143 protein-coding genes, 4 tRNA genes and 1 riboswitch (1 of these 148 running past the window's edge) are annotated in these 163,581 nt (G+C 63.7%); of the genes, 73 read left to right on the top strand and 74 right to left on the bottom strand.

Annotated features, from left to right (window positions below):
* Positions 1-1,504 carry the 5' portion of an ABC transporter permease gene (locus ACCD03_RS05010; RefSeq protein WP_413411004.1) on the bottom strand. Its footprint begins 1,031 nt before the window's first position, so 1,504 of the gene's 2,535 nt are visible here — the first part of the coding sequence; it begins with the start codon at positions 1,502-1,504; its stop codon lies beyond the left edge, outside the window.
* 56 nt (positions 1,505-1,560) lie between these two features.
* Positions 1,561-2,661, bottom strand: a complete 1,101-nt coding sequence (locus tag ACCD03_RS05015) for a substrate-binding domain-containing protein (RefSeq protein WP_413411005.1) — start codon at positions 2,659-2,661, stop codon at positions 1,561-1,563.
* 158 nt (positions 2,662-2,819) lie between these two features.
* Between ACCD03_RS05015 and ACCD03_RS05020 the strand changes: the two genes are divergently transcribed.
* Positions 2,820-3,668, top strand: coding sequence for a substrate-binding domain-containing protein (locus ACCD03_RS05020; protein WP_413411006.1), 849 nt, complete (start codon positions 2,820-2,822; stop codon positions 3,666-3,668).
* A gap of 40 nt (positions 3,669-3,708) precedes the next feature.
* Here ACCD03_RS05020 and ACCD03_RS05025 read toward each other — a convergent pair whose 3' ends face one another.
* Entirely contained in the window at positions 3,709-4,656 is a 948-nt protein-coding gene (locus ACCD03_RS05025; RefSeq protein ID WP_024975264.1) for a LysR substrate-binding domain-containing protein, read from the bottom strand.
* 213 nt (positions 4,657-4,869) lie between these two features.
* Here ACCD03_RS05025 and xdhA point away from each other — a divergent pair, with 213 nt between their 5' ends.
* From xdhA to ACCD03_RS05055, 6 genes are all read left to right on the top strand, one after another.
* Positions 4,870-6,396: a xanthine dehydrogenase small subunit gene (gene xdhA, locus ACCD03_RS05030; protein ID WP_325651692.1), complete on the top strand. Its 1,527-nt coding sequence runs from the start codon at positions 4,870-4,872 to the stop codon at positions 6,394-6,396.
* Between the two features lie 4 nt (positions 6,397-6,400).
* The gene (gene xdhB, locus ACCD03_RS05035) at positions 6,401-8,767 is read left to right on the top strand and encodes a xanthine dehydrogenase molybdopterin binding subunit (RefSeq protein ID WP_325651694.1); all 2,367 of its coding nucleotides are present in this window, start codon (positions 6,401-6,403) and stop codon (positions 8,765-8,767) included.
* A gap of 13 nt (positions 8,768-8,780) precedes the next feature.
* Positions 8,781-9,815 (top strand): xanthine dehydrogenase accessory protein XdhC, encoded by a 1,035-nt coding sequence (gene xdhC / locus ACCD03_RS05040; protein WP_413411007.1) that lies wholly within the window; start codon positions 8,781-8,783, stop codon positions 9,813-9,815.
* A 2-nt stretch (positions 9,816-9,817) separates the two neighbouring features.
* Positions 9,818-10,855 carry an adenosine deaminase gene (locus ACCD03_RS05045; RefSeq protein WP_325651698.1) on the top strand — a complete coding sequence of 346 codons (1,038 nt, stop codon included), beginning with the start codon at positions 9,818-9,820 and terminating at the stop codon, positions 10,853-10,855.
* Positions 10,856-10,872: 17 nt separating this feature from the next.
* On the top strand, positions 10,873-12,207 hold the full coding sequence (gene guaD, locus ACCD03_RS05050) for a guanine deaminase (protein WP_325651700.1): 1,335 nt from the start codon (positions 10,873-10,875) through the stop codon (positions 12,205-12,207).
* Positions 12,208-12,220: 13 nt separating this feature from the next.
* Positions 12,221-12,390, top strand: a riboswitch (yybP-ykoY riboswitch).
* A gap of 54 nt (positions 12,391-12,444) precedes the next feature.
* The gene (locus ACCD03_RS05055; RefSeq protein ID WP_045206159.1) at positions 12,445-13,017 is read left to right on the top strand and encodes a TMEM165/GDT1 family protein; all 573 of its coding nucleotides are present in this window, start codon (positions 12,445-12,447) and stop codon (positions 13,015-13,017) included.
* Between the two features lie 215 nt (positions 13,018-13,232).
* On the opposite strand, the gene ACCD03_RS05060 is transcribed toward ACCD03_RS05055, so the two are convergent.
* Together ACCD03_RS05060 and uraH are read right to left on the bottom strand one after the other, a co-directional pair.
* Positions 13,233-14,480 carry a urate hydroxylase PuuD gene (locus ACCD03_RS05060; protein ID WP_325651702.1) on the bottom strand — a complete coding sequence of 416 codons (1,248 nt, stop codon included), beginning with the start codon at positions 14,478-14,480 and terminating at the stop codon, positions 13,233-13,235.
* Between the two features lie 17 nt (positions 14,481-14,497).
* Positions 14,498-14,851 carry a hydroxyisourate hydrolase gene (gene uraH, locus ACCD03_RS05065; protein ID WP_012762338.1) on the bottom strand — a complete coding sequence of 118 codons (354 nt, stop codon included), beginning with the start codon at positions 14,849-14,851 and terminating at the stop codon, positions 14,498-14,500.
* Positions 14,852-15,228: 377 nt separating this feature from the next.
* Between uraH and ACCD03_RS05070 the strand changes: the two genes are divergently transcribed.
* The 6 genes from ACCD03_RS05070 to ACCD03_RS05095 all read left to right on the top strand — a co-directional run bounded on the left by ACCD03_RS05070 (position 15,229) and on the right by ACCD03_RS05095 (position 21,853).
* Complete coding sequence (locus tag ACCD03_RS05070; RefSeq protein WP_325651704.1) at positions 15,229-15,987, top strand: GntR family transcriptional regulator; 759 nt, start codon at positions 15,229-15,231, stop codon at positions 15,985-15,987.
* A gap of 216 nt (positions 15,988-16,203) precedes the next feature.
* Positions 16,204-17,613: a nucleobase:cation symporter-2 family protein gene (locus ACCD03_RS05075; RefSeq protein ID WP_045206156.1), complete on the top strand. Its 1,410-nt coding sequence runs from the start codon at positions 16,204-16,206 to the stop codon at positions 17,611-17,613.
* A gap of 4 nt (positions 17,614-17,617) precedes the next feature.
* Complete coding sequence (locus ACCD03_RS05080) at positions 17,618-19,036, top strand: 8-oxoguanine deaminase (protein WP_413411008.1); 1,419 nt, start codon at positions 17,618-17,620, stop codon at positions 19,034-19,036.
* Between the two features lie 111 nt (positions 19,037-19,147).
* Positions 19,148-20,110, top strand: coding sequence for an allantoinase PuuE (gene puuE / locus ACCD03_RS05085; protein ID WP_413411009.1), 963 nt, complete (start codon positions 19,148-19,150; stop codon positions 20,108-20,110).
* A complete protein-coding gene (uraD, locus tag ACCD03_RS05090; RefSeq protein WP_252691136.1) occupies positions 20,107-20,631 on the top strand; it encodes a 2-oxo-4-hydroxy-4-carboxy-5-ureidoimidazoline decarboxylase in 525 nt (174 codons plus the stop codon). The genes puuE and uraD overlap by 4 nt, the downstream gene beginning before the upstream one ends.
* A 151-nt stretch (positions 20,632-20,782) precedes the next feature.
* A complete protein-coding gene (locus ACCD03_RS05095; RefSeq protein WP_413411010.1) occupies positions 20,783-21,853 on the top strand; it encodes a porin in 1,071 nt (356 codons plus the stop codon).
* 98 nt (positions 21,854-21,951) lie between these two features.
* Here the strand turns inward: ACCD03_RS05095 and ACCD03_RS05100 are convergent, their stop codons facing one another.
* Both ACCD03_RS05100 and ACCD03_RS05105 read right to left on the bottom strand, forming a co-directional pair.
* Positions 21,952-24,273: an NADP-dependent malic enzyme gene (locus ACCD03_RS05100; RefSeq protein WP_253537806.1), complete on the bottom strand. Its 2,322-nt coding sequence runs from the start codon at positions 24,271-24,273 to the stop codon at positions 21,952-21,954.
* Positions 24,274-24,568: 295 nt separating this feature from the next.
* The gene (locus ACCD03_RS05105) at positions 24,569-25,237 is read right to left on the bottom strand and encodes a DUF4136 domain-containing protein (protein ID WP_325651713.1); all 669 of its coding nucleotides are present in this window, start codon (positions 25,235-25,237) and stop codon (positions 24,569-24,571) included.
* 154 nt (positions 25,238-25,391) lie between these two features.
* Between ACCD03_RS05105 and pepN the strand changes: the two genes are divergently transcribed.
* The 3 genes from pepN to ACCD03_RS05120 all read left to right on the top strand — a co-directional run bounded on the left by pepN (position 25,392) and on the right by ACCD03_RS05120 (position 29,309).
* A complete protein-coding gene (pepN, locus tag ACCD03_RS05110) occupies positions 25,392-28,094 on the top strand; it encodes an aminopeptidase N (protein ID WP_325651715.1) in 2,703 nt (900 codons plus the stop codon).
* 46 nt (positions 28,095-28,140) lie between these two features.
* Positions 28,141-29,157 (top strand): class 1 fructose-bisphosphatase, encoded by a 1,017-nt coding sequence (locus tag ACCD03_RS05115; protein ID WP_325651717.1) that lies wholly within the window; start codon positions 28,141-28,143, stop codon positions 29,155-29,157.
* Between the two features lie 76 nt (positions 29,158-29,233).
* Positions 29,234-29,309 (top strand) — tRNA-Thr (locus ACCD03_RS05120).
* Between the two features lie 59 nt (positions 29,310-29,368).
* Here the strand turns inward: ACCD03_RS05120 and lysM are convergent.
* Positions 29,369-29,854 (bottom strand): peptidoglycan-binding protein LysM, encoded by a 486-nt coding sequence (lysM, locus tag ACCD03_RS05125; RefSeq protein WP_009241111.1) that lies wholly within the window; start codon positions 29,852-29,854, stop codon positions 29,369-29,371.
* Positions 29,855-30,157: 303 nt separating this feature from the next.
* On the opposite strand from lysM, the gene ACCD03_RS05130 reads away from it, so the two are divergent.
* Positions 30,158-31,192: a PHB depolymerase family esterase gene (locus ACCD03_RS05130; RefSeq protein ID WP_325651719.1), complete on the top strand. Its 1,035-nt coding sequence runs from the start codon at positions 30,158-30,160 to the stop codon at positions 31,190-31,192.
* Positions 31,193-31,199: 7 nt separating this feature from the next.
* On the opposite strand, the gene ACCD03_RS05135 is transcribed toward ACCD03_RS05130, so the two are convergent.
* The 3 genes from ACCD03_RS05135 to gcvA form a co-directional block, all read right to left on the bottom strand.
* Positions 31,200-31,505, bottom strand: a complete 306-nt coding sequence (locus ACCD03_RS05135; protein ID WP_325651721.1) for a hypothetical protein — start codon at positions 31,503-31,505, stop codon at positions 31,200-31,202.
* A 104-nt stretch (positions 31,506-31,609) separates the two neighbouring features.
* Positions 31,610-32,020 (bottom strand): YXWGXW repeat-containing protein, encoded by a 411-nt coding sequence (locus ACCD03_RS05140; protein ID WP_045206145.1) that lies wholly within the window; start codon positions 32,018-32,020, stop codon positions 31,610-31,612.
* A gap of 74 nt (positions 32,021-32,094) precedes the next feature.
* A complete protein-coding gene (gene gcvA / locus ACCD03_RS05145) occupies positions 32,095-33,030 on the bottom strand; it encodes a transcriptional regulator GcvA (protein WP_325651723.1) in 936 nt (311 codons plus the stop codon).
* A 148-nt stretch (positions 33,031-33,178) separates the two neighbouring features.
* Here gcvA and ACCD03_RS05150 point away from each other — a divergent pair, with 148 nt between their 5' ends.
* Positions 33,179-34,012 (top strand): DMT family transporter, encoded by an 834-nt coding sequence (locus tag ACCD03_RS05150; protein WP_325651725.1) that lies wholly within the window; start codon positions 33,179-33,181, stop codon positions 34,010-34,012.
* Positions 34,013-34,021: 9 nt separating this feature from the next.
* On the opposite strand, the gene greB is transcribed toward ACCD03_RS05150, so the two are convergent.
* A complete protein-coding gene (greB, locus tag ACCD03_RS05155) occupies positions 34,022-34,585 on the bottom strand; it encodes a transcription elongation factor GreB (RefSeq protein ID WP_325651727.1) in 564 nt (187 codons plus the stop codon).
* A 115-nt stretch (positions 34,586-34,700) separates the two neighbouring features.
* Here greB and ACCD03_RS05160 point away from each other — a divergent pair.
* A tRNA-Arg gene (locus tag ACCD03_RS05160) sits at positions 34,701-34,777 on the top strand.
* Between the two features lie 168 nt (positions 34,778-34,945).
* Here ACCD03_RS05160 and ACCD03_RS05165 read toward each other — a convergent pair.
* Positions 34,946-37,366 carry a RelA/SpoT family protein gene (locus ACCD03_RS05165; protein WP_413411011.1) on the bottom strand — a complete coding sequence of 807 codons (2,421 nt, stop codon included), beginning with the start codon at positions 37,364-37,366 and terminating at the stop codon, positions 34,946-34,948.
* Here ACCD03_RS05165 and ACCD03_RS05170 point away from each other — a divergent pair.
* Positions 37,365-37,580 (top strand): hypothetical protein, encoded by a 216-nt coding sequence (locus ACCD03_RS05170; RefSeq protein WP_413411012.1) that lies wholly within the window; start codon positions 37,365-37,367, stop codon positions 37,578-37,580. The genes ACCD03_RS05165 and ACCD03_RS05170 overlap by 2 nt on opposite strands.
* Before the next feature lie 48 nt (positions 37,581-37,628).
* Here the strand turns inward: ACCD03_RS05170 and rpoZ are convergent, their stop codons facing one another.
* The 3 genes from rpoZ to ACCD03_RS05185 form a co-directional block, all read right to left on the bottom strand.
* Entirely contained in the window at positions 37,629-37,832 is a 204-nt protein-coding gene (rpoZ, locus tag ACCD03_RS05175; RefSeq protein WP_004630929.1) for a DNA-directed RNA polymerase subunit omega, read from the bottom strand.
* 136 nt (positions 37,833-37,968) lie between these two features.
* Positions 37,969-38,634 (bottom strand): guanylate kinase, encoded by a 666-nt coding sequence (gmk, locus tag ACCD03_RS05180; protein WP_045206140.1) that lies wholly within the window; start codon positions 38,632-38,634, stop codon positions 37,969-37,971.
* Positions 38,635-38,656: 22 nt separating this feature from the next.
* Positions 38,657-39,592 carry a YicC/YloC family endoribonuclease gene (locus ACCD03_RS05185; RefSeq protein WP_260771749.1) on the bottom strand — a complete coding sequence of 312 codons (936 nt, stop codon included), beginning with the start codon at positions 39,590-39,592 and terminating at the stop codon, positions 38,657-38,659.
* Between the two features lie 152 nt (positions 39,593-39,744).
* On the opposite strand from ACCD03_RS05185, the gene ACCD03_RS05190 reads away from it, so the two are divergent.
* The 6 genes from ACCD03_RS05190 to ACCD03_RS05215 all read left to right on the top strand — a co-directional run bounded on the left by ACCD03_RS05190 (position 39,745) and on the right by ACCD03_RS05215 (position 44,657).
* Entirely contained in the window at positions 39,745-40,770 is a 1,026-nt protein-coding gene (locus ACCD03_RS05190; protein WP_024975228.1) for a serine/threonine-protein kinase, read from the top strand.
* Positions 40,771-40,875: 105 nt separating this feature from the next.
* On the top strand, positions 40,876-41,790 hold the full coding sequence (locus tag ACCD03_RS05195) for a PP2C family protein-serine/threonine phosphatase (RefSeq protein WP_045206137.1): 915 nt from the start codon (positions 40,876-40,878) through the stop codon (positions 41,788-41,790).
* A 93-nt stretch (positions 41,791-41,883) separates the two neighbouring features.
* Positions 41,884-42,600: a ribonuclease PH gene (gene rph, locus ACCD03_RS05200; RefSeq protein WP_232040571.1), complete on the top strand. Its 717-nt coding sequence runs from the start codon at positions 41,884-41,886 to the stop codon at positions 42,598-42,600.
* A gap of 11 nt (positions 42,601-42,611) precedes the next feature.
* Positions 42,612-43,217, top strand: coding sequence for an RdgB/HAM1 family non-canonical purine NTP pyrophosphatase (gene rdgB / locus ACCD03_RS05205; RefSeq protein ID WP_253537866.1), 606 nt, complete (start codon positions 42,612-42,614; stop codon positions 43,215-43,217).
* A gap of 7 nt (positions 43,218-43,224) precedes the next feature.
* Positions 43,225-44,493 (top strand): radical SAM family heme chaperone HemW, encoded by a 1,269-nt coding sequence (hemW, locus tag ACCD03_RS05210; RefSeq protein WP_413411013.1) that lies wholly within the window; start codon positions 43,225-43,227, stop codon positions 44,491-44,493.
* Positions 44,494-44,567: 74 nt separating this feature from the next.
* A tRNA-Ser gene (locus ACCD03_RS05215) sits at positions 44,568-44,657 on the top strand.
* Between the two features lie 124 nt (positions 44,658-44,781).
* Here the strand turns inward: ACCD03_RS05215 and ACCD03_RS05220 are convergent.
* Complete coding sequence (locus ACCD03_RS05220; RefSeq protein ID WP_253537879.1) at positions 44,782-45,096, bottom strand: hypothetical protein; 315 nt, start codon at positions 45,094-45,096, stop codon at positions 44,782-44,784.
* A gap of 831 nt (positions 45,097-45,927) precedes the next feature.
* Between ACCD03_RS05220 and ACCD03_RS05225 the strand changes: the two genes are divergently transcribed.
* The 4 genes from ACCD03_RS05225 to ACCD03_RS05240 all read left to right on the top strand — a co-directional run bounded on the left by ACCD03_RS05225 (position 45,928) and on the right by ACCD03_RS05240 (position 48,866).
* Complete coding sequence (locus tag ACCD03_RS05225) at positions 45,928-46,512, top strand: PAS domain S-box protein (RefSeq protein WP_325651740.1); 585 nt, start codon at positions 45,928-45,930, stop codon at positions 46,510-46,512.
* Positions 46,513-46,874: 362 nt separating this feature from the next.
* Positions 46,875-47,282, top strand: coding sequence for a hypothetical protein (locus ACCD03_RS05230; RefSeq protein ID WP_413411014.1), 408 nt, complete (start codon positions 46,875-46,877; stop codon positions 47,280-47,282).
* A 35-nt stretch (positions 47,283-47,317) separates the two neighbouring features.
* Positions 47,318-47,950: a DUF2968 domain-containing protein gene (locus tag ACCD03_RS05235; RefSeq protein ID WP_413411015.1), complete on the top strand. Its 633-nt coding sequence runs from the start codon at positions 47,318-47,320 to the stop codon at positions 47,948-47,950.
* 190 nt (positions 47,951-48,140) lie between these two features.
* Positions 48,141-48,866 (top strand): ribonuclease E, encoded by a 726-nt coding sequence (locus ACCD03_RS05240; protein ID WP_413411016.1) that lies wholly within the window; start codon positions 48,141-48,143, stop codon positions 48,864-48,866.
* Between the two features lie 28 nt (positions 48,867-48,894).
* Here the strand turns inward: ACCD03_RS05240 and pcp are convergent, their stop codons facing one another.
* The 8 genes from pcp to ACCD03_RS05280 all read right to left on the bottom strand — a co-directional run bounded on the left by pcp (position 48,895) and on the right by ACCD03_RS05280 (position 56,475).
* Positions 48,895-49,542, bottom strand: coding sequence for a pyroglutamyl-peptidase I (pcp, locus tag ACCD03_RS05245; RefSeq protein ID WP_413411017.1), 648 nt, complete (start codon positions 49,540-49,542; stop codon positions 48,895-48,897).
* A gap of 78 nt (positions 49,543-49,620) precedes the next feature.
* Positions 49,621-50,646, bottom strand: a complete 1,026-nt coding sequence (locus ACCD03_RS05250) for a TRAP transporter substrate-binding protein (protein ID WP_413411018.1) — start codon at positions 50,644-50,646, stop codon at positions 49,621-49,623.
* Between the two features lie 138 nt (positions 50,647-50,784).
* On the bottom strand, positions 50,785-51,741 hold the full coding sequence (locus tag ACCD03_RS05255) for a DUF979 domain-containing protein (protein WP_253537890.1): 957 nt from the start codon (positions 51,739-51,741) through the stop codon (positions 50,785-50,787).
* 3 nt (positions 51,742-51,744) lie between these two features.
* Positions 51,745-52,470 carry a DUF969 domain-containing protein gene (locus ACCD03_RS05260; RefSeq protein WP_045206110.1) on the bottom strand — a complete coding sequence of 242 codons (726 nt, stop codon included), beginning with the start codon at positions 52,468-52,470 and terminating at the stop codon, positions 51,745-51,747.
* A gap of 55 nt (positions 52,471-52,525) precedes the next feature.
* A complete protein-coding gene (pxpA, locus tag ACCD03_RS05265; protein ID WP_325651749.1) occupies positions 52,526-53,269 on the bottom strand; it encodes a 5-oxoprolinase subunit PxpA in 744 nt (247 codons plus the stop codon).
* A gap of 19 nt (positions 53,270-53,288) precedes the next feature.
* Positions 53,289-54,338 carry a biotin-dependent carboxyltransferase family protein gene (locus ACCD03_RS05270; RefSeq protein WP_082076170.1) on the bottom strand — a complete coding sequence of 350 codons (1,050 nt, stop codon included), beginning with the start codon at positions 54,336-54,338 and terminating at the stop codon, positions 53,289-53,291.
* A complete protein-coding gene (gene pxpB, locus ACCD03_RS05275) occupies positions 54,335-54,982 on the bottom strand; it encodes a 5-oxoprolinase subunit PxpB (RefSeq protein ID WP_112184128.1) in 648 nt (215 codons plus the stop codon). Before pxpB ends, ACCD03_RS05270 begins: the two co-directional genes overlap by 4 nt.
* A gap of 278 nt (positions 54,983-55,260) precedes the next feature.
* Entirely contained in the window at positions 55,261-56,475 is a 1,215-nt protein-coding gene (locus ACCD03_RS05280) for a multidrug effflux MFS transporter (protein WP_253537899.1), read from the bottom strand.
* 489 nt (positions 56,476-56,964) lie between these two features.
* On the opposite strand from ACCD03_RS05280, the gene ACCD03_RS05285 reads away from it, so the two are divergent.
* The 5 genes from ACCD03_RS05285 to ACCD03_RS05305 all read left to right on the top strand — a co-directional run bounded on the left by ACCD03_RS05285 (position 56,965) and on the right by ACCD03_RS05305 (position 62,211).
* Positions 56,965-58,479 carry an ABC transporter ATP-binding protein gene (locus ACCD03_RS05285; protein ID WP_413411050.1) on the top strand — a complete coding sequence of 505 codons (1,515 nt, stop codon included), beginning with the start codon at positions 56,965-56,967 and terminating at the stop codon, positions 58,477-58,479.
* Positions 58,472-59,581, top strand: a complete 1,110-nt coding sequence (locus tag ACCD03_RS05290; RefSeq protein WP_413411020.1) for an ABC transporter permease — start codon at positions 58,472-58,474, stop codon at positions 59,579-59,581. Before ACCD03_RS05285 ends, ACCD03_RS05290 begins: the two co-directional genes overlap by 8 nt.
* A 13-nt stretch (positions 59,582-59,594) precedes the next feature.
* On the top strand, positions 59,595-60,515 hold the full coding sequence (locus ACCD03_RS05295) for an ABC transporter permease (RefSeq protein WP_045206103.1): 921 nt from the start codon (positions 59,595-59,597) through the stop codon (positions 60,513-60,515).
* A gap of 74 nt (positions 60,516-60,589) precedes the next feature.
* Positions 60,590-61,750, top strand: a complete 1,161-nt coding sequence (locus ACCD03_RS05300; protein ID WP_413411021.1) for a BMP family ABC transporter substrate-binding protein — start codon at positions 60,590-60,592, stop codon at positions 61,748-61,750.
* A 164-nt stretch (positions 61,751-61,914) separates the two neighbouring features.
* Entirely contained in the window at positions 61,915-62,211 is a 297-nt protein-coding gene (locus ACCD03_RS05305) for a YkvA family protein (protein WP_045206101.1), read from the top strand.
* Positions 62,212-62,220: 9 nt separating this feature from the next.
* Here the strand turns inward: ACCD03_RS05305 and ACCD03_RS05310 are convergent, their stop codons facing one another.
* Genes ACCD03_RS05310 through ACCD03_RS05325 form a run of 4 tightly spaced genes read right to left on the bottom strand, consistent with a single transcriptional unit; the run spans position 62,221 to position 65,391 of the window.
* Positions 62,221-63,201, bottom strand: coding sequence for a quinone oxidoreductase family protein (locus tag ACCD03_RS05310; RefSeq protein WP_413411023.1), 981 nt, complete (start codon positions 63,199-63,201; stop codon positions 62,221-62,223).
* Positions 63,198-63,629 carry a methylglyoxal synthase gene (locus tag ACCD03_RS05315; protein WP_045206099.1) on the bottom strand — a complete coding sequence of 144 codons (432 nt, stop codon included), beginning with the start codon at positions 63,627-63,629 and terminating at the stop codon, positions 63,198-63,200. Before ACCD03_RS05315 ends, ACCD03_RS05310 begins: the two co-directional genes overlap by 4 nt.
* A 10-nt stretch (positions 63,630-63,639) precedes the next feature.
* Positions 63,640-64,431 (bottom strand): SDR family oxidoreductase, encoded by a 792-nt coding sequence (locus ACCD03_RS05320; RefSeq protein WP_045206098.1) that lies wholly within the window; start codon positions 64,429-64,431, stop codon positions 63,640-63,642.
* A 42-nt stretch (positions 64,432-64,473) separates the two neighbouring features.
* Positions 64,474-65,391, bottom strand: coding sequence for a DMT family transporter (locus ACCD03_RS05325; protein ID WP_413411024.1), 918 nt, complete (start codon positions 65,389-65,391; stop codon positions 64,474-64,476).
* A 184-nt stretch (positions 65,392-65,575) separates the two neighbouring features.
* Here ACCD03_RS05325 and ACCD03_RS05330 point away from each other — a divergent pair, with 184 nt between their 5' ends.
* Entirely contained in the window at positions 65,576-67,054 is a 1,479-nt protein-coding gene (locus tag ACCD03_RS05330; protein WP_413411026.1) for an NCS1 family nucleobase:cation symporter-1, read from the top strand.
* Between the two features lie 64 nt (positions 67,055-67,118).
* Entirely contained in the window at positions 67,119-67,769 is a 651-nt protein-coding gene (gene upp, locus ACCD03_RS05335) for a uracil phosphoribosyltransferase (protein WP_027680948.1), read from the top strand.
* A 69-nt stretch (positions 67,770-67,838) separates the two neighbouring features.
* Here the strand turns inward: upp and ACCD03_RS05340 are convergent, their stop codons facing one another.
* The gene (locus ACCD03_RS05340; RefSeq protein WP_413411028.1) at positions 67,839-69,401 is read right to left on the bottom strand and encodes a helicase HerA-like C-terminal domain-containing protein; all 1,563 of its coding nucleotides are present in this window, start codon (positions 69,399-69,401) and stop codon (positions 67,839-67,841) included.
* A 173-nt stretch (positions 69,402-69,574) separates the two neighbouring features.
* Here ACCD03_RS05340 and ACCD03_RS05345 point away from each other — a divergent pair, with 173 nt between their 5' ends.
* The 8 genes from ACCD03_RS05345 (at position 69,575) to rng (ending at position 76,850) form a co-directional block, all read left to right on the top strand.
* Complete coding sequence (locus tag ACCD03_RS05345; protein ID WP_253537937.1) at positions 69,575-70,300, top strand: YebC/PmpR family DNA-binding transcriptional regulator; 726 nt, start codon at positions 69,575-69,577, stop codon at positions 70,298-70,300.
* Between the two features lie 83 nt (positions 70,301-70,383).
* Positions 70,384-71,652 (top strand): phosphoribosylamine--glycine ligase, encoded by a 1,269-nt coding sequence (gene purD, locus ACCD03_RS05350; RefSeq protein ID WP_253537939.1) that lies wholly within the window; start codon positions 70,384-70,386, stop codon positions 71,650-71,652.
* Between the two features lie 155 nt (positions 71,653-71,807).
* A complete protein-coding gene (gene hemF, locus ACCD03_RS05355) occupies positions 71,808-72,716 on the top strand; it encodes an oxygen-dependent coproporphyrinogen oxidase (RefSeq protein ID WP_413411029.1) in 909 nt (302 codons plus the stop codon).
* Complete coding sequence (locus ACCD03_RS05360) at positions 72,713-73,423, top strand: nicotinate-nucleotide adenylyltransferase (RefSeq protein WP_316670775.1); 711 nt, start codon at positions 72,713-72,715, stop codon at positions 73,421-73,423. Before hemF ends, ACCD03_RS05360 begins: the two co-directional genes overlap by 4 nt.
* A 74-nt stretch (positions 73,424-73,497) precedes the next feature.
* The gene (rsfS, locus tag ACCD03_RS05365) at positions 73,498-74,127 is read left to right on the top strand and encodes a ribosome silencing factor (RefSeq protein WP_045206091.1); all 630 of its coding nucleotides are present in this window, start codon (positions 73,498-73,500) and stop codon (positions 74,125-74,127) included.
* A gap of 21 nt (positions 74,128-74,148) precedes the next feature.
* A complete protein-coding gene (gene rlmH, locus ACCD03_RS05370) occupies positions 74,149-74,619 on the top strand; it encodes a 23S rRNA (pseudouridine(1915)-N(3))-methyltransferase RlmH (RefSeq protein ID WP_027680941.1) in 471 nt (156 codons plus the stop codon).
* Positions 74,616-75,239, top strand: a complete 624-nt coding sequence (locus tag ACCD03_RS05375) for a Maf family protein (RefSeq protein ID WP_413411030.1) — start codon at positions 74,616-74,618, stop codon at positions 75,237-75,239. Before rlmH ends, ACCD03_RS05375 begins: the two co-directional genes overlap by 4 nt.
* Positions 75,240-75,380: 141 nt before the next feature.
* A complete protein-coding gene (gene rng / locus ACCD03_RS05380; RefSeq protein WP_045206089.1) occupies positions 75,381-76,850 on the top strand; it encodes a ribonuclease G in 1,470 nt (489 codons plus the stop codon).
* Between the two features lie 20 nt (positions 76,851-76,870).
* On the opposite strand, the gene ACCD03_RS05385 is transcribed toward rng, so the two are convergent.
* The 4 genes from ACCD03_RS05385 to mdlC form a co-directional block, all read right to left on the bottom strand.
* A complete protein-coding gene (locus tag ACCD03_RS05385) occupies positions 76,871-78,262 on the bottom strand; it encodes an MFS transporter (protein ID WP_413411031.1) in 1,392 nt (463 codons plus the stop codon).
* 114 nt (positions 78,263-78,376) lie between these two features.
* Entirely contained in the window at positions 78,377-79,312 is a 936-nt protein-coding gene (locus ACCD03_RS05390) for a ketopantoate reductase family protein (protein ID WP_413411032.1), read from the bottom strand.
* Positions 79,313-79,324: 12 nt separating this feature from the next.
* Positions 79,325-80,776: an aldehyde dehydrogenase gene (locus ACCD03_RS05395; RefSeq protein ID WP_413411051.1), complete on the bottom strand. Its 1,452-nt coding sequence runs from the start codon at positions 80,774-80,776 to the stop codon at positions 79,325-79,327.
* Between the two features lie 32 nt (positions 80,777-80,808).
* Positions 80,809-82,398, bottom strand: a complete 1,590-nt coding sequence (mdlC, locus tag ACCD03_RS05400) for a benzoylformate decarboxylase (RefSeq protein WP_253537960.1) — start codon at positions 82,396-82,398, stop codon at positions 80,809-80,811.
* A gap of 93 nt (positions 82,399-82,491) precedes the next feature.
* Between mdlC and ACCD03_RS05405 the strand changes: the two genes are divergently transcribed.
* Positions 82,492-83,391, top strand: a complete 900-nt coding sequence (locus tag ACCD03_RS05405; RefSeq protein WP_253537964.1) for a LysR family transcriptional regulator — start codon at positions 82,492-82,494, stop codon at positions 83,389-83,391.
* Positions 83,392-83,403: 12 nt separating this feature from the next.
* On the opposite strand, the gene ACCD03_RS05410 is transcribed toward ACCD03_RS05405, so the two are convergent.
* Together ACCD03_RS05410 and msbA are read right to left on the bottom strand one after the other, a co-directional pair.
* A complete protein-coding gene (locus tag ACCD03_RS05410) occupies positions 83,404-84,000 on the bottom strand; it encodes a peroxidase-related enzyme (RefSeq protein WP_024975185.1) in 597 nt (198 codons plus the stop codon).
* Between the two features lie 51 nt (positions 84,001-84,051).
* Positions 84,052-85,776: a lipid A export permease/ATP-binding protein MsbA gene (gene msbA, locus ACCD03_RS05415; RefSeq protein ID WP_045206083.1), complete on the bottom strand. Its 1,725-nt coding sequence runs from the start codon at positions 85,774-85,776 to the stop codon at positions 84,052-84,054.
* A 233-nt stretch (positions 85,777-86,009) separates the two neighbouring features.
* Here msbA and ACCD03_RS05420 point away from each other — a divergent pair, with 233 nt between their 5' ends.
* A complete protein-coding gene (locus ACCD03_RS05420) occupies positions 86,010-86,792 on the top strand; it encodes a glycosyltransferase family 25 protein (RefSeq protein ID WP_253537967.1) in 783 nt (260 codons plus the stop codon).
* Positions 86,793-86,807: 15 nt separating this feature from the next.
* On the opposite strand, the gene ACCD03_RS05425 is transcribed toward ACCD03_RS05420, so the two are convergent.
* The 5 genes from ACCD03_RS05425 to dnaE form a co-directional block, all read right to left on the bottom strand.
* Positions 86,808-87,650: a glycosyltransferase family 2 protein gene (locus ACCD03_RS05425; RefSeq protein WP_253537970.1), complete on the bottom strand. Its 843-nt coding sequence runs from the start codon at positions 87,648-87,650 to the stop codon at positions 86,808-86,810.
* Positions 87,637-88,410, bottom strand: coding sequence for a glycosyltransferase family 2 protein (locus ACCD03_RS05430; protein ID WP_045206080.1), 774 nt, complete (start codon positions 88,408-88,410; stop codon positions 87,637-87,639). The genes ACCD03_RS05425 and ACCD03_RS05430 overlap by 14 nt, the downstream gene beginning before the upstream one ends.
* A gap of 12 nt (positions 88,411-88,422) precedes the next feature.
* On the bottom strand, positions 88,423-89,703 hold the full coding sequence (locus tag ACCD03_RS05435; protein WP_325651792.1) for an O-antigen ligase family protein: 1,281 nt from the start codon (positions 89,701-89,703) through the stop codon (positions 88,423-88,425).
* Positions 89,700-90,767, bottom strand: coding sequence for a glycosyltransferase family 4 protein (locus tag ACCD03_RS05440; protein WP_325651794.1), 1,068 nt, complete (start codon positions 90,765-90,767; stop codon positions 89,700-89,702). The genes ACCD03_RS05435 and ACCD03_RS05440 overlap by 4 nt, the downstream gene beginning before the upstream one ends.
* 86 nt (positions 90,768-90,853) lie before the next feature.
* Positions 90,854-94,372: a DNA polymerase III subunit alpha gene (gene dnaE, locus ACCD03_RS05445; RefSeq protein ID WP_325651796.1), complete on the bottom strand. Its 3,519-nt coding sequence runs from the start codon at positions 94,370-94,372 to the stop codon at positions 90,854-90,856.
* A 150-nt stretch (positions 94,373-94,522) separates the two neighbouring features.
* On the opposite strand from dnaE, the gene ACCD03_RS05450 reads away from it, so the two are divergent.
* Complete coding sequence (locus ACCD03_RS05450) at positions 94,523-95,371, top strand: sulfurtransferase (RefSeq protein WP_253539090.1); 849 nt, start codon at positions 94,523-94,525, stop codon at positions 95,369-95,371.
* 186 nt (positions 95,372-95,557) lie between these two features.
* On the opposite strand, the gene ACCD03_RS05455 is transcribed toward ACCD03_RS05450, so the two are convergent.
* Positions 95,558-96,130, bottom strand: a complete 573-nt coding sequence (locus ACCD03_RS05455) for a flavodoxin family protein (RefSeq protein ID WP_253537984.1) — start codon at positions 96,128-96,130, stop codon at positions 95,558-95,560.
* Between the two features lie 77 nt (positions 96,131-96,207).
* Positions 96,208-96,906, bottom strand: a complete 699-nt coding sequence (locus ACCD03_RS05460; protein ID WP_253537987.1) for a pirin family protein — start codon at positions 96,904-96,906, stop codon at positions 96,208-96,210.
* A gap of 106 nt (positions 96,907-97,012) precedes the next feature.
* Here ACCD03_RS05460 and ACCD03_RS05465 point away from each other — a divergent pair, with 106 nt between their 5' ends.
* A complete protein-coding gene (locus tag ACCD03_RS05465) occupies positions 97,013-97,915 on the top strand; it encodes a LysR substrate-binding domain-containing protein (protein WP_413411033.1) in 903 nt (300 codons plus the stop codon).
* A gap of 62 nt (positions 97,916-97,977) precedes the next feature.
* Positions 97,978-98,922: a tRNA glutamyl-Q(34) synthetase GluQRS gene (gene gluQRS / locus ACCD03_RS05470; RefSeq protein WP_413411034.1), complete on the top strand. Its 945-nt coding sequence runs from the start codon at positions 97,978-97,980 to the stop codon at positions 98,920-98,922.
* Positions 98,923-98,947: 25 nt separating this feature from the next.
* On the opposite strand, the gene ACCD03_RS05475 is transcribed toward gluQRS, so the two are convergent.
* Positions 98,948-100,429 (bottom strand): DEAD/DEAH box helicase, encoded by a 1,482-nt coding sequence (locus tag ACCD03_RS05475; RefSeq protein WP_413411035.1) that lies wholly within the window; start codon positions 100,427-100,429, stop codon positions 98,948-98,950.
* A 250-nt stretch (positions 100,430-100,679) separates the two neighbouring features.
* Here ACCD03_RS05475 and ACCD03_RS05480 point away from each other — a divergent pair, with 250 nt between their 5' ends.
* Positions 100,680-101,495, top strand: coding sequence for an MBL fold metallo-hydrolase (locus ACCD03_RS05480; protein ID WP_045206072.1), 816 nt, complete (start codon positions 100,680-100,682; stop codon positions 101,493-101,495).
* Here the strand turns inward: ACCD03_RS05480 and ACCD03_RS05485 are convergent.
* Positions 101,479-102,189: a TetR/AcrR family transcriptional regulator gene (locus ACCD03_RS05485; protein WP_325651805.1), complete on the bottom strand. Its 711-nt coding sequence runs from the start codon at positions 102,187-102,189 to the stop codon at positions 101,479-101,481. The genes ACCD03_RS05480 and ACCD03_RS05485 overlap by 17 nt on opposite strands.
* Before the next feature lie 199 nt (positions 102,190-102,388).
* On the opposite strand from ACCD03_RS05485, the gene ACCD03_RS05490 reads away from it, so the two are divergent.
* From ACCD03_RS05490 to ACCD03_RS05500, 3 genes are read left to right on the top strand one after another with little or no spacing between them, the layout of a single operon-like run.
* Positions 102,389-104,092, top strand: coding sequence for an AMP-binding protein (locus ACCD03_RS05490; protein WP_413411036.1), 1,704 nt, complete (start codon positions 102,389-102,391; stop codon positions 104,090-104,092).
* A gap of 13 nt (positions 104,093-104,105) precedes the next feature.
* On the top strand, positions 104,106-107,417 hold the full coding sequence (locus tag ACCD03_RS05495; RefSeq protein ID WP_413411037.1) for a carboxyl transferase domain-containing protein: 3,312 nt from the start codon (positions 104,106-104,108) through the stop codon (positions 107,415-107,417).
* A 25-nt stretch (positions 107,418-107,442) separates the two neighbouring features.
* A complete protein-coding gene (locus ACCD03_RS05500; protein WP_413411038.1) occupies positions 107,443-108,720 on the top strand; it encodes a branched-chain amino acid ABC transporter substrate-binding protein in 1,278 nt (425 codons plus the stop codon).
* Between the two features lie 15 nt (positions 108,721-108,735).
* Here ACCD03_RS05500 and ACCD03_RS05505 read toward each other — a convergent pair whose 3' ends face one another.
* From ACCD03_RS05505 to rpoD, 7 genes are all read right to left on the bottom strand, one after another.
* A complete protein-coding gene (locus ACCD03_RS05505) occupies positions 108,736-109,749 on the bottom strand; it encodes an MBL fold metallo-hydrolase (protein ID WP_413411039.1) in 1,014 nt (337 codons plus the stop codon).
* A gap of 211 nt (positions 109,750-109,960) precedes the next feature.
* Positions 109,961-110,452 carry a hypothetical protein gene (locus ACCD03_RS05510; RefSeq protein ID WP_045206066.1) on the bottom strand — a complete coding sequence of 164 codons (492 nt, stop codon included), beginning with the start codon at positions 110,450-110,452 and terminating at the stop codon, positions 109,961-109,963.
* Positions 110,453-110,564: 112 nt separating this feature from the next.
* Positions 110,565-111,389: an OmpW/AlkL family protein gene (locus ACCD03_RS05515; RefSeq protein WP_045206065.1), complete on the bottom strand. Its 825-nt coding sequence runs from the start codon at positions 111,387-111,389 to the stop codon at positions 110,565-110,567.
* Positions 111,390-111,463: 74 nt separating this feature from the next.
* Positions 111,464-112,723, bottom strand: a complete 1,260-nt coding sequence (locus ACCD03_RS05520) for a DUF2957 domain-containing protein (RefSeq protein ID WP_325651814.1) — start codon at positions 112,721-112,723, stop codon at positions 111,464-111,466.
* A gap of 90 nt (positions 112,724-112,813) precedes the next feature.
* Positions 112,814-114,409: a DUF2957 domain-containing protein gene (locus ACCD03_RS05525; RefSeq protein WP_325651816.1), complete on the bottom strand. Its 1,596-nt coding sequence runs from the start codon at positions 114,407-114,409 to the stop codon at positions 112,814-112,816.
* A gap of 733 nt (positions 114,410-115,142) precedes the next feature.
* Positions 115,143-115,230: transfer RNA gene (locus ACCD03_RS05530), tRNA-Ile, on the bottom strand.
* 108 nt (positions 115,231-115,338) lie between these two features.
* The gene (gene rpoD, locus ACCD03_RS05535; protein WP_253538010.1) at positions 115,339-117,663 is read right to left on the bottom strand and encodes an RNA polymerase sigma factor RpoD; all 2,325 of its coding nucleotides are present in this window, start codon (positions 117,661-117,663) and stop codon (positions 115,339-115,341) included.
* Here rpoD and ACCD03_RS05540 point away from each other — a divergent pair.
* Positions 117,656-118,036, top strand: a complete 381-nt coding sequence (locus ACCD03_RS05540; protein ID WP_253538013.1) for a hypothetical protein — start codon at positions 117,656-117,658, stop codon at positions 118,034-118,036. The two genes, rpoD and ACCD03_RS05540, sit on opposite strands and share 8 nt — an antisense overlap.
* 108 nt (positions 118,037-118,144) lie before the next feature.
* Here the strand turns inward: ACCD03_RS05540 and dnaG are convergent, their stop codons facing one another.
* From dnaG to ACCD03_RS05555, 3 genes are all read right to left on the bottom strand, one after another.
* Positions 118,145-119,956 carry a DNA primase gene (gene dnaG, locus ACCD03_RS05545; RefSeq protein WP_253538015.1) on the bottom strand — a complete coding sequence of 604 codons (1,812 nt, stop codon included), beginning with the start codon at positions 119,954-119,956 and terminating at the stop codon, positions 118,145-118,147.
* A gap of 40 nt (positions 119,957-119,996) precedes the next feature.
* Positions 119,997-120,446: a GatB/YqeY domain-containing protein gene (locus tag ACCD03_RS05550; RefSeq protein WP_325651908.1), complete on the bottom strand. Its 450-nt coding sequence runs from the start codon at positions 120,444-120,446 to the stop codon at positions 119,997-119,999.
* 131 nt (positions 120,447-120,577) lie between these two features.
* On the bottom strand, positions 120,578-121,801 hold the full coding sequence (locus ACCD03_RS05555) for an NAD(P)/FAD-dependent oxidoreductase (RefSeq protein WP_325651821.1): 1,224 nt from the start codon (positions 121,799-121,801) through the stop codon (positions 120,578-120,580).
* Between the two features lie 95 nt (positions 121,802-121,896).
* Here ACCD03_RS05555 and tsaD point away from each other — a divergent pair, with 95 nt between their 5' ends.
* Complete coding sequence (gene tsaD, locus ACCD03_RS05560; protein WP_325651823.1) at positions 121,897-122,940, top strand: tRNA (adenosine(37)-N6)-threonylcarbamoyltransferase complex transferase subunit TsaD; 1,044 nt, start codon at positions 121,897-121,899, stop codon at positions 122,938-122,940.
* 46 nt (positions 122,941-122,986) lie between these two features.
* Here the strand turns inward: tsaD and folE2 are convergent, their stop codons facing one another.
* The 4 genes from folE2 to ACCD03_RS05580 all read right to left on the bottom strand — a co-directional run bounded on the left by folE2 (position 122,987) and on the right by ACCD03_RS05580 (position 127,194).
* Positions 122,987-123,793, bottom strand: a complete 807-nt coding sequence (folE2, locus tag ACCD03_RS05565) for a GTP cyclohydrolase FolE2 (protein WP_045206059.1) — start codon at positions 123,791-123,793, stop codon at positions 122,987-122,989.
* Positions 123,794-124,043: 250 nt separating this feature from the next.
* A complete protein-coding gene (dxs, locus tag ACCD03_RS05570; RefSeq protein ID WP_325651825.1) occupies positions 124,044-125,954 on the bottom strand; it encodes a 1-deoxy-D-xylulose-5-phosphate synthase in 1,911 nt (636 codons plus the stop codon).
* A 56-nt stretch (positions 125,955-126,010) separates the two neighbouring features.
* On the bottom strand, positions 126,011-126,910 hold the full coding sequence (locus ACCD03_RS05575; protein ID WP_325651827.1) for a farnesyl diphosphate synthase: 900 nt from the start codon (positions 126,908-126,910) through the stop codon (positions 126,011-126,013).
* Positions 126,907-127,194, bottom strand: coding sequence for an exodeoxyribonuclease VII small subunit (locus tag ACCD03_RS05580; protein WP_325651829.1), 288 nt, complete (start codon positions 127,192-127,194; stop codon positions 126,907-126,909). The genes ACCD03_RS05575 and ACCD03_RS05580 overlap by 4 nt, the downstream gene beginning before the upstream one ends.
* 414 nt (positions 127,195-127,608) lie before the next feature.
* Between ACCD03_RS05580 and ACCD03_RS05585 the strand changes: the two genes are divergently transcribed.
* From ACCD03_RS05585 to ACCD03_RS05595, 3 genes are all read left to right on the top strand, one after another.
* A complete protein-coding gene (locus ACCD03_RS05585) occupies positions 127,609-128,706 on the top strand; it encodes an aromatic ring-hydroxylating dioxygenase subunit alpha (protein WP_325651831.1) in 1,098 nt (365 codons plus the stop codon).
* Positions 128,707-128,805: 99 nt separating this feature from the next.
* Entirely contained in the window at positions 128,806-129,795 is a 990-nt protein-coding gene (locus ACCD03_RS05590) for a DMT family transporter (RefSeq protein WP_325651833.1), read from the top strand.
* A 21-nt stretch (positions 129,796-129,816) separates the two neighbouring features.
* Positions 129,817-130,704: a sulfurtransferase gene (locus tag ACCD03_RS05595; protein WP_325651835.1), complete on the top strand. Its 888-nt coding sequence runs from the start codon at positions 129,817-129,819 to the stop codon at positions 130,702-130,704.
* Positions 130,705-130,776: 72 nt separating this feature from the next.
* Here the strand turns inward: ACCD03_RS05595 and ACCD03_RS05600 are convergent, their stop codons facing one another.
* The 4 genes from ACCD03_RS05600 to polA all read right to left on the bottom strand — a co-directional run bounded on the left by ACCD03_RS05600 (position 130,777) and on the right by polA (position 137,073).
* Positions 130,777-131,583 (bottom strand): ZIP family metal transporter, encoded by an 807-nt coding sequence (locus tag ACCD03_RS05600; RefSeq protein ID WP_045206052.1) that lies wholly within the window; start codon positions 131,581-131,583, stop codon positions 130,777-130,779.
* A 147-nt stretch (positions 131,584-131,730) separates the two neighbouring features.
* Positions 131,731-132,609, bottom strand: coding sequence for a dienelactone hydrolase family protein (locus ACCD03_RS05605; RefSeq protein WP_325651838.1), 879 nt, complete (start codon positions 132,607-132,609; stop codon positions 131,731-131,733).
* 108 nt (positions 132,610-132,717) lie between these two features.
* A complete protein-coding gene (locus ACCD03_RS05610) occupies positions 132,718-134,052 on the bottom strand; it encodes an NAD(P)/FAD-dependent oxidoreductase (protein WP_253538026.1) in 1,335 nt (444 codons plus the stop codon).
* A 207-nt stretch (positions 134,053-134,259) separates the two neighbouring features.
* Positions 134,260-137,073, bottom strand: a complete 2,814-nt coding sequence (gene polA / locus ACCD03_RS05615; protein ID WP_325651841.1) for a DNA polymerase I — start codon at positions 137,071-137,073, stop codon at positions 134,260-134,262.
* A 4-nt stretch (positions 137,074-137,077) separates the two neighbouring features.
* Here polA and ACCD03_RS05620 point away from each other — a divergent pair, with 4 nt between their 5' ends.
* The 4 genes from ACCD03_RS05620 (at position 137,078) to ACCD03_RS05635 (ending at position 140,432) form a co-directional block, all read left to right on the top strand.
* The gene (locus ACCD03_RS05620; RefSeq protein ID WP_045206048.1) at positions 137,078-138,031 is read left to right on the top strand and encodes a TIGR00730 family Rossman fold protein; all 954 of its coding nucleotides are present in this window, start codon (positions 137,078-137,080) and stop codon (positions 138,029-138,031) included.
* Between the two features lie 94 nt (positions 138,032-138,125).
* The gene (locus ACCD03_RS05625; protein ID WP_413411042.1) at positions 138,126-138,554 is read left to right on the top strand and encodes a hypothetical protein; all 429 of its coding nucleotides are present in this window, start codon (positions 138,126-138,128) and stop codon (positions 138,552-138,554) included.
* Positions 138,555-138,639: 85 nt separating this feature from the next.
* The gene (locus ACCD03_RS05630) at positions 138,640-139,644 is read left to right on the top strand and encodes a homoserine kinase (RefSeq protein ID WP_413411043.1); all 1,005 of its coding nucleotides are present in this window, start codon (positions 138,640-138,642) and stop codon (positions 139,642-139,644) included.
* Complete coding sequence (locus ACCD03_RS05635) at positions 139,635-140,432, top strand: BPSS1780 family membrane protein (RefSeq protein ID WP_413411044.1); 798 nt, start codon at positions 139,635-139,637, stop codon at positions 140,430-140,432. Before ACCD03_RS05630 ends, ACCD03_RS05635 begins: the two co-directional genes overlap by 10 nt.
* A 24-nt stretch (positions 140,433-140,456) precedes the next feature.
* Here ACCD03_RS05635 and ACCD03_RS05640 read toward each other — a convergent pair whose 3' ends face one another.
* A complete protein-coding gene (locus ACCD03_RS05640; protein ID WP_413411046.1) occupies positions 140,457-142,817 on the bottom strand; it encodes a UvrD-helicase domain-containing protein in 2,361 nt (786 codons plus the stop codon).
* A gap of 152 nt (positions 142,818-142,969) precedes the next feature.
* Between ACCD03_RS05640 and ACCD03_RS05645 the strand changes: the two genes are divergently transcribed.
* Positions 142,970-145,846, top strand: coding sequence for a valine--tRNA ligase (locus ACCD03_RS05645; RefSeq protein ID WP_413411047.1), 2,877 nt, complete (start codon positions 142,970-142,972; stop codon positions 145,844-145,846).
* 33 nt (positions 145,847-145,879) lie between these two features.
* Positions 145,880-146,752, top strand: coding sequence for a UTP--glucose-1-phosphate uridylyltransferase GalU (galU, locus tag ACCD03_RS05650; RefSeq protein ID WP_325651853.1), 873 nt, complete (start codon positions 145,880-145,882; stop codon positions 146,750-146,752).
* 129 nt (positions 146,753-146,881) lie between these two features.
* On the opposite strand, the gene ACCD03_RS05655 is transcribed toward galU, so the two are convergent.
* From ACCD03_RS05655 to ACCD03_RS05665, 3 genes are all read right to left on the bottom strand, one after another.
* A complete protein-coding gene (locus ACCD03_RS05655; protein ID WP_253538058.1) occupies positions 146,882-147,877 on the bottom strand; it encodes a hypothetical protein in 996 nt (331 codons plus the stop codon).
* Between the two features lie 472 nt (positions 147,878-148,349).
* Positions 148,350-148,568 carry a translation initiation factor IF-1 gene (gene infA / locus ACCD03_RS05660; RefSeq protein ID WP_004631109.1) on the bottom strand — a complete coding sequence of 73 codons (219 nt, stop codon included), beginning with the start codon at positions 148,566-148,568 and terminating at the stop codon, positions 148,350-148,352.
* A 347-nt stretch (positions 148,569-148,915) separates the two neighbouring features.
* The gene (locus tag ACCD03_RS05665) at positions 148,916-149,209 is read right to left on the bottom strand and encodes a hypothetical protein (protein WP_004631110.1); all 294 of its coding nucleotides are present in this window, start codon (positions 149,207-149,209) and stop codon (positions 148,916-148,918) included.
* A 311-nt stretch (positions 149,210-149,520) separates the two neighbouring features.
* Here ACCD03_RS05665 and ACCD03_RS05670 point away from each other — a divergent pair, with 311 nt between their 5' ends.
* Positions 149,521-150,627 (top strand): endo alpha-1,4 polygalactosaminidase, encoded by a 1,107-nt coding sequence (locus ACCD03_RS05670; RefSeq protein ID WP_325651857.1) that lies wholly within the window; start codon positions 149,521-149,523, stop codon positions 150,625-150,627.
* Here ACCD03_RS05670 and pobA read toward each other — a convergent pair.
* Positions 150,605-151,831: a 4-hydroxybenzoate 3-monooxygenase gene (gene pobA, locus ACCD03_RS05675; protein WP_325651859.1), complete on the bottom strand. Its 1,227-nt coding sequence runs from the start codon at positions 151,829-151,831 to the stop codon at positions 150,605-150,607. The genes ACCD03_RS05670 and pobA overlap by 23 nt on opposite strands.
* A gap of 120 nt (positions 151,832-151,951) precedes the next feature.
* Between pobA and ACCD03_RS05680 the strand changes: the two genes are divergently transcribed.
* Positions 151,952-152,929 (top strand): LysR family transcriptional regulator, encoded by a 978-nt coding sequence (locus ACCD03_RS05680; RefSeq protein WP_325651861.1) that lies wholly within the window; start codon positions 151,952-151,954, stop codon positions 152,927-152,929.
* Positions 152,930-153,028: 99 nt separating this feature from the next.
* Here the strand turns inward: ACCD03_RS05680 and pcaC are convergent, their stop codons facing one another.
* The 6 genes from pcaC to ACCD03_RS05710 form a co-directional block, all read right to left on the bottom strand.
* Complete coding sequence (pcaC, locus tag ACCD03_RS05685) at positions 153,029-153,427, bottom strand: 4-carboxymuconolactone decarboxylase (protein ID WP_316670898.1); 399 nt, start codon at positions 153,425-153,427, stop codon at positions 153,029-153,031.
* Positions 153,420-154,232: a 3-oxoadipate enol-lactonase gene (pcaD, locus tag ACCD03_RS05690; RefSeq protein WP_325651865.1), complete on the bottom strand. Its 813-nt coding sequence runs from the start codon at positions 154,230-154,232 to the stop codon at positions 153,420-153,422. Before pcaD ends, pcaC begins: the two co-directional genes overlap by 8 nt.
* A 22-nt stretch (positions 154,233-154,254) precedes the next feature.
* Positions 154,255-155,616 carry a 3-carboxy-cis,cis-muconate cycloisomerase gene (locus ACCD03_RS05695; protein WP_325651867.1) on the bottom strand — a complete coding sequence of 454 codons (1,362 nt, stop codon included), beginning with the start codon at positions 155,614-155,616 and terminating at the stop codon, positions 154,255-154,257.
* A 7-nt stretch (positions 155,617-155,623) separates the two neighbouring features.
* On the bottom strand, positions 155,624-156,826 hold the full coding sequence (gene pcaF, locus ACCD03_RS05700; RefSeq protein WP_325651868.1) for a 3-oxoadipyl-CoA thiolase: 1,203 nt from the start codon (positions 156,824-156,826) through the stop codon (positions 155,624-155,626).
* 22 nt (positions 156,827-156,848) lie between these two features.
* Positions 156,849-157,511, bottom strand: coding sequence for a CoA transferase subunit B (locus ACCD03_RS05705; protein WP_004631136.1), 663 nt, complete (start codon positions 157,509-157,511; stop codon positions 156,849-156,851).
* A 106-nt stretch (positions 157,512-157,617) separates the two neighbouring features.
* Positions 157,618-158,307: a 3-oxoacid CoA-transferase subunit A gene (locus ACCD03_RS05710; RefSeq protein ID WP_045206255.1), complete on the bottom strand. Its 690-nt coding sequence runs from the start codon at positions 158,305-158,307 to the stop codon at positions 157,618-157,620.
* 324 nt (positions 158,308-158,631) lie between these two features.
* Here ACCD03_RS05710 and ACCD03_RS05715 point away from each other — a divergent pair, with 324 nt between their 5' ends.
* From ACCD03_RS05715 to ACCD03_RS05740, 6 genes are all read left to right on the top strand, one after another.
* Complete coding sequence (locus tag ACCD03_RS05715) at positions 158,632-159,423, top strand: IclR family transcriptional regulator (RefSeq protein ID WP_325651870.1); 792 nt, start codon at positions 158,632-158,634, stop codon at positions 159,421-159,423.
* 90 nt (positions 159,424-159,513) lie between these two features.
* Positions 159,514-160,092: a hypothetical protein gene (locus ACCD03_RS05720; protein ID WP_325651872.1), complete on the top strand. Its 579-nt coding sequence runs from the start codon at positions 159,514-159,516 to the stop codon at positions 160,090-160,092.
* A 387-nt stretch (positions 160,093-160,479) separates the two neighbouring features.
* Positions 160,480-161,325 carry an ABC transporter substrate-binding protein gene (locus ACCD03_RS05725; RefSeq protein ID WP_045206032.1) on the top strand — a complete coding sequence of 282 codons (846 nt, stop codon included), beginning with the start codon at positions 160,480-160,482 and terminating at the stop codon, positions 161,323-161,325.
* A 48-nt stretch (positions 161,326-161,373) separates the two neighbouring features.
* The gene (locus ACCD03_RS05730; protein WP_045206031.1) at positions 161,374-162,069 is read left to right on the top strand and encodes an amino acid ABC transporter permease; all 696 of its coding nucleotides are present in this window, start codon (positions 161,374-161,376) and stop codon (positions 162,067-162,069) included.
* Positions 162,070-162,071: 2 nt separating this feature from the next.
* Positions 162,072-162,764, top strand: a complete 693-nt coding sequence (locus ACCD03_RS05735; protein WP_316670915.1) for an amino acid ABC transporter permease — start codon at positions 162,072-162,074, stop codon at positions 162,762-162,764.
* Positions 162,761-163,510 carry an amino acid ABC transporter ATP-binding protein gene (locus ACCD03_RS05740; protein WP_325651875.1) on the top strand — a complete coding sequence of 250 codons (750 nt, stop codon included), beginning with the start codon at positions 162,761-162,763 and terminating at the stop codon, positions 163,508-163,510. Before ACCD03_RS05735 ends, ACCD03_RS05740 begins: the two co-directional genes overlap by 4 nt.
* Positions 163,511-163,581: the final 71 nt, after the last annotated feature.

Consider the following 163,581-nt stretch of genomic DNA (forward strand, 5'->3'; position numbering starts at 1 on the left):
GCAACAGCAGCGCCATCAACCCGACGGCAAGCGCCACGGTTTGCAGCACGCTTACGCCACGACGGCGCTCCAGTACGGCCAGCGCAAAGCGCCAACCCACGCCGAGCGCACGACCACGTCCCAGCGACACCGCCAGCGCGCGCAATCCGCCGGCAGCCAGGAGCGCAAATACGACGATGGCGCCGGCAAACCCGGCGGCCGTCAGCGCCCCAAGCTTCACGTCGCGCGCGGACACCACAAGCAGCGCAAAGAACGCTGCCGCTCCTAGCGCATAGCCAATCCACGCGGCAACGGCGCGCTCCGCCACATCGCGCCGCAGCACGCGCAGCGGTGCGACGCGCACGAGGCTCAGCAACGGCGGCACGGCAAAACCAATGAGCAGCACCAGCCCCGCCGTCACGCCCACGACCGCAGGCCAGATAGACGGCGCGGGCAATGTCACCGTGACCAGATCACCGAGCGACGCCAGCAACAACCAGTGCGCGCCATAACCCAGCGCCACGCCCACGGCCGAACCCAGCACGCCGATCAACAAAAACTCCAGCGCGAACGTGCCGAGAATCTGCCCCTGCTTGAGCCCCAGGCACTTGATGACGGCCACCGCATCGGTATGCCGCGCGGTGTAGCGGCGCGCGGCCATGGTGATCGCCACCGCGGCAATCATCGCGGCCAGCAAGGCGACGAGCGAGAGGAAGCGCTCGGCGCGGTCCAGCGTTTCGCGCATCTGCGGCTGGCCGTTCTGCAACGATTCAACGCGCACGCCACGCAGCTGGCGCGTTTTCGCTTCGTTCTCGGCCCAGGTACGGAACGCGCTGGCAGCGGCATCGGGGCCAGCCACCAGCAGGCGATACGTGACCCGGCTGCCGTAGGTGACGAGGCCCGTCGAACCCAGATCCGACATCGGCAGCATCACCCGGGGGGCGAGATTCATGAAGCCGGCGCCGCGATCAAGTTCCTGGGTGATGACGTGAGCGATCTTGAAGGTGCGCGTGCCCAGGCGCATCGCATCGCCCACGCGAATGCCGAGCGCTTCGAGCAGCGGTGCGTCCACCCACACCGTGCCTGCGACAGGAATGCCCTGGAAGGGCGCGCCCAAGGTATCGCGCCCGTCATCGCTCACCTTGAGGGTGCCGCGCAGCGGGTAGCCGACGTCGACGGCCTTGATGGCGGCGAGTTGCGATACCGGTTCGCCCGAGGCGCCCTTGGCCAACGTGCTCGCCATGCTGGGGAAGGTGGCGGTATGCGTGACTTGCAGGCCGCTCGCGCGCGCATGCGCCTCGATGTCGGGCGGCAACGGCTGGTCGGACACAATCAGCACATCCGCGCCGATCAGCTGACGCGCGTCGCGCTCCAGCCCCGCATGCATGCGGTCGGCCAGGAAACTGACGGACGCCAGCGCGGCCACGGCCAACACCAGCGCGACGAGCAGGAGGTTCAGTTCACCGGCGCGCCAGTCGCGGCGCAGCATGCGCAGGGCTTGGGTCCAGACGGAAAAACGTGACATGGGCAGAACATGGACGGGGCGCTCGATCGCGCAAACCCCGTCATGTTCGCACGACTTCAGCGGACCAGCGTGCGGGCCTCGTCAGCATGCCAGGGCAGCGCCTGCTCTGCGGTCAGCAGCGAAACGTGCTCGGTCGGCCGGTAGCCTGCGAGGTGGCCCAGTCCTTCGCGAAAGGCCGGCTGACCGATGCGCTCGATCAGCTCGCGCACCCAGGGCGACAGCGCGTCATTGCGGCGCACCGCCAGGTAATACGTTTCGCGCGTCAGCGGAACAAAGTGCAGGCCGTGGGCTTCGGCGCCCGGGCGCAGGCCGAAGCCGACGTCCGCCCGACCTTCCTGAACGGCCACGGCGACCTTGTCGCTGGAGAACTCCTGCTCGTCATACCCGTGGATCTGGTCGGGATACAGCCCTGCAGCCACCAGCAACTGATCGAACAGCAAACGCGTGCCCGAACTGCGCTGGCGGTTGATGAAGCGCGCCTGGGTACGCGCCAGGTCGCCCAATGACTGCACCCGCCCGGCCCATTCCGCCGACATCATCAGCCCCTGCTCGCGATCGGCCAGGGCGATCAGGCGCACGGCGGTCGGGCGCAACCACTTGCGCAACGTCTGATGCGCGATCGAGCCTGCACCCTGCTGCGGTGCCACATAGAAGCCGGCCACCTCGCATTGCTTTTCCTGCAGGCAGATCAGCCCTTCAACAGCGCTGCAAAACACGGTATCGATGTGTGCCCCGTGGCTTTGCCGCGCAAACGTCTCGGCCAACACTTCCACGGCCGGGTCGTGGCTGCCCGAGAAACGGATGCGCGCCTGCGACTGGGATGCATCTTCCAGCTCGGAGAGGAACTGGCCCATGGCTTGGTGCAGCGCCGGATCGAGCTGCTCGCGCAGGCGCATCTCGGCGCGCAGCATGCGCTCGCCAAAGAGCGTGAGCGAAGCCCCCCGGCCACGCTCCATGTCGAGCAGCGAGCGGCCGAGCATTTCTTCCCACGACCGCATCACCCCCCAGGCGTGCCGGTACGACAGCCCCACCTGCTTCGCCGCCCGGTGCAGCGACCCCGTCTCGCGCACCGCCCGCAGCAACTGAAACACCTTGCCGTTGGCGCGCGGGTTGTCGTCCGGCCCCACCACCGGAAATACTTCGAACTGGAATGTCATTATGTTTATGGTTTCCTATTTACTTCCGCCGTGGCCCGGGAGAACAATCCTGCTCATCCCCGGGGCGGGCATATCGTGGCCGCTGACCGCCCCCGACGTTGCTGCCATCATGCAGCATCCGACATAAAGCGTCCACGCCTTCCCGCTACCCCCACAACATGCCCAGATTGTCCCAAACCCTTCGGCTGTCTGCAGTCATCTGCATGACACTCGCGCTCGCCACCGCTGCATATGCTGGCGATCTCCGCATGGCCACCACCACCAGCACCGAAAATGCCGGGCTGCTGAAAGTCCTGTTACCAAAGTTTGAAGCGGCCACTGGCATCCATGTGCAGGTGATTGCCGTTGGCACCGGCAAGGCGGTCAAGCTGGGCGAATCGGGGGATGTGGATGTGGTGCTCGTTCACGCCCGCCCACTGGAAGACGCCTTCGTCGCCTCAGGCGGCGGCATCGACCGCCGCGACGTGATGTACAACGACTTCATCCTCGTCGGACCCGAGGCGGACCCGGCTCACGTACGCGGGCAGAAAAACGTCATCCAGGGGATGGAGACCATTGCCGCGGCAGGCGAAAAAGCCGGCACCAAGTTCATCTCGCGCGGCGACAACTCCGGCACCGACGTCATGGAAAAGGCCTACTGGAAGACAGCCAACATCGACCCGAAGGGCAAGCCGTGGTACGTCAGCGCGGGGCTCGGGATGGGTGAAGTGCTGAACATGGCCGCGCAGATGAACGCCTACACGCTCTCGGACCGCGCAACCTACGGCGCCTACCGCGCCAAGACGGGCCTCGACATCGTGCTGGCCGGAGACCCGCGCATGTTCAATCCGTACGGCATCATCGCGGTCAACCCGAAGAAATACCCCAGCGTCAACTACACCGATGCGACCAGGCTGATCGAATGGATCACGTCACCCGCCGGCCAGCAGGTGATCGCCGGTTTCAAGGTCAACGGGGAACAGGTATTTTTCCCGGACTACGGGAAGGCGGTCGCAAGCGGAAAGTAGCCCCCGCGCGGCGGCATGGCAGAGCAGCGGCGGTGCAGCTTCAGGCCACCGCCGATTCCAACTGCGAATGCTGCGGCAGCTCGGCCGCCACCTCGCCGATCATGCGGCGCAGCCACATCACATCGGGCGCGGCATGGCTGCGTTCATGCCAGAGCTGGTAGAAGCGCATCTTCGGGAACGCCATGGGCGTCGGCAGGATGCGGATCGGCAAATACTGGGCACAGTGCGCAGCGAACTGGCGGCCGGTGGTGAAGACCAGATCGGTGCGCATCAGCACATATGGCACCAGCCCGAAGTACGGCAGTGACACCTGGATCTGCCGCTTCAGCCCTTGCTCCGCAAGTGCCTGATCGATCATGCTGCGCTGCATGACGGCATACGGCGCGGGCGCCAGATGTGGCATTTCCACGTAGTGCTTGAGCGAGATCCCCTTGCGCGCCAGCGGGTGCTGCGCCCCCAACATGCAGACGACTTCATCGTCGAACAACGGCGAAATGTGCAGATGTTCGGGCGGTGACAGCCAGTTGCCGATCACCAGGTCCATGCCGCCCTGCTCCAGCGCGGCAAGGTAATCGACGCCCGCATTGAGCGGATGCACCACCAGCTTGGCCTGCGGCGCCTGCTTGCGCAGACGCTCGACGATGTTGGGCAGGAAAAAGGCATCAAGGTAATCCGGCGCACCGAGGTGAAACGTGCGGGTGGTGTTGCCGGGGTCGAATTCTTGCGACGGGCGCGCGATGCGCTCCATCGCCTCCAGGCTCTGCTGCGCGAGCGCCAGCAAATCATGGCCGCGCTCGGTCGGCACCATGCCGTTCTTGCCGCGCACCAGGATGGCGTCGCCGGTGATCTCGCGCAGGCGCTTGAGCGTGTTGCTGATGGCCGGCTGCGACTGGCCGAGCTTGACCGCCGTACGCGTCACGCTCTGCTCGGTGAGCAGCGTGTAGAGAACGCGCAGGAGGTAGGTATCGAGGTGATCTTTGCCGTGCATCTGGAGGCGGGTAACGGCTGCGCCGACCCTTCTAAAAGAAGTGCTTGGGGACGCTGTCAGTGTATGTCACCTGCACGCCGCGCCGCCAGACCGCTACCGGCGGGTATACCCCGGATTTTGGCTTTCCGATGCGGGTTATCACATGGGCCAAATATTGCATTCCTGGCCCGGTGCTATGGTTCCGTTACACACACAAACAGGCGTAGAACCCCCATGGAGACTCAGCCCATCCGCTTCTTCCACCGCGGCCAGGTCCGCACCGTCACGGACGCCCCGATCACCCGGACGGTGCTTCAATACCTGCGTGAAGACGCACACTGCACCGGCACCAAGGAAGGGTGCGCCGAGGGCGATTGCGGTGCTTGCACCGTCGTGCTCGGCGAACTGCAGGAAGACGGCAGCGTCGGCCTGAAGGCCGTCAACGCGTGCATCCAGTTCCTGCCCACGCTCGACGGCAAGGCGCTGTTCACCGTGGAAGACGTGCGTGGCAAGGATGGCACGCTGCACCCGGTGCAAGAGGCCATGGTGGAGTGCCACGGGTCGCAGTGCGGCTTCTGCACGCCAGGCTTCGTCATGTCGCTCTACGCCCTGTACGAGAACACCGGCAATCAGGCGCCCATCCCCTCCCGCCAAACCATCTGCGATTCGCTCACCGGCAACCTCTGCCGCTGCACCGGCTACCGCCCGATCATCGACGCCGGCGAACGCATGTTCGAGCTGCCCTCCCCGGCCGGCATCGATCGCACGCAATTGGCCGACACGTTGCGCAAGCTGCAACGTAAGGACACCTTCAGCTATGCGCCGGTCGGCACCGAAAACGCATCGCGCTTCTACGCACCGCGCACCGCATCGGCCTTTGCCGCCATAAAAGCCGCGCATCCGAACATCCGCATCCTGGCCGGGAGCACCGACGTCGGCTTGTGGGTCACCAAGCAGTTCCGCGATCTGGGCGACATCCTGTACATCGGCCAGGTAGCCGACCTGTACGCACTGGAAAAGCGCGACGGCTGGATCGAGATTGGCGCCGCTGTCTCGCTGGAAAAGGCCTACGAATTCCTGGCTGCGGACTACCCTGAGGTGACGGAATTGTGGAAGCGCTTTGCCTCGCTGCCGATCCGCAATGCCGGCACGCTGGGCGGCAACGTCGCAAACGGCTCGCCGATTGGTGACTCCGCGCCTGCGCTCATCGCCATCGGCACGCGTGTCGTGCTGCAACGTGGCGAAGTCCGGCGCGAGCTGCCACTCGAAGACCTCTACCTCGCCTATCAGAAGAACGCGATGGAAGAAGGGGAATTCGTTGCTGGCCTGCGCATCCCCGCGCGTGAGGGCCGCGATGCTCTGCGCTTCCGCACGTACAAACTGTCCAAGCGCTTTGACGAAGACATCTCTGCCGTGTGCGCGGCGCTGGCCATTGAGCTGGACGACCAGGATGGCGAAACCCGCGTGCGCAGCGCACGCATTGCCTACGGCGGCATGGCGGCAACATCCAAACGCGCGACGGAGACGGAAAACGCCATCGTCGGCCAGCCGTGGAACGAAGCGACGGTGCGAGCTGCCATGGCAGCCATGTCGCGCGACTACACCCCCCTGACCGACATGCGCGCCACCGACAACTACCGCCGCATATCTGCCGCCAACACGGTGTACCGCTTCTGGCTGGAAACCCGCACCGATGAGCCGCTCGCGCCCGAACAGATCAATGTGCGCGCGGTCGAATTGAATACCCTCACAGCAGCGTAAGAACATGAACAAGCAAACCGAAGCCTTCCTGCTGGCTGAAGCTGATATTGCTGCGGCCATGCCTGGCCAGCGCGGTGCTGTGGTGGGCGTGTCGCGCCCGCATGAGTCTGCGCACCTGCATGTTGCGGGCACTGCCACGTACACCGACGACATTCCCGAACTGGCCGGCACGCTGCACGCGGCGCTCGGCATGAGCACGCAGGCGCATGCGCGCATCGTCAACATGGATCTGGGCCGCGTGAAGGCCGCGCCCGGCGTGGTGGCGGTGTTTACATCTGCCGACATTCCCGGCACGAACGATTGCGGCCCGATCATCCACGACGACCCTATCCTCGCAACCGACACGGTGCACTTCATCGGCCAACCGATGTTCATCGTGGTGGCCACATCGCACGACGCGGCGCGCCGCGCGGCGCGTCTGGGCAATATCGAATACGAAGTCCTGCCCCCGCTTCTGACGCCTGAAGAAGCGCGTGCCGCTGGCAAGTCGGTGCTGCCGCCGATGCACCTCAAGCGCGGCGAACCGGCTGAGCGCATCGCCGCAGCACCCCACTCTGAAGCCGGCAAGATGTCGCTGGGCGGCCAGGAGCAGTTCTACCTCGAAAGCCAGATTTCGTACGCCGTGCCGAAGGAAGACAACGGCATGCACGTGTGGTGCTCGACGCAGCATCCGACCGAGATGCAGCACATGGTGTCGCACATGCTGGGCTGGCACGCCAATCAGGTGCTGGTCGAGTGCCGCCGCATGGGCGGTGGTTTCGGCGGGAAGGAATCGCAGTCGGGCCTGTTCGCCTGCTGCGCTTCGCTGGCGGCATGGAAACTCGCCTGCCCCGTCAAGCTGCGTCCGGACCGCGACGACGACATGATGATCACCGGCAAGCGGCACGACTTCCGCTTCGCCTATGAAGCCGGCTACGACGACGACGGACGCATCCAGGGCGTCAAGGTGGACATGACGTCGCGCGCCGGTTTTTCGGCCGATCTCTCGGGCCCCGTGATGACGCGCGCCATCTGCCACTTCGACAACGCCTACTGGCTGCCTGAGGTGGAAATCGACGGCTTCTGCGCGCGCACCAACACGCAGTCGAACACGGCCTTCCGCGGTTTCGGCGGCCCGCAGGGCGCATTTGCCATCGAGTACATCATGGACAACATCGCGCGCTCGGTGGGCAAGGACGCGCTCGATGTACGCCGCGCCAATCTGTACGGCAAGGACAAGAACAACGTCACGCCGTACGGGCAGACCGTGGAAGACAACGTCATCCATGAACTGCTCGACGAACTGGAAGCGACGTCCGACTACCGCGCCCGCCGCGAAGCGATTCGCGCATTCAATGCGACGAGCCCCGTGCTCAAGCGCGGGCTGGCGCTGACGCCGGTGAAGTTCGGCATCTCGTTCAACGTGAAGCACTTCAACCAGGCCGGCGCGCTTGTGCACGTCTACAACGACGGCTCGATCCTCGTGAACCATGGCGGCACCGAAATGGGCCAGGGCCTGAACACCAAGGTTGCGCAGGTCGTGGCACACGAACTGGGCGTGTCGTTCACGCGCATCCGCGTGACGGCGACGGACACCAGCAAGGTCGCCAACACGTCCGCCACGGCTGCATCAACCGGGAGCGACCTGAACGGCAAGGCCGCCCAAGACGCTGCACGCCAGATCCGCCAGCGTCTGATCGCGTTTGCCGCCGAGCATTACGAAGTGCCCGTCGAGACCGTGGCAATCTTGGGCGACCATCTGGAAATCGGTGCACGCCGCGTGCCGTTCAACGAACTGATCGGTAAGGCCTACGTTGCCCGCGTGCAATTGTGGTCCGACGGCTTCTACGCCACGCCCAAGCTGCACTGGGATCAAGCCAAGCTCAAGGGCCGTCCGTTCTACTACTACGCCTATGGCGCGGCAGTCTCGGAAGTGGTGGTTGATACGCTCACAGGCGAATGGCGCCTGCTGCGTGCCGACGTGCTGCACGACGCCGGCCGCTCGATCAATCCGGCCATCGACATCGGCCAGGTGGAAGGCGCGTTCATTCAGGGCATGGGTTGGCTGACGACCGAAGAGCTGTGGTGGAACAAAAACGGCAAGCTGATGACGCACGCGCCGTCCACCTACAAGATCCCGACGGTCAATGACTGCCCGACGGACTTCCGCGTGCACCTGTTCAACAACGCCAACGTGGAAGACAGCATCCACCGCTCCAAGGCGCTGGGTGAGCCGCCGCTGCTGCTGCCGTTCTCGGTGTTCTTCGCCATTCGCGATGCGGTGGCTGCCGTGGGCGATGGCCGCACGAGCCCACCGCTGAATGCACCGGCCACCAGCGAGGAAATCCTCAAGGCCGTCGACGCCATCCGCAGCGCCCCGCTGTCCGCCTGAGTTGGGAGCCCCCATGGACCACACGCAACTGCGCCCCTTCCGCTTCGCCGATGTGCTTGCCACCGTGCAGGCCGGGCAGCCGTGCGTGCTGGTCACGGTGACGGACGTGCAGGGCTCTGCCCCGCGCGAGCCAGGCACGCTCATGCTAGTGGGCACCGACGGTTTCTTCGGCACCATCGGCGGTGGCCATCTGGAATGGCGCGCGATGGAAATCGCCCAAGCCATGATTGACGCGCCCGAGGCCACCGGCGAAGCACGCCGCCAGTTCGTACGTATTCCGCTTGGGCCTGCGCTCGGCCAATGCTGCGGCGGCGTGGTGCGGCTGTCGCTAGAACGACTCGACGCGCGCGATGTGGAGTGGATCGCAATGGCCGACGACGCCATGCGCCAACGCCGAAGCCTGCGCCGCGTCGTCTGCGCTGATCCTGCGGTGGCGGTTGAAGCAAGCATCGGCGACGCAGCCGCGGCCGGCGTGCAACTGGACGCCAGCGGCTTCACGCAAACCGTCCTGCCGCCCGACATGTCGATCGTGCTCTGCGGCGCGGGCCATGTCGGGCACGCCATCGTGCGCGCGCTGGCGCATCTGCCCTGCCGCGTCACGTGGGTGGACGAGCGCGATGCGATGTTCCCCTTCCCCACGGAAGTGCCGTCGAACGTCGTCATCGAATCCACCGATACGCCGGAAGCCGTGATCGACCAGGCGCCCGCCGGCAGCTACTTCCTGGTCATGACGCACAACCATGCGTTGGACCTCGCGCTGTGCGAACGCATCATGCGCCGCACGGACTTTGCCTACTTCGGCCTGATCGGTTCCAAGACCAAGCGCGCGCGTTTTGAGCACCGCATGGTCGAGCACGGCGTGGACCCGGCCCGCCTGCCGGAAATGGTGTGCCCGATTGGCGTGGCGGGCATCGTGGACAAGGCGCCGGATATCATTGCGGTATCCGTCGTCGCGCAACTTCTGCAGGTGCGAGAGCTGCAACAGCATGCGCTCACCAGCGCCAGCAGCGGCGCGGCGGTCCCTTACCGAGTCCCCACGCCTGTCTAATCATGCCGATCTCTTCCGCGCTTGCAGAACGCATCGCCACCAGCCCCAAAGCTGAACTGCACATCCACATCGAAGGCTCGCTCGAACCCGAACTGATGTTTGCGCTGGCCGAGCGCAACGGCGTGAAGCTGCCGTATGCGTCGGTTGAAGAGGTACGTGCCGCCTACGCCTTCGACGATCTGCAATCGTTTCTCGACCTGTATTACGCGGGCGCCAGTGTGCTGCTCACCGAGCAGGATTTCTACGACATGACGGCCGCTTATGTGGCGCGCGCGCTTGCCGACAACGTCCACCACGCCGAAATCTTCTTCGACCCGCAGACCCATACCGCGCGCAACGTGCCCATGCATGTGGTCATTCACGGCATCGTCCGCGCGTTGGATGACGCCGAGCGCGAGCACGGTTTTTCCAGCGCGCTGATCCTCTGCTTCCTGCGCCATCTGAGCGAGGAAGACGCATTCGACACACTTGAAGCTGCGCTGCCCTATATCCAGGACCCGACCAACCGCATCATCGGCGTCGGCTTGGATTCGTCTGAGCGCGGCAACCCGCCGGAGAAGTTCGCGCGCGTGTTCGCACGCTGCAAAGAGCTTGGCCTGCGCCTCGTCGCCCACGCCGGTGAAGAAGGCCCGGCGCAATACGTGATCGACGCCCTCGACATTCTCAAGGTGGAGCGCATCGATCACGGCGTACGCGCTATCGACGATGCCGCACTCGTCAAACGTCTCGCCGCCGAGCGCATCGCGTTGACGGTCTGCCCACTGTCGAACGAAAAACTGAAGGTTTATCCGGACCTGCGCGACCACTCGCTCAAGCAACTGCTGGACGCCGGCTGCGCAGTGACGCTGCACTCCGATGATCCGGCCTACTTTGGCGGCTACATGAACACCAACTGGCTCGCCACCTTCAATGCCCTCGACCTGTCTGCGGCCGATGCGCACACGCTCGCACGCAACAGCTTCGAGGCGTCCTTCCTGCCCGAACAGGACAAAGCCCTGTGGCTTGCCAAGGTCGACGACCACTGGAAAGCCACACACTAAAAATCCACAAAACGACGATGACCACGATGCCCCCGACTTCCAACAACGTTCACGCTTACCGCGGCCGCGTGCTGCATTTCCTGCACGATCCGCAGTATCGCGAGCGCGATGCTTATGAGTACTGGGAAGACGGCTTGCTCGTGGTCACGGGTGGCAAGGTCGTGCAAGCCGGCGACTACGCCGCACTGCGCGAAAACCTGCCCGCCGGCACGCAACTGCACGACTACAGCGGCAAGCTGATCGTGCCCGGATTCATCGATACGCATATCCACTTCCCGCAGACGGACATCATCGCGTCGCCGTCGCCGGGCCTGCTGCATTGGCTCGAGACATACACCTTCCCGGAAGAGCGCCGCTTCGAGAGCGTGCAGTACGCCGCCGGCGTCGCATCGTTCTTCCTCGACGAACTTCTGCGTAACGGCACGACCAGCGCGATGGTGTGGAGCACCGTGCATCGCAGCTCGGCCGAGACGCTGTTCACGCAAGCACAGCAACGCGGCATGCGCATGATCACCGGCAAAGTGATGATGGATCGCAACTGCCCGGAATACCTGCGCGACACGGCTGAATCGGGCGCGCGTGACACGGCTGACCTGATCTCCCGCTGGCACGGCAAGGACCGGCTGGCTTACGCCATCACACCGCGCTTTGCGCCCACGTCGAGCGAAGCGCAACTGCAAGCGTGCGCAGAGCTCGCCAAGCAATACAAGGACGTCTTCATCCAGACGCACGTCGCAGAAAATCCCGACGAAGTGAAATGGGTGGCCGACCTGTTCCCGAACGCACGCAGCTACCTGGACGTCTACGACCGCTACGGCCTGCTGCGCAAAGGCGCCTTCTACGGCCACGCCATCTGGCTGGACGACGGCGACCGCCAGCGCATGGCCGAATCCGGCGCGGCCGTGGCGCATTGCCCCACGTCCAACCTGTTCCTGGGCAGCGGCCTGTACAACTTCCACAAGAACGACGCGCACCGCCTGGCGCTCACGCTGGCCACTGACGTTGGCGGCGGCAGCTCGTTCTCGATGCTGCGCACGATGGGCACGGCGCATAAGGTCGCGCGCATGGGCGGCTATCACCTGACTGCGCTGCGCATGTTCTACCTGGCCACGCGCGGCGCCGCCGAAGCACTCGGTTGGGAAGACCGCATCGGCAGCTTCGTGCCGGGCGCGGAGGCCGATTTCATCGTCCTGGACCCGGCGGCCACGCCGCTGCTGGCCCGTCGCAATGCGCGCTCGGAAACGCTGGAAGAGTTGCTGTTTTCGTTGGCGCTGCTGGGCGAGGATCGTGCGGTATCCGCCACTTACGTGCAGGGTGAACCCGCGAAATTTGCGGTTGGCGCCAACGCTTGATGCACTTATAATCGCGACTTCCATTGGGGAGTAGCCGCTCGAAGTCGTCACTTCGAGGGCCACGTCAACAGACTTGACCGCCGTCGCAACGACAGGTGGTTATGGCGTGGTCAGCCGCACTCAGGGTGCCACCCCGGCACCCGGTGACGAGCCTGGCGAGACCGATGACAACCCACTGCGGACAGGGCCGGCAGTGGCGCGTCATTGGTTCGCACACGGCCCGGACACCACAACAACATGGAAGCCTTTCTCGTCTCCACCGGCATCGTCGCGCTCGCTGAAATCGGCGACAAGACGCAATTGCTGTCGATCTTGCTGGCTGCGCGTTTCCGCAAACCAGTGCCGATCATCCTCGGCATCTTCATCTCCACCCTCGTCAACCATGCCCTGGCCGGCGCCGTCGGCGGTTGGATCACGCACATGCTTGGCGAAAACGTGCTGCGATGGATCCTGGGCGTGGGCTTTATCGCCATGGCCGGGTGGATGCTGATTCCAGACAAGCTCGACGACGAAGAGGCGCCCTCAACTGCGCAGCGCGGGCTGGGCATTCTCGGCACCACCATCGTCGCCTTCTTCTTTGCCGAGATGGGCGACAAGACTCAGATCGCGACCGTGGCACTGGCAGCACGCTTTAACGACGTGTTCTCGGTCGTGGCAGGCACCACCGTCGGCATGCTGCTGGCAAACGTGCCGGCTGTGCTGATGGGCAACAAGTTTGCTGCGCGCATGCCGATCACGCTGGTGCATCGGATTGCCGCGCTGATCTTTCTGGTGCTGGGGGTGTTGGCGTTGCTGGGGGTCGGGAAGTAAGTCGTCAATCCGAGGCTCTGGGGCTGCCCTGCCGGCGCCCCTTGCGGCCGATGAGGCAGCGGCGAATCGAGCCCAGCCAAGGACACATCGCTGCAGACGCTTTAGGCGAAAAAAAACGGGGCCGTAGCCCCGTTCAACCCTCACCGGTCATGCCACCCGCTAGGGAACGAATGGCATGCTCCGATAAACCTTTCTGTTGTTGCTCAGCGTGCGCCTCAGTTCGTCTTGGCGCCGCCTTCGAACCATTTGGCGATGATCGCGCGCTCGTCATCGGTGATCTGCGTCACGTTGCCCAGCGGCATCAGCTTCTGCTGCACGACCTGCTGGTAGATGAGCTGCGCATGCTTGCCCAGTTCTTCCGCCGTATCGAGCAACACGCCCTTAGCCGGCGAAGGCATCAGGGTAGGGTGAGCCGAGTGACATTGGTAGCACCGTGCGGTAACGACTGCCTGTACTTTGGCGAAATCCGAGCCGCCAGCGGCTGTCGGGGTGGCCGCTGCGGCCATACCCGTCGCTGCTGCAGCAGGCGTGCTTTCGGCGGCAGGCGCTGCCGGACGCGACACCGGAGCAAGCCACACCGCAACACCCAGCAGCACTGCCACGCCTGCTGCCGGATAGCCCCAGTTCACGACGCCCTTGTGCTTGAGGATGAAGAACTGACGGATCAGCACCCCAGCTAGCATGATCAGCACCAGCACGGCCCAGTTGTACTTGGCGGCGTACGTCATGCTGTAGTGGTTCGACAGCATCGCAAACAGCACCGGCAGCGTGAAGTACGTGTTGTGCACGCTGCGTTGCTTGCCGCGCTTGCCGTGGATCGGGTCCGGCTTCTCGCCTGCCTTGAGCGAAGCAACCACCTTGCGTTGCCCCGGAATGATCCAGAAGAACACGTTGGCGCTCATGATGGTCGCGATCATCGCGCCGATCAGCAGGAACGCTGCACGGCCCGAGAACAGGTGGCACGCTGCAAACGCCGCGAGCACCACATAGATGGCCACCAGAATGCCCACCACGCGATCGTTCTTGCCGAACACGCGGCAGATGGTGTCGTACACCAGCCAGCCGACCACCAGGAAGCCCAGCGCCAGCAGCACAGCGGTCGTCGCCGTCATGTCGAACACGCTGCGATCGATCATGTAGACGTTGGCGTTGAACAGGTACACCACCGTCAGCAGGGCAAAGCCCGACATCCAGGTCGAGTACGACTCCCAGTAGAACCAGTGCAGATGGTCGGGCAGTTGCTTCGGTGCCAGCAGGTACTTCTGCGGGTTGTAGAACCCGCCTCCGTGCACGGCCCACAGTTCGCCATCGACGCCCTTGTCCTTCAGGTCCGGTGCGCTCGGCTTGGTCAGGCTGTTATCGAGCCAGACGAAGTAGAACGACGAACCGATCCACGCGATCGCGACGATCACGTGCAGCCAACGCAAGAGCAAGTTGGCCCAGTCGAGGATATAGCCTTCCATGATGACTCCCTGCCCTGTTAGCTGCCGCGATAGGTCGAATACGACCACGGCGACACCAGCAGCGGCACGTGGTAGTGCGCGCTGGTATCGGCCACGCCAAAGCGCAGCGTCACCACGTCCAGGAACGCGGGCTCGGGGAGTTTGACGCCGGCGGCGCGGTAGTACTCGCCCACGCCGAAGTCCAGTTCATACACGCCAGCCTGCAGCGCGTCGCCTTCCAGCAGCGGCGCATCGCAACGGCCATCGTGATTGGTGCGAACCGATTTGATCGGTTGCCGTTGATTGTCGACAATTTTGAACAGTGCGATCGCCAGGTTTTGGCCCGGCGTGCCTGCAGCGGTGTCGAGCACATGGGTGGTCAAGCGTCCCATTTGTCTTCCTCTGTAGTTCGAATTTTCAGAAGCGCCGCTGCCTCCACTTGCACCTCGCGCCAAACCCTTGTGTGGCAAGGGTTGGCGTCGGGGCCCGCTCGGTACGTACTGTGCACGCATCCCGGCGCGCGTCCAGCCGGTTTACGCCTGCCCTCCATATGGGGAGGGGCATGCCAAACCGGCAAAGCCGTCGCTCGTTCTGGGTCCGACGCCGTGTCTCTGCCGTGTCCCTAGACCAGGCTCGAAACAGGGATTTCCCTAGTTTGTCGGATTCCCGAACGCATTTTGTTGACAATATTGAAGGCGGCTATGAATAATTGTCAACAGGTTTTCGCGGCGGCCCATGCTGCGGCGCACTAATGAAAGGCAGGTCTGCCATGTCCAAGAATCTCAAGCTGGTCTCCACGGAAGTGGTGTCGAAGTCGGGCGCCAAAGCATCGGGGGCAACACGCATGTCGGTCGAAGAACGGATGTATCACGAGATCTACGACGCGATCATGGAACACCGCCTGCCCCCGCGCACGAAGCTGACGGAACATGCGCTTTGCGAAATCTATGCCACCGCCCGTCATACGGTGCGCAAGGTCTTCTCCCAACTGGCCGCCGACGGTCTGGTTGACCTGGAGCCGAACCGCGGCGCGTTCATCGCGGCGCCCTCCATCGACGAAGCCCATGCCATGTTCGAGCTGCGCCAGATCCTGGAGCGCGCGGTGCTCGACAAGGTTGGCCATAGCAGCAACCCCAAGGCGGCCGTTGCGCCCCTGATGGAACTCGTCAAGCAGGAGCGCCAGGCGTTTGTCACGCAGGATCGCCCGCGCTGGATTCGCCTGTCTGCGGAATTTCACGTGGCGCTGGCCGAGCAATCGGGCAATCCGCTGGTGGTCGAAATGATGCGCCGGCTGGTGTCGCGCACCACGCTGATGATCGCCAGCGTCGAGGCCCCGGGCAACAACGCATGCTCGTTCGACGAACACCTCGACATCCTCAATGCCCTGGAGCGTGGCGACGCCAGCGCTGCCCAGGCCCACATGGCCCAGCACTTGCAATGTTGCGCCGATCGCGTGCGCCCCGAAGCGCCCGCTGATTTCGATCTGCGTTCGGTATTGGGCCCGCGCGGCGGGAAGGACAAAGTCTAGGACCGGTTTTGCTGTTTCGGGCGAGCTGGCACGACAGAGGCCGGCCGTCCAAGAACCTGTTCACGCTCCGCAGCAACCACCCCAAGGTTGGCCCGGGAAACACAGCCCTGCATGCGCACGGCGGGTGTCACAAGGCCAAGCCAGGGGTCGCGCAGCAGAAACGTGTGCAGGCTCCAAGCCGGACGCCGTCCGGCTTACCACCCAAAGGAGACCTTTATGGCAAGCAGTACCATCGCCGCCCCCACGGCGGACCTGACCAATGAGCGCGTGGCGTACGGACGCCTGCTCGCATTGGGCCTTCAACATGTATTGGTGATGTATGCAGGCACCGTGGCAGTGCCGCTAATTGTGGGCGGTGCACTGCATCTGCCCAAGGAACAGCTTGCGTTCCTGATCAACGCAGATCTCTTTGCCGCCGGCCTTGCCACACTCATCCAGGCCTTCGGTGTGTGGAAGTTCGGCATTCGCATGCCGGTCATGATGGGCGTGACCTTCGCGTCGGTGGGCCCGATGATCGCCATCGGCACTGACCCGAGCATCGGCCTGCTGGGCATTTACGGCGCTGTGATTGCGGCGGGGATATTCGGCATCATCGTCGCGCCGCTCATGGGGCGCGTACTTGGGCTCTTCCCGCCGGTCGTGACGGGCACCGTGATCACGCTGATCGGCATGTCGCTGATGGGCGTGGGGATCAACTGGGCTGCGGGTGGCCAGCCGACCATGAAGACGATGGTCGATGGCGTACTCAAGACCGTGCCCAATCCGGCCTACGGCGATCTGAGCGGCCTGGGCATTGCGCTGGCAGTGCTCGTCATCATCCTGTTGCTGACGAAGTACGGCCGCGGCCTGATCGGCAACATCGCTGTGCTGCTGGGCATCGTGATCGGCACGTTCATCGCCATGGCGTTCGGCAAGGTGAGCTTTGCCGGCATCACGGAGGCCGACTGGGTGGCCGTGATCACGCCGCTGCACTTCGGCATGCCCACCTTCCACTTCGGCGCCATCGCTTCGATGTGCATCGTGATGATGATCACGCTGGTGGAATCGACCGGCATGTTCCTGGCGCTGGCAGAGATCACCGGCAAGAAGCTCTCCACCGATGACCTTACCCGCGGCTTGCGCGCCGACGGTCTGGGCACGGTCATCGGCGGCCTGTTCAACACATTCCCGTACACCTCGTTCTCGCAGAACGTGGGGCTGGTGACGGTCACGGGTGTGCGTTCGCGCTTCGTGGCAGCCATGGGCGGCCTGATCCTGATCGCGATGGGTCTGTTCCCGAAGATGGCGCACATCGTGGCGTCGGTTCCCTCGTTCGTATTGGGTGGCGCGGGCATCGTGATGTTCGGCATGGTGGCCGCCACGGGCGTGCGCATTCTCGGCTCGATCGATTTCAACAAGTACCGCCACAACCTGTTCATCGTGGCGATCTCGATCGGCTTCGGCATGATCCCGACGCTGGCACCGACCTTCTTCCAGTACCTGCCACATTGGCTGGAGCCGATCACGCACAGCGGCATCGTGCTGGGCACGCTGGTCGCGGTCATCCTGAATCTTTACTACAACGGCATGCAGTCGGCCGAGCACGCAATGCGCGACGCTGCTGCCAACACCCACGGCACGGAGTAATTGCATGAACGCCACTGTCGCGCACAACGACCCGCTTCTGATCGCCCGCCATGCCGACGTGCTGGTCACCATGGATGCGCAACGCCGCGAGATCCCCGACGGCGCGCTGGTTGCGCGCGGTGGCGTGATCGAATGGGTCGGCGCCACGGCGGATCTGCCGTCGCAGTATCGCGAGGCCATCGGCCAGCCCAACGTGCGCGTGATGGAGCTGCGTGACCACGTGGTCACGCCGGGCTTCGTCAACACGCACCATCACATGTATCAGAGCCTGACGCGTGCCCTGCCCGCCGCGCAGGATGCGGAACTGTTCGGCTGGCTGACGAACCTGTATCCGGTGTGGGCAGGCCTCACACCGGAAATGGTGCGCGTGTCCACGCTCACGGCGATGGCAGAACTGCTGCTCTCGGGTTGCACGACTTCCAGCGACCACCTGTACCTCTATCCGAACGGCAGCCGACTCGACGATTCCATCGAAGCCGCGCAGCAGATCGGCATGCGCTTTCACGCCGCGCGCGGCAGCATGAGCGTGGGCCGCAGCCAGGGCGGTTTGCCGCCGGACCGCGTGGTCGAAGGCGAAGAGGCGATCCTCAAGGAAACGCAACGCCTGATCGAAACCTGGCACAACGCCGATCGCCATTCGATGCTGCGTGTGGTGGTGGCGCCATGCTCGCCCTTCTCCGTCTCGCGCGACCTGATGCGCGAATCGGCCAAGCTCGCGCGCAGCTACGGCGTGTCGATGCACACGCACCTGGCCGAGAACGATAACGACATCGCATATTCGCGCGAAAAGTTCGGCATGACGCCGGCCGAGTATGCGGAAGACCTCGGCTGGGTCGGCCGCGACGTCTGGCATGCGCACTGCGTGAAGCTCGACGCGCACGGCATCGACGTCTTCGCACGCACCGGTACCGGCGTCGCGCATTGCCCGTGCTCGAACATGCGGCTGGCCTCTGGCATTGCGCCCATCCGCACCATGCGCGATGCCGGCGTGCCGGTCGGCCTGGGCGTGGATGGCAGCGCGTCGAACGATGGGGCGCACATGCTCGGCGAAACACGCCAGGCCATGCTGCTCGCGCGCGTCGGCTTTGGCCCCGCGGCGATGAGCGCGCGCGAGGCGCTGGAGATCGCCACGCTCGGCGGCGCACGCGTGCTCAACCGCGACGACATCGGCGCCCTCGCTCCCGGTATGTCGGCCGACTTTGTCAGCTTCGATCGTCACCAAGTCGGTTTTGCCGGCGCCGACCACGACCCGGTCGCGGCGCTGGTGTTCTGCGCCCCATCCAATGTGGCGCACAGCGTGATCAACGGGCGCGTGGTCGTCGAAGACGGCCGCCTGAGCACGCTCGAACTCGACGCCCATCTCACGGTTCACCGGAGGCTCGCGCTGGAACTGGCGCAGGCTGCCCGGGCAGTCCCGGCCTGACGCGATGGCGCCTTGCCTGGTTCATGACGCCGCTGTGATGTCGTGAATTTGGAAAGCCGCATTCCACTGTCTGACCGGTGTTGTATGAAGTCTCCTCGACATGAAAAAACCATGACAAACAATAACTATCCGCGCGATCTCATCGGTTACGGCAAGAACCCGCCGAATGCCAATTGGCCGGGCGGTGCGCGCGTCGCCCTGCAGTTCGTCCTCAACTACGAGGAAGGCGGTGAAAACTGCGTGTTGCACGGTGACGCCGGCTCCGAGCAGTTCCTCTCCGAAATCATTGGTGCCGCGGCCTACCCCGACCGCCACATGAGCATGGAGGGCATCTACGAATACGGCTCGCGGGCGGGCGTGTGGCGCATCCTGCGTGAGTTTGAAAAGCGCGGCCTGCCGCTGACGATCTTCGGTGTGTCGATGGCCCTGCAACGGCATCCGGACGTGACGCAAGCCTTTGTTGATCTGGGCCACGAAATCGCCTGCCATGGCTGGCGCTGGATTCACTACCAGAACATCGACGAAGCCACCGAGCGCGAGCACATGCGCATCGGTGTGGAGATCATCCGCGAACTGACCGGCAACGCACCGCTGGGCTGGTACACCGGCCGCGACAGCCCCAATACGCGCCGCCTCGTGGTCGAGCACGGCGGCTTTGCCTACGACGCCGACTACTACGGCGACGACCTGCCGTTCTGGACCGAAGTCCAAACCTCATCCGGCGAGGCCAAACCGCACCTGGTGGTGCCGTACACGCTCGACACAAACGACATGCGTTTTGCCAGCCCGCAAGGCTTCAACACAGCCGATCACTTCTACCAGTACCTGAAGGACGCCTTCGACGTGCTGTACGAAGAAGGCGATCCCAATGGCCTGGCGCAGCCGAAGATGCTGTCGATCGGCATGCACTGCCGCCTGCTGGGCCGCCCGGGACGTTTCCGTGCGCTGCAACGCTTCCTTGACTACGTGCAATCGCACGACAAGATCTGGATCTGCCGACGCATCGACATCGCGCAGCACTGGATCCAGAACCATCCGTATGCAAAGCAACCCGTTTTGAGCACCGCAGCATGAGCCAGACCACCTACAACCTCTCGCAACTCAACAGCATGGACGCAGCGCAGTTCGTGCAGGTCCTTGGCGGCATCTACGAGCACTCGCCGTGGGTTGCCGAACAGGCCGCCACGCAGCGCCCGTTTGCTTCGGCCGAGGCGCTCGCAACCGCCATGCGCAATGCCGTGGATACCGCCGGCATTGACCCTCAGCTCAAGCTGGTGCGCGCCCACCCGGAGCTGGCCGGCAAGGCTGCCGTGCGCGGTGAACTGACTGCCGAGTCGACGCGCGAACAAAGCGGCGCGGGCTTGAACCTGTGCACGCCAGAAGAGTTTGCGCGCCTGCAGGCGCTCAACACCCAGTACAACGAGAAGTTCGGCTTCCCGTTCATCCTGGCGGTGCGCGGCTATGACCGCCACGGAATCATCGAGAACTTCAGCAAGCGCGTGGAAAACGATCGCGATACCGAGCTGCGTACGTCGCTCGAACAGATTCATCGCATCGCGGGTTTCCGCCTGACCGATTTGATTGCAGCAAACTGATTTTTCAGGTTCATCAGCAAAAACAACGCTGTGGGCGCGGTGTCATGGGGCATGGGACACCGATCGGCATGGAGCCTGACCAGCCGGCCTGCGACCGCATCAAAGAATGCGGCGCAACCCGCAGTGATCTTCAACAACAAAGGAGGTAGCAATGCAGTCGAAATTCAAGCGTGGCGTGGCCGCGCTGGCAGTGGCATCGGCACTGGGGGCAGCAAGTGCCGGTGCGCAAGCGCAATCGTCCGTCACGTTGTACGGCCAGGTGGATGCCTGGGCCGGCGCCACCAAGAGCCTGGGCGCATCGGACCGCGCCTGGGGCGTCAACTCGGGCGGCATGTCGACGTCGTACTGGGGCATGAAGGGCAGCGAAGACCTCGGCAACGGCCTGAAGGCGATCTTCACGCTGGAAGCGTTCTTCCGCCCCGACACCGGCAAGTACGGCCGCTTTGACGGCGACACGTTCTTCGCCCGCAACTCGTTCGTCGGCCTGCAATCGAGCAGCTGGGGCTCGATCAAGCTCGGCCGCCTGACGCCGCCGTACTTCGTCTCGACGATTCTGTTCAACCCGTTCATCGATTCGTACACGTTCTCGCCGATGGTGTTCCACACCTACCTCGGCAACGGTCTGAGCGGCCCCGGCGGCATCTCGGGTCTGGTGGGCGATTCAGGCTGGAACAACTCGATCATGTACTCCACGCCGGACTTCAACGGTCTGACCGCCAACTTCATCTACGGCGCGGGCGAGCAAGCCGGCCACAACGGCCAGAACAAGTGGGGTGGCAACTTCCTGTACTTCCATGGCAACTTCGCGGCCACGGCGGCTTTCCAGCAAGTGCGCTTCGACGGCGCGCCGGGTGACCTGAACGCGCTGGTGGCAGGCTTCTCGCGCCAGACCGCCGCGCAGCTGGGCGCCACGTACGACTTTGGTGTGGTCAAGGTGTACGGTCAGTACCAGTACATCAAGAACGCCATCAACTCGGGCGACGCGAAGAGCAACGGCGGCCAACTGGGCGTGTCGGTGCCAGTGGGCCCGGGCAGCATCCTGGCGTCGTACGCGTACACGAAAACCTCGGGCGCGGCTGACGTGAAGCGCAACACGTGGGCGGTCGGCTACGACTACTCGCTGTCCAAGCGCACCGATGTGTACGCCGCGTACATGCGCGACAAGGTGACGAACCTGAGCTCGGCAGACACCTTCGGCGTGGGCATCCGCGCAAAGTTCTAAGTAGTCGGCAGCAAAGAAAAACGGCGCCTGGACTTTCCCCAGGCGCCGTTTTCTTTTGGGCCGCCAACCTTCAGCGGCCCAGCGGTCGGATCAACCGATCAACGCGTAGCCGACACATCCGCCACAGCCAGCGCCGTCATGTTGACGATGCGGCGCGATGTGGCCGACGGGTTCAGGATGTGCACCGGCTTGGCCGCGCCCAGCAGGATCGGGCCCACCGTCACGCCCTGCCCGCCCGTGATCTTGAGCAGATTGAACGCGATGTTGGCAGCGTCGAGCGACGGCATCACCAGCAGGTTTGCGCTGCCCGAGAAGGCGCTCTTCGGCAGGAAGTGGTGGCGGATATCTTCGGACAACGCCGCGTCACCCTGGATCTCGCCTTCCACTTGCAGATTCGGCGCTTCGGTCTTTAGCAGGTCATACGCCGCGCGCATGCGGCGGGCCGATGCGTTTTTCGACGAGCCGAACATCGAGTGCGACAGCATCGCCACCTTCGGCTCCTGGCCGAAACGACGCACTTCTTCCGCCGCCAGCTTGGTGATGTCGGCCAGCTCTTCTGCGCTCGGCATCTCGTTGACGAACGTGTCGGTGATGAACAGCGTGTGCTTCTCCAGCATCAGGCCGTTCATGGCGGCAAAGACCTTGGCGTTCGGGGCCAGACCGATCACGTCGCGCACGTGTTCCAGGTGGGCATCAAAGCGGCCAACCGTGCCGCACAGCAGCGCATCGGCATCACCCAAACGCACCAGCAGTGCGCCGATCAGCGTGTTCGAACGGCGCAGCGCCGATTTCGCCATGTCCGGCGTCACGCCGTTGCGGCCCATCAGCTCGTGATAAGCGGTGTGGTACTGGTGATAGCGGCGGTCGTCTTCCGGGTCCACCAGCTCGAAATGCACGCCCGGCTTCAGGCGCAGGCCCGCCTTCTGGATACGCATTTCAATCACGTGCGGACGGCCGATCAGGATCGGCTTGGCCAGGCCTTCGTCGACCACCGTCTGCACGGCGCGCAGCACGCGCTCTTCTTCACCTTCGGCGTACACGACGCGCTTCGGGTTGGCCTTGGCGGCCGAGAACACCGGGCGCATGGTCAGGCCCGTGTGATACACGAAGTCGCTCAGCTGGGCGCGATAGGCATCCAGATCCTTGATCGGGCGCGTGGCCACGCCGGACTCTTCCGCGGCCTTGGCGACGGCCGGTGCGATCTTCTCGATCAGGCGCGAATCGAACGGCTTCGGGATGATGTAATCCGGGCCGAAGGTCAGGTCCTGGCCGGCATAAGCCTGCGCCACTGCGTCGTTCGTTTCGGCTTCTGTCAGTTCCGCGATGGCCTTCACGCACGCAAGCTTCATCTCTTCCGTGATCTTGGTGGCGCCGCAGTCGAGCGCACCACGGAAGATGTACGGGAAGCACAGCACGTTGTTGACCTGGTTCGGGTAATCCGAACGGCCCGTGGCGATGATGCAGTCCGGGCGCGCGGCCTTGGCCACTTCCGGGCGGATTTCCGGCTCGGGGTTGGCCAGTGCCAGGATGATCGGCTTCGGAGCCATGGTCTTGACCATGTCGGCGGTCAGCACGCCGGCGGCCGAGCAACCGAGGAACACGTCTGCATCGCGCACGATGTCGGCCAGCGTACGGGCCGACGTGTCTTGCGCATAGCGTGCCTTGTTCGGCTCCATCTTGGCGTCGCGGCCAACATAGATCACGCCCTTCGAATCGACCACGTAGACGTTTTCACGCTTGACGCCCAGACCCACCATCACGTCCAGGCAGGCGATGGCCGCGGCGCCCGCGCCCGACACGGCCACCTTCACGCTGCCAATGTCCTTGCCGACGACCTTCAGGCCGTTGAGCAGCGCCGCCGACGAGATGATCGCCGTGCCGTGCTGGTCATCGTGGAAAACGGGAATATTCAGGCGGTCACGCAGCTTCTGCTCGATGTAGAAGCACTCGGGCGCCTTGATGTCTTCGAGGTTGATACCGCCCAGCGTCGGCTCCAACGAGGCAATGATGTCGACCAGCTTGTCCGGATCGCGTTCGGCCAGTTCGATATCGAACACATCGACACCGGCAAACTTCTTGAACAGGCAGCCCTTGCCTTCCATCACCGGCTTGCTGGCCAGCGGCCCGATGTCGCCCAGGCCCAGCACAGCGGTGCCGTTGGTGATCACGCCGACGAGGTTGCCGCGCGAGGTGTACTCCGCGGCCAGCGACGGGTCTTGCTCAATCGCGGTACACGGATACGCCACGCCCGGCGAATATGCCAGCGACAGGTCGCGCTGGTTGATCAGCGCCTTGGTCGGGCGCACCTCAATCTTGCCGCGCGTCGGGGCGCGGTGATATTCAAACGCCGCGCGGCGCAGTTCGGCCTCGGCCCCTTGGTCTTGGGAATCCGGCGAGGCGTCGTGAAGCTTGTCGTTCATAGCAATGAATCCTGATGGGGAGTTCCGCAGATGAGGCGCACATGCGCTCAGGCAGAAACTCCCTGAGACGAAGTGGCAAAAAACAGTGGGAACAGAGAGAAACCGGGGGTGAGGCCGCACGCGTTGCGCAGCACCGTCAAGAGGGTAGCGACGGGGCGGAGGCAGCGCCGGCCAGGGGTGGCGGTCGGCGCGAGACGGGACGAAGTGACAACGCTCAAGCGGGGTACGGCTGGCGGCCTACAGATTAGGTCATGCATTCTAACGTAGACCGTCGGCCAAAACCCACCCTGGCGCACTACTTGAGTGCCGGCCCGGATGCCGGTTTCGCCGCCGGTTTCACCGATGGATCAACAGGCAGCTCTACGACGATGGGCTGCGCATTCGGCGCCGGGAAATTGGCAAATGCGCTGCGTACAAGGTACGGCATCACCGCCGTCAGCGATCCATCCCCACCCTGCGTTTGCGCCGTCACCTGATAAACGCGCTTACCGATGGCTGCCTCGTCAATTTCCACGTGATAGGCATAGAACGGCACCTGCACGTTGGTATCCACATATTGCGGCCCCCACGGGCCCCAGGGCCCCCAAGGACTACGCCATGGCCCCCAGGGCCCCGGCCCCCAATACGGATCCGGGTACACGGGCTGGCGCACCTGCACGAGGCGCGTGGCGGTCGAATAGTCCAGGCGGACCAGATAGCGCGCGCTGGCGCGCGGCACGCTGGTAAAGCCGTGGACGGCCAGTTGGTCTGATGTCCAGGCCTCGTAGGTCTGGCGTTCGAGATCATTTTGCTGCGCTGCGGTGTGCTCGAAGGCATAGGTGCGCGGCGGGTTATCGGTCCAGCCGGGTTGCCGGAACGCCGTCACCTGGCTGGTGACCGTGCTCGCGCAGCCCGCCAGCAGGCTGGCCGCCATCAGGGCGCCAGCCATCGGCCAGACGCCCGATGTCTTGATCCATTTCCACATAGAAAATCCCCCTACTCTCAATCAGACAGATGGTCGCGGGCCCCGGAAGCGGGCTGCGGGCACTCTGTTACTCAGAGTGACGCCCTGCGCGGAAGATTCCCGCCAAGGGCCTGAGTACAATGGCCTTTTGCGTACCGCTACGAGGATGTTACCGATGTTGCGCACCGATACCGCCGTCACGATTTACCGCAAGGACTACACCGCGCCCGCTTTCCGCATTGACGAAGTGGCCCTGGAGATCGATCTCGTGCCCGAGCGCACCCGCGTCGTCAACCGCATGCGCATGACGCGCACGGACGCCGGCAAGCCTCTCGTGCTGGTGGGTGAAGGGCTGGAACTGGCCGCCGCAACCGTCGACGGTAAAGCGCTGTCCGGCCTGCAAGCCTCGGGCGACACCCTCACCATCGATGCCGTGCCGGCCGATGTTGGCACCAGCTTCACCCTGGAACTCACCACCTACTGCAATCCCGCAGCCAATTCGTCGCTGATGGGCCTGTACGTTTCTAACGGCAACTTCTTCACGCAGTGCGAGGCCGAGGGCTTTCGCAAGATCACCTACTTCCTCGACCGCCCTGACGTGATGACGGTCTACACCGTCACGCTGCGCGCATCGAAAGCGGACTATCCGGTGCTGCTGTCCAACGGCAATCTCATGTCGGAGCGGGACCTGCCGGACGGCCGTCACGAAGCAGTGTGGCACGACCCGTTCAAGAAGCCGTCGTACCTGTTCGCGTTGGTGGCGGGCAAGCTCGAGTGCATTGAAGAACGCATCCAGTCAGCTTCGGGCAAAGAGAAGCTGCTGCAGGTGTGGGTGGAAGCGCAAGACCTCGACAAGACGCGCCACGCGATGGATTCGCTCATCCACTCGATCCATTGGGACGAACGCCGCTTCGGCCTGGAGCTGGATCTCGACCGCTTCATGATCGTCGCCGTAGGCGACTTCAACATGGGCGCGATGGAAAACAAGGGCCTGAACATCTTCAACACGAAATACGTGCTGGCCAATGCCGAGACGGCAACCGATGTGGATTTCGCCAATATCGAATCGGTGGTCGGCCACGAATACTTTCACAACTGGACGGGTAACCGCGTCACTTGCCGCGACTGGTTCCAGCTGAGCCTGAAGGAAGGCCTGACGGTGTTCCGTGATCAGGAATTCTCCGCCGACATGGCCGCAGCCGCCGGTAACGAAGCCGCCGCAGCCAGCGCCCGTGCCGTGAAGCGCATCGAAGATGTGCGCGTGCTGCGGCAGGCGCAGTTTCCGGAAGATGCCGGGCCGATGGCCCACCCGGTGCGGCCCGACAGCTACGAAGAGATCAATAATTTCTACACCGTCACGGTGTACGAAAAAGGCGCGGAAGTCGTGCGCATGTACCAGACCCTGCTCGGCCGCGACGGCTTCCGCAAGGGCATGGACCTGTACTTCCAGCGCCACGATGGCCAGGCCGTCACCTGCGACGACTTCCGCGCGGCCATGGCCGATGCCAACGGCCGCGACCTCTCGCAATTCGGCCGCTGGTACAGCCAGGCCGGCACGCCGATCGTGGCCGTTGACGGTCACTACGATGCGGCCACGCACACCTACACGCTCACGCTGCGCCAGCGCTGCGAGCCGGTCGGCATCGAGACCACCAGCGGCATCCAGAAGCAGCCGTTCCACATTCCGTTTGCGATCGGGCTGATCGACAAGCAGGGCCACGATTTGCCGCTGCGTTTGCGTGGCGAGGCCACATCGCCCTCGCCCGTGACCACGCGCGTACTGGACTTCACTGAAACCAAGCAGACCTTCGTCTTCGAAGATGTGGCCGAAGCGCCGTTGCCCTCGCTGCTGCGCAATTTCTCGGCGCCGGTAGTCGTCGAATACGGCTATACGACCGAGCAGCTCACGTTCCAGCTCGCGCACGATTCAGACCCGTTCAATCGCTGGGAAGCCGGCCAGCGCCTGGCCACCGACACGCTGCTGCGCATGGTGACCGACATCCAGCACGGCCGCGCGCCGGTGGTTGATCCGGCGCTGGTCGAAGCCCTGCGTGCCGTGGTCGCCGACACCTCGCTTGATCCGGCCTTCCGCGAGCAGATGCTGATCCTGCCGGCCGAAGGCTATCTGGCCGAGCGCATGGACGTGGCCGATCCGGCTGCCATCCACACCGCCCGCCGCACGCTGCGCCGCACGCTGGCAGAAAAGCTCAACGCGGAACTGCTGCGCGCCTATCAAGACAACCAGACAGAAGGCGCCTACTCGCCCGATGCTGTGTCTGCAGGCAAGCGCGCGCTCAAGAACATTGCCCTCGGCTATCTGGTGGAAACCGAAGCTCCCGAAGCACTGGCCCTGGCCGAACAGCAATATGCCCGCGCCACCAACATGACCGACCGCATGGGCGCCCTCTCCGCCATGGTCACCAGCTATGCCCCGGGCCGCGAAGCGGCGCTGGCTGATTTCTACACGCGCTTTGCCGACGATGCCCTCGTCATCGACAAGTGGTTCTCGCTGCAAGCCATGCAGCCGGGCGCCGCCGGCAAACCGACGCTGGCCACCGTGCGCGCGTTGATGGCCCATCCGGCCTTCACGTTGCGCAACCCGAACCGCGCGCGCTCCCTGATCTTCAGCTTCTGCTCGGGCAACCCCGCGCAGTTCCACGCCGCCGATGGTTCCGGCTATGCCTACTGGGCCGAGCAGGTGCTGGCGCTCGACGCCATCAACCCACAGGTCTCCGCCCGCCTGGCACGCGCGCTGGACCGCTGGCGCAAATACGTGCCCACGCTGCGCGACGCCATGCAGGACGCGCTCAAGCGCGTGGCGGCACATCCGAGCCTCTCGCGCGATGTGCGTGAGATCGTCGGCAAGGCGCTGGCCTGAATGTCACCGCTTGTATCGTAAAATCGCGCCCGTCTCAGGAGAACCCATGAAGCGCATCAACCTCACCCGCTACCTGATCGAAGAGCAGCGCGAGCACAACACCATCCCGGCCGAGCTGCGTTTGCTGCTCGAAGTCGTGGCGCGCGCCTGCAAGGCGATCTCGCACAGCATCAACAAGGGCGCGCTGGCCGGCGTGCTCGGCTCGGCCGGCACCGGCAACGTGCAAGGCGAAACCCAGCAGAAGCTGGACGTGATCGCCAACGAAGTCCTGCTCGAAGCCAACGAATACGGCGGCAACCTGGCCGCCATGGCCTCGGAAGAGATGGAATCGTTCTATGAGATTCCGCACCGCTATCCGAAGGGCGAATACCTGCTGCTGTTCGATCCGCTCGACGGCTCGTCCAACATCGACGTGAACGTGTCGATCGGCACGATCTTCTCGGTGCTGCACATGCCCCAAGCAGGCCAGGCTGTGACCGAAGCCGATTTCTTGCAGCCCGGTGCAAAGCAGGTCGCTGCCGGTTACGCCGTGTACGGCCCGCAGACCACCCTGGTGCTGACCGTCGGTAATGGCGTGCACATGTTCACGCTGGACCGTGAAGTCGGCAGCTTCGTACTCACCAGCCGCGACGTGAAGATTCCGGTCGACACGAAGGAATTCGCCATCAACATGTCGAACATGCGCCACTGGGCCCCGCCCGTGCGCCGCTACATCGACGAATGCCTGGCCGGCACCGAAGGCCCGCGCGGCAAGGATTTCAACATGCGCTGGATCGCCTCGATGGTGGCCGACGTGCATCGCATCCTCACGCGCGGCGGCATCTTCATGTACCCGTGGGACAAGCGCGAGCCGGGTAAGGCCGGCAAGCTGCGCCTGATGTACGAAGCCAACCCGATGGCCTTCCTGGTGGAACAGGCCGGCGGCGCAGCCACCAACGGCGAGCAACGCATTCTGGACATCCAGCCAGAACAACTGCACCAGCGCGTGGCGGTAGTTCTGGGGTCGAAGAACGAGGTGGATCGCGTCACGCAATATCACCTCGAAGCCAAGAAGACGGCGTAACGCCGCCGTGTAAGACTGTTGTTCCGGCGGTTCTTGCAGAACGATAAAAAGTTCTGTTAGAATCGCTGTTTCCGACGCCGCTGTAGCTCAGTCGGTAGAGCAGCGCATTCGTAATGCGAAGGTCACCAGTTCGATTCCGGTCAGCGGCACCAGAATTAAAAAGCCCAGTCTTCATCGACTGGGCTTTTTGCTTTGCGTCTTCCGAAACGAATCACGCCGCCGGAATGCGCAGCTTCTGCCCCGGATAGATCTTGTCCGGATTCGACAGCATCGGCTTGTTGGCTTCGAAGATGGCGGGGTACTTGTTGGCATCGCCGTAGAACTTCTTGGCGATGGCCGAGAGCGTGTCGCCGCGCTCCACGGTGTGCCATTGCGATTCCTCCGACTCGGTGTTGACCGACATCTGGTCATCCACCGACTTGATGCCCTCGACGTTGCCACAGCACAGGATGATCTTCTCTCGCGTGGCTTGGTCGGGCGCTACGCCAAATACCTTGGCAGCATCGCCTTCAACCTGCACTGACAGCGCCGTGGCGCTCAGGCCCTGCTGTGCGATGTAGTCCTGGATGGCTTGGCCCTTGGCATCGTCGGCTGCCTTGGCGGCGTCGGCGTCCGCCGATGCATCGGCCGGCGCGGCCGCAGCGCTGCCGTGGAAGAGCTTCTCGCCAGCCTCTTTGATGAAGTCAAAAAAACCCATAACGACCTCCATAAGTACACAACGGGGAACGGGAAAGCAGAAGGGCATGCCCGGGGGGGCCTGGCCCGTCGCGGCAGTGTAGCCGCTCACCTGCGGTGTCTCCATGACAGTCTCACGCGCAATTGCAAACTTTGCGGCCCGATAAGGCGCTCAAGAGGCGCTTCACCCACTTTGAATGCTGCAACGCAACAAAATCACTGGCACACTGTCTTACCAACATCGAAACCACTTGCGGCCCTTCGGAGAGCACGGGCACCATCGTCCTCATCCGCGCCCATTTCCGCCGCCATGCACCGTACTTGGATGAAATCCATCACCCGGCTAGTCGACGCCCTGACCACGCCGGGCTTTGGCCGCCAGTCATGGCCGCCCAAACCGGTCAAGCCGCTCAAGCCAACCGCACGCCGCGACAGCCCGCGCCGCGTACGCCCCACGCCCACCCAGGGAACCTTCGTGCGCGAACAGTTCATCTACGAACCTGAGTCGCCCGCCGTGGTGGCGCGCCGGCCGGAATACTGGCTCTACACACCGCCTACACGCGGCGGCAAGCCGCCCGCCCTGATGGTGATGCTGCATGGCTGCAAGCAATCGGCAGAAGTGCTGGCGCATGGCACACGCATGAACGCACTGGCAGACCGCGAGGGCTTTATCGTGCTGTATCCGGAGCAGCCGCGCCGCGCGCATCCGCAATGTTGCTGGCATTGGTATGACCCGGAGCACGCCGGCGCGCGCGAGGCCGATGGCATTGCCCAACTGATCGAACAAACCCTCGCGCAAACTGGCGCCGACCCTTCGCGCGTGTATCTGGCAGGGTTGTCAGCCGGCGCGGGATTGGCCGGCCTGATGGCATTGCGTCATCCGAAACTGTTCGCCGCGTTGGCACTGCACTCTGGCCCGGCCTTGGGCGTGGCACGCTCACCGGCGTCTGCATTGAACCTGATGCGTCGCGGGGCCCGCGTCGACGCTGTCGAGGCGCTCTCAAGCGTGGTGAACGTGGCCACCTACCCCGGCATGCCGACGATGCTTCTGCACGGCCTGCGCGACGAGGCCGTCAACCCCGCCAACCAGGCGCAGTTGGCCGCGCAATTCCGCGCACTGAATCATCTGGGCGATGGGGGCAACGTCTCACGTCAAACCACGCGCGGCGAGGGCTATGTCCTGCGCAACGACATGCGTGATGGCGAATGCATCGTCAGCCTGTGCCAACTCACCGCCACGGGCCACGCCTGGAGCGGCGGCGACCCGCGCTATGCCTTCCACGCGCCGGGGCCCGACTCGACGTGGCTTTGGTGGCAATTCGCGCGCCGGCACGTTCGCGACACAGCGCTGGCGGCGTAAGCGCGCGTCAGAGATCAATCGACTGCTGGACGGGGTTGCGTCCCAGCAATTCATCGATCAAGCCATAGCCGCGCGTAAGGCCGGCATCTTCGGCGGCTTCGCGCGTGGGCAGCGGGCGCTCGTCATGCGAGTGGGCGACGAGCGTTTCGACGGCCGACGGATCCGCGCCGGACTCGCAGATGCGCACGACAAAATCCCACTGCGTGGGCCCCTGCCCGCCGTTGTCCGATTTGCGCTCGGCACGGGGAATGGCCAGTACGTAGACGTCGAAGTCTTTGTACAGCTCGGTACGCCAATTCGATTCCATTGTCATGTTGCCTCCCGGAAGACGCCGCAACTTCTCACTTGGCGGTTGCGGCATCGACAGACTTGCCCGCAAAAAACAGGCCGGTAAATGACCGGCCTGTCATTGCATCATCAGCATTCGCCCTTGCGCGCGTGGCCCGGGGGGCAGTGGTAGCGGTCGTCGCGATCCCGGCCACGGCCATGCCAGCGGCCGTCGTCGCCGCGATCCCAGCCACCGTCACGCATCTGCCAGCCGTGCGGACCCTGCTCCCAACGCGGCTCGCGCCAGTGGTAACCCGGTCGGCCATGTTCACGATAGCCGCGACGCCACACATAGCGGCCATCGCGCCATTGCCAGTAACCCGGCACCCATACGTAGCCGGGCTGCAAGACCGGCACAGGCTCGTACTGGGGCGCCGGTGGCGCGTAGGTCGGGCCGATCTGCACGCCGATCGACACTTGTGCCTGTGCAGGCAAAGCGATCGACCCGGCCACACCGGCAGCCGCCAAGCATGCAGCGAGAATCCATGCGTTCTTCTTCATGTGAGGACCTCCTTCTCAAACCAATCGAACTTGAATGGATCGTAGCATCGGGTTCCGCCGTCGCCTCTAGGGTGTTACGCGGCGTTACCTCCGTTACCGGAGGGCGGAAACGTGTTCACGTTTGCGTGACGTTGCGGTCGTTCCTCGCCCAGCCACGCGCAAAACGCCTGCACCACTTCGTCACCAAGATTGCGCGCAGGGCTGTACCAGTAGTAACTGCGTGCGACCAGCGAGAGATTCGGGAACGGCGCCACAAGACGCCCCTCCTCCAGGTCATCCGCGATGAGCGCCGATGGGCCCATCGCGACACCCAACCCATCGATCGCGGCCTGAATCGACAGATAGAAGTGCTCGAACGTAAGCGCATGCGCGGGCCGCAGGTTCGGCACACCTGCCAGCACCAGCCAACTGGGCCACACCGAAGGCAGCGTCTCCGAATGCAGCAGCGTGTGATGCCGCAAGTCGGACGGCGTCGATAGCGGCAAGCGCTCCAGCAACACCGGGCTGCACACTGGAAAGCGGCTCTCGTCCAGAAAGCGCCCCGATTGGAAACCCGCGTGAATCTCCGGCCCGCCGCGAATGATCACGTCGAAATGATCGGGCAAGTCTTCGATCTCTTCGATGGACGTGGTCAGTCGAACCTCCACGCGCGGAAAGCGCATCTGAAACGTCGAGAGCCGTGGAATCAGCCAGCGCATCGTGAACGTCGGGATGCTGTTCACACGGAGGATGCGCACAGCATCGCGGTCGCGCAGCGACTGGCTGGCCGTGCTGATGCGATCAAGCGCTACGCCAATCTCGGCAAGGTAGCGCTGGCCCGCATCGGTCAGTTCCACTCGCCGATTCAGCCTGCGAAACAACGACACACCCAGCCACGCCTCCAGTGCCTGAACCTGACGGCTGACCGCGCCATGCGTGACATTCAGTTCCTCGCCCGCACGCGTAAAACTCAGATGGCGCGCCGCCGATTCGAAGGCGCGCACGGCATTCAGAGGGGGCAGCTTGCGCATGTCGCGTGAGTTTTCTGCACAGATCGAGTCAGTATATATCGATTGTTGATCACACTTTGCAGCGCTACGCTGGCGCCTTCTTGCTCTCGCTGACACAGCATCGAGTGAGAAAAATCGACCCGATTCTCACTTCACGCACATCGTCACCGTGACCCCCGCCGTTATCGCCCTGGTTCTCTGCGCCGCCCTGCTCCATGCCTCATGGAATGCGTTGCTGAAAAGCGGCTCCGACCGCCTGCGCGCCATCACGTTGATGACGTTGGCCTCGGGCGTGGCGGCAACACCGATGGCGATTGCGTTGCCGTTGCCCGCGCCGGCCGCTTGGCCGTATGTTGCGCTATCCGCAGTGCTGCACGTCGGCTACAACGTGTTCCTCGCACGCGCGTATCGGTTTGGCGAGTTCGGGCAGGTGTATCCGATTGCACGCGGATCATCGCCGCTGCTGGTAACGATGGGCGCCGCGCTGTTTGCGGGCGAAATGCCGGGTGTGATTGCGCTGGCGGGCGTGGTGCTGGTAAGCGGCGGCATTCTCAGTTTGGCGCGCGGCCGGAAGGCCGACCTTGGCTCGACGCTGGCGGCGCTCACCACGGGCGTATTCATCGCGTGCTACACGGTGTGCGATGGTATCGGCGCGCGAGCAGCAGGCAATGCAAACGCGTACTCGGCATGGCTGTTCATGCTCGACGGTCTGCCGATGGTGCTGCTCTATCGCGTGTGGAAAGGCCCGTTGAACATCGACCTGCGAGACGCAACTACGCTCAAGACGTTTGGCGGCGGCGTGGTCTCGCTCATCGCGTACGGCATCGTCATCTGGGCCGTGACGCTCGCGCCGATGGGGCCTGTGTCGGCCCTGCGCGAAACGTCGGTGGTGTTTGCCGCGCTGCTCGGCCGACTGTTCCTGAAGGAATCGCTCACGGCGCGGCGTCTGTCGGCCTGCTCGGTGATCGCCTTCGGCGCTTACTGCCTGGGGCACCCGGCTTGAGTACAAAACTCAGGCTGAGCGCGGCGGATATTTGACCTCGAGGACGTCGATCTGCTCGACGCCCGTGGGTGTACGCAGCGGCACCGTATCGCCCTCGCGCGCCTTGATGAGCGCACGCGCAATCGGCGAGATCCAGCTCACGTGCCCGATGTCCAGATCGACCTCGTCCATGCCGACGATGGTGACGGTAGTCTCATCACCACGCTGGTTGACGTAGGTGACCGTCGCACCAAAGAAGATCTGATCGTTGTCGCCCTGCAAGCTGGCGTCGACCACCTCCGCCTTCTCGATACGGCGCGTGAGAAAACGGATGCGACGATCGATCTCGCGCAGGCGCTTCTTGCCGTAAAGGTAGTCGCCGTTCTCAGAGCGATCACCATTGGATGCAGCCCACGACACGATGCCAACCACTTCGGGCCGCTCCGTGTCGATCAGGTGCATCAGCTCGGTGCGCAGGCGCTCGTAGCCCGCTGGCGTGATGTAGTTCTTGGAACCCGGCGGCAAGGGCGCAGCGCCCTCGGGCAGATCGTCTTCGTCATCGCCGGAATCTTCCCGGACGAAAGCCTTGTTCATGATGGAAGCCACGGTGGATCAAGGCTCCATTATAGAAAGCTGGCCCCTCTCGAAGAAAAAGTGAAGAAGGGGGTTCACAAGACCGAAAATCTCTGTATAATCTCATTTCTCGGTTGCGGCTGTAGCTCAGTTGGATAGAGTACTTGGCTACGAACCAAGGGGTCGTGGGTTCGAATCCTGCCAGCCGCACCAACCTAATACGAGAACGAAAAGGGCTTCCAGAAATGGAAGCCCTTTTCTTTTGCCCGCATCCGTCTCGCATACGCGCAATGTCACAGCGCTCTTGCGTTCGGCGCAAGCGAGCCACAAACAAAAAAGGCGAAGCCCTCTGGCCTCGCCTTTTTGTTTTTGCGTGGAGCATCAATCTCCGCCGCGATCTCGCGCGATGCGAATCACATCCGGGTTGCGTCGAAGCGCGCGCATCACATCAGCCAAGTGCACGCGGTCGTGCACCTGGATCAGGAACGTCATATACGTCGCCTCCTGATGACCCTCTTGCTCCATCGATACGTGTGCCACATTGGCGTCGGCCGAGGTCAAATCCGCCGCTACGCGCGCAAGAATACCCTTCGTATTACGCACCAGCACCTTGATTGACACGTCGAACGCACGCGTCGTGTGCTCGGCCCACATGACGTCGATCCAGTGCTCCGGATCCTTGCCATGCAGACGCTTGGCCACGCGGCATTCCTGCACGTGGATCTGCAACCCCTCACCCTTGCCGATGTAGCCGACGATCGGGTCGCCGGGAATCGGGCGGCAGCACGACGAGAACACCATCGCCATGCCTTCGTCGCCGCTGACGGTGACGGCGGGGGCTTCTTCGCCAGCAAAGGTGTGTACGGCCGCCATCAACGCCTCGTCGCCGTCGTGGCCACCTTCCTGCAGAAGGATTTCGAGGCGACGCGCAACCACAGCGGCCACCCGCCGGCCGAGTGCGAGATCCGCGAAGACATCTTCACGCGCCTTGTTGCCTGTCCATTGCACGATGCGTTCCCACACCTGGGCAGACACGGCCTTCATGTCGATGCCGATCTGACGCAGCGCCTGTTCGAGCAAGCGCTCGCCAAGTTGAATCGCCTCGTCAAGCTTGGCCGTCTTGAGGAAGTGCCGGATTGCTGCACGCGCCTTGCCGGTACGTACGAACGTGAGCCACGCCGGGTTCGGCTTCGAGTACGGCGCCGTCACCACCTCGACGATGTCGCCGTTCTTCAGCTCCGTGCGCAGCGGCAGCAACTCGTTGTTGATCTTGACCGCCACGCACTGGTTGCCCAGGTCACTGTGCACCGCGTAGGCGAAGTCCAGCGCCGTGGCGCCGCGCGGCAGTGCACGTATCTCGCCCTTGGGCGTGAACACGTAGACCGCATCCGGGAACAGGTCGATCTTGACGTGCTCCAAAAACTCCTGCGAATCCCCCGTCTGGCTTTGAATATCGAGCAGCGATTGCAGCCACTGATGCGCTTGTTGCTGCGCGCGATCGGGCTCGTCGTGGTGCTGCTTGTACATCCAGTGCGCGGCCACGCCGGCTTCCGCAATCTGGTTCATCTCACGCGTGCGGATCTGGAACTCGACCGGCGTGCCGAACGGGCCCACCAGCGTCGTGTGCAGAGACTGATAACCGTTGATCTTGGGGATGGCGATGTAATCCTTGAACTTGCCGGGCATCGGCTTGTACAGGCTGTGCAGCGCGCCCATCGTCATGTAGCACTGCATCTGCGTGTCGACCACCACACGGAAGCCATACACGTCCAGCACCTGCGAGAACGACAACTGCTTGTCGTGCATCTTGCGGTAGATGCTGTATAGCGTTTTTTCGCGGCCGGTCATTTCAGCCGGGATGCCCGCGTCTGTCAGCGCACGCTGGGCCGTTTCAAGAATGCGGCTCACGACTTCGCGTCGATTGCCACGCGCGGCCTTCACCGCCTTCTCAAGCGTGGCGTACCGGAACGGCGAGCCGATGCGGAAGCTCAGTTCCTGCAACTCACGATAGGTCGTGTTGAGGCCCAGGCGGTGCGCGATCGGCGCGTAAATCTCCATCGTCTCGCCCGCAATGCGGCGGCGCTTTTCCGGCGGCACGTGGTCGAGCGTGCGCATGTTGTGCGTACGGTCGGCGAGCTTGACGAGAATCACGCGCACATCGCGCGCCATCGCGAGCAGCATCTTGCGGAAGCTCTCCGCCTGCGCCTGCTCGCGGCTCTGGAATTCGAGCTTGTCCAACTTGGTCAGGCCGTCGACCAGTTCTGCGACTTTGGGGCCGAACTTCTCGGCCAGTTCGCTCTTGGTCACGCCCTGGTCTTCGATCACGTCGTGCAGCAGCGCCGCCATGATCGACTGCACATCCAGCTTCCAGCCTGCGCAGATCTCTGCCACGGCCACGGGATGCGTGATGTACGGCTCGCCACTCTGGCGGTACTGCCCGAGGTGCGCCTCGTCGGAGAAGTGGAACGCTTCCTTCACCAGCTTGAGATCAGCCGGCTTCAGATACGACAGTTTCTCGGCCAGCCCCGAAATGGAGACGACCTGCTGGCGAGGCGGTGCCGCGGGCTGCGAAGTCGGGCCGAACAGATGCCGATAGGTCTGCTCAAGCACCGCGTCGATGAAAAGGGTGTCAGCGCCCTCGAGCTTGGCCGTCTGCTCAGGTGCCTCGGCGCTTGTGCCCTTGTGCGATTTTGGCGGCAGGGCTGCCCGCTCCCCTACCAGGTCGGCACCACGCGGATCAGGCAAGTTCGGCGCGCCCGTACGAGGCGACGCGGGGCCGGAGCCGGAAGCGGAGGACGGCATGGAAACGATGGAAGCGGTGGAAGACCCGGAAGGACCCGTAGAGACGTCCAGCGCAGGACCGGACGACCTCGCAGACGATTCCACCGACGGCACGTTGTTGCCGTGCGTGGCGGAATGTTGGGTCCTGGGCGAAGAAGCGGGCGAGGTAGGCATGCCGGGGTCTAGTGCGTTCGCGGCTTTCACATCCATGAAAGATCGCCAGAACGATCAGTGACCGAGGCAGCGTACCACGCCAGGTAATGCCAAGTTAATGCGTGTCAGCTCAGGACGGAACCTTCTTGAGCATCTCGATACCAACCTGGCCGGATGCGATTTCGCGCAATGCGGTCACGGTCGGCTTGTCCTTGGCATCGACCTTGGGCGTGTGGCCCTGCACCAACTGACGGGCGCGGTACGTTGCGGCCAATGCCAGTTCGAAGCGATTCGGAATCTGTTTCAAGCAATCTTCGACGGTAATACGCGCCATGAAAACTCCACCTGGTGGCAAATCTTGTTGATCTCGATATTTTAGCAGCAGCGCAGCACTTCCCTCGGACAGCACGGGGGAACGGCCGCTACCACACTTTCGCAATCACGCTGAAAAACGCGATTGCGCTGCTTGCTCAGTGAATGCCCAGCTCGACGAACAGCTCGCCGTGGCGCGCCTTCTGGGCACCGAAGCGCAGACGCGTGGCCTGCACCACGGTGCTCAACTCGGCCAATGCGGTATCGAACACTTCGTTGATGATCACGTAGTCGGCTTCGGGGGCGTGCGCCATCTCGGAGCCGGCAGCCAGCAGGCGGCGCACGATCACGTTGGGCTCGTCCTGACCGCGCTTCTTCAGGCGCTCTTCCAGCGCCGTGAGCGATGGCGGCAGGATGAAGATTTCGACAGCATTGGAAAAACGCTGGTGCACCTGTTGGGCGCCCTGCCAGTCGATCTCGAGCAGCACGTCGGTGCCGGCACGCATCTGTTCTTCGATCCACACGCGTGAAGTGGCGTAGTAGTTACCGTGCACCTCGGCCCACTCGAGAAACTCGCCGCGATCACGGCAAGCCTTGAACTCTTCGACGGTCATGAAGTTGTATTCGCGGCCGTGCTGCTCGCCCGGACGCGGCTTGCGCGTCGTGGCCGAGACCGACAGGCGGATCGACGAATCCTGCGCCAGCAGCGCATTCACCAGCGTCGACTTACCGGCGCCCGACGGCGCCACGACCATGAACAGGCTGCCCGGAAAATGATTCTCGATGGGCGTATCGACGGCAGAGTGCGCTTGAGAGGATGGCATGTTCTAGTTCTATCGTTTCGAGTTATTCGAGGTTCTGGACCTGCTCGCGCATCTGCTCGATGAGCAGCTTGAGTTCCATCGATGCATCGGCAAGCTCCTTCGCGGCGGCCTTCGAGCCAAGCGTGTTTGCCTCGCGGTTCAGCTCTTGCATCATGAAGTCCAGGCGCTTGCCGATCTGGCCGCCCTTCTCCAGGATGTGGCGCGTCTCACGCAAGTGCGCTTGCAGGCGCGAGAGTTCTTCGGCGATGTCGATGCGGATGCCGTAGACGGTGGCTTCCTGGCGGATCCGCTCTGACAGCTCATCGCGCGTCAGCGCCGGGGTGCCCTCGGGCGCAGCCAAGCCAAACGCTTCGCGCAGGCGCTCGGTCAACTTGTCCTGATGCTGCTGGATCAGAACAGGCACCATCGGCGTCAGTTTGTCGACGATGGCGAGCATTGCGTCCGCACGGTCAAGCAGCACGGCCTTGAGCGCATCGCCTTCGCGACGGCGCGATTCCAGAAGTTGCTTGAGCGCCTCTTTGGCAGCCTCGATCACGGCATCGCGCAGCGCGTCTTGCGTCAGTTGGGGCTCGGCCAGGACGCCGGGCCAGCGCAGGATTTCGCCCATGCGCAGCGAACCCGATGCCGGCAGGTGGCGCGTGACCGCCTGCTCCAGTTTGGCAAGTTGTTGCAGCAGGTCCACATTGAGCGCCGCGACATCACTGGCGGCTTCCTGGCGCTGCAGGTTGATTCGGCATTCCAGCTTGCCGCGCGACAGTGCGCTCATCAGCATTTCGCGCAGGGCCGGCTCGAAGGCGCGGCACTCCTCCGGGGCGCGGAACAGCAGATCGAGAAAGCGTGAGTTGACGGTGCGGAATTCGACCGAGACGGTAGCGACGCTCCCGCTGGGTGCGCCATGGGCGTCGGTAAAGGCTGCTTGGCGTGTGGCAACGCCGTAGCCGGTCATGCTGTAGATCATGGAATCCGTGGTGTGTTGTGCTTGGTCGAATCAGGAAATCCGGCGGCGGTTATTTAACGCCCGGAATTGGCGGGGAATCCCCCACCTTTTGTCGCTTTACAACGTGTGGACTGGTCAGGGAGAATCCGACAGCCATTTCGCCACACAAACCCATGACAGAGTCAAAAGGCTCAGGACAGCCACGCAGTGCCCCGTTGCCGGTCGGTACCTTGCTGTCCAATTATCGTATTGTAAAGAAGTTGGCCAGCGGGGGGTTCAGCTTCGTCTATCTTGCGACCGACGAACATGGGACGCCGGTGGCCGTGAAGGAGTATTTGCCGTCTTCGCTGGCGCGTCGTGCGCCGGGCGAATTGATTCCGGTTGTGCCAGAAGAAAGCGGAAGCGCATTCCGCCTCGGGCTCAAATACTTCTTTGAAGAAGGCCGGTCGCTGGCCAAGATTTCCCACCCTGCCATCGTGCGCGTGCTCAATTTCTTCCGGGAAAACGGCACCGTCTACATGGTGATGACGTATGAGCAGGGTAAAACGCTGCAGGAGCACATCCTCACCGCGCGTCAGCAAGGCAAGCTGAAGATGCTGCGCGAGCGCTTCATTCGCCAGGTCTTTCATGACCTGATGAGCGGCCTGCGCGAAGTCCATATCCACAAGCTGCTGCACCTCGACATCAAGCCCGGCAACATCTACCTGCGCGAAGACTTTTCGCCGATCCTGCTCGACTTTGGCGCCGCACGGCAGACGCTCACCGCCGAGGCCTCGCGCTTCCAGCCGATGTACACGCCGGGCTTTGCCGCGCCGGAGCTGTACCGCAAGCACAACGAGCTGGGCCCGTGGACGGACATCTACAGCATCGGCGCCACGATCTATGCCTGCATGGCCGGCACGCCGCCCCAAGAAGCCACGCAGCGCGAGAAAGACGACAAGCTGGAAGAAGGCCTGGAACGCCTGCGCAAGGTCTATACGGCCAGCCTGATCGATCTGGTTGGCTGGTGCCTGAAGATGAAGCCCGAAGAACGCCCGCAGAGTGTGTTCCGCCTGCAAAAGGTGCTGCGCGAAGAAAGCAACGCGCTGACCGAGTTGCAAGCGCTGACCGCTGTCACTCAGGGCGGCCCCGTGCCAGAAGAAAAAGAGGCCTTGACGACACGTTTCATGTCCCGCCTGTTGCGCCGCCGGGACAGTTGACAGCCAGGTTGCCGCCAATAGGCGGAGTATGATTTCAAACGGTGCAACACTAGGCGGGACTTGCCGCTGCACCGCATCTCCACATCGAATACTCATCTAGCCGCAATGCGATTCTCGGTTTATCAGGAAAGCAAAAAAGGCGCGCGACGCGTCAACCAGGACCGCATGGGCTATTGCTTCACGCGCGATGCCATGCTGATGGTGCTATGCGATGGCCTGGGCGGGCATTCCCTGGGCGAAGTTGCGGCCCAGCAAGCCCTGCAGACCATGGCGCGCCAGTTCCAGCGCCACGCACGTCCGTCGATCCGCAATCCGCGTGACTTCCTGCACGAGAGCATCATGCTCGCGCACCGCGACATCCATCGCTATGCCGAGACAAATGGCCTGCCCGATGCGCCGCGCACGACCATCGTCTGCGCGCTGGCCCAGCGCGGCTCGCTGCACTGGGCGCACGCCGGCGATTCGCGCATGTATCTGATGCGCAAGGGCGAACTGGTGACGCGCACGCGCGATCACTCCAAGATCGAGAACCTGCTGCAACAGGACCGTGTGCTGCCGATGCAGGTGGCGCACCACCCCGAGCGCAACAAGATCTACAACTGCCTGGGCTCGCCCAATCTGCCGCTGATCGACATCGGCGGGCCGGTCAACCTGGAGCCGGGCGACGTTGCCATGCTGTGCTCCGACGGCCTGTGGGGCAGCGTGGAGGAAGACGAACTGGTCGATACCTGCACCAGCTTCTCGGTCACGCAGGCGATTCCCGAACTCATTGCCCGCGCGCTGCGCAATGCCGGCGACACCGCAGACAACACCACCGCCATCTCCATGATGTGGGAGCTGGACGCGGTGACCACCACGCAGGATTCGGTGCAGACCGACACCCTCCCCCTGAACGCCTTCACCACGTCCATCCTGGATGCACCGCAAAGCGAATCGGGGCTGATGTCGGAAGAGGAAATCGAGCGCTCCATCGCTGAAATCCGCGCCGCCATCGACAAGACCAGCAATCTGACGCGCTAAGCACGTCGCACCGTCTCCATCCGGCCCGCCCTGCTAAGCGCAGCGCGGGCCGGTATCATGTCGGGCTAACCGTTTTCCTCAGCGAGACCCCACATGCGACCCAGCGGCCGCCAGCCCGACCAACTCCGTCACGTCACCCTCACCCGCAACTTCACGCGCCACGCCGAAGGCTCGGTGCTGGTGTGCTTTGGCGACACGCAAGTGCTCTGCACAGCCAGCGTGCTGCCCAAGGTACCGCCTCACAAAAAAGGCAGCGGCGAGGGCTGGGTGACAGCCGAATACGGCATGCTGCCGCGCTCGACGCACACGCGCTCCGACCGCGAGGCCGCACGCGGCAAGCAGACCGGCCGCACGCAGGAGATCCAGCGCTTGATCGGCCGCGCAATGCGCTCGGTGTTCGATCTGCGCGCGCTGGGCGAACACACGCTGCATCTCGACTGCGACGTGCTGCAGGCCGACGGCGGCACGCGCACGGCCAGCATTACCGGCGCGTTCGTCGCTGCCTATGACGCTGTCTCGGTCATGCGCGAAAAGGGCCAGCTGGTGGGCAACCCGGTCCGCGACTTCGTGGCCGCCGTATCGGTGGGCGTGGTCGATGGCGTACCGGTGCTCGACCTCGACTACCCCGAAGATTCCGCCTGCGATACCGACATGAACGTTGTCATGACGGGCAGCGGCGGCTTTGTGGAAGTGCAAGGCACTGCTGAAGGCACGCCGTTCTCGCGCGCTGAAATGGATGCACTGCTGAACCTGGCAGATCAAGGCATCCGCACGCTGATCGGCCTGCAAAAGCAGGCGCTGGGCCTGTGAACGACACTGCCATGCGCAAGATCGTCCTCGCATCGAACAACGCCGGCAAGCTGGCCGAGTTCAACGCGCTGCTGGGCACCCTCGGGTTCGACGTGACGCCGCAAGGCGCGCTCGGCATTCCCGAGGCGGAAGAGCCTTACGCGACGTTCGTTGAAAACGCGCTCACAAAGGCGCGCCACGCTAGCCGCGCGTCCGGCCTGCCTGCGCTGGCAGACGACTCCGGCATCTGCGTGCATGCGCTGGGCGGCGCGCCGGGCGTGTATTCCGCGCGCTATGCGCAATTGGTGGGTGGGCCGAAATCGGATGCCGCCAACAACGCCCGCCTCGTCCGCGAACTGGCCGGTAAGGCCGATCGCGGCGCACACTATGTTTGCGTACTCGTCTACGTGCGCCATGCAGATGACCCGCAGCCGATCATTGCCGAAGGCAACTGGTTTGGCGAGGTGATCGACACCCCGCGCGGCGACGGCGGCTTCGGCTACGACCCACACTTCCTGCTGCCCGACCTCGGCAAGACCGCCGCCGAACTGACCAAGGCCGAGAAGAACAGCGTGAGCCATCGTGCACAAGCCCTCGCGCAGCTCGTTGAACGGCTGCGCACCTTTGAAAACGCCTGAAGTTCCGATGATCCCGATTCACCCCGCCGGCTCAGCCAAGACGCCTTCCGCAACCGCCGCTGAGACCGGTGACAAGGTCACCTCCGTCTTCCTGCAGCCGGGCAAGATCAGCCTGCCCGCCTCGCCGCCGCTGTCCTTGTACGTGCACGTGCCGTGGTGCGTACGCAAGTGCCCGTACTGCGATTTCAACTCGCATGCGGAGCCGGACCAGGGCATCCCGGAAGAGCGCTTTCTCGCTGCCGTGCGGCAAGATTTGGAAGCTGCGCTGCCGATGGTGTGGGGCCGGCATGTGCATACAATCTTCATCGGGGGCGGCACGCCCAGTTTGTTATCGGCGCAAGGCCTGGACCGCCTGCTGTCGGACATCCGCATGCTGCTGCCGGTCGACGCCGATGCCGAGATCACGATGGAAGCCAACCCGGGCACGTTTGAGGCAGAACGCTTCCGCAGCTACCGCGCCAGCGGCGTGAACCGCCTGTCGATTGGCATCCAAAGCTTCAACGACGCGCACCTGCAGGCGCTTGGCCGCATTCACAGTGCCGCTGAAGCGCGCGCCGCAATCGACATCGCCCGCGCGCATTTCGACAACATCAACCTCGACCTGATGTTCGCCCTGCCGGGCCAGACACCGGCCGAATGCGAGGCCGATGTGGAGGCCGCGTTGTCGTTCGATACGAGTCATGTGTCGCTGTACCACCTGACGCTGGAGCCGAACACGTACTTCGCCAAATACCCGCCCGCGCTGCCGGATGACGACACCGCATTTGCGATGCAGGACTGGATTCACGCGCGGCTGGCTGCGGCGGGCTACGAGCACTACGAGGTATCGGCGTATGCCAAGGCGGGCAAGCGCTGCAAGCACAACCTGAATTACTGGCAATTCGGCGATTACCTCGGCATCGGGCCAGGCGCGCACGGCAAGCTGAGCTTTCCGCACCGGGTCATCCGCGAGATGCGGCACAAGCATCCGGACACGTATCTGCGTCAGGCCGAGACGGCCGGCGGCGCGGCGGTGATGCAGGAGCAGCGCGAAGTCGACGCCGCCGACCTGCCGTTCGAGTTCATGCTGAACGCGCTGCGCCTGACCGACGGTTTCCCGGTCACGCTGTTCCAGGAGCGCACGGGCCTGCCGCTGCGCTCGATCGAGCGTGAACTCGATACCGCCGAGCAGCGCGGCCTGCTCACGCGCGACCATGTCGCCATCCGCCCGACCGAGCTGGGCCAGCGATTCCTCAACGATTTGCAGGAATTGTTCTTGGCTGACGACGAAAACTAACGGTAACCGGTGCCAAGTTGCGACAAGTGCCGTTACAATGGCGCCCTTGCTCGCAACGAGCAGCGCATCACGAAGGAAGCGTGGCCGAGTGGTTTAAGGCAGCAGTCTTGAAAACTGCCGATGGGGTGACCCATCCGTGAGTTCGAATCTCACCGCTTCCGCCAGTCCCTGCCTTGCTACAAGGCAATCCCGATTTCTCCCGCACTCCCTCGCCGCGTCGATTGACAACGCCGTTCTGCAGGCATTTCCACTTGTGCCAGTTGCGGGTCTTCAATAGCGCGTGCCGTGTTAGTGCCGCGCCATTGGCCAAAGCGCATCGGGATCTTCTCCAAGCGCCTTGGCAATGGCCAGACGAACGCGCTTCGCCCCATTGCCCGCGATGGAAGAAGACAGCAATTGCGGCGTGACGTCTTCTAAGCCCAGCTTTTCTGAGAGTTCGCGCAAGGTGGCCTTGCCGAAACGCTCGTTGAGCAGGCGTTTTACGGTGGGTATGGCGCGGGGAAATTCGCGAGGATGGGGCGAGGGCCCTGCTACCTGACTTCCTCTCTTGCGCTCCTTCGGCTCTATTGAATCGACCGGTTGAGGGAGAGGATTCTCGGCCATAGACCGGCCTAGATTTGTTAGAGCTTCAGCTGCGTTTCGGCCTGTGCTGGAGCACATCGTGTCCGGTGCGACCAACACCGCAAAATAGCGTCCACGATCTTGATACAGCCTCACCTTGCAAATCAAATCCATAATATTCGGGCGCTAAATAAAAACGGGCTTACTGATTATTCTTTTTTTAAATGGAATAACCTGACCGCGGCTGCTGCGCGCCGTTAACCGAAGCCAAGAAAGCAAGCGCCGCCCCAAGCCCCCCCGGGCTTGGGGTTGGTCGAGCGCATGAAGACTCTTCCCCATTCTTCAAAAAAGGTACAACTCTTTTTATTTTTCTCTCACCAATTAGCTTATTGGTGAGGGCTTGCGCATCAACGCCGAAGCAATGTCGCCGGATCGCCGACTCGAAGAGACCCGGGAGAATCCGCTTACCCCGTGTCAACGAGTCGGGCTTGGCCTGTGACGGCCAGACGACTTGCTGTTTTCCCCGTTACCCGCCCCGCGTCGGTCCCATGGAACCGCACGGGTGCTGAACATTTTTATTAGGCATGATGCTGACGCCGTATATTGTGGGCAACGATAGCAGACGCTATTCTGACTGGCAGCCTGCTAATTAGAGGGCATGAACCTGCCAGCAGACGCCGCTCGTGCCTGCTGCTTTTTGGTGCAGCGGGCACGGATCAGCATATTCCGGGACGCGGCAAACGCTGGCAGCGCTGTCAATGATCACAGCCTTGTGCAACCGTTTGTCTCTGTCTGGGATTGCAACCCAGCTTGGTCATGCACATCGGCGCCTGGCCATCAGTTCTTTTGTATTGCAACCAAACGCGGCAGACCATGGAAGTCCTCAATGATGTGAGCGCGATCGCTTTGGCCAATAGTCTTCCGGATGGCGTCTTTCTGGTCGACGAGCGTGGGCGGATCCGTCACGCCAACGCGGCCTGGCAAGACCTCCTTGGTTATCGGCCAGCCGAGCTGGTCGGGCAAAGCATGCTTGAACTCGTAGCGCCGGACGACCGCGACAGAACCCGAAGGGAGGCCGGTCGCGTCCAGGCAGGTGCAAAGTGCACCGGGTTCGAGAATCGCTATCGCCACCAGCTTGGCACCGATGTCCAGTTGTCGTGGTCGGCGCAGTGGAGCGTCGAGCACCGACTGCGCATCGGCGTGGCGCGTGACGTCACCGCAACGCGGCCCCTGGCGGAGCAGAGCCACCTGGTGCAACTGCAAGCGCGTCTGGCGCCTCATGAATCCAGGGTATTGCAGCTGTTGTTGACCGAGGCCGCAGAAAAGCAGATTGCGGAACAGCTTGGCCTTGCCGTTTCAACCACGCATTCCTACATCACGAACGTCTATCGCAAGTTCGGCGTGCGCGGCCGCGCTGGGCTGATGAGCCTGTGGCTCAAAGAGATGCAGAACCGCTGACACCCGCCCTCTCCTTCGCCGTGCCTTGGCGAGGGAGCATTTACGCGCCGCCCGATCGGCATCGGGGCTTCTCAGCTTCACGACTTGGCACAAAGAGCGCGCAACCCCTGCGCTATACTGCCGCCCGTCACGCACACAACGTGACCTCGGATTGGCGTCCGGGAATGTTGTAGGCGGGCAACCGCCGGCTGGCGGTTTTTTTGCGCCCGTACATCATGTGCCTCCTTAGGTCGGGCCTTGGTGGGGGAGCGCTCGCGCTCGCCGGTTGCCTACGACGCCGGTACGCCAACTCTGCCTTGTGCCCGGCCACCCCGATTGGCGTCGGGGAGCGGGTATTTCAGCCCGTCGTAGGAGGCATCGACATGCGTCACGCCCTCGCTCGTCCCGAGCAATCGCAATCCCCTTCCCCACAAGCCAGTCGCAAGCCCGAGCGCGAGATTGAATCGCTTCAGCAGCAACGCGCCGACCTCGTGCGAGCGTTGGCAGCGGCCGAAGCATCCGTAAGAACATTCCCCATCGGCTCATCGCAACAAACCAACGCGCGGGCCCGTGTCACGCGTTTGCAGAGAGAATTGCGCCGCTTGAAAGCCGCGCTTGGCACGTCGAAGCGGCATCAGGACGTCGGCGACTTTCTGATCGAGATGTTCCGCGAGCGCGTTTCCCGCAACGAATGGCAGTGCATCGTGGCTGAGGCGCGACGCCGCCATGATTCAAAAGCTGCGGAACGTCAAATCGGACCGCTTGCTGCGGGGCCTGGAGCGCAAAGCTGATATAGTCGCGTCGCCTCCGATTTCTGAACTTTGCGATGTCCCTCGTACTCCGCCGAACCGCCCTCTTGTTCGTTGCCGCAGCCTCGGTTGCAGGCGCCGGCTTCGTCCACGCACAAGCCAGCGCGCCACAAGCGCCGGCAGTGTCCACGGCAGCGTCGGGCGGCACCGTTGCTGAACTACAGCAGTTGCTGGCGCAGAAACGCCTGACCGAACTGCGCACGACCTACAACGGCGACTATGGCACCAGCCTGCTGCTCGTCAACGAAGACACCACGGCCTACGTTGCCCTGTCGTATCGCAAAGAACTGTGGCGTGTGTATAAGTTTGCGTCGGTCGCTCCGGCCGAAGGCGCATATGACACGCTAGCCAGCCAGACCCGCACGTGGGCCGACGATGATCTGCGCCGCGCCGTCACGGCGGGCCAGAAGGCGCAACTGGAGCGCGAAGCCCAGGCAGCTCAGCAGCGTGCCGCATCGCTCAGCCAGGAAGTGCGCATCATGCAGGTGCAGCGCCAGAAGATGCTGACCGAGCAGCAGACCATGCGCCAAGAGACCAAAGCCCTGGACATCGAGCGCCGCGCGTATCAGACCCAGGTCGAATCGCTGCAGCAACAGATCCGCCTGCTGGAAAAGCAACTCAACGATCCGCACTGGTCGCCGGCACCGTAAAGGTCCGCAACATTCACATTCCTGGCCTGGCGCAGAAGCGGCAGGCCAGCGACCTCCCCGCCTTCGATGCAGCCCGCATCGACTTAAGAGCAATCTGATCGACCACCGTTTATCCAACGCTTAGCATGGCGCCTGCTTGCGCAGCCGGCTTTGCTTTGACGTCCGCTGCGGCCATCAGCGGAGACGGATTTTGGAATCCCCCAACTTCATCATCGACGGACACCTGCGCCTACCGGGCCTGGTGCGTATGCCGCCGCCTTTCGGGCCACCGCTCGACGATGCGCAGACCGACGTCGCCACACAGGTCAGTGCGGCCGCCGACCCTGCTGCCAAAACGTGCGGTGAAGCGGGCAAAGCCACCCGCGGCCAGTGGCGTCAACGCATGACCGCGCTCGCAACTGGCACGGCCTGCACATTGGCCGCTGCGCTGCTTGGCTGGCAGACCGGGCAGCATCGGCCGCCAGCCGCAGAGCCGAATCAGACCATTGTGGCCGCCGTCGCCCAGCCGACCACACCGAACGTTCTGCTTGAGAACCTTCCGGCCGAGCCCGTCGCGTCAGCGCAAACCCATGAACCCGAGGAATCCGAAACCGTTATCGCAGCCGCAACGGCGGTCGCGCAGGCTCCCGACATGGCGTTGGACGACGCGGAAGTCACTAGGCCGGTCATCGCTGCTGCATCGACGGTGGTGACGCAATTGCCGGTGAAATCGATCCGGACGCGCATGCTTGTGCGGGTCGTCGAGCCAGCCCCGACGTACGAGTCGGAACAACCAGGCGCACTGCACGACGATGAATCTGCGTTCATCGAATTCGAACCGGCACCGATTGACATGGCGCCAATCGCCTCAGGCTATGCGGCCCCAGGCACGCCGGTGCGCATCGAACTGCAACGGCATACGCGCTTCACGGACTGACCGGCGCGCGCTGCGCCGCCGCGTTGGCTCAGTGCAACTGGCCGCCCGTTTCGCGTACGTCGTGCAACGTGCGCAGCGTTGTCTCGATGGCAATGCGCAGGCCGGTGACGATGGTGTCGTGCGCCATGCTCGGTTGCCCCGGGTGCTTGGCTGCCTGCGACGGCAGATACGGAATGTGGATGAAGCCGCCGCGCGTCGGCAGCTTGTGGCGGACGATGGCATGCATCAGCCCGTAGAAGACGTGGTTGCAGACAAAGGTGCCCGCCGTCTGCGACACCGACGCAGGAACGCCGCCCGCACGCAGTTCGCGCACGATCGCCTTGATCGGCAACGTTGAAAAATACGCGGCCGGCCCGTCGCTTGCGATAGCGATATCGATGGGTTGCTTTCCGGCGTTGTCGGCAATGCGGGCGTCGTCGACATTGATGGCGATGCGCTCGATGGCCATCTCGGCGCGGCCGCCTGCCTGCCCCACCGCGATCACCACCTCCGGCTGCAGCGTCTGCAGCAACTTGCCGAGCACTTTGTTGGACTCACCAAAGATGGTCGGCAACTGGCGTGCGACGATCTCGGCGCCGGCAATTCCTTGGCCATCGAGGGTGCGCACGGCTTCCCACGACGGATTGAGGGGTTCGTTCTCGAACGGATCGAAACCGGTGACGAGGACGGTAGGCATGACGTTCTCCTGCGTGCTGCGTAAGACTAAAACGATGATAAACGTCCGTCGAACATCATGCCCAAGCGCGTTGCGGCGTCAGTTTGCCTTGCTGCGCTTGTTCTCGAAGTTCAACAGGATGTCGACTTCTTCCGTGCCCGCGGTGTGCAGCCATTCGCGCGTCAGACGCTCGCCCAGGCGGCGCATGTCGCCCTGCAGCGTCACGTCCGGATTGAGCACGCGCACGCCAGTCTTGGCGAGCTCGGCCTCATCGCGCTCATAGGTCTGGCGGCTGGCGTCCCAACCCCGCGTTTCGTAATCCTTGGCGAGCTTGAGCACGGCCTGCTGCATCGCAGGCGGGAGCTTGGCGAAGCGCGCCTCGTTGACGAACACGGCGTTCTTCGGGATCCACGCATTGACCTTGTAGTAATAGGTCATGCGCTGGCCAGCCTTCGTCTCCAGACCGGTGGACGGCGAGGTGACCATGGTGTCGATCCGGCCGCCTGCAATCGCGGCGGTCAAGTCGGCGGCCTCCACCTGCACGGCCTGCGCACCGTACAGCTCGGCAATGCGTTTTTGCGCCGCGTTATAGGTGCGCAAACGATGTCCCTTCAGGTCGGACAAACGGGTGATCGGTGTTTCGGAATACAGGTTCTGCGGCGGCCAGGGCACGGCGTACAGCAGGCGCAATCCGTTGGCCTTCATCAGCGCTTCGATGTGGCTGCGCGAGGCATCCCACAGCAGGCGCGCATCGTTGTAGCCCGACACCACGAAGGGAATCGAATCCACGCCGAAGAGCGGATCGCGCTGGGCCAGCGTCGAAAGCATCACCTCGCCCGCCTCAGCCTTGCCGTCCTTGACGCCATCAAAGATGGCGGCCGGCTTGAGCAGCGTGCCGTTCGGATAGACGTCAAGCTTGAGCCCGCCGTTGGTGGCGCTGCTGACGGCGCTGGCGAAGGCCTGCAAGTTTTGCGTATGGAAATTGAGGGCCGGATACGGCGTGGCCACTCGGAGCGTTTCCGCGCGGGCTTGCGCGGCGGAAATCAGCGACAGGGCGCTAACTGCAAGAACACAAAGAAAGCGGCGTCCCGACATGGAACGGCCGCTCGTCATCTGGCTGCTCATGAATCCCCCCGGAGAAAGAGCACGATGCGAGGTCTACGACCGCATGCCCTTGTCTCGCGGGCAGCGATCGCGCTTGGTGGCGTCGGCGGGCGAAGACCCGCCGCGTGACGCACACCGCACGCGACGCATTAAACACGATTAGTGAAGCATCAGGAAGTACAAGAGCAGGATATTGGCTGTAAGCAACAGCAGCGCGGTCGGGACTTGCGCTTTGATCACAGCGTTCTTATCGGACAACTCCAGCAGCGCAGCCGGCACGATATTGAAGTTGGCCGCCATCGGGGTCATCAACGTGCCGCAGTAGCCCGAGAACATGCCTACGGCCGCCATCACCGCCGGGTTGCCATGGAACACGCCCACCAGGATCGGCACCCCCACGCCGCCCGTCATAACCGGGAAGGCAGCAAAGCCGTTGCCCATGATGACGGTGAACAGCGCCATGCCCACGCAATAGACAACGACCGCAACGAGGCGATAGTCCATGTTGATGTAGGCGGTGGTCAGGTGCGCGACAGCCTTGCCCACGCCGGCATCGGCAAAGACGAGACCCAGCATGGCCAGCATCTGCGGCAGCACCAGCGCCCAGCCGAGCGACTCCGTCAGCCGACGCGATTCACGCATGGCTTGCACCGGCGTGTCGCGTGTCAACCAGCACGCCAGCGCGAGCGAGATGATGCAGCCCAGGCCCAGCGAGACAAAGGTCTGGTTCTTCGGATCCAGCAGCAAATCGCCACCGATCTTGATGTCCTTCAGGAACACGCTGCCGATGACGGTGACCAGCGGAATGGTCAGCGCCGGAATGAACAGGCGGTTGCCCAAGCGTTTGGCGGATGCACGGCGCTCTTCTGCCGGCAGTTCGCCATGCTTGCCCAGTGTCACGCCGCCCGTGCCGGCCAGCAGTGCCATCAACACGGCGCCGACGCCCACCGCGATCGGCGGGATCTTGTCGCCAACGAGAAAGATGACGGCGAAGATCGCCCAGAACAGGCCCGTCGTCCAGCGACGCGGGTGGTTCTTGTCGGCAAAGGTCATCAGCGCAGTGATCGTCAGGATGATCCCGGCCAGCCAGTACAGATAGTTGATCGACAGAATCATGGCTTACCCCTGCTTGGCCGCGGCCGCGTTGGTGTTAGCGGCGGCACCCATCTCACGGGCAAGCCAGCCGTCCAGGCGCTTGAGGCGCACCGAGTGGATCAGGAACGCACAGACCGCAGTCGGGATGCCCCACACCGCGATGTGCAGCGGTTCCACGTCGATGCCCGAGCCGAGCAGGAACGTGTGCATCAGCGCGATGGCGCCAAAGGCCACGAAAATGTCTTCGCCGAAGAACAGCCCGACGTTGTCGGTGGCGGCGCAGAAGGCCAGCAGGCGTTCGCGCACCGGCGCCGGCAGCTTGCCGAAGCGGTTTTCGGCGGCACCTTCGGCCATTGGGGCCAGCAGCGGACGCACCATCTGCGGATGCCCGCCGAGGCTCGTCAAGCCCGCTGCCGCCGTCAGCTCGCGCACGGCGAGGTAGACGATCAGCAGACGGCCCACCGTGGCCGATTGAATGCGCGAGATCCAGTTCTGCGCGTGCTCACGCAAGCCGTGACGCTCAAGCAAACCCACCACCGCGAGCGGCAGCAGGATGATCAGCGGCAACGTCCGCGTCTTGATGATGCCCGTCCCGATCGCCGTCAGGATTTGGTCGATGGACATCGATGCCGCAAAGCCGGTAGCGATGGCGGCCACAGCCACCACCAGCATCGGATTGAATCGCAGGATGAACCCCGCGATGATGACGGCCACCCCGATCAGCGGCCATAGATTCACTGCCGTACCCATGTGGTGCTTCCCCCCAAGTTAATAAAAAGCCCCGCTGGAAGGACGGGGCCGTGGCTCAGGCGCCGGCGCGAACAGCGATACCCTCGCTGCCAAGCCGTTCCCGAATGCGTCGCGCGAACGCCAGCGCATGCGCGCCGTCGCCGTGCAGACAAACCGTTTCAGCGCGGATCGGAACCCACGTGCCGTCGATGGCCTTCACGCGCTGCTCGCGCACCATCGTCAGCGTCTGGTCCAGCGCGGCATCTTCGCTGTCAATCAGGGCACCCGGCGTGCCGCGTTTGACGAGTGAGCCGTCAGCGTTGTACCCGCGATCGGCAAACACCTCCTCCTTGGCCTCCAGGCCAAGTTCGCGCGCTGCCTTGACCAGTTCGCCGCCCGCCAGGCCAAACACCACCAGCGACGGATCGAAATCACGGATCGCGCGCACGATGGCGACGGCCAGAGGCCGGTCACGCGAGGCCTGGTTGTACAGCGCGCCATGCGCCTTCACGTGGGCCAGCTTGCCGCCCTGCGCGCGCACGATGGCAGACAGCCCGCCAATCTGGAACAGCACGCCCGCGTAGATTTCATCGGGCGGCAGATGCATCTCGGTGCGGCCGAAGTTTTCGCGATCAGGAAAGCTCGGATGCGCGCCGATCGACACGCCCTGGCGCAGCGCCCAGCCGACGGTCTGGCGCATCGTGTTGACGTCGCCGGCATGCCAGCCGCAGGCGATGTTGGCGGAACTCACGAGCGTGAGGAGCGCCTCGTCGGTATCGCAGCCTTCGCCAAGGTCGGCGTTCAGATCAATTGCAGTCATGGTGTTGTCTTCCGGTGCATCAGGCGTTCAGTCGCGTCTTGGCGGTGCGGTGCGCGCTCGACAGAATGCCCTGGCGCTGCCAATCCAGCGCGGTTTCAATTTGCTGCAGATACCGTGCCACGTCGGCGCGGGCGGCTTCGGCCTGCTCCAGCGTCACGCGCTCGAAGCGCACGCGCGTGCCGAGTGGAATCTGCGCCAGGCGCCATTGGTCGGCCAGGATGACGGAACCGATCTTCGGATAGCCGCCCGTGGTTTGCGCATCGGCCATCAGCACAATGGGCTGGCCCGACGGCGGTACCTGGATCACGCCCGGCACCACGCCGTGCGACAGCAGATCGCCGCTGCGCTGCTTCTTGCGCTTGAGTTCCGGCCCTTGCAGGCGAAAGCCCATGCGGTTGCTGTTGGGCGTGAGCGTCCAGTCGGATTCCCAGAACGCGGCTTGCGCATCGGCAACGAAATCGTCGTATTCGGGACCCGGCAGCACACGCATGACGGGCGTGTCCTTCTGCGCACGGTCGAACGTCCAGCGGGCGGCCTTCACGGCAACGGTATCGCCGCTGATGTCGGGGGCGTACGTCGTGTCTGCAGGCAACACCGGCAACCTGTCGCCGTCCTTCAGCGGGCGCCCTTCGAGGCCCCCGAAGCCGGCTTTCAGATCGGTGCTGCGCGAGCCCATCATCTCGGGCACATCGATGCCGCCGGCCACGCAGAGATACGCACGCACACCGCCCTGCGCAACACGCAAGGTCAGCGTCTGACCGCGCTGCACAGGGATGGCGCGCCATGCATGCACCGGTGCGCCGTCAAGCGTGGCGCGGCAATCCGCGCCCGTCAGCGCGATCAGGCCATTGGCGTGGAAGCGCAGCGTGGCGTTGCCCAGCGTAAACTCGATGCCCGCCGCATCACTGCGGTTACCGACCAGGCGGTTGCCCACATACAGCGACAGCGGATCGAGCGCGCCCGACGTGCAAACGCCAAAGCGACGATAGCCGGTGCGGCCCAGGTCTTGCACGGTGGCCAGCACGCCGGCCCGCACGATCTCGATCATGGGTTGGGGTTTCGAAGTCATGCTCGCACCTTCGAGGCAACAAATCGGATGCGGTCTCCAGGCGAGAGCAGCGTGGGGGGATTGCGCTGCGGCATGAAGAGCGCCGCGTCTGTGCGGCCAAGCAATTGCCAGCCACCGGGGGACGCGGCCGGGTAGATGCCGGTCTGCTCACCGCCGATGCCCACCGAGCCGGCCGGCACGGCCATGCGTGGCTCGGCGCGGCGTGGCGTGGCAAGCGACTTGTCGAGCCCGCCCATGTAGGCAAAGCCAGGCTGGAACCCCAGGAAATAGACGATGTATTCGGGCGCGGTGTGGCGACGCACGACTTCGGCCGTGCTCAGGCCGGTGTGCTTGGCCACTTCGCGCAGATCGGGACCTTCGTCACCGCCATACGCGACCTCGATGTCGACGAGTTTGCCGTCGGCCACCAGCGCCTGGCTTTCTTCCCAGGCTTCGCGCAGTTGGGTGGTCAATCGCTGCGCATCGGCCAACGGGCCAAACACGAGCGTGAGGTTGTTCATGCCGGGAACCACGTCGACCACGCCCGCCCAGTTGGACGCGCGCGAGGCCATGGCCCAGATCCGCTGCTGGCAAGTCAGGGTGGCCGGTGGCGGCACTTCGCACAACAGCGCCAGTTCGCCCAGCCGGTGAATCGTGCACTGCAACTTAACCCCCGTCTCGTGTGCGCCGTTGGCGGGGAGATCCCGGCAAAACGATGCGCGATTGAAAACGAAAGCGATACGTTAATAAATTGTCGATAAATTCTGTATAAGAAGTAACCCTTAGTCACTCAGGGCCAAGTCGCGGCTGAACGCGGTCCGGCTTCACCCATCATAGGTGCCGGACACGGTCAGCGTGACAGGCATGTTATGCCCGAGTCATATGAAAAGAGGAAGACGCCTCTAGAACAAGAGGCGTAGAGGAATAGCCGGAAGCGCGAGGATCAGGCGCTGGGCTCTTCGCGCGTGATGCGCAGGCCCAGAACAAGCGCGGCGATGGCGCACACGGCCATCATGCCCAGCAGCGGCAGCGCACTCTGGCCGATGGCGGCGACCACCGTACCGGTCACCATGCCGAGGCCAAACTGCATAGCGCCCATGAGCGCCGAGCCGGTACCAGCACGCGCGCCCTGCCCCGCCATGGCCAGGGCGCCGGTGTTTGGCGAGATGCAGCCGATCGATGCGATGTAGCAGAACAGCGCCGCCAGCACGAGCGGCAGCGGCGTATAACCCGCCGCGGCGGCGGCGGCAGCCAGCACGCTGGTGATAACCGGCACCCAGAGCGCCCGGCGCAACACGCGCGCCGGCGAATACTTGCGCACCAGCCGCACATTCACGCGCGAGGCCGCGATCATCCCTGCCGCGTTGCTGCCGAACACCCACGCGTAGTGCGAGGGCGTCAGCCCATAACCGTCGATCAGCACGAACGACGACACGGTGATGTACGCAAACATGCCCGACAGGAACACCGCGCCGCACCACATATAGGCGGCGTAATGGTGATCGCGCAGGAGTTCCCAGTAGTCGCGCAGCACGTGGCTGACTGCCAGCTTGCGCGCTTGCTCGGGCGCCAGCGACTCGCGCATCAGGTAGTGCACCGCCACCAGCGACAGCACGCCAAACGCCGTCAGCAATGCAAAGATGACCCGCCACGTTGCGAACTGCAGCACCGCGCCGCCAATCATCGGCGCTAGGATGGGCGCCACACCCATCACCAGCATCAGCGTGGAATACGCCTGCGCAGCGCCGGCCGGGTCCATGCGATCACGCACGGCAGCGCGTGCGATGACCATGCCCGCGCAGCCGCCAAACCCCTGCACGCCGCGCAGCACGGCCAGCATCGTGGCGTCTTTGGCAAATGCGCAGCCAATGGATGCAGCCACGTACATCGCCAGACCGATATAGAGCGGCGGCTTGCGGCCAAACCGATCGCTGGCCGGGCCGTAGATGAGCTGGCCGATCGCCAGGCTGATCAGGAAGACGGTCAGCGTGAGCCCCGCCGCGGCCGACGACGTATTCAGATCGCGCGCGATGGTCGGCAGGCTGGGCAGATACATGTCGACCGACAGCGGGCCGATGGCCGTGAGCGCGCCAAGCAGGAGGAGCCAGCCTGGAATCGGGCCGGGCATGCGGGATCGTGCGGGAGCGGGAGCAGTCATGAAGGGAGAGCGGGACGCGGCAGCTGACGTGCGGCCCGCGCCGAAGCAAACCGAGGACTTTAGCGCAAAGTGGCGAACCACGGGGGGTGCGCACCGGTCAGGTGCACGGCGGCGTGCGCGCCCCGTCCAAGGGCTGCGCGTGCAACCTGCATACGTCGGCATGACAAGCTGGAACCCGCAAATGGCCCCCATGGGCCCGGCACGGGATTTGCACTCTGCCACCCCTCGTACGAGGCAGTCGCAAGCGGGCCGAAATCCCCGTCTGGAGCGGTGCCGGACGATATAATTTGTGGTTGATGGCAAGCATCACGCAACCATGATGATTGCTGCGATGCGTCGGCGCGAACCTGCATCGGCGTTACCTGTTGTGAAGTGTCGTCAACACCCAAAAAGAGACCGCCTCCGCTGCGTACCCTGCACGGTGAGCGGCACGGAAACCACGAGCCAACTGTTGTGACACCACTCCCACCACGCCTGTCGCTGACGGGCATGACCAAGCACTACCCGAGCGTGGTCGCCAACGACGGCGTCAGCCTGACTGTCGCGCCGGGCGAGATCCATGCCGTGCTGGGCGAAAACGGCGCCGGCAAGTCGACGCTGATGAAGATCATCTTCGGCGCCGTGCAGCCCGACGCCGGCGAGATGCTGCTCGACGGCCAGCGCGTCGAGATCGCCAATCCGCACCAGGCCCGGGCGCTGGGCATCGCCATGGTGTTCCAGCACTTCTCGCTGTTCGACACGCTCACGGTGGCAGAGAACATCCTGCTCGGCCTGCCCGCTGGCACCGACCTGCGCGACGTGGCCGATCAGGTGCGCAGCACGGGCGAGAAATACGGCCTCCCGCTGGAGCCGCATCGCCATGTCCATACGCTGTCCGTTGGCGAGCGCCAGCGCGTGGAAATCGTGCGTGCGCTGCTCACCAAGCCGCGCCTGCTGATTCTTGACGAGCCGACCTCGGTGCTGACACCGCAGGCCGTCGAGAAGCTCTTCGTGACGCTGCGCCAGTTGGCGGCAGAAGGCACGAGCATCCTCTACATCAGTCACAAGCTCGACGAGATCCAGGCCCTGTGCCACGCCGCCACGGTCATGCGCATGGGCAAGGTCACGGGCGTGTGCGACCCGCGCCAGGAAACGGCGGCGTCGCTGTCGCGCATGATGATCGGCGGCGAGCCGCCGCGCGAATTACGCCCGCAGACCACACCGGGCGAGGTACGCATGGAAGTGGCCGGCCTGTCGCTGCCCAAGGCGCACGCCTTTGCGACGGAGCTGCGTGATATCGCCCTGCAACTGCGCAGCGGCGAGATCGTCGGCATTGCCGGCGTGTCGGGCAACGGGCAGCAGGAGTTGCTGGCGGCTCTGTCGGGCGAAGACACCCGCGCCCCGGCACAAACCATCAGCATCGGCAAGGAGCCAGTCGCCAAGCTCGACCCGCGTGCACGCCGCAAGCGAGGGCTGTCGTTCGTGCCGGAAGAGCGCCTCGGGCGCGGCGCTGTGCCATCGCTGTCGCTAGCCGCCAATACGCTGCTGACGCATCAGCGTGCGCCGCAGGTGCGTGGTGGGCTCATCGACAAGAAGGCTGCGGCCAAACTGGCCACCGGCATCATCAGCCGATTTGGCGTGAAGGCCGGCGGCCCGGATGCCTTGGCCAAGAGCCTGTCGGGCGGCAATCTGCAGAAATTCATCGTCGGCCGCGAAATCGAATGCGCGCCGCGCGTGCTCATCGTCGCGCAACCCACCTGGGGCGTGGACGTGGGCGCGGCGGCCCAGATCCACAACGAAATCCTCGCGCTCAAGGCCGGGGGCTGCGCCATCCTGATCGTGTCGGAAGAACTCGACGAACTCTTTGCGCTGTGCGATCGCCTGCACGTGATCGCCAACGGGCGCCTCTCCCCTTCTACCCCCACGCACGCCACCGACCGCGAACAGATCGGCCTGTGGATGAGCGGCATGTGGGACAAAGCCGCGGCTTCGCCGGCAGCAACCTCGGAGGCGGCCCATGGCTGACGTCATGCATGGCAGCCGCCTGGCGCTGCCGGTTTCGCTGGAGCTGCGCCCAATCCCGTCGCGCACCATGGCCTATGCCTCGCCGCTGATCGCCCTCGTGCTGACAATGGTGTTTGGCCTGCTGCTGTTCGCGTTGCTGGGCAAAGACCCGGTGGCGGGCCTGCGCGTGTTCCTGGTTGAGCCGCTGGCCAGCAAACGCGCGATTGGTGAAGTGCTGCTCAAGACCGTGCCGCTGGTGCTGTGCGCACTGGGCTTGTCGGTGTGCTATCGCGCCAACGTGTGGAATATCGGCGCGGAGGGGCAGCTTATCGTCGGCGGCATCTTCGCGGCGGCCACGATCATTTACTTCGATACGCCCACGCCCGCCATCCCCGGCAGCTTTGCGTTGGTGCTGGCCGTCGTCGCCGGCCTGATCGGCGGGGCGCTGTGGGCGGCCATTACTGCGCTGCTGCGCGATCGCTTTCATGCCAACGAGATCCTCGTCTCGCTCATGCTCACGTACATCGCGCAGTTGCTGCTGCTGTACGTGGTCAACGGGCCGTTGAAGGACCCGAACGGCATGAACTTCCCGCAGTCGATCGTGTTCGACAGCGCATTTGTTCTGCCGACGCTCGTGGCCGGCACGCGTCTGCACGTCGGCTTTCTGTTCATGCTCGTGATGACGGCGGCGATGACGTTGTTCGTGTTCCGCAGCTTTGCGGGCTACCGCCTGCAGGTGGGCGGGCTGGCGCCGCAAGCGGCACGCTACGCGGGTTTCTCGTCGCGTGCGGCGCTGTGGACGGCGCTGCTGGTGTCGGGTGGCCTGGCAGGCATTGCCGGCGCCTTTGAGGTCACGGGCCCGATCGGGCAGCTGCTGCCGTCCATTTCCCCCGGCTACGGCTTTGCCGCCATCGTGGTGGCATTCGTCGGTCGCCTGAATCCGGTCGGCACCGTGCTGGGCGCGATCGTGATGTCGCTGTTCTATATCGGCGGCGAGCTTGCGCAATCGCGCCTGGGCCTACCGTCGGCCATTACCGGCGTGTTCCAGGGCATGCTGCTGTTCTTCCTGCTCGCCTGCGACACGCTCATCGAATACCGCCTGCGCTGGCGCGCGCATCACTGATCAGGCCTCACACATGGAAAGTCTCGCTCCCCTGATCGCCGCGTCGATCAACGCCGGCACCCCGCTGTTGCTGGCCGCCCTGGGCCTCTTGATGAACGAGCGCTCCGGCGTGCTGAACCTCGGCGCCGAAGGCATGATGCTGGTGGCCGCCGTGGTCGGCTTCATGGTCGGCTACCAGACGCAGATTCCGCTGCTGGGTTTTGCCGCCGGCGCGATTGCCGGCATGGTGATGGCGGCCCTCTTCGCGTGGCTGGCGCTGGTGCTCGTTACCAACCAAGTTGCGACGGGCCTCGCCTTGTCGATCTTCGGCACCGGGCTGTCCGCCTTCATGGGGCAGCGCTTTGTCGGCATGTCGCTGCCGGCGCAGGCGCATGGCATTCCGGGGCTGGAGTCGATTCCATTCGTCGGCCCTGCCCTGTTCGCGCAGCACTGGATGGTCTATTTCAGCCTGCTGCTGTGCGGCGCGATTGCCTGGTTTCTGTTCAAGACGCGCGCGGGGCTCACGCTGCGCGCGATTGGTGAATCGCCAGAGTCGGCTCACGCGCTCGGCTACCCGGTGCGCACCATCCGCTTTGGCGCGCTGCTGTTTGGCGGCGCATGCTGCGGGCTGGCGGGCGCGTACCTGTCGCTCGTCTACACGCCAATGTGGGTCGAGAACATGGTCGCCGGCCGCGGCTGGATTGCCCTCGCGCTGACCACCTTCGCCACCTGGCGCCCAATGCGCATCCTGTTCGGCGCGCTGCTGTTTGGCGGCGTGACGATCCTGCAGTTCTACCTGCAGGGGATGGGCGTATCGGTGCCGTCGCAAATTCTGTCGATGGCGCCGTTTGCCGCCACCATCGTCGTGCTGGCCATCATCTCGCGCAATCCGGATTGGATTCGCCTGAACATGCCCGCATCGCTCGGCAAGCCGTTCCGACCGGGGGCTGCCTAAACTGCAGCCTTAGCTTTCGGCATTCCCGCTTTTTGCTTCAACACAGTCAACGAGCCACACAACAGGAGAAATCGATGAACGTTACCCGCAGGATCACGCTGGCCGCCCTGGCCGCCGGCGCTGCCCTGACCCTCTGGGGTTGCGGCAAATCCAACGAAGGCGCTGCCGACAAGACCGCCGCGCCGGCCGCTTCCTCGGCCCCCGCCGCTGCCGCGCCGGCACCGGCCAATGAGCCGCTGAAGGTCGCGTTCGTCTACGTCGGCCCGGTGGGCGATGCGGGCTGGACATATGCTCACGACGCCGGCCGCAAGGAAGTGGAAGCCAAGTTCGGCGACAAGGTGAAGACCAGCTTCGTCGAGAACGTGCCCGAAAGCGCTGCTGACGCCGAGCGCGTGTTCCGCGACCTGGCCACCCAGGGCAACAAGGTCATCTTCGGCACGAGCTTCGGTTTCATGGAATCGATGCTCAAGGTCGCCAAGGAATTCCCGGACGTTAAGTTCGAGCACGCCACCGGTTTCAAGACCGCCGACAACCTCGGCCAATACGACGTGCGCACGTATGAAGGCGCGTATCTGGCGGGCGTGGTGGCCGGCAAGATGAGCAAGTCGGGCAAGCTTGGCGTGGTGGGTTCGGTGCCCATCCCCGAGGTGATCCGCAACATCGACTCGTTCACGCTGGGTGCGCGCAGCGTCAACCCGAAGGCCACCACCCGCGTGGTTTGGGTCAACAAGTGGTTCGATCCGGGCAAGGAGCGCGAAGCTGCCACCACCCTCATCGGGCAAGGTGTCGACGTGCTGATGCAGAACACCGACTCCGCGGCAGTCGTGCAAACTGCACAAGAGAAAGGTGTCTACGCGCTCGGCTGGGACAGCGACATGACCAAGTTCGGCGAGAAAGCCCACCTGGCCGCCTCGATCAACAAATGGGGCGTGTACTACACCAAGGTCGTCGGCGACGTGCTTGAAAACAAGTGGAAGCCGGAAACCGTGTGGTGGGGCCTGAAGGAAGGCGCGATCGATCTGGGCGCGTACAACGCCGTGGTACCGGAAGACGTGAAGGCGCTGGTCGAGACCCGCAAGAAGGGCATCATCGATGGCTCGGCACCGATCTGGAAGGGCCCCCTCAAGGACAACACCGGCAAGGAAGTCCTGCCCGCCGACAAGGTTGCCGACGATGGCTTCCTGCACGGTATCAAGTTCTACGTCGAAGGCGTGGAAGGCAAGATTCCGGGTTAAGTTCACCCCGCCTCGGCAAAAAGCCGGCAACTCGCAAGAGGGCCGGCTTTTTTCATGGGCGATCACACCTCACCTTGAAAACCGGGCCGTTTCCCCAAGCTGATACGATGGTTTGCCGGCCAAACGCCCTCATGTGACGCCGGCTTTTCATCAAGGAGCCCACGATGTTCGGACGACTTTTCCGCCTGTGGAGCGTGGTGCGCAACGACGCGCGCCTGCTGTGGTTTGCGCTGCGCCATCCGGACAAGCCGTGGTGGCTTGCCCCGGCTGCGCTGCTGCTGGTGGGCTATGTGGTATCGCCGATCGATCTGATTCCGGATGTCATCCCGGTGATCGGCTGGGTGGACGACATCGTGCTGGTGCCGCTGGCGCTGCACATGCTGCTGCGTGGCCTGCCCGACCGTGTGCGTGAGGATGCACGCTTTGCCGCCGCCCGGCGTGTGAAGCCCACCGGGCGGTAACTTTCCGCCTTACGGCAAGAGGATCGTCGACCCGGTCGTCTTGCGCGATTCCAGATCGCGGTGCGCCTGCGCCGCGTTCTGCAGTTCGTAGCGTTGGTGAATTTCGATCTTCACCTTGCCGCTGCCCACCACATCAAACAACTCTGCCGCCATCGGTTCCAGCAGCTCGCGCCGCGCCGTGTAGGTCATCAGCGTCGGGCGCGTGATCTTGAGCGAGCCCTTTGCGCTCAGCACACCGAGGTCAACCGGCGGCACGGGGCCCGATGCGTTGCCGTAGGTCACCATCATCCCGCGCGGCGCGAGGCAATCCAGCGAACCCGTAAACGTATCTTTGCCAATGCCGTCGTAGACCACCGGCACGCCCTTGCCGCCGGTGATTTCGCGCACGCGCTCGGTAAAGTTCTCGCGCGTGTAGACGATGGTGTGATCGCAACCGTGCGCGCGGGCAAGTTCAGCCTTCGCATCGCTGCCGACGGTGCCGATCACGGTGGCGCCGAGCGCCTTGAGCCACTGGCACGCAATCAAACCCACTCCGCCAGCGGCTGCGTGGAACAACACCGTATCGCCGGGCTGCACGCGGTAGCTGTCGCGAAGCAGGTATTGCGCGGTCATGCCCTGCAGCATCATCGCGGCGCCGGTTTCAAAATCGATCGCATCCGGCAGGCGCACGAGAATGTCGGCCGGCATCGTGCGCACCGCAGCGTAAGCGCCGGTGGGGCGGCCGGCATAAGCAACACGGTCGCCGGGCTTAACGTGCGTCACGCCCTCGCCCACCGCTTCCACCACACCCGACGCTTCCATGCCGATGCCGCCCGGCAGTGGCTGCGGGTACAGCCCCGTGCGGAAATACACGTCGATGTAGTTCAGGCCGATGGCGTGCTGCTTGACCGTCACCTCGCCGGGGCCGGGCGCGGGCACGTCGACATCGACGTACTGCATCACTTCGGGGCCGCCGGTCTCAAAGATGCGGATGGCTTTCGCTTGTGTCATGCGTGGATCTCCTTCGGATCGGGCGCCACCCGTTGCAGGGCAGACATCACCAGGTCGGCGGTGGCCAGGTTGGTGGCGCAGGGAATGTTGTGGACGTCGCAGGCGCGGACGAGCGCGTTGATGTCGGGTTCGTGCGGCTGTGGCGTCATCGGGTCGCGCAGGAAGATGACGACGTCGACACGGCCTTCGGCCAACTGTGCGCCAATCTGCAAGTCCCCGCCCCACGGGCCGGACAGCATGCGCTGCACGGTCAGGCCGACCTCCTTCTCCAAGCGGCCACCGGTGGTGCCGGTCGCCAGCAGATCGCATTGCGACAGGAAGGCTCGGTGCGTTTGTGCGAAAGCGACCATGTCGTCTTTCTTGTGATCGTGTGCGATCAGGGCGACGCGGCGTTTGCGGGCTGCGCTTTCGGGCGTAAGAGTGGTCATCGTGATTGGCTTAGAAGGTGCCAGGGAAGCTGCCGCCATCCAGCAGGATGTTTTGCGCATTCAGGTAGCCAGCGTGCTGGCTGCACAAGAAAGCACACACGGCGCCAAACTCGGCCGGTTGGCCGAAGCGTCGAGCCGGATTGCCCTGCCGCTTGCGGTCGAAATTTTCTTCTGCGCTGATGCCAGCGGTCTTGGCGCCAGCTTCCAGCGTCTTGGTCAGGCGGTCGGTCTCAAACTGGCCCGGCAGCAGATTGTTGATGGTGACGCCATGCTTGGCGACTTCACGCGCCAGGCCCGCCACGAAGCCCGTCAGCCCGGAGCGCGCGCCGTTGGACAAACCCAGCACGTCAATCGGTGCCTTCACCGCACCGCTGGTGATGTTGACGATGCGGCCCCAGCGGCGCTCGATCATCTTGTCGACGGTGGCTTTGATGAGATCGATGGGCGTGAGCATGTTCGCGTTGAGCGCAGCATTCCATGCCTCGCGGTCCCAGTCGCGAAAGTTGCCCGGCGGCGGGCCGCCCGCGTTGTTGACGAGAATGTCGGGCGAGCCGCCCAGTCGCTCGCATGCGAGCAGCGCCTCGGCGCGGCCTTCCGGCGTGGTGATGTCGGTGGCCACGGCTTCCACGCGCACGCCGTGCGCCGTGCGGATGCGCTCGGCCGCTGCCAACAACGCTTCGGCACCGCGCGCGACAATCACCACGTCCACGCCTTCAGCGGCCAGCGCGTCGGCGCACGCAAAGCCCAATCCCTTGCTTGCGCCGCACACCAGCGCACGCTTGCCTTTCAGCCCCAAATCCATCCTGTCTGACTCCTTGTGATTGTTATCTGGATTGGCCGCCTGTCAGCCGCGACGGCGTGACAGCAGCGCCATCCCGGCAAGCACCAGCGCACTGCCAGCAATCTGCCAAATCGTGATCGGCTCGCCCAGCAGCCACCAGCCAAGCAGCAGCGTTGACACCGGCCCGATCATGCCCGCCTGCGAGGCCACCGGCGCACCCACACGCGCCACCGCCATCATCGTCATCGTGACCGGCGCCACCGTGCAGAACACCGAGTTGATGGCCGACAGCCCATACACCTGCCAGGGCAACACCAGCGCCGACACCGGCCGCAGCACCAGAAACTGGACGATACAGGCTGCGGTCGACACGCACATCGCATAGGCAACCAGCCGCATCGACCCAACGCGCTTGACCAGCTCACCGCTAGCCAGCAGATAGATACCGTAGCTGATGGCGCTGGCGAGCACCAATCCGCCACCCAGCCACACGTTGTTGCCACCCTGGTTGAGGTCGTGCGCGAACACCAGCACGATGCCGGCATAGGCCAGCGCCAGCGACACCCACTGCAAGCCGGTGATGCGCCGCTTGAATACCGTCGATGTAATCAGCAGCACGAACGACGGCGTTAGAAACAGGATCAGCCGCTCCAGCCCCGCCGTGATGTACTGCAGGCCGAGGAAGTCGAGAAAGCTGGAGAGGTAATAGCCGATGAGCCCCAGGCCGACGATGCGCCAGCGGTCTGGCACGGTCAGCGGCTCGGCCCCGCGCGACTGCCACCACCCCATCGCCATGAACAGCGGCGCCGCCAGCAGCATGCGCAGGGTGATGACCATGACGGCGTCCACCTGATAGCGGTACATCAGCTTGGCGACGATGGCCTTGGCGGAAAACAGGACGGCGCCCGCGGAGGCAAGCAGCAGGCCGCCGGTGTCGGTGGTTCTTGCGGAACTGGAAGACGCAGAAGACGCGGTGGTCACAGCGGGGCGCGGGAGAGGAGCGAGAGGCGTTGGAGAGCGTCGTCGATTGTATTGGAATTCAACAAAACGTTCCGACGCGGGGTGCGCTGCGCGTGGCACAGGTTTCGCTTGGATACACCCGGGGCCACCGTACAATCGCGCCTGCATTCCGAAAATCTACAACGACAACGGATCCCACATCGACATGAGCCAAACCACCTCTTCCGCGTTCCCCGCGGGCACCGCCGGGGCACCCGACCCGACCCTCTGGAACGAAGACCTCAACCCGACCCCGCAGGCTGCCCGCACCTGGACGGCGACCAACTACGCCGCGCTGTGGGTGTCGATGGTGGTATCGGTGCCGGCCTACATGCTGGCTTCGGGCCTGATGAGCGAGGGCATGAATTGGTGGCAGGCGGTGTTGACGGTGTTCCTCGGCAATCTGATCGTGCTCGTGCCGATGGTGCTGGTGGGCCACGCTGGCACCAAGTACGGCATACCCTTCCCTGTGCTGGTGCGAGCGTCGTTCGGCGTGCGCGGCGCGCAGTTGCCGGCCATCCTGCGGGCCATCGTGGCGTGCGGCTGGTTCGGCATCCAGACGTGGCTGGGCAGTCAGGCGATCTACACGATCCTCAACGTGGTCACCGACAACATGCTGGTGGGCGGCAACATTCCGGGGCTGGGTATCAACCCGGGCCAGGGATTCTGCTTCCTGCTGTTCTGGGCACTGCACATCTGGCTGATCACCAAGGGGCTCGAATCGATCAAGCGCTTTCAAGCGCTGGCCACCCCGCTGCTGATCCTGGCCGCACTTGGCCTGGTCTGGTGGGCGTATATCAACGCGGGCGGTTTTGGCCCGATGCTGTCGGCGCCGTCGGCGTTCTCGGCAGGCGGCAAGCGCGCCGGCGAGTTCTGGGGCTTCTTCTGGCCGTCGCTCACCGCCATGGTCGGCTACTGGGCCACGCTGGCGCTGAACATTCCCGACTTCACCCGCTTCGCGCGCAGCCAGCGCGATCAGCTTGTCGGGCAGGCCATCGGGCTTCCCCTGCCGATGGGCTTGCTGGCGCTGGTGGCCGTGCTCGTCACGTCGTCCACGGTGGTCATCTACGGTCAGGCCATCTGGGATCCGGTCACGCTGGCCGGCAAGATGACGGGCCCGTCGGTCATCGTGGCCCTGCTGGCACTGATCACCGCCACGCTGATGACGAACATCGCCGCCAACGTGGTGTCGCCGGCGTATGACTTCTCGAACCTGGCGCCGCACCGCATCTCGTTCCGCATCGGCGGCTACATCACGGCGGGCATCGGCCTGGCGATGATGCCGTGGAAGATCCTGGAAACCACCAAGGGCTACATCTTCACGTGGCTGGTCGGCTACGGCGCACTGCTGGGCCCCGTGGCCGGGATCATGATGGTCGACTATTTCCTGGTGCGCCGCACAGTGCTCAAGACCGGCGAACTGTTCCGCATGGACGGCCCTTACGGGTACGGCAACGGCTGGAACGGCCGCGCCATCGTCGCGCTTGTGATTGGCGTGCTGCCCAATCTGCCGGGCTTCTTCAAGCAGGCCGGGTTCGTCGCCAGCGTGCCGGGCGTGTTCGAAGCGCTGTACACGTACGCATGGTTCGTGGGCCTCGCAATTTCGGCCGTGGTGTATGTGATCCTGATGCGCGGGCGCCGTTAAGCGCTTCCAAAATCGACACGGGCGCGCCGGTACAATGCGCCCCATCTGAGAATCCCCTGCCGCCATGAAACAAGATCCGCGCTTTCCGAACCTGTTCATCCTCAATCACCCGCTGATCCAGCACAAGCTCACGCACATGCGCGACAAGGACACGTCGACGCGCACGTTCCGCGAGCTGCTGCGCGAGATTACGCTGCTGATGGGCTACGAAATCACGCGCAACCTGCCGCTGACCAGCCGCCACATCGACACGCCGATGGGCCCGATGGAAGCGCCCGTCATCGCCGGCCGCAAGCTGGCCGTGGTGCCGGTGCTGCGCGCGGGCGTGGGCATGAGCGACGGGCTAGTGGAACTGATTCCGTCGGCGCGTATCGGCCACATCGGCGTGTACCGCGATGACCAACATCGTCCGGTGGAATACCTCGTGCGCCTGCCTGACCTGGAAGACCGCACCTTCATCCTGTGCGATCCGATGGTCGCCACCGGCTACTCGGCCGTCCACGCTGTCGACGTGATGAAGAAGCGCGGCGTGCCCGACGAGAACATCCTGTTCCTGGCGCTCGTCGCGGCGCCCGAAGGCGTGGAGGTGTTCCAGCAGGCGCATCCGGGCGTAAAGCTGTTTGTGGCGTCGCTCGATTCGCACCTGGATGAAAACGCCTACATCATCCCGGGCCTGGGCGATGCGGGCGACCGCCTGTTCGGCACGAAAAACTGATCGCACGCTCCCAGCGCAAACAAGAACAGCCGGCAATGCCGGCTGTTGTCTTTGGTGCGTTGGACGCGCTCAGCGCTTCTTCGATCCGCCCAGAATGCTGCCCAGCACGCCGCGCACGATTTCGCGCCCGACGGTCGAACCGATGGTGCGCATCGTCGACTTGGCCAACGTTTCGACAATCGAATCGCCACGGCCGCTGCGGCCCGTACCCTTCGTCAGGATTGCGCCGACATCGCCAAGCCATCCGCCACTCTCCTGTTGCGCTGGCGCTGGCGCCGGTGCGGGCACTGAACCTGTCGATGCACCGAAATCCGTGCCGATGGAACCCGGTGCCGGCGCAGAGGCCGGCCCGCCCTTTGCCACGCGGCCGCTCAGGATCTCGTACGCCGATTCGCGATCGATTGCCGTGTCATAGCGCCCCGCCACCAGCGAATTGGACATCAGCTCGCGGCGCTCGTCGTCCGAGATCGGGCCGATGCGCGATGCAGGCGGCACGACAAACGCACGCTGCGTAATCTCCGGGCGGCCGCCCTCATCCAGCATGGAGATCAGCGCCTCGCCCACGGCCAATTCGCCAATCGCCTCTTCAATGCTGAATTCCGGGTTCGCGCGCATCGTGGTGGCCGCCGCCTTCACGGCTTTCTGATCGCGCGGCGTGAAGGCCCGCAACGCGTGCTGCACGCGGTTGCCGAGCTGGCCAAGCACCGTGTCCGGCACGTCGGCGGGGTTCTGCGTCACGAAGTACACGCCTACGCCCTTGGAGCGGATCAGCCGCACCACCTGTTCCACCTTCTGCAGCAGGGACGGCGGTGCGTCATTGAACAGCAGGTGCGCCTCGTCAAAGAAGAAAGCGAGTTTGGGCTTGTCCACGTCGCCCACCTCGGGCAGATGCTCGAACAGCTCGGAGAGCATCCACAGCAGGAACGTCGCGTACAACTTGGGCGCATTGAGCAGCTTGTCGGCCGCCAGGATGTTGATCACGCCTTGGCCGCGCACGGTCTGCATCAGGTCATTGATGTCGAGCATGGGCTCGCCGAAGAACTGGTCGGCGCCCTGCTCTTCCAGCGCGATCAGGTTGCGCTGGATGGCCCCGATGCTGGCCGACGAGATGTTCCCGTACTTGTTCGTGTAGTCCGACGAATGCTCGCCAACGTGCTGGAGCATCGCGCGCAGGTCTTTCATGTCGAGCAGCGCAAGGCCTGAGTCGTCCGCAATCTTGAAGACGAGGTTCAGCACGCCGGTCTGGATGTCATTCAGCTCCAGCATGCGCGAGAGCATCAGCGGGCCCATGTCGGACACGGTGGCGCGCACGGGGTGGCCGCGTTCGCCATACACATCCCACAACGTGACGGGGCAACCAGCCCATTGCGGCTCTTCCAGACCGCGCTCCTGCAGGCGGGCCTTGAGCTTGTCGGTGGACTGACCGACTTGCGAAATGCCGGTCAGATCACCTTTTACGTCGGCCAGGAAAACCGGTACGCCGATCTTCGACAGGCCCTGGGCGATCGTTTGCAGGGTGACGGTCTTGCCGGTGCCGGTGGCACCGGTGATCAAGCCATGCCGGTTGGCGAGCTGGGGCAACAGCACCAACTCCGCTTTGGCGTTCTTGGCAATCAGGATGGGATCGGTCATGGCGTTTGGACGAGGATCAATCTGGGGGGATGACACACCAGCAAGTCGACCGGATGGACGGGGCGGCGGGCGTGTGCAGCATGCTAAAATCCGCGACCGATTATAGAGCGTGCAGGTGGCGTCAAACCGCCATCTGGGCGCCAGATCCCACTGCATTCCGCTCGGAGAGTTTCATGGCCGGTCATTCCAAATGGGCCAATATCAAGCATAAGAAAGCCGCTGCCGACGCCAAGCGCGGCAAAGTTTGGACGCGCCTGATCAAGGAAATCACCGTGGCGGCCCGTCTGGGCGGCGGCGATGCCGACTCCAACCCGCGCCTGCGCCTGGCCATGGACAAGGCCACCGACGCGAACATGCCCAAGGACAACATCAACCGTGCCATCCAGCGCGGTGTGGGCGGCCTGGAAGGCGCGAACTACGAAGAAATCCGCTACGAAGGCTACGGCATCAACGGCGCAGCCATAATCGTCGACTGCTTGACCGACAACCGCACGCGCACCGTGGCTGAAGTCCGCCACGGTTTCGACAAGTACGGCGGCAACATGGGTACATCGGGCTCCGTCGCGTTCCTGTTCGACCACATCGGTCAGTTCATCTACGCGCCGGGCACGCCGGAAGACAAGCTGATGGACGCCGCGCTCGAAGCCGGCGCCGACGATGTCGTCACCCATGAGGACGGCTCGCTCGAAGTCATCTGCCCGCCCCACGATTTCACGAAGGTCAAGACCGCGCTGGAAGCCGCCGGCTTCAAGGCGGAACTGGCCGAAGTCATCATGAAACCGCAGACCGAAGTCGAGTTCACCGGCGAAGACGCGGTCAAGATGCAGAAGCTGCTCGACGTCCTGGAAAACCTGGACGACGTGCAGGAAGTCTTCACCAACGCGGTCATCGGGGAGTAAGTCCCGGACACGCGCATAACGGCGATCGACCTCACGATCGCCGTTTTTGTTTTCCAGATTTCGATTTTTTGAGTAGGTACAGCATGAAAGTGATGGTGGTCGGTTCGGGCGGTCGAGAGCACGCCCTGGCATGGAAGCTGGCACGCTCGCCCAAGGTGCAGGTGGTATACGTGGCCCCCGGCAACGGCGGCACGGCGCTCGACAAGCGCCTGCAGAACCTCCCGATCACGGATCCGGAAGTGCTGGCAGCCTTTGCCGAGCGCGAAGGCATCCACTTCACGGTGGTCGGGCCGGAGGCACCGCTGGCCGCCGGCATCGTCGACCTGTTCCGCGCCAAAGGCTTGCGCATCTTCGGGCCGACCAAGGCCGCCGCGCAGCTTGAATCGTCGAAGGATTTCGCCAAGGCGTTCATGCACCGCCACGGCATTCCGACCGCCAAGTACCAGACCTTTAGCGATGCTGCGCAGGCACATGCGTACATTGACCAGGAAGGCGCCCCGATCGTCATTAAGGCCGATGGCCTGGCCGCCGGCAAGGGCGTGGTCGTGGCAATGACCGCCGAAGAAGCGCACAACGCCATCGACATGATGCTGGCCGACAACCGCCTGGGTGACGCCGGTGCACGCGTTGTGATCGAAGAATTCCTGGCCGGCGAAGAGGCCAGCTTCATCGTCGTGTGCGACGGTAAGAACGTCGTGGCGCTGGCCACCAGCCAGGACCACAAGCGTCTGCTCGACGGCGACGCCGGCCCCAACACGGGCGGCATGGGCGCCTACTCGCCCGCGCCGGTCGTCACGCCCACGCTGCACGCCCGCGCGCTGCGCGAGATCATCATGCCGACCATCCGCGGCATGGAAAAGGACGGCATTCCGTACACTGGTTTCCTGTATGCCGGCCTGATGATCGACGCGGAAGGCAACCCCAAGACGCTCGAATTCAACTGCCGCATGGGCGATCCGGAAACGCAGCCCATCATGGCGCGCATGAAGACCGACCTGTACGACGTGCTCGACCGCGCCATCGACGGCAAACTCGACGGCATGGAGCTGGACTGGGACCGCCGCACCGCGCTGGGCGTGGTCATGGCCGCGCACAATTACCCGGACACGCCGCGCAAGGGCGACGTCATCACCGGCATCCCGAAGGAAACGGAAGACAGCGTCACCTTCCACGCTGGCACCACGCTCAAGGACGGCGTGTTGACCACCAACGGCGGCCGTGTGCTGTGCGTGGTTGGCCTGGCCGATACCGTCAAAGCAGCACAGCGTGCTGCATACAACGCCATCGAGCAGATCCACTTTGACGGTGCCCAGTACCGGACCGATATCGGCCATCGCGCCATCCGCCATTGAGCGATAGCCGGCCGCGCTGATGCCCCACCATGGGGCAGGCGCGGCATCCGTCACCCCGGGTGATCCCCGACTTGCCCCGGCTGCCCGCCCGCTACAATGGTGACAACCGTATGACTCGGCCTGACTCGACCCTTCGAGCGGCCCCCTCTGATCGCATGGATACCCAAGCCGTCCGCGCCTACCTGCTGGACCTGCAGGACCGCATCACCACTGCCGCCAGCGCCCTGGACGGCGGCACGTTCGTCACCGACGCATGGGAGAAGCCGCCCACCGAGCGCCTGCGCGGCAGCGGTCGCACTCGCATTCTGGAAGGCGGCGCGCTGCTTGAGCGTGGGGGCGTCGGTTTTTCGCACGTGATGGGTGACACCCTGCCCCCTTCGGCGACCGCCAACCGGCCAGAATTGGCGGGGCGCGGTTTCGAGGCAATGGGCGTGTCGCTGGTCTTCCACCCGCGCAATCCCTACGTGCCGACGGTGCATATGAATGTGCGCTGCTTCGTCGCCGTGCGCCCTGACGCCGAGCCCGTCTGGTGGTTCGGTGGCGGCATGGATCTCACGCCGTACTACGGCTTCACCGAAGACGCCGCTCACTTCCACCGCACCTGCCAGGGCGCCCTGGCGCCCTACGGCGACGAGCTGTACCCGCGCTTCAAGCAATGGTGCGACGATTATTTCTATCTGAAACACCGCAAGGAAGCACGCGGCGTCGGCGGCATCTTTTTCGACGACTTTGCGGAGCTGGGCTTCGAGCGCAGCTTCGAGATGATGCGCTCGGTGGGCGACGCCTTCCTGCCGGCCTGGCTGCCTATCGCCGAACAACGCCATGCCACCTCCTACGGTGAGCGCGAGCGCGCCTTCCAAGCCTATCGTCGTGGCCGCTATGTCGAGTTCAATCTGGTATTCGACCGCGGCACGCTGTTTGGCCTGCAAAGCGGCGGCCGCGCGGAATCGATCCTGATGTCGATGCCGCCGGTGGCCAACTGGCGCTACGACTGGCAGCCGGAACCGGGTTCACCGGAGGCCGCGCTGTACACCGATTTCCTGCCGGCGCGCGATTGGGTATGACGCTTCCCACGTTCGTGCGCCCCGATCTCGATCGCCCCTATCGGCTTGGCTTGCTGGGTGGCACGTTCGATCCGCCGCACATTGGCCACATCGCCCTGGCCGAGCTCTGCATTGCCCGCCTCGATCTGGATGAGTTGCTGTGGATTCCGACCGGCGTGTCCTGGCAGAAAGCCGCTGACATCACGCCTGCCCCGCTGCGCTTTGCCATGACCGAACTGGCCGCCAAGGCGGTGCAAGGTGGCCGCACCCGTGTCCACGCGAGCAGCATGGAAGTCGACCGCCACGGGCCCAGCTACACCATCGACACCGTGCGTGAATTGCGCGGCGTCTACGGCCCGGATACCTCCATGGCGTGGCTTATGGGCGCCGACCAGCTCGTCGGCCTGGACACCTGGCACGGCTGGCAGGACCTGTTCGAATACGTCCACTTGTGCGTCGCCACACGCCCCGGTTTCGACCTGCAGGCGCTACATGCGCCGGTGCAGCGCGAACTCGATGTGCGCCGGGGCGACACGGCATTGATACAATGCGCACCCGCAGGCCATATGTGGATCGACCAGACACTGGCTGTCGACCTGTCATCCACCCGCCTGCGCCGGCAGCTTGCCACCGGCGCGCGCTGCGACAGCGACCTGCCCGCCGGCGTGGCCGACCTGATCCAATCGCATTCGCTGTACCGCCGTGCCAATGGCACGGTCAGTGCTTGACCGCGTGATTGATTGCATTCACGCGCTTTTTTTCGACCTTTTTTCTCGCCTTTTAAACGTTCTTCTCACTCAGTATGGATATTCGCAAACTACAACGCGTGATCGTCGACGCGCTCGAAGACGTCAAGGCGCAAGACATCAAGGTCTTCAATACGACCCACCTGACCGAACTGTTCGACCGCACGGTCATCGCCAGCGGCACGTCTAACCGCCAAACCAAAGCTCTGGCCGCATCGGTGCGTGACGCCGTCAAGGAAGCCGGCGGCCACGTCATCGCCGTGGAAGGCGAAGACGTAGGCGAATGGGTGCTGGTCGACTGCGGCGACGCCGTGGTCCACATCATGCAGCCGCAGCTGCGCCAGTACTACAACCTCGAAGAGATTTGGGGCGACAAGCCGGTGCGCATCGAACTGGGCGGCACCGGCAAGCGCGGTCTGCCCAAGGCCAGCGAAGGTTACGACGACGAGGAAGACGAGGCCGAAGAGGTCACGCCGGCCAAGCGCCGCACCACCAAGCCGAAGCTGGCAGGCGAGCGCCCGACCAAGGCCGCAGCACCGGCCAAGAAGGCTCCCGCCAAGACAGCCGCCAAGAAGCCGGCCACCAAGCGCGCATCCGGTACCGGCAAGACCGTCACCAAGACCGCCGCAAAAACGGCGACCAAGACGGCAGCCAAGCGCGCTCCGGCCAAGAAACGCGCAGCGTAACGTCGAGCGCGCAGTCTCGCCATGCAGTTGCTGATCGTTGCCGTCGGGCACAAGATGCCGTCCTGGATCGAGGACGGCTTCTCTGAATATGCCAAGCGCATGCCGCCTGAACTGCGCATCGAACTGCGCGAAATCAAGCCCGAGCAGCGCTCCGGCAGCCGCACCGCCGCCACCGTCATGCAGCTTGAAGCAGCGCGCATTGAAGCCGCGCTGCCCAAGGGCTGTCGCATGATCGCGCTGGATGAGCGCGGCAAAGACCTCACCACAGTCGCACTGGCAGAATCCCTCACCGGGTGGCAGCAGGAAGGCGGCGACATCGCTTTCGTGATCGGCGGCGCGGATGGGCTGGACCCAGCGCTCAAGGCCAAGGCTCGCACGCTGATTCGCCTATCAAGCCTGACGCTCCCGCACGGCATGGTGCGCGTGCTGTTGGCCGAGCAGCTCTACCGCGCGTGGAGCATCACGCAGAACCACCCGTACCACCGCGTATGACCATGGATGCATCTGGCGCGCCGCACCTCTATCTCGCCTCGCAGAGCCCGCGCCGGCAGGAACTGCTGCGCCAGATCGGCGCGCGCTTCGAGTTGCTGCTGGCCGGCGACAATGAAGATGCCGAAGCGCTGGAAGCCGTGCTCCCCGGCGAGACGCCCGATGACTATGTCCAACGTGTCTGCGCATTGAAAGCACAGGCCGCAGTACGCCGCCGCATCGCACGCAACCTCCCTGCCCTGCCGATCCTCACGTCCGACACCACGGTATGCCTGGGTGGCGAGATCCTCGGCAAACCGACCGACGCCGCCGATGCCCACCGCGTGCTGCGCGCCATGTCCGGCCGCGAACATCGCGTGCTGACCGCCGTGACGGTCGTCACCGCGAGCGGCACCCCGATGCACGCACTGTCCATTTCCGACGTGCGCTTTGCCGTGATTACGGACAACGACATCGCCCGCTACATCGCCAGCGGCGAGCCCTTTGGCAAAGCCGGCGCGTACGGCATCCAGGGTCGCGCAGCCGCCTTTGTCGCCCATATATCGGGAAGCTATTCGGGTATCATGGGCCTACCCTTGTTCGAGACAGCAGCACTGCTCGCACAAGCGGGCATCACGCTGTGAACCACGCTGTAACTCGCGCTCTCTGACCGGCCATTGATGCACGCGCCGGACAGCGTGCGAGGGCCGGTTTCAAGACACGCTTCGGGCAACGCTGTCCGGCCCAGAGGCGGGTGCTGAAACCCGCTCTCCTGGTACCTCTCCATGTCCGAAGACATCCTCGTCAATATCACGCCGCAAGAAACGCGCGTGGCCATCGTCCAGCAAGCCGCTGTTCAAGAGCTTCACATCGAGCGCACGCTGACGCGCGGCTTGGTCGGCAACATCTACCTTGGCAAGGTGGTGCGCGTGCTGCCCGGCATGCAATCGGCCTTTATCGATATCGGACTGGAGCGCGCAGCGTTTTTGCACGTGGCCGACATCTGGCACCCGCGTGATGCCAAAGACGCGCCGCCCACACCGCAGGTCGCCATCGAAAAGACGCTCTTCGAAGGTCAGGCGCTGATGGTGCAGGTCATCAAAGACCCGATCGGGACCAAGGGGGCACGCCTGTCCACGCAGGTCAGCATTGCTGGCCGCACGCTGGTATATCTGCCCCAAGACCCGCACATCGGCATCTCGCAAAAAATCGGCAACGAGGCCGAACGCGAAGCGCTGCGTTCGCGCGTGACCGCCATGGTGCCCACTGAGGAACGCGGTGGCTTCATCGTGCGCACCATCGCCGAAGAGTCGACCGACGAAGAGCTTGCCAACGACGTTGCTTACTTGCGCAAGATCTGGGCGACCATCCGTCACAACGCGACCACCCTGCCCGCCCCGTCGATCCTTTACCAGGACCTGAACCTCGCCCAGCGCGTGCTGCGCGATTTCGTGACGGACGAAACGCGCAGCATCCAGGTCGATTCGCGCGAGAACCATCAGAAGCTTGTCGAGTTTGCGCGAGAGTACACGCCGGCCGTGGTCGAGCGCCTGACGCATTACACCGGCGAACGACCGATCTTCGATCTGTACAACATCGAGGCGGAGGTTGAGCGCGCGCTGTCGCGCCGGGTCGACCTGAAATCAGGCGGCTACCTGATGATCGACCAGACCGAGGCGATGACGACCATCGACGTCAACACCGGCGGTTACGTGGGCGCACGCAACTTCGACGACACGATCTTCAAGACCAACCTGGAAGCGGCCCACACCATCGCGCGGCAACTGCGGCTGCGCAACCTGGGCGGCATCATCATCATCGACTTCATCGATATGGAGTCGGCCGAGCATCGCGACGCGGTTCTGGCGGAACTGCGCAAGGCGCTGTCACGCGACCGCACGCGCATCACCGTCAACAGCTTCTCGCAGCTTGGGCTGGTGGAGATGACGCGCAAGCGCACGCGCGAATCGCTGGCACATGTGCTGTGCGAGCAGTGCCCGGTGTGCCAGGGCAAGGGGCAGGTAAAGACGCCGCGCACCGTGTGCTACGACATCCTGCGCGAGATCATGCGCGAGTCGCGGCAGTTCAATCCGCGCGAATTCCGCATCCTTGCTTCGCAATCGGTGATTGATCTGTTCCTGGAAGAAGAAAGCCAGCACCTTGCGATGCTGGGCGATTTCATCGGCAAGCCGATTTCGCTGCAGGTGGAATCGTCGGCGGCCAGCCAGGAGCAGTACGACATCATCCTGATGTAGCACTGCTCCCAGCGCGGCAGCTACGGTTTGACCGGGCTGCCGTGCGAAACCGGCGCCGCTGCCATGGATGCTCGCGCACGCTCGGTCAGACGCGGAATCTGCTCGCGCATGGCGAGCAGCGCGGCTAACACCACCAACATCACAATTCCGAGCATTGCCAGATAGGCCACCGACCCGCCGGCGGTGATAACCATGGCACCGGCAAACGCGCTGAGAATCGCGCCCAGCCGTCCGAACGCCACCGCCGATGCGGTGCCCGTTGCGCGCACCGCCGTTGGATAAACGTAGGCACACAGCGCATACATCGTCGATTGCACAGCGTTGACGAACAGCCCGTGCAGCCCAAGCCCGACGATCAGCAGGTTCGTGTTCAGCTTGGCGTCGACGCCTTGCAACGCAAAAGCGCTTGCGGCCGCGCCTACGCAACACAGCGCCATTGGCCAACGCGAACCCCATCGTGCGATCGTCACCGCGCAGACCAACGCGCCGATCACCCCGCCAAGGTTGTACGCCGTGAGCCCCGAGCCCGCCACGCTCACGCTCAAGCCTTCTGAAGCAAGCATCGTCGGCAGCCAGCTGAACGCTGCGTACACGGCAAGCAGACACATGAAGAAGGCCGCCCAAAGCGCCACCGTATCGCGCGCCTGCCCCGGGGAAAAAAGCGAGCGGAAGCTCGCGTGCTGAATGACCTTCTGACCCGCCACATCGGCAAACGCGGTATTGGCGGGCACATCGCGCCCCATCTTCGATAGCAGATGCGCCAGTTGCGGCCAGTGCGATTGACGTCGCGCCAGGAAGCGCGGCGATTCAGGCAGCGCGGCCACCAACACAAATCCAAGCACGAGCGGCAGCGCACCGCCAATCCAGAACAGCCCTCGCCAGCCATAAAGTGGCAGCACGTGGCCGGCAAACAGGCCTGCCAGCATCCCGCCCAGCGGCACGCATACGATCGTGGCCGTCACGGCCAGCGTACGACGACGCGCAGGCGTGAACTCTGCCGTCATCGTCGTGGAGCTTGGCAGCGCGCCGCCAATGCCCAGGCCTGCGATAAATCGCAGCGCGGCAATCGTCGCAACGTTGGGAGCAAACCCGATCGAGCACGTCGCTACGCCAAACACGAACACGCTGCCGATCAACGCCCAGCGTCGCCCAAAGCGATCGGCAAACAGGCCCGCCAACGCGCTGCCCAGCCCCATGCCGATGAGGCCCGCCGCCACCGCTGGGGCGAACGCATTGCGCGTGATGCCCCACTCCTTGATGAGCACGGGGATGGCGAAACCGATCAACTGGCCGTCAAAGCCGTCCATGACGATGGCGAAGGCCGCAAGCAGCACCGCCATCTTCTGTGCGAGGGAAAACGGCCCGTCATCAAGGACCGTACCGATATCGACCGTGGTGTGGTTTCCGTTCATATCGGCCCCCGTTTGGACGCCGCGCTCGGCAATCTGGAATTGCACTTCATGTGGTTGTCTCCGTTGAGGTGGCGTCTGCGCGCCATCGAATGAAACCCTGCGTATCTCGGCCCGCTAAGGCGCCTGCTGGTGCACGGTGCTCGCCTGCACCAAGCGCACCAATTGCATCAACGTCTCGGTGTGTGGCACGGGCACGCCATGCCGGCGCGCCGTCGCCACCACGGCGCCGTTGATGGATTCGATCTCGGTCGGGCGTCCGGCCAGCACGTCCTGCAGCATCGACGGCTTGTGCCCCCGATGCGCGACGATGGCGTGCCGCACGTTGTCGTTCACCTTTGCGGCATCAACTGAAATGCCGCTGGCGCGCGCCACGGCCAGCACTTCGTCCACGATGTTCAGCGCCAACGTCGGGCCGTCTTCCACGGCGCCCAGCGCGTCCACGGACTGCTTCAGCACCGTGCACAGCGGATTGAGCGCGGCGTTGAAGGCGACTTTCTCCCACACGGCGCCCCATACGTTCGCATCTGCCTGGCAGTTCAGGCCGGCGGCGGATAGCGCATCCACCACGCGTGCGAGCATCGGAGGCCGCTCGCCGTCTGCGCTCATCAGGCGGATCGCACCTGCGCCGTGTGAGCGCACGTGGCCTGGGCCAGCAAGGTCCGCCGGCCACGTGGTCACGCCAACGAAGATGCGCTCCGGCGGCACCACCGAAGCCAGCGCCTCCACGTTGCCCAGCCCGTTCTGCAGCGTCAGCACATGCGTTGCCGGGCCAAGCAGGTGACGCACGCTCGCGAGTGCCGCACGCGTGTGCATCGCCTTGGTGAAGACGATCAGCAAGTCAGGTACGTCCGTCGCATCGCCCGGACGCAGGGCCTGCAGGTTGCGGACGTGGCGATCGCCGCCATCGGTTTCCAGCCGCAAACCGTGCGCGGCAATCGCGTGCAGATGCGCGTCGTTGATGTCGAGCAGCGTGACATGCTGGTCGGCTTCGGCGAGCAGCCCGCCGAACAACGACCCCATCGCGCCCGCGCCGAGGATCGAGATCTTCATCGGCATCTCGGCTCAGAACGGGTAATGGCGCGGCGTGGTCTGCACCGTCATCCAGCGCAGCTCGGTGAACTCCGCCACACCGGCGCGGCCGCCAAAGCGCCCAAAGCCGCTCGCCTTGACGCCGCCGAACGGCATCTGCGCCTCGTCGTGCACGGTCGGGCCATTGATGTGGCAGATGCCGGATTCGATGCGGCGCGCGACGTTCATCGCGCGCGCCACATCGCGACTGAACACAGCGGACGACAAGCCGTATGCGTTGTCATTCGCACAGGCAACGGCGGCATCGTCGCCGCTCACACGCACGATGCCCTTGACGGGACCGAACGATTCTTCCGCGTAGATCAGCATATCAGGCGTGACGTGGTCGAGCAGCGTGGCGGGCATCAACGTGCTGGAGGCCTTACCGCCGCACAGCAGCTTCGCACCCTTGGCGAGTGCGTCGTCGATGAGGTGATTGCAGCGTTCGACCGTGCTCATGTCGACCACCGAGCCCAGCACCGCCGGCCCTTTGCGTGGATCGCCCAGCGGCAGCGCTGCGGCCTTGGCCGCCAGTTTGGTAACGAACACATCGGCGATGGATTCATCGACGATGATGCGCTCGGTGGACATGCAGATCTGGCCAGAATTGGCGAACGCGCCGAAGGCCGTGCCATCGACGGCGGCGTCGATATCCGCATCCGCCAGCACCAGCAGCGGCGCCTTGCCGCCCAGTTCCAGCACAACAGGTTTCAGATACGTCGCGCAGGTCTGCGCGATGAGACGGCCCACGCGCGTGGAGCCCGTAAAGTTGACGCGACGCACCGCTGGGTGCGCAATCATCGCCTCCACCACTGCGCCCGCGTCCGCCGGGGCATTCGTGACGAAGTTGACGACACCATTTGGTAAGCCCGCCTCTTGCAAGGCTTCGACGATGAGCCCGTGCGTGGCCGGCGAAATCTCCGAGCCCTTCAATACGACGGTGTTGCCGCATGCCAGTGGCAACGCGATCGCGCGCACCGCCAGGATGACCGGCGCATTCCACGGCGCGATACCCAGCACCACGCCTGCCGGCTGGCGCACGCCCATGGCGAGGCTGCCCGGCACGTCGGACGGAATGATCTCGCCCGCAATCTGCGTGACCATGGCGGCGGCTTCTTGCAGGCCGCTGGCGGCAAGATGCACGTTGAAGCCGGCCCACAGCGCAGAGGCACCCGTTTCAGCAGCCATCGCGGCGGCGAAAGCCTTGCCCTTGGCTTCGAGCGCTTGCGCAGCACGCATCAGCAACGCGCGGCGCTCGCTCGGGCCGATGGCGGCCCAGGCCGGGAATGCTGCCGCTGCGGCATCAACAGCGCGACGCGCATCGTCCACGGTGGCGGCTGGCGCTCTCGTGGCCACGGTGCCGTCAAGCGGATTCCGCCGCTCGAACACCGCACCACTGGCAGCTTGCACGCGCTCGCCGTTGATGAGCATCGAGATGGTCTGCACCGCATCCGGCGGGGCAATGTTCGTATTCGTCATCAGGCGATCTCCACTTCAATCAAGGTTGGTCCGGCGGAATGCAGGGCCGTACGCAGTACGGCTTCCAGCGCATGCGGTTCGCTCACGCGCTCGCCTGTGCAGCCCATCGCGCGGGCCAGGCCGACAAAATCGATGCCGTGCAGATCCGTGCCTTGCACAGCGTCGGTCGGCGCAAAGCCGAACACCGGGGCGAAATCCTGCAGGGCAGCATAGCGGCGGTTGTTCAGGATCACGAATGTCATGGGCAACTTGAGCAGCGCAGCGCTCCACAGCGCCTGGATGGAATACATGCTCGATCCGTCGCCAATCAGACCAATCACGCGTGTGCCCGGTTTGGCGAGTGCCACGCCGACTGCCGCCGGCATGCCGTAGCCTAGTCCGCCGCTGTCCATGGTGTAGAAGGCGCCGGAGCGGCGCATCGGCAAGTAGGCCTGCATGGTCGAGCGTGCACTCGGAGCCTCTTCGACGACGCTGTCTGCCGGGCCGCGCACGGTATCGAGCGTCTGCAGAACAAAGGCGACCGACATGGGCGAGCCCGGCTCGGCTCGCGGCGATTTGACGCGTGGCGCGGGCAGCGGACGTGACGGTGGCGCTGCGCGGGCGAGCAGGTCCAGCACGCCCAGGCGAATGTTGCCAACGGCGGAAATGCCCTCCGGCGTCCAGGCAGCAGTCGCTGGATCGTCGATCAACTGCACGAGCTTTGCCCCGACCGGCACATGCGGCCCATGGCCTTCCACGTGGTACGTAAACGCCGGTGCGCCGAGCGCGAACACCACGTCGTGCCCTTGCAGCAGGCTGACGATCTTCTCGCGCATCGCGGGCAGGAAACCGGCGAAAAGGGGGTGGTCTTCGGGAAACGCGCCACGCCCGGCCATCGGCGCGGTGAACACGCGCGCGTTGTGGGTCTCGGCGAGTTGCACGACGGCGTCCCACGCGCCAGCGCGATCGACCGCGGCTCCGACCACGAACGCCGGCCGCTGCGCCGCGTCAAGCAAGTCGCCGATGCGCGCCAGCGTGACCGGATCGGGCCGCACCGCGGTGGCCACTTCGTGCACGGCGACGGGCTCTGTCGTCTGGTCCCAGTCATCCACGGGAATCGACACCAGCACCGGGCCCCGGGGCTCCTGCATGGCGAGGTGATACGCGCGGGCCAGCGCCAGCGGCACATCTTGCGCACGCGCGGGCTCGATGCTCCACTTCACGTACGGCTTGGGCAGCTCCGTCGCCTGGTTGGAAGCGAGGAACGGATCGAACGGCAGAATGGATCGCGCCTGCTGCCCAGCGGTAATCACGAGCGGCGTGCGGTTCTTGAAGGCTGTGAAGATGTTGCCCATGGCATTGCCGACACCGGCCGCCGAATGCAGGTTCACCAGCGCGGCATTGCCCGTTGCCTGCGCAAAGCCGTCCGCCATGCCGACCACCACGGCTTCCTGCAAACCCAGGATGTAGCGGAAATCCTCCGGAAAATCGCGAAACATCGGCAGCTCGGTCGAGCCCGGATTGCCGAACACGTGGGTCATGCCGAGCCGGCGCAGCAGGTCGATCGTGGCGTCGCGCACGGTGATCAGCGCGAGCGAAGTGCGGGTCATACAGGCAGTCCTCCTTGAAACAGGCTGCCAGTATGGAATCCGTAACGATTAACGCGATATTGAATTATTTCGCCAAAGTCATTACCTTTTAGCATGACTTTCGATCTACGCCAGTTACGCGCCTTTACCACCATCGTCTCCGCCGGCAGCCTTGGGCGTGCGGCGGAGGTTCTGCACGTCACGCAGCCGGCGCTCAGCCGCATCGTCAAGCGATTGGAAGACGAAGTGGGCGCGCCGCTGTTCGAGCGGCACTCCAAGGGAATGCAGCTCACCGCGATCGGGCAGGCACTCCTGCCGCACGCGTCGCTGCTGCAGCGCGAGGCCGATTACGCACAGGAAGAGATCGACGCGATGCGCGGGCTTGCCAAGGGCACGATCCGCGTGGGCGCAGTGGGCAGCATCGCAAGCTATGTCTTGCCGTTGGCCGTGGGCACTGTGGTAGCCCGCTGGCCAAACTTGCGCGTGGAGATACTGGAAGGCGTATGGGACCGGCTGGCCGAAGGACTGGTCAAGCACGAGATCGATCTCGCGCTGTCGATGGCGATGCCGGATACCGACGAAATCATCGCCATCGCGGATTGCCGCTGGGAGGATGCGAGTTTCGTGGTCGCGTCGCCGGAGCATTCGCTGCGCCATCGCCCTGGCCTGACATTGGCCGATACGCTGGATGCATTCTGGGCCGTTCCGCCGCGCGGCACCGGCCCGTACGAGCACATGCGTCAGATATTCGAGGCTGCCGGCTTGGGCTTGCCGAACATCGTGGTGGAAACGCGCTCGGTGACGGCACTCAAGAGCCTCGTGGCGCGCTCCGGATTCCTCAGCTGGATGGCAGAACCGATGATCGATGCGGAGCGCCGTGCCGGCGTGATCGAGCCACTGCCGATACCCGGCCTGGTCGCGCGCCGCACGCTCACGGCGTTCCGGCGCCGCCACGGCATCCTGCCGAGCCCCGCCGTCAAGCTGCTCGAAGCGCTGCGCGAGCTGACGGCGTAGGCCCTTTGCGCCCTATTTTTTCTCGCGCGGCAAGCGGCCGAGCAGGAAGAATTCGTCATTGGGCCGCATCGAAATCACATTCGCCATGCGGTTCGACAGGCCAAAGAAGGCGGTGATGCCGGTGATGTCCCAGATGTCCTCATCATCGAAGCCATGCGCGCGCAACGCTTCATAGTCGGCGTCATTGACGGTGTGCGAAGCAGTGCAGACCTTCATTGCGAAGTCGAGCATGGCGCGCTGGCGCGGCGTGATGTCGGCCTTGCGGTAATTGACGGCAACCTGGTCGGCCACCAACGGTTTCTTCTCGTAGATGCGCAGGATGGCGCCGTGCGCGACCACGCAATACAGGCATTGGTTGGCGGCGGAGGTGGCGACCACGATCATCTCGCGCTCGCCCTTGGTGAGGCTGCTGCCTTCTCGCAGCATCAGCGCATCGTGGTACGCGAAGAAGGCGCGGCATTCATCGGGCCGATGTGAGAGCGCCAAGAAGACGTTCGGCACAAAGCCGCTCTTCTCCTGCACTTCCAGGATGCGCGCACGGATGTCTTCGGGAATGTCGGCCAGTTCAGGAACGGGGAACCGGCTGATGGGCGGCGTGGTGGTCGTCACGATGTCTCCTTTGATGTGAGCATCTTGAGCACGCCGCCCGAAAGGCAAGGCTTACTGGGTAGCGAACTGGATGCGATGGAGTCCAGCATACAACCCATCGCGCTCGATGAGTTCGCGGTGCGTACCGGCTTCAGCAATCTTGCCGTGCTCCAGCACGATGATGCGGTCGGCGTTTTCAATGGTCGACAGACGGTGCGCGATCACCAGCGTTGTACGGCCTTCCATCAGCCGTTCGAGCGCGGCCTGCACTTGGCGTTCCGACTCCGAATCCAGCGCGGAAGTCGCTTCATCCAAGATCAGGATCGGCGCGTCTTTGTAGATCGCGCGGGCAATCGCCAGGCGCTGGCGCTGGCCACCGGACAGCTTCGAACCGTTATCGCCGACATTGGTATCGATGCCCTCGGGCAGGTTGTCGACCACATCGGTCAGGTAGGCCGCTTCCAGCGCACGGCGCACGCGGGCCATGTCGATCTCGGAGGCGTCACGCGCGCCATAGGCCACGTTAGCAGCGATGGTGTCGTTGAACAGCACCACGTCCTGGCTCACGAAAGCGATCTGACGGCGCAGGTCATACAGCGCCAGATCCGCCAGCGCATCGCCATCAAGCGAGATCGTGCCCGAGGTCGGATCGAAGAAACGCGGGAGCAGATTCACCAGCGTGGTCTTGCCGCTGCCCGACGGCCCGACCAGCGCGACGACCTCGCCCGGCTTGACGTGCAGATTCACGTTGTCGAGCGCCGCCCGACCATCTTCGCCATAGCGGAAGGTGACGTTGTCGAAGCGGACATCGCCGCGGGCACGATCGATCTTCTTGCCGCCTTCTTGCGGTTCGATCGGCGTGTCGATCAGGCCGAAGATGAACTCGGCGGCGGTCAGGCCGCGCTGCAGCGGCTGATTCACGTCGGTCAGGTGCTTGAGCGGCGAGATCAGCAGGAGCATCGCCATCACAAAGCCGGTAAAGCCGCCGACCGTGGTCTGATTGGCCTGCGCCTGCATCATGGCAATGGCCAGGATGATCGACAGCGCCAGCGCGGCCAGAAACTGCGTCACCGGCTGGTTCAGGCCACCAGCCACGGCCACGCGCATGGCGTAACCACGCAGACGATTCGTCATGGCATTGAAGCGCAGCGATTCATACGCTTCGCCGCCGTGCAGCTTGACGACCTTGTAACCGCCCACGGCCTCTTCCACCACATAGGCGGCCTGGTTGGTCAGGTTTTGGCTCTCGCGATTGAGCGAGCGCAGGCGGCGGTTGATACGCGACATCAGCAACCCGATGATCGGCAGGATCACCGCCACCACCAGCGTCAGGCGCCAGTTGGTATAGAAGAGGAAGATCAGCAGCGCCAGTACCGTCATTGAATCGCGCACCAGCGTGATGAACACGCCGGTCAGCACCTGCAGCACCTGGTTGACCTCAAAGATGACCGCGTTGATGATCGACGCCGCCGTATTGCGCTGATAGTACGAAGCCGGCGCCTGCAGCAGGCGCTCGAACATCTTCATCCGCAGATTCAGCAGCACCTTGTTCGACACGAGGCTCAGCAGATACGTCGACGCAAACTGCGCGATGCCGCGCACCACGGCAATGCCCACCAGCATGGCCGGCACCTGCCACAGCCTGCCGGCGTATTCACCGCCGAAGCCCTGATCCAGCAAATCCTTCACGACCTTGGGGATGATCCCCTCCGTGGCTGCCACCACGCCCATGGCAACCATTGCGAGGATGAAAGCGGTCAATTCGGGGCGCAGGTAGCCCCATAACCGCTTGAGCATCGGCTTGGCGGGGGCTGGGTGATCAGACTTTGCTTGTATACTCACGGCGTTTTCAAATGAGGGTGGGCAGCTTGCGTCGCATGGCGGTCGGCTCTGCCGACATCAAGTGCGTTGCAGCGGCTGTCATCCGACAGACGGGCGACCCGGCATTTTAGCGGCAATCCACCACCCGGCCCATCCTGCTGCGCAATCCCCGGTCAAGACGGACCGACGCATCACCTGACGCTTCCGCAATGAGTTCGCGCGTTCCCACGTTTTTCATCAATCTTGACCACGATGCCGGTCGCCGCGAGGCGCTGGAACGCCAGCTCGATGCGCTTGGCCTGCCGCATAGCCGCTTCCCGGGTGTGTACGGCAAGACACTTCCCGCCGACGAACTTGCGCGCCACTATGACCACGCGCGCGCTATTGGCCAGAGCCGAGAATTGACGGTCGGCGAAGTCGGCTGCGCACTGAGCCACCTTGGCGTCTACCGGGCAATCATCGAGCAAAATCTGCCCTACGCGCTCATCCTCGAAGACGACGCGAAACTTGGGCCCGATGTGCCCGCCGTGCTAGACGCGCTGGCGCAGAGCGTGTCACCGGACGAACCGGTCGTCACGCTGCTCACGCACATCGACCGTTACTACAAGCGCAGCGCCCAATCGCTCACAGCTGACCACCGCACGGTCAAACTCGCCAACTACCAGTGGCTCGCGCATGGCTATTTCGTCACGCGCGCTGCAGCCAAGCGCATGGTCGAACAGCTTTATCCCGTGTGGCTAGCAGCAGACTATTGGTACAAGTTCGAGCGCGAGGGCATCGTGCAGATGCGCGCGGTCGTGCCTTATGTGATTGGCGTGCAGAACTTTGATAGCGGCTCCAACCTCGAAGCCGATCGCGCCGTCAAAAGCCGCGAAGCCGACGACCGACTCGGTGTCGGCCATCATCTGCACCAGATCTTTGTGCGCAAATTCCTCTATCAGATCTTCGTGCGACCATTCCTCGGCATCGCCAAGCAGAAGAAGACTTGGTAAGCACGACGGCGCCGCTCAGGCGCCTTGCTCTCGCAGTTCCGCAAGCCCGACTTCTGCGCGGATGATGTCGGTATTCCGGCGAGCCATCATGCGTTGATAATTGGGGCTCTCCTGCGCGCGCGATTGTTCGCGATGCCATAGGTGGAAGACCTCGGTCGCGCAGAAGCCGCGCTTGCGCCGCACACCGGCGTTGTATAGGCGCACAACCAGATCGGCGTCTTCATGCCCCCACCCGACGAAGCTCTGATCGAAGCCGTTCACGCGCTCGAAATCGCTGCGCCACACACCGAGGTTGCAGCTTTTGATGCCGCGCAGGCTGGTGTCCTTGAACGTACGCGGCACCGGCAAACCTGGCACCAATAGCGGCAGGAACTTGTTGACACGGCCCGCGCGCCAGGCGGCAAACCAATACGCGCGGTCCTTCAGGTGGATATCGATCTGCTGGGCGACGACCTCACGCGTCATCGCTTCATCCAGCAGGATACGGCTGCCAGACAACAGGCGCCCCTGCTCGGCCAACGCGCGGTGCCGGGCTACAAAATCCGGACGCGGCACGCAATCGCCATCGAGAAAGACGAGGTAATCGGCATCCGTCGCCAGCACGCCGCGGTTGCGTATCTCACCAGCACGAAAGCCGTCGTCTGGGTGCCAGACATGGCGCAGCGGATACGGTGCGGTCTTGGCGGCCGTTTCAACCGCTACGCGTGTGTCATCGCGCGAACCGTCGTCGGCCACGACGACGTCGAATGCACGGTCAGTCTGTGCGCCACACCCTGCCAGTACGCGGGCGAGCGCGTCCGGGCGGTTATACGTCGTAACGATGAGAGCGATGCGACGCGGCGGCTCAGCGCTTGCCATGACGATGCAGCATCATCAGCTTGATGTAGCGGTAGTACGTGCCTTCCGCGTTCGACACGGCGAGCATGAAGCCCTCCGCGCCATCAAGGAAGCCGCGCTGGATGACGTACGTACGGATGAACGCCCACAGCCCGTGGCCGATCGCGCTGCCAAGCGACGCACGCTTGCCCTTGGCATAGGCGGCCGCCGCACCGGCGGTCGAATAATCGTTGGCCTTGTCGAGCGCAGCCTTCAGGTCGGGAATCGAGTAGTGAATGATCGGTGCGCGAAAGTCACCCACCGTCCCCTCGAAGACCAGGTGCGAGTGCACCGGCGCATCGAAGAACGTCACCTGCTCGCGTTTGAAAAAGCGACGAATGCGGTCCGGCCACCAGCCCGAATGCTTCATGAAGCGGCCGCAAAAACTCGAGCTGCGCGGCATCGAATAAACAGTGTGCGAGCTGCCCGACTCGAGTACGGCGATCATCTCGGCACGCAATTCGGGGCTGATGCGCTCGTCGGCATCCAGCGAGAGCACCCAGTCGGTACGGGCTTCGCGCAGGGCACGGTTGGATTGTTCGCCGTAGCCGGGCCAGTCGGTCTCGAACACGCGCGCACCAAGTTGGCGGCAGATGTCTTGTGTGCCGTCCGTGCTACCCGAGTCGAACACGATGACATCGTCCGCCCAGTCGCGCACGGAACGGATGCAGTCGCCGATATCAGCGGCTTCGTTCTTGGCGACGATAATGACGGCGAGCGTGGCTCGATTGGATGCGGACATGCGAAAGCGATCTCAGAGAACAGGAGCGGCGCCAAGCTGCTGCCGGCGCCGATGAATATGCGCGGTGAATACGGCCACCATCACGCTGTAGAACACAACCGTCTGCGCGATGATCAGCATCACCTCGGTCAGCCCGAACAGTACGAAGCCGACACATAACGTGAGGCCCATCGCCCCCGTGGTGCGCAGGATGCGATCGTCGCACAGGGCGGCGCGCAGAAAGTACGCGGCAGGCACCAGGTACAGCGCCAACAATGCGCCGATGCCCAGCACGCCAAGCGTGGCGCCATTGTATAGAAACTCGTTGTGTGCATGCTCGAAGGCAGTCGCTTCCTGCGTGATCAGGCCCTCCGCGTGAATCGCCTTGAGAGCGGGCTCGAATTGGCCTCTTCCCACCCCGGCGAGCGGATGGCGCGTCAACATCAGCGTGGCCGCTTTCCAGAGCTGGAAGCGGATGCCGACAGAGGTATTAGTCTGACCTGCCTGATAGGCATGCAAATCACTGACTGCTTGATCGAAACGAGTACGAACCATACTCGACGATACGCATACCGCCGCCAACAGCACGAAGAACACCAGCAAGGCAGTCACTCGCTTCTTCCAACTCACATGCCGCAGCGTCGCCACGGCGATCAGCAGCAGGATGGGAATTGCGATCCAGCCGCCGCGCGCCTGGGACAGGTACGACGCATAGAGTCCAGCGCCTCCCGCTGCCAGACGCAGTCCAATCAGAGGCCAACCGTCATTTTTCGCCCAACCGATCGATATCAGCGCGAACAATCCCATCAACAACGATAAGTTGCCGAACGGAATGGTGTTGGAAAACGCGCCTACAGTGCCGGCTCTTCCCGCTCGCAGCTCAAGATACGACCACACCGCCGAACCGAGGGCCCCTGCAACGCAGCCCCACTGCACACTCTCCAACTGTTTAGGACGCAATTGCAACAGCGCAAACAGCACCAATCCGAACAACCAAAGCCTGCCATAGGCAAACGGCACATTGCGCGGCGCGGCAGGATTGAGTAGCGCACTGATCAGCATCGCAGTCGGCATGGCGGCCATGGCCAAAATCAGCCAGCGATGTTCGCGCCACATCGTTCGTAGTCGGCTCATGACGTCTGCAGGTGCGGCCAGCATCGACCAGATCGCGGCCACAAGTAGCAGCAAGAACGACAGGAACGCTGCGCCGCGCACCGACAGCATGAAGGCCGGCAGGATGGCGATTCCAAACACGGCCAGAGCCGCCGGCACGCTGGATATCAGCGTCCGGCTACGTTGCGTCAAGCCGCTCATCGCAATGTCCCCGCGCCAGGTGCAAGCGCCAACAAGGCATCGATGTGAGCAGTGATGCTGGGGTCATAGCGCAGATGCTCACGCGGATTCGCCAGGCGCGCCTGGCCGGCCTGCGCACGGGCAACAGCGGCTTCGATCGCGCGCGCCAGCGTGGCTGGATCGTCCAGATTGAAGGTGGGCGCCCCTTGTTCCGAGATCACCTCGGTGCAGGCGATATTGGCTGCGAGCACGGCCGGCGTCCCGCACAGCACGGACTCCACCCCGATCAGCCCGAACGGCTCGTAGTGCGAAGCGAGGATCGTGTAGTCCGCAGCGCGGTAGACGTTCTCGATGTCCTTGCGGTATCCCAGGTAGCGGATGTTGGGCGAGGACGACGACACCGGCCGTCCGATCACCGCCAGCTGTACCGGTAAATTCGTCTTGGAGAAGAACGCCTCCAGCAGCGGATAGCCCTTGCGCTTGTGGCTCGACGACGGGAATACAAACGTGACCCGATCCTTCGCAAAGCCCAGCTCATCGCGCAGGCGCTGACGCTCGGCCTCGTCCACCGGCGAGAACTTCGTCTCGCTCACCGGCGGGTACACCGTCTTCACCTTGGCCGCCGGAATGTCGTAATAGTCCAGCACTTCCTGCGCCATCAGCCGCGAGTGCGCAACGACAACGTGTGAGCGTACGTAATCTCGGCGCTCCAGCGCAATCTGCTGGCGGTCCCAGAAGGCGGCCTCTTTGGAAAAGCTCTTGAGATAGCCAACGTGCGTACCGCCACAAATGGCGATATCCGATGCCCCTGTACGGTTGCAGCCGATCATCAGATCGATGTGCTCACGCTTGGCCAGATAGCGCACCAGCCAGCCGAACGCGTGGTCGTTCAATTTGCCCGGCAGCTTGCGTGTGGGCAATGCAACGGCCTTGACCTGGCGATATTCGGGAAGCGCCTTGTCCACCATCTTGGCGAAGAACACGGGACGGATGTCGCGCTCATGCAGGCCGCGCACCAGGTCCATCGCGTAGCGCTCGCTGCCGCCGCTGTAGCCCAGCGCGTTGCACGAGATTCCGACGTTCATGGATGCTCTAGTAATAATCGTATTGAGACTGCAGTCGTGCCGAGCCTGTGCTGCCCGGCGATGACGCCCCCTGCGCCATCTTCGAACTACTCGTACACCGTTGCCACGTTCTCGGCGTCCAGCGCCTGACGCAGCGCGGCGATTGCCGCTTCGCTCGGGACAATGCGCCAAGCGTCGCCAAGCACCGCTTCGCAGCGGGCCTGCTCGCAGACGTAGCTAATGCGCACAGAGACGCCATTGCCATCCGCCGCGACATGCGGCGAGAGCAGGTCGCGCAGCTTGGCCGCCGTTGAATCGCCATTCATCGACAGACGAATCGCCCGCGCAAACTTGACGCGCGCCTGGGTCATGTCCATGACAGATTCGGCTGTCACTCGCACGCCACCAGTGAACATGTCGTGGCGGGCACTGCCCTGCACGATCAGCACTTCGTCTTCCTTGAATAGCGCGCGATTGGCTTCGAACACTTCGTTGAAGACCGTCACTTCGGTGGCTTCGCTGGCAGAGCCGTCGTCGAGCATGACGATCAGCATCTTGCCGCGCTGCGTCATCTGCGTGCGCTGGCCGACAATCACACCGGCCACGGTCTTGTTACGCGCATCGCGGTTGCCGTAGCCGCCGCCATTGCCCTTGTCGGTCACTTCGCGGGCCAGATCAGCCAGCGTCGTGCGTGCAAAGCGGCGCACCTCGTCGCGGCATTCATCAAACAGGTGACCAGAAAGGTAGAAACCCAGCGCCTGCTTTTCTTCCTGCAGCTTGCGCTTGGTCGACCAAGCCGGCTCGTCGACCAGTTCGGGGCGATGCTGCTCGGCGTCGTCGCCGCTCATCAGATCGAACAGCGACACCTGGTTGGCGGCCGCTGCCTTCTGCTCGGCGGCTTCCATGGCAAGGCCGATCGAGGCGAGCAGCTGTGCGCGGTTGTCGTGGAGGCTGTCGAAGGCCCCGGCACGCACCAGTGCTTCGATCGTGCGGCGATTCACCTGGCGGCGGTCTACGCGCTCGCAGAAGTCGAACAAATCTTTGAATGGGCCGTCTTCGCGTGCACGCAGGATGTCTTCGATCGCACCCTGACCGCTGCCCTTCACGCCACCCAGGCCGTAGCGGATGGTCTTGGCGTCGGTTGGCGCAAAGCGATACTGGCTCGCGTTGATATCCGGCGGCAGCACGGTCAGGCCGTTCTTGCCCCGGGCATCGTCGTAGAGGATCTTCACCTTGTCGGTGTCGTCCATGGCGAGCGACATGTTGGCTGCCATGAATTCGGCCGGGTGATGCGCCTTGAGCCAAGCCGTGTAGTACGCCAGCAGCGCATATGCGGCCGCGTGCGACTTGTTGAAGCCGTAGCCGGCGAACTTCTCCATCAGGTCGAAGATTTCATCGGCCTTTTCGGTGGAGAGTCCATCCTTGGCCGCACCCGCGCGGAACAGCGCTCGATGCTCGGCCATTTCTTCGGCTTTCTTCTTACCCATCGCACGGCGCAGCAAGTCAGCGCCGCCGAGCGAGTAACCGCCCACGATCTGCGCCATCTGCATCACCTGCTCCTGGTAGACCATGATGCCGTAGGTCTCCTTGAGCACCGGTTCGACGCGCGGGTCGGGGTACTCGACCTTCTCGCGGCCGTGCTTACGCGCGCAGAAGCTCGGAATCAGGTCCATCGGGCCTGGGCGATACAACGCCACCAGGGCGATGATGTCCTCAAAGCGGTCAGGCTTGGCGTCCTTGAGCATGCCCTGCATGCCGCGGCTTTCCAGCTGGAACACAGCAACCGTGTTGGCCGACTTCAGGATGTCGAACGCCTTCTTGTCCGTCAGCGGAATCTGGCTGCAGTTCCAATCTGCCTTGGACGGATCGAGCATGCGGATGTAGCGCTCGGCCCAGTCGAGGATCGTGAGCGTGGTCAGGCCCAAGAAGTCGAACTTGACCAGGCCGACGGCTTCCACGTCGTCCTTGTCGTACTGACTGACGACGCCGGCATCTTCGCCGCCTTGCGTGTAGAGCGGGCAGAAGTCGGTCAGCTTGCCCGGGGCGATCAACACACCGCCCGCGTGCATGCCGACGTTACGCGTCATGCCCTCCACGCGCTGCGCAAGTTCCAGGAGCTGCTTGACCTCTTCTTCGTTAGCTTCGCGCTCGGCCAGCAGCGGCTCTTCCTTCTTGGCCTCTTCCAGCGTGACGAGCTTGCCCGGCTTGAACGGGATCAGCTTGGCCACGCCGTCAACGAAGTTGTAGCCGAGATCAAGCACGCGGCCCACGTCACGCACAGCGGCCTTTGCGGCCATGGTGCCGAAGGTGGCGATCTGCGAGACGGCGTCTTTGCCGTACTTCTCTTTCACGTACTGGATGACGCGGTCGCGGCCGTGCTGGCAGAAGTCGATGTCGAAGTCGGGCATCGACACACGTTCCGGGTTCAGGAAACGCTCGAACAGCAGGTTGTATTTGAGCGGGTCCAGATCGGTAATACCCAGCGCGTACGCCACCAGCGAACCGGCACCCGAGCCCCGGCCCGGCCCCACCGGCACGCCGTTGTTCTTTGCCCAGTTGATGAAGTCCGCAACGATCAGGAAGTAGCCCGGGAAGCCCATCTTGATGATGGTGCCGGTCTCGAATTCCAGGCGGGCGTAATACTCGGCGCGTTTGGATTCACGCACGGCCTCGTCGGGGAACAGCACTTCCATGCGCTTTTCCAGCCCTTCCTTGGCAAGCTGGACGAGATAGTCATCCAGCGACATGCCATCGGGCGTCGGGAACAACGGCAGCTTGGGCTTGCCCAGTTCCAGCTTGAGGTTGCAGCGCTGCGCGATCTGCACTGCGTTGGCCAGCGCGGACGGGATGTCGGCAAACAGCGCGCACATCTCGTCCTGCGTCTTGAAATACTGTTCGGTCGTGAAACGACGGGCACGGCGCGGATTGGCGAGCAGTTCGCCCTCCGCAATACAGGTGCGCGCTTCGTGGGCCGTGAAATCGTCCGGCGTCATGAACTGCACCGGATGCGTGGCAACCACTGGCAACTGCATGGCCGAAGCAAGCTTCACCGCCTGCTGGATGTAGGCCTCAGTACCAGGGTGCCCAGCGCGCTGCAGTTCAATGTAGAACGCGCCAGGAAATACGCGCGACCAATCCGTCGCCAGCTTGCGCGCCAGCGCATCGTTTCCATTGGCCAGCGCCATGCCGATGTCGCCGCCCATGGCGCCGGAGAGCGCCAGCAGGCCAGTGGCCAGGGGGGCGTTTTCCACGCCCGGCTCGTCGAACCATTCGGGGGCGATTTCCGCGCGGCCGCGATGTTGGTTGGAGAGCCAAGCACGGGCCAGCAGCTGGCACAGATTCAGGTAACCCTGCTTGTCACGCACCAACAACAGAAGGCGTGCCGGTTTGTCGCGCTCGTCGTGATTGGTGATCCACACGTCGGCGCCGACGATAGGCTTCACGCCCTTGCCGCGCGCCTCCTTGTAGAAGCGCACCAGCCCGAAGGCGTTGGAGAGATCGGTCAGCGCCAAGGCGCCCATGCCGTCTTTGGCGGCGGCCTTGACGGCATCGTCCAGACGGACGTTGCCATCGACGACGGAATATTCAGAGTGGAGGCGGAGGTGGACGAAGCGCGGCGAATTCATCCGCGTATTGTACCGGGTGACATCTTCCGTAAAGCATTCGGGGCGTGTCCGATTGACCATCGACAACCCCGGGCGGCTCCTCGGGCGGCTATAATTTCGGCTTACGAATCAACAGGTTACCCAAGGCGCCAAAAAATGGCGCGGCAGCACATGCAGATCGTCAATATTTCCGCTTACAAATTCGTCACCCTCGATGACCGCGAGACCCTGCGCCCCGCCCTGCTGGCCGAGTGCCAGGCGCGCGAGCTGAAGGGCACCGTGCTGCTGGCGCCCGAGGGCATCAACATCTTTCTGGCCGGCTCGCGTGAAGCCATTGACGGCATCGTGGGCTGGCTGCGCGCCGACCCGCGTTTTGCTGACCTGGCACCGAAGGAAAGCCTGTCCGACCACCAGCCGTTCCGCCGCCTGCTGGTGCGCATGAAGAAAGAAATCATCACCATGCGCCACCCGCTGATCCGCCCGGAAGAGGGCCGCGCGCCGTCGGTTGCGCCGCCGGACCTCAAGCGGTGGCTCGATCAGGGCCACGACGACGAGGGCCGCCCCGTAGTGATGCTCGACACGCGCAATGACTATGAAGTTGCCGTCGGCACTTTCAAGAACGTCGTCGAATACAACCTCAAGAAATTCACCGAATTCCCGCCCGCCATTGCCGCGCACAAGGACGACTTTGCCGGCAAGACGGTGGTGTCGTTCTGCACCGGCGGCATCCGCTGCGAAAAGGCGGCGATCCACATGCAGGAGATCGGCGTCGAGCGCGTCTATCAACTCGAAGGCGGCATCCTCAAATATTTCGAGGAAGTAGGCGGCGCCCATTACGACGGCGATTGCTTCGTGTTCGACCACCGCACGGCTCTCAATGCTGAGCTGCTGCCAGCAGGCCCGAAACAATGCTTCGCCTGCCGCGCTGTGGTGACGCCGGAAGAACAGCAGTCCCCCGACTACATCCCCGGCCAGCGCTGCCCGCATTGCGCCGGCAGCCAAACGCGCGCAGCCGCATGAAGCGCCTCGCCGCCCTCCTCGTCGTTACAACGATGTGCCTGACAGCATTGGCCGGCTGCGCGACGAGCTGCGAGGGTGGCTCCAACCGCGGCATGTTCTGCGGGGCGGGAACGCGGTTCTGAGCCGCCATGGCATACCAATAAAAAAACGCCGGACATGCCGGCGTTTTTCTTTGAGCGATCCGCTTTACTGACGGCCGCGCACAAACTGATTGGTGATGGCAACAATGCGCTCGCCGAATAGCTTGGCGGTTTCCAGGTCGCCCGGCAACGGGCCCTCTTCAGGGCTCCCATCAGACGGCGATTGCGCCAGAGCGCCGCCGAAGCCCGCCAGGTAATTCACGTCGTTGCGCGTGGCGGCCTTGCTGTTGGCCGGCATCATGCCCGTGCCGACCCAGATCATTCCGTGCTGCTGCGACAGCGTCCACAGGTACTGGATCGACGCGTACTTGTCGCCATTCATCGATGCAGAATTCGTGAACCCCGCGGCGATCTTGTCCTTCCACGCGCCCGTGAACCACGCCTTGGACGATGCATCGGCAAACTTCTTGAAGTCGCCCGACACGCCGCCCATGTAGGTCGGCGCGCCAAAGACGATCGTGTCGACGCCGGCCAGCAGCGCCCACGTGTCATCGTTGACGTCTGTGACCGAAATCAGGTGTGCTTCGGCGCCGGCTGCTTGCACGCCCGCAAACACGGCCTCAGCCTGCTTCTTGGTGTGGCCATAACCGCTGTGATAAACAACTGCAACTCGTGCCATGGGAATCCTCTTGGGGTTGGGGTACCGCGGGGAACAACGGAAAAGAAAAATGGCGCACACAGCGTGCGCCACGAACATTACGGCAGATCGAACACCAGCACTTCGCTGTCTTCGCCGCCCGAGAGCGTCACCGCCTCTTCTTGCGTCAGCTTGGCTGCGTCGCCGCCAACCAGCGTGCGACCGTTGACGCTCACCTTGCCGCGAACCACGTGCACATAAGCACGGCGGCCCTCTGCAATGGCCAAGGACGCAGTTTCTGCGCCATCAAACTTGCCGGCGTAGAGCGCCATGTCCTGGTGCACCTTCACCGAACCGTCACGACCATCGGTGCTGGCGATCAGGGCGAGCTTGCCGCGCTTGGCGGCCTCGTCAAAATGGCGTTCTTCGTAGCCAGGCGTGAGGTTCAACTGTGCGGGGAGCACCCAGATTTGCAGGAAATGCGTGGCCTGGTCCTGCGCGTGGTTGAACTCGGAGTGACGCACACCTGTCCCAGCCGTCATGCGTTGTACGTCGCCGGGGCGCAGCACGCTACCGTTGCCCATGCTGTCCTTGTGCGCCAGTTCGCCATCCAGCACGTAGCTGATGATCTCCATGTCGCGGTGGCCATGGGTACCAAAACCCATACCAGCGGCGACGCGGTCTTCATTGATGACGCGCAACGGCCCGAACTGAACGTGTTCCGGGTCCATGTAATCGGCAAACGAAAAGCTGTGATACGACTTGAGCCAGCCGTGGTCTGCGTAACCGCGATCTTGAGAGGGGCGGATTTCAATCATTTTGATGAATCTCCTATCCAAATTACTGCATCAATGTGTGAATGGTACGCAGATTGGCTATAGTTAAGCGATACAGCTTTGATTCAATACATCAAAAATTCTGAACATGGTGCTCTCGCTGGAATCCCTGGAAGTGCTGGACGCGATCGAACGCAAGGGCAGCTTTGCCGCCGCGGCGCACGAACTGGGCAAAGTGCCGTCGGCGCTCACATACGTGGTGCGCAAGCTGGAAGACGATCTCGATGTCCTGCTGTTTGACCGCCGCCGCCACCGAGCGGAACTCACGCCCGCTGGCCGCGCATTGCTCGACGAAGGCCGTCACCTGCTGCAGGCCGCCGACGAACTCGCGCGCCGCGTCAAGCGCCTCGCCACCGGATGGGAAGCCACGTTGACCATCGTAGTCGACGATCTCGTGCACTTTCGCGCACTCATGCCCGTCATCCAGGACTTCTACGCCGAAAACACCGCCACGCGATTGCGCTTCTGCCGGGAGGTTCTGGCCGGCACGTGGGACGCCCTTCTCTCCGGCCGCGCGGACTTGCTGATCGGGCCGGCACAGGTGATGCAGGTACAGGGCATCCAGACGCGCACGGTGGGCAACATTCCGTTCATCTTTGCAGTGGCGGCACATCACCCGCTGGCACAAATGGAGGAGCCGTTGCCGGCAACCGCCATCACGCGGCATCGCATCGTTGCCGTGGGAGATACATCGCGCAATCTGCCTGCACGCACCATCGGCGTGATGGCCGGACAGGACACGCTGGTGGTGCCGTCCATGGCAGACAAGGTGCAGGCGCAGATTCGTGGCCTCGGCTGCGGCTGGCTGCCGGTGCCACTGGCGCAGCCGTATCTGGATTCCGGCGTGCTGATCGCCAAGGAAACCACCGAAGACAAGCGCGCCGGCACGTTTCAGGTTGCATGGCGCAACAACATGCGGGGCAAGGCGCTGCAATGGTGGGTCGACAAGCTGGAAGACCCGCGCCTGGGGCAGGCTCTGATGATGCAGTAGGGGCCCCGTGAGGACAAATCGCGCACAATAGCGGCATCGGCCTCTGCGCCTGGAGCGTTGCGTTGTCCCAAGCCAATCTCGATTTTTCGGAATCCACCACGTCGTCGCGCGGCCAATACAGGGGCCGCTTTGCGCCCTCGCCCACCGGGCCGTTGCATATCGGCTCGCTGGTCACCGCGCTGGCGAGCTGGCTGGATGCACGCGTACATGGCGGCACGTGGCTCGTGCGCATTGAAGACATTGATTTCCAGCGCAACGTGCCCGGCGCCGACCGCGACATCCTCGCCACACTTGATGTGCTCGGACTCATTCCTGACGAGGCGCCGCAGTGGCAAAGCACGCACCTGTCACGCTTTGAACAGGCGCTGGAGCAACTGCAGGCGAACGGCAGCCTCTACCCGTGCGGCTGCACGCGCCGCGAGATTGCGGACTCCGTCACCAGCATCGACGCAAATGGGCATGTGCGTCACCAGACCCTGATCTATCCCGGCACGTGCCGCAACGGGCTGCACGGCCGTCCGCCGCGCGCTTGGCGCGTGCGTGTGCCGGATGCCGATGCCGCCACCATCTGCTTCAACGATCGCTTGCAAGGCACGCAATGCCAGAACCTGGCTGAAGCCGTAGGCGACTTCGTGCTCAAGCGCGCGGACGGCATGTGGGCGTACCAGATTGCGGTGGTGGTGGACGATGCCACGCAAGGCATCACGGACGTCGTGCGGGGCGCCGACCTGCTCGACTCGACGCCGCGCCAGATCTATCTGCAGCAGCTGCTTGGGCTGCCGGCGTTGCGCTACTTGCACGTGCCCGTGGTGGTGAACGCCGACGGCGAGAAACTCAGCAAGCAGACGGGCGCACGCGCCATCAACCGCAGTCAACCGCTGGCCGCGCTAACGGAAGCGGCACAGCACCTCGGGCTGGACATTCGTGCTGGGGATGTGGAGGAGTTCTACCGGGACGCCGTCCCGGCATGGGCCAATCGCCTTGCACGATTGACCACGGCGGCATAGTTGCCGCCGTTTTCGACAGACTGACTTAACGCTTGCGCGGCACGCCACCGAGCAGCGCCGCAATCGGGCGCTTGGCGGTACGCGGGTGCCCGGTCGCTTGCGCCGGCTTGGCAGCTTCTGCCGATTCCGCTGGCAGAGACGATTCGTACGGGCGATTGAAGAACGGGTCGTCCGATGGGCGGAACGGCGGGCGCACGATCGTGTGATCCAACACGCGGGCACCGTTGCGATCGTCGCGCTCGCGGGAGCGGCGGACTTCGCTGCGGGCACGCTTTTCATCGCGCTCACGGCGTTCACGGTCACGCGCCTGTTCGCCAGTCGGATCGAAATCAGCGAGTTGCTCGCGCGGCAGGTTGCGCTTGATCAGCTTTTCGATGTCGGCCAGGAAACGCTCATCGCCTGGCCCGAACAGCGACAGTGCGTCACCGGAAGCACCGGCACGACCCGTGCGGCCGATGCGGTGCACGTAGTCTTCCGCGTTGAACGGGAGGTCGAAGTTGATCACGCACGGCATCTGCGAGATATCGAGACCGCGCGCCGCCACGTCGGTGGCGACCAGCACATCCACGTTACCTTGCTTGAACGCTTCAAGCGTTTGCATGCGCTCGGTCTGCGTCTTGTCGCCGTGGATGGCGTTGGCGTTGATGCCTTCGCGCTCCAGCGCGCGCGCCAGGCGCGAGCAGCCGATCTTGCTGTTGGAGAACACGATGCACTGGCGCGGCAGGCCTTGCTCTGCGCGCTGGCGCAGCAGATGCACGAGCGCCGCTTGCTTGTGGTTGTCCGGCACCGTGTAGATGACCTGGCGGACGTTCTCTGCCGTGGCGTTGCTGCGTGCCACTTCAATGGTTTGCGGATGACGCAGGTAGCTGGCGGCCAGCTTCTTGATCTCGGGCGAGAACGTGGCCGAGAACAGCAGCGTCTGGCGGTGCGCCGGCAGCAGGTTGATGATGCGCTGCAGGTCGGGCAGGAAGCCCATGTCGAGCATGCGGTCGGCTTCATCCAGCACCAGCATGCGCACCTGCGAGAGGTTCACGCTGCGCTGCTGCACGTGATCGAGCAGACGGCCCGGCGTGGCAACAAGAATTTCCACGCCGCGGCGCAGTTGCTCCGTCTGCGGGTTCATGTCGACACCGCCGAACACGACGGCGCAGCGCAGCGCCGTGTATTTCGCGTACTTGGCGACGTTGTCGTACACCTGGTCGGCAAGCTCGCGCGTGGGCGTGAGAATCAGCGCCCGCACCGGATGACGCGCGGGCGACGCGCTCGTGTTGGCGTCGGGCAGCAGGTTATGGATGATCGGCAGCGAGAAACCGGCGGTCTTGCCGGTGCCGGTTTGCGCTGCGCCCATGACGTCGCGGCCGGCGGTCACCACCGGAATGGCGGCAGCCTGAATGGGTGTGGGCTTGGTGTAACCGCTTTCGGTCAGCGCGCGGAGGACGTCCGGATGCAGGCCGAAGCTGTCGAATGTCACCGATTCATTGGCCGGCGCTTCTGACGCTTCAGACATCGTTGCAGTATTCATAGGGGAGATGCGGCATGCCGGTTGGCATGGCGGCGCGCCAGACCCAAGCGGAAAACCCGCGTGCGGCTCGCGCAAAGCGTTAAAGATCAAGAGTTTATCACGTGAGACTCAGCCCGGGCCGGATGATCGGCCACCCAGGCCAACGCCGGCGTCACACCTGCCTTGACACGGATCAAGTGTGGCCGCCCCGCCCTGCGCGACCATCGGAGCATTCCAACCGCGGCTGCGCTCTCCCATGGTCACCACGCTCTATGAAACGCCCGAGCACGTCTGCCTGATGTTTTCCGACCTGGTCGACGATCACGATGACCTGCCGGTGCAGACAAACCAATTCCTGATCGTCGATCACGGCCACGGCGCGCTGATCGACCCAGGGGGTCAGATGACCTACAACGCGCTGTTTTTGGCGATGAACCGGTACTTTCCGCCCAAGCAGCTCGACTACGTGCTGGCCTCGCATGCGGACCCCGACATCGTCGCTTCGGCGGGACGGTGGCTGACGAGCTCAAGCTGCGACATCCTGATCTCGCGCGTGTGGGAACGCTTTCTGCCCCACTTCTGCAGCGTCGGCAAAACCGAAGGCCGCATCGTGCCGATCCCGGATACGGGCATGGCGATTCCGCTGGGGCAATCGCATCTGTTGGCGGTGCCGGCGCACTTCCTGCATTCGGAAGGCAATTTCCAGTTCTACGATCCGGTGTCGCGCATCCTGTTCTCAGGCGATCTGGGGGCGTCGATGGTGCACGCCAATGTGGCCGCCAAGCCCGTGGAAGATTTTGACGCGCACCTGCCGCTGATGGCGCCCTTCCACCGCCGCTACATGAGCGGCAACCGCGTGTGCCGGCTGTGGGCGCAGATGGTGCGAGGGCTCGATATTGAATGGATCGTGCCGCAGCACGGCCAAGCCTTCCATGGCAAAGCCATGGTCAACCGGTTCATCGACTGGGTTGAGACGCTCGACTGCGGCATCGACTTGATGACGCCCGAAGTCTTCCGCCTGCCTGCGTTGCCGAAGGCGCCGGCCGGCGCGACGCTCAAGACGCGCGTTTAACGCCAGATGCCGGAGCGGCCGGCAGAATGATCTTCATCATGGCGCTCGACAGCTCGTGCGCCAGTACGCCGGCGTCGATGCGCGACGGATCGTGCCACGTATACATAAACCCCATCACGCCGCCCATCGAGTGCGCCGCGACGCGCGCATCGCCAAAGTCGAACACGCCGGCGCGCTTGCCCTCGTCGAGCAGCGCATAGAGATCGCGGTAATACGCCCGCGACATGCCGTGCAGCCACTCCACCGTTTCGGGGCGCAGGTATTGTCGATCGCGGTACGTGAGCGCCGCGGCGTAGTGGCAGTCGATGCAACGACGCGCCATTTCCAGCAGACACGCCTGCAGGCGCTCCCGCACGGGCAGCGCCGGGTCGGCGGTCTCACGGATGGCCGACAGACACACCTGCGCGGCCTCGCGACACAGAATGTCGAAAATCTCGTACTTGTCGGTGAAGTAGTAGTACACCGCCGGTTTGGTCACGCCCAGCGCGCTGCACAGGTCGCTCATCGTCATGCCGGCATAGCCTTTGGTGAAGAAGAGCTGCGCGGCTGTGTCGAGAATCTGCCGGCGGCGGGCCTCCTGCCGCTCGGCGATGTGCGGGCGCGTGACTGGCAGTGTGACGCCAGAGGCCTCGGGGGCCTCGGCTTCAGCAGACGGTTGCACGTCGGGAACGGCAGATTTGCGGACGATGGACATGGCGCGTATTTTCGCATGTCGCCCGCGTATGCGCCGTGGCATACGCGCATCTGGCGACATCATTGCTCTTAAATGCTTGACGCATCAAAGAACGCTTTCTATATTCTTACCCGTTGGTATAAAAAATTACTTTCTAGTATAGATAGTGCGGCGCGCCGTGTGCACGCACTGCACAACCCAACGGAGACAAGCTTTGGCGATGGACGAGTCCGAGTATCTCGGCCGCGTTCGCGCGCTCTGGGCGCGCGCATGGCCGGTCGATACCCCCCGCGAGCCGCATTACCCGATCGGGCGCGCTGCCCTCACCGACTATCTGCGGCACTGGGCGCGCACCACGCCAGACAAACCGGCCATCCACTTTTACGGGCACGACACGACGTTCGCCCAGCTCGACGATCTCTCCGACCGCTTCGCCGCGCTGCTCGCGCTACACGGCATTGGCGCGGGCGACCGCGTTGCGGTGTTCCTGTCCAACTGCCCGCAATTCAATGCGGTGTTTTTCGGCATTCTCAAGTTGGGCGCCGTGTATGTGCCGATCAGCCCGCTGTCGCAGCGAGCGGAGTTGATGCATGCGCTGAGCGACGCGACACCGCGCGCCATCGTCGCACTCGATCGCCTCATGCCGCTGGTGCGTGACGTGCGTGCCGAAACATCGATCGAGCACGTCTTCGTCACCCGTTACGCAGACGTACTGCCCGCACAGCCGACGCTGCCGCTCCCGGCAATGCTGACCGAGCCGCCGCTGACCTGCGACGATGCAATCGACTTGTTGCCCGCATTGGCACAGACCACGCCGATTCCCCTGCCGCCTGCCTCACTCGATGCGGTTGCCGCGCTCAACTACACCGGCGGCACGACGGGGCTGCCCAAGGGCTGCATCCACACGCAGGGCGACATGGTGGATATGGCTGCCGCGTTCTCAGCCGTGTCGCTGCGCGCGGATGCCGACACGGTGATGCTCAGCTTCTATCCGCAGTTCTGGATTGCCGGCGAAAACACCGGGCTGATCTTCCCCGCCTTCCTTGGCGTGCCGCTGGTGCTGCTCGCGCGCTGGGATGCGGAAGCCTTCATGGCTGGCGTGCAGCGCTACCGCGTGACCAACGGCTCAATGCTTGTCGACAGCGCGGCCGAGGTGATGGCGCATCCGCGTGTGCATGCGTACGACTTACGCTCGCTGCGGCATACGGGCGTGTCGTCGTTCGTGAAAAAGCTCAACCCCGAATACCGTCGTGCGTGGCGTGAACTGACCGGCTCGATGATGGCCGAGAGCGCCTGGGGCATGACGGAAACGCAGACCTGCAACAGCTTCACGGTCGGCATGCAGGACGACGATTTCGACCTGCGATCGCAACCGATTTTCGTCGGGTTGCCGGTGCCGGGCACCGACTTCAAGATTTGCGACTTCGACACGCACGAATTGATGCCGATCGGCGCCGAAGGCGAACTCTGCGTGCGCACGCCGACGCTGCTCAAAGGCTACTGGAACAAGCCAGACGCCACCGCGCAAACGCTGCGCAATGGCTGGTTTCACACTGGCGACATCGGCTGCATCGACGAACACGGCTACGTCCACTATCTCGGCCGCCGCAAGGAGATGCTCAAGGTCAACGGCATGAGCGTATTCCCGGCGGAGATCGAAGCCATGCTTGGCAAGCATCCGGCCATCCTCGGTTCTGCCGTGGTAGGCCGCGCCGACGAACAACGCGGCCAGCTTCCCGTCGCCTTCGTGATGCTGCGGCCCGAGGCCGTCGGTACATTGGATGACGCCACCCTCACCAGTTGGTGCCGCGAGAACATGGCCATCTACAAGGTGCCCGTCGTGCGCATCGTCGACGCGCTGCCACTCACGGCCACCGGCAAGGTGCGCAAGCAGGACCTCGCACCACTCGCTGAACAGATCTAACCCACACCGTTCCATGAAGTTTCGCAAACTGCTGATCGCGAATCGCGGCGAGATCGCCATTCGCATTGCCCGCGCAGCCGCCACGATGGGCTTGCCCTCCGTCGCTGTTTATTCCGAAGACGATTGCGACGCGCTGCATCCACTGCGCGCCGATGAAGCTGTGCCCTTGCCCGGCACCGGCCCGCGCGCATATCTCGACGGCGCAGCCATCCTTGCGGCCGCACGCGCCGTCGACGCCGATGCGGTGCATCCCGGCTATGGCTTCCTGAGCGAGAACCCTGTCTTCGCACGCCAGTGCGCGCAGGCCGGCGTGCAGTTCATCGGACCGTCACCGCGCGTGCTCGATCTCTTCGGCGACAAGGCACGTGCGCGGGCGCTTGCGCACGAGGCTGGCATTCCCATCGTCAGCGGCACGCAAGGCGCGACCACGCTTGAAGATGCGCGCGCCTTCTTCGCCGCGCTGCCACCCTCACACGGCATGATGATCAAGGCCGTGGCCGGCGGCGGCGGACGCGGCATGCGCGCGGTGCACGATGCGCAGGCGATTGCCGACGCGTATGCGCGCTGTGTTTCTGAAGCCACCGCCGCGGGTGGTGGCGGCGACGTCTATGTGGAAGCGCTCGTGCCCGCACCGCGCCATGTCGAAATCCAGATCGTTGCAGACGCACATGGCAACGTTGTGCATCTCGGTGAGCGTGAATGCAGCCTGCAGCGCCGTCACCAGAAGCTGGTCGAGATCGCGCCCAGCCCCGCGTTGGACGACGCCCTGCGCACGCGCATCGCTGACGCTGCCGTCACGCTCGCCAAAGCGGCGGGTTACACCGGCATTGGCACATTCGAGTTCCTCGTGGAAGGCGCGGGCACGCCGCACGCCACGTTCTACTTCATGGAAGCCAACCCGCGCGTGCAAGTCGAGCACACCGTCACGGAGATGGTGACGGGCGTCGACCTGGTGATGACGCAACTGGCCCTGGCGCAAGGTGCTTCGCTCGCCGACCTAGGGCTTGCCCGGCCGATCACGCCGCGCGGTCACGCCGTGCAAGTGCGCATCAATGCCGAGACGATTGACGCATCCGGACAACCGCATCCGTCCACCGGCACGCTCACCGCATTCGAACCCCCCAATGGCCCTGGCGTGCGCGTCGACACCTGCGGGTATGCGGGCTACCGTCCGAACCCGCGCTTTGATTCGCTGCTGGCCAAATTGATCGTCCACGCGCCGCACGGCACGTATGCGCAGACGCTGGCACAGACGTACCGCGCGCTGTGCGAATTCCGCATCGAAGGGCTGGCCACCAACAAGCGTCTGCTGCAAGACTTGCTGCGCGATGCCGACGTGCAGGCCAACGCCGTGCACACGCAGTTCCTCGATGCGAAGCTCGCCGAACTGGCCGCCGGCAATGGCGAAGCCCATCCCGCGCTGCACGCCACGTCGGTCGCAACCATCGACCTCATGCCCGCAACATCGTTCGTCGACGAGCTTCCTGACGACGCTGAAGTCCTCACCGCGCCAATGGATGGCGCGCTCATTCAGATCCACGCAGAAGCCGGCGCCACGGTCGCACGCGGCGAAGTCCTGGCTGTGATTGAAGCGATGAAGATGGAGCACGTTGTCATCGCGCCCGCGGCCGGACGCGTGCTGCAGGTCTGCACTCAGCCGGGCGCAACGGTACGCGAGGGCCAGCCGCTGGCCGTGCTTCAGCCCAGCGATGCACAACACGACGACGCTGCTGCCGACGCAGAGATCGACCTCGAGCGCATTCGCCCCGACCTGCAGGCCGTTATCGACCGCCACGCATTCGGCCTCGACGCGAACCGCCCGGACGCCGTTGCCCGCCGCCGCAAGACCAGCCAGCGCACCGCGCGCGAGAACATCGACCAGCTGTGCGACGCCGGCTCATTCATCGAGTACGGCGCTCTCGCCATCGCCGCGCAACGCCAGCGACGCGCCCTCGATGACCTGATTCGCGCCACACCGGCTGACGGCATCATCACCGGCATTGGCACCGTCAACGGTACGCATTTTCCCGATCAGGACGCGCGCTGCATGGTGCTCGCGTATGACTACACCGTGCTGGCTGGCACACAAGGCACCTTCAACCACAAGAAGACCGACCGCGCGCTGGAGCTGGCGCAGCAATGGAAGCTGCCCGTTGTGCTGTTTGCCGAAGGCGGCGGCGGCCGGCCGGGCGACACTGAAAAGCGCGGCGTCAGCGGCCTGGACTGCCCCACCTTCATTCACTTCGCGCGCCTCTCGGGGTTGGTGCCGACCGTCGGCATCGTGTCGGGCCGCTGCTTTGCGGGCAATGCTGCGCTGCTGGGCTGCGCTGACGTGATCATCGCCACGCGCGACGCGACCATCGGCATGGGCGGCCCGGCCATGATCGAAGGCGGCGGCCTTGGCATCTACGCGCCCGAAGAGGTCGGCCCCGTGAGCGTGCAGGCGCCCAATGGCGTGATCGATGTCTTGGTCGAAAACGAAACCGAAGCCGTGGATGTCGCGCGCCGTTACCTGAGCTATTTCCAGGGCCCGCTCACCCACTGGGAAGCCGGCGACGTGCGCCACCTGCGCCACGTAATTCCCGAAAACCGCATGCGCAGCTACGACATGCGCGCCGTGATCGACGCGCTGGCCGATACAGGTTCCTTGCTGGAGCTGCGTCAAGCCTTTGGCGTGGGCATCATCACCGCGCTGATCCGTATCGAAGGCCGCGCCTTCGGCTGCATCGCCAACAACCCGCGCCACCTGGGCGGCGCCATCGATTCTGCGGCGGCCGACAAGGCATCGCGCTTCATGCAGTTGTGCAACGCGTTCGATCTGCCCATCGTCTCGCTGTGCGACACACCGGGTTTCATGGTCGGGCCGGACGCGGAGAAAACCGCCACCGTACGCCACGTCAGCCGCATGTTCGTAACGGCGGGCAACTTGCGCGTGCCCTTCTTCACCGTCGTGCTGCGCAAAGGCTACGGCCTTGGGGCGATGGCCATGGCGGCGGGCGGTTTCCACGCGCCGTTCTTCACCGCGTCGTGGCCGAGCGGCGAGTTTGGCGGCATGGGCATCGAAGGCGCCATCCGCCTGGGTTATCGCAAAGAGCTGGAAGCGGTGGAAGACCTTGCCGAGCGCGAGGCGCTGTTCCGCAAGATGGTCGATGCCGCCTACGAGGAAGGCCGCGCGCTCAACATCGCCAGCTATCTCGAAATCGACGCAGTGATCGACCCGGCCGATACGCGCCGCTGGCTGTTGCGCGGGCTGCAATCGACGCCGCCTGCGCAGCCGCGGCACGCGCGCGACCCAGCCACGCGCCGCTTCATCGACACCTGGTAGACGAGAACACACACAAGGAGGAGACATGCCCGCAGTGATCCGCTTTGCCCGTCCCTTGTCCGCATTGGCTTGTGCCGGGGCGCTCTCGTGCGCACCACTGGCCTACGCCGCCGACCCGGCCCCGATCAAGGTGGCGTTCATCGATCAACTGAGCGGGCCGCTCTCGAATGTGGGCGAGCAGTTTCTGGTGAATCTGAAACTCGGCATCGACGACGCCAACGCACAACCGCAGGGCGTGCTGAACGGCGCCCGCTACGAGCTGTCGACCTATGACAACAAGCTGTCGGCGCAAGACAGTTTATCGGCCCTGCAAAGCGCCATCGATGCGGGTGCGAAGATCGTCTTCACCGGCGGCTCGGGCTCTTCCGTGGTGGCCGCCATGGTGGATGCCGCCACCAAGCACAACGAGCGCAATCCGACCAAGCGCGTGCTGATCATCAACTACGCATCGATCGACCCTGACCTGACGGGCGCGCATTGCAGCTTCTGGCATTTCGCCACCGAAGCCAACACCGCGATGAAGATGCGCGCGCTGGCCAACTTCGTGAAGACGCAGCCCGATATCCGCAAGGTCTACTCGCTGAACCAGGACTACGCGCACGGGCGGCTGTGGGCATCATTGGGCAAGCAGATGATCTCAGCCGCGCGGCCCGACGTGCAGTTCACCGGAGAGACGCTGCACCCGATCGGCAAGGTGAAGGACTTCGCGCCTTACGTCTCGAAGGCCAAGGCAACGGGCGCCGACACACTCCTCACCGGCAACTGGGGGCAAGACCTGAACCTGCTCATCAAGGCCGCTGGCGACATGAGCTACGACGTGCGCTATCTGAACCACAGCGGCGCGGGCGCCCCGGGCACGGTGTTGGCGGTGTCGCAGGCCAAGATCGGCAAGGTGACGTGGGTGTCTGAATGGACGCCTGGCAACGGCAACGCGCAACTGATGCAGATGGATGCGCGCGTGCGCCAGACGCCCGCCGGCGAGCACTTCGCGCCGCGCACCGTGTTGTCCGTCGAACTCGTGACGGACGCCATCCGCAAAACCAATTCCACCGATCCGCTGAAGATTGCGCTGGCACTGGAAGGCATGCAGAAACAGAGCTTTCTGGGTGACGTCACGATGCGTAAGGTCGACCACCAGTTGTTGCTGCCCCAGGTGGTATCGACCATCGCCCCGGTGGACGGAAAGACCGTCAAGGTCGGCTACGACGGCACCCAATGGGGCCACAAAACCGAGAGCACAACCCCGGCCAAAGACCTGGACCTGCCGACCACTTGCAAGATGAAGCGGCCGGCGGGCGCTTAACCGATCAATCCAAAATCAATCAGCGCGGTCCGTGCGCAGCGGGCCGTACTCGATCGGCACCCAGGCGAAGGCGTTGCCGTCCCGGCGCACGTGCCCCAGGCCCGGGAACGGCAGATGTGCGCCGGCCACCCAGAGCTTGTCCCGCGCCGCTTCCGCAAACAGCTTGCGGCGCGAGGCAACGGCGGCCTTCTTGTCGACGTCGTATTCGAATGCGACCTCCGGGTGCTGGAACTGCACCGCGTGGCTGTGCACGATATCGCCCCACACCAGCAGGCTGTGTCCCTTTGATGCAAACAGGTAACCGCTGTGCCCCGGCGTATGCCCGTTGGCGACGACCGAGCGTACGCCCGGCACGACCTCGTCGCCCGGCTTGAACTGCTTGAGCTTACCCGCGGCGGCATATGGCGCCACCGAGTCACGTGCCATCTTGAAGAACGGTTGCATGTCGGTCGGCTTGGAAGCGGCGATCGTTTCGCTCAGCCAGAAATCGGCTTCCGGCGCGGCCACATACACCTGCGCGTTCGGAAACGCCGGCTGGCCTTGCGGCGTCAAGAGGCCGCATGCGTGGTCCGGATGCAGGTGCGTCAGCAGCACGGCGTCGATCTGCTCCGGCTGGTAACCGGACGCACGGACGTTGCCAGCCAAACCGCCCATCGTCGGGCCAAAGCACGTGCCCGAACCCGTATCGACGAGGATGCGCTTGGCGCCTGTGTCGATCAGGAAGCCGTTCACCGCCGTCTGCATGCCCGGCGTGTTCGATACGAACATCCGCGCCAGCAAGCTCTGCACCGATTTCGCATTTAGGCCAAGCAAGGTCTTGGCGGGCAGATCGGTGTAGCCGTCGTAGAGGGCGGTCACAACGTCGTCGCCCAGCGCCATGCGGTAATAGCCGGGCACCTGGGTACGTTGTTGCGTAGCGGCGGTGCTGACAGCGGTGGCAGCCACAGCCGATGTTGCGGTTTGGGCGTGGGCAAATCCGATGGACGCCGCCATCGTGGCGGCCACGACGGCAGAGGTGAGCAAACGCATGTCTTGGCTCCTGGGAAAGACCGCTGCCCCGGTGCAGCGGCGGAAGCCGGATCATGCCACCGCCCAGCACATTGCGTTGCCGCCATTGGCGACAGGGGTATTGCTCAGACAGAAAACCGGCCCGCAAAAAGAAACAAGGCCCGACATGCCGGGCCCATGCTTCAGACCAATCGACGGCGGCTGCGCAACCGCCCGTCAACCGGGTACGTGCTTACTGCACGTGGAACTTCGGCGTCGATACCACCGTGCCGCTCACCGTGCAGTCCGGCGTGAGCAGTGCGTTGGTGAACGTGAGCGACGAGTTCGGGTCGTTCCAGGCGGTCACGACCTTGCTGGGGCCACAGTTACCCAGCAGGAACACGCTGACCCCTGCGTTGTTGATCGACAGCTGGGTGGTGCTGTCGGCCTGGCCGGTCCACGGGGTCGTTCCCGAGATAAGGCCGCACGTCCCGCCGCCGGTAAACGATGTGGACGTGATGTTGACGATGCCCGTGGGCGTGATCGTACCGGTGAAGGTCGCTGTGCAATTGGCGCTGATCGAGCCCTTGGACAACGTGGTCTGGCCCGTCACCGAGAACGGCTCGCCGTTCGGGTTCATGGCTTGACCATCGACACGCGAAACGGTGACGGCAAGTGCGGGTGTGGCTGCTACGGTGGCAAGTGCGAGTGCAACTGCAAGAGATACGACTTTACGTGTGCTCATTTATTGCCTCACTAGAACTGACGGTAGAAACCGCCTTAAGAATGCGACGCAAACCGGTTCCCGCTCGATTCACGCCGCGCCAATTAGCCAGGCGCAGACAGCCGACACCCAGCTAAAACTTGTACGACACCCCGACGAACGTGATGATCGGATTGGCCTTGAGCGTGGTCTTGGTGGTCGCCAGCGTGGTCCCGTCCGCCGCCTTGATGACGGTTGCCGCTTCGGTCTTGAGTGGCAGATACGAGACCGTTGCCGTCAATGCCCATTGCTTGTTGATCGCGTAGCTCGCGCCGAGGTTGAAGATCGGCGCCCACGAGGCGGACGATTTCCCTTCCACATACGTCGGCCCCGGCTTGCCCGCCCCCGCTGCCAGCACGCTACCCAGTTCGCGATTCACCGCCGCCGCAAAGTACGGATTCAGCTCGATGTTGGTGAAGAAGCTGTAGACCACGCCCACACCCACGAACGGACGGAACGTCGACTGCGCGTGCCCGAAGTACCACTGCAGGATGACCCCAGGGCTCCATTGGCGCGCCTTGCGCACGGCCGGCTGATTGGACGGGTCATCCAGATCGACGTGGCCGAGTGCGCCGGCGGGCCCGGGCGCGCGGATCACGCCATGCCCGGTCAGCTTGAATTCGGGTGGCACGCCGGCAATCGTGGTCAGCGCAATGTTGTCAGTAAAGAAATGCGTGAGCGTCAGGCCCAGCGTGTTGGCATTGCTCACGCGCAGCCCGCTGTTGGGCGACGTGAAGCTACCCGGCAAGCGCAGCGGATCGTTGATCGGCGCATTGATCACGCTGGTGGTCAGGTTGTTGCTTGAATCCTGCGGCATGATGTGGAACCAGCCCACCGTCGCCACGTTGTCACCGGCCTGCTGCGCCATGGCCCCTGCGGATGCGCAGGCCGCCACCAATGCGACAGTCAGTTTCTTCATGATGCTTCCTCCTGTTGTTCTGAGCGGAGCGCGGCTATCTGTGCCGCGCCCCGTGGCGTGTTATTCCGGAAACGTCACTGCACGAAGGCGCCCACCGTGAAGTACGGGTTCTTCGTATCGCTCATGTCCAGGAAGCCGAAGGTCTTGCCGGTGAAGATCAGCTTGCCCGTGGGGGCCGAGCCGGCCGGGGCACTGGTCTGCGTGGTGCGGATGACGCCCGGGACGGTCTGCGTGAAGTCGAGGTTCAACGGTCGCGCCAGCGCTGCTTGCGACGCATTGAACGGATCGAGCATCGTGGCCTGCGCACCCACCAGCGCCGTCGCGCGGTAGTTGAACGTGCTGTCCACACCCGTGTATTCGCCGTCTTGCGAGCCCTGCGCGATGTTGCCGACCGGCGCCATCATCGAGATGCCGGACTCGTCGTCCGCCACCGGCGGTCCAGCGGTCAGATCGGAATTGGCCGCCCCCACGCGAATGAAGATCGGCACGAGCTGGCCATACAGCTTGCCCACGATCATCACGCCCTTGCCCGCCTTGGCCGGATCCAGTGACGACACCGTTGCCGGCACCTGTGGCTGATAGTTCAGCGTGGTGAAGGCCGGCGCATCGCTGCGCAGCGTCAGCTTCTGGTTGACCGTCGCGCTTGACGTCAGGCAGGCCCCGCCGTTCTTCACGCCCAGGTTGTCACACTCGGTGTAGGTGCCGTCCGCGTTGATGGTGAAACGCGCATCGACCGCCTGCTGCGAGAAGTTCTGCGACGGCACCTGGTGGTAGCCGAGCTGGTTGTAGTTGCCGGCGATCTTGTTCAGATCGGTCTCGGTGTTCGAGAAGCTGATGAACGGGTAGTACGGGAACGTGGTCTGCGGAATTTTGCCCACGCCGACAATACCGTCGAACTGGATCGTCGCTCCCGGGATCGTGCCGCCCAGCACACCCTGACCGAGGAAGAACCGCGCAGGCCGGCTCGGATCGAGGCTTGCGTTATTCAAGCGGAACGCGCACTGGTTCAGCTTCTCGGTCGGCAGCGCTGTTTCCTGCGTGAGCGTGCCGGTCTGCACGTTGTTGGGGGCCGTATCGCGCGTGGGCGCGACGGTGCCCGTCTTGACCGGAATCGGCGAGGCCAGATACGTGATCTGGTACGTCATCTTCGTCGTGTCGAGCTGCACCTTCACGAGTTCGCCCGAGCCCGACCCGCCGGTGAACACGGTGTTGTAGTCGATGGCCTGCGGACACAGGCGCTGGATCACCGGAGCCGGCGCATCATCTCCGCCACCTCCGCAAGCTGTCACCATCGGCGCGCACGCGAGCACGACCAACCATTTACGCCATTGCATTTGCGTCTCCTCCATGTTGTTGTTCAGCCGCGGCAGCGCCGCATGCACAGGTCACGCACGCCGCCGCATGTGGTTTCGTTGTTGCACGCTTCACTGGACGAATGCACCGACCGTGAAGAACGGGTTGTACTTGTTGTTGTTCATGAGCATCGCGTACACGTTGCCCACCTTGACCGCCACGCCGGTGTCGCCCGCCTTGAACAACGCGACGTTGCCGCTGGCGCCTTGCGCGTTGAAGTCGTTCTGCGCGGTCACGATCAGCTTGCCCGGCGAGGTTTGCGTGTAGTCCAGGCCGAATTGCGCCGTCACACGCGAGGTGAGCGGGTTGATAAAGGCCGCGGTGCCGTTCTGGAACAGCGTTGACGTGTAGTTGGCGGCGAGCGACGACACGGCCGTGCCGTCGCTGCAGTTGCCGGCGTTGGCGTGGAAGAAACCGCCGCTAAAGGAGCCCGACAGTTCCGGGTGATCGATCGTCGCGTTCAAGCCGTTGCCACTGGCAGGCGCACCGCTCGGACCGTTGTTGGTGACCACGCCGCAAGCCGAGCCGCTGGTCGCCCCAACATAGCCACCCTTGAGCGCGTTGGCCGGGATAGCCGTCGCGGGCGACAGAATCGAGATACCGATCTGGTCATCCGCCACCGAAGCCAGCAGGTTCGTCGCATCGCTATGCGAGTAGCCGACACGGATCACCACCGGCACCACCTGCCCGTTGAGCTTGCCGGCGATGAGGATGCCCTTGGCCTGGCTCGGCGCCAGCAGCACCAGCGGCGAGACCTGGCCCACATACGGATACGGCACGCTGCTGCTGGTCGGGTTGCTGACGAACACGTTGTCCTGCGAGCCATCGGCGTTCTGACGCAGCGTCCAGGGCGTGCCCGTCGTGTGGCACGAATAGTCGATGCCTTCCGCGGTACACGAGCCGTCTGCGTTCAACGTCTGCGTCCAGTTGACAGCGTCGGGCTGCCAGCCTTGCGGTGCCGAGGTCTGGCTGCCCGAGCCCGTGGGCGTGACGTGCACGCCGACCTGGTTGTAGCGCCCCGCGACCTGCGAGAAATCCGTCACGGTCTCGGAGAAGCCCAGGAACGGATAGAAATCAAACGTTCGCGAAGGCACTGCGCCAATCACGACGCCGGGAATCGGCTGGATGCCGTCGAACTGGATGGTCGCCCCCGGAATGCCGCCCCCCACGATGCCCTGACCGACAAACAGCATCGGCGGGTCTTGCGGATTGACGGTGATCGCGTAGCTGTTATCGGCCGTCTTGCCCGACTGCAGCACGAAAGCGCAGCGGTTCTGCTCCGGCGTCGGCAAGTTGGTCGGATGAACGAACGTACCGTCGATGGTCAGCCCCTTGCGGGTCGTATTGATCTGTCCCGCCGAAGTCGGCACCGACGACTCCAGAAACTGCATCTGGTACGTGTTCTTGCTCGTGTCGAACTTGACCTTGATGTACTCGCCGCTGCCCGAGCCGCCGGTGTACGTGGTCGTGTAATCCAGTGCCGCCGGGCACAGGCTAGTCGGCGTGCTGGGTGTGGTGACCGCTCCGCTAGGCGGGCAGGAACTGCCCGAACACTGCGCAACATCCGACGAGCCGGGGTCATCCGCCCCACCGCACCCGCCGATAAACGGCATGGCCACTATGCAACTGGTTGCCATGACAACAAAAAGATGACGTCGACTACCCATGGTTGTCTCCTCACGTTTTGGAACTTGTTGTGTTTTGGGCCGGCGAATGTTTGCAACAGCCGGTCAATACCCCCGCCTGTCGGCAAACGACAGCCGACAGCGCACGACCTGCCCCGTCGGCAGATCGACCTGCAAACTACAAAAACGACGGACGAGCTTTGGCCGCGTTACCCGATGGTTTGCCGGGTATCACGCAGATCGGCTGGGTGCCGATCCCAAGAAATCGAGGTAACGCTGCTAGCGTGAACGGAGCTCGCCACCGCTGCTGCAGTGACGACGATGGCGATGACGCGCGTGGGCACGCGCAGAAGCGGAATGCTGGAAGGGCCCGTTTTGAATGCGTAACATCCTGTGTCTCCGAAGGGTACGCTACTGGCTATTTACTTATCGTTATGGCCGAAACTATGGTCCGCTCAGAGTATGAAGTAAATAGAGATTTCATTCAAAACAGCGACCGCGATCCCCCGCGCAAGCAGGCGCGGCGCGGTTTGGCGGTTTTTCAAACGAGGGAATGAAACGGTTTCGTTTGAAGCGTTTTAAACTCCCCCCTCCGATTGGGGGAATGCCGCAATGCGGTGTTATTCAATTATTTCGAAATGAATATATTTCGCCGAAACTCACTGAAGTAGCAAAATACGATCCCGTGACAATAACGCGCGCAAGGCGAGAGAAAGCCGCCAGATAAAAACGGCACGCAAACGCGGATGAAGGGAAAAAAGCGGGAGAAGAAAGATGGTGGGCCGGGTGGGATTCGAACCCACGGTGTCCTTTCGGAGGCGGATTATGAGTCCGCTGCCTGCAACCAGCACGGCGTCCGGCCCTGTGAAACGGGAAAAAAAGAGACCCGGCGCTTAGGCCGGGCCTGGTGCGGGATTTTACCTGAAAGTGGGCGCGAGCCCACTCGGAAAATCGCCTGCTTCGCTACAGAATCAGCTCCCCTCGAGGAAGCTCTTCAGCTTGTCGGAACGGCTCGGATGGCGCAGCTTGCGCAGTGCCTTCGCCTCGATCTGACGGATACGCTCGCGGGTCACGTCAAACTGCTTGCCGACTTCTTCCAGCGTGTGGTCGGTGCTCATTTCGATACCGAAGCGCATGCGCAGCACCTTGGCTTCGCGCGGCGTCAGCGAATCGAGCACGTCCTTCACCACGCCGCGCATGGAGCCATGCAGCGCCGCTTCGGCCGGGGCCAGCGTGTTCGTGTCCTCGATGAAATCGCCCAGATGGGAGTCGTCGTCGTCACCGATCGGCGTTTCCATGGAGATCGGCTCCTTCGCGATCTTCATGATCTTGCGGATCTTGTCTTCCGGCATCTCCATCTTCTCGGCCAGCGTTGCCGGATCCGGCTCGTTGCCGGTTTCCTGCAGAATCTGACGCGAGATGCGGTTCATCTTGTTGATCGTCTCGATCATGTGCACCGGAATACGGATGGTGCGTGCCTGGTCGGCGATCGAACGCGTGATGGCCTGACGGATCCACCACGTGGCGTACGTCGAGAACTTGTAGCCGCGACGGTATTCGAACTTGTCCACCGCCTTCATCAGGCCGATGTTGCCTTCCTGGATCAGGTCGAGGAACTGCAGACCGCGGTTCGTGTACTTCTTGGCGATCGAGATCACCAGACGCAGGTTGGCCTCGGTCATCTCGCGCTTGGCTTCACGGGCACGGCGCTCGCCTTCCGACATCTTGCGGTTGACGTCCTTCAGCTCGGTCAGCGGCAGCACCACGCGCGCCTGCAGGTCGATCAGCTTTTGCTGCAGTTCGTGCACGGCCGGCACATTGCGCTCGACGATGGTGCTGTACGGCTTGCCATCAGCCACCACGGTCTCGATCCACTTCAGGTTGGTCTCGTTGCCCGGGAAGCGCGCAACGAAGTCGCCGCGCGGCATGCCGCACTTGTCGACCACGATGTTCAGGATGGCGCGCTCGAGCTTGCGCACTTCGTCCACCTGGCCGCGCAGCGTGTCGCACAGGCGCTCGACGTTGCGTGCCGTGAAGCGGATCGTCATCAGCTCGGCCTGGATGGCTTCCTGTGCCTTCACGTAAGGCTTGGACTTGTAGCCTTCCTTCTCGAACGCACGACGCATCTTGTCGAACTGCTCGCCGATCACACCAAACTTGACCAGCGCAGCCTGCTTGAGCTCTTCGAGTTGGCGGGCCGAGGCTGCGGCAGCGCCGGCGCCTTCATCGTCCTCGTCTTCCTCTTCGTCGACCTCTTCTGCGGCTTCCTCTTCCTCGAATTCCTCTTCTTCCTCAGCAGCAGCGGCTGCATCGGCTTCAGCGTTCGGGTCGATCAAGCCATCGATGTACTCGTCGATCTTGGCTTCATCGTTGGCAACGCGCTCGCCCATGGCGAGGATTTCAGAGATGGTGACCGGGCACGCCGAGATGGCCATGACCATGTCCTTCAGGCCGGCTTCAATGCGCTTGGCGATCACGATTTCGCCTTCGCGCGTCAGCAGCTCGACCGTGCCCATTTCGCGCATGTACATGCGGACCGGGTCGGTCGTGCGGCCGAATTCGGAGTCAACCGTCGACAGCGCGGCTTCAGCTTCTTCTTCAGCCTCTTCTTCCGTGGTCACGGAAGGTGCGTTGTCGTTCAGGAGCAGCGTTTCAGCGTCCGGCGCCTGCTCGTACACGGCAACGCCGATGTCGTTGAGCGTGGCGACCAACGTTTCCAGCGACTCCACGTCGACCATGTCGTCGGGGAGGTGGTCGTTGATTTCGGCGTAGGTCAGGTAGCCGCGCGATTTGCCCAGCTTGATCAGCGCCTTGAGCTTCTGGCGGCGAGCCTCGAGCTCTTCTTCCGAACCGCCTTGCTGCGAGGCAGCGAATTCCTTGAGCAGGGCTTTTTCCTTGGCCTTGCGGTCACGGGCCTTCAGCTTTTCGGTTTTCGGTGCCGGAGCGGCGGGGGTGTCAAATTCTTCAGTCACGTCCGTGCTGCTGTCGTCGTCTGCCTGCGTCTCTGCCTTGGGCTTGCGGCCGCGCTTCTTGGGCTCGGCTGCTGCCTCGGCGCGGGGCGCGGGAGGAGTTGTGGGGGTGGCCTCTGCCTGGGCGGTGCGCTTGGTGTCTTCCGCGGTTGCCTTGGCTGGCTTGGCTGCGGTGCTGGTACGAGCAGTACCCGTCTTGGTTGCGCTTGCGCTGGCAGTGGTCTGCTTGCTCTCGACTTCGGTAACTTTCGATTTCGCCACGGTGGTTGTCTTGCCCTTGAGTGCGACGGAAGCGGCTGTGCCGCCAGGTCTGGCGCTCGTGCTCATCGACGTCGAGACCTTGCCTGAGGTTGAAGATTGGATCGCGCCCTTTGTGCGCGCTGTCGATTTGACAGTCTTGGCGGCGACAGCGATATCGGCGGTCTGGCGCGGCTGGGTTTTCCCCGTCTTTGCCGGCGCAGTGGCCTTCACTCCTGTCGATCCTGCCTGCCCCATATGGGTCCGACCATTCGCGACTTTCGCCGTTCCCGCTGGGGTCTTTCCTCCTCCCGAGCCGCGCGCCGATGAGGATCGCTTGGCAGAATCAGAAGCAGGACTGGCCTTGGAACCGGCCTTCGCGGAGGTCTTCACCTTCACCATGGGCACGCTCACTCCCCCAAAAATGGGAAAAAGGACTTGCAATCCAAACCGGCTATTCTAGCACGCCAGACCAAGCCGGTCTAAACGAAAATCGGGTTTTCGCCTGAAAAATCAAGGGGCTACCCGCAATTGCCCGCCCAGCTTGGCGGTTGGCTCTGCAGCCCATGCACTACACGAGCTGTCGACGGCGGCTGATTTCGCCCACGAGCCAGCGCAGGCGCTCCTTGTCTTCGTCGCCGGCATGGCCGGCTTCCATCTTGCGCTGCAACATCTCCAGCTCGCGCTTGAGTGGCTCGGCGAGCATCTTTTGCACGGCGGTATCGAATTCGGAAATGGCCGGCTCCAGTTCAATGTCATCCTGGAGAACGGCGGTACGCAGCGCGGCAAAAGCTTCGGCCTGGGGCGTCTGACCAAGTCGCTCGACAAAGGCCCCGAAGTGCACTTCCGGACCGACAGCATCGCATTCGGCCAGCAAACCCGCCAACACCTCACCTTGGGGCAATTGTGGCGCAGTCAACTGCGTGCGGGCATCGGCGTCGAGCCGGGCGGCCAGTGCGGGATAGCGCATGAGCAGGCGAAGCACCTTTTGCTCCAACGCGGTGGGTGCAGTGCGCGCCACGCGCGGGCGCTTTTGTGTCATGCGGCCCGCTTGGGCCGGGTCGCTGCGAAGGCCGCATAGCGCTTCGATGTCGGCGGGCGTGGTGCCTGTCATGTCGGCTAGGCCGCGCACGATCTGGAGGCGCAGGCCGCCGGCAGGCATGGCACTCAGCAGCGGCTTGGCTTCGTATTGCGCGCGGGCACGACCCTCGGGTTGACGCATGTCGAGGTCTTCCGTCACGGCCTGCAGCAGGAAGCGCGACAGCGGCATCGCGTTGTGCACTTCACGGGCGAAGGCCTCGGTGCCCTCTTCCCGCACGAAGCTATCCGGATCATGCTCAGAGGGCAGGAAGAGAAACTTGATCGTCTTGTTGTCGGTAGCGTGCGGCAGGCACGCTTCGAGCGCACGACGTGCAGCACGGCGCCCCGCACTGTCCCCGTCGAACGAGAAGATGACGGTATCGACCTGCCGCAGCAGCTTCTGCACGTGGACGGGCGTGCAGGCCGTGCCCAGTGTGGCCACCGCATTGGCAAACCCCAGCTGCGCCAGCGCGACGACGTCCATATAGCCTTCCACGACCAACACATAGTCGAACTCGCGGATGGCGTTGCGCGCCTCGAACAGGCCGTACAGCTCGGTGCCCTTGCTGAACAGCGGCGTTTCGGGGGAGTTGAGATATTTCGGCTCGCCCTGCCCCAACACCCGGCCGCCAAAGCCGATCACCACGCCCTTGGTATTGCGGATGGGGAACATGATGCGATCGCGAAAGCGGTCGTACCGGCGGTGCGAGCCATCGGCGCTGGTCTTCTCGCTTTCGATGACGAGCCCGGCCTCGATAAGCGGTGCGGCGGTGGCGTCTTCGCGATACGGACCGAACACGGCTTCAAGCGATTGCCAATCGTCCGGCGCATAGCCGAGGCCGAAGTGCGCGGCAATCTCGCCAGTCAGTCCGCGGCCTTTGAGGTATTGGATGGCGTTGGGTGCACTGCGCAGTTGCTTGCGGTAGTGCTCGCAGGCGCGGGCCATGACGTCGCCCAGTGCGACAGTCTTGGCTTGCTGCTCGGCGCGGGCAGCGGGCGGCAAGCCACCGCGCTCTTCGGGCACCACCATGCCGACGGACTGCGCGAGGTCCTTGATGGCCTCGACGTACGATTGCCCGGAAAACTCCATCAGGAAGCCGATGGCCGAGCCGTGCGCGCCGCAGCCGAAGCAGTGATAGAACTGCTTGGTGGGCGACACCGAGAACGACGGCGACTTCTCGTTATGGAACGGGCACAGTCCCATGAAGTTGGCGCCGCCCTTCTTCAACTGCACGTAGCGGCCCACCACGTCGACGATATCGACGCGGTTGAGCAGATCGTCAATGAACGGCTGCGGGATCACGCGGGGTGCGCCCCTTGGATGCTACGACTGTGGAGGGGATTCAGGCGCCCGCCAGGGCGGCCTTTACGCGTGCCGAGACTTGCGTCATGTCGGCGCGGCCAGCCAGGGCCGGCTTGAGGATGCCCATCACCTTGCCCATGTCTTGCGGGCCAGCTGCGCCGGCCTTGGCCACGGCGTCACGCACCGCGGCGTCGACTTCGGCTTCCGACAGTTGCGCGGGCATATAGACCTGCAGCACGGCCACCTCTGCCGCTTCCTTGGCGACGAGATCGTCACGGCCGGCTTGCTCGAATGCGGTGATCGAATCCTTGCGCTGCTTGAGCATCTTGTCGATCACGGCCAGCACGGCAGCATCATCCAGTTCGATGCGCTCATCCACCTCGCGCTGCTTGATGGCAGCCTGCAACAGACGGATCGTGCCCAGACGATCTGCTTCCTTGGCACGCATGGCGGCCTTCATGTCTTCCGTGATCTGTGCCTTGAGGGACAACTGCGACATTCTGAACTCCGATAAACGGCAAAACCCGCTTGGACGGTGGGCCCAGCGGGTTGCAAACTTTGAAAATGGATCACTGATCGTAGCACAGAACCCAAACAGTTCCAGGACCGATCCGTGGGGGATCAGCGGGCGGAGGCAGCCTCCCCCGCCGCCACGGCCGAGGCCCAGGCCCACTGGAAGTTGTAGCCGCCAAGCCAGCCCGTCACGTCGACCACCTCGCCAATGAAGTACAGGCCCGGCGCAGATTGCGCCTCCATGGTGGCGGAGGACAGCGCCCGCGTGTCGACCCCGCCGCGCGTCACTTCAGCCTTGCGATAGCCTTCACTGCCGGAAGGTGTCAGCTCCCAGCGGTTCAGCGCGCCGCCCAGCACGCGCAGCACCTTGTCCGGCAACTCGGCAATCGGCGCATGTGGGTTGGCACCGTGCGTGGCGCACCACGCCTGCGCGACGCGTTCCGGCAAGCGCTGCGCCAGCACCGTCCCGAGCTGCTTGCGTGAGCCCGACTTCTCATCGCACAGCCACTGCGCGGCGTCAGCGTCCGGCAGCAGATCGATGACAAGCGGCTGACCCGAATTCCAGAAGCTGGAGATCTGCAGCACGGCTGGGCCGGACAGCCCGCGATGGGTAAGCAGCAAGTCTTCGCGGAACGTCGTTGCGCTGCCCTTGCGACCGCCCTTGCCCGCAGGCTGCTCAACGGTCACATCCACTTCCATCGACACGCCGGACAATGCCGAGAACGGCGCCCAATGCTCGGCATTGAAGGTGAGCGGCACCAATGCCGGATGCGTCTCAACGATCTTCAAACCAAACTGCCGGGCAATGCGATACCCGAAATCCGTCGCGCCGATCTTGGGGATGGACAGGCCGCCCGTGGCGATCACCACCTTGTTGGCGACGATCTCACCCGCGCTGGTCGACAGACGATATGCGTCGCCGTCCTTGCCGATTTCAGCGATGGAGCAGCCGGTTCGCCAGGTCACATTGCCCCGCTCGCATTCCGTTTCGAGCATGCGGATGATGTCTTCCGCGCTGTCGTCGCAGAAAAGCTGGCCCTTGTGCTTCTCGTGATACGGAATGCGGTAGCTGGAAACCAGACTGACAAAATCCTGGGCTGTGTACCGCGCGAGCGCCGAGCGGCTGAAGTGCGGGTTGCTCGACAGATAGTTGGCCGGCCCGGCGTTGACGTTGGTGAAGTTGCAGCGCCCGCCGCCGGAGATGCGGATTTTCTCGGCCAGCTTCGTCGCGTGATCGATCAGCACAACGCGGGCCCCGCGCTGCCCGGCCACAGCCGCGCACATCATCCCGGCCGCGCCCGCGCCGATCACCGCTACATCACACCGCATCATGATGGCTGCGCCGCCCTATTCTTGAAGAAACCGCGCATTTTAACTTGTGCTATCTTCGGCGGCCTTCCCATTGCAATTCCTCACTCCCGCTTGCCATGCTGGTCCTCGGCATCGAATCCTCCTGTGACGAAACCGGCGTCGCCCTGTACGACACGGCGGCTGGCCTGCGTGCGCATGCGCTTTATTCGCAGATCGCCATGCACCGCGAATATGGCGGTGTGGTGCCCGAGCTGGCCTCGCGCGATCACATCCGCCGCGTGATTCCGCTGCTCGAAGAGGTGCTCGGCAAGGCCGGCGCCGCGCGCGCGGACATCGACGCCATTGCCTATACAAAAGGCCCGGGGCTTGCCGGCGCGCTGTTGGTGGGCGCTTCCGTGGCGAATGCGCTGGCGTTCGCGCTCGGCAAACCGCTGGTGGGCGTGCATCACCTGGAGGGGCATCTGCTTTCGCCCCTGCTGGAGGCAGACCGGCCTGAGTTTCCGTTCCTGGCCCTGCTCGTCTCGGGCGGGCATACGCAGCTGATGCGCGTCGATGGCGTCGGCCAATACACGCTGCTTGGCGAAACACTCGACGACGCCGCCGGCGAAGCCTTCGACAAGACCGCCAAGCTGCTTGGCCTCGGATACCCGGGCGGCCCTGCCGTCTCGCGCCTGGCCGAATTCGGCAACCCGGGCGTATTCGACCTGCCTCGGCCGATGCTCCATTCGGGCAACTTCGATTTCTCGTTCGCGGGCCTCAAGACCGCGGTGCTCACGCAAGTTCGCAAGCTCAACCTGACCGACAGCGAGACTTGCTACCAGCCGCGCGCCGACCTTGCACGCGCGTTTGTCGACGCCATCGTCGAAGTGCTCGTCAAGAAGACGCTGCGCGCGGCACGCGAACATGGCCTCAAGCGCATCGTCGTGGCGGGTGGCGTGGGCGCCAACCGCCAGTTGCGCGATGGCCTGAACGCCGAGGGCAAAAAGCGCGGCCTGCGCGTCTATTACCCCGACCTGCAGTTCTGCACCGACAACGGCGCCATGATTGCCTTTGCCGGGGCGATGCGGCTGCAGGCCGACCCCACCCAGGTGCAGGACGGCTACGGCTACGGCGTGACACCACGCTGGGACCTCGAAGACATCCGTATCCAGCAAGCATGAAAAAAGCCGCTCGGTTGAGCGGCTTTTTCTTTGTGCACAGCGTCGATTATTTATCGGTGCGCTTGTCGCGCTCGATCAGCGCATAAGCGCTGTGGTTGTGGATCGACTCGAAGTTCTCGGCTTCCAGCGTGTAGGCGACGATGCGGTCGTCCTGGTTCAGGCGCATGGCGATATCGCGCACCAGGTCTTCCACAAACTTCGGGTTTTCGTACGCACGCTCGGTCACGAACTTCTCGTCCGGGCGCTTAAGCAGGCCCCACAGTTCGCACGATGCTTCCTCTTCGGCCATGCGAATCAGCGATTCGACCGGCGTATCGGCGGCCAGCTCGGCGTCGATCGTGATGTGCGAGCGCTGATTGTGCGCGCCGTATTGCGAGATCTTCTTCGAGCACGGGCACAGGCTCGTCACGGGCACCAGCGCCTTGACACGGACCGTAGTGTGGCCATCGCGCACTTCGCCAATCATCGTCACTTCATAGTCCATCAGCGATTGCACGCCCGACACCGGGGCGGTCTTGCTGACGAAATACGGGAAGTGGACTTCGATGCGGCCGGCGTCGGCTTCGAGCTTCTCCAGCATCTTTTCCAGCAGCAACTGGAACTGCGCCAGATTCAACGGCTCGCGCTCTTCTTCGAGCAGCGCGACGAAGCGCGACATGTGCGTGCCCTTCTGGTCAGCCGGAAGATGCACATCGAGGTTGTACGTGCCGACGGTGTTCTGCACGCCCGAGGGGGTCTGCAGCGACATCGGGTAACGCACGCCGCGCACGCCAACGCGCTGAATGGGGATCTGGCGGGTATCGTGGCTGGACTGCACGTCCGGCATCGCGAAAGCTGGGTTCATATCGTTCATGATCGGTTTCCTTTACGGTCGCCCGGCCATCGCAGTCGGCCGGTACGCAACGAGTGTGAAACCGCGGAACCTGGCTGACGGTGACCACCCCTCAAGTGATCGAATCGGCCAATCCCGCGACTGCGCACACAATTCACAAATAAGACTGGCGGAGTGTAAAAGAAATTTCCTACCTCTGCAGTCAACTACTCATACCCGTGGATGCAATACGGGTGATTGATTCTGCCTATGGCTCGAAAGCCAAAGTGCCTCAGGCGACGCGCGGGGCTGCCGCGCGCGGTTGTACGGCAAAACGCTCGCGGATGGAGGCGAGGATGCCGTTGGCATCCAGCCCGCATTGCGCCAGCAGCGCAGCATGATCGCCGTGGTCGACAAAGCGGTCGGGCAGGCCGAGCTGCAGCACCGGCGTAGCGACACCTGCGGCAGCCAGCGCTTCTAGGCAGGCGCTGCCTGCACCGCCCATCACGCAGCCTTCCTCCACGGTGACCACGTAATCGTGCGTGCGGGCCATTTCGAGCACGCAGGCCACATCGAGCGGCTTGACGAAGCGCATGTTGACGACGGTCGCGTCCAAACGCTCAGCCGCTGCCGAAGCCGGGGCAACCATTGAGCCAAACGCCAGAATCGCCACGCGCTGGCCTGCCGGAGCCGTGGAAGCGCGACGCACTTCGGCCTTGCCCAACGGCAGGGGCTCCAGCGTCGGCTGCACGGTCACGCCCGTGCCGGCACCACGCGGATAGCGCACTGCTGTCGGGCAATCCTGCGCGAACGCGGTGCTCAACAGCTGGCGGCATTCGTTCTCGTCGGCCGGCGTCATCACCATCATGTTGGGGATGCAACGCAGGTAGGCAATGTCATAAGCCCCTGCGTGCGTGGCGCCGTCCGCACCGACCAGACCGGCGCGGTCCAGCGCAAACACCACCGGCAGGTTCTGAAGTGCGACGTCGTGGATCAACTGGTCATAGCCACGCTGCAGGAACGTCGAATAGATGGCGACGACAGGCTTCAACCCCTCGCACGCCAAGCCGCCTGCAAAGGTGACGGCGTGCTGCTCGGCGATGCCGACGTCGTAATAGCGGTCCGGAAAGCGCTGTTCGAACTCCACCATCCCGGAGCCTTCGCGCATGGCCGGCGTGATGCCCACCAGCCGCTTGTCGGCCGCCGACATATCGCACAGCCATTGGCCGAACACTTGCGTGTACGTGACCTTGGCCGGGCGCCCGGAAGGTTTGATGCCCTCTTGCGGGTTGAACTTGCCCGGGCCGTGATAGAGGATCGGATCAGCCTCGGCCAGCTTGTAGCCCTGGCCCTTCTTGGTGACGACGTGGAGAAACTGCGGGCCACCACCTTCGCGTGCGCGCTGGCGGATGTTCAGCAGCGTCGGCACGAGCGATTCGAGATCATGTCCGTCGATCGGGCCGATGTAATTGAAGCCGAACTCCTCGAACATCGTGGCCGGCACGAACATGCCTTTGGTGTGTTCCTCGAAGCGCTTGGCGAACTCCAGCACCGGCGGCGCCACCGACAGCAGCTTTTCCACGCCCTTCTTGGTGGCTGCGTAAAACTGCCCGCTCATCAGCCGCGCCAGATAGCGGTTCAGCGCCCCCACCGGTGGCGAAATCGACATGTCGTTGTCATTCAGCACGACCACCAGCGGCAGGTCTTTATAGACGCCGGCGTTGTTCATGGCCTCGAAGGCCATGCCGGCGCTCATCGCACCGTCGCCAATCACGGCAATGGCGACGCGGTCTTCACCCTTGGTCTTGGCGCCCAGGGCCATGCCCAGCGCAGCCGAAATCGACGTGGACGAGTGCGCAGTGCCGAACGTGTCGTACGGGCTCTCGCTGCGGCGCGGGAAGCCGGAGATGCCGTCCAACTGGCGTAGCGAGCCCATCTGGTCGCGGCGGCCCGTCAGGATCTTGTGCGGATAGCTCTGGTGGCCGACGTCCCACACGATGCGGTCTTCCGGCGTGTTGAAAACGTAGTGCAGCGCGATTGTCAGTTCGACCGTGCCCAGGTTCGACGACAGGTGCCCGCCCGTTTGAGAGACGGAATCGAGCACGAAGGCGCGCAGCTCGTTGGCCAGCGGCCCGAGTTGGCGGCGGTCCAGTCGGCGCAGGTCGGCCGGATCGTCGATGGTGTTCAGAAGTTCGTACGTCATGTGGGACCGCCGCTCAGGCGTTTTGGCAAAGACTTCTACCGTCTGTGCAATGTTGTTCAGTGGCCACGCCGCACGATCAGGTCGGCCATTTCGACCAATCGATCGGTACGGGCTTTGCCCGATTCGCGGGCAAGTTGGGCAACCGCCGCACCCGCTGCGGCGTGCAGCTCGTCGGCCAGTGCCCGGGCCTTGTCAAGCCCGAGGATGGACACGTAAGTCGGCTTGTCGTTGGCCTCGTCCTTGCCAGCGGTTTTGCCCAGCGTGGCGGTATCGGCGGTCACATCGAGGATGTCGTCGACCACCTGGAACGCGAGACCGACCGCGCCGGCATAAGCATCAACCTGCTCCAAGGCTGCGGCATTCACGCCAGCACAGAGCGCGCCCATCCGCAGACTCGCCCGCAGCAAGGCACCGGTCTTCATGCGATGCATTGCCTCCAATTCGTCCTGAGACAGCGCAATGCCGACGCTTTGCAGATCGATCGCCTGACCGCCCGCCATGCCGAGCGAACCGGAAGCGCGCGCCAATTCAGCCACCAACACTGCACGCGTCGCCGGGCTCACCGCGCCCAACTCCGCCAGCACGATGAACGCCTGCGTCTGCAAGGCATCACCCACCAGCAGGGCCGTCGCTTCATCATAGGCGCGATGTACGGTCGGGCGGCCCCGGCGCAGGTCGTCGTCGTCCATGCACGGCATGTCGTCGTGAACAAGCGAATAGGCGTGGATCATCTCCACCGCGCAGCTTACGCCGTCGAGTGCCTCAGGCGATGCGTCGCCCAGCGCACCGGCGGCGTGCGCCAACAATGGGCGCACACGCTTGCCCGCACCCAGCGTGGCGTAGCGCATGGCGGCATGCAGGCGTTGCGGCGAGACGGTTTCGGCCGGCAGCGCGCGCTCAAGCGCGCTTTCCGTGCGCGCGACCACAGACGCCATCCATTCGGCGAAATCACTCATGCATCGCCCTGCTCGTTCGCGCTGCTGTCGTCGGATAACGGCTTCAGGGCATCGCCATCAAGCACGCGCACCTGCTGCTCGACGCGTTCCAGCACCTGCTGACAGTATTTGACCAGCTCCGCCCCGCGTCGATAGGCCGCAAGCGAGGCTTCCAGCGGCAATTCACCGGATTCCATGCTGGCGACGAGGGTTTCGAGTTCCGCCATGGCCGCTTCATAGGAAGCGGGCGTAGCAGAGGGAGTGGTGGACGCGCTGCTGGAGGCGTCGTTTGAGGCACGGGGCATGCCGATTGCGAATCAGAAAAGGACAATCTGGCATTTTACGGCAATTCCGCGTGCGCTCCGCGCACATCCCGCAAGGGGCGGGATAGCGGTTTGCGGTGACAAGGCAGGGCATCGTCAGCCCGGCGATCGCGTGACTGGAAGCGGAAAGGGTTCGAAAATCAGGGACTTATCAATTTCTCTGGGGTACAATCGCCCCCTTTCCTCCAAAGGCCGGGCCGGTGTACGCCGCTCCGCACGATGGTTTGGGTCTGTTGGCCCATTGAACGTATGGTCGTTGGCCCAAGCGGGGGCCAGCAAGCGCTCGTTTCCTACCTCAACAGACCCTAGGCCACCTGCCGATGGCGTCCTTTCCCAAATCGATCTTGTCGATGGTTGGGTTGTTCACTGCTTTCACCGTTATTGGGAGTGGGGATAATGTCCAATCTCAGCGCCGCACTGAATTTAGTGCCGTCTGAAACCCAGTTGCCCGTCTCTGCTTACTTCGACGAGGCGCTGTATCAAACTGAAATCGAACGTCTGTTCAAACATGGCCCCGGTTACGTCGGCCATGAGTTGATGGTCCCGGAAGTTGGCGACTATCACACGCTTGCTGCCGAGGCCGAAGGCCGCGTGCTGGTGCGCAACCCGAACGGCGTCGAACTGCTCTCCAATGTGTGCCGGCATCGGCAGGCAATCATGCTCAATGGGCGCGGCAATGCCCAGAACATCGTCTGCCCGCTGCATCGCTGGACATACGACCTGCAGGGCGACCTGCTGGGCGCACCGCACTTCGAGAAGCAACCATGCGTGCGTCTGTCCCGCTCACCTCTGCAGAACTGGAATGGTCTGCTCTTCGAGGGTAAGCGCGATGTGCGCGAAGACCTCGCCCGCCTGGGCGTGGCGCGCGATCTCGACTTCTCCGGCTACATGCTCGACCACGTCGAGGTGCACGACTGCAACTACAACTGGAAGACCTTCATCGAGGTGTACCTCGAGGACTACCACGTCGTGCCCTTCCACCCAGGCCTGGGCCAGTTCGTCTCGTGTGACGACCTGGAATGGGAATTTGGCGAGTGGCACAGCGTGCAGACGGTCGGCATCCACGCGAATTTGCGCAAACCGGGCACGCCGGCATACCAGAAGTGGCATGACGCCGTACTGCGCTTCAACAACGGCGAGATGCCGAAGTACGGCGCGGTGTGGCTCACGTATTACCCGAACGTGATGGTCGAGTGGTATCCGAACGTCCTCGTGGTGTCGACGCTGCATCCGATGGGCCCGACCAAGACGCGCAACGTGGTCGAGTTCTACTATCCGGAAGAGATCGTGCTGTTTGAGCGCGAATTCGTTGAAGCCGAGCGCGCCGCCTACATGGAAACGTGCATCGAGGACGACGAGATCGCCGAGCGCATGGACGCCGGACGCCTCGCCCTGCTCAAGCGCGGCACCAGCGAAGTTGGCCCGTACCAATCGCCCATGGAAGACGGCATGCAGCACTTCCACGAGTGGTATCGACGCGTGATGGACTACTAGGCGACGACTGAAGGTAGGCATCCGCCGGCTTCCGCGTCACAATAGGAACGGTGCAGCCCTCACAGGCCGCACCGTTTTTTTTCGCCCTCGCCCCTCGCCATGCCTGCCGACACTGCTACCGCTGCTCAGACTGCCGCCCAGACGGCCGACAGCTCCTCTCGCCAATCGCTGTGGATGATCCTTGCCGCATTCGCCTTCTCGGCGATGGGCGTGTGCGTAAAACTGGCCTCGGCGCATTACAGCACCGGCGAGATCGTGTTCTACCGCAGCGTGATCGGCATGACGCTGATGGGCGCCATCCTGGCCAAGACCGGCGCGGGCATCCGCACGCCCTACCTCATGGCGCACATCAAGCGCAGCGTGTTCGGCGTGACGTCTCTCCTGCTGTGGTTCACGTCGATCAGCCTGCTGCCGCTGGCGACGGCCATGACGCTGAACTACATGTCGCCGGTGTGGATTGCACTGATCATCGGCGCGGGTGCGGCAATGGCCGGCAAAGCCGCGGGCGCCGACAAGAAAATGGTGGTTGCAATCCTGATGTCGTTTGTCGGTGTGCTGTGCCTGCTGCAACCGAGCGTGGGCGGCGGGCCATCTCAACTTGCCGGCGGCATGGTGGGGCTTGTGTCGGGCGTGTTCACGGCCCTCGCCTATGTGGAGGTCCGCCAACTGGGCGACCTGGGCGAGAACGAGGCACGCATCGTGTTCTATTTTTCTCTGGTAAGCGCGATTGCCGGCGGCGTCTGGATGCTGATCGGCGGCGCGCAGCCCCATACGTGGCACAGCGCCAGCCTGTTGCTGGCGGTCGGGCTTCTGGCCACGCTGGGCCAGACCGCCATGACGCGTGCCTACAAACGCGGTAACACGCTGCTGACTGCTAACCTGCAATACACCGGCATCGTCTTTGCGAGCGGGTGGGGTATGTTGCTGTGGAATGACCACCTGAACGCGCTGTCGTGGGCGGGCATGGCACTCATCATCGGCAGCGGCATCGTGACTACCGTCATGCGCGCCCGTCAGTCGGGCACCGAGCATCCGACGCCGCAGACAGCCGTGTCCGGCCCGGAAGCCGAGATTCACCCGGAAATTTGATCGACCCAGGAGATTGCCGCCATGAGCGAACGCGCTCACTACGCCACCCTCATCACCGCACCGCAACTGGCCGCACTGCAGCAGGGCGCGCCCGAAGCGGTGGTCGTCATTGACTGCAGTTTTGACCTCGCCAACCCTGCCGCTGGGCGCGATGCGTATCACGCCAGCCATGTGCCCGGCGCCTTCTACATGCACCTCGACAACGAACTGTCGGGCCCCAAAACCGGCACGAACGGCCGCCACCCGCTGCCCGATGCAGAAGCGCTGGTTGCGCGCCTGCAGGCACTGGGCGTCAACGACGACACGCAAGTCGTCGCATATGACCGCCAGGGCAGCATGTACGCCGCGCGCCTGTGGTGGCTGCTGCGCTGGGTCGGCCATACCGATGCGGCCGTGCTAGATGGCGGCCTGCAGGCCTGGGAAGCCGCGCACTTCCCCATCGACCAGATCGTGCCCGAAGAACCGCAGCTCAACGCCACGCCCGGCAACATCACGCGCAAGCCGTCGCTCGTGCAGATGGTGACTGCGGATATCGTGCAGAAATACCTGGGCCACGCCGACAAGCCCGTCGTCGATGCCCGCGCCCCCGACCGCTACCGTGGCGAGAACGAAACGCTCGACCCCGTTGGCGGCCACATCCCGGGCGCACGCAATCGCTTCTTCCGCGACAACCTGCAGGCTGACGGCACGTTCAAGCCTGCGGAACAATTGCGTGCCGAGTTTGATGGCGTGCTGGCCGGTGCCCGGCCGCAAGACGCGACGCTGCAATGTGGCTCTGGCGTAACCGCCTGCCACAACGCATTGGCCATGGAGATCGCCGGCCTGACGGGCGCAGCGCTCTACGCCGGCTCGTGGAGCGAGTGGTGCAGCGACCCATCGCGCCCCGTGGCGACGGGGCCGAATCCGTAATCTGCGAATCTGGCGTGCAGCAAAAAGCCCGGCATCAACCGGGCTTTTTTTTCTTGAAGCGAATGCGGCACCTCAGTGCGCGTGACCGTGCAAACCTTCGGTCAGCAGAAAGATCATCGCGATGCCCGCTGCAATCAATGCGACCTGCACCGCCGATTCCTGCCAGCGCGGCCGGCGCTTCATCTGCGGCATCAGATCGCACACGGCGATGTAAATGAAACTGCTCGACGCCACCACCAGCACGTATGGAATCCACGACGTCAGGCGGTCCAGCAAGTAGTAGCCGAGCACCGCGCCCACCAGCGCGCAAACACTGCAGAGCAGGTTGTAGACAAAGGCGCGCGTCTTGGTGAACCCGGCGTTGAGCAGCACCATAAAGTCGCCGATCTCTTGCGGAATCTCGTGTGCGGCAATCGCCAGCGCGGTGACGATGCCTACCTTGGTGTCCGCCAGGAACGCCGCCGCAATGACGATGCCGTCCGAAAAGTTATGCAAGCCATCGCCCACCAGGATCATCAGGCCGCTGCGGCCAGCTTCCTGCCTGTCATGGCCGTGGTGATGTCCGTGACCATCGCCCTCGTGATGGTGTGAATGGCGGATCAGCGAGATCTTTTCCAGCAGGAAGAAACCCAACAACCCGGCCAGCAACGTGGCGAACAACGCATGCGTGTTGGGCTCGATACCGCGATGCGATTCGAACGCCTCCGGCAGCGAATGCAGCAGCGACGTGGCCAGCAGCACGCCCACCGAAAAGCTGACCATCCGATCGACCATGCGCGACAGCACCGTCAATGACAGCACGGCGGCGCCCGCCATGCTGCCGATGCCAGACAGCGCGGTGGCCAAGAGAATGCCTAACAGGGTGGTATCGAAGGTCATGCAGAGGTGACGCAGCGGGAGCCAATAAACGCAACAGAGTTGCAAGAAGGGCGAATTGTATGCCGCTTTATCGACCTTTGCCAGCGCAGCCAAAAGAAAAAGCCCGAGGTAGTTGCTAGGGCCTTTCGTATTCGACGCGTTGAGGTGCTAAACCACGCCGTGATCCTTGAACCAGGCGAGGCACTTCTTCCAGCCATCTTCCGCGTCGGCTTTCACATAGCTCGGGCGGTAATCGGCGTGAAACGCGTGGCCGGAATTCGGGTACACGATGATGCGCGATGCGTGCGCCTTGGGGTTCTTGGACTTTTCCAACGCGGTTTTCATCGTGTCGCGCACGTCTTCCGTGATCACGGTGTCCTTCGCGCCGTAGAGGCCCAGCACGGGCGCCTTCAATTCGTCCACCTTGTCGATGGGCGAAGCCGGTTGCAGCGGATTCGGATTGCCCTTCAGCGGCCCGTACCAAGACACTGCAGCCCTGATGCTGGGATTGCGCTCCGCGGCAAACCAGACGTGACGTCCGCCCCAGCAGAAACCGGTGATGCCTATACGTGCCGCGTCGCCACCGTTTTCCTGAGCCCATGCGATCGTGGCGTCGATATCGCCCGCCACCTGCGAATCCGGCACCTTGGATACCACGTTGGCGACGGCTTCCTGGACCGTGCCGTAAGCACGCGGATCGCCCTGGCGCACAAACAACTCAGGCGCGATCGCCAGATAGCCGAGCTTGGCAAAGCGCCGGCAGATATCGGCAATGTATTCGTGCACGCCAAAGATCTCGCTGACGACAATCACCACCGGAAGCTTCGTCTTGCCTTCTGGCTGGGCGCGATAGGCCGGCATCTTGAAATCGCCGACGAGCACAGTTACCTCGCCCGCCGTCAGCCCGTTGAAATCGGTATGGATCGTCTGCGCAGACACCGGCAGCACCGCAGCCGCAAAGGCCGAGCCCAGTGCCGTCTTCATGAAGCCGCGACGGTCAAAGCTGCGGCCGGGTACCAGGCTCTCCACTTCTGCATCAAGCTGCATCGCACTCTCCTCGCGCCCTCGGGCGGTTACGGTGAACGAAGCGGCTAGTCTACCGAAGCGGTTGCATTGCTGCCGAGCCAGGCAACCAGCACAAGTACAGGGAACAGCCTAGTGCAGCTTGACCCGCGGATTCGTCTTGCTGCGTAGCCAGTGCATGACCGTATCCACCGACATGCGCACCCAACCGTGCAGCGCCAGAACGTGCATGCGATACAGCGACGTGTACATCAGCCGTGCCATCAGGCCTTCGATGAACATCGATCCGCCGATCAGCCCGCCCATCAGGCTGCCGACCGCGCTGAAATGGCCGAGCGAGACCAGCGAGCCGAGATCCTTGAACGCGAACGGCTGGACCGGCTTGCCATCCATGCGCTTGCGCAACGCGTCGAAAAGATAGGTGGCCTGCTGATGTGCAGCCTGCGCACGCGGCGGCACGCTGGTCGACGCCTCGGGCCACGGGCAGCTTGCGCAATCGCCAAAGGCGTAGATCGAGTCGTCGCCTTCCACCTGCAGCGTGCGCGAGACGACAATCTGACCCAGCTTGTTCACCGGCAACCCCAGTTCGCCCAGCACCGACGGTGCACGGATGCCTGCAGCCCACACGGTCAGATCCGCCGGAATGGACTTGCCGCTGGCCGTGTTGACGGCGCTGGCGGTGACTTCCGTCACACGTTCGCTGGTGACGACGTCCACGTCGAGCTTGTGCAGCAGCTTGGTGGTCGCTGCCGAAATGCGCTCCTTGAGCACCGGCAAAATGCGCGGGCCGCCCTCGATCAAATGGATGCGGATGTCGTGGCGCGGGTCCAGCTTGTGCAGGCCATATGCGGCCAACACGTGGGCGGTGTTGCGCAACTCTGCCGACAGTTCCACGCCCGTGGCACCCGCACCGACGATGGCGATGTCCACCTGCGGACGCGCATCGCCCATACCGTTCTGTGCGCGCATACACGCTGCAATGAGCCTGCGGCGGAAGCGCTCGGCCTGCCATGCGGTGTCGAGGGCGATGGCGTGCTCGGCCGTGCCCGGCACGCCGAAGAAATGCGTCACGCTACCGATGGACAGCACCAGCGTGTCGTACGCGATTGCGCGCTCGGGCAGCACCTCGGTGCCGTCGGCGTCAACGCATCCGGACACGATGATGGATTTGGCGACACGATCGAGGCCCTTCAGCTCGCCCTGCTGGAATTCGAAGCCGTGCCAGCGCGCCTGCGCCGCATATTCGAGCTGATGCGTGTTCGGATCCATGCTGCCGGCGGCAACTTCATGCAGCAGCGGTTTCCAGATGTGTGTGGGGTTGCGGTCGACCAGAATGACCTGCGCTGCGCCGCGCTTGCCGAGCTTGTCGCCCAGCCGCGTTGCGAGTTCCAACCCGCCAGCGCCCCCGCCGACCACCACAATGCGCGGCCCGTTCGCCTCGCCTGCGCCATCCGTCTGCCCTGCCATGTGCCTCTCCTGGAGCCGTTGAATCTTTTCGATCACGTGATCTGTCAGGTGCAGTCTGCTGCAACGCAAAATTCACCGCAACCCCGCACGCATGGATATGGCGAATCATGACAACCGCATGCCAAGGCCCTCCGCAGGCTGCCTCGGCAGGCAAACCGGCGCCACGCCTTGTATTACAGGGCGGCGCTCAGGCGGCAAGCGATTGCGTCAGTGCGCCTCTTCCCAGTTGGCACCCACGCCAACTTCGGCCACCAGAGGCACGCGCAACGTTGCGACGCTGCACATCAGCTCGGGCAGACGCTCGCGCACCACGGCCAGTTCGTCCTGCGGGACTTCCAGCACCAATTCATCGTGCACCTGCATGACAAGGCGCGAGCGCATCGCCTCGGCCTCGAGCCAACCTTGCACAGCCAGCATCGACAGCTTGATCAGGTCAGCCGCCGTGCCTTGCATCGGCGCGTTGATGGCGGCGCGCTCGGCAGCCTGACGACGTGGGCCGTTGCCGCCGTTGATATCCGGCAGCCACAGGCGACGGCCGAAAACAGTCTCCACGTAGCCTTGCTCGCGCGCACTCTGGCGGGTTTCTTCCATGTAGCTCGCGGCGCCGGGGTAGCGGGCGAAGTAGCGATCGATATAAAGCTTGGCAGCGTCGCGCCCAATGCCTAGATTGCTGGCCAGCCCGAACGCGCTCATGCCGTAGATCAGGCCAAAGTTGATGACCTTCGCCACACGGCGCTGGTCGGGCGAAACCTCCAGCGGCGTCACGTTGAACACTTCGGCGGCCGTGGCGCGGTGCACGTCCTGGCCCTCGCGGAACGCACGCATCAAGCCTTCGTCCTGTGACAGATGCGCCATGATGCGCAGTTCGATCTGCGAGTAGTCGGCCGACACGATCACGCTGCCCTCCGGCGCGATGAACGCTTCGCGGATGCGTCGCCCTTCTTCCGTGCGCACCGGAATGTTCTGCAGGTTCGGATCGGTCGAGGCCAGACGGCCCGTCACCGCCGTCGCCTGACCGTAGGTGGTGTGGACCCGGCCAGTGCGCGGGTTGACCATCTTCGGCAGCTTGTCGGTGTAGGTGGACTTAAGCTTGGCCAGGCCCCGGTAATCGAGCAGCAGCTTCGGCAGCGGGTAGTCTTCTGCCAGCTTCTGCAGCACTTCTTCGTCGGTCGACGGCGCACCGCTCGCGGTCTTCTTGATGACCGGCAGCTTCATCTGGTTGAAGAAGATGTCGCCGATCTGCTTGGGCGAGCCGAGGTTGAACGGCTGACCCGCAAGCTTGTGCGCCTCGGCCTCCAGATCGATCAGGCGCAAGCCCAGCTCGTTGCTCTGCTTGGCCAGGCGGTCGGCATCGATCAGCACGCCGTTGCGCTCCATCTTCTGCAGCACGATGGAGGTCGGCATTTCGATCTGCTCGTAGACGTAGCGCAGCTTGTCGTCTTCGGCCACCTTGGGGAACAGCGTGCGATGCAGACGCAGCGTGATATCGGCGTCCTCCGCCGCGTATTCGGTCGCGCGATCGAGGGGCACCTCATCAAAGCCGATCTGCGACGCACCCTTGCCGCACACGGCTTCGTAGGTGATCGTCTTCAAGTGCAGCACGCGCTCGGCCAGGGCGTCCATGCCGTGATTGCGGTGGGATTCGAGCACGTACGATTCGAGCATCGTGTCGTGCTCGATGCCGCGCAGCGCGATGCCGTGGTTGGCAAACACATGCGCGTCGTACTTCAGATGCTGGCCGACCTTCTTGCGCGATTCATCTTCAAGCCACAACTTCATGCGCGCGAGCACGGTGTCCCTTGAGAGCTGCGCCGCTGCATCAAACCCGGCCACATCGGGGCCGCGATGCGCCACCGGAATGTAGCAAGCCTCGCCCGGCTTGACCGACAGCGAAATACCAACCAACTGCGCAAGCATCGGGTCGATGGATGTCGTCTCGGTATCGATGCAGACGAGGTCCACTTCATCCAGGCGCTGCATCCATGATTCGAGCTGCGCTTCGGTCGTCACCGTCTCATACTTGATCTCGTCGGGCGGCGCTTCCACGTCGAACAGGGTGGCCTGGGCTTGCAGTTGCGCAGCCTCGCCGGCGTAGTTCTTCACCGGCGTCGCGGCCTTGCGCGCGGCGCCCACGCTTCGCGTGTCGGGCAGTGCTTCCCCAGAAGCTTCGCGCAGCCACGTCTTGAAGCCGTATCGAGAGAAGAAATCGACGAGCTTGGATTTGTCTTCGCCGCCGTCGATCAGCGCATCGAATGTCGGTACTTCTTTGCTGAGGTCGCAGTCGAGCTTCACTGTCAGCAGCTCGCGGCCCTTGGGCAGCCACTCAAGCGTGCTGCGAAGGTTGTCGCCCACCACGCCCTTGATCTCGCCCGCGCGCGCCATGACGTCGTCGAGCGTGCCGAATTCCGACAACCATTTCACCGCAGTTTTCGGACCGACCTTCGGCACCCCCGGCACGTTGTCCACGGTGTCGCCAATCAGCGAAAGATAGTCGACGATGCGCTCGGGCGGCACGCCAAACTTGGCCAACACGCCAGCGGGGTCGAGCGTTTCGTTGGTCATCGTGTTGACCAGCGTGACGTGGTCATTCACCAGTTGGGCGAGGTCCTTATCGCCCGTTGAGACGATGGTCCGGACGCCTTCGCGAGCCGCCCGTTCGGCCAGGGTACCGATCACATCGTCGGCCTCGACGCCCTCAACCACCAGGATGGGCCAACCCAATGCCCGTACGGCTTCGTGGATCGGTTCGATCTGCGCGCGCAGGTCATCGGGCATGGGCGCGCGATGCTCCTTGTAGGCCGGATAGAGGTCGTCGCGAAAGGTCTTGCCTTTGGCGTCGAAAATGCAAGCGCTATACTTGGCCGGATAGTCGTTGCGCAGTTTGCGCAGCATGTTCACGATGCCGTAGATGGCCCCCGTAGGAAACCCTTCTCCGTTTCGCAAGTCGGGCAGTGCGTGATAGGCACGGTATAGATAACTCGAGCCATCGACGAGCAACAGCGTTTCTTGACTTTCCGACATTCCCATGGACTCTAAAGTGACTGGAACGCCAAAAGGCGTTTCCGATAATGGCGCTTCTGCTGAAGGCGGCATGGCAAAGCAGGCTGCTGGTGCTTCCGCGACGGAGGTTTCGGCGGCTGAACTGACCGGTGTGAGCCCCTCGCGCCAGGCCACCACGGCCGACATGGACGTCAACGTGACAGTGGGCGTTGAACACGAGCCCCAAACTGACGCGACACACGGCCGTACCGATCGCAAGATGATCCCCAGCCTGCGGGCACTCGCCGACGAAGAACGCGCCACCGCAAAGAAAGCGCGCGCCTCCTGGCAGATGTTCACGATTATGGCAGAGTTCATCGAGGCGACCGAGTACCTTTCGGAGATCCGCCCGGCCGTCTCGATCTACGGCAGCGCACGCCTGCGCGAGGATTCGCCGTACTACGAACGCACCATCGAAATCGCCCGGCTGTTCTCGGATGCGGGCTTCGCCGTCATCTCCGGCGGGGGCCCCGGCATCATGGAAGCGGCCAACAAGGGCGCGCACGCCGGCAAGTCAGCCAGCGTCGGCCTGAACATCGAACTGCCGCACGAACAGCAAGGCAATCGGTACCAGGACATATCGATGCGCTTCCGCCATTTCTTCACGCGTAAGGTCACCTTCGTGAAGAACTCGGATGCGTTCATCGTCATGCCCGGAGGTTTCGGCACGCTCGATGAACTGGCTGAAGTGCTCACGCTCGTCCAGACGGGCAAGTCGCGCAGTGTGCCGGTGGTCATGTTCGGCAGTCATTTCTGGAAGGGCCTGCTGGATTGGTTCCGCTTTACGCTGCTGCCAATGGGCTTGATTGCCGAGCACGACCTGGACATCATGCGCATCGTCGACGAACCCAAGGACGCGCTCGACGCCGTCTACGAGTTCTACGAAAAGCGCGAAGGCACCTCGCCGATTCCGCCCAAGGAAGAAATGTTCTATCTGTAATCTTGGGTGTGGCATTTGGCGCCACGCGAACGGACGATGGCGGGAGGCTGGACTGCTAGAATGTAGGGTCTCAGATCACCCGCCGGAGTCCATGATGGATTCGCTGCTTCACCCGCCCGCCCCCGTCCACTCCGGCTTTGCCAATGCCGCGCGCCTGATGCGCCACGCTGGGGTGATGGCAGGCGCCATTTTTTTCCTCGCCCTGCCTGCGCACGCCGAGGTGACCTCCGACAGCGCCGGTTTGGACCTGCCGGACGTCAAGGCGATCAACAATCAGCCGATTTCCAAGCCGACCCACGGCGCGATCCACAACGAGCGCGTCAAGCCGAGCTTCGACTACCGCGACAACGACGGTACGCAGGTGGAGGAATACCGCTTCCAGAAGGGCCAGGCGCCGGATATCCATGTCAAGTCGGGCATGGGCACGTCGTACAACCTGAGCAAGCCGGAAGACAGCTCGCCGCGTATCCGCGAGCGCGGCGATATCGACCGTGTGCCCTCGGTCAACGTCCTGAAGTTCTAAGCCTGTGCCGCAACCGCGGCGCCTGCAGGCCGGCTCCTCGGTGGACCGGCCCGCTTTCCCTCCACCCGTTTCCTGTTCCTGAAGCATGGCTGTTTTCACCCCGGTCTCCGACGCCGAGATCTCCCTCTGGCTGGACCAATACGATGTGGGCGCCGTGCGCGCATTTCGCGGCATCCCGTCCGGAATCGAAAACTCCAACTTCTTCCTGACAACGGAAAAGGATGGGCAGACGCACGAATACGTCGTCACCCTGTTCGAGCGGCTGACGTTCGAGCAACTGCCGTTCTACCTGTATCTGATGCAGCATCTGGCGCAGCACGACATCAGCGTGCCGGCACCGATTCCGGGGCGCGACGGCGAGATTCTGCGCACGCTCAACGGCAAGCCGGCGACTATCGTGACGCGCCTGGCGGGCCGCTCGAACCTGGCGCCCGCGGTGTCGGAATGCGCCATCGTCGGCGACATGCTCGCGCGCATGCATCTGGCGGGGCGCGACTATCCACGCCATCAGCCGAACCTGCGCAGCCTGCCATGGTGGAACGAAGTCGTGCCCGACGTCGTGCCCTTCGTGCACGGCGACACGCGCGCGCTTCTGGAAAACGAACTCGCGCATCAACAACGCTTCTTCGCCAGCGCCGACTACGCCGCGCTGCCCGAAGGCCCGTGCCATTGCGATCTCTTCCGCGACAACGTGCTGTTCGAGCCGGCCGCCGATGGCCAGCCGGAACGCCTGGGCGGCTTCTTCGACTTTTACTTTGCCGGTGTCGACAAGTGGCTCTTCGACGTGGCCGTCACCGTGAATGACTGGTGCATCGACCTAGCCACGGGCGTGCTGGATGCCGAACGGGCACAGGCCATGCTACACGCCTATCACGCCGTGCGTCCGTTCACAGACGCCGAATCGCGGCACTGGCAAGACATGCTGCGTGCCGCAGCCTATCGTTTCTGGGTCTCGCGCCTGTGGGATTTCTATCTGCCGCGCGACGCCGAACTGCTCAAGCCACATGACCCCACCCACTTCGAGCGCGTGCTCCGTGAACGGGTTGGCGCGAGCGCCCTGACTCTGGATCTTCCCCAACCATGCAACTGATTGAAGTACCGGCCAAGCAAGGCTACGTCTGGCTGCGCCAGGGTGCGTGGCTGTTTCGCAAGAACCCGATCGGGTTTTTGCTGCTGCTCTTCATCTACCTGTTTGCGGTCAACCTGCTGATGCTGCTGGTGCCACCGATTGGTGTTTTTGCCATCCTGCTGGTGAATCCGGCCATCTTCGTGGGCTTCATGTCGGCCTGCCGCGATACGGTAGCAGGCAAGCGCGTCGGGCCGGCATCGCTCATCGCGGGCTTTCGCGCATACGGCAAGGATGCAATGCGCAGCCTGCTCAAGCTTGGCGGCATCTATGGCGCATTGGTACTTGTAGTCAGCGGCGTGCTGATGACGATGGTGGACGTTGACACGCTCATGACCGTCGTCAGCGACAAACCGCTCACGACTGAGGCCATCCGCGAGTTCTACCTCGCCATGGTGATGGGCTCGGTGCTGTACATCCCGGTGGCGGTGCTGTTCTGGTTTGCGCCGTTGCTGGTGGCATGGCACGGCATCCCGGTCGGCAAGGCGCTGTTCTTCAGCTGGATGACCGTGTGGCGCAATCGGGCGGCCTTCATCGTGTACGGCGTGCTCGTCGCAATCTTGCTGATCGCCGTGCCGCTGTTCATCGATGCGCTGTTCGCGTCGAGCGGCGCCAACAACATCGCCCCGATCATCGCCACGCCGTACCGGATTCTGGTGATGGCGGTGCTGTACTGCTCGTTCTATGCCACTTACCGCGGTTGTTTCAACGTGACACAGGCCGCCGGCCAGACGACTGACACAGCGGCCTGATCGGCCCGATGGCCCGATCGACGCTCAGTTGATCGGGTCCAGCTTGGCGATGCCCAACGCCAGCGTCTTCACCCCGTGGCGGTTGAACTTGATCTGAGCGCGCGCCTCGGCGCCCTCGCCTTCGAGCGTCGTGATGACGCCTTCCCCGAACTTGTTGTGGAACACCGACTGGCCCACGCGGAAGCCCGTGGCCTCTGCGCGCTTGGCATCGGCGTAGTTCTTGCCGGTGTCCATGCCGCCGGTCGGGCGGCCGGTGTAGGCGTCGTCATCGCCGCGCTCGGGGCGCTTGAACCAATCCTTGCCCCAGGCGGAATCGCCTTGCACACGGCGGGTGGCTTGATAACCCGAGTGCTGCGGCGTCAGCCACTTCAGCGTTTCTTCGGGGAGTTCGTCAAAGAAGCGTGAGCGGATGTGGTAGCGAATCTGTCCGTGCAGCACGCGGCTTTGCGCGAACGACAGATACAACCGCTCGCGCGCGCGCGTAATCGCCACATACATCAGGCGGCGCTCTTCCTCCAGGCCGTCCTTCTCCATCTGACTGTTTTCGTGCGGGAACAGGCCTTCTTCCAGCCCAGTGATGAAGACGACGTGGAACTCCAGCCCCTTGGCCGCATGCACGGTCATCATCTGCACGGCATCCTGGCCGGCCTGGGCCTGGTTGTCGCCTGCTTCGAGCGAGGCGTGCGTAAGAAACGCGACCAGCGGCGTCATCTCCGCGGGCGTCTCGTCGGTCACGAGTTCAGAGGCGGTATCGATCTCGCCGCCTTCGATGCGAAGCATGGCGTCGTGGCGCACCGGCAGCGCGGTCGCAATCGCGTCGACGCCGTAGCCTTCTTCGGCAACGAAGGCTTGGGCTGCGGTGACCAGTTCCTGCAAGTTCTCGATGCGGTCCTGGCCTTCCTTCTCGCCCTGGTAATGCGTGATCAGGCCACTGGCGTGGATGACGTGCTGGACGATCTCGGGCAGCGTCATCTGGCGCGTGTCGGCACGCATCTGTTCGATCAGACGGACAAACGCCGACAACTTGGTGCCCGCCGCGCCCGTAAGATACGGCACCGCCGCTGCGAGCGAGATGCCATACAGCCGCGCCGCATCCTGCAACTGCTCGAGGGAGCGCGCCCCTACGCCACGCGCCGGAAAGTTTACCACGCGGCCAAACGCAGCATCGTTATCCGAGTTCTCCAGCAGCTGGATGTACGCCAGCGCGTGCTTGATTTCCGCGCGCTCGAAGAAGCGCAGGCCGCCGTACACCTTGTAGGCGATGCCGGCCGAGAACAGCGCGTGCTCGATCACTCGTGACTGCGCGTTGCTGCGATAGAGGATGGCGATTTCCGAACGCGCCGTACCGCTGGCAATACGGTCGCGGATTTCTTCGACGATCCAACCGGCCTCTTGTCCATCCGTCGCGGCCTGGTAGACACGCACCGGCTCGCCGTGGCCAGCATCGGTACGCAGGTTCTTTCCCAGCCGACGCGTGTTGTGCGAAATCAGGTGATTGGCGGTATCGAGGATGTGGCCGTGCGAGCGATAATTCTGCTCCAGCTTGATCCGATGCTCGACACGGAATTCACGTTCAAAGTCGACCATATTGCCAACGTTGGCACCACGAAACGCGTAGATGCTCTGATCATCGTCGCCCACCGCGAAGATAGCGTTGGGCGTGACACCGGGCTCGCCGAGGCCGGCCAGAATCTTCAGCCAGGCGTATTGCAGCTTGTTCGTATCCTGGAACTCGTCAACCAGGATGTGCTTGAAGCGCCGTTGATAGTGCGCGCGGATGGCGTCGTTGTAGCGCAGCAGTTCGTAGCAGCGCAGCAGCAGTTCGGCAAAATCGACCACGCCTTCGCGCTGGCATTGCGCGTCGTAAGCGGCGTAGAGGTCGGCCATGCGGCGGTCGTATTCGTTGGCGATTTCCAGATCGCCCGCGCGCAAGCCCTGCTCCTTGGCGCCATTGATGAAGTACTGGACGTTCTTTGGCGGGAATTTCTCGTCGTCGATATTGAGCGACTTGAGCAAGCGCTTCACGGCGGAAAGCTGGTCTTGCGTGTCCAGAATCTGGAACGTCTGCGGTAAGCCGGCATCGCGGTAATGCGCGCGCAGCAACCGGTTGCACAGGCCGTGGAACGTGCCGATCCACATGGCGCGCGTGTTGATCGGCAGCATGGCCTGCAGGCGGGCCGTCATTTCCTTGGCCGCTTTGTTCGTAAACGTGACGGCCAGCACACCCGACGGCGACACCCGCGCACTCTGGATCAGCCACGCAATGCGGGTGGTCAACACGCGCGTCTTGCCGCTGCCAGCCCCCGCCAGGATCAGCGCCGATTCATCGGGAAGGGTGATGGCAGCGCGTTGTTCGGGGTTCAGATTGGCGAGCAGGTCGGACATGCGGGAGGAGCCTCGGCAGAATCCTGAAATTATACCGGCCGCATTCGCCGCTTCGCCCGTGCCGGACATCGACACGCCGTATAATTCCAAGCTTTCGCCCGCCATTTTCCTGGGCCAAACGTCTTTTTACGCCGATTGCGCGCCCTGTCAGCATGACCGATCAAAACCAGTCCCTCGCCAAGAGTTTCGAACCCGCCACCATCGAGCAGAAGTGGAGCGCGGCTTGGGAAGCGATGGGCGTCTCCCGCGCGACGCTCGAAGCCGGCAAGCCCGACTTCTGTATCCAGCTTCCGCCGCCGAACGTGACGGGCACGCTGCACATGGGCCACGCGTTCAACCAGACCATCATGGATGGCCTGACGCGCCACGCGCGCATGGCCGGCGCCAATACGCTGTGGGTACCGGGCACCGACCACGCTGGCATTGCCACGCAGATCGTCGTCGAGCGCCAGCTGGATGCCCAAGGCGTGTCGCGCCATGACATGGGCCGCGAGAAGTTCGTCGAGAAGGTGTGGGAATGGAAGGAGCAATCGGGCTCGACCATCACGCGCCAGGTGCGCCGCATGGGTGCTTCGATCGACTGGGAGCGCGAATATTTCACGATGGACCCGAAGATGTCGCGCGCGGTCAGCGACGTCTTCGTGCGTCTGTATGAGCAGGGCCTGATCTACCGCGGCAAGCGCCTGGTCAACTGGGACCCGGTGCTCGGCACTGCCGTATCCGACCTGGAAGTGGTGAGCGAAGAGGAAGAAGGCTCGCTGTGGCACATCCGCTATCCGCTGGCCGAACCGGACGCTGTGCGCGGACTGACCCACCTGACGGTTGCCACCACCCGCCCCGAGACGATGCTCGGCGACACGGCCGTGATGGTGCACCCCGAGGATGAGCGCTACGCCCACCTCATCGGCAAGTTCGTTCACCTTCCTCTGACCGATCGCAAGATCCCGGTGATTGCAGACGAATATGTCGACCGCGAATTCGGCACCGGCGTGGTCAAGGTCACCCCGGGCCACGACTTCAACGACTACGCCGTGGGCCAGCGCCACAAGCTGCCGCAGTTGTCGATCCTGACGCTCGACGCGAAGATCGTTGCCGATGCTCCGGCCGCGTACGCAGGCATGGATCGGTTTGACGCGCGCAAGAAGATGGTCGAAGACCTCGAAGCGCAGGGCCTGCTGGCTGAAGTCAAAAAGCACACGCTGATGGTGCCGCGCGGCGACCGTACCGGCGTCGTGATCGAGCCGATGCTGACGGATCAGTGGTTCGTCGCCATGAGCAAACCGGCGCCGGAAGGCACGCGCTTCCCGGGCCGCTCCATCGCTGAAGTGGCGCTGGACGCCGTGCAGAGCGGCAAGATCAAGCTCGTACCCGAGCAGTGGGTCAATACGTACAACCAGTGGCTGAACAACATCCAGGATTGGTGCATCTCGCGCCAACTGTGGTGGGGCCACCAGATTCCGGCGTGGTACGACGAAGCCGGCAACGTATACGTCGGCCGTACCGAAGAAGAAGCCAAGGCCCAAGCGGCGGCCAAGGGCTACACCGGCACGCTCACACGTGACGACGACGTGCTGGATACGTGGTTCTCGTCCGCGCTGGTGCCGTTCTCATCGCTGGGCTGGCCGGCCGATACGCCAGAACTGAAGCACTTCCTGCCGTCCACCGTGCTGGTCACGGGCTACGACATCATCTTCTTCTGGGTGGCGCGCATGGTCATGATGACCTTGCACTTCACCGGCGAAGTGCCCTTCCACACCGTCTACGTGCACGGCTTGGTGCGCGATTCGGAAGGCAAGAAGATGAGCAAGTCCGAGGGCAACACGCTCGACCCGGTGGATCTGATCGACGGTATCGCGCTGGAGCCGCTGCTGGCCAAGCGCACGACCGGCCTGCGCCGCCCGAAGGACGCGCCCAAGGTCGAGAAGCGCACGCGCAAGGAATTCCCCGAAGGCATTCCGGCATTCGGTGCCGACGCGCTGCGCTTTACGTTCGCCTCGCTCGCCACACTTGGCCGCAGCATCAACTTTGACCCGGGCCGCTGCGAGGGCTATCGCAACTTCTGCAACAAGCTCTGGAACGCCACGCGCTTCGTGCTGATGAACACCGAAGGCCAGGACTGCGGCATGCAGGAATGCGTCGGTGATTGCGGCCCAGAAGGCTACCTGCACTTCTCGCAGGCCGACCGCTGGATCGTCTCGCTGCTGCAACGCGTGGAAACTGAAGTGGAGAAAGGCTTTGCCGACTATCGCTTCGACAACATCGCCAACGCCATCTACAAATTCGTCTGGGACGAATACTGCGACTGGTATCTGGAGCTGGCCAAGGTGCAGATCCAGACCGGCACGCCGGCTCAGCAGCGCGCTACGCGCCGCACGCTGCTGCGTGTACTGGAAACCGTGCTGCGCCTGGCCCATCCGATCATTCCGTTCATTACCGAAGAGCTCTGGCAAAAAGTTGCACCAATGGCCGGCCGCGCCAAGGGCGACGGCACCGAAAGCCTCGCGCTGCAGGAGTACCCGCGCGCCGCGCTGTCCAAGATCGACGAGCAGGCCGAGCAGTGGGTGCAGCAGTTGAAGACACTGGTGGACGCCTGCCGCAACCTGCGCGGTGAGATGAACATCTCCCCCGCACAGCGCGTGCCGCTGTACGCCAATGGCGAGGCCGAATTCCTGCAGGTGGCGGCACCTTACGTGCAAGCGCTGGGCAAGCTGTCTGAAGTGAAGGTCTACACGGATGCGGCCGCCATGGAGCAGGACGGTGCCGGCGCACCGGTCGCCATCGTCGGCGAGAACAAGTTGCTGCTGAAAATCGAGATCGATGTGGCCGCCGAGCATGCGCGCCTGTCGAAGGAAATCGACCGCCTGCGCGGCGAGATCACCAAGTGCGAAGCCAAGCTCGGCAACGAATCGTTCGTCGCCCGCGCGCCGGCCGCCGTTGTGGAACAGGAACAAAAGCGCGTGACGGATTTCAAAGCCACGCTGGCCAAGCTGGAAGCCCAGATTGCACGGCTGCCGGTGCAAGCTGCCTGAGCGCCCAGAACAATCGATATCAAGGAAACCACGATGCAACGCGTCACCAAAGCCGTTTTCCCCGTCGCGGGGCTCGGAACCCGCTTTCTGCCGGCCACGAAGGCCAGCCCGAAGGAAATGCTCCCGGTCGTGGACAAGCCGCTGATCCAGTACGCCGTGGAAGAAGCCATGGCCGCCGGCATCACCGAGATGATCTTCGTCACGGGCCGTAGCAAGCGCGCCATCGAAGATCACTTCGACAAGGCGTACGAACTGGAAGCGGAACTGGAAGCCAAGCACAAGACTGCCCTGCTTGAGGTCGTACGCTCGATCAAGCCGTCGCATGTGGATTGCTTCTACGTGCGCCAGCCTGAAGCGCTGGGCTTGGGCCATGCCGTGCAATGTGCCGAGAAGCTCGTCGGCGATGCGCCTTTCGCCGTCATCCTGGCTGACGACCTGCTGGACGGCGACCCGCCCGTCATGAAGCAGATGGTCGACCTGTACGAACACTACAACTGCTCGGTAATTGGCGTGGAAGAAATTGACCGCGAGCAGAGCCGTTCGTACGGCGTGGTCGATGGCCGGCCGTGGGAAGAAGACGGCAGCGTGATCAAGATGTCGGGCATCGTCGAAAAGCCGGCGCCGGAAAACGCGCCGTCCAACCTGGGCGTGGTCGGCCGCTACATCCTCACGCCGCGCATTTTTGAACACATCCGCAACCTCAAACCGGGCGCGGGCGGAGAACTGCAACTGACGGACGCTATCCAGTCGTTGCTGTGCGCCGAGCAGGTGCTCGCCTATCGCTACAAAGGCGTGCGCTACGACTGCGGCAGCAAGTTGGGCTACCTGAAGGCAACGGTAGAACTGGCGCTCAAGCACAAGGAAGTCGCTGCCGACTTCCGAGCCTATCTGGCTGCGCGCGGCTGAGCCAATAGGCGCGTCGCCATGGAAAAAACCCGCGCAGCGTGAGCTGACGCGGGTTTTTTGTTGCCGGATCGTGTCCCGTCCGTCCGGCGCGGAGTTCCACCCTTTTGCGAGGAGAGGCTGCAGCCCTTCTTATTGCGGCGCCGTCAGCGGTTTGATGGTGTTGTTCAGCAAGCTCCAATACGAACTGGTGCTGTACGGCAGCATCTGCTCAACGTAGTTCCACCAGAAGTAACCCCCAATGAACCGCGGATCCGCTGCCATCGAGGTGGTACCCATGGGGTAGTACGACTTGATCAAGTTCTGCTGCACCGACAGCGGCGCCGACGTACTGGACGTACCGATTTCACCAAAGCCCACCTTCGCGGCCGGGAAGATGCTTTCAAGCAACTTGAAATCGTTTGCCCACGACGGATTCAAACCCGGGCAGTCCTGGTACGGGTAGTAGCTGAACAGTGCGTAGTCCGCACCTTGGAGCACACGGGACGGCAGGAAATTGGTCGCCCAGGTACGCCATGAGTCCATCGACAGTTCGTAGCAGTTGGTGCCCTTGCCATCGTCGTTGTAGTACATCGTCACCGACACCAGGCCACCCGCACCCTTCACGATGTCGTAGGCATTGCCGACCATCTGACCGATCTGCTGTTCCTGCGACGTTGCCGTCGCGGTCGGACCGCTCGGATTGGCACGCAACCATTCGCCATTGATTTCATTGGCGATTTCCCATACGTCCACGACATTCTTCAGCGTGCTCACCAACTCGTTGGTGCGTGCGCTGTAAGTGGTCGAGTCGACCGGGAAATAGTACGAATCCATCACTTCGCCCATCACGTAGGCAACTTGATGAAGCTTGACCAGCGGTGCGTAATAGTCGGCTGCCGATGTACCCGGGTCGAAGACCACGCGCACGGTCGGCTTGTACGGCAGGTGCGTGAGCGACGCCACGATCGCATTGATTTTGCTGACGTCATCAAGCGTGACGCCGTAGATGGGTGCCTTCGGGCGCGTGGCCTGCGCCGAGGCATTTTGTATTCCCAGACCTGTCAGCGTTGTTGCCGCCGCCAGACCCACCAAAGCGCGCAGGCTCATGCGCGCCGCCCTCTGTGCTGCTTTCTTGGTTTCCAACATTGTGATTTTCTATTCCCTCGGACGCAAAAACGTTACGCCCAGTACTGCGATGGACAAGCGCCGTCCTACCTGTGCGGTATCCCGATGTGGTGTGACTCCTTTGACACACTGAACACCGAACGGGTGCGAGCGTCAGATGACGCCCCGGTCGGCGAATGGATGCGCGATTAGAGGTCCTGCTGAGTCGATGGATCGATCAACGGCCGTGCGCTTATTGAGTGGACTGGTACAGCTGGCGCGAGCTCGCCCGAGGGCAGCACGCGGCTTGAAAAATGTGACAAGCCCTGCACTTCAGTTGGCTACCAACTGCGTTCCCCCCGTTGGCAGCCAAGCGGCATGATACCGGATGTTGTCGGGAGATCAACGAAATTTAACGCTGCTTACGCAGCAATAATAAAAAAACCGCGGGTCGGGCAGACACGCGGTTCTTCGAAACGCCCACGGGGTGGACGTCTTGGCGGCACAGCCGTTTTTACTTGTGCCGGTAGTTGATGCGACCCTTCGTGAGGTCGTACGGCGACATCTCCAGCTTCACGCGGTCGCCCGCGAGAATGCGGATACGGTGCTTCTGCATCTTGCCCGATGCGTAAGCCCAGATTTCCACGCCGTTTTCCAACTGCACGCGAAAACGATTGTCGGGTAGTGCTTCAGACACCACCCCTTCAAATTCAATCAGTTCTTCCTTGGCCAAACTCGTTCCTTTGTATGCAGCACGCGGCTGCGCCGATGGTTGCAATGATGTGATGACCCACCCGAACCACGCCACATGCCTTGAGGAGCATGCAGCGGTACGCCGCGATCATCTGCCCGGACAGCGGGCTTGGGGGGTACCGAGTTGCACGAAACACAAATCGCGCCCGCCAATGGCGCGCGCCGTTTCGTGCAAGCGAGAGCGAGGATGGGTGGCGGTCGCAGAAGCGCGCCGCCCGACTCGGCGCGGGGTATTCCCCGGTGCTGGACTCAGCTGCTACCGGCCATGATTGGCGCGGAGGCGAGCCGGATTCGCTTTCTATTCTACCACGGGGAGCTTCTGCGGGTTCAGGCGCCGTCGGCAGGAAGCGACAGTTCAGGCACGTCGCCATCGATGATGCTCTCAGCAAAGCGCAGCGCTGCAATGCGCGCAGCACCCACATTGCTGAATTGTCGATCCCCTGAGAGGCGGAAGACCTGCGTCTGCCCGGGTTCGGGCGACTCCCCCGCCCTACAGATCATCACGGCAGCGTTGTAGCTGCGATCCTCCCTGGCCTCAGGCCAGCGTGCCGTGCGTTCATGTTGGAAAGCCAACGGATAAATGTCGAAGCCTTTGTATTGGCCCGCCGGCGAAGTGTCCATCTGAAATGCCCCCTTCTTGAACGTCGAGTGCTGTCTGACTATACACCCGTGCGTTTTGCATGGCGATGAAAGCGACGGCAACGTTTGACTTCGGGCACGGCACAGCAGGTGCAGACCAATCGGCCATGGCAAAGAGGTCCGAAGCGACGACGAACGCTGGTCTAAAGAAGTTTCAGAACGCCCCGCCCCGGCCGCACGGGGCGGGGCGATCCGATTGTGCTAGCTTGGATTGATTGGTGCCTGCCGGGGCATTCAAACGGATACGCACGCTCTGAGCACGGCACTGCCTCCCAATCCTCTCAAGAGTGACAATGCGCCTGATCTCTCCAATTGCCCTGGCATGTGCCGGGCTAATGCTGTCTGCCTGTGGCGGCGGCGACGGTGGTTCGTCATTGAGCCCGCAAGCCGGCGCTGCTTCCAATACCGCGACAGCGTCGAAAAAGGTGGCTAGTACTGCCACGGCCACCACGCCCGCTTGCGGAGTCAACGGCACCTCGCCGCTGGCAGGCGTGCAGACGTGGATGTATCAGTTGCAAGGCATGACCACCAGCGCGCAGATCGATGCGCTGGATGCGCAGCCGTACGACATGCTGGTAATCGAGGCCAACAACACCGTCAAAGGGCTGGAGAACTTCAACACCGTCGACATGGTGGCGCGCCTGCACACCAAGCCCGACGGCTCCGCGCGCAAGGTGCTCGCGTACATCGACATTGGCGAGGCCGAAGACTTCCGCACCTATTGGGGGTCGAACTGGAAGGCGCCCACCGCTGACGGCCCCGGCACGCCCGACTTCATCATCAAGGCCGACCCCGATGGCTGGGCCGGCGACTACCCCGTCGCGTTCTGGGATCCGCGCTGGCAAGCGCTCTGGCTCGGGCCGAACGGCGCCGTCGCGCAACTGGCGCGCGAAGGGTTCGATGGCGTTTATCTGGATTGGGTCGAGGCGTACGCCGAGCCTTCGGTGGCGGACGCGGCCCAGGCGGCTGGCGTCGACCCGGCGCAGGCCATGGTGGATTTCATCGCCAAAATCCGTGCAGCGGGCCGCGCCATCAATCCGCAGTTCGCGGTGATCCAGCAAAACGCACCCTCGTTGATCGACGACGGCGGTGGATCAACCTTGCTGGCAACAATCGACGGCATCTCGCAGGAAGACACGTGGTTCGGCGGCAGTGCTGGTGCCGCGTGGGGCAGCGCCTCCGGCGGCGACAAGGCCGCCAGTGCAGATGACACGCAATGGACGATTAACCAACTCCAGAAATACTGTGCCGGCAACGTGCCCGTCTTCACGATCGACTACGCGTTGAAGACGGCCAACGCGCAGAAGGTCTACACGGCTTCGCGCGGGCAAGGTTTCCGCCCGCTGGTCTCCCGCATTGCGCTGTCCAAGCCGACGACTACGCCGCCCTGGAATTACTGACTACGCTCAACGACGCACCGACCGGCGCATCGGCAAACGGCAGGCCGACGTAGTTTTCGGCCAGCACGCGGGCGCCGGCCGGTGAGCTGGTCACGTAGTCCAGCTCGGCGCGCTGCAGCTTTTGCATGAACGGCGTGTGGTCGTCAAAGCGATGCAGCATCGACGTCATCCACCACGAGAAATGCTCGGCGCGCCAGACGCGTTGCAGGCAGCGTTCGGAGTAGCTTGCAAGCTGGTCGGTGTCGTCCTGCTTGTAGCGCGCGGTGAGCGCCTGAGCCAGCACGCGAACGTCAGCCACAGCCAGGTTCATCCCCTTCGCGCCGGTGGGCGGCACGATGTGCGCGGCGTCCCCCGCCAGGAACAGGCGGCCGTACTGCATCGTCTCGCAGACAAAGCTGCGCATCGGCGTGACGCTCTTCTGTAGGATCGGGCCTTCCTTCAGGCGCCAGCCGTCGTTGTTCTCCAGTCGCGTGTGGAGTTCATCCCAGATGCGCGCATCGGACCATTCGGCCAGGTTTTCATCGGGCTTGCATTGCAGGTAAAGCCGCGTGATCTTGGGTGAGCGCATGCTGAACAGCGCAAAGCCGCGGTCGTGGCTCGCGTAGATCAGCTCTTCCGCCGCCGGCTCGGCTTCCGCCAGGATGCCAAGCCAGGCAAACGGATACACGCGCTCGAACACCGCTTGCCGCTGCGCCGGAATCGCTTGCCGGCAGATGCCGTGAAAGCCATCACATCCGGCGATGTAATCGCATTGCAATGTCTGCGGCACGCCGTCGTGGACGAACTGCACCGAAGGCGTGGCCGACTCGATGTCGTGTACCGACACATCGCTCACATCGAACAGCAGCGGTGCGCCCTGCTCCACGCGCGCTGCAATCAGATCCTTGACCACCTCGTGCTGTCCATACACGGTGATCGAGCGGCCGCCCGACATCGCCGTCAGGTCAATGCGATGGCGCTTGCCACCAAATAGCAGATCGATGCCGTGGTGCACCAGCCCTTCGCGGCGCATCCGCTCACCCACACCCGCTTCGTTGAGCACGTCAACCGTGCCTTGCTCCAGCACGCCGGCGCGGATGCGCTCCTCAACGTAAGCGCGGCTCTTGGTTTCGAGGATGACGGCGTCGATGCCGTTGCGGTGCAGAAGCTGCCCGAGCAGAAGGCCTGCCGGGCCCGCGCCGATGATGGCGACCTGGGTGCGCATGGTGGTTGTCTCCAGAGGTGTTTGGAATCGTTCTGGCAACCATTGTTGGCCTGTGCCTTGATATCGCACAATGCAATATTGACGATAAACTTTATCGCTAATTCAGATAGTACGTTTGCCATGTCGACCCTGCCCGACTTTGACCTGAATCTGTTGCCGATCCTGCTGGCGCTGTACGACGCGCGCAGCGTGAGCATGGCCGCGCAACAGCTTGGCATGAGCCAGCCTGGCGTAAGCACCGCGCTGGGAAAGCTGCGTGCTGCATTTGACGACCCGCTGTTCGTACGCACGTCGCGTGGCATGGAGCCGACGCCGCGAGCGCTGGCGCTCATCCCTGCCGCGCGCGATGTGCTGGCGCGTGTGCAGCAGGGCATTCTGGAAACCGGCGCGTTCGATCCGGCCACGACCACGCACACGTTCTCGATCTCGTTGTCAGACGTGGGCGAGATGGTGTTTTTGCCGCGCATTGTCGAGGCGATGGCGCGGCAGGCGCCGCGGGCGTCGGTGCAGTCTGTATCGCTGCCGCCGGCGCAGATCGAGCGCGCGCTAGAGACCGGTTCGCTCGACCTGGCTGTGGGTTACTTCCCTGACTTGAAGAAGAACAACTTCTTCCAGCAGCGGCTGTTTACGCACTATTTCACATGCATCGTGCGCGCCGATCATCCCGTCACGCGCGGCGGCAACACAAAGCTGTCGATGACGCAGTTCCTGGAATACGGGCACGCCGTGGTGCGCGCGGAGGGGCGCAGTCAGGAACTGTACGAGCGGTTTCTGGAACGCAAGCGCATCCGACGTAAGCCGGCGCTGCTGACACCGCATTTCATGAGCATTCCGTTCATCCTGGCGCGCACGGACTTGATTGCGACTGTGCCACACGCGGTGGGCATGTCGTTCATGCAATCGCACGCCAACATCTGCGTGATGGAGCCGCCCCTAGAGCTGCCGAGCTTCGATCTCAAGCAGCACTGGCATCGCAAATTCCATAACGACACGCGCAACCAATGGTTCCGCGCGCTGGTGTCGTCGCTGTTCAACGACGAGGCGGATGAATGGCGCGAGCCCGGCCATCGGCCCGCCAAACGCAAGAACACGAAGTAATCGACCTGCCCCGGATGTTCACAATCACGCGCAGGCGGCGTCGGCAGCCATTTTCCCGGTGTGTTGCGTGGCGCCTACCCGAGACGGAGGATTCTGCGTCTACGTCTTGGAAGCGGCCTCCGCGTCCATCTCCGCAAATACCGTCTGCGCCAGATGGAACGCATGGTTGGCCGCCGGCACGCCACAGTAGATGGCGGTCTGCAGCAGCGTTTCCTGAATCTCGTCGCGCGTGACGCCGTTGTTGGCAGCGGCACGCAGATGCAGACGCAACTCACCGTCGCGGCCGAGGGCGACCATCATGGCGATCGTCAGGAGACTGCGCGTGTGGCGCGGCAAACCGGGGCGTGTCCAGATTTCACCCCAGGCATAGCGCGTGATGAGATCCTGGAACGGTGCGGTCAACTCGGTCTGCGCGGCGTTGGCACGATCGACGTGGGCATCGCCCAGCACAGCGCGCCGCACTTCCATGCCCGCAACGTAGCGTTCACGATCATCCATGGGAGACCTCGCGCGCAACGCCCGTCGTCAAGAAGCTGACCAGCGCTTCGGTGTAGCCGTCAGCCTGCTCCCAGTTGGCGAGGTGGCCAGCGGAGAGTTCGATGTATTGCGCACCGGGCACGCCGCCTGCAATGAGTTTGGTCTGCGCGGCGGGCGTGGAGATATCGTACGTGCCGCCGATCACCAGCGTCGGCACGCGGATGTCCGGCAGCTGCGCGCGTAAATCCGCATCGCGAATCGCGCCGCAGTTGCCGTTGTAGCCCGCGTCCGGCGTCGACAGCAACATCGCCTTGACGATGTCGACGCGGCTTGCGTTGGCATCGCGGTAGCCCTGCGTGAACCAGCGCTCCAGCACGGTTTCCGTAATGCTAGCCATACCGCCCTGTTCGACCTGCGCGATGCGGGTGTTCCAGCTTTGCTGCGTGCCGATCAGCGCGGCGGTGTTCGTCACCACCATGCGCGGGAAGCGCTCGCCGTGATACGCGGCCAGCCACAGGCCAGTCAAGCCGCCCATCGACAGGCCGCAGAACAGCGCAAGCTCAATGTTGTACTGGTCGAGCAACGCAAGCACATCCCCACCAAGCTGTGCGACACCGAAAGGCGCGTCGGGCACGCTCGACTTGCCGTGGCCACGCTGGTCATAGCGCAACAGGCGGAAGTGCTGACGCAGCGCTTCGAGCTGCGGCTCCCACATGCCCAGGTTGGTGCCTAGCGAGTTCGACAGCACCAGCACCGGCTTACCCGTGGCGGGCCCATCATCGAATTCGTGATACAGGCGGACGTTGTCGTGTTCAAGCCAGGGCATGGTGTCTCCGTGGAATGCGTGTTCAGGGGTGGCGGCGAGCGTGTTCCGCGAGCACGCGGTCGACAGCGGCACCCGCATCGCCAAGGTAATGGGTGGGATCGAGCAGCGCGCTCAGCCGTTGCGGCGTGGCGGTGCCCCAGATGCGCAGGACGTCGGCGTCTTGGGCCAGCACGTCATGCAGCGTTTTGCTCTCTTGTACGGCTTTGCGGCAGGCCGCTTCGACCACATGGTGCGCTCGCAGGCGACCAATATCTGCACCGAGCGCCAGCATCACGGCTTCACCGAGGATCAGGCCGTGCGTGAGGTCGAGATTCGCGCGCATTCGAGCGGCGTCAACATGCAAACCTTCAACAATCTCGCGCATGCGATCGAGCGCGCCGGCCGCGAGGCAGGCCATCTCGCGCAACGTCGCCCATTGCGCCTGCCAGCCGCCGAGCGCGCGTTCGTGCTCCTGCGGCAGCGCAGACAGCAGCGTGCTTGCCAACCCCGGCATGCGCGTGGCCGCAGCCAGCACAGTCGCGCAACCGACCGGGTTGCGCTTATGCGGCATGGTGGAAGATCCGCCTTTGGCCGCACCGGACGGCTCGGCAACCTCGCCGACCTCTGTCTGCATCATCAGCGAGAGATCGCGCGCGAAGTGGCCCAGCGTGCCGGTCAGCAGCGCGAGCGTCGTGCCAATATCGGCGATTCGATCTTGCTCGCCGTGCCACGACAGCGCTGGCAACGGCAAGTCAAGCTCCTGCGCCAGTGTTTGAACGACGGCACGTGCGTGTTCGCCCAGGCTGGCAAGCGTGCCTGCCGCCCCGCCAAACTGCAGCGCGGGCACATGCGCGCGCAACGCGGCAAAGCGATCCTGCGCCCGATGCACCGCTTCCAGCCAGCCCGCAACCTTGCGCCCGAACGTGGTTGGCAGGGCTTGCTGCAACCACGTGCGTGCCACCATCGGTGTATTGCGATGACGTTGCGCCAGTGCGGCCAGCGCGTCCGCCAGCTTCTGCAAATCCGCTTCGATCAACTCCGCCGATTGCCGCCACTGCAGCATCAGACCGGTATCGATGATGTCCTGGCTGGTCGCGCCCCAATGCACGTAGCGCGCGGCGTTTTCATCGTGCTGCGCGACGGCGGCAGTCAGTTGCTTGACCAGCGGAATTGCCAGGTTGCCCGCGCTGGCAGCGGCGTTGCCCAACGCGTCCAAGTCCAACGTGACGTTGGCGCACACCGCGCGAATCGGCGCCACAGCTTGCGCCGGAATCACGCCAACCGCGCCCTCGGCCTGGGCAAGCGCCGCCTCCACATTGAGCATCGCGCGCACCGTGGCCGCATCGGACCACACCGCCAACATGGCCGGTGTGGAGAATGCGCGATCGAGCAGTCCGCTGGTCATGGCCGTATCAAACGCGTTCGATCACCAGCGCAATGCCCTGCCCCACGCCGATGCACATCGTGCACAGTGCATAGCGTCCGCCCGTGCGTTGCAGCTGATACATCGCCGTCGTCACCAGGCGCGCGCCGCTCATACCGAGCGGGTGGCCCAGCGCGATGGCGCCGCCATTCGGATTGACGCGCGGATCGTCATCACGCAGGCCCAGTTGGCGCGTCACTGCCAAGCCCTGCGCAGCAAACGCCTCGTTCAGCTCGATCACGTCCATCTGATCAATCGTCAGGCCCAGCTGCTTGAGCAGCTTCTGCGACGCCGGTGCCGGGCCAATGCCCATCACGCGCGGCGGCACGCCAGCGGTCGCCATGCCGACGATGCGCGCACGCGGGGTCAGGCCAAAGCGCTTGGCGGCGTCTTCATTGGCGAGGAGCAGCGCGCAGGCGCCATCGTTCACGCCCGAAGCATTGCCGGCGGTCACGGTGCCGTCCGGACGCACCACGCCCTTGAGCTTGGCAAGTGCTTCCATGCTGGTCGCGCGGGGATGCTCATCCCGGTCCACCACGATGGCATCGCCTTTCTTCTGTGGGATCGTTACGGGAGTAATTTCCTGTGCGAGCGTGCCGTCTTCCTGCGCACGCGCGGCGCTGGCCTGGCTGCGCAGCGCGAAGCGGTCCTGGTCTTCGCGGTTGATCTTGTAGTCGGTGGCGACGTTCTCGGCGGTTTCGGGCATCGAGTCGACACCATACTGCGCCTTCATCAACGGGTTGATGAAGCGCCAGCCGATGGTGGTGTCGTAGATGGCGGCATCGCGCGAGAAGGCGCTCGCGGCCTTGCCCATCACGAAAGGCGCGCGGCTCATGCTCTCCACGCCGCCCGCGATCATCAGCGCCGTTTCACCCGAGCGGATGGCGCGCGCAGCGGTGCCGGTAGCGTCCATGCCCGAGCCGCACAGGCGGTTGATGGTCGAGCCCGGCACGCTGTCCGGCAACCCGGCCAGCAACGACGACATGCGCGCCACGTTGCGATTGTCTTCGCCCGCCTGGTTGGCGCAGCCGAAGATCACGTCGTCGATGGCCGACCAGTCGACCTGCGGGTTGCGCGCCATCAGCGCCTTGAGCGGCACCGCGCCAAGGTCATCCGCGCGCACGGCAGACAGGCTGCCGCCGTATCGGCCGATGGGGGTCCGGATGGCGTCGCAGATAAAGGCTTCGGTCATGATTGTTCTGTCTCCAATAGTTCTAGGCACGACGCAACGGCGCGGCCGTCATCGTCTGCAGCGTATCGAAATCGAGGCCGTCGGCCATCTCACGCACCACCAGCCCCTCGGGCGTGATGTCGATCACCGCGAGGTCGGTGTAGATGGTATCGACACAGCCGATGCCCGTCAGCGGATACGTGCACGACGGAACGATCTTGCTTTCGCCCTGCTTGGTCTGGTGCTCCATCATGACGAAGACGCGCTTGGCACCGATGGCCAGATCCATCGCGCCGCCCACGGCAGGGATTGCATCGGGTGCACCGGTGTGCCAATTGGCCAAGTCGCCCGTGGCTGACACCTGAAAGGCGCCAAGCACGCAATAGTCGAGATGGCCGCCACGCATCATGGCAAACGAATCGGCGTGATGGAAGAACGATGCACCGGGCTTGATGGTGACGGGCTGCTTGCCGGCGTTGATTAGGTCTTCGTCTTCTTGCCCGGGCGCGGGTGCAGGGCCCATGCCTAGCAGGCCGTTTTCGGTGTGCAGGATGATTTCGCGGTCGGCCGGCAACTGATTGGCCACCAGCGTCGGCAAGCCGATGCCCAGGTTGACGACCGAGCCATCGGGAATGTCACGCGCCACACGCGTAGCGATTTGATCGCGCGTCCAGCGTTGAATCTTGGCGGTGGTTTCGGCGCTCATGCGGTCGCCTCCTGACGAATAGCGTTCATCTTGTCTTGGTAGTGTCGGCGACGGCCTGCATTCGCGGACGCGCGCATCCCCGCCATGCGGGGCCCCTGCTTGCTGCTCATGCGGCCTCCTTGGCTTGCGCAGCGCTGCCGAGTTGCACGACGCGCTTCACAAAAATGCCCGGCGTGACGATGTGCTCCGGGTCCAGCTCGCCAAGCTCCACCGTCTCGCTGACCTGCGCGATGGTGCACTTGGCCGCCATTGCCATCACCGGCCCGAAGTTGCGCGCCGTCTTGCGATAAACGAGGTTGCCCCAGCGGTCTGCACGCAGGGCCTTGATGAGGGCGTAGTCGGCGGTCAGCGGCAACTCGAACACGTACGGCTTGCCGTCGATGATGCGCGTTTCCTTGCCTTCGGCCAATTGCGTGCCATAAGCGGTCGGGCAGAAGAAGCCGCCAATGCCGGCACCTGCGGCGCGGATACGCTCGGCCAGGTTGCCTTGCGGCACCAGTTCCAGCTCGATCTCGCCGGCGCGATACAGCGCATCGAACACATACGAATCGGCTTGGCGGGGGAACGAGCAGACGATCTTGCGCACGCGACGCGCCTTGAGCAGCGCGGCCAGGCCCGTCTCGCCATTGCCGGCGTTGTTGTTGATGATGGTCAGCTCACGCGCGCCATGCGCGATGAGCCCGTCGATGAGTTCCGATGGCATACCGGCAGTACCGAACCCGCCAATCATGATGGTGGCACCGTCCGGGATATCGGCCAGGGCGGCCTCCACAGACGGACAAAGCTTGTTGATCACGTGCATTCTCCGGCAAGGGCGCCACACATTCTCGATGGCTGGCGCGGTTCGGAGCATCGCGGGGGCCGGACATGGCCGAGCCGCAACGGGCGGCGTGCGAGTCTCCTGTTTGACGATTGGATCGACACAGGCCTTTGCTGTCCGGCCCACGCTTGCTTTCCCTCATTTGTTCGATATACGAACTCACGTTCGATCCAAGAACTAATCTACGCCTCCCCTCCCGAGCGTGTCAAGGCGTACGCATGCCGATCAGACGTTCGAGTAGCGAAACCGGGGCAATGCCAGTAGTCTTGAGGCCACTGCACCGCTTTTGTCTTTCTTTGCATGTCTGCTGCCGAACTGCCCACCGAAAAACCCAGCGATTCCTATGTCCAGTCCTTTGCACGAGGGCTGTCGGTCATTCGCGCGTTCAATGCCGAACGCCCCGAGCAAACGCTCTCCGAAGTCGCCGAGGCCACGGGCCTAACCCGCGCCGGCGCCCGACGCATCCTCCTCACGCTGGTCAGCCTGGGTTATGTCAGCTTTGAAGGTCGCCTCTTCCGCCTCACACCCAAGATTCTTGATCTCGGGTTCGCCTACCTCACCTCGATGCCGTTCTGGAACCTGGCCGAGCCGGTGATGGAAGAACTCGTGCAGACGGTGCACGAGAGTTGCTCAGCCTCGGTATTGGATGGGACGGAGATCGTCTACGTTTTGCGCGTGCCCACGCAAAAGATCATCGCGCTGAACCTGTCGGTCGGCAGCCGCCTGCCCGCGTTCTGTACGTCGATGGGCCGCGTATTGCTGTCGGGCCTGCCCGAGGATCAGCTCGACATTGCACTGCGCGAGTCGGACCGGCGCACACGCACGCAGCGCACCATCACAGATGTCGACGCCTTGAAGGGGGTCATTGCCGGCGTGCGCCAACAGGGTTGGGCGCTGGTCGACCAGGAGCTTGAAGAAGGGCTGATTTCGCTGTCGGCGCCGATCCGCAATCGCGCAGGGGATATCATCGCCGCCATGAATATCAGCGGGCAGGCCAACCGGACTTCCGGCAAACAGATGACGAAGCAGTTTCTCGGTCCGCTGCAGCAGGCGGCCGAGCGTATTTCTGCCATGGTGCGGGTACGAACCTGACCTGAGTTAAAGGCAGCAGCGCCCAATGCGCTGCGCGCCTCGCATCCCGACAGTTTTTTCAATAAAATTGTGGCTCCGTGGGCAAAGAGGATGTCTGTGACTCAACACACCGCCATTCACACCGGTCTGGATGTGAAAGGCCGCCAACGCCGGGCGCATGCTTCGTGCATCCTGGCGCTTGCCCTGCCGTTGCTGTCCAGCCCTGTGTGGGCCCAATCGACCACGCTGGCGACGGCCATGCAGGAATTGACGCCGCTGGCCCGCATGCTGGTGGGCGCCGCCACGGGTCGCAGCACGGCTGCCGCCGGCGTGCCGGCCCTCACGGGCCCCGCCCGCAATGCAGACCGTGCCCTTGCCCAGGCTTGCGCCGAAATCAACCGCTTCACCCCCGTCCCGCTCGACCGCGAAACCTCGCTGGCGCAATGCTCGCTGGCCCAGAAGAAGAACCTCATCTTCGTCATCACGCTGACCAACTACGCGGCGCACTCGGCCGCATCGCAAGGCTTTCGGCTGAATTTCGTGCCGATCCTGCAGAAGAACATCTGCAACAACGGCGACGTGCGCATTCTCACGCGCCTGGGGCTGAGCCTGGTCTACCGCTATCGCGGTAACGATCACGAGACCGTGGGCGACGTGCCCATCAACGAATCGATCTGCGGCGCGCTCTAAACCCACGCTCTGCCCCGGGAATCCCCTGATGGAGCGCGGTCGGCTGCCATGTCATTAATGGCAGACAAAGTCTCATTTGATCCAACATCTGCCGGGCCCCTGCCTTGCTGCGCCAGCCTTACCGGGCTGCACGCGCGCAACCCGGCAACCCCAACACCCGCCTGTGCATTGCACCCCGCCCTGCTTGCCATCCGCCATCTCTGCCGCGTCGGCATGGACTATAGTTGGGCGTTCCGCGCGGGCCTGGCGCGGGCATGCTCGCAGTCATATGGTTATCCGAAGTGCGCGCATGCAAATCGCGCATACGCCGGTATGCTCGCGGGCGATCCCCGATCTGATCTCGTTTCGCACACAGTTCACCACCCAAGTCGTCAAGGAGGAAATCCGATGAAAACAAACCGACGTCTGACGCAATTTGCGGGTGCAGCCATTCTGGCTGCGGCAACCCTGATCGCCACCACCGCACACGCTGATCAAATTTCCGACATCAAGAAGAAAGGCGAACTTGTCTGCGGCGTGCTCGGCACCGACGAGCCGTTCAGCTTCCTGAAAGACCCGATGAGCCGCGAGATCGTCGGCTATGACGTCGACATGTGCGACGCCATCGCCAAGAGCCTGGGCGTCAAGCCCGTGCTCAAGCAACTGGCCGTAGCCGCACGCTTGCCCGAACTGCAGCAAGGCCGCGTGGACCTGCTGGCCGCCTCGCTCACGCACAACAAGGAGCGCGAGGCACAGATCGACTTCTCGGTGTCGACGTTCATCACCGGCCAGAAGGCCATGGTGAAGAAGAGCAGCGGCATCACGTCGCTCGCCCAGCTTGATGGCAAGAAGCTCCTGACGGTCAAGGGTTCGACCATGGAAGCCAACATTGCCAAGACCATCAAGAACGCCGATGTGGTCTCGTTCGACAACAGCCCGCAGGCGCTGCTGGCCCTGCAACAAGGCAAGGGCGTCGCCTACGTGAACGACGAAACCACGCTGATCGGCAACATGGCCAAGATGGGTCCGGCAGCCAAGGACTACGCGCTCCTGCCGCAAAACCTGTCGACCGAACACCTCGCACTGGGCATCCGCAAGGGCGAGCCGGCCTTCAAGAAGCAGGTCGACGACGTGCTGCTCGGCATGGAAAAGAGCGGCGAGGCGCAGAAGCTGTTCGACAAGTGGTTCGGCCCGAATACAAAGATGGCCTTCCCGCAGCGCACCTTCAAGATTTCTACCGACAAGATCGATTAATCGTTAAAGGTCGGGCCGCCCAGACGCCGTTCTGGGCGGTGAATCTCCATGCCCCATTTTGATTTGTCGATGCTGCTCTCGGGGCAGTATCACCAATGGCTCGTCAGCGGTTTTTTCCTGTCGATCAAGCTCTCTGTACTGGCCTTCGTGCTAGCGCTGCCGCTTGCCATCGTCGTGGCGCTGCTGCGCCTAGCGCCCGCCGCGCCGCTGCGCGGCATCGGCCAGACCTTCGTCGAAGCCATCCGCAACGTGCCGCTGCTCGCCCACATGCTGTTCTGGTATTTCGGCGCGCCGCAGATCCTGCCGGAGTTCATCCGGGACTGGCTCTACAGCATGAACTACGAGGCCGCCAGCGCCGTCATTGCGCTCGTGCTCTACACAGCCGCGTATATGGCGGAAGACATCCGCAGCGGCATCCGTTCGATCCCGAAGGAACAGCTTGAGGCCAGCCGCGCGCTCGGACTCTCGTTCCTGCAGGCCATGCGCCTGGTGGTGCTGCCGCAATCGCTGCGCGTGACGGTACCGCCGCTGGTCAGCCAAACGTTGAACCTGTGGAAGAACTCGAGCATCGCCATGGTCATCGGCGTGGCCGAGCTGATGTACCAGGCGCAGCAGGTGGAGTCCGCCACCTTCCGCGGCTTTGAGGCGTTTGCGTTTGCCACCGCGGCCTATCTGACCATCTCGATTGCGATCACGGTGTTCTCTGCCTGGTATCAGCATCGCTACCCCGTGCGGACGCTGTAGCCATGCTCGATCTCATTCAAACCTACGGTATCTATTACCTGATCGGCCAGTACCCGAACGGGCCGCTGGGCGGGCTGGCGCTGACGTTCCTGCTGGCATCCGCCGGCCTCGTGCTGGCGCTGCCGATGGGCATCATCCTGGGCCTGTGCCGCGTGAGCCCGATCGCCGCGCTGCGCTGGCCGGCCACCGCGCTCGTCTACGTGGTGCGCGGCACGCCGCTGCTGATGGTGATCTTCTGGGCGTATTTTCTGCTGCCCTCCATCACCGGCCAGCGCACGGATCAGTTCAGCACCATGCTGACCGCGCTGGTGATTTTCGACGGTGCGTATCTGGCGGAGATCGTGCGCGCGGGCATCCAGGCGCTGCCGCGCGGGCAAATGGAGAGCGCCCGCTCGCTCGGTCTGTCGTACATGCAGGCAATGCGGCGGGTGATCCTGCCGCAGGCGCTGCGCAACATGCTGCCGTCGCTCGTCAACCAGCTTGTCTCGACCATCAAGGAAACCTCGCTCGGCTACATCATCAGCCTGCCCGAGGTGTCGTTCGTGGCGGGGCAGATCAGCACCGCTGTGATGGTCAAGTCCGCCGAGGTGTACGGCCTGCTCGGCATCAGCTACTTCATCATGTGCTTCAGCCTGACGCGCGTGGCGTTCTACCTTGAGCGCCGCCTTGCAGCTAGCGCCCCGACCAAACCATGAACATGATCACGATCGAACACGTCGACAAGTGGTACGGCGATTACCACGCGCTGGTCGACATCAATGAAACCGTTGCCAAGGGCGAAGTGGTGGTCGTGTGCGGGCCGTCGGGCTCGGGCAAGTCGACGCTCATCCGCACGTTGAACCGGCTCGAAGCCATTCAGAAAGGCCGCATCGTCGTGAACGGACACGAGGTGCATGCGCCCGGCGTGGACGTCAACCTGCTGCGCAGCGGCATCGGCTTCGTGTTCCAGCAGTTCAACCTGTTTCCGCACCTGACGGTCATGCAGAACTGCACGCTCGCGCCGGTGCAGCTCAAGCGCATGCTGCCGCAGGAAGCGAAGGACTTTGCGATGAGCCTGCTCGAACGCGTGGGGCTGCCGCACAAGGCCGGCGCCTACCCCGGCGAGCTGTCGGGCGGCCAGCAGCAGCGCGTGGCCATTGCGCGTGCCCTGGCCATGAAACCGCCCGTCATGCTGTTCGACGAGCCGACCTCCGCGCTGGACCCGGAGATGGTGAACGAGGTGTTGCTGGTGATGAAGGACCTCGCCCGCGACGGCATGACCATGGTCTGCGTCACGCACGAGATGGGTTTCGCACGCGAGGTGGCAGACCGCGTTCTGTTCATGGACCAAGGCCAGGTGCTGGAGCGCGCCACGCCGGAAGACTTCTTCCAGCGCCCGCAACACCCGCGCGCGCAGCGCTTCCTGGCCGACATCCGCTCACCGTGGAGCGAACCCGCCTGAACCTGAACTACCAGATGACGGCCGGCATGAAGGAGCTGTACGCACATCCGAACGACAAGGCCATTCAATAA

The sequence above is a fragment of the Ralstonia sp. Ralssp135 genome, assembly GCF_047304345.1.
Classification (GTDB): Bacteria; Pseudomonadota; Gammaproteobacteria; order Burkholderiales; family Burkholderiaceae; genus Ralstonia; species Ralstonia chuxiongensis.

What these genes read in the sequence shown, in the direction of transcription:
- ACCD03_RS05405 (WP_253537964.1), top strand. Translation starts at nt 82,492, where the DNA reads ATGACTTTCGATCTACGCCAGTTACGCGCCTTTACCACCATCGTCTCC.
- ACCD03_RS05490 (WP_413411036.1), top strand. Translation starts at nt 102,389, where the DNA reads ATGGACGAGTCCGAGTATCTCGGCCGCGTTCGCGCGCTCTGGGCGCGC.
- gmk (WP_045206140.1), bottom strand. Translation starts at nt 38,634, where the DNA reads ATGCCATCCTCTCAAGCGCACTCTGCCGTCGATACGCCCATCGAGAAT.
- ACCD03_RS05345 (WP_253537937.1), top strand. Translation starts at nt 69,575, where the DNA reads ATGGCCGGTCATTCCAAATGGGCCAATATCAAGCATAAGAAAGCCGCT.
- ACCD03_RS05340 (WP_413411028.1), bottom strand. Translation starts at nt 69,401, where the DNA reads ATGACCGATCCCATCCTGATTGCCAAGAACGCCAAAGCGGAGTTGGTG.
- pobA (WP_325651859.1), bottom strand. Translation starts at nt 151,831, where the DNA reads ATGCGCACCCAGGTCGCCATCATCGGCGCGGGCCCGGCAGGCCTTCTG.
- ACCD03_RS05375 (WP_413411030.1), top strand. Translation starts at nt 74,616, where the DNA reads ATGACCATGGATGCATCTGGCGCGCCGCACCTCTATCTCGCCTCGCAG.
- puuE (WP_413411009.1), top strand. Translation starts at nt 19,148, where the DNA reads ATGACAAACAATAACTATCCGCGCGATCTCATCGGTTACGGCAAGAAC.
- ACCD03_RS05425 (WP_253537970.1), bottom strand. Translation starts at nt 87,650, where the DNA reads ATGGCAAGCGCTGAGCCGCCGCGTCGCATCGCTCTCATCGTTACGACG.
- gcvA (WP_325651723.1), bottom strand. Translation starts at nt 33,030, where the DNA reads ATGCGCAAGCTGCCCCCTCTGAATGCCGTGCGCGCCTTCGAATCGGCG.
- ACCD03_RS05310 (WP_413411023.1), bottom strand. Translation starts at nt 63,201, where the DNA reads ATGACACAAGCGAAAGCCATCCGCATCTTTGAGACCGGCGGCCCCGAA.
- purD (WP_253537939.1), top strand. Translation starts at nt 70,384, where the DNA reads ATGAAAGTGATGGTGGTCGGTTCGGGCGGTCGAGAGCACGCCCTGGCA.
- ACCD03_RS05280 (WP_253537899.1), bottom strand. Translation starts at nt 56,475, where the DNA reads ATGACTGCTCCCGCTCCCGCACGATCCCGCATGCCCGGCCCGATTCCA.
- ACCD03_RS05655 (WP_253538058.1), bottom strand. Translation starts at nt 147,877, where the DNA reads ATGTTGGAAACCAAGAAAGCAGCACAGAGGGCGGCGCGCATGAGCCTG.
- ACCD03_RS05520 (WP_325651814.1), bottom strand. Translation starts at nt 112,723, where the DNA reads ATGCAATGGCGTAAATGGTTGGTCGTGCTCGCGTGCGCGCCGATGGTG.
- ACCD03_RS05590 (WP_325651833.1), top strand. Translation starts at nt 128,806, where the DNA reads ATGCCTGCCGACACTGCTACCGCTGCTCAGACTGCCGCCCAGACGGCC.
- ACCD03_RS05045 (WP_325651698.1), top strand. Translation starts at nt 9,818, where the DNA reads ATGCCGATCTCTTCCGCGCTTGCAGAACGCATCGCCACCAGCCCCAAA.
- ACCD03_RS05485 (WP_325651805.1), bottom strand. Translation starts at nt 102,189, where the DNA reads ATGTCCATCGTCCGCAAATCTGCCGTTCCCGACGTGCAACCGTCTGCT.
- ACCD03_RS05635 (WP_413411044.1), top strand. Translation starts at nt 139,635, where the DNA reads ATGCAACTGATTGAAGTACCGGCCAAGCAAGGCTACGTCTGGCTGCGC.
- pcaC (WP_316670898.1), bottom strand. Translation starts at nt 153,427, where the DNA reads ATGGATGATCGTGAACGCTACGTTGCGGGCATGGAAGTGCGGCGCGCT.
- ACCD03_RS05075 (WP_045206156.1), top strand. Translation starts at nt 16,204, where the DNA reads ATGGCAAGCAGTACCATCGCCGCCCCCACGGCGGACCTGACCAATGAG.
- ACCD03_RS05385 (WP_413411031.1), bottom strand. Translation starts at nt 78,262, where the DNA reads ATGAACGGAAACCACACCACGGTCGATATCGGTACGGTCCTTGATGAC.
- ACCD03_RS05620 (WP_045206048.1), top strand. Translation starts at nt 137,078, where the DNA reads ATGGACTCTAAAGTGACTGGAACGCCAAAAGGCGTTTCCGATAATGGC.
- ACCD03_RS05015 (WP_413411005.1), bottom strand. Translation starts at nt 2,661, where the DNA reads ATGACATTCCAGTTCGAAGTATTTCCGGTGGTGGGGCCGGACGACAAC.
- ACCD03_RS05725 (WP_045206032.1), top strand. Translation starts at nt 160,480, where the DNA reads ATGAAAACAAACCGACGTCTGACGCAATTTGCGGGTGCAGCCATTCTG.
- uraH (WP_012762338.1), bottom strand. Translation starts at nt 14,851, where the DNA reads ATGGGACGCTTGACCACCCATGTGCTCGACACCGCTGCAGGCACGCCG.
- ACCD03_RS05270 (WP_082076170.1), bottom strand. Translation starts at nt 54,338, where the DNA reads ATGACTTCGAAACCCCAACCCATGATCGAGATCGTGCGGGCCGGCGTG.
- ACCD03_RS05605 (WP_325651838.1), bottom strand. Translation starts at nt 132,609, where the DNA reads ATGCAGCTTGATGCAGAAGTGGAGAGCCTGGTACCCGGCCGCAGCTTT.
- ACCD03_RS05190 (WP_024975228.1), top strand. Translation starts at nt 39,745, where the DNA reads ATGACAGAGTCAAAAGGCTCAGGACAGCCACGCAGTGCCCCGTTGCCG.
- ACCD03_RS05070 (WP_325651704.1), top strand. Translation starts at nt 15,229, where the DNA reads ATGTCCAAGAATCTCAAGCTGGTCTCCACGGAAGTGGTGTCGAAGTCG.
- ACCD03_RS05235 (WP_413411015.1), top strand. Translation starts at nt 47,318, where the DNA reads ATGTCCCTCGTACTCCGCCGAACCGCCCTCTTGTTCGTTGCCGCAGCC.
- ACCD03_RS05580 (WP_325651829.1), bottom strand. Translation starts at nt 127,194, where the DNA reads ATGCCCCGTGCCTCAAACGACGCCTCCAGCAGCGCGTCCACCACTCCC.
- tsaD (WP_325651823.1), top strand. Translation starts at nt 121,897, where the DNA reads ATGCTGGTCCTCGGCATCGAATCCTCCTGTGACGAAACCGGCGTCGCC.
- ACCD03_RS05185 (WP_260771749.1), bottom strand. Translation starts at nt 39,592, where the DNA reads ATGATCTACAGCATGACCGGCTACGGCGTTGCCACACGCCAAGCAGCC.
- rdgB (WP_253537866.1), top strand. Translation starts at nt 42,612, where the DNA reads ATGCGCAAGATCGTCCTCGCATCGAACAACGCCGGCAAGCTGGCCGAG.
- ACCD03_RS05720 (WP_325651872.1), top strand. Translation starts at nt 159,514, where the DNA reads ATGTCTGTGACTCAACACACCGCCATTCACACCGGTCTGGATGTGAAA.
- ACCD03_RS05115 (WP_325651717.1), top strand. Translation starts at nt 28,141, where the DNA reads ATGAAGCGCATCAACCTCACCCGCTACCTGATCGAAGAGCAGCGCGAG.
- ACCD03_RS05140 (WP_045206145.1), bottom strand. Translation starts at nt 32,020, where the DNA reads ATGAAGAAGAACGCATGGATTCTCGCTGCATGCTTGGCGGCTGCCGGT.
- ACCD03_RS05260 (WP_045206110.1), bottom strand. Translation starts at nt 52,470, where the DNA reads ATGGGTACGGCAGTGAATCTATGGCCGCTGATCGGGGTGGCCGTCATC.
- dnaE (WP_325651796.1), bottom strand. Translation starts at nt 94,372, where the DNA reads ATGAATTCGCCGCGCTTCGTCCACCTCCGCCTCCACTCTGAATATTCC.
- xdhB (WP_325651694.1), top strand. Translation starts at nt 6,401, where the DNA reads ATGAACAAGCAAACCGAAGCCTTCCTGCTGGCTGAAGCTGATATTGCT.
- ACCD03_RS05295 (WP_045206103.1), top strand. Translation starts at nt 59,595, where the DNA reads ATGGAAAGTCTCGCTCCCCTGATCGCCGCGTCGATCAACGCCGGCACC.
- mdlC (WP_253537960.1), bottom strand. Translation starts at nt 82,398, where the DNA reads ATGACCCGCACTTCGCTCGCGCTGATCACCGTGCGCGACGCCACGATC.
- ACCD03_RS05330 (WP_413411026.1), top strand. Translation starts at nt 65,576, where the DNA reads ATGAGCCAAACCACCTCTTCCGCGTTCCCCGCGGGCACCGCCGGGGCA.
- ACCD03_RS05440 (WP_325651794.1), bottom strand. Translation starts at nt 90,767, where the DNA reads ATGAACGTCGGAATCTCGTGCAACGCGCTGGGCTACAGCGGCGGCAGC.
- ACCD03_RS05095 (WP_413411010.1), top strand. Translation starts at nt 20,783, where the DNA reads ATGCAGTCGAAATTCAAGCGTGGCGTGGCCGCGCTGGCAGTGGCATCG.
- ACCD03_RS05105 (WP_325651713.1), bottom strand. Translation starts at nt 25,237, where the DNA reads ATGTGGAAATGGATCAAGACATCGGGCGTCTGGCCGATGGCTGGCGCC.
- pcaF (WP_325651868.1), bottom strand. Translation starts at nt 156,826, where the DNA reads ATGACCGAAGCCTTTATCTGCGACGCCATCCGGACCCCCATCGGCCGA.
- ACCD03_RS05460 (WP_253537987.1), bottom strand. Translation starts at nt 96,906, where the DNA reads ATGATTGAAATCCGCCCCTCTCAAGATCGCGGTTACGCAGACCACGGC.
- ACCD03_RS05285 (WP_413411050.1), top strand. Translation starts at nt 56,965, where the DNA reads ATGACCAAGCACTACCCGAGCGTGGTCGCCAACGACGGCGTCAGCCTG.
- hemW (WP_413411013.1), top strand. Translation starts at nt 43,225, where the DNA reads ATGATCCCGATTCACCCCGCCGGCTCAGCCAAGACGCCTTCCGCAACC.
- ACCD03_RS05450 (WP_253539090.1), top strand. Translation starts at nt 94,523, where the DNA reads ATGCAGATCGTCAATATTTCCGCTTACAAATTCGTCACCCTCGATGAC.
- ACCD03_RS05420 (WP_253537967.1), top strand. Translation starts at nt 86,010, where the DNA reads ATGAGTTCGCGCGTTCCCACGTTTTTCATCAATCTTGACCACGATGCC.
- ACCD03_RS05600 (WP_045206052.1), bottom strand. Translation starts at nt 131,583, where the DNA reads ATGACCTTCGATACCACCCTGTTAGGCATTCTCTTGGCCACCGCGCTG.
- ACCD03_RS05500 (WP_413411038.1), top strand. Translation starts at nt 107,443, where the DNA reads ATGCCCGCAGTGATCCGCTTTGCCCGTCCCTTGTCCGCATTGGCTTGT.
- ACCD03_RS05320 (WP_045206098.1), bottom strand. Translation starts at nt 64,431, where the DNA reads ATGGATTTGGGGCTGAAAGGCAAGCGTGCGCTGGTGTGCGGCGCAAGC.
- dxs (WP_325651825.1), bottom strand. Translation starts at nt 125,954, where the DNA reads ATGACGTACGAACTTCTGAACACCATCGACGATCCGGCCGACCTGCGC.
- guaD (WP_325651700.1), top strand. Translation starts at nt 10,873, where the DNA reads ATGACCACGATGCCCCCGACTTCCAACAACGTTCACGCTTACCGCGGC.
- ACCD03_RS05290 (WP_413411020.1), top strand. Translation starts at nt 58,472, where the DNA reads ATGGCTGACGTCATGCATGGCAGCCGCCTGGCGCTGCCGGTTTCGCTG.
- ACCD03_RS05705 (WP_004631136.1), bottom strand. Translation starts at nt 157,511, where the DNA reads ATGAGCGCCGAAACCACCGCCAAGATTCAACGCTGGACGCGCGATCAA.
- pcp (WP_413411017.1), bottom strand. Translation starts at nt 49,542, where the DNA reads ATGCCTACCGTCCTCGTCACCGGTTTCGATCCGTTCGAGAACGAACCC.
- xdhC (WP_413411007.1), top strand. Translation starts at nt 8,781, where the DNA reads ATGGACCACACGCAACTGCGCCCCTTCCGCTTCGCCGATGTGCTTGCC.
- ACCD03_RS05495 (WP_413411037.1), top strand. Translation starts at nt 104,106, where the DNA reads ATGAAGTTTCGCAAACTGCTGATCGCGAATCGCGGCGAGATCGCCATT.
- upp (WP_027680948.1), top strand. Translation starts at nt 67,119, where the DNA reads ATGAAACAAGATCCGCGCTTTCCGAACCTGTTCATCCTCAATCACCCG.
- ACCD03_RS05510 (WP_045206066.1), bottom strand. Translation starts at nt 110,452, where the DNA reads ATGAGCACACGTAAAGTCGTATCTCTTGCAGTTGCACTCGCACTTGCC.
- ACCD03_RS05525 (WP_325651816.1), bottom strand. Translation starts at nt 114,409, where the DNA reads ATGGGTAGTCGACGTCATCTTTTTGTTGTCATGGCAACCAGTTGCATA.
- ACCD03_RS05480 (WP_045206072.1), top strand. Translation starts at nt 100,680, where the DNA reads ATGGTCACCACGCTCTATGAAACGCCCGAGCACGTCTGCCTGATGTTT.
- ACCD03_RS05680 (WP_325651861.1), top strand. Translation starts at nt 151,952, where the DNA reads ATGTCGACCCTGCCCGACTTTGACCTGAATCTGTTGCCGATCCTGCTG.
- ACCD03_RS05505 (WP_413411039.1), bottom strand. Translation starts at nt 109,749, where the DNA reads ATGCGTTTGCTCACCTCTGCCGTCGTGGCCGCCACGATGGCGGCGTCC.
- msbA (WP_045206083.1), bottom strand. Translation starts at nt 85,776, where the DNA reads ATGCTCAAGCGGTTATGGGGCTACCTGCGCCCCGAATTGACCGCTTTC.
- ACCD03_RS05730 (WP_045206031.1), top strand. Translation starts at nt 161,374, where the DNA reads ATGCCCCATTTTGATTTGTCGATGCTGCTCTCGGGGCAGTATCACCAA.
- galU (WP_325651853.1), top strand. Translation starts at nt 145,880, where the DNA reads ATGCAACGCGTCACCAAAGCCGTTTTCCCCGTCGCGGGGCTCGGAACC.
- folE2 (WP_045206059.1), bottom strand. Translation starts at nt 123,793, where the DNA reads ATGAACGATATGAACCCAGCTTTCGCGATGCCGGACGTGCAGTCCAGC.
- ACCD03_RS05475 (WP_413411035.1), bottom strand. Translation starts at nt 100,429, where the DNA reads ATGTCTGAAGCGTCAGAAGCGCCGGCCAATGAATCGGTGACATTCGAC.
- ACCD03_RS05060 (WP_325651702.1), bottom strand. Translation starts at nt 14,480, where the DNA reads ATGGAAGGCTATATCCTCGACTGGGCCAACTTGCTCTTGCGTTGGCTG.
- rph (WP_232040571.1), top strand. Translation starts at nt 41,884, where the DNA reads ATGCGACCCAGCGGCCGCCAGCCCGACCAACTCCGTCACGTCACCCTC.
- ACCD03_RS05315 (WP_045206099.1), bottom strand. Translation starts at nt 63,629, where the DNA reads ATGACCACTCTTACGCCCGAAAGCGCAGCCCGCAAACGCCGCGTCGCC.
- ACCD03_RS05735 (WP_316670915.1), top strand. Translation starts at nt 162,072, where the DNA reads ATGCTCGATCTCATTCAAACCTACGGTATCTATTACCTGATCGGCCAG.
- rlmH (WP_027680941.1), top strand. Translation starts at nt 74,149, where the DNA reads ATGCAGTTGCTGATCGTTGCCGTCGGGCACAAGATGCCGTCCTGGATC.
- ACCD03_RS05300 (WP_413411021.1), top strand. Translation starts at nt 60,590, where the DNA reads ATGAACGTTACCCGCAGGATCACGCTGGCCGCCCTGGCCGCCGGCGCT.
- xdhA (WP_325651692.1), top strand. Translation starts at nt 4,870, where the DNA reads ATGGAGACTCAGCCCATCCGCTTCTTCCACCGCGGCCAGGTCCGCACC.
- ACCD03_RS05555 (WP_325651821.1), bottom strand. Translation starts at nt 121,801, where the DNA reads ATGATGCGGTGTGATGTAGCGGTGATCGGCGCGGGCGCGGCCGGGATG.
- ACCD03_RS05435 (WP_325651792.1), bottom strand. Translation starts at nt 89,703, where the DNA reads ATGAGCGGCTTGACGCAACGTAGCCGGACGCTGATATCCAGCGTGCCG.
- ACCD03_RS05455 (WP_253537984.1), bottom strand. Translation starts at nt 96,130, where the DNA reads ATGGCACGAGTTGCAGTTGTTTATCACAGCGGTTATGGCCACACCAAG.
- ACCD03_RS05465 (WP_413411033.1), top strand. Translation starts at nt 97,013, where the DNA reads ATGGTGCTCTCGCTGGAATCCCTGGAAGTGCTGGACGCGATCGAACGC.
- ACCD03_RS05575 (WP_325651827.1), bottom strand. Translation starts at nt 126,910, where the DNA reads ATGAGTGATTTCGCCGAATGGATGGCGTCTGTGGTCGCGCGCACGGAA.
- ACCD03_RS05595 (WP_325651835.1), top strand. Translation starts at nt 129,817, where the DNA reads ATGAGCGAACGCGCTCACTACGCCACCCTCATCACCGCACCGCAACTG.
- ACCD03_RS05080 (WP_413411008.1), top strand. Translation starts at nt 17,618, where the DNA reads ATGAACGCCACTGTCGCGCACAACGACCCGCTTCTGATCGCCCGCCAT.
- ACCD03_RS05130 (WP_325651719.1), top strand. Translation starts at nt 30,158, where the DNA reads ATGAAATCCATCACCCGGCTAGTCGACGCCCTGACCACGCCGGGCTTT.
- rpoD (WP_253538010.1), bottom strand. Translation starts at nt 117,663, where the DNA reads ATGAGCACGAGCGCCAGACCTGGCGGCACAGCCGCTTCCGTCGCACTC.
- uraD (WP_252691136.1), top strand. Translation starts at nt 20,107, where the DNA reads ATGAGCCAGACCACCTACAACCTCTCGCAACTCAACAGCATGGACGCA.
- ACCD03_RS05630 (WP_413411043.1), top strand. Translation starts at nt 138,640, where the DNA reads ATGGCTGTTTTCACCCCGGTCTCCGACGCCGAGATCTCCCTCTGGCTG.
- ACCD03_RS05020 (WP_413411006.1), top strand. Translation starts at nt 2,820, where the DNA reads ATGCCCAGATTGTCCCAAACCCTTCGGCTGTCTGCAGTCATCTGCATG.
- ACCD03_RS05625 (WP_413411042.1), top strand. Translation starts at nt 138,126, where the DNA reads ATGGATTCGCTGCTTCACCCGCCCGCCCCCGTCCACTCCGGCTTTGCC.
- ACCD03_RS05360 (WP_316670775.1), top strand. Translation starts at nt 72,713, where the DNA reads ATGACGCTTCCCACGTTCGTGCGCCCCGATCTCGATCGCCCCTATCGG.
- ACCD03_RS05585 (WP_325651831.1), top strand. Translation starts at nt 127,609, where the DNA reads ATGTCCAATCTCAGCGCCGCACTGAATTTAGTGCCGTCTGAAACCCAG.
- ACCD03_RS05390 (WP_413411032.1), bottom strand. Translation starts at nt 79,312, where the DNA reads ATGAAGATCTCGATCCTCGGCGCGGGCGCGATGGGGTCGTTGTTCGGC.
- hemF (WP_413411029.1), top strand. Translation starts at nt 71,808, where the DNA reads ATGGATACCCAAGCCGTCCGCGCCTACCTGCTGGACCTGCAGGACCGC.
- ACCD03_RS05170 (WP_413411012.1), top strand. Translation starts at nt 37,365, where the DNA reads ATGGAAACGATGGAAGCGGTGGAAGACCCGGAAGGACCCGTAGAGACG.
- ACCD03_RS05645 (WP_413411047.1), top strand. Translation starts at nt 142,970, where the DNA reads ATGACCGATCAAAACCAGTCCCTCGCCAAGAGTTTCGAACCCGCCACC.
- ACCD03_RS05220 (WP_253537879.1), bottom strand. Translation starts at nt 45,096, where the DNA reads ATGGCCGAGAATCCTCTCCCTCAACCGGTCGATTCAATAGAGCCGAAG.
- rsfS (WP_045206091.1), top strand. Translation starts at nt 73,498, where the DNA reads ATGGATATTCGCAAACTACAACGCGTGATCGTCGACGCGCTCGAAGAC.
- ACCD03_RS05715 (WP_325651870.1), top strand. Translation starts at nt 158,632, where the DNA reads ATGTCTGCTGCCGAACTGCCCACCGAAAAACCCAGCGATTCCTATGTC.
- pcaD (WP_325651865.1), bottom strand. Translation starts at nt 154,232, where the DNA reads ATGCCCTGGCTTGAACACGACAACGTCCGCCTGTATCACGAATTCGAT.
- ACCD03_RS05640 (WP_413411046.1), bottom strand. Translation starts at nt 142,817, where the DNA reads ATGTCCGACCTGCTCGCCAATCTGAACCCCGAACAACGCGCTGCCATC.
- ACCD03_RS05100 (WP_253537806.1), bottom strand. Translation starts at nt 24,273, where the DNA reads ATGAACGACAAGCTTCACGACGCCTCGCCGGATTCCCAAGACCAAGGG.
- pxpA (WP_325651749.1), bottom strand. Translation starts at nt 53,269, where the DNA reads ATGACTGCAATTGATCTGAACGCCGACCTTGGCGAAGGCTGCGATACC.
- rng (WP_045206089.1), top strand. Translation starts at nt 75,381, where the DNA reads ATGTCCGAAGACATCCTCGTCAATATCACGCCGCAAGAAACGCGCGTG.
- ACCD03_RS05135 (WP_325651721.1), bottom strand. Translation starts at nt 31,505, where the DNA reads ATGACAATGGAATCGAATTGGCGTACCGAGCTGTACAAAGACTTCGAC.
- ACCD03_RS05250 (WP_413411018.1), bottom strand. Translation starts at nt 50,646, where the DNA reads ATGAGCAGCCAGATGACGAGCGGCCGTTCCATGTCGGGACGCCGCTTT.
- ACCD03_RS05225 (WP_325651740.1), top strand. Translation starts at nt 45,928, where the DNA reads ATGGAAGTCCTCAATGATGTGAGCGCGATCGCTTTGGCCAATAGTCTT.
- ACCD03_RS05305 (WP_045206101.1), top strand. Translation starts at nt 61,915, where the DNA reads ATGTTCGGACGACTTTTCCGCCTGTGGAGCGTGGTGCGCAACGACGCG.
- ACCD03_RS05670 (WP_325651857.1), top strand. Translation starts at nt 149,521, where the DNA reads ATGCGCCTGATCTCTCCAATTGCCCTGGCATGTGCCGGGCTAATGCTG.
- ACCD03_RS05025 (WP_024975264.1), bottom strand. Translation starts at nt 4,656, where the DNA reads ATGCACGGCAAAGATCACCTCGATACCTACCTCCTGCGCGTTCTCTAC.
- ACCD03_RS05515 (WP_045206065.1), bottom strand. Translation starts at nt 111,389, where the DNA reads ATGAAGAAACTGACTGTCGCATTGGTGGCGGCCTGCGCATCCGCAGGG.
- ACCD03_RS05610 (WP_253538026.1), bottom strand. Translation starts at nt 134,052, where the DNA reads ATGGCAGGGCAGACGGATGGCGCAGGCGAGGCGAACGGGCCGCGCATT.
- ACCD03_RS05665 (WP_004631110.1), bottom strand. Translation starts at nt 149,209, where the DNA reads ATGGACACTTCGCCGGCGGGCCAATACAAAGGCTTCGACATTTATCCG.
- ACCD03_RS05695 (WP_325651867.1), bottom strand. Translation starts at nt 155,616, where the DNA reads ATGACCAGCGGACTGCTCGATCGCGCATTCTCCACACCGGCCATGTTG.
- rpoZ (WP_004630929.1), bottom strand. Translation starts at nt 37,832, where the DNA reads ATGGCGCGTATTACCGTCGAAGATTGCTTGAAACAGATTCCGAATCGC.
- ACCD03_RS05055 (WP_045206159.1), top strand. Translation starts at nt 12,445, where the DNA reads ATGGAAGCCTTTCTCGTCTCCACCGGCATCGTCGCGCTCGCTGAAATC.
- ACCD03_RS05165 (WP_413411011.1), bottom strand. Translation starts at nt 37,366, where the DNA reads ATGCCGTCCTCCGCTTCCGGCTCCGGCCCCGCGTCGCCTCGTACGGGC.
- ACCD03_RS05255 (WP_253537890.1), bottom strand. Translation starts at nt 51,741, where the DNA reads ATGATTCTGTCGATCAACTATCTGTACTGGCTGGCCGGGATCATCCTG.
- ACCD03_RS05430 (WP_045206080.1), bottom strand. Translation starts at nt 88,410, where the DNA reads ATGTCCGCATCCAATCGAGCCACGCTCGCCGTCATTATCGTCGCCAAG.
- lysM (WP_009241111.1), bottom strand. Translation starts at nt 29,854, where the DNA reads ATGGGTTTTTTTGACTTCATCAAAGAGGCTGGCGAGAAGCTCTTCCAC.
- ACCD03_RS05230 (WP_413411014.1), top strand. Translation starts at nt 46,875, where the DNA reads ATGCGTCACGCCCTCGCTCGTCCCGAGCAATCGCAATCCCCTTCCCCA.
- ACCD03_RS05740 (WP_325651875.1), top strand. Translation starts at nt 162,761, where the DNA reads ATGAACATGATCACGATCGAACACGTCGACAAGTGGTACGGCGATTAC.
- ACCD03_RS05195 (WP_045206137.1), top strand. Translation starts at nt 40,876, where the DNA reads ATGCGATTCTCGGTTTATCAGGAAAGCAAAAAAGGCGCGCGACGCGTC.
- greB (WP_325651727.1), bottom strand. Translation starts at nt 34,585, where the DNA reads ATGAACAAGGCTTTCGTCCGGGAAGATTCCGGCGATGACGAAGACGAT.
- polA (WP_325651841.1), bottom strand. Translation starts at nt 137,073, where the DNA reads ATGTCGGAAAGTCAAGAAACGCTGTTGCTCGTCGATGGCTCGAGTTAT.
- pepN (WP_325651715.1), top strand. Translation starts at nt 25,392, where the DNA reads ATGTTGCGCACCGATACCGCCGTCACGATTTACCGCAAGGACTACACC.